The organism is Bradyrhizobium sp. JYMT SZCCT0428, from assembly GCF_018131075.1.
Lineage (GTDB): Bacteria > Pseudomonadota > Alphaproteobacteria > Rhizobiales > Xanthobacteraceae > Bradyrhizobium.
Genome location: NZ_JAFCLS010000005.1, coordinates 1 through 230686, shown reverse-complemented (window position 1 = coordinate 230686; position 230686 = coordinate 1). Strand labels below are relative to the sequence as shown.

Sequence of the window (230686 nt, the reverse complement as noted above, 5' to 3'; positions counted from 1 at the left end):
GTGGTTCCGCCGCAAATGCTGCGGACAATACGGCGAAGGCGAAAGCGTCAACCGCGTTAACGCAGCAATCTACCGATATCAGTTCTCAGCGTCGGCACTATCGCCACTACGGACATCGTGGCTATCGTCCATATTACGGCAACAGCTACGGCTATTACGCGCCCCGTCCCTACTATGGTGGCGGATACGGCGGCGGACCGTACTATGGCAGAGGCTATGGTTATGGTGGTCCGAGCGTTTCGTTCGGCTTCGGCGGTGGCCCGGGCTGGTACTAGCAACAAGAAAGCCCGCAGTGATGCGGGCTTTTTCTTTGCTGCGAAAGAAGAACGCCGCGGGCGCAGCCTCGGGCCGAAAAAATCAACGGCCTTGGCAGAGTTATAGGCGTGAACGTTCGACCGGCAGATCTCAACGCGGAAGTCTCGTTTTTGAGATCCGGCTTGTGACCAGCTGGAGGGGACGCATTGGACTTTCGTTCATCCTGCATGCATTCACGCCGTCCGCGCACTCATATCGTAACAAGGCACACGCACGGGACAGGTGACCACGAACTCCCGCGGGGTGGACGGATCAGCCCCGTCCCGCTCGCAGCATACGCTCCGTGCCCCAGGAACGTTTTCCCTAGTCGGAATGCTGGATGACAGGGCTTTTGGAGAAGAAATGCAAAAAGAGCGTAATCCAAGTCCAGATCTCGGGCTAGGTACGACAGTGCTGGCGGGAATGGGTGGAACCGTTTTACTAGCGGTGCTTTTTCTAGTGTTTTCTTTGAGCGGGTCCCACATCGCCGACAAATCCGATGCGAGGAAGATAGTGAGCTACTCGATGCGTCCCACTCCTCCTGTAGCGTCGCCTCATAGATGACTGCCAATTCTGTTTCATTCGCCTCAGAAAGATCTTGCCGTTTGCGATTACCCCTCGCTGCGACCCGGGATGTGATTTAGCTGAGGTTCACCAGACATTTTATCTACCATCCATTATCGGCACTGGTGTTCGAGAGCCGACATACCGGGCGAAGACTCCGTTTACGATTGATCGACAATCAGCAGGTACGCCACTGCCGGTTCCAAGACCGAGGACTGAGTCACCAAATCGTTAGGCAACTCGGGCGCTCGCCCTTCGTTACAACCGCACACAAAGGAGAGTTTGTCCTGGATAAGGACCGCATTGAAGGTGCCGCAAAGCAGGCAAAAGGCACGATCAAGGAAACCATCGGTAAGCTGACGGGCGATAGTAAGACCGAAGCCGAAGGAACTGCAGATAAGGCTGAGGGCAAGGTGCAGAATACCGTCGGCGGCATCAAAGATAAGGCTCGCGAAGTGCTCAACAAGTAAAGTATCGACCTTGGGTCGTTAAAAGCCGGACGTATGGGTTAATCCCGTACGCCGGCTTTTTTGCAACGTTAATCACCCCTGCCACTTTCAAAACCCCTTCTTCTTACTCTTGTCGAATTTGTCGAATTTCCAAGTCCAGTACGGGCGGTCGGGATAACGCTTCTTCCTGGGCAGCTTTACGATCGGTAGGCGCTGCTCGCTACCGTCGGCAAAAGTCTTGACGATGAAGCGCTCCTCACCCTCTTGGACGATCTCGATACTGAGGGGAGTTTTCGCCATGGCCATCAAGTGCAACGATCATACGATGGTTCCTAAAGAGTAGGACCGTCTGCCGGGTATCACGCCCAATGAAGTCGAGCGCAGTAGTCGGCCGACGCGGCAGGACATGGTGAATTTTTGACGATACGGCGCTGGGCGCGGCGATGGAAAACACGCTCTCTCGCTAGTGATCAGCTTTCGTCAATCTGACCAATCCCTCTAACAGACGAGCGATAAAGAGGACCTGACCCTTCAGAATCTTTAGGCGCGCCTCGTACTCGTTGAACCAAGCTGCCCGATCGAGCTCGGGAAATGGCTGGCGCCGCCCGGATCGCGGTGGCCATTCCATGTCGAACGTATTGCTTCGCATATCCGCAGGATCCCAGTCACCTTGAATAGCCCAAGCGTGAACCACCTTCCCGCCCGCTTGCTTCACCGCGCCGAGCGGGATGAAATCTCCCGTCGGATGGTGCCCGGTCTCCTCGGCAAACTCACGCCGCGCGGCCGCAAGTGGCTCCTCGCCGGGAGAGATCAGCCCTTTCGGTATGCTCCACGCACCAGCATCCTTACGGCTCCAGAACGGGCCCCCCGCTTGGCCGAGCAGGAACTGGATGTCACCATCACGGTTTTTGAACAGGAGAAGACCCGCACTCTCAGCCTTAGGAGATGAAGCTTTTTCCGGCAACGACACCTCCCCCACAACCGTCACTCGTAGTCTAATGCGAAAGAAACTTGCTGCGCAGGTTTATCGAAGTGAGGCGCAGAAGACAAAAACCATTACGCAAATTGCGCCTACCCTGCTTTGAAGCAAGCAAGCGAAACATCTAAACCGAAATATAGCGGAGGGAAATCCAAAACGGTCCCAGCCTATCTAAACGAAGTGTTCCTCAACTTTGCAGGCTCGGTGCTTGACGTGTAAGACTTGAGCATGCCAACCAAAGCTCGTGCCGCAAACGGCCCTGCGTAGCGCGCTAGCTGGCGATTTCCATACAATCCTCACAATTGGGTGTCTGCCGCCCTTTAACCGCCCAAATCCATACTGAGGCTACCGCTGATACCGATCTAGGGCAGCAGATGATCAGGACGGTCTGGCTTGCGATTGTATGTCTAGCGCTGCTCAGCGCCTTGACTGTCGGCAAGGCGGTTAGGACGCCTGCCGAGCTCGCAGCCGCAGAGATATCACCAGACGGGTCGACGGTCGGCATTGCTGACGCTGAACACGCACTCAGCAAGGCCGATCGACTTGAGATTAACTACGTGCGTCAGGAAACCCCGCCCCAAGTTGTCTTGCAGCCAATCGAGCCAACCGTACCTGTCGTAATTCCGCCCAGCCCGCCGGTGGAAACCAAGATTATAAGCCGACACTGGCGCGATCCTCATGCCTTTTCACCTGCGCTCAGAGATTCGCGACGAAGCGAAGTCAGGAAGACAAGAAAGAATGTCGACCGCAAACGAAATCAAGCTATGGACCAATCCAGACTTGAACCATTGAAGACGTGCAGCCGGCTTGGTCCTTTTGGCGATCTGTTAAGAGCTGTGAATCTGTCGCCCGCATGCGCGTCGTAGGGTTCACTCAAATAGGACAACCGATGACAGCTGGAACTGGTCCGACGCCAATTGCTCGCGATCAGTTAAGAGTATTATGGGATGGAGCCATTTGTGGTTTTGTTTGCCGCCGATATTGTCCCGCCCACTTGCCCCAGGGCTCGAACTTGGACCCGATGATTAAGAGTCAGCTGTCATAGGAAGACCCCTCTCATTTCGGCTCATTACGCGAATTGATGAGCCAAGCAGATCGTACCCTCTCAACACACTTGTCTTCTGCTGATGTCTTCTGCTGACGTTTGAGCGCTTAGCTCGATGTGCTCACAATGGTTGGGTCTTAGATTTTCTTTGATCTCTTGGTGCACACATCGTGCACACGCCAGCCTCTAACTGTTTGAAAAACATGATCTCGCTCCAATCGTCATAAGCAAGTTCGAGCTAGGTCCAGCAAATAACGCCCAACTTGGTCATAGTGACAATCAAGTGTTCGCCCCATTCCCCTCGCTGGAGGGGGAGGAACAGGGATCGAACCTTCTCCATGTGCCTTGAGTAGGTAAGAAGATACCGGAGATTTTGGCAGTTTTCGGAACCAATTTTTAGCCGGAGGTCGCCTGCAGCAGCCTCAACTGGCCGGCTTGGAAATCCTATTTCGACGCTGTGGCCTTATTTTCCATGTTCACGACCTGGACGCGGCGGTTGGCTTCTGCCATCGGCTGGTTCGGGTCCTTGAGCTTGCTCCGGCCGTATCCAACAGCCACCAGATCCGCACCATTAATGCCGTATCTGAGGACGAGATAGCGTTTGATCGAGTCGGCGCGCCGTTCGGAAAGGTCTTGATTGTAAGCTTCGCCGCCCGTGGCGTCGGTGTGACCGGCGACCACGAAGGTCGAGCCCTTCAAGTCAGAATTGGACAATGCACGACCGAGCGCCTGAACCGACGGCAATGACTTGGAGCTGATCTCGGCGGAGTTGTAATCGAACGTGATTTCCAAATCAATTTTGGGCTTATTCTTGACCAAGTCCGCAATCTCTTCGCGCTCGCTGACGGATAGCGAACGGGTGAGGCGGCCACGGACCTTCTGGACGATCTGCCCTTCGGCCGCCGCCGCGGCCGGATCAACTTGTGGCTGACCGACCGACAGGCCGCGGGTCAGTGGCTTCTTTTCCGGCGCCAACGCGCGCAGGATCTGATCTTCGGTGACGTTCTTGTCATTTGCCTTTTCCTCAGCGAAGGCCGTTCCCATGCTCAAGGAAAGTGCGGCGCCGATCGTCGCGATCGAAAGGATCGAGGTAAGGGTCTTGGTTCTGCCAGGGTGCTTTATCATCGCTAGTTCCTCATGCGCACTTCCTGCGCGGTTAAATACACAAAGCAAAAGACTTCCCAGGCGCCGTGAGTCGCGACGGCGCCTGCTTCGAGTAAGCTAACGGAGCATCCCTCCCATAACTCCTCCGATGAAGCCACCAGGGCCGCCACCGCCATTATGACGCCGGCCACCGCCACCGCCCCCTCGTTTACGTCGCGGACGGTCTTCGTAACTCGAACTGGCGGTCGGCGCAGCCGCCACGATCTCGGTCAACAGGGCCTTGTGCTGCAGCCTGTTGAGGTAACCGCTCTTGGGGTAGCCGCGGGCGGCCTGCCAGCGGCTAATCACCGAACGAGTGCTTTCGTTGAACGTGCCAGTAACCTTGGTGTCGAAACCCAGTCCGTTAAGCCGGCGCTGCACGTCGCGGCGCTGGCCCTTGTCGAGGCCGATCTGGTCCTCGGTGGTCTGGTTGGCTTCGTCCTTGAACGTCGCCGGATCGATGCCGGTGGTCAGGTTGCGCGTGGCATTGTCTGGTTTGCTCTCAAGGGAGGCGATCCGTGCCAGCGCCAGCGATTTGAACTGACCGTTGGGATAGCTCGACACGTAGGCGTTGAGCTCTTCCGGCTTGTTGGAGTCCTTGATCGAGCGCCAGAACTCGAGCTCGACGTCGCTGCCCGGTGCAGCGGCGACCACCGCGGGAGCGGTTCCGGGCGCGGCAGGCGCGGGCGCACCGTTCAGGTAAACCGCGCCGGTCAAATTGGTATTGCCCCAGGGCAATTGACCCTTGCTGGTTTCCTCCTGGATCTGCGCGCGGACCTTGGTCATCGCCTGCTGGAGCTCAATGCCGGGCTGGGTGAGGTTGGCGAGCAGCGCGCGCGTAAACGGGCTGTTGCTGCCTTCCTTGCCGTCAAGTGCGGTCTGCCCGGGGCCGGTCGCAAACGCGATCAGCGTGCCTTCGCCGGATTTCATTTCGGCAAGGCCGGTCTGTACCGCCACGCTGCGGGTAGCAGCGTTCGACTTGAGCTTGGCGGCGAACGGATTGTCGCGGCAGGCATCGAGGAACACCAGCTTGACCTTGGCATCGCCCATGGTCTGGTCGAGCGTGAGGTCGATGTTGATGGCGGCGCCGAGCTTGACGTCCATCTCGGATTTGATGTCGGCGTCGATCGGCAGCAGATAATTGGTGCCGCTAATGGCGATGCCGTGGCCAGCATAGAAGAACACGGCCACGTCGGCGCCCTGCGCCTTCTTGCCGAAATCGAGCAGCTTTTCCGTCATCTTGTCGCGGGTCAGGTTGGAGCCTTCCACCACTTCAAAACCGACATTGCGCAAGGCGGCTGCCATCGCCTTCGCGTCGATCGACGGATTGGGCAACGCGGCAACGTTCTTGTAAGTGCCGTTCCCCACCACGAAGGCGACACGCTTCTCGGCGCTGGCGGCGCCAGCGGTCACGATCATGCAGGTCAGGGAAAGCAGGAGGGCTGGGAAGCGCATCTGAAAATCCTCCAGGAAGAAGCAAAAAAAGAATTTTGGTTTTAAAATTGAGCCCAGACTACGTAAAATCCACGCCTGGTTATGTCTGCGCTCGGGGAAACGATGCATCGTAGGTTCAACGAATTGGCATAGCAATCGATTCCGCAGTAATGGTTTCTTACGCCGGGAAAAGTCAGTAGTTCTACGGTTTTTCTAAGCGAACAAGTATCAACTATTACTCCCGATCTTCCGTCGCATGCACAGCGAACACACAATGAAAGCTTAGGGCGACCGAATGAGATCGCCCAAGCGCATGCCCCCTTCTTGCAAACAACTGTCGCATCTCGTTCAAAAACCTAGAGCCCTCCACTTTATCGGGCACTAGACCTGTACTTGGCGTAAGGTCCCGACTGCTCCATCACTCTGACGAGCGAACAAAGGCCCCAGCGCCTTACGCAACGCTTCCGGAGGGCATTGGTGGTTTTCAACGGAAGCGGGAAAAAGTGGAAAATTCCTAGCCCGTTTGGAACGGCGCCCGGCGTCCTGAATTAACGCCGCGTCGTATGCGCCCCCTGACGCCCGTGAAACTTGCGATGGCTGGAAGTAGGAACAAGCCTTGGACGGAGGAAGATGATCGCAGGCTGCTTGAATTACGAAGCAGCGGCAGATCTTATCTTTCAATAGCGGTGGCCATGAGACGCTCGGTCTCTGCAGTTAGAGGTCGCCTGTCTATTGTCCGAGCCCGGGTGAGTTCCACTACAAACTCGCTGGAGACCGATGCGTAGCGCCTTACAGCTCCTGTCGCTCACCCAATTGGGTGACCGTCAAAAACCCCGCTTCTCCCGCGATGCTCGCAGGGATGCGTCGTGACGGCTCATTTTAAACCGCGGCATTACAGCAATTTTAGGTGACGCCATATCAAAACCGCCGTTGGACGGAAACCGAGATGGCCGCACTGCGTTGAATGATTCAGGCCAGAATGGACGTCCAGAGCACCGGCAAAGGAACTGCAGAGGTCATTTTGTGGGAGTCCAAGCCAAAGCCAAATAACTTTAGCTTGCCTCGCGCCGCATAAGAGTATGATCGTGCATGAAGGCCCCTTTCGGGAAAACGACATTATGATCGCGACCATTTCCGGCTTATTGGCGTGGATGATTACCCTTGGTCTACGCACGGCTTTTGGTGGCTAAATCCACCATCGTGCGCGCGATCGGCCAGGCCATGGTGCTGACGCCGCTGAGCTCGGTGACCACGGGCGATTTCGCGCCGCAGGATGCCGCCGCGGCGTCGGGAATCAGCAACATGCTACGCAATCTCGGCGGCGCCATCGGCACCGCTGTGCTCGCCACCGTGATCACCAAGCGCGAGCAATCTCACTCCAACATTATCGGCCAGTCGGTGACTCGGCCGCGCGGAGGTGCGGAGCCGAATCGCACAGATCACGGACTATTTCCTGGCCCACGGCGTCTCCGACCCCGCCACCGCGCACAAGCAGGCGATCGTTGCCCTCGGCAAGGCCGTGAAGCATCACGCTCTGGTGATGGGCTTCAGCGATACTTTTGCGGTGATCGGCCTCGTGCTGGTGCTGGCTGCGCTTGCAGTGGTGCTGACGCGCAAAGCCAAGGATGTGGCTGGCGGCGCCCATTGAATTGAACAGCGAAGCGGCAACCGTGTGATTTGCGTATGAGACTCGTGCCGCCCATCAAAGTCCGGCAAAGGTACTATCGTTCGCGAAATGCCCGGACAACCTGGTCGAACATCGGCTTGGTCAAGTAGGAGCCAACCGTCCGGTCTGCCGTCTTGATAAACGCTTCGACCGGCATGCCGGGCACAAGCTTGACCTCGCCGAGACGCGCCAGCTCATCAGGCGCGATGGCAATGCGCACGGTATAGTAGGTGATGCCGGTGCGCTGCTCCGTGGTCACGTCGGCCGACACCCGGCTGACGACCCCAGTGATCTCCGGCGTCGTCCGCTGGCTGAAGGCAGAAAACCGCAACGCGGCGGCCTGCCCGATCCGCACCTGATCGATGTCTTGCGGCGCCACCCTCGCCTCGACTGTCAAACGCTCGGAGTCCGGACGATCAGCATCAACTGCTCGCCGGCACTGACCACGCCGCCGATCGTATGGACATTCATTTCGTGGACGGTGCCTGAAATCGGAGCCCGGATGTCAATCCGCCGCAACTGGTCTTCGGCCGCCACTTTCCGCTCCGCGTATTCACCCGCCTTGCCGTCGATCTCACGCATTTCACGGCCGACCTCGCTGGCCAATTCGCGATCGATCTGGGTGATCTGAAGTTCGATCTCGGACACCTTGCCGCGTCCCTGCGCCGCCGCCGCGATCAGCTGTGCCCGTTCGCCATCGAGCCGCGCCGCTTCGCGCTCGAGCGCGGTCAGGCGGTTTATCTGGATCAGATGCTTGCTCCAGAGTTGGCGCACCCATCCAGTTCACGGTTGACCAGATCCAGTTCCTGCGATTTGGCCGCCTGCTGGGCACTGATGCCGACCGCTTCCTCGTTGAGCTGCGCGATACGCTCGCGCAGCTGTCGTTTTTGACCGAGCCGCGTGGTGTTGCGCAGTTCGAACAGACGCTGCTCATCGGTCATCAGCTCGACAACGCTTTCCTCCTGCCGCCGGTCCTTGAACGCCGAGGGCCATGACACTTCCGATGCGCCGTCGCGTTCGGCCCGCAACCGCGCGCGGCGCGTCGTCATTTCATCCAGCGTCTTCGACACGATCTGCAGATTTGCCCGCGTCATGGTTTCGTCGAGCCGGACCAGGAGATCGCCGGCCGTCACGGCCTTGCCATTGGTCACCGCAATTTGCCCAACGACGCCGCCGGTCGGATGCTGAACCTTCCGTGCGTTGGATTCGACCACGACACTCCCCGGCGCGATCAGGGCGCCTGAAATTTCGGTGGTTGCAGCCCATCCGCCGATGCCGCCGGCGACGAGCATGATGGCAGCCAGCCCCACCGCGATATGTCCGCGAATTGACGAACGAGGGTCAATCAGATCAGTGTCGGTCATCGCTCATCCCTGGACGGCCTGAACAACTTTGGGCGCGCTGACAGGCCCCTCGCGCCGCAGCACCTTGGCCAGCACCTCGTCCTTGGGACCTCCGAGCAAGTGCCCAGGAGCGGCCTTTATCAGACGGCACGATAAGGCTCGGCCGCCCTCCTAGGCCACCACGTAAGCCCTCTGGGGCCGTATGGTCGGCACGGGCCACACGGGCCCTCTGCGGGGAACATGGAGGCTCGGTAAAATTTCTGCAAATCGTAAAACTCTACTTGCCTCGTCGGGCAAATCACTGGTTTATGAAGCGGTGGTCTAGCAGTCGCATACGGAGCCAGCTCAATGTCTGAACATCTCGGTAGGTCTTCAGAACTAGTCGAAATATCCAAACTGAACGGCAGCTTCAAAAGGAACTACGGAACGTTCATCGGGGCCTATCTGGATTTGCGCTCCCTGAATGCCGCGCGTGGTCGGTCTTTTCTTTGGACCGGGTTGATTTCAGTGGCTTTTTCCGTTGCGCTGGCCTGGCTGGCGAAGCACGGCCTAGCCTGGTTAGACGCCGAATGAGTGATTTCACCAGCGCATCGAAGGTTTCGAAACTCTCCGGCCCATGAGGCAAGCGGGCCATTTCCGTAAATCTCGTCAACGATCCCGTCATGTCCGTGGTTCGAAACAAGAGATAGTCGAGCACAGCTTCATTCCGCTCACCCAATCTGACCGCAACGATCCACCCCTCGGGCGTACCAACCCGACGCTTGATAGACCAATGCGGAGCGAACGTCTCTTGCTCCCCCCCATGCCACCGCGCCAAAAAAAAGGACACACCCTCCTTGTTTACGAGCAAGCAATCCGGACCTCCACCGAACGCGAAGCGGACGGATGCGTTTCGGAACGCATCTGCTAACTGCGCTGCAAGCCCAGCAAACAGGTCGAGCCACCGTTGCCGAGTATCGATGTGGTTGCAGTCACGCTTGGACGTATAGCCCACGAGGCTGTAGGCTTGGCGCAGGCTGCCGAAATGATCAATGTAGGTTTTAGCGCAGGGAACACCCACCGTTGCGTTGATAATTGCCGGACTAAGGCGCCCTCGCTTCAGCAGCGTTCGACGCAGGCGCGTCAACATCTCTGCCTCCGAAATATCAACGCGACGATCTAATATCGTCTTCCTTACCTTGAAGAACACCTCTGGCTGAACAATCGGTTCGAGACAGCCCTCGCTTCTGATCCAGAGATCGGGCGGGTTGCTTACCTTCTTCTCTCGTAGCTTGAACGATTGACGGTTGTAGATGAGATTTCCGATGTAGTTTTCGTTCCTGAGAATTCTACCTATCTGAGCGCGATTCCACGGCTCTTTCGAGTTAGTGGGTATGAATTTCCGATTGAGTTCTCGCGCAATGGCCGTTTCGGACTTCAACTCCAGGAATTGCTGGAAGATCCACCTCACCACCCGGACCTCGTCGGCTGCGCCGGGCCGCAGTCTGACATGGTCGGTGATGAGATACTTGCGGTCGCCATCGTTCAATACCCCCTTTGACTGCAGCTTCTCATCGACCAATTCTCGCCGCAGAGCGTAGCCGGTCGGGGCGCCGAACCTGAATCCCATTCGCACGAAGCGGCAGACACCCGCGTGCACTTTTACAGATAGCTCGCGGCTATATTCCGCTGCCATCACCCTCTTAAGGTTCTTGACGATGCTTGAGAGCATGCTGCCATCATTGTCGAACTGCTCGGCGCAATACGCGACTTTAATGCCCGCTTTCTTACAGACGTACTCGTAGTAAGCGCTTTCATCAACGTCCTGGAAGCGTCCCCATCGACTTACATCGTATACAAGTACGTGCGCAAAGTCGGCGTGCCCGCTGCTAACGTCATCGAGCAGCTGCTTCAAGCCAGGCCTATTTTTTAGCTGAAGTCCGCTTTCACCTTCGTCGGGGTAGGTTCGAACAATCGTCAGATCATGAGCATGCGCATATGCCCCTATGACAGCGGCCTGATTCTGAATAGAATATCGCTGCTTGTCGGTGGACATGCGTACATACTGTGCGGCGCGATGGCCGCTTTGTGATCTCGGCAATTGGACGTTTCGAACCACGAGCGCATTGGCTGCCATTGTATGGCTCTGCTTTGCAAGATCGCCGTCGACACTGGTACCGTGGCGGAATGGCGTTTCCTGGCCGTTATGAAATCGCGCCAATATTGACCTCAGTTAGTGCTAGACTTTCCGAATATTGGAGGCACCAATGTCAGACCAGGCTGTCGAAATTCTCATCACCAACGCGATCCACACGGCCTTCATAAAGTATCCCGAAGGTGATGGTGGCCCGAACCTCGACTATGAGTGGATCGCGCCGGACCAGAGCACTCACATCGCCAGAGCAATCCTTCAGGATCTCGCGGCCAACGGATACCAGATTGTGAGAAAGGTTGCCGGTGCCCGTTAGAAATGAAAATGCCAAGATTACGGCCGGCGCCATCACCGCCGTTATTATCGTCGCCCTTCTTGCGGTGATTGCTCTCGGCTTTCTTTGGATACCGCCCCCACTATGAATGCGGATAGGCTGGCTGGCAGCGCGAACTCGGCGCGCAAGTCTTCGAAGGGCGACAGCTTCTTACGCTCCGGAGCGTCGACCTCGCCGAATTGTACCACGGTCTGAACGCGACATGTCGGCGATCACGATGGCATCTGACAGCAGCGGCGTTCTCGGTTCGATTCGAAACCGCCGATGTACTGAAGAGCGCGCCAGCCGGAGCGTTTTGAGAAAAGCGCGAACCGCATTTCGCGTATGAGATGTTATGGAAGAAGTCGGCCGGTGGCCGAGGCCGAGCGCGCCTCAACATATTTCATAGCCGTTCATTCCGCGAATTGAACCCTTAGCGACTGAGCGGTGCAAACCCGCAGCCTGCGGATCCGAAACATCGACACGCCGCTGACACCGCAGCGCGTTCGATCCAGTCTGCTTGCGTTGGTTGTCGCTAGATTTTCTTTGATCTCTCGGTGCACACATCGTGCACACGGCGCCTGCTAACTTATTGGAAAACTTGAATTCTCGCTCCAATCCATCATGGGTGCAACGGAAAAGCGATAGTCTTGATATTTCAACAGCTTATCTTACTCTCTCATTGGGATGAATACCGAACGTGTGCACCCCAAACTAGACGAAATTGCACACGCTTGTACCTGGTTTGATGTCTCGGTGCACACGCAGGACCCGCAATCCGCGGCGTCATTTTGGGTGGTGCAGAGGCATCGGCAGGCTTAGCTGCAAAATCGTAGTCGGCGGGCTTGGAATCGAGCTCGGTTACTCCCTTCGCAATTTCGCTTCGGAACGAGCTCTGGAAGCCGTCGTCATATTTTGGGGGGCGCGAGTAGACACGACATCGATAACGGTTGGCTGCACTGCTGAGAAATAATAGGCCGTGCACGGTGTGCCCACAGCCAACACATCATCCGATGGGAGGCCGCCCTGTATGCCAGTCCGTCGCTGACTGAAAGGCGTGTGCGGCGCGCGCAAGCACCTCCTCGGAAAGATGGCGACCGACCAGTTGCATGCTCAGCGGCATCTGATCTGAAGCTATCCCCGCAGGCAGCGTAATCGTCGGGCTGCCACTGAAATCGAATACGGCTGTGAACCGCAGAATACTCAACAACACACCGGGATCAGCGCCGTACTCACTCATCTTTGCAAGCGTCGGAATCGGCATGGGCATCGTGGGGACGAGCAACAGGTCGATGTCCTCGAACATTGCCGCCAGGCTGCCGGAGAACTTCAGCCGCTCGTGATGAATGGCTGCGATCTCGACACCGCTTACCGATCTGCCCTGTTCGATCAACTGCGCCAGGTCCGGGCCGTACTCGGACCTGCGCGACGGATACGTCTCCAGGTGAGCTTCCGCGGTCTCCACCGAGCACATCGGTATCCAATGACTGACGAGCTTCTCGTAAGAGGGGAATCGAACCTCACGGATTTCTGCGCCGAGATCCGCCAACGTGCGCTCGGCTTCCAGCAAGGCGGCTACAACCTGTGCATCCACGCCTTCTTGCGTGTATTTGCGATCGACGCCAATCCTGAGACCGCGCACGCCATCTGCAATCCGAACCAGATAGTTTGGAACCGGAGCCCGCAAGGCGGTTGGATCGTTTGCATCCGCGCCTGCGATGACGCCCAGCATCGCAGCGGCATCCGCCGCACTTCGGCACATCGGACCGACATGATCGAGCGAGTCCGCCAACGGGAAAACGCCGTATCGACTCACGCGGCCCCATGTCGGCTTGATTCCGGTCAACCCGCACGTCGCCGATGGAAACCTGATCGAACCGCCGGTGTCGCTGCCGATCGATCCGTAGCAAAGCCCGGCAGAGGTTGCGACGCCCGATCCGCTCGATGAAGAGCCGACCCAGTAGTTGGCGTTCCAGGGATTGAGCGGCGCCTGCTCGTCCGGATGATGGCTGGTATAGGCACCTTCCGTCATCTTGAGCTTTCCGAGCGTGACGGCGCCGGCGCGCTCAAGCCGGTCAACGATCGTCGCATTGAACGGCGGCACGAACTTCGCATGAATCCTCGTGCCGCCTGCGGTCGGCGCAAACGTCGTGTAGCACAGGTCTTTCAAGCCGATCGGTACGCCATGAAGGGGGCCGCGCCAGATGCCCTTGGCGATCTCGCTGTCGTGTTGCTTTGCCTGCGCCATGGCCCGCTCCGCCAGAACAACGGCATATCCGTGCAGGATTCCATCGAGCTTGCCGATACGGTTCAACGCCGCTTCGGTAACCTCCGACGGCAACAGCTCCCTGCGCCGAAACAGTTCGGAGAGTTCGGATATGGATTTGTAGTGCAGCTCATCCGCAGACATATCGACACCCGCCACGGCTAGAACTGGACGCCGCGCGTCAAGGCCCCGTCCACGACAAGGTTCGTTCCGGTGATAAAGCTTGCGGCGCGGCTCGCAAGAAACACGACGCCGTTCGCCATCTCCTGCGGCGTGCCCATCCGGCCGGTCGGATTGAGCGCCAGCGCGGTCTTGTACAGTTCGGGATTGTTGTCCTTGATCATGTTCCAGACCCCGCCTTCGAAATAGGTGTTGCCCGGAGACACGGAATTGGCCCGTATGCCCTTGCCGGCCAATTGGTTGGCCAGGCCCTGCGTATAATGGATGATCGCGGCCTTGAAAGTGCCGTACGGGCCGCTCGCGAAATCCACCTCCCGGCCCGAGACGCTGGAGATCGTCACGATCGCTCCCGCAGCGCTTTTCTCGAGATATGGCATCGCGGCATTCACCAGGCGTACCGTTCCCATCATATCCGTGGAGAATTCCTTCTCCCAGCTCTCCTCGTCCTGCCCGATGGAAAGCGCGCTGACATTGGCGACGACGACATCGACGCCGCCGAGTTTCGCTGCCATATCGTTCACCCAGGCCTTGAGAGCCGCACCATCGGACACATCGAGCGCGCCGCCAAAGGCCGCAGCGCCTTTTGCCTTGAGCGCTGCGACGGCGCTATCCACGCCCGCCTGATTGCGGGAACATATGCCGACACTGGCACCCTCGGCCACGAAGGTTTCGGCTATCGCCCTGCCGATCCCCCTGGTGCTGCCCGTGACGAGAACCTTGGCTCCCTTGAGTCCTAAATCCATGTTCGATTCCTTCCCTGTCTACCGGATTTTGGGCGGCTCTTGCTTTCGAGCAAGTTGCTCGCCAAACGCTACGCGCATCACAACAACAGCTGCGCACGGACATTGTCCGCTGTCACGTCCTCGCCGGTCAGCGATCGCGTGATCTTGCCCTTCTCCATGATGTAGCACCGCTCGGCGATCGCCATGATCGTATCGAGATTTTGCTCGACGAAAACGATCGTCGTCCCAAGTTCAGTGCGGAACGACTTCAACGCTTCGCAGATGTGCTGCACGATCGACGGCTGCACGCCCTCGGACGGCTCGTCGAGAATCATCAGCGTCGGGTTTCCGATCAGAGCGCGCCCGATGGCGAGTTGCTGTTGCTCGCCCCCCGACATGGTGCCCGCGATTTGCCGCCGGCGCTCCTTCAACCGCGGAAAGTATTCGTAGACAAGTTCCGGCAGCTTCTTTGCCTTCGGTCCGCCGATCAATTCGCCAACCTGCAGGTTCTCCTCGACGCTCATCTGCGGGAACACATCCCGTCCCTGCGGGATGTAGCCGAAGCCGGCGCGGGCCCGGGCGTCGGCCGGCAGCAGTGTTATGTCCTGGTCCATGAAAGTGATCGTGCCCCGCCACGTTTCAAGGAGCCCGATCAGGCATCGCATCAGCGTCGACTTGCCTACTCCGTTGCGGCCGATCACGCCAACAATCTCGCCGCGGGAGATCGTCATGTTCACGCCCTGGAGGATCGGCGTGGCGCCGTAACCCGCCCAGAGTTCCGACAGTTCAAGGATTCGATCAGTGGACATGTGTCTTGCCCAGGTAAATTTCGGCTACTTTCTCGTCCTGAATGATCGCCTCAAGACTTCCGCGCGCAAAGATCTTGCCGAGATGCAGCACCGTTACGCGTTGGGCGATCTGACGCACAAACGCCATATCGTGCTCGACGACCAGGACCGTCATGCCTTCGGCGTTGAGTGACTGGATGAGTTCACCCGTCCTGAAGGTCTCCTCCGGCGACATGCCGGCCGTCGGCTCATCCAGAAGCAGAAGCTGCGGCTGCAATGCCAGCGCCATCCCGATCTCGAGCCATTGCTGCTGGCCATGCGAGAGAGCCCCGGCGAGCTTGCCGCTGTCCGGCGCCAGATTGAGAAGCTCGAGCAGCCGATCTTCCTCAACGACCCGTTTGGCGCCGGAAAGGCGTTTCTGAAGCGCGATCTGGATATTTTGCCGGACCGGCAGCTCCTTGAAGACGCTGGGCGCCTGCATCTTGATGCTCATGCCCCGTTGCACCCGGGCAAAAGGTCGCTCTTCGGTGATGTCGATCGAGTCGAACAGGATCGTGCCCCTGGTCGGCGGATAAAGACCGACAATCAGCTTGAACAATGTGCTCTTCCCGGCCCCGTTGGGACCGATCAGACAGTGCACCTCGCCGACATTCACGGTCAGGTCGACATCGGAAACGGCGGTCAGTCCACCGAAACGTTTTGTCACACCCTTCACATCGACCAGCGCCATGGTTAGGTCTCGTCCGGTTGCAGGCGGCTGGTATCCGCCAAAGCGAGTTTCGAGCTGCGCTGCCGGCGCGCGCTCCATCGATCCGCGACAAGCTTTCCGACACCAAGCACAAAGCCCTGCGGCGCCAACATCACCGTCGCTAGCAGAAGGGCTCCCATCAGCACCAGCGCGGCCTGCTGGCTATAAACCGTGATGGTCTGAAAGCCGAACAGCAGCAGGAACGAGCCGACCAGCGTTGCCGTCAGGTCGCTGCGCCCGGAGAATGCGACCCACACAATTGGCATGGCGGCCGCCGGCAACCCGATGCTCGATGGGGTGATGAATTGACCCCAGGACGTGTAGAGGGCGCCACTTAAGCCCGCGAGCCCGCTTCCGATGGTGAATGTGAGCAATTGATATTTGCGGACATCGTAGCCGAGCATTTCGGCGCGCTGCGGGTTCTCACGCGTGGCGACGATCACGTTGCCGATACGCGAATTGACCAGCATACGCAGCGCGAGGTAAACGATCACGATCAGCGCCACCATCACGTAATAAAGCGCAACCCCCTCGATGTAGAAATCGCCGATGGCAAGCGGATCCATGCCCTTCATGCCGTTGAAGCCGTTCAGCCGTGCGGAGCCGATACGCCATTCCGGCCCGGCCGTCTGCCCAAGGAAGAACGCCAGCACCAGCGTCGCCGACAGGGTCACGATACCAAAGAAGATTCCGCTGATGCCGCCCCAGATCATGAAGTAGCCGAGGATACCGGCCGCGATCATCGCAATGATGATCGACAGGACGAGCGCGACGATCGTCGTCGATCCACCTCCCATATTGATGGCCAGCACGCCATAGGCGTAACCTGAAATGCCGAAGAAGAGCGTCTGGCCGAACGACAGCATGCCGCCATATCCCCACATCAGGCAGAGACCGAGCGCCATGAAGATCCAGATGAAGAAATAGGAGAAGTTGCCGACATCATAGGAGTCCGCAAAGACCGGATAGATCAGCGCAGCTGCCAGCACGACAAGGAAGCAGGACCAAAAGGTCGGTCCGCGTCCCAGGGTCTGCGAACCATCAAGCAACTTGAACATCAATTCTCCCGCTTAGCGGCCGCGACGGACCAACACACTGGAAATGCCTTCCGGCAGGACGCGAATGATCAGGATGACCGCAAACAGCATGCCGATCTGGCCGATGATCTGCCCATAGCTCGCATTCAGGGCCATTCGAATGATAGCCAGGAAGACCGCAGCCGGCGCCGTTCCGAGCAGAACATTCGCCCCGCCGACGACGACAGTGACGAAGCTCTCCACCACAAACGTGGCCCCCATGGTGGGGATCAACGTCATGGTCGGCGCGTAAAGCGCGCCACAAAGACCCGCAAGCCCCGCGCCGATGCCGAAACTGATTGCATAGATGCGTCCCGTGCGCGCGCCGAGCGCCCTGGCCATCGCGGCGTTCTGCATCGTCGCCCGGGCCAGCACGCCGAAACGCGTCTTCATGAAGGTCACATAGAGGCCGAGCAGCACGGCGACTGCGCAGGCAAACAGCACCAGGCGATACGTCGAGAACGTATAGCCGCCGATCGCGAAGCTGCCCTCCGGCGTGCCGATCCCCGTGATCGACGAGCCGACGATCAGCAGCATCGATTGCGTGACGATCAGGCTGAGGCCCCAGGTCGCGAGCAGGGAATCCAGCGGCCTCTTGTAGAAACGCCGCACCACGAGGTATTCGACGGCAACGCCGATCAATCCGGCCGTCAACGCGGCAAGCGCCTGGGCAATCGGAAGCGGCACGCCGAGCTTCACCAGTCCGACCGTCACATAGGCGCCGCACATGATGAATTCGCCGTGCGCCATGTTGATGACGCCCATCATACCGAACACGATGGCAAGGCCTGCCGCCGAGAGGATCAGAAACGCGAAGACGTCGGCGAACTGATAAAAGACCGAGAATAGTTCAGCCGACATCCTGTCCTCCTGCCCCTTCATGGCGCCGCACCGTTGCGGCAACCATGCAATTCAACGCCATGACGCGAATGGGCACGATTGCAGGAGCAAGTTTCGTGCCCATCAATGTGTCACGACTTCTTGGGAAGGTGACTGGGCGTGTACTGGTCCTTGTCGTTCTTCTTGGTGAGGTCGCAGCCGATCTCACCGAGCCAATACGGCTTGATCGTTCCGTAATCCTTCTCGACCTTGACCTCATGCTGGGGACCAACGGAAATCAAACGCATGCGGTGGGACGTGTGCTGGCTCTTCGGGTCGATGCAGACCTGGCCTTCGGGCGCTTCGATGCAGGCCTCGCCCGTCGCGATCACCTTGCGCATGTCCTCGAGCTTGATCGACTTCGCCTTCTCGACCAGCATTTTGTACATATAGAGGGTATTGTAGGCGTTGTAGCCCATGTCGTTGATGTAGAGCTCGTCGGCGAACTTCGCGCGCCAGCGCTTTTTGAAATCGTTGGCTTCAGGCGTATCGATCTCCTCGAACCAGTTCGCGGTCGCATGCATGTTGTTGAGCGCCGGCGGCTTGAACCGCTTGTGCTCGAAGCCGAGCATGACCTTGATCGACGATCCCATCGGCAAATTGAGTTTGGCTGCGGCGGCCTGTTCGAAGAACGAGTCCTGGGCGGCGCCGACATTGATCGTCAGGATCCAGTCCGGCTTTGCCTTCTGGATGTTCTGGATCGTCTGCGCGAACTGTGAAACGCCGAGCGGAATGAACTCTTCGCCGACGACCTCGCCGCCGAGATCCTTCATGATCTTCCGGTTCCACTCCGCCGAAATCTGACCGAAATTGTAGTCGGCGGCGATGACGTAGACCTTCTTGCCGAACTTATCCACCATCCAGGGGATCAGCGTAGAGAACTGCTGCTCGGGCACCGCCCCCATGCTGACCATGCTGGCATCGCACACGCCGCCTTCATACTGGTTGGTATAGAAGTACGGCGTGGTCGTCCGGTCGATGATCGGCCGGATGGCTTCGCGCGAAGCGGAGGTGATGCCTCCGATCAACACATCGACCTTGTCGCGGCTGAGCAGACGTCGCGCAAATTCCTGATAGCGGGCGTTGTCGCCCTGCGGATCGAGATGGATGAGTTCGATCTGCCGTCCGAGAATGCCGCCCTTCTTGTTGATTTCTTCGACGGCAAGCTGCGAGCCGCGGAGTTTCGGCATGCCCATGAACGCGAGATCGCCGGAGACGTCTTCGAGCAGGCCGACCTTCAAGGCGGGCTCCGCTGCCTGGACGGCACCGAATGCCGCCATCCCGAGTATGGCACCAAGAAGCGCCGTTCTGAGCCGTTGTCCTGACTTCATTTAAATATCCCCTTCGTTGGAAGCTGGTGGAGTTCACGCCTTGAGATAATTTTTCAGGATTGATGCACCCATCGTGTATTTCGGGTCGACCATGTTGCCGAGCCGCATTCGCCCGGCCTGGCTGAGCAGCATGTACGCGTCGATTTCATCGAAGCCGTAATCCGTGCTCATCCATCGCGTGAGTTCGCGATAGGCGATACGTGCCGCATCTTCGAGCGGCCGGGCGCTGCCGATCGTCATGATGAAGTCGCGGGTCTCCAGACGCGGCCAGGCGAAAGTCCAGTTCTTGATTAGATCGACCTGGAGCGTGACCGTCGCGCGCTGCTCGAGCGCCACACCGGAGAGTTCGCCGTCACCCTGCGTGGCATGGCAGTCACCGACGTAAAGAAATCCGCCTTCGGTATGCACGGGCAGGTAAAGAACGGCCCCGGGCCCGACATCGGGCAGGTCCATGTTGCCGCCGTGATAGTCCGGCTGCAGGGAGGAGATCGCCTCGATCTCGGGCGACACCCCGATCGTGCCGATGAACGGCTCGTAGGGCAGCGTGATCTTGTCGCTCCATCGCACGCCGTTCCTGTCGACATGCAGCTTCCGGACACGTTCGGGCAGCGGCGGGTTCAGCATCGCCGTGGAACTGGTCCCGACCAGCCCGCCGAACTCGGGGATGATGCAGGTCGTTCCGGCCGGCTGTTCGCCGCGCGTCTCGACGTCACGGATATAAACCGCGAGGCAATCGCCCTTTTTTGCGCCCTTGACCGCAATCGGACCGCATTGCGGATTGAGGTACGGAAAGTTCAGCTTTGCCGTGGGACTGTCGCTTTCGCTGGTGAGTGCGCCGCCGAAAGCGTCTTCGGTTTCGACCACAACGACCGCTCCGGGATCGATCGACAAGGTCGGCTTCGCGTAGGGCCCATAGACGTAGTGAAAGCTTCCCTGCTGCTCGATCGTCAGGCTATGCCGTGCGCCGGCCACGCCCTTGGCGACGGCTCGCTTGGCCATGATGGAACTCGTCAACCAATCTTCTGCTGTCATGCAAACGGTTCCTTTGATCAGAGGGCGGGATGGCGTGTGTGCCAATCGGTGACGCGCTGGAACGCGTCGCCGGCACGGACGAGACCCGCTTCATCGAAGTGGCGGCCGACAAACTGGAACGCGACCGGTCCGCCGCCGGGAGCGAAGCCACCCGGAAGCGTAATGGTCGGGCTTCCGGTCATGTCGAACGGACAGGTAAAGCGCAGCAATCCGGCAATCAGCGACGCGTCTTCGCCGAGCGCGGCCATCTTGGCGAGCGTGGGAGCGGCGAAAGCCTGGGCCGGTACCGCGATGAAATCGATCGTCTCGAACAGCATCCGTACCGCGCCGCGAAACGCTTCCCGTCGCAGCACGATCTTTTGATAATCGGCGCCAGATTGCGCAAGGCCGAGGTCGAGCAGTCCCGCAAGTCCGGGGCCATACTCTTCCTTGCGCGACGGATAGGTCGCCTCGTGCGCCACCGCGGCCTCGATGCCGCAAAGAGGAAACCAGTCATCGATGACGGCCTTGGGGTCCGGGAAGGTGACCTCGGTGATTTTCGCACCAAGGTCTGCCGCAACCCGCAGGCCCTCGCTCAAGACCTTACTGGCGGCCTCATCGGTGCCTTCGCTGGTCCAGCGCCGATCGACGCCGATCGTAACTCCCCGCAGATGACCCGGCAGGCCTGCGAGATAGTCCGGCACGGGCAATGGCACTGCCGTGGTATCCTTGGCATCCTGGCCTGCGATCACACCCAGCATTGCACCGCAATCGACCGCATTGCGTGCCATCGGTCCGATATGATCCAGCGTTGCCGCCAGTTCGAATGCTCCGTAGCGGCTGACCCGCCCCCAGGACGGCTTCAGCCCCGTGATACCGTTGGCCGCCGAAGGAAACCTGATCGATCCACCGGTGTCGGTTCCAAGGGATCCGAAGCAGAGACCGGCCGCCGTCGCCGAGCCTGAACCGCTCGAGGATGCGCCTGTCCACAATTCCGCGTTCCACGGATTCTTCGGCGGATCGATTTTTGGGTGGTGATCGGCGTAGGCGCCTTCGGTCTGCTGCAATTTGCCGAGGATGACCGCGCCCGCATCCTTCAGGCGCGCGACGACCGTGGCATCCTCGTCGGGACGAAAGCCACGATGGATGGTCATGCCATGCGCGGCCGGTGCACCCTTGACCCAACACAGATCCTTGATCGCGACCGGCACGCCGTGCAGCGGCCCCTTGATCTTGCCGGCCGCGATTTCCTTTTCGGCAACAGCCGCCTCCGCAAGCGCGGAATCAGCCATGACATAAGCGTAGCTTTTGAGCTTGCCATCGAGCCGCTCGATCCGGCCGAGCATCGCCCTCGTCACCTCAACCGGCGACAGCTTCTTCGCATGTATCTGCTGCCCGACCTCGACCAACCCGAGGTAACAAAGATCTGTCGCTGGCATGGCCTGTCGTCCCCACTCGTCCTGTCCGCACATCCACGGCCCGGTTACCGCGCATGCGTCACCGGCTTGGCGACGCGCATGCATCGCCAACTTCCTTTGCGACAAAAGAAAAAAGCCACCCGTCCCTCAGAATGAGGTGACGAATGGCTCTGATGCCGCGGCTATGATCTATCGCATGGACCCTGGGTCGAACGGAGCACCGAAAGCAGGGATCGGGACGTCATCGGCCCGATCGAAGCAAGCAAGGTTCGACAGGAAGCCCTGTGGGAGAAAGTCTAAGTTCCTGCCCTGTACATTGTCAACGAGAGAGGATGCACAAATTTCGCAGGCCTCATGCGCAGCAAATAAGCAAGACTTCCGGCACCGGCATCGGCGATGATAACTTCCTCAAGGCGTTGGAAGGCGCGCTACGGTGAAGCCAGCAGCCCCTCCGTCGACGGGCAATCCGCCTATGTCGCTGTCTATCTTTTGGCGCGCGCGCTCCGCCGGGCAGGCACCTCCAGTATTGGTGAGGTGCGGCGTGCGGCGGCTGGCTATCGCTACAACTCACCGCAAGGGCCGGTTTGGATCGACGGTGACAACAACCATTGCGTTCTTACGCCACGCCTGGCCGTCTCCAACGCGCACGGACAGTTTGATCTCTTCTGGGAAGCGGATGCGCCCGTTAAGCCGGATCCCTACCTGACGCAGCTCGACGTCGCCGCCGGACCTGCGCGCGAAACGTCAAGAAACGGATCATCAAGCGCGCCCCACTTACGGGTTGTGAAATGAGCAAACCGTCCTCATTTTCCCTCCGCGGACGCAGAGCCCTCGTCGCCATCAAGGATGAGCGCGATCTGTCGATCGTCAGGCGGCAGTTCGAACGCCTGGGAATCGATATCTTCATATGGGAGCCGGGTGACGCCCTCGAATGTCATCCAGACGTGGCGTTGATCGACGATGAATTCCTGCCACTCGCCTCGCCCGCGCACCGGGTTTTGCCTGGACGATGCCCCGTCATCGCCCTGCTCGGCACTGAAACACCAAGCCGGCTGAAGCTGGTATTGGAGCTTGATCCCGCGTCGTTTCTCGTCAAACCGCTGCGTTCGGCGGGCATTTACGCGGCGCTCGTCATGGCGTTCGAGCGAACCGAACGCACCAACGAGTTGAAGCAACAAGTCATCAAACTGGAGGAGCGCCTTCGCTCGCGAAGGGTCGTGCTGGCTGCCGTCCTCCAGGTGATGCATTCGCACGCCGTCGCCGAACCCGCCGCTTTTGCGCTGATCCGGCGAGCCGCCATGGAGCAGCGCAAGACAATCGAGCAGATGTCGGCCGAGATCGCGGCAAGCGGGAGCTTACCCCGCGCGACCGGATAGCGTCATCATCAGCTAGTCGTTGGACTTCGCGGAAAGTTCCGTACCGGTCACCAGCGTCACCTCGCCGTCGATCATGGGTTTGGCGATGCCGAAGAAGCGGGCGACGGCCTCGGAATTGTTGTGTCGATCCATCGCCGCACGGTCCAGATAGCGCTCGTATGTCGTGAACACGCACGAATCCGTCGCGTCCTGCGATATGTAGTAGCCAACGGTTTCCGGTTCGTTTGCACGAACGCTCTTGACGACTTCGAGTAGCGCTTCGCGCATGGCTGTCTCGTGCCCCCTCTTGACCCGGATAATCGCGGTGATGGTCAACACTCCGTTCTCCTGACTCACGAATGATCGGTGTAACGCGATCAACCTCCAGCCCGCGCGCGGCAAGGATGGATGCCCAATTTCCCGAAGTCCCTCAGATGGCCCATTCCGAGCTGTCCGCGGCGCGCAAGCATGCTCGCTCGAGTATATCTAGTTCAGCCTCCTCAATACCCGCAAGGCTGTTTCGATGAGCGATCATGCCGATGGGTCCGATCCACAGTTGTGACTGGTATCTTGCGCAAGAAGCGGCCGTTCAACAACAGATATAATTCTATTCTGTCAGCCACTGCCAAGCTTGGACGGGTCATCATAGGCAGGAGGGTCGTCGTGGTCGGTCCGCAGACCACCCGGAACGGAGTCGTCGCGATAAATGCGCACCCCATTCGGCGTGGTGGGACCCGGGATCACAGCCTGGCTGGGACGAACGGCGACATGTCGCGGTTTGACATGGTGCCCTCTTGCGGCGGCGTTCGCAGAACCACTGAGAGCAATAAAAAGGCATAATGCCAAGACAGGACGCATTACATTTTCTCCAATTTATCAGCGCCGCTCTCACGTAGCGCGCGGGCGACATCGCGGCCGGTCGGTTGCTCAAATCGGGGGCGATCGTGGCTGCCAAAGACGATCCCGGCTCTATGGCTTCAAACCGAGTGCACGGCGCGCCTGGCGTCACGCGGGGCTTATTGCCGGGGCGCTATCCAAGGTGACGATTTTCCACGATCGGCCACGCCTGGACCTCCGCGCTCCATTCTCGCATAAGCATTGCTTGCTGCATAAGCGTTGACGGCCCCGCCAGGTAGCTCCAGTCCCATTCTGCCAGCAGGAGTTAACGCACCTCCATTGAGCACATCCCGATTCGGGAACATCGCCTGAAACGCTCCGGGTTCTGAGATTGCGGCTTGCGCAAGTGCCGGGGTTATCGAAACGGTCGATAGCAGAGCTACCGCGACGAGCGCTTTGATTCTGGTCATGGTGTTCTCCATTTTCTATTCTGCGCGAGAATTCGCGCTGGCGCCCTCCCCCAGATTTTGATCCTTATTGGCATCGACAGATGTTCAGGCTCTTGTCGAGTTGCTCGTCGAGTTTGCGTTGCTCGGCATCGAACGCCGACATCTTCTGTTGCTCGATCTGCTCGGGGACAGAACCCGGCGAAAACTGACGCGCGCGCGGTTGCAGATGACCTATCGGTGCTTGGGGCATCGGAGCTAGCGCATTTGCCAGCGGCCGGGCATATCCAACTGGGCTGGAGATGACGACAGTGCAAACCACCGCCGTCATGGCTGGAAGACGTAACGACATTGATCACTCCCTGAGTTGCGCGCTGGGCCAATGATCGCAAGCAGCTCTGCTGCGCATTAAGTGGCTATGGAGAGGATAGGCCGGATAATCTCATACGCCCATTAAATACGAATTCATTCTTGGCTTCGCCGATTGCCGTGATCGACAGCAAGGTTCATCCGCAAGGCGTCAGGTACTGCGCAGACGACATTCAGTGTCGAAACGTTACCATTCGTTGTGGGTGACCGTCCGCTTGGCGCAGCAAATACACGCTCAAGAGCAATGTTGTCGGCGCCTGGGAACGCGGCTGCACCGTACGATCGCATCCGGGCGCCAGGGCGGCCCGAAGATCTGCCCTGGCGCTCGCCGCATTTCGACTCAGTACGGCCCGGGTTCGCAGGGGATATTGTCACCGGTCCAGGGTGCCGTAGCGAATGCGCCGACGCGCGGCGCCGGGATGCAGACTTGGCCATCAACATACCGAGCGGTCGCAAGGTCGCTCGCGTTGACGTTCTCTGTAGCATGCTGTCTGGCCATATGATGGTCGCGAGCCATGACAGGTGTTGCGAGCATGGCGGCAGCAATCATTCCAGCAGACAAGAGCTTGATCGTGGTCATTCAACTTCTCCATTGCGTGTGAAAGAAGCCAACGACATTTGGCTTCCACTATTCAGATGTGGATAGCTGTGATGGTTTTTAAACGGCACACTTGCTCACGATCATTCAACGCGTCGTGAGACATGAGCGCTATGACTTCTGACTCTGATTACACGACGATAGCAAAATCGTTCAAGACTTCGCGGCGATGGCAAACGGGAGAATGAATTTTTTTATAATCGATTTCGCCGCTGCCGCGCTCCACATTAGGATTGCCACAAGACAAAATGGACAAGACTCATGAAAACTATTCGGAGCATTGCGATCGCCTCGACAATCGCATTTTCGACACTGGTATTGGCGCCAGTCACTGGATCGGTGGCGGAGGCTGGGCCGGTCGTTCCGCCAGGTCACTAGTGCCTGTCATATGATGAGGGCGGGACTGATTGCAGCTTTACGAGCTATTCGCAATGCCTCGCATCCGCTTCCGGTCTTGACGCGGAATGCTACGGCAAGACCATTCGCGACGACGATGCCGACGGCTTGCCGGCTACTCAGCACCCCAACTCTCATGGCTACTGACTGAGGTACGCACCGGAATTCAGCATTGTCTCGCGGACCGTGACGATGCTGCGGCCCGGATCAATCCGGTTGATCGGGACAGGCAATCTCCACTTGGCAACCCGGCCCGGAATGGATCGTCATGCGAAAGCCATGTAGCCTTACGATCGCGGCGACCAGATTAAGACCAAGCCCGACACCCGGCGTATTTCGTATCTTGTCGGAGCGATAAAATCGCCTCAACACGGCCTCCCGCTCCTGTTCACCGATACCGCAGCCGGTATCGGTCACGCGAATAACGGGCTCGCTGCCGTCGCAAAGCAGCTTGATGCTCACTTTGCCGCCGTCCGGCGTGAACTTGATGGCGTTATCGACCAGGTTGGCGACCGCCTCAATCAACAAGTCACGATCGCCGCGCACGGTGAGAGGCCGCTCCACCTCGACCTGCAGCGCGATGTCCTTGTTTTCGGCGATCGGCTCATAGATGTCATGTACCTCGCGCAGCATGTCGTGCAGGTTGACGTTGCCAAAACCCGCGGACCGCCGGCTGTTCTCGATCTCCGCCAACCGCAACAGCGCGGTTATGATCGTCAGCGACTGATCGATGCCGGCGATGGCTTTGTCAACAACCGCCTGAAGCTGCTCCAGCGACGTTGCGTTGGTACGCCCACGTTCAAGCGCAAGACGGGCACGCGTGAGCGGCGTCCGCAAGTCATGGGCAATATCGTTACCGACGCCGGCCAATGCATGGATCATCGTCTCCATCTCATCGAGCATGCCATTGACGATGATCGCAAGCTTCGAAAGCGGATCGTCGGCGGTACGGTGCGGCAGCCGCTCCCGCAGGTCTCCGGCGATGATACGCCGAACCCGTTGGTTGACCTCCTCGACGCGCTTCTGCGCACGCACGCTAAGCCATGCGCCGGCCAGCAGGCAGAGACAGAATCCGGGCAGCAGGCCGAGCGCGAGCGCCTGCCCCACGACACGGGAAATTTCCCTGACCTCATCGACATTTCGTCCAATCACCAGCACGTCGCCGTCGCCCATCCGCCGCGCAATCGCACGGATCGTCTGATGTTCCCGGCCGCCTCGATCAATCCTGATGATGTCGACACCTTGTGGCGGCGCATCGATGTTGAGTCCGGCGGGCAGACTCTCCAGATTGCCCGTGATGCGGCGACCATCGGCGGCAAAGATCGCCGCGAGTTGCACGCCGCGAGGATCCTGCCGCAGGCGCTCGTCGATCGCCTCGAGGCGACGCTCAGCTGTCAGGCCGCCTAATCCGTCTATATGCGCTGATATCACGCGATCGGACCGCGTGATCAGATAGTCATCGATTGTCCAATAGATGAATCCGAACAAAGCCAGGATGAAGGCGGCAAGCACGCCCGCCACCATCAGCGTCCAGCGGAATGTATTCGAGCGTGCGAACTGCAGATCAAGCATCGGATTTCCGTCGCCCGGGATTCTCAGCCAGTACAGTATGAACAGCGGCGATCGACAGTGCATAGCCCCGGGGCGAACGGGCGATCGCCCTCAGGGCACAGCCTTAAGAATGAAGCCCGCGCCGCGGACATTGTGGATCATCGGTGGGTCGCCGGGCCCATCCACCTTGTGACGAAGGCGTCCCATATGCACGTCCACCAGATTGGTCGCGGGAACGAACTTGTAATTCCAGACCTCCTCCAGCAGCATGGCTCGCGTGAGCAATTGATCGGCGCGCCGCATCATGTACTCCAGCAGGCGAAATTCACGCGGCAGCAATTCGATCGCACGATCGCCGCGTTTTGCGGTACGTTCAATCAGGTCGATCTCCAGCGTCGCTACCTTGAGCGTGGTCTCGCGTGATTCCGCAGGCCGGCGCAGCAACGCTTCCATTCGGGCGACAAGTTCGACGATCGCGAACGGCTTCGTCAGGTAATCGTCGCCCCCCATTCGCAGTCCCCGGACGCGGTCGTCGACCGCGCCCAGCGCACTCAACACCAGCACGGGGGTGCGCACCTGTTCCTTTCTCAGAGTCTCGATCACGGTGAGACCATCCATTCCGGGCAACAGCCGGTCGACGATCATGGCGTCGGGCTGCGACGAACGTGCCTTGTCGAGGCCCTCGATGCCGTTGGCCGACCATTCCACATCAAAACCGCGATCCGCCAATTCGGCCTTGATTTCCTCAGCCGTTTCAGCGTCGTCTTCGATGAGGAGCACTTTTGCCATATGCCGCTTCTCGATTGCCGCAAAGCCATGCGCGTCCGGCAAGCCGGAAGCTTGACGTCTGCCAACTGCTATCAATGCCATAAGGTCAACCACTTGCAATGCCAAGGCCTAGCCCGGAATTGGATTCCCCGCCCGAAAGTTACCAAAGAGCCGGACGGCACAGCCAGCCTCACCGGGGGAGTGAGGCGTGGCGTGCGCCGTCCGCTCCGCGGCCAAGAGAGCCACCCCCTATGGGACAAGCGGGGTGAGCCGCGCGCAGGTGGATATAGTCGCGATAGATCGGCCGCACCATTAAATAGGATTTTATGATCGGCCGCCGGATGCGGCCGTTGCCTGCCTCATCCTGTCTGGGGTCAGGATACCTGTGTCACCTCGAGCTTGGTGCGCACCTTGCTGCCTTCAACCAAATCGACAGCAGGATTGAGGATGACCTGATCGCCCGGCTTGACACCGCTGTTGACCTCGACCTGCTGCCCGAGGTCGCGCACCACCGTCACCTTGCGCAGATGCACGACGCCATTCTCGACCACCGCAACTTGCAGCCCAGCTTTGTTGAAGATGACGGCGTCGGCGGAGACCGTGAAGCTTGGCGTCTTGCGCGGAATTTGCAGTTCGATGGTGCAGTAGATCCCGGGGGCCAGCGCCCCGTCGGAATTGGGAATATCGATTTCGGTCAGCAGGGTCCGGGAGCCGGGTTGCAACGCATCGGCGATCCGCGTCACCTTGCCGGGAAAGGTGCGATCCGGGATCTCGGGTACGTGCACGACGGCCTCAATTCCCGGTCGCAGCCCAAAGGCTTCGTCCTGAGGGACGAAGACCTGGGTCCGGATAACATTGCCTTGCATGATGGTGAACATGAAGGTGCCGCTGGTCGCATCGGCTTGCACGAGGCTGCCGACATCGATGTTGCGCTGGGTGATCACGCCATCAAACGGGGCGACCACGCGTTGATAGAGCTTCTGTTGATGCAACACCTGCAACTGGGCCTCCTCAGCCACCATATTGGCCTGTGCAACGGAGACGCCAGCTTCCTGCGCCTTCAAGGTTTGAATGTCGGTAGTGCCCTGCTGCGCGGTCAGCCAGCCCTGCTTCACCAACGGACCGTCACGATCCCAGGTCACCTTGGCGAGTTCGCGGTTTGCCTCGGCCTGCTGCAAGGCTGCCTTGAATTGGCCGAGCGTCGCCTCGGCCTGGGCGATCTGGTGATCCAGTTCGGGCGCCATGATTTCGGCCAGCAACTGGCCCGCCTTCACCCGGTCGCCGATATCGACTTCGCGCTTGTCGACATAACCGCTGGCCCGGGCAAAGACATTGGCAACCGAGAACGCCGATGTGGTCGCCGGCAAATTGACGACTTCCGTGCCGACGCTGGGTCGCACCGCCGCAACACGAACCTGCGGGACAAATTCCAGGCTTTGCTTCGCCGTCGTAACCACCTCGCGATGCTGCGCGTAATGGTTCCACGCCCCACAAGCCAGCGCCGTCATCAGAACAAGGGCAAGCCCGACATTCGAAAGCAAGCCAACCCGTCGTCTCTTGCCGGGCGGCAGTCTTGCCGGTCCGGTCTCCTGACCGCTTTCCGGCGGCTCAATATCCAAAGGACGATTGCAGTTCATTCCAGCACCTCGTCAAATACCCCGTGATGTACTTTGCCGTCGTTGCCTTTGCGCAGCATGGCGAAGAGATACGGAACAACCAGCAGCGTCGTCGGTGTCGCGAACAGCAACCCGCCGATCACCGCGCGCGCCAATGCCGCATTCTGCTCTTCGCCCGGCGCTCCGATTGCCATCGGAATCATACCGACGATCATGGCGGCAGCGGTCATCAGCACCGGCCGGATCCGCGTATGTCCGGCCTCGATGGCCGCCTCGAGCGCCGTCTTGCCTGCGAACTGCTGCTCGCGGGCAAACGTCACCAGCAGAATGGAGTTCGCCGACGCGACACCGACCGCCATGATCGCGCCCATCAGGGACGGCACGTTGAGCGTGGTCCCGGTGATGAACAGCATTGTGAGGATTCCGCACAATGTCGCCGGCAAGGCCAGGATAACCACGAACGGATCACCGAAATTCTGATAGTTCACGACCATCAACAGGTAGACAAACACCGCCGCGAACAACAGCCCGATGCCTAGATCAAGAAACGCTCCGTTCATGCTCTGTATCTGGCCAATCACCTGGATGGTGTTTCCAGGCTTGAGCTGCTTCTGCAGATCCGTCACGATGCTGCTGATCTGGCCGGCTACTCCGCCGAGATCACGACCCTGCACGCTAGCATAGACTTCATAGACCGGCTGGACGTTGGCCTGGTTGCTGTTGGTGGGAACGCTGCCACGCCTGAACGTCGTCACATTGCTGAGCAGGCCCGGCACGGGAACGTCGGTCAAGGATGACGAAATCCCGCTGGAAACCGGCGTATTGCGCAGATCGTTCAGCGAAGTGATCCTGCTCTCGGGTGTCTGGACCGCGAGATAATACGGAATACCCGATTTGGGATCGGTCCAGAAATTCGGTGTCACCTGCTCCGAGGAACTCAGGCTGACATTGACGTTGGTTGCGATGGTATTCGCATTAAGACCAAGCTGGGCAGCGCGCGTGCGATCGATATCGGCATAGAACGCCGGCGCATCGACTTCCTGCTGCAGGTGCGCATCGGCGATCCCCGGTATGGCCGCGATCCTTCGACGCAGCTCGTTCGCAACGCGCAGATTGTTGTCCTTGTCGTATCCCACGGTGCGGACGTCGATTTGCGCCGGCAGGCCGAAGTTGAGGATCTGGGTGACGATGTCTGCTGCCTGGAAATAGAACGTGTCTTCGGGGAACGCGGCAGGCAGCGCCTCCCTCAGCTTGCGCACATATTCGCTGGTCGGCTTGTGACCCTCCTTCAGCGACACCAGAATGACGCCGTCATTGACGCCGATGGTCGAGCCGTCCGTGAACGCCAGATTGTAGGCCCGCGCCGGCAGTCCGATATTGTCCACGATCAGGTCGCGCTGGTCTTCAGGTATGATTTCACGGGTCTTGTCCTCGACCTCCTGAAAGATCTTTTCCGTGGCCTCGATCCGCGTTCCGGCAGGCGCGCGCACATGAAGCTGGATCTGTCCACCGTCGATGGCCGGAAAGAAATCGCGGCCGACGAGCGGAAATGTGACGACTCCAAGCCCAAGCAGCAGCAACATGAACATCGGAATGACGTAACGATGCCTGATGAGTCCAGCGAGCGAACTCGAATAGCGGTGGCGCATGGCCTCGAAGTTGCGCTCGAACGCGGCATGGAAACGGGCAAACAAGCCCGCTTTTGTCGCGTCCGTCGGGCCGTGATTTTCGCCCTTGAGCAACAAGCCGATGACGATAGGCGTCAGCGTTCGAGACAGGCCGTAGGACGCCAGCATTGCGAAGACCACCGCCAGGCCCAGCGGCGTAAACAGATACTTTGCCGGCCCTTCGAGGAACACCACCGAGGTAAAGACGCAGCTGATGGCCAGCGTCGACACCAGCGTCGGAATGGCGATGCCGGCAGCGCCATGCAGCGTAGCCTGCGGCAGGGGCATTCCCTCTTCGGTAAGCAGCCGATGGGTGTTCTCGATCGTGACCGTGGAATCGTCCACCAGAATGCCGACCGCCAGCGCAAGCCCGCCGAGCGTCATCGTATTCAACGTCTCGCCGAGAAAATACAGCACGACCAGCGAAGTCAGGATCGAAAGCGGAATCGAGATCATGACAACCAGTGTCGAACGCCATGATCCCAGGAATAGCAGGATCATCAACGCCGTGAGGCCGGCCGCGATCGCGCCCTCGCGCAAGACGCCGGCAACCGATTGCTTCACGAATACCGACTGGTCGAACAACTCGTTGATTTGCATGCCCGGAGGTGCTGCGGCGCGCGCTGTCTGCAACGCATTATGCACGGCATTGACGACGCTGAGCGTCGATGCATTGCCGTTCTTGATGATGCTGAGCAGCACGGAGTGGCGGCCGTTCTGCCGAACCAGGTTTTGCTGCACCAACCAGCCATCATGAACCTGGCCGACGTCCTTTACGAAGATCGTGGCCCCGTTGACGACCTTGATCGGAATATTGTTGAGATCATCGATGGTCGCGGGCGTCGCGTTGGTCCGGACGGCATATTGCTTGTCCCCGAACTTTGCCGCGCCCGCCGGCAGCGTCAGGTTCTGCGTGTTGACGGCATTGACGACATCAAGCGGGGTAAGTCCCTTGGCGAGCAGCTTCGAGGGGTCCAGATCGACCATGATCTGGCGATATTTTCCGCCGGTGGGGGTCGGGAGAGTGATGCCGGGTATCGGCGCCAGCTGTTGGCGGATGCGATAGATTCCGTAATCGTAGAGTTGCTGTTCGTTAAGCGTGTCGGAACTCAAGCTGATCTGCAACACCGGTACGCTTGAAGCGTTGAATTGCACCACCAGCGGGGCCTGGATGCCCGGCGGCAGTAGCGCACGGATGGCATTGGTCGCCGAGACAATCTGCGCAATCGCGAGGTCGAGATTGACGTCCGGCTGAAAGTAGATTTTCTGCACCGAAAGTCCGGCAAGGGTCTGCGCCTCGATGTTCTTGATGCCGTTGACGTTTGAACTGATGGCGTACTGGCTGTAGGTGGTGACGCGCTGCTCCATCTCCGGCGTGCTGAGTCCGGTATAGCTCCAGATCACGGTCACGACGGGGATATTGATTTCCGGAAAGACGTCGGTCGGCGTCTCCCAGCATGCGACGGCACCAAGAAACAGGATCAGGGCGGCGACCACATAAAACGTGTGCGGAAATCTCAGGGCGAAGCGAACAATACCCATCCATCCATCCTCAGCTATGCCGTCTCACGACAAAACTGGTCACGCCCTGCGACGACGACCACGACACGAATGCAAATCGACGATGGCTTGCGAACGAAAGAGCGCGAGAACACAGTCATTTTATCTCCGCACAGATAGGCTCACGCGGCCGTGAGTTGCCGCAGGTCCGCTCGCGCGTTTCCCGAATGTATTTTCTTCTCGGAAGGTTCGCCCAAAGACATTCCTGACACGCAGATAGCTGTCAGGAATAGATTGAACATGGCGGCTTGGTGCCCCGTTCTCAATTAAAAACGAGTTTAGTGCCGCGTGATTACTTTCGTGTAACCGACAGTTATCGGGGAATGAGCCGCCCCACCCCAAATCGCATGCCTATTGAACCGCGCAGGAGCAATCCATGAGATTGACCTCGGTATTCTCGTATCCCCGAGTCATCTCGAAGATCGCACCATCAATCCGGACCTCGAGCGCTTCATGGCCAAGCGGATGGGCGCAGAGACCATCGAGGTGAAGGCCAGCCATCTCTTGCTGATCTCCCATCCCGACGAAATCACGCGGCTGATCCTCGGAGCCGCGGGGCAGCGAGCCTGACGAACGGCGCGGCCTCTGCGCTGCCGACAAGTCCCGCTTATCGGAGGCAATGCTGGAAGCAGAGGTGGCCGCCGGCTATCACCGAGCCGACCGCTCTCGAGATCGGCCAGGATGATCTCCTGGTCGATCCCCGCTTCCCCGACTACGCAACGGACAGAACCGATCGATTCACGGCCGCTGCTGCGAGTATCCCTCGTATTGATACTGTCAGTTCGCCTTCTCCTTCACGTATCGGCCAGGCGCGGCTTCACCGGGACGATAGAGGTTGCTGCCGAGTTGCGTGCGCGCAGGTAGTTGCTCTTCCGCCCGCGGCTTGAGCCAGGCAATCCAATCATTCCACCAGCTGCCGGGCTTTTCATCGGCGCCGGCCAGCCATGCCGCGGGATCTTCGCATCGATCGCTCGACAGCCAATAGCTTCGCTTGTTCTTCGACGCAGGATTGATCACACCGGCGATATGTCCACTCGCACCGAGCACAAAGCGAGTGTCGCCGCTGAACAGGCCCGTTGTTCGATAGGCGGATCGCCACGGCACGATATGATCCTCGACGGTCGCCAGAACATAGGCAGGCAGGTCGACCCGCCCCAAATCGACCGACGTGTTGCACATCGTCAGCCTGTTCGGTATCCGGAGATTGTTCTCCAGGTACATGTTCCTGATGTACCAGCAATACATCGGCCCCGGCAGATTGGTTACGTCGGCATTCCAGAACAGGAGGTCGAAACGCTCGGGCGCTTTCCCCTTCAGATAATTGTTGATCACGTTCGGCCATATCAGCTCTTTCGAGCGCAGGGTCTGGAAGACGAATCCGAGCTCGGCACCGCGGTAGATACCTCCATTGCCAATGGTCTGTTCACGCTGTCGCACGCTCTCTTCGTCCACGAATACGCCGAGATCACCCGGTTCGCGGAAATCGAGCATGGTCGTCAGCAGTGTCACGCTGGCGACCGATTCGTCGCCTCGGGTCCGCAGGATGGCGAGAGCAGATGACAGGATGGTTCCCCCGACGCACCAGCCGACGACGTTGACCTTGTCGGCGCCGGAGATTGATCGGGCGACCCCAATAGCGCGCATTGCGCCATGCTCGACGTAATCGTCCCATCCAAAATGCCCGCAGGAGGCATCCGGGTTACGCCAGGAAACGATGAACACCGTCATGCCGTGCTCGACCGCGAACCGGACAAAGGAATTGGCAGGCTGAAGGTCGAGAATGTAGAATTTGTTGATGCAGGGCGGCACGATCAGCAATGGTCGAACGGCCACCTGCTCCGTCGCCGGCTCATATTGGATCAGTTGAAACAGGTCGTTCTCGAATACGACGGCGCCCCTGGATGTCGCGACGTCCTTGCCGACCTCAAAGGCGCTCTCATCCGTGATCGTCAGGCTGCCCCGGCCCAGATCCGACATCAAATTGTCCATGCCTGCCTTGAGGCTCTGGCCTTCGGTATCCGTCGCAAGCTTGATGATTTCGGGATTGGTGGCGATAAAATTGGTCGGACTCATCGCCTCGACGAGTTGGCGCGTGAAGAAACGCAGCCGGTGCTTTTCCTTTTCGTCCAGATCCAGCGCTTCGACAAAGTCGGTGCAATAGCGCGAATTCAGCAGATAACATTGCTTGAGCAGATTATGGAGCGGATTGTCCCGCCAATCCGTGCCGTGAAACCTGCGGTCGCCGCGCGCAGGTTCGACGGCCGCTTGGCTCTGCACGCCCGCGGCCGATTTGATCACCTGTTCCGTGAGCTGGTACAGACGCATCAGATGGTCGGCCTGCAGTTCGGCGAGGCGTCCCGACGAGCTCAGCGCCGAGCTGGCGCCCGCACCGTTATGATCGGCGCTCGGTGTCCATCCCAGTGACCGCCACAGGCTCGCACCCGCCTTCATGAACCCTTCGACAAACTCGTCAGGCATATTGAATGGCCGATTCATCACGTCCCTCGCTCAGCAAGATTGAAAGCTTCGTTCGTTTCCGGTTTCGGGCCGCTTCTGTTCGGCGCCCTTGGTTGTCGTGCTATTGCCGCTCGCCATATCAGGCCAACGGCACGGGTTCGGCCAGTGCGCTCGCCCGGCGTCGCAATGGTTCGCCGGGGGCTCATGATCCGACGCGGACGGTTGAGCCCTCCCTGATCCCGTCAACGTTCACAGCAAGGCGCTTGATCTTGTCGTACAAGGTCTGTTTCGGGATTCCCAAGATCGTGGCGGTCGCCTGAACGTCGCCCTGCTTGCGCCGCAACGCGTCCTCGATGATTGATCGCTCGATGTTTTCCAATTGTCGCGGCAACGCCAGATCAGACGCACCGAACCCGGACTTGTTGATCGCCTTGCCATCGAGAACACCGAGCACGAAGCGGTCGGCGACGTTACGAAGCTCGCGTACGTTTCCCGGCCACGAATAGGCCAACAGGACGGACAGCGTCTGCTCGTCCAATATCGGCGCGTCGCGCTCGAACCGCCTGGCGGCATCGAGCGTGAAGTGCTCGAACAGCAGAGGAATATCTTCACGCCGCTCGCGAAGTGGCGGCAGTTCGATGAACGCGACACCGAGGCGATAGTAAAGATCGGCGCGAAACAACCGCTTCTCACTGAGTTCAAGCAAATTCACCTTGCTCGCCGCCACCACACGGCAATCCACCGAGATCGGCTTGTTCGTGCCGACACGCTCGATCGACCGATCCTGCAGTGCCCTCAGCAACTTCACCTGTACGCTGAGCGGCATGCTCTCGATCTCGTCGAGAAACAGCGTGCCTCCATTGGCATATTCGATCTTTCCGATGCGCTGGCGGGTTGCGCCGGTAAACGCCCCGACTTCGTGGCCGAACAGCTCGCTCTCAACGAGCGATTCAGGGAGACCGCCGCAGTTCACCGGGACATAGTTGCCGCCGCGCCGCGCGCTGTGATTGTGGAGGCAGCGCGCGACGACATCCTTTCCGGTTCCGGTCTCGCCATAGATCGTGACGTCGACATTGGTCGAGGCCAATGTGGAAACGAGCCGGCGCACTTCCTGTATTTGCGGCGAGCGGCCGAGCAGGCTCGCCTCGATGCCCTGGCGGTCCGCGAGGGCCGACCGGAGCGAGCGCACCTCCAGGGTCAACCGTCTCTTTTCGGTCGCCCTGCGCACCACCGAGACGAGCTGCTCCGACGAGCACGGCTTCTCGATGAAGTCGTAGGCGCCGTTTCGCATCGCCTGCACGGCCATGGAAATATCGCCGTGCCCGGTGATCAGGATCACCGGCAGATCCTGATCCAACCTGTGCAGATCGGACTGCCATTCAAGGCCGCTCTTGCCGCGCAGGCGGACGTCGCAGACCACGACAAAGGGCATGTCGGAGCCCACGGACGCGTTGGCCGTCTCGACGGACGCAAATCCCGAGACCGAAAACCCCGCAAGTTCGAGAGCCTGAACACCGCCGATCCGGACATCGTCGTCGTCCTCGACGTAGATCACGCCAATTGATTGGTCATCACCCATGCGAAGCCGCCTCTGTTATGTCAGCCAACGGAAGGATCACGACAAATTCGGCGCCACTGGGAAGATTCCGCGCGCGCAATTCGCCGCCAAAGGTTCGCGCGATGTGGTTGGACAGCATCAGACCCAGACCGAGCCCCTTGCCCGCAGGCTTGGTCGTCACAAAAGGCTCGAACATGCGCTGGAGAACATCGGAGGAGATCGCCGGACCGCTGTTGCTGATAGCGATGCGGCAGCGCTCGGCTTGCCCCTCGTCTCTGGTTGCCCGGATCAGGATCGCCTTTCGCTCGACGCTCTCCACCGCATCCAGCGCATTCGCCACAATGTTGCACAACAGCTGCTCAAGCCGCGTTTGATCGGCCACGACGCTGAGGTCAGCGTCAATATCCGACACCACGGCGACGCCGCCCTCCTTGACACGCGCGGCAAGTATCTTGAGCGATTCAGCCACGGCATGCTCGACGGAAACCGCCGCAAGCGGGCTGCTTGATTTGTATGCGAAAACCCGTAGCTGACCGGTCAAGCGTCCGAGCCGCCGTACCAGCTCGCCGATACGGGTGAGGTTTCCGCGCGCATCGCCGACCGACCCGCGATCGACAAGCAGTATGGCGTTGTCGGCCGCGGTCTGCAGTGCAGCCAGAGGTTGGTTCAGTTCATGTACAATTCCGGCCGACATCTGACCGAGCGCAGCCAGCTTGCCGGCATGGACCAGATCGTCTTGGGCTGCGCGCAGTTCAGCGGTTCGTTCCTGCACTCTGATCTCGAGCATGTCGTTCGCCGACTGCAACGCCGCCTGGTTGGCCAGCCGTTGCTTGATCCCTCGTCTGCGCTGCTCGACGAGGCCCAGCGCAAGCAGCGCAACGATGGAGGCAAGACCGGATATTACCCCGATGATGAGCGCAGTCTGCCGTGTGGGCGCCTCGTCGTCGAGAAGAACGAGCTTCCACAGACCGCGGTTGATTGGACGCTCGCTGACCGTATAGGCGGTCCCGTTTTCGGTGGTGATTCTTGCGGCGCCGCTCCCGGACTGAACCACGAAGGCCCATCCGAGCGGCGCCAGGTCGTGGTTTCCGTAAGGTTTGGATCGCGCAATGTCATCGCGCGTCTGAGCCGACAGCGGCGCCACCGGGCGATAGCGCCACTCGTCGCGGGAGGCAAGTATCGTCACCTTGCGCTCGTCGACCAGAAGAATATCGTTTTCAGTGTTGCGCCACGCACGCTCGAACGAATCCAGATTGACCTTGACGGTGGCGACTCCTTTCGTCGTCCCCCCATCCTTCAGGGCATAAGACAGGTAGTAACCGGCGCGCGCGGTCGTGATACCGACGCCGTAGAACGCCCCCCGGCCGCTCGCGAGTGCTTCGCTCACATAGGGGCGATACGACAGGTTCTCGCCGAAGGGTGTCCCGGGCTGGTCGAAATCCGCCGCGGCAAGCGTCGCGCCGGAGACGCCGAGGACATAGAGATTATCGGCTCCCGCAAGCAGATTGATCGACTTCAGATAAAGGCTGACGGTTTGCTGCAGTGCGGGATCGTTGGGAGCCCCGAGCAACCGGAACACATCAGGTGACGTCTCCAAAAGGGATGGCAGATATTCAAATCTTGAAAGATGGCCGTCTAGCCTGGCGGCCTCGACGGCCAGCCGCTGCTGAGCCGCAGCGTGCAAATGGTCGAGGCCCCGGCGGAACGTCACCGCATATCCGAGCCACGACACCGCGGCGACCAGCGCGAGGGCAAATGCGCCGCGAACAAACCAACGTGTAGAAGTGGGCGCCACAAAACTGACTTTGGGTGGCCCCTTGTTCACCAGGGATGGAAGCTCCGTCATCTTGTGAACCAGCACGAACCCGGGAGCGTCGGCCACTGCGGACGACCACTCAAGCATAGTCCAACTCTATGGTCTTGCCCCGGAATACGCGATAGGAAAATCCGGTATAGGCGATAATGACAGGCAACGTGACGCAAACACCGATCAGGATGATTTTGAGCGCCTCGGGGCTGCTGGCGGCTTGCCAGACGGTAAGCCTGTCGATCACCACGAACGGATAGATGCTGTAGCTGAGACCGAGGAAGCTCAGGAAGAAGACGAGCACCAGCAATGCGAAGGGCAGCCAGCACAGGCTGCCGCGTACGGCCGGCGACCCCAGCAACAGGCGCGCCGCCACTAGCGCAACCGGTCGTGATCGGGATTGACACCACTGCAATCATCGCCGGCAGGGTAAACCACCTGACGCGAACGGTCTCGCTGATCCACGGCGTTGCCATCGAGATCAGTATCAAGCCCACGACCATGGGCGGCCAGGCGATTTTGCTCCACTCGATCGCCTTGTCCTGGAGCTCGCCCTCCGTCTTCATCACAAGCCATGTCGCGCCAAGCAGCGCGTATGCCATCGGCAGCGCCACCGCAATGGCGCCCGCAAAGATCGGATAGTTCCAGCCCTCACCGAAGCCGCTGATGTAGCGACCGAGCATCCAGCCCTGACACAAGGACGCAAGCATCGATCCGGCGATGAACAGGCGGTCCCACTTCGCCTTCCGGTTGGCCTTGCCCTTGACCCTGAAATCAAAGGCTGCGCCGCGCAGGATCAGCCCAACCAGCATGAGCGCGGTCGGCAGGTACAGTTCCGACAGGACCAGCCCGTGTGCCTTGGGGAAAGCGATAAGGAGCAGGCCAACGCCAAGGACCAGCCACGTTTCATTGGCATCCCAGAACGGACCGATGGACGCGACCATGGTGTCCCGCTCCTCGGGCGTCGCCCGATGCATCAGCATGCCGACCCCGAGATCGTACCCGTCGCTCACGACGTAGACGAGCAGTGATACCCCCATCAACCCGATGAAGATCAGAGGAAGCAGTTCGTCGAACGACATGGAGATCATGCGAATTCCCCCTGGCGCTGGTGTTTCTGCGGGCCCGCTGTGGCGCCTTCCGTTATAAGCGGCGCTCCACCCTTATCCGCCGTCTCCGACATGTATTTCAGCACGCCGACATAGGCGACAAGCAGCGCCAGATAGACCGCAATGTAGATGCTGAGGGTCAGGGCAACGCTCGATGAAGGAACACGCGAGGCGACGTCGCTCGTGCGGATCAGGCCGAAAACGATGAAGGGTTGGCGTCCGATCTCCGTGACATACCACCCGGCAATGGTCGCGACCCAGCCGGCAAAAGTCATCGCCGCGAACAGCTTGAGCATCGGTCGCGGCATCCGAGCGAAATCCCAGCCATCACGCCAATGCCGCCACAGGCCGATCCAACTGACCAGCAGCATCAGGATGCCGATGCCCACCATGATCCGGAAGCACCAGAACACCGGAAAGACCGGCGGATGGGCCGATGGAAACTCGTTCAGTCCCTTGATTTCGCCGTCGGGATCGTGCCGGAGGATCAGGCTCGCGAGTTTTGGTATAGCCAGCTCGAAACGGTTAGATCTCGCCGCATCATCCGGGATCGCAAACAACACAAGCGGGGCTCCCCGCGTTGTTTCCCAGACACCTTCCATCGCCGCGATCTTCTGCGGCTGATGCTTCAGCGTATTGAGCCCGTGAAGGTCGCCAGCCAGTATCTGCGCGGGCGCGGCCAACGCAGCGAAAATCAGGCCGGTCCGCAGCACGCGCGAGGCACTGTCGGTCGCGACGCCCCTGAGGATCTGCCAAGCGCTGATCCCGATCAGCAGGAACGCGCATGTCAGCGCGGATGCGAGCATCATATGGACGAAGCGGTACGGGAACGACGGGTTGAATATGATTTCCAGCCAGTTCCGCGCGTGAAACTGGCCGTCGACGATCTCGTGGCCCGCCGGCGTCTGCATCCATGAATTCAAGGCAAGTATCCAGAATGGCACTCAGCATCGTGCCGAACGCGACCAGGAACGTCGATCCGAGATGGATCATCTCGCCGACCCGGCGGTGGCCGAACAGCATCACGCCGAGAAAGCCCGCTTCCAGAAAGAAGGCGGTCAGCACTTCATAGCCGAGCAGCGGGCCGGCGATGTTCCCGACGCGCTCCATGTAGCCCGGCCAGTTGGTGCCGAACTGGAAGCTCATGGTGACGCCGCTGACGACCCCGAGCGCGAATGTCAGGGCGAATATCTTGGTCCAAAGCCGGTAGGCGCGCAGCCAATCCAGCTTTTTCTGCGGGTCGGTCGCGCGCAAGTGCTTCAGCCGGAAAAACAGCAGAACCCAGCCCAGCGCGATCGAGATCGAGGGAAACAGAATGTGGAACGTGATGTTGGCGGCAAACTGGATGCGCGCAAGGACCACAACATCCATCAGGACTCCCTCCAGCTTGGGCGCAGCGCCTTCGCGTCAATCAGGCTTGCATCGACCGAATTCATCCCTCCCGTCCCACCGTCAATGCAGCTTTACGTGCGGCTCGGTGCGCCGGGTGATCAGACGGGCCAGCGTGTCGAGCGCCACCTTCACCGAACCGTGCAGCGCGTGTTCGTGCATCTTGTAGAGAGAGAGGTACATCATCCTTGCGAAGATACCTGCGAAGACGAGGTTGCCGCCGACCAGCGATCCCATCATCGAGCCGACGGTGCTGAATTCACCGAGCGACACCAGTGATCCGAAGTCCCTGTACCGATAGTCCTGCAACGGCTTGCCCTGCAGGTGCCGTGGAATCTGGGCGTAGAGATGGGAGGACTGCTGATGGGCCGCCTGCGCGCGAGGCGGCACATTGCCGTGTTCTCCCCATGAGCAGGCCGAACAGTCGCCGATGGCGAAGATATTGTCGTCACGCGTCGTCTGCAGCGTCGGTCGGACGACGAGCTGATTGATGCGGTTGGTTTCGAGGCCGGCGATATCCTTCAGGACATCCGGCGCCTTCACGCCTGCGGCCCAGACAATCAGTTCGGCGGGGATCGTCCGGCCGTCCGCGAGGCTCACATGGTCGGAACCGACCTCGGCGACCTTGGCGCCGACCAATACATTGACCCCGAGCTTGTCGAGCAGCTTCTGAGTCTCTTTCGAAACCCGCTCCGGCAGTGCGGGAAGTACCCGTTCGGCGGCTTCGATCAGCGTAATCCGGATGTCCTTCTGGGGATCGACCTGATCGAGGCCATACGCCACCACTTCACGCGTCGTCCTGTGGAGTTCGGCCGCAAGTTCGACGCCGGTCGCGCCGGCACCGATGATTGCGACTTTTAATTGGTGCGCTCCCAAAGGCGAGGATTGGGCGTGCGCACGGATGCACGCATTGACCATTCTTTCGTGGAACCGCCGTGCGTCCGACTGCGATTCGAGCTTGATCGCATGCTCCACAACTCCAGGCGTGCCAAAGTCGTTGTTCTGGCTTCCGACGGCGACGACGAGGATATCATAGTCAAAGGTCCGCTTCGGCGTGACCTCGCGGCCCTCGGCGTCGAAATACGGCGCCACCTGCACCTGACGGCGATCCCGATCGATCCCGATCATCTCGCCGATCCGGTAGCGAAAGCCGTGCCAGTAGGACTGCGCGAGGTAGTCGACCTCGTGAGCGGAGATGTCCATGCTCCCGGCGGCAATCTCGTGCAGTTTCGGTTTCCACACATGCGTGCGGTTTCGCTCGATCAGGGTGATGTCGAGCTTTCCCTTGCGTCCGTATTTGTCGCCCAGGCGCGTCGCAAGCTCCAATCCGCCGGCTCCGCCTCCGACGATCACAATCCTGGCTTTTCCCACCTGCGGCTCATTCATGACGGCCTCAACCGATCGAGTTCACAGCTCGCCCAACCGCGCGTCTTCCCGGTCAGGCTCGCTCGGAGACGGCGTCTGCGATCGCGACGGCAGCCATGTTCACAATGCGCCGCACCGTGGACGATGGCGTAAGGATATGGGCCGGCTTTGCCGCTCCGAGCAGAATGCCGCCCACGGTCAGCCCCTGGCCCGCGGCCATCCGCAACAAATTGTAGGAGATGTTGGCGGCGTCGAGATTCGGCATGACCAGTACATTCGCCGGACCGACGAAGCCGGAATCGGGAAACTCGTGATCGAGTACCGACTGCGACAGCGCGGCATCCCCGCGCATCTCGCCTTCCACGGCCAGATCGGGCGATCGTTCGCGAATGATCGTGCGCGCCTCCCGCATCTTGTGCGCTTCCGGAACGGCCGAGCTGCCGAAGCTCGAATGCGACAACAGCGCCACCCTCGGCGCGATGCCAAACCGCCTGACCTCGGCCGCCGCCAACAATGCGATGTCGGCGACCTGCTCGGCAGTCGGATTGAGATTGCAGTGGGTATCGCAAATGAACAGCTGATGCTGCGGGAGAATGAGCATCTGCATCACGGCAAGCGTCCGCACGTCCTCCCGCTTCCCAATCACGTTGCGTATGGCGGCCAGGTGATCGGAGGTCCTTCCAATCACCCCGCACAGCATCGCGTCGCCGACGCCCCTCTCGAGCAGGATCGACGCGAGCACCGTCGCGTTGCCCCGCGTCTCAGACAGCGGCAGCGCGGCCGACACGCCATCGCGCTTCCTGCGCACATGGTACACGTCGGCACATTTGGAATAGACCTGCGCATCGTGCGGATCGATGATCTCGCAGTCTTTGCCCGGCGTGAGCCGGAGACCGAACGCCTTGATCCGCTCCTCGATGGTCGAAGGCCGGCCGAGAAGCAGCGGTTTTGCAACCCTCTCGTCAACGATCACCTGTGCCGCGCGCAGCACGCGCTCGTCCTCGCCTTCCGCCAGCAGGAGAGACTTGCCGCTTCCCTTTGCCACGGAGAATACCGGCTGCATTGCGTTGCCGGATTGGTAGACGAAGCGGCTCAGCTGCTGGCGATAGGCTTCCATGTCGGTGATCGGGCGCTTCGCGACGCCGCTGTCGGCAGCGGCCTTGGCTACGGCCGGTGCAACGACCTCGATGAGGCGCGGGTCAAGCGGCTTTGGAATCAGATAGTCGCGGCCGAAGCGAAGATTCTCCCCTTTATACGCAGCAGCCACCACCTCGGGCACTTCCGCCATGGCCAGATCCGCCAACGCACGGACCGTCGCGAGCTTCATCTCCTCGTTGATCGTGGTCGCTCCACAGTCCAGCGCGCCCCTGAAGATGAATGGAAAGCACAGGACGTTGTTGATCTGGTTGGGGTAGTCCGATCGCCCCGTCCCGATGATCGCATCGGGGCGAACCGCCAGCGCGGCCTCCGGCATGATTTCGGGTATTGGGTTGGCCATGGCGAAGATCAGGGGATCTCGCGCCATCTTCTTGACCATGTCGGGCGTGAGCACATTGCCGGCCGACAGGCCGAGAAAAATGTCGGCATCGTGGATGATCTGGTCCAGCTTTCGTGCCTCCGTCTTCACGGCATAGCGCGCCTTGTTGTCGTCCATGCCTTCGGTGCGACCGGCGTAGACCACGCCCTTCGCGTCGGTCACGATGATGCAATCCTGCGGCAATCCGAGGCTGACGATGAGATCGAGACAGGCCAGCGCGGCGGCGCCGGCGCCGGAGCAAACCAGCTTGACGTCCGCGATGTCCTTCTTGACCAGCTTTAGCCCGTTGAGGATCGCCGCCGCCGCGATGATCGCGGTGCCGTGCTGGTCGTCGTGAAAGACCGGAATCTTCATACGCTCGCGCAGCTTCTGCTCGATGTAGAAGCATTCCGGCGCCTTGATGTCCTCCAGGTTGATGCCGCCGAAGGTCGGCTCCATCCTGGCGATCGTCTCGATCAGCGCATCAGGATCCTCCTCGGCGAGCTCGATATCGAACACGTCGATCCCGGCGAACTTCTTGAACAGGCACGCCTTGCCCTCCATCACCGGCTTGCCCGCCAAGGGGCCGATATTGCCGAGACCGAGCACGGCGGTGCCGTTGGTGATGACGGCCACAAGGTTGCTGCGCGCGGTCAGCTCATCCGCCTGCAACGGGTCCTTGGCAATGGCCATGCAAGGTTCGGCCACCCCGGGTGAATATGCGAGCGACAGATCGCGCTGCGTCGCCATCGACGTCGTCGGCACAACGGAGATCTTCCCCGGCCTCGGCAGGCGATGATATTCGAGTGCGGCTTCCCTCAGATCCTGATCCATCATATTCCCCGATTTTGCTCTTGGTTCGAGAGGCGGATGCGCCCCTCTCCTGCTTTTGTTCAGCCGGCGGCTCTCAGGCGCTTCCGCCACGGACGCGCATCGCGGCCATCCCTTCCTCGAAGCGCTGGCGCAGTATCTCGATCGTCTGCTTCTGGGACTCGGTCGCGGTCTCGGCGAGCTGGCGCATGTTGGCGAGAGCTTGCTCGAATCCCTGCCGGGCGATTTCAGTACGGCGGCCGGTTGCGGTTTCGTTGCTTGCCTCGGCGGCGATCGCCTTCATGGTTTCCTGGAAAACCTCGGTCTGCCGTGCCATCAGGTTTCGCCAGCTCTCATATGCCGAACGATTGACCTCGGTGAGCGCGTCGATGTTCTTCTCCATGTCGATCAACGACATCATGTCAACGCCGCTGATCTGGCAGGATTCGATGAGCTTGGCGAAGTCGAACCCGGGGAGGCCCCAGTCAGTATCGCTTGCCTTCGATTTGCCGTCGGACATTTCCCTCTCCTTCATTGGTGGTTACTGCGATGCTTCCGCTTGTCGATCGGACCCGATCGGCACCGGTCGCCCTTCGGCGTCGAGTGCAACGAATGTAAAGATGCCTTCCGTCACCTTGACGCGATCCCCCAGGCGGCGGCGCAACGCCCAGGCCTGCAGGCGGACCGCCACCGACGTACGCCCCACACGCTCCGGCGACGCGTACACGCACTGGACATCCCCGACATGGACCGGCTTGATGAAATGCATCGCCTCGATCGCGACCGTCGCGACACGCCCCTGCGCGCACTGGCCGGCATGGATGCCACCCGCGATATCCATCTGGGAAAGCACCCAGCCACCGAAGATATCGCCGCTCGGATTTGCATCCGCAGGCATGGCGAGCGTTCGCGTCGTCAGATCCCCTTGTGGCTGCATCGACATGGCGGTGCCTCAGACCATGCTCTGGCCGCCGTTGGCGGATATCGTCGAGCCCGTGATGAAGCCGGCATCGTCGGATGCCAGGAACAGCACCGTTCGCGCGATCTCGTGCGGTTCGCCCAGACGGCCGACCGGGATCTGGGGAAGGATGTTCTTGGCCACGATCTCCGGGCTGATCGCCTTGACCATCTCGGTGGCGATGTAGCCGGGACAGATGGTGTTGACGGTAATGCCGGAGCGAGCTCCCTCCTGGGCCAGCGCCTTCACAAACCCCATGTCACCCGCCTTGGCGGCGGAATAATTGACCTGGCCCATCTGGCCCTTCTGGCCGTTGATCGAGGAGATGCAGATCACGCGGCCGAATTTGCGTTCGCGCATTCCCTCCCACACCGGCCTCGTCATGTTGAACAGCGAGTTCAGGTTGGTGTTGATGACCGCGTACCATTGGTCCGGCGTCATCTTGTGGAACATGCCGTCCTTGGTGATTCCAGCGTTATTGACCAGAACGTCCACCGGGCCCAGATCGGCCTCGACCTGCTTGAGGCCTGCGACGCAGGCGTCGTAGCTCGACACGTCCCATTTGTAGGCGTTGATGCCGGTCTCGCTCTTGAACTTCGCGGCCGCCGCATCGTTGCCGGCATAGCTCGCAGCCACCTGGTAGCCCGCCGCCTTCAGCGCAATCGAGATCGCCTCTCCTATGCCTCGCGTTCCACCGGTCACCACCGCAACTCTGGACATCGTCTCCTCCTGTTCCTGATCGGTTCAACTTGTATGTGCCGGCCCTTGGGGAGCCGTTCTCGTTCGCGGACGGCCAGGTGCCGTCCGCGCGTCGCTCCGGCCGAAACGGCCGGCCCGTCCGCCGGTCTAGCGCTCGACTGTCAGCGCGACGCCCATGCCGCCGCCGATGCACAGCGTGGCAAGGCCTTTCTTGGCGCCGCGCTTCTGCATCTCGAACAACAGCGTTGTCAGAACGCGTGCACCGGACGCGCCGATCGGATGGCCGATGGCGATGGCGCCGCCGTTCACGTTCACGATCGACGGATCCCAGCCCATGTCCTTGTTGACGGCGATCGCCTGCGCCGCAAAGGCCTCGTTGGCCTCGACGAGATCGAGATCCCCGACCTTCCACCCGGCCTTTTCGAGCGCCTTACGCGAGGCCGGAATTGGGCCCGACCCCATCACCGCGGGATCGACGCCGGCGGTCGCCCAGGAGACGATCTTCGCAAGCGGCGTAAGACCGCGCTTGCTGGCCTCGTCAGCACTCATCAATACAAAAGCTGCCGCGCCGTCGTTGAGGCCGGAGGCGTTGCCGGCGGTTACCGTCCCCTCCTTGTTGAAGGCCGGCTTCAGCTTTGCCAGCGCGTCCTGCGTCGTACCCGCACGGATATATTCGTCCTGGTCGACGACGACGTCGCCCTTCCTGGTCTTGACGGTAACGGGAACGATCTCGTCCTTGAACCGGCCGGCCTTCTGCGCGTCCTCGGCCTTGTTCTGCGAGCCAGCAGCGAACGCATCCTGCTCTTCCCGGGTGATTTGCCATTTGGTGGCGATGTTCTCCGCGGTCACTCCCATGTGATAGCCGTGGAACGCATCGAGCAGGCCGTCCTTCAGCATGGAGTCGATAAACTTGGTGTCGCCCATCTTGGTGCCGTTCCGCATGTGCGACAGATGCGGCGCCATCGACATCGATTCCATGCCGCCGGCGACGATCACCTTCGCATCCCCGTTGGCGATCTGCTGCAATCCAAGCGCCACCGACCGCAGGCCCGAACCACAAAGCTGGTTCATGCCCCACGCCGTCTTCTCCTGCGGAATGCCGGCCGCCATAGCGGCCTGCCGCGCCGGATTCTGCCCCTCGCCGCCGGACAATACCTGGCCCAGGATTACCTCATCGACGTCACCAGGCGAGACCTTGGCGCGATCGAGCGCGCCCTTGATCGCCACAGCCCCCAGTTCGTGGGCAGTCAGCGAGCCGAACGCTCCATTGAAAGAACCAACCGGCGTCCGCGCGGCGGATACAATTACTACGTCAGTCATATTCAACTCCTCGTTTGATGTTCCCTGCGCTGCCCGAGCCGTTGCCAAGCGCGGCAACAGGCTCCAGGCCGGCAGCCTCTGCCGTCTCTAGGGTCAAGCGACCACTGGCCGGGGCGCGCCTGCCTCCATCTCGTCATCCGCTATCTTTACCGACTCCGGATCATCAGCTTCGACATCGCTCTCCTGGTTCAGACGTCGATGAAGCATTCTTTCGTCGAGCGCCCCTTCCCATTTGGCGACGACCACTGTCGCTACGCCATTTCCTACAAGGTTGGTGAGCGCGCGCGCCTCCGACATGAAGCGGTCGATGCCAAGGATCAAGGCGATGCTCGCGACCGGAATCGTCCCGACGGATGCAAGTGTTGCGGCTAGCACAATGAAGCCGGATCCCGTGACACCAGCGGCGCCCTTGGACGTCAGGAGCAGAACGCCGATGATGCCGAGTTCTTGCCAGATCGTCAGGGGCGTGTTCGTCGCTTGCGCCAGGAAGATCGCGGCCATTGTCAAGTAGATACAAGTGCCATCAAGGTTGAACGAATAACCGGTCGGAATAACCAATCCGACGACCGATTTTTCGCAGCCAAGATTTTCGGTCTTGGCGATCATGCGCGGCAGCACTGATTCCGATGACGAGGTGCCAAGCACGATCAGGAGTTCTTCCTTGATGTAACGGATGAACTTGAAGATCGAAAAGCCGCTAAGGGCAGCAACCGAGCCGAGCACGACAAAGACGAACAACAAGCATGTTACGTAAAACGCCAGCATGAAGTTGGCCAGCGAGATCAGCGTCGCCACGCCATACTTGCCGATCGTGAACGCCATTGCGCCGAACGCTCCGATCGGCGCAAGTCTCATGATGTAGCCCACGATCTTGAAGAACACGTGGCTCACGACATCGATCAGCCGCAGCACGCCCTCACCGTGTTGACCGAGAGCTTGCAGGCCAAATGCAAACAGGATTGCAAAGAACAACACCTGCAGGATTTCACCATTGGCAAAAGCGCCGACGACGGTCGACGGGATGATGTCCATCAGGAACTGGACCGTGCCCTGCTCCTTCGCTTTTGCGGTGAAGGCCGCAATCGATTTTGTGTCAACGGTCGACAGATCGAGGTTCATGCCGACGCCCGGTTTCCACAAATTGATAACGATAAGCCCGATGATCAGCGCAGCCGTCGTCAGCACTTCGAAATAGATCAATGCCTTCAAGCCGACACGTCCGACCTTCTTCATGTCGCGCATGCTGGCGATACCATGCACAACCGTGAAGAAGATGATCGGCGCGATGATCATCTTGATGCATTTGATGAACGCATCGCCGAGCGGCTTCATCTGCTCGCCAAGCTGAGGATAAAAATGGCCCAGTAATACGCCGGCTGTGATTGCAGCCAAAACCTGCACATAGAGGTGCTGATACCATTTTACGGCATGGGGACCGCCTGTTGTTGCTGCTGTTGCCATATCCTATTCCTTCCCTAAGGACTGTTTCTCAGTCTGAATGCACAACCCCGGGCGTAACCCTGCTGCGATACCAACTGACCGCGCCGCCATGAAGCGGAATGAAATTGTTGCGCATGATGTTGGAGGGGATCGTTTCCGCCGCCGCCGGATGAACTTCGACCAGCCGCTCGTTATTGGCGAACACGGTGTCGACGATGGCTGTGACCAGATCGTTCGGCAAATCCTTGTGCGCTACGGCAAAGTTGAACAGGCCGATCGTGTCGTACCGGCGCCGCAAAGTAGGATACGAACCCGCCGCAACAACGGATGCGGAGAGTTCCGGCATCGTCAGGCGCAGCGTTGCGATCTCCTGCCGCGTGAGAGGGAGGTAGCGCACCTTCGCCTTGCGCTCGATATCGATAAATACCGGAACCGGCACGCCGGCGCCAACCGCAAGCGCATCGATGCTTCTCGCCAACGACTTCTCCGCAAGCTCCGCCCAATCGCCGTGAACCAGGGTGGCCTCGATCTTCAGCGCCTTGAGGAACTCGGGAAAGTAGGCGGCGGTGGTGCCACCCTCGGGCCCGACACCGATACGCTTGCCGGCGAAATCGGCAAACGATTGAATCGGTGATTCACTGAGCACCTGAAACTGAAACGGTGTATCGTACATCGCGAACATGGCGCGCATGTTTCGGTATTGCCGCCCATCGGTCCAGGCAGCGCTGGCGTTCCAGGCTTGCAACGCCACGCCTTGGGTGACGAAGGCCAGCTGAATTTCGCCGGTCTCGAGCAGCTTGATATTCTCGACCGGACCGCCAGTCGGTCGCGCCACCACCGCGATGCCGAGTTCTCGCGAGAGCAGTCGAGCCAGCCCTTCACCATAGGCGTAGTAGGTGCCGCCTTCCGACGCGGTGCCGAGAGTGAGCGTCTGGGGCCAATGCGCCTCCGCCGCCGACGCCAGTTTGGGTGGAAGCAGAACAAATGCGAGAAGGATCAGAATTCGCCACGCTCTTGAAACCATGACTGCCTCCCTCATTTCAACCGCACCCTTGTTCTGGCAATTGGTTGGACTTCAGCGTCACTTTTTCTTTTGCGGCGGAAGGTCCGTGCAATGGCCCTCGAACACCTCGGCCGCCATGCCGATCGACTCGCCGAGGGTCGGGTGCGGATGAATGGTCTTGCCTATATCGGCCGGCTCGCAGCCCATCTCGATCGCAAGGCAGATCTCGCTGATGAGATCGCCGGCATGCGTGCCGACGATGCCGCCGCCGACCACGCGATGGGTCGCCGCATCGAACAGCAGCTTGGTAAAACCCTCGTCGCAGCCGTTGGCGATGGCGCGGCCCGACGCCGCCCATGGAAACACCGCCTTGCCGACCTTGAGACCCTCGGCCTTGCACTGCTCCTCGGTCTTCCCGGCCCAGGCTACCTCAGGATCGGTGTAGGCGACAGACGGAATCTGCCGCGCGTCGAAATACGACTTCTCGCCATGCGCGACTTCCGCGGCCACATGGCCCTCATGCACCGCCTTGTGCGCCAGCATCGGCTGGCCGATGATGTCGCCGATCGCGAAGATATGCGGCACGTTGGTGCGCATCTGCCTGTCGACGTCGATGAAACCACGATCGCCCACGGCAACGCCGGCCTTCTCGGCGCCGATCTTCTTCCCGTTCGGGCTGCGGCCGACCGAGACCAGAACGAGGTCATAGACCTGCGGCCCGGCAGGCGCCTGCTCGCCCTCGAAACTCACCTCGATCCCGGCTTCCGTCGCCTTCGCACCCACCGTTTTGGTCTTCAGCATGACCTTGTCGAAACGGCCCGCGTTCGTTTTTTCCCAGACCTTGACCAGGTCGCGGTCGGCTCCCTGCATCAGGCCGTCGAGCATTTCGACAACGTCAATGCGTGCGCCGAGCGTCGAATAGACCGTCGCCATTTCCAGGCCGATGATGCCGCCGCCGATCACCAGCATGCGCTTGGGGATCGATTTCAGCAGCAGCGCGCCGGTCGAATCGACGATGCGCGGATCGTCGGGCAGGAACGGCAGTTTCACCGCCTGGCTGCCGGCGGCGATGATGGCCTTGGCGAATTTGACCGTCTTCTTAGCCCCAGCCGAGATCACTTCGAGGTGGTGCGGGTCGAGGAAGGCGCCGACGCCGGTCACAACCTCGACCTTGCGGGCCTTCGCCATGCCGGCCAGGCCACCGGTCAGCTTCTTGATCACGCCATCCTTGAAACCGCGCAGCTTGCCGAGGTCGATCTGCGGCGCGCCAAAGGAAATGCCGTGGTCGGGCAGATGCCTGACCTCGTCGACGACGGAAGCCGTATGCAGCAGCGCCTTGCTCGGGATGCAGCCGACGTTGAGGCACACGCCACCGAGCGTGTCGTAACGCTCCACCAGCACGGTCTTCATGCCGAGATCGGCGGCGCGGAAGGCGGCCGAGTAGCCACCGGGACCGGCGCCCAGCACCACTACGTCGCATTCGATGTCCGCCTTGCCGGCATAGGACGCGGCGGAAGGAGCGGCCGGCGGCGGGCTGGCGGTCGCCGCCGGCTGCGATGCTGGCGCAGGCTTCGGCGCTGCAGCCGCGCCTCCTGCCTCCAGCACGAGGATGGTCGATCCTTCACTCACCTTGTCGTCGATCTTGACCCTGACCTCCTTCACGATGCCGGCGTGAGACGATGGAATCTCCATCGACGCCTTGTCGGACTCGACCATGATGAGGCTGGTGTCGACCGCGACGGTCTCGCCGGGCTTCACCATGACCTCGATGACGGCAACTTCCTTGAAGTCACCGATATCCGGAACCTTCACTTCGATCTGCTGAGCCATGCTGCTTCCCCCGATCTCAGAACAGCACGCGACGCAGGTCGGCGAGCACGCTGGCGAAATAGACGTTGAAGCGGGCTGCCGCCGCGCCGTCGATGACGCGATGGTCCCAGGACAGCGACAGCGGCAACGTCAACCGCCAGTTGGCCGTCTTGCCGTCGGACGAGTGCTGCTTCCAGTAACCCTTGCAGACGCCCATGATCGCGACTTCGGGCGCATTGATGATCGGCGTGAAATAGATGCCGCCGATGCCGCCGAGCGAGGAGATCGAGAAAGTCCCGCCCTGCATCTGGTCGGGCTTGATCTTGCCTTCGCGCGCGATCTTGGCGAGGGCGTTCATCTCCTTGGCGATTTCGGGCACCGATTTCTTGTCGGCGTCACGGATCACAGGCACCATCAGGCCATTCGGCGTATCAGCGGCAAAGCCGATGTGCCAGTAGTTCTTGTAGACGAGCGTGTCGCCGTCGAGGCTCGCATTGAATTCCGGGAATTTCTGCAGCGTCGCGACCGCAGCCTTCACCATGAACGGCAGCAGCGAGAGTTTTACGCCACTCTTCTCCAACTCCTTGTTCATCGTCACCCGGAATTGTTCGAGATCGGTGATGTCGGCCTCGTCGTGGGTCGTGACGTGCGGGATGACGACCCAGTTGCGGTGCAGGTTGGCCGCTGAGATCTTTTTGATGCGGCCGAGGTCCTTGCGCTCGACCGGCCCGAACTTCGCAAAGTCGACCTTGGGCCAGGGCAGAAGGTCAATGCCGCCGACACCGCCTCCGCTTGCGGCCGCTGCTTGCGGTTTCCCCGAGGGGGCCTCGCCTTTGCCGAAGGCTTCGACGTCTTCGCGCAGAATACGGCCGTGATTGCCCGAGCCTTTGACCTTGCCGAGATCGACACCCCGTTCGCGCGCCAGCTTGCGCACGGCCGGACCGGCATAGGCGAGCGCGAAGCTTCCTTCATCAAAGGCGCCGGCCACCGCCGTTCCAGCGGCGGTGGCCGACGAGGACGCAGGCGGCGACACGGGAGGGATGTCGGCCTGCAAAGGTGCTGCGCCAGTTGCGAGCGACAGGATGACAGCGCCCTCGCTGACCTTGTCGCCGGTCTTGACCTTGATCTCGCGCACGGTGCCGGAGAGCGGCGCCGGCACTTCCATCGTCGCCTTGTCCGACTCGAGCGCGATCAGCGGATCCTCGGCTTTCACGCTGTCGCCGATCTTGACGAAGATTTCGATGACCGGAACGTCCTTGAAGTCGCCGATATCAGGAACTCGCACCTCGGCGACGCCGCCCGGTGCGCTGACCGGTGACGGCGGCGCGCTGACGACCGGGCGGGCCTCGGCCTGTTCCGCGCCGGCGCCCTCGAACTGCACGATAACAGTGCCTTCGCTGACCTTGTCGCCAAGCTTCACGACCACCGATTTCACCACGCCATCACGCGGCGACGGCACCTCCATGGTCGCCTTGTCGGACTCCAGCGCAACCAGCGGATCCTCGGCCTTCACCTTGTCGCCCGGCTTGACGAAGACCTCGATGACAGGGACGTCCTTGAAGTCACCGATATCGGGAACCTTGATGTCGATCAGACCACTCATCGTTCTGTCCTCGGCTCCGCTGGCTCACACGGTCCAGGGCGCAGCACGCCCGGCGTCGATGTTGTATTTGGCGATGGCTTCGGCCACGATCGCCGGCTTGATCGCGCCGTCGTCAGCGAGCGCCTTGAGCGCGGCGACGGCGACGTAATGCCGGTCGACCTCGAAGAATTTTCGCAGCTTCACGCGATAGTCGCTGCGGCCAAAACCGTCCGTGCCGAGCACGACGTATCGACGGCCGGCCGCCTGCACATACTCCCGGATCTGGTCGGAGTAGCTGCGCATGTAGTCGGTCGACGCCACGACCGGCCCCGGATGGCCTTCAAGTTGCGCCTCGACCCAGCTCTTGCGGCGCGGCTCGGTCGGATGCAGCAAATTCCAGCGCTCCGCCGCCATGCCGTCGCGGCGCAGTTCGTTGAAGCTGGTCGCGCTCCAGACGTCGGCGGTGACGCCGAAATCCGCCTTGAGCAGATCCGCGGCCGCGATCACTTCGCGCAGGATCGTGCCGGAGCCCATGAGTTGGACGCGCAGACCCTTCTTCGCGGTCTCGCCGCCGTTCTTGAGGAGGTAGAGCCCCTTGAGAATTCCTTCTTCCGCCCCCTTGCCGGCCTCGGCCAACCCGGGGTGCTGATAGTTCTCGTTCATCAGGGTAATGTAGTAGTAGACGTCCTCCTGCGTCTCATACATGCGGCGCATACCCTCGCGGACGATAGTCACGACCTCATAGGCAAAGGTCGGATCGTACGAGATGCAGTTCGGGATGGTGGCGGCCAGCAAATGGCTGTGGCCGTCCTCATGCTGCAACCCCTCGCCGTTCAGCGTGGTGCGGCCGGCGGTGCCACCGAGCAGGAAGCCGCGGGCACGCATGTCGCCGGCGAGCCAGGCGAGATCGCCGACGCGTTGCAGGCCGAACATCGAATAATAGATGTAGAACGGGATCATCGGCACGTTGTTGGTCGAGTAGGACGTTGCTGCGACGATCCAGCTCGACATCGCGCCGCCTTCGTTGATGCCCTCCTGGAACACCTGTCCGCTCTTGTCCTCGCGGTAATACATCAGCTGGTCGGCATCCTGCGGCCGGTAGAGCTGACCGACCGACGAGTAGATGCCGAGTTGGCGGAACATGCCCTCCATGCCGAAGGTGCGGGATTCGTCCGGCACGATCGGCACGATGTGCTTGCCGATCGCTCTGTCGCGCACGAGGGTGCCGAGCATCTGCACGAAAGCCATCGTAGTCGAAATTTCGCGCTCGCCGGTGGCGTCGAGCAGCCGCTGGAACGTCGATAGCGGCGGAATTTGCAGGGAGGCGGATTTGCGCCGGCGCTGCGGCAGACTGCCGCCGAGCTTTGCGCGCTGGGCGTGGAAATACTTCATCTCCGGGCTGTCTTCCGGCAGACGGAGGAACGGAACCTTGGCCAGGTCCGCATCCGAGACCGGCACCTGGAAGCGATCGCGAAAGCCGCGCAGCGCATCCTGCGTCATCTTCTTCGCCTGATGCGCGATCATCTGGCCTTCGCCGGATTCTCCCATGCCAAAACCCTTGACGGTCTTCGGCAGGATGACGGTCGGCTGGCCCTTGTGATTCACGGCGGCGGTGTAGGCCGCGAACACCTTCTCCGGATCATGGCCGCCGCGCGCCAGCGCCCAGATATCGTCGTCGCTCATGTCGGCAACGAGTTCCTTCGTTTCCGCGTATTTGCCGAAGAAGTGTTCGCGAATGTAGGCGCCGCTCTTGCTCTTGTAGTCCTGGTATTCGCCGTCGACGCATTCGTCCATGAGCTGGAGCAGCCGCCCGCTCTTGTCCTTCTGCAGCAGCCGATCCCAGCCCGAGCCCCACAGCACCTTGATGACGTTCCAGCCAGCGCCGCGGAACACGCTTTCGAGCTCCTGGACGATCTTGCCGTTGCCGCGCACCGGTCCGTCGAGCCGCTGGAGGTTGCAATTGATGACGAAGATCAGATTGTCGAGGTTTTCGCGGCCGGCGAGCGAAATCGCGCCGAGCGATTCCGGCTCATCGGTTTCGCCGTCGCCCATGAAGGCCCAGACCTTGCGATTGGCGGTTTCGGCCAAATGGCGGTTCTCCAGATATTTCAGGAACCGCGCCTGATAGATCGCCATCAGGGGCCCGAGCCCCATCGACACCGTCGGGAACTGCCAGAAGTCCGGCATCAGCCAGGGGTGCGGATAGCTCGACAATCCGCCGCCCGCGGTCTCCTGCCGGAAGCCGAGCAATTGCTCCTCGCTCAAGCGGCCTTCGAGAAAGGCGCGCGCGTAGATGCCCGGCGAGCAATGCCCCTGGACGAAAATGAGGTCGCCGCCATGCTTCTCGGTCGGCGCGTGCCAGAAATGGCCGAAGCCGATGTCGTAGAGTGTCGCCGCCGACTGGAAGCTCGCGATGTGGCCGCCAAGCTCCGAGCTCTCTTTGTTGGCGCGCAGCACGATGGCCAGCGCATTCCACCGGATGATCGAGCGAAGCTTGTGCTCGATGGCGCGATCGCCCGGCAGCGCCGGCTGCCGATCCGGCGGGATCGTGTTGCAATAGGGAGTGGTCAACGTCTGTTGAATGCCGAGGCCGCCGCTGCGCGCGGCGTCGATCACCGCATTGACGACGAACTCGGCTCGTTCGTTGCCGCGATGCCCCCGGACTGCCGACAAGGCATCCAGCCATTCCCGGGTTTCCTGCGGATCCTGATCTTGCGCTTCCGCGACCTTCATTACCGTCTCCATTGCATGCCAAGCCGAAGTCAAGCGTCAACGCTCATTGCTTTCCGCGCACATGCGGAATCGCAACGCCACACAGGCGATATCGCCTGTCGCTCTAGGTAAAGAATTGAATGTTGGCTGGCATCTGAACGTCCCCTCGCATTGTTTGTTCTCAAGCTGTCGCTTTTTTTTGCGCATAGCCTCTTTTGCAGACACCTAAGCAGCATTCGTGCCAGACGACACAAAGCGCAGCCGATCGCGGCCATGCCATTCATTTTGCTTGAGATTGCGATCCTGGCCATTGGGCCGGCCGGCGCGATTGGTCCGGATCTGTCTGAAGCTCCGGAAAAACGTTCGGAGGGGCTGCCCGAAATGTCGGACCGGCGCGGTGACGAGTTCCAAATGCGGGGCTCGAAGCCGGAAAACCCGCCTGCATGCCCTAGACGAGAGCCCCCGGGGCAACGCGGTGGCCGGCCGTGACAGGGCGATGCCGGAGAGACAAACAATCGAATTGACGAAGCTCGCTTCGATAGCTGAATGTCCACGACCGGCGCACTCACGAGGCTGACCAATGACCGTCGTGCTCGATCTCCTCAACAACGATCCGCGGGCCAAGATGCGGTCCGACATGCCGCGTCACCCTGAAAAGGCCAACCGCCCCGATACGCCCATACAGAGCAAGCCTGCCTGGATCCGCGTCAAGGCTCCCGGCTCCGCCGCATGGGCCGAGACGAAGCGCATCGTGCGCGAGAACAAACTCGTGACCGTCTGCGAGGAAGCGCGCTGCCCCAACATTGGCGAGTGCTGGTCAAAGAAGCACGCGACCTTCATGATCATGGGCGATACCTGCACGCGCGCCTGTGCCTTCTGCAACGTGCGCACCGGCCTGCCCGGGCCGCTCGATGCCGATGAGCCGCACAAGGTCGCCGAAGCGGTGGCCAAGCTGGGATTGGAGCATGAGGTCATCACCTCGGTCGATCGCGACGACCTTGCCGACGGCGGCGCCGCGCATTTCGCTGCGACGATTGCAGCCATCCGCACGACAAGCCCGGGTACGACGATCGAAATCCTGACCCCGGATTTTCTGCGCAAGGGCGGCGCGCTCGAAACGGTCGTTGCGGCGAAACCCGACGTATTCAACCACAATCTGGAGACGGTGCCGTCGAAATACCTGACGGTGCGGCCCGGCGCGCGCTATTTCCATTCGGTCCGGCTGCTGCAGCGCGTAAAGGAACTCGCCGCGCAGATCTTCACCAAGTCCGGCATCATGGTCGGTCTCGGTGAGGACCGGAACGAGGTGCTGCAATTGATGGACGATTTGCGTTCCGCGGACGTCGATTTCCTGACCATCGGCCAGTATCTCCAGCCCACGCGCAAGCACCATGCTGTCGTACGCTTCGTGCCTCCTGATGAATTCGAAGTCTATGAGAAGATCGCGTACGCCAAAGGCTTTCTGCTGGTGTCGGCCACGCCGCTGACGCGCTCCTCGCACCACGCAGGCGATGACTTCCGCAAACTACGCGAACGCCGCCGCGGTTGACGACAGGTACAGCTTGACCCGCGCGTTGTAGCAATTCGGGAAAAGATATGCCGCGGCACCTGAACGGCAAACCGCGACATGATCTCTCGCCCCTTATGATTGGAGATGAAGCCGCCCCGACGGCCGCGTCATTGCTCTTCCACTTCCTTGAAGGCCTCCCGCGCGTTTCGGAAGGCATCGATTCCCGAAGGGATGCCGCAATAGACGGCGACCTGAAGCAGGATCTCCTTGATCTCGTCCTTGGTGAGCCCATTCACGAGGGCCCCTTTTACGTGCAGCTTCAGTTCGTGGGGACGGCCCAGCGCACCGAGCATGGCCAGGTTGACGATGCTGCGGGTGCGGCGGTCCAGACCCGGCCTCGTCCACAGAGCGCCCCAGCAAAATTCGGTCGACCATTCCGCCATCGTTCGGGTGAATTCGTCGGCGCCTGCGATGGATTTGTTGACGTAGTCCTCGCCTAGCACTTCCTTGCGAACCTTCAGGCCCTTGTCGAACAACTCAGTCATCGTTGGTTCCTTCCATTGTTTGAGAACTGTTTTTCAAGGCGGCGCGGCTCAGCCGTGCGCCCTCATCAGGCTTGAGACGTCGGCAAGCTCATCGAGACGCCAGACACCATCGATAATGCGATCTATATTCCAATCGGTCCCGCCCAGCCGCGCACCATCGCGCAGTTTCGCTTCGATATCCCGATCCGACAACGGGTCGGCAAGACTGCCCTTCGCTTCCATCACGATCGCGCTGAGCGTCTCTCCTGACGCCAGTCGGATAATGACACGCGCAGCACCATCCGGAAGTGAAGCGTCGAGCTCAGCCTCCACCTTCTGACGCAGCGACACGATTTCAGGTCGAAATACGGCCGCGTCCGCGAACTCGGTGACGCCGGCCGCCCCCAGCAGCAGCGCGCAGGCAGCGCAGTGATGAATGCTGACCCGGGCGTCGCGTTCGTTGCGGACCGGCCGGTCGCCACGCGCGAGCAGGAGCGCCGAGCCCTGCACCGTAATGGAGGCGATATCATCGATGCGTCCGCCTAGCTTCGCTCGCAAAGTGAAGCAGGCGTCGATCACGGCATGAAACACGATGCCCGCCGGATAGGGCTTGTAGGTGTTCTTCGCGATCTCCCAGGTCTTGCCGAGGCCGCCGGTCAATCGCCCAAGATCGGGATCGTCGCCCATGGCGCGGGCCCAACCCAGCGGTCCCTCAATGGCGCGCGGCGATGCGGAATAGCCGTCGGCCGCAAGCAATGCTGCGAACAGGCCGTTGCGCGCCGCGTTGCCGACGCTGACGTTCTTGGCGGCGCTCGGGAGGTTTTCGATGATCCCGGCCGACTGGCTGGCGGCAATTCCGATCGCATTTGAAATCTGGTCCGCCGGAAGCCCAAGCAGCTTTGCGCAGGCTGCGGCCGCGCCGAATACCCCGCAGGTCGAGGTGATGTGCCAGCCGCGCGCGTAATGTCCGGGCGACACCGCATTGCCGATGCGGCATTCGACCTCCACGCCGAGAATGAATGCCGTGAGAACGGCCTGCCCCGAATATCCCCGCGCCTGCGCCAATGCCAGCACCGGCGCTGCGACGGGCGCCGCCGGATGAATGATGGTGTCCAGATGGGTATCGTCAAAATCGAGCAGGTTGGCCGAAACCGCGTTGACGAACGACGCAGCCAGGGCGTCGAGCCGTTCCGGACGGCCGATGACCGCGGATGTCGCGGCGCCGCTGAACGGCAATAACGTGCGCAAAGCGGCGGTGACGGCGGGATCATTCGACGACCCCAGCGCGGTCGCGAAGAAGTTCAGGATCGAGCGTTTGGCTTCGTGATCTTGCGCGGCGACATCCGCCCACACCGTGCCGGCAACGAAATCGGCGAATGTCGTGCCGGCGCCTTGCGCTTCATCTTGCCGCACTGAGCAAATTCCTCGGACCTTGTTTTTTCGACCCTATTCCGGCGCGACATCGCCTGTCGACAAGAATCTTATGCTTGACAGATTGACTGACAATCTGGACATTCGGCGAAACGCGACCGGGGAACCCTGGCGCGGCAAGAACAAGAATGCGCCCGGGCTTGCGGCGCGACAGGGAGCGAACCATGGCAGCGGAAACAATCGGCTTTGTCGGAACGGGCCGCATGGGCGGACCGATGGCCGGGCGCCTGCTCGACGCCGGCTACTCACTGTGCATTTACGATTCGCAGAGCGAGGCGACCAAGGAACTGGTTGCGCGCGGCGCACGGCTCGCGAAATCGCCTGCCGAAGTCGCATCGAGCGCCGATATCGTGCTGTGCAGTCTGCCTACCCCCGACATCGTCAAGGCGGTTGCACTGGGGCCCGATGGAATCGTTGCCGGAAACCGCGCCACGGTGCTGATCGACCTGTCCACCACCGGACCCGGCGCCGCCAAATTGATCGCGAAGGGATTCGAGCCGCGGAACCTGACCCTGGTCGATGCGCCGGTCAGCGGCGGCATCAAGGGCGCGGTGAACGGCACGCTCGCGGTGATGGTGTCCTGCCCGAAGGCGACCTATGACCGGGTTGAGCCGATCCTGAAGCATTTCGGAAAGCTGTTTTACACCGGCGACAAGCCGGGGACGGCTCAAACGGCAAAGCTCGCCAACAATCTGATGGCCGCGGCAGCGCTGGTGATCACCTCCGAAGCGGTGGCGATGGGCGTCAAGGGCGGTGTCAATGCCAAGGTGCTGATCGACATCATCAACGCCAGCAGCGGGCGCAACAGCGCCTCCGAAGACAAATTCCCCCGCGCCGTGCTTCCCGGAACCTTCGATTTCGGATTTACAACCGGCCTCTCCTACAAGGACGTGCGGCTGTGCGTCGATGAAGCCGAAGCCATGGGCGTCCCGATGGTCTGCGGCTCGGTGGTCCGGCAGATGCTCGCGATCACCAATGCCAAATACGGCGCGTCATCCGACTTCACCTCGATCGCGAAAGTGCTTGAGGAATGGGCTGGCGTCGAAATGCGCGGCTAGACCGCTGGCGCGCGAGGGGCGATTGCCATGACGATCGGATCGACCGGACCAGGCGGGGTTTCGTTGGCGCGAGCGCTGACGCGCGCCGCGCTTGCCGTCGACCCCGGCCGTTTCGACGCTGAAGTCATCGCCAAGGCGAAAATATGCCTGCTCGATTTTCTCTCCTGCGCCTTCGAGGCACGCAATCACCCGTGGAGCCGCCAGGCGATCGGCATCGCGCGCGAGGTCAGAGACGGCGCAACGGTCATCGGCACCCGAACCCATGCCTCGCCGGGCGACGCGGCCTTCGCCAACGCCACCATGGGCCACGGCCTGGTGCGCGAAGACATGCACGCCGCCAGCATTTGTCATCATGGCGTGGTGATCTGGCCTACCCTGCTCGCCTTGTCGGAGCGTACGCCACTATCCGGCGCGAAGCTCCTTGCTGCTGCGATCGTCGGTTATGAGGCCGGTGCGCAAATCGGCCGCGCGCTCTTTACCGCCGATCTCGCCCGCCTCTACCGGCCGACAGGTCTTGTGACGCCACTCGGCGCAGCGTTAGCCGGAAGCTATGCCCTAGGCCTTGCCGAGGATGCCGCAACCAGCGCCATTGCCATTGCCGCCAACACGTCGTCCGGCCTGAACGAATGGCCGCGCGCCGGCGGCTCCGAAATGTATTTCCATCCCGGTTTTGCGGCACGCAATGCGATTGCCGCAATCGAATTGGCGGAAGCCGGCGCCCTCGCCTCGGAAACGATCCTTGAGGGCGAAGCCGGATTGTTCGCCGCCTTCCGCCGCCGGCCTGCCCCCGACGATATCCGTTTGTTCACCGGCGAGCCGGAAATCATGGCCGTCTACAACAAACCGGCTCCCGCCTGCAATTTCGCGCAAACCGCAGCCCAGGCGGCCCTGCGCGCCGCGCGCGAACTCGGATCATCGGACGACATCGCGACCGTTGCCATTCGGGTGCCGGAAGCCGCGGCCCGTTACCCCGGCTGCGATTCGAAGGGGCCCTTTCACAACGCGCTGCAGGCCAAGATGAGCATTCCCTTCAGCGTCGCCGCCGTGCTGGCGCGCGGCGCGCTCGAAGAAGACAATTACGCTGACATCGACGATCCCAGGATACTCCGCCTCGTCGAGCGGACCGAGCTGCAAAGCGCGTCTGATCTCACCGCCGCATTCCCGGCGAACCAGGGCGCCGAGGTCCTCGTTGGCCTGCACAATGGAACGACCATCCATCAGCGCCTCGAGAACGTGATTGCCGCCACGCCGGAGCAAATCCGCGCCCGCTTTCGGCAGGCTGCTTCCGACGTCATCGGCGAAAAGCGCGCGCTGCTTCTGGAAGAGCTGGTCGACAATTGTGCAACGCTTTCGGACGCCCGCGTGATTGCGGCCCAATGCCGGCTTGAGCCGGCCGAACAGCGGCTTCGACCAGCGTCATGAACGACAACGATAAACAGAAATTGGGGAACGCCATGCCTAAACCGGAAACGGATAACGCCGCCGCACCGCCAGTTCCCGCGCGAGGTCTCCGGTGACCCAGGCGTTGGAAGGCTTCCTGCAAGCGCTGTCCGCCGGGCTTTTGATCGGCGCGGTCTACGGCTTGATGTGCGTTGGGCTCGGGCTGATCTTCGGCGTCATGCGCGTCATCAATTTCGCCCAGGGCGATTTCATGATGCTCGGCATGTATGCCGCGTTCTATTTCTTTACCGCGTTCGGCGTGCAGGCCGCGTTCGGCAACAACTTCGGGCCGTTCGTCGCGATCCTGCTGGCCGGCCCGGTGCTGGCCGTCTTCGGTTACTTCGTCCATCTTACCCTGATCTCGCGCGTATCAGGCATGCGCACCTCCTCGCTCGAGGGCGAAGGTCACTATGCCCAGCTCATCCTGACGCTCGGAATCGCACTGATCCTGCAGAATGGCGGCCTGCTCGTGTTCGGCTCGGTGTTGGCCTCAATCCGGACGCCGCTGTCGAGTTCGGCGTGGGAGCTTGGACCGATGTTTTATGACGTCAGCGTCTTCATCAACAAGGCGCGCGGGATAGACGCGGTCGTTTCGCTCGTGACGATGCTGCTGCTGACGCTCATGATCACGCGGTCGCGGATAGGAAAATCGCTGCGCGCCGCCGCCGATAATCCCACCGCGGCAACCTACATGGGCATCGACGTCGACCGCGCGCACCGCATCGCTTTTGCGCTCGGCACCGGCATCACGGCGATTGCCGGCGGCCTGCTCGCCACCAATTATCCATTCCATCCCTTTGTCGGTGTCGAATACGTCATCGTCATGTATGCCGGCGTCGTGCTTGGCGGCATGGGCAGCCTCATCGGCGCCTTCTGGGGCGGCATGACGATCGGCCTGGTCCAGCAGATGTCGACGCTGATCCTGCCGACGCAACTGCAGAACGCCGCGATCTTCGTTGTGTTTCTCCTGATCATTTTCTTCCGTCCGCAAGGCTTCTTCGGGCGCATGGTCGAGAGGACATGACCATGCGCGGATGGCGATCGCTGCTGCCTATCCTTGTCTTCACCGCGCTCTATGCCGCGGTGTCGCTGAGCGTGACCAATTCCTATTACCAGCTGGTGATGACGCTGGTTCCGGTCTGGGCGATCTTCGGCCTGTCGTGGAACCTGCTGAGCGGATACACCGGACTGATCTCGTTCGGTCATGCCGCCTTCTTCGGAGTCGGCGCCTATACCGTCGTGCTCTGCCAGATCCATTTCGACCTGTCGCCGTGGGTAACGATCCCCATCGCGGCCGTCCTCGGCGGTATCGCCGGATTGCTGATCGGCTTTCCGACCTTCCGCCTGCAGGGGCACTACTTTGCACTGGCGATGCTGGCCTACCCGCTCGCCATTCTCTACGTGTTCGAATGGCTCGGCCTGCAGGAAGTCACGCTGCCCATCAAGCGCGACAATCCGATCGCCTATATGCAGTTCGCCGATCACCGTCTCTACACGCTGCTGGCGCTGGCGATGATGCTCGGCACCATCCTGCTGACACGGGCGATCGAACGGTCGCGCTTCGGCATGGCGCTGCTTGCGATCAAGCAGAATGAGGCGGCCGCGGAAGCCGCCGGGATCAACACGCTGGCCTGGAAACTCCGTGCCGTCACGCTCAGCGGCGCCATCGCCGGAGCGGTCGGCGGGTTCTACGCTGTCGTGTTGCTGGTGGTGACCCCGCAATCCGTGTTCGGCATGCTGGTGTCGGCACAGGCGCTGACGGTCGCCATGTTCGGCGGAGTTGGAACGGTCTGGGGTCCGGTGATCGGATCGGTGATCCTGATCCCATTGGCCGAGACGCTCAATGCCGAAGCGGGCTCGCGGTTTCCCGGCATTCAGGGGGTGATTTACGGCCTCGCTATCATATGCGTCATCCTGCTCGCGCCTGAGGGCCTGTTCTGGAAGGTGCGTGACTTCCTGCGCAAGCGGTCGTCGCCACCGGCTGCGGCAAAGCCGAGCGCGCCGGAGGCCTCGGTCGCGGCTGCCGCCCCCGCTGCACCGGCGCCAGCGCGGCCCAAACGCCCCACTGGGACAGGCGACGTCGTCCTTGAAGTCCGTAACCTGTCGCGTTCCTTCGGCGGGTTGAAGGCCGTGCAGGATGTCAGCTTCAAGCTGCGGCAAAACGAGATCCTCGGAATCATCGGTCCCAACGGGGCCGGCAAGACCACGCTCTTCAACCTGCTGAACGGATTCCTGCGGCCGGGTACCGGCGAGATTTTGCTCGACGGCCGCGAGATGTCCGGCCGCAAGCCGCACGAACTCTGCGAGGCCGGCATCGGCCGCACCTTCCAGATCATGCGCCCGTTCCTGCGGATGTCGATCTCGGACAATGTCGTGGTCGGGGCCTATGTGCGCGCCAGGACCGACGCGGAGGCAAGGAAACTGGCGGCCGACGCGATTGCCCGCGTCGGACTGTCCGAGATCGCCGACCGCATCGCGGGCGAACTCACGACCAAGGAATTGCGGCTGATGGAACTCGCCCGCGCGCTGGCCGGACAGCCACGCATCCTGCTGCTCGACGAGACGCTCGCAGGCCTCGGACATGACGAAGCCAACGAAGTCGTGGCCGTCATCCAGCGGCTTGCCCGTGACGGCATGACGATCGCGATCATCGAACACACGATGCAGGCGATGGTCCGGCTGGTTGACAGTTTCCTGGTGCTCGACCACGGCGCCGTGATCGTCGAGGGCGAACCCGAAGCGGTCACCCGCGACAGCCGCGTCATCGAGGCCTATCTCGGCAAAAAATGGGTGGCCCATGCTCCGCATTGAAGGGCTTACCGCCGGCTATTCCGCGATCCCCGTGTTGAACGGCGTCTCGATCAAGGTCGACGAAGGCCAGTTCGTCGCGATCGTCGGACCGAACGGTGCCGGCAAGACCACGCTGTTCAAGACGATCTCCGGTATCGTGCAGCCGACCGCGGGAACGATCACATTCAAGGATCACGACCTGCTGGCGATCCGACCGTCGCAACGCGCGCATCTCGGCATCGCCCATGTCCCGGAAGGCCGTCAGGTGTTTCCTTCGCTCACCGTGATGGAAAACCTCGAAATGGGCGCGATGACCGAAGCCGGGCAGCGCGACTGGAAACACAACATCGAGCGTATCTTCGAATGGCTGCCCATCCTGGCCGAGCGCCGCGGCCAGTTCGCCGGCACGCTCTCGGGCGGACAGCAGCAGATGCTGGCGATCGGCCGCGGGCTCGCAGGATCGCCCAAACTCCTGATGCTGGATGAGCCCTCGATGGGCCTTGCGCCCACCATCGCGGATTTCATCTTCGAACGGCTGATCGAAATCCGCCGGCAATCCAACCTGACCATCCTGCTGGTCGAACAGCGCGTGGCGGAGGCGCTCGAGTCCGCCGACCACGGCTACGTGCTCGAAGCCGGCCGCGTCGCGCTCGAAGGCAACAACGAAACCTTGCGGGCGGACGACCGCATCCGCAAGGCCTATCTCGGCATGTAACCAACAACAACACCATTGGAAGGACGAAAATGGGCCAGGACAAGGTTAAGGACAACGTAGCGGACAAGGTCTCGAAGACGTCGCTGACACGGCGAACCGTGCTGTCAGGCGCGGCGGCGATCGGCCTGTCGACGGTGGCGCGCGCGCAAGCGCCGGCCGAGGTCAAGGTCGGCCTGATCGTGCCGCTATCCGGCATCTATACCCGTCCGGGCCAGGTGATGCGCATGGGCGCCGAGATGGGCATCGAGCACATCAACGCGCAAGGCGGCATCAAATCGCTCGGCGGCGCCAAGATGAAGCTCGTCGTGATCGATTGCGGCGACACTACCGAAAAGGCCAAGAACGCGGCGCAGCGCATGGTGGCGCAGGAGCCCGATCTGGTTGCCGCAACCGGCTCCTATCTCAGCTCCTTCACGCTGGCGGTGACTGAAGTCACCGAACGCGCCGAACTGCCTGTCCTGACGCTGTCCTATTCGGACCTGCTGACCGATCGCGGCTTCAAGTTCATTTTCCAGACCGCCGCGCCCGCCAGTGTGCAATCGCAACTCGGTCTACCCGAACTGATGAAGCTCGCAGAAAAGGCCGCCGGCAAGCGGCCGAAGACGGTCGCGATGCTGATGGACAATACGGCAACCTCGGTCGCAACCGCCAAGGCGCTGAAGGAGAAACTGTTCGCGCAGGAAGGCCTTCAGCTCGTGGTCGAGGAGGTCTGGACACCTCCGCTTTCCGACGCCACACCGCTGATCCAGAAGGTCAGGTCGGCGAGGCCCGACCTGCTGCTGTTCATGCCGAACGCGATCTCCGACGCCAAGCTCGGCCTGGAGAAGATCAACGAGTTCGGCCTCGGACAGGGCAAGATTCCGACCGTGTCCTTCAGCATCACCATTGCCGAGCCGGACATGCTGCAGAGCGTCACCCCGGAAGTCGTCCAGGGCATTATGACGATCGTCGCCAACTGGGGCTGCAAGGGACATGAGGACATCATCGCCGAGCTCAAGGCCAAGTACAAGGAGCCCTGGGCGACGCAGAACGTCATCTCGACCTATGGCGACATGTGGCTGATGAAGGCTGCGCTTGAAAAGGCCGGCAAGGCCAACCGCCTCGCCGTCGCCGATGCGTTCCGCACCCTGGATGACGGACCAGCGAAATACTATCCCGGCGGCCAGTTGAAGTTCGACGAAAAGGGCCGCCGTGTCGGTGCCGGCGTCGTCATCGTGCAGTGGCAGAATGGCGTACCCGTCACCGTGTTCCCCTCCGACCTCGCTCAAGCGTCCCCGTTCTGGCCGAAGAAATCTTGACTGCAACGCATCTCAAAAATTTCAGGGAGGAATAGTCATGACAAAAATTGCACAGACCGCATTAACGCGGCGCAGCCTGCTTGCCGGCGCATCCGCCGGCCTGATCTCGACCCGCGTGTGGGCACAGCAAGCGTCCGAAGTGAAAGTCGGATTGCTGGTGCCGATTTCGGGCCTCTATGCACGCCCGGGAGCCGTGATGCGCCACGGCGCCGAGATGGGGGTGGAGCACATCAATGCGCAGGGCGGCATCAAGTCGCTCGGCGGCGCCAAGCTCAAGCTGGTCGTGCTCGATTCCGGCGATACCACTGAGAAGGCCAAGAACGCCGCGCAGCGGATGGTCGCACAGGAAACCGACATGGTGGCTGCGAGCGGAGCCTATTTAAGTTCATTCACGCTTGCGGTCACGGAGGTCACGGAGCGGGCCAATCTGCCGGTTCTCACCCTCTCCTACTCCGACCTGATCACCGATCGCGGCTTCAAATATGTGTTCCAGACTTCGGCAACGGCGGGATCGCAGGCGAGACAGGCTTTGCCGCAGATCGTGAAGCTGGCGGAAACTGCTTCCGGCAAGAAACCGAAAACGGTCGCGATCATCACCGACAATACCGCGGCGTCGGTATCCTCCGCAAAAGCGATGCGCGACGGCCTGCTCGCCGAGAACGGCCTGCAGCTGATCGTGGATGAAACCTTCACGCCGCCGCTCGCCGACGCCACCCCGCTGGTTCAGAAAATCCGGTCGGCCAAACCTGATCTTCTGTTCTTCCTGCCGACGGTGATTTCAGACGCAAAACTGCTGCTCGAGAAGATGAACGAGTTCGGCCTCGGACAAGGCAAGATTCCAACCATCTCGTTCGGCATCGCGATCGCCGAACCCGACATGCTGCAGACCGTAAGTCCGGAATTGCTGCAGGGCCTGCTCACCTGTGTCGCCAGCTGGGGCGCCAAGGGTCACGAGGCCCTGATCGCCGAGTTGAAGACGAAGTACAAGGAACCATGGATGACGCAGAACGCGATCTCCACCTATGGCGACATGTGGGTGATCAAGGACGCACTCGAGAAAGCCCGCAAGGCAGACCGCGTGGCGGTCGCCGACGCGCTGCGCACCATGGATGCCGGTCCTTCGAAATATTACCCGCTCGGCGAAATCAAGTTCGACGAAAAGGGCCGCCGCGTCGGTGCCGGGATGACCATCGTGCAGTGGCAATCCGGCGTACCGGTCACGGTATTCCCGCCGCAACTGGCGCTGTCTCAGCCGTTCTGGCCGAAAAACTAGCAGAGGATTGGATACCGACATGGACAAGGCAACCTACGATCGAGGCCTCCAGATCCGAAAGAACGTTCTGGGGAACGAGTTCGTCGACAAGGCGATCGCATCGGCCGATGACTTCAACCGACCGATGCAGGACCTCACGACGGAATACTGCTGGGGCTATGTCTGGGGCCGCGACGGCCTCACGCACAAGACCCGCAGCTTCCTCAACCTTGCGATGCTGTGCGCGCTCAATCGGCCGCAAGAACTCAAAACCCACGTGCGCGGCGCCCTGACCAACGGCGCCACGCGCGAGGAGATACGCGAGGTGTTCATGCAGGTCGCGATCTATTGCGGCGTGCCGGCCGGCGTGGACGCTTTCCGTAACGCCAAGGAAGTGTTTGCCGAACTGGACAAGAAGTAACCGGGGCTTGCGACGATGTTGAAGGGCAAATGGGCTCTCGTGACCGGGGCGACGGCGGGCTTGGGCCTCGCCGTGGCCGAAAGCCTGGCCGGCGCTGGAGCCAATATTGTCCTGCACGATCTGACCGAACCGGCGCAGACGCGGGATCGTCTGCGCGCGCAATTCGGCGTCGAGGTAATCAGCATCGCAGCCGACCTCGCACAGCGCACCGCCATAGAAATTGCCATGGCCAGCCTGCTCGGCCGCATCGGCGCGGTCGATATCCTGGTGAACAATGCGGTGGTACGGCATTTTTCACCGGTCGAAAACTTCCCGCCGGAACGATGGGACGAAGCGCTGGCGGTCAATCTGTCGGCCCCGTTTCACCTGATCCGTCTCGCATTGCCCGGGATGAAGCAACGGAAATGGGGCCGCATCATCAACATGGCGTCGATCTATTCGACCCGTGCCGTGGCGGACCGCATCGATTACGTGACCACCAAAACGGCTATCGTCGGCATGACCCGCGCCGTCGCAATCGAAACGACCAGGAGCGGAATAACCTGCAACGCGCTCTGCCCGGGCACGCTGCCGACGCCGGCCATCCAGGGAAAAATCGCAGGGATCGCCGCCAGCGAAGGCCGCAGCATCGACGAGACCACCAGCGACTATCTGGCGAGCCGGCAGCCGACCGGGCGGTTTGTCGCCATGGAAGGCGTAGGCGCGATGGCGGTCTTCCTGTGCAGTCAGGCCGCCCAGGATATCACGGGGGCCACCCTGCCGATCGATGGAGGCTGGTCCGTCGCATGAACATCATCGGCTGTCCCACCAAGGAGATCTGCAATGGCTGAAGCATCGAGCCGAAATGCCGTGGTGACCGGAGCGGCCGGTGGCATGGGTCGTGCCATTACGAAGGCGCTGGTCGAAAGCGGACGACGGGTCGTGCTCGCCGACCGCGATCCGGCCTCGCTTCGCGAGTTCGCCGCCGAGATGGGCGATAGCACATTCCCGATCGAGCTCGATATTACCGACACCAAGGCCGTGGACCGCCTGCCCGACCTCATCCCGGATGCCTTCAAGCCGATCGACATTCTCGTCAACAATGCCGGCCACGACATCGGCGGCCGGACCCGCTTCGACGTAGGCTCAGCGGACGATTGGTCCGGGATCATCCAGACCAATCTGATCGGCCTGATGCGGGTGACCCGCAGCCTGCTGCCCGAGATGGTCAGGCGCAATTCGGGGCATATCGTCAACATCAGCTCGATCAATGCCGTACGCATCGTCCCCGACATGGCGGCCTACAGCGCCAGCAAGGCGGGCGTACACATGTTCACCGAAACGCTCCGGGGCGAGCTCGCGGAAACGGCGATCCGGGTGACCGAAATGCAGCCCGGCTTGACCCGGACCAACATCATCCTCACCCGCTATCGCGGCGACCGGGAGAAGGAAAAGGACTACTTTGAGCAGTTCAAGATGGCGCTCGATCCGGCCGATATTGCCCGGTCGGTCGTGTTTGCGCTTGACCAGCCGCCGCATGTTCAGATTGCGGAGATGATGATTCTGCCCGTAAATCGCTATTGAACCAATGCCGGTGCGAAGGCGGTAGACAATGGACAAACGCGGTGAATTGCAATCCACGCTCCGGATCGAGGACGTTCCGACCGTCCGGTCGATGGTCGCCCAGAAGCTGCGCGAGGCGATCATGTCCGGAAAGCTGAAGCCGGGCCAGCGCCTGGTCGAACGGGAGCTTTGCGAGATGACGGGCGTAAGCCGGCCGTCCATTCGCGAAGCGCTCCGGTTGCTGGAAGCCGATGGTCTGGTCAATACGGTCCCGCACCGCGGCCCGGTCGTCAGCACCATCAGTCTTGAGGAGGCAAAGCAGCTCTACGCGGCCCGCGCCGTCCTCGAAGGATTTGCCGGACGAGAATGCGCGCGCCTGCACGACCCCGCCGTCGTCCGCCGGATCGGGGACGCTCTGGCCAAGTTGAAGGCAGCGTTCGCCGACTCTGACCTGATAACGGCGCTCGAAGCCAAGACCGAGTTTTATGCGGCGCTGATCGGCGGCTGTCAGAACGCGTTCATCGAACGCATGCTCAGGCCGCTGCACGACCGGATCACGCTGCTGCGAATTACCTCGATGTCGCAGCCCAAACGCATCAACAAGAGCCTGCGCGAGGTCACCGCGATCTGGCGCGCCATCCAGAGCGGCGATCCCGATCTCGCCGAGAAATGCTGCGTCGATCACATCAACGCGGCGGCCGTGGCCGCGCTCAGCATGATCGAGCAATCATCCGCGTCGAACGAGAAGGCGACCGCGGATGAATGACCCAACGCTGTTTCGACCGAGCCGTTTCAAAGGGCCACAAGGCCGATAGGAAGTTGCCATGAGGTTTGTAAGGCGCGTTCTTCTGATGCTGTTGCTGTCGCCGGTGCTGCCGGCATTCGCACAGGAATTTCCGAGCCGGCCGATCACGCTGGTCGTTCCCTTCTCGGCCGGCGGGCCGGGCGACGTCATCGCCCGCCTGCTCGGAACGTCGATGAGCGCGACGCTGAAGCAGTCGCTCGTCATCGAGAACGTCGTCGGCGCCGGCGGCACCCTCGGCACCAATCGCGTCGCCAAAGCCTCGCCTGACGGTTACACCCTCCTGCTGATGCATGTCGGTCAGGCGACCGCGCCGGCGCTTTACGCCAAGCTGCCGTTCGACCCCGTTGGCGACTTTGCGCCGATCGGTCTCGTCACCGACGTGCCGATGATCCTGGTGGCGCGTGCGAATTTTCCGGCCAAGGACCTGAAGGAACTCGTCGCCCATGTGCGCGCCGAGGGCGACAAGGTCACCTATGGCAATGTCGGCCTCGGCTCCGCGTCCCATCTGTGCGGGCTGATGTTCATGAATGCCATCGAAGCCAAGCTCACACCGATCTACTACAAGGGTGGTGGTCCCGCGCTGAACGATATCATCGCCGGTCACATCGACGTCTATTGCGATCCGGCAACCGGACCTACGCCCTACATTCAGGCCGGCACCATCCCCGGCTACGCCATTACCAGCAAGAAACGTGTGCCGACCCTGCCGAATGTGCCGACATCGGCGGAAGCCGGGGTGCCGAAGTTCGACGTCACCACCTGGTACGGGCTGTATGCACCACGCAATACGCCGAAGCCGATCGTTGATGCGCTCGTCGACGCCCTGCAAAAGGCGCTCAAGGACCCGCCCCTGGTCAACCGCTTCGCCGAACTCAGCATGGCGCCGGTCGAGCCGGAACGCGCGACGCCCGCAGCGCTCGAAGCTCTCCTCAAGAGCGAAATCGACAGATGGGGCCGTATCATCAAGGATGCCGGCATTACGCCGCAATAAACTGGACTCGGCTCGCGGCACAGCCTTTCCGGATCTGTCCGCGCGGTTCTTGCTTCACTTTATAAGCAGATCGTCCCGCAAAATGGCGTTGGCGCTGTTGCGACCCGCCTGCGACAAAACGACCCGACGGGCAAATCACTTCTGATTTACGGAATTTCTGTCAAGCCCCGAAATAAAAAATATTTCGCTTTCGCCGTCGGGCAAATCATCTCTACGAGTTTGCGTTATCCCGTCCCACTCAGAGGGGCGTCGGCCGTCGTCACGACGAGGGGCGGGTTGCGGTGGACGTAACAGTTGCGATGGACGGTCGCGGCTGAAGCGTACGGCAAAAGCGTGTGGTCCTGGCGCCCGTAACGGCGTCAAGTCTTGCGGAGCGATCTGCGAGGCGACGGTGGCAATAGAGGCCGTCTCACCGGGGAGAGCGCGTCATAAGCCGTAAAGCCATTGCGCAGGGAATGTCGGATGTTCTCCGCTGCCCTGTATGCTCGTGTGCAGCCTACTTAGCACTAACCGCACACGGGACCGCGGGTGCAGCGCGCATCCGGCATTCCCTGCGCCCTCTATTTGCAGAGGGCGGGAAGTTACTGGCAAAGCTCGGGCGCAATGCGCCGCGAGAACGCGGCCACATATTCAGTTGTCGTCACCCACGCATGCGGGTGACCCAAGTATTCCAGAGGCGCCGATGATAGAACCGAGAAGCCGCGGCTGGATCCCCTGCCTTACACCGTTCCAGCGACGGCGCGCGCAGCTGCAGAAACTCGCGGCGCCGCGTGGTCTTGCGCGACCGGATTCAAATTCGCGACTTGTCGAACCAGATCGCTCAGCCCATCCGCCGCTTGCCGATCAGCTTGAGCGCGCCGGCGGCGGCCTTCTCATCCGTCACCAGCACCTTGCCGATCCGCCCCTGCAGCGCCGCCGCGATGACCGGTACCTTGTTGGTCCCGCCCGCGATCAGCATCACGGTCGGCGCCCGTGCCAGCTTCTCGATCGGCAAGGCGATGGCGCGCGAATTGATGCCGTGGTTGATCTGCCGGCCAGACTGCTCGAGATATTGGCCGAGCACGTCACCGACCGCGCCGGCGGCGCGCAGATCCTCGATGCCGACATCGGGCGGCAGCCCGTGCCGCACCAGGAGCGAACGCGGCGAGAGGTCGCCCATGCTGAGCAGCGCAAGATCGATCCGCTCGACGCGGTCCAACACTTCCGCATAGACCTCCTGTGCCATGAAGGTGTCGCGCGAGCGCCGGCTGCTGGCATAGATCGGGGCCGCCAGATAGCTGCACTTGGCATGCAGCCGCCGCGCCAACTCGCCTGCGATCTCGAAAGTGTTGAGTTCGAGCCCGCGCGAGAGCCCGCCCATCATCGAGACGATCCAGAGATCCGGATATTCCGCGGGTGTCACGTGGCGGATGGTTTCGCGCAAGGTCGCACCCCAGCCGATGCCGATGGTGCGTGGTTTCTTCTCTTCCAGGAATTTCGTCAGATAGGCGCCCGCCGCCATTCCGATCAGGCTTGCCACCAGTTCGGGATTTTCCGGGCTCGGGATCACCACCGCGTCGTCGAGCCCGCATTGCTGCCGCAACTGATGTTCGAGCTCGGTGCAGCTTGCGAACGCCGAGTTCAGCCGGATACTCACGATGCCGCTGTGCCGTGCCTCCGAGAGCATGCGGTTGACGCGCGCCCGCGTCAGTCCCAGCCGCTCGCCGATTTCGGCCTGGGTCAGGTTCTCCATGTAATAGAGCCAGGCGACCCGCAGGATGGTCTGGTCACTCAAAGCGCAATCTCCTCGAGCAACCGCAAAAGCTCGTCATGAACGTGACCATTTGAAGCGATCTTTTGCAAATCGTCAAACTGCGAAGCCTCGCCCGCAATCGTGGTCACGCATCCGCCCGCTGCGCGCACCAGCGGCATCGCCGCCGCGTGCGAGACGAGATCGGCTTTGATCGACACGAAGGCGTCGAGCCGGCCGGCCGCGATCCATGTCATCTCGAGCGCGCCCGAGACCACGATGCGGACGCCGCGAACCGCCGAGCCGAGCCGCTCGATGATGGCAGCGGCAGCGCGCACCTCGTCGGGTTGGTAATGCGAGGTCAGGATCACCGATACCACCGCATCGGAAAGCGACCGCGTGCTCGACACCCGCACGGGTTCGCCGTTCACGGTGGCGAGCGCGCCCTGCACGTAGCGGGCGCTGACATCGGCCAGCGGCGATTGAACCAGGCCGACCAGCGCCTCATCGCCATCATGGTAGGCCGCACTGACCGAATACCACGGCAGCCCGGAAGCGTAGTTCACGGTGCCGTCGAGCGGGTCGACGATCCAGCGCGGTCCGCTTGTGTTGCCGCTGAAGCCTCGCTCCTCCGACAGGATTGCCGCCCCTGGTGTCAGCGACCTCAATCCATCGATCACGATCCTTTCCGCGGCAAGGTCGGCGTCGGTGACGATATCACGTAGCTCCTTGCGTGCGGTCGCAAGCGGCGCGCGCTGCATCGCGACCAGCGTCGCAGCCGCCTCCGCCACCACCGGCTCGGCGCCGCGCATCAACGCCATCAAATCCGTCCTGGCGGATATCGACATCAGGCTGCCTTCACGCCGGGCGCCCCATCCTCGACCACGAAGGTCGCGAGCCGGCGCACACCGCTGTTCACGTCCTTGACGTCGTCGAGCGCCTCGAAGCCGACCGTGCACGATCGCGCATCGAGTTCGACGGTCGCATAGCCACGCTTGTCCCCCCGCGCATAGGTCAGGGCCGGATTGTCGGCGAGCGCCCTGGCCAGGCTGCTCTCGCTCGGCCCCTCGGAAGATATCGAGGTGCCGACGAATTCGGTCGCAATGGTCGCTTCATGCGGCTGCGAGTAATCGCGCTTGAGGTCGGCGGCAAAGTAAGCGTGGCGGTCGCCGCCGATCACGACCGGGTTGCGCAATTTGTGCGATACGATCGAATCGAGCAGCCGGCGGCGGGCATTGGGATAGCCGTCCCAGCCATCCATCCAGAAGCGGTTGCCGTCGTCCGCCTTGCGTTTGCTCTCGGCCATCAGAGTCTGCTGCGCCACGACGGTCCAGCGCCCGCGGCTGTCGCGCAATCGTGCGTCGAGCCACTGTTCCTGCGGCCGCCCGAGCATGGAGCGCTCCTCCTCGGTTCGTTCCGGACAGTCCGGCACCGTGGTCGGGCGCCCTCCCTTCACGCAGGCGGGCGCGTCGCGATACTGCCGGTCGTCGAGCAGCATGAAGTCCAGCATGTCGCCGAAACGATAATGCTCGTAGATGGTCGCATTCGGTCCAAGCGGGCGGGCGGATCGCGGCAACGGCATATGCTCGTAATAGGCCTGATAGGCGGCAGCGCGGACTTTCATGAACTGCTCCGGATCGCGCGTCGTGTAGGAGCGGTCATTGGCGTAATCATCCGCCACCTCATGGTCGTCCCAGATCGATAGCCACGGGAAGGCTGCGTGGGCGGCCTGCAGGTCAGCGTCGGATTTGTACAGCGCGTAGCGATTGCGGAATTCGGAAAGCGTGGTTGGAATCCCGACCCCGTGCTGGCGGACGTGGCGTGCCCCCCAGGACTTCTCGTAGATGTAATCGCCGAGATGCACGACCAGATCGAGATCGCGCGCCGCCATGTCGCGATAAGCTGCGAAATAGCCCTGCTCGTACTGTTGGCAGGAGGCAAAGGCGAAGCGGAAGCGGCTGTTGCCCGCGGCCGGCGCGGTGCGGGTACGCCCGACCGGGCTCACCGCAGCACCGGCGCGAAACCGGTACCAGTAGACGCGACCCGGCCGCAGGCCTGTTGCCTCGGCATGCACCGAATGCGCCAGTTCCGCCCTCGCCTGCACGACGCCCTTGGTGGCGATGCGCGCAAATCCTTCATCCTCGGCGACTTGCCACTCGACCTCGACCGGCGCAGGCGGCATGCCGCCCTCCTCGAGCGGTCGGGGCGCGAGCCGCGTCCACAAAATGACGCGGTCCTCGCGCGGGCAGCCGGAGGCCAGGCCGAGCGTGTATGGGTCCGCGTTGAACGCCACCGGCGCACCGCGCACGATCCCGAATGGCGCGGCCATCGCGGCACTGGCCAGTGAGCCTGCGAGGAATCGCCGGCGCGGGATCGTGATGCCGCTCATGACGGCACAGACTTGGACGTCAGTTCGCGCCTGATATTCACGGCGAGATCGGGCCGATCGGTGGTGATCTGCCGCACCGGCTGGGCGAGCCAGTGGGCGATATCCTGCGGCTCGTTCGTCACCCAGGCACCGAGCCGTTCGCGACCGAAGACTTTCAGCGCCAGCGGCAGGGTCAGCGTCAGCAGCGACTTCTCGACCGCCACGATGCAATCGGGTATCGCGGCGAGACGGTCGAACGCCGGCGAGATGCCGCCCATCATTTCCGCCGACCTGCGGTCCAGCGAGGCCAGCACCCGCGCCTGCGGCGACAGTCTCCGCAACGTTGCGATAACGTCAGGGACAAAGCAGGTGAGTACCGCGCGCTGTTCCAGCCCACGCCGCTTGACCGCCTCGATGAGCCGCCCTTCGATTCCCGGATAGGGATTGCCGAAGGCGTCGGTCTTGATTTCGATGTGAAGCTCGAGCGGTGAGTCGCGGTACACGTCGAGCACGGCATCGAGCGTCGGGATGCATTCTTCGCCGGCCTCGCGCAGACGGATGGCGGTCAATTGTTTCAGCGTCCGAACGCCGACCGGCCCGGTGTCATGCGCGGTGCGATCGAGCAGCGGATCGTGGATGACGACCAGCGAACCATCGACGCTCTGATGAATATCGAACTCGACCGCGTCAACGCCAAGTCCAAGCAGATTGCGAAAGCCGAGCAGGCTGTTCTCCGGCCAAAGGTCGCGGGCGCCGCGGTGTCCGGCGATAAAAACCATGATGGGTCCCCTATTTACTGCTGTCAACGAGCCCTTTGAGGAACCAGCGCTGCAACAGCAGAATCACCAGCGTCGGCGGCAGCATCGCGAGCAGCGCGCCGCTCATGGCGATGTTCCAGGCCGGCTCGCTGTCGGCGCGCGGGATCAGATTCTTCAGCGCGATCACGGCGGTCGCCATGTCCTTGTCGGTGGTGAACAGCAGCGGCCACAGATACTGGTTCCAGCCGAACAGGAACAGGATGATCGCGAGCGCGACGATGTTCGAGACCGACAGCGGCAGCAGGATACTCCAGAAGAATCGCAGCGGCGACGCACCATCGAGCCTTGCCGCCTCGCACAACTCATCCGGCACGGTGAGGAAGAACTGCCGGAACAGGAAGGTCGCCGTGGCGGACGCGATCAGCGGCAGGATCAGCCCCGGATAGGTGTTGACCATGTTCCATTCCAGCGCGATCGTCACATCGTGGCCACTGACCCATTTCCAGAGATCGGCGACATGCAGCAGGTCGGCGAGCCACTGCAGCGGCAACGCGGCGTTGGCCACCGCCTCGAACGTCGGCACGATCCGCACCTCGATCGGCAGCATCAGCGACATGAAGATCAGCCAGAACGCCAGCATCCGGTAACGGAAGCGGAAATAGGTGATGGCGAAGGCGGAGAGCAAGGACACCACGATCTTTCCGGCAGTGATGCCGAGTGCCACCACAATGGAATTGAGAAAGCTGCGGCTGAAGTCGGCCTTGACCCAAGCCGTCTGCAGATTGGCAAGAAACTGGTCGCCCGGCAGCCACGGCAGCGGCACCTTCTGCACCTCGGCGATCGTCAGCGAGCCCGCGACGAACGCGAAGTAGAGCGGCACGCACACCAACATCGCGCCGGCGATCAGGATCGCGTGGCAGATCATATCGAGGATGGGTGCGCGCTCCACCATGCGGTCAGACCCCGTAATTGACCTTGTGGTCGAAATAGCGGAATTGCAGCAGCGTGCATATCAGCGCGAAGGTCATCAACAGCACCGACTGCGCCGCCGAGGAGCCGAGGTCGAGGTTGATGAAACCATCGACGAAGACCTTGTAGACCAGGATGTTGGTCGCGCCGGCCGGCCCGCCATGGGTGACGGCATCGATGATCGCGAAGGTTTCGAAGAAGCCGTAGATAAAATTCATCACGGCGAGAAAGAAGATGGTCGGTCCGAGCATCGGCAGCGCGATGAGAAAGAACCGCCGTATCGGCCCGGCGCCGTCGACGGCGGCGGCTTCCATCAGCGAGACCGGCACCGCCAGCAGGCCGACCACCAGGAAGATGTAGTCGTAGCAGATGTGCTTCCATGACGCCGCCATGATCACCAGCCACAGCGCGTCGTTCGGATTGCGATTGGGATCCCAGGAAATCCCGAGCGCGTGCAACATGTGTGCGAGCGGGCCAACGACCGGGTTGAACAGGAACGCCCACAGGATGCCGGCGATCGCGGGCGCGATCGCATAGGGCAGCAGGATGAGCGTCCGGTACACCGACCGCGCGCGCACCACCCGGTCGGTGGCGAATGCCAGAACGACGGCAATCGCCAGCGTAATCACGTTCTGCGCCACCGTGAACCAGGCCGTCGTCACGAGCGATTGGCGATACTCGCCGCTCGCAAACAGCGTCTTGAAGTTGTCGAACCACACGAAATGGACGGTGGTGCCGAACGGATCGCTCAACAGGACGGACTGCGTCAGCGCCCGCAGCGACGGGATGAAGAAGAAGAACAGCAGGATCAACACCTGCGGCAGCAGCAATAGCGTCGGCAGGCCGGCGCCGCGGCCGAAATTCGCTCGCTTCAGTCCGGGTTCCCGATCAGGCTGGCCACGCTTGGGCGCCCGCGCCTTACCGGCCCGTTCCGTCGCTACACTACGCCCGGCGGCAGGTTCGCCGGGCGACTTGTGCTGCGATCTGGTCAAGCCGGAAGGTCGGTCTGCCGGCGCTTCCGGCCAGATCGGCGAAGTTGCGATCGGGCTACTTGCCTTCATTTCGCTTCGGGGGCCCACTCGGTGCCTTTTCCGGCGTTGAGCTTCTCGAACTGGCGCAGGATCTCGTTGCCGCGCTTGACGGCATCGTCCATCGCCTGCTGCGGCTGCTTCTGGCCGGTGAACACCGCTTCCACCTCGCTGCGCTGCGCCAGCATCGTCTGCACGAAATTGCCAAAGCGGAAGCCGCGCGAATTGTCGTTGGGTGTACCGCGCGAGAGTTGCAGCACCGCGATCTCGCGTGTCGGATGATCCTTATAGTAGCCGCGCTCGCGCGCCAGCGCATAGGCCTTGTTGGTCGCCGGGACATATCCGGTCACGCCATGCCACCACACTTGCGTCTCCGCCTGGGCAACGAAATCGAGGAAGGCCGCGACCGCGTCGTAACGTTCCGGCGTGTGCCCCTTCATCACCCAGATGGCGCCACCGCCAATGGTGCTGTTGAGCGGAGGATTGATATCGCTCTCGTGCGGCAGGAAGGTGGCGCTCCAGTTGATCTTGGCGTTGCGTTCGATATTGCCGTGCGACGCGGTCGAATTGACGAAGGTCGAGCAGCGTCCGGAGGTGAACAATTGTTCCGGGCTAAAGCCCTGGCCGGCGATCTGCATGACGCCATCATCGAGCCATTTTTTCAAACGCGTTACTTGCGATACTACCTTGGTCTTGTTGTAGACGAATTCGGTCCCGAGTCCGTCGAAGCCGTTGGCAAGCGTTCCGTAGGGCTGGTTGTTGATGGCGCTGTAGTTTTCCAGCAGGCTCCAGAAGAAGTCGCCCGGCAGCACCGTGCCACACTCACTGACGCCCTTGGCCTTGATGGCGTAGAGCTGTGTCTCCAGCTCCTGCCAGGTTGCAGCCGGCTTGTCGAAGCCGGCTTTCTGGAAGTGGTCCTTGTTGTACCAGAAGATCGGCGTCGAGGAGTTGAAGGGCATCGCCGACATGCGGCCCTTGTAGCTCCAGAAACTCGCCACCGGCTTGATGAAGTCGGAGAAGTCGACCTTGTAGCCCTTCTGGTCCAGAAGTTCCTGCACTGGCACCACGGCGCCCGACAGCAACATGGTCATGTAGCCACGTTCGGCGATCTGCACCATTTCCGGCGGCCGCTTGGCACGATAGGCCGCGATCACGCCATTGGTCACTTCGTCGTAATTGCCTTTGGCGACCGCCACGACGGTATATTTATCCTGCGATGTGTTGAATTTCTCGACCAGTTCGCTGAGCCGTTCGCCCAGTACGCCGCTCATGGCGTGCCACCATTGCACCTCGACACGCGCCGCCTGAGCGGGCGCGGCCAACGCCAAAACCCCGAACAAAGCCGCAATGAATGCCATCTTCTTCACGGGTGATCCTCCCTCAGCGGTCCAGTGAGCCGGCTTCAAAACCCGGCTTCGATCATTTGTATTTCTATAATGACATATGTGTCGCTTTGATGAAAGGGGGCCGGGTGCAGGGATTTTATTGCGGGGAGACCCGCGCTCGAGCCCGGCTGGTCCGTGTATGGTGGTGTATGGCGCAATCGACCGGGAGCGAGGCGGCGCATCGGCCTTGAAGACCCCACAAAATCGCAGGATTGGCGAGCAACTTGCTCAATCAGCTAAGGGATGGGCTGATGATCGCAGGCGTCGGTCTTGCAGTCATGCGTCGATGACGAGATCGGAAAGTGGAACGGCCTGACATGTCAGGCAATGCCCCTCATCCAACTCCGAACAATCGACGAGATGGCGAACCTCGCCGGTCTTTAACGGCACGGCGCAGCTCTCGCATTGGCCGACACGGCAGCCGCTCGGAATCGCAATGCCCGCGCTTTCGGCCACCGCGAGAATGCTGGCCAGCGGCGCCTGCGGCGACCAGTTCAATGTGCGTCCCGAGCGGGCAAAATGGATCTGGCGCGACATCAGGCCATCGAGCGCGGGCGGCGGGGGCGAGCGGAAGCGCTCCTTGAAAATCTCGAAGGCCGGTACGCCGAGCGCCTGCAGGCCTGCGGCGACCTCTTCCATCATCGCATCCGACGCGCACATGTAGAAGCGCGCGCGCTGGCGCAGCAATTCCGGGTCGATATCCGCGACGCTGAACCGGCCCAGCCGATCAAAACGGTCGCCGCTCCGTGGGCGGCTCAGATGCGTGACCAGCGTGAGATTCGGCAGCCGCTGCCGCAGCGCTTCGAGCCGATGATGGAACGGGCGGCTTGCGCCATCCCGGCAGCCATAATGCAGCGTGACGCGCGGCTCCTCGGCGACACCCTCGAGCGTTTCGAGATAGGACAGGAATGGCGTGATGCCGATGCCCCCGGCAATCAAGACGACCGGAAACTCGTTGCGCAACGGCAGCACGAAGCCACCTTTCGGTGACTGCAATTCGACGATGTCATCAGGTGCGAGATCGTGCCTGATCGCCGTCGACACCTGCCCGCCATCGATGTGCCTGACACCGATGCGATAGGCATCGGGCGCCGCGATCGCTGCCCCGGTGAGCGAATAGGAGCGGATCGCCTCGCCAATCCGGACGCCGACATACTGGCCTGGCCGGAATGCCGGAAGTGTCCCACCGTCGACTGGCCGTAATGTCAGCCCCACCACATCGGCACATTCCTCGCGGCGTTCCGCGACAACGAAGGAGCGCCAGCCCTGCCAGGCGATGGTTTCGTCACGCTCGACGTCGCAGGCAAAGGAGCGCAGCGCCAGCGATCCGCTGAGCGGATCGCGCCCGTGTTCCGAGATGATCGCGTTGAAACTGGCGCCGACCGGCCGTGTCTCGTCCGGCAGATAGCCCGGCAGGCCGAGATCCGGCGCAGGTTGCCACCAGCCATAATCGCTCGCCACCACATCCTGCGCGAGCCCGTCGTTGAAAGCGGCGCGGATCCGGATCGTGCCGATGCGGCTGCGTACCAACATCCAGTCGCCCTCCAGGATATTCTTGCGGCGGGCGAGTTCGGGATGGATCTCGGCGGTCGGCTCGGCGCGCTTGCGGCGCAGCGCATTGATGCCGCGATGCTGGCTGTGGCAGAAATAACCGCTATTGGCGGAAAACAGCGTCAGCGGAAACGCTTCATCGCGGCGCTCGGCCGGCTCGACGAAACGCGGTACCGCCGGATAGCCATGGCGATGCAGCAGTTCCGAATAGAGCTCGGCCTTGCCGGTCTGCGTGGCGAAGCCGGTCGTCTGGTATTTGCGATTGATATGCTTCAGCGGCACGCGAATGCCTTCGGGTTTCGCCCGCAGCGTTTCGAGATCGAGACCGAGCGGGGCGAGCAGATGCTCAAACCCCTTCTCGACATCGCCGCCAAAGAACAGTTCGCTCATGCCGAGCCGCTTGGCGAGCTGGAAGACGATCCACATATCCGAACGGGCCTCGCCCTGCCGCGGAATCATCTGCGGACGGAGCTGCACCAATTCCTGCGCCTCGGGCGAGATTTCGAAGCCGAGGCGCAATGCCTCATGCTCCCACGGGCTCGATACCGGCAGCACGATATCAGCCATCTCGGCTGTCGGATTCAGGAACAGATCGCAATGGACCTGAAAATCGAGCGCCTTCAGTGCCTCGCGTCCGCGCTCCGGCGCCGGATGCGAGACCAGCAAATTGGAGCCGAACGCGAACAGCGCGCGCACGCGGTAAGGCTTCCCGGTCAGCGCCGCGTCGTAGAAATCGCTGGAGGTGATCCAGCCGTCGGCCGGCGGCCCAAGCGGCCGCTCTGATAGCCCGAGCGTCCGTGCGCGCGTCTCCGGCGGGATCATCGCCATGGAATGCAGCGACGGCACCGGAAGGCTCGGCATCCTGACATTGCCGCCCGGCGCATCGAAATGGCCGGTCAACGCATAGAGCGTTGCGACCGCGCGTTCGGTCTGCGAGGCATTGCTGTGCTGTCCGAGCCCGGTCCAGCCGTGATAGCTGACCGATGATACCTTCGAGATCGTGGCCGCGAGTTCCTCAACTTGCGCCGCCGGGATGCCAGTGATGCGCTCGACCGTCGCGGGATCGTAGGGTTCGGCTGCCGCGACATAGTGATCGAAACCAGTGCGGCAGGCGATCGGGCCTTCGACGCCGACGACATCGAAGCATCCTTGGAGCGCGGCTGTCGCAAGCCCGCCCTCGGCCGGCACTGCTTTGCCCGCGACCGCATCCCAGACCAGAAAGCCGTCGCCTTCAAGACCGATATCGCCGGCGCGCAAGAAGCAGCCGTTGTCGTCGCGGATCAAGAAGGTTGCATTGGTCCAGTGCCGCACGAACTCGGTGTCGTAGGCACGGTTGACGATGAGCCAGCGCGCAAGACCGAGCGCCAGCGCCGCATCCGTGCCCGGGCGGATACGCAGCCACAGATCGGCATCGCGCGCCGAGCCGGTCCGGCGCGGATCGATCACCGCAAGCCTGGCCCCCCTCGCCCGCGCGGCGCTGATTGCTTCCGCCTGGGCAAGCCAGACATTGGCGGGGTTGTGGCCCCAGAGCAGGATCAGTTCGGAATTGCGATAATCCGCCGTAGGCAAGCCGCACCCGAAGGTGAAGGCGTGGGCGTGGTCCTTGTGCCAGTTGCAGATCTCGGTGGAGAAGCAATTGTTCGGGCTGCCGAAGCCGCGGATGAAGCGCTGGATCCAGTCGAGGCTGTCTGATGTCGACGACGAAGAGCCGGAGGTTACTGCGAACGCGACCGATTCCGGCCCGCTCTCTTCCCGGTAGCGCCCCAGCCGCTCGGCGATCTCGCTCAGCGCCTCGTCCCAGGAAATCGGCACGAAGGCGGGATCGGCGGCGCCCTTCGGCGCGGTGCGTCGCAATGGTGTCTTCAGGCGGCGGGCCGAATGCGCGATCTCCGGCGCGGCCCTGCCCTTTGGGCATAGCGCCTTGCCAGTTGGGTGCGCCGGGTTCGGCCGCACCGCGACGAGCCGGTCATTCTCGACGACATTGATCGTGCCGCAGCGGGAGCGGCACAGCGTACAGAAGCCAGGCTTTTCCTGCGTCGACATAGTCAGGCCTCGTTGCCGCACGCCCTCACTCGGGAGGCTGCGCGCGTGAGTTCGGATTGGCCTCGTTCACCAGCAGGCTCGCGGCCGCAAGATCCTCGATCGCCGCGCCCACCGATTTGAACAGGGTGATGTCGTCCCGGTCAAGGCGGCCGGCTTTGGTGCCATTTGTCAGTTCATGGAGATCGCCGCAGACCTTGTCGGCGCTCCAGGTTCCGGCGGCGATGGGCAGCAGCAAATCTCCCGCTTCGGCGAGCGCGCCAGGATAGGTGTCGACGAAGACGCGGCTGCGCGAAATAGCCGCGTCATCGCTTTCTCGCATCTGCGGCGTGAAGGCGCCGACCAGGTCGAGATGGGTTCCTGGCCGCAGCAGCCCGCCTTTGACCAGAGGCTCGGTCGAGGTCGTGGCGCAGCTCACGATGTCGGCCTGCGGCAAGGCCGCGTCAAGGTCGGTCACCGAAACTGCATTCGCGCCCTGCCGGACAAGCGTGTCAGCCAGGGCCCGCGCACGCTCCGGATTGCGTCCCCATACCATCACTTTCTCGATCGGACGCACGGCGCGGTGAGCGGCGGCGAGATGACGCGCAACATGGCCGGTTCCGACGATCAGCAGCGTGCGGCTGTCCGCGCGCGACAGATAGCCGGAAGCGAGCGCTGACGCAGCGGCCGTGCGGCGGTTGGTCAGCGCCTCGCCGTCGATCGTCGCGCGCGGCTGGCCGGTCTGGCCGTCGAGCAGGAAATAAAGCGAGGACACCGCACCAAGCCCGCGCTCGGCATTCTGCGGAAACACCGTGACGAGCTTGACGCCGACGGCTTCGCCGCGGATCCAGGCCGGCATCGTCAGCAGACGGGCCGGCGCTCCATCGACGCCGACTTCATAGGCCTGCCGCAACGGCATCGGCTCGCCGTCGCGCTTGAAAGCCTCGCGCAATGCCTCGATCAGCTCGGGATAGCCGAGCGCGGCATGGACGTCGGCAGCGGAGTAGCTGCGCAGCATCGGTATTGTTCCTGTCCTACAAGATCATGAGAGTGCGGTAATGCCGGTGCATATCCAGATCACCTCGGCATCCTCCTTGCTGAGCGACACGATGGCGTGGCCCATCTTGCTGTCGAAATAGGTGCTGTCGCCGACCCCGAGCGTAACGGGAGCGTAGAATTCCGTGAAGACCTGGACAGAGCCGGACAAAACGCACAGGAACTCCTCGCCCTCGTGGCGCACCCAGCCGGGGAACTCGTCAAGGCTGCGCGCCCTGATCCGCGCCTTGAAAGGCAGGATATGCTTTTGCGAAAGGTCGGTCGCCAGCACCTCGTAATCATAGGTGTCGGTGCGGTGCGGCTTGCCCTCGCCGCTGCGCGTGACGCTGCGGCGGCCGAACGGCGCATTCTGGCGACGCTGATCGAACAGCTCGACGATGTCGAGATCGACGCCGCGCGTGATCTTCTGCAGCACGTCGTAGGTCGGCGACATCTGGCCGTTCTCGATCTTCGACAGGGTCGAGCGCGCGACGCCGGCGCGCTCGCTGACCTCTTTCAGCGTCCACCCCTTGTCGATCCGCACGCGCTTCAACCTGTGACCGAGGTCATCACTTCCCTCGGCCGGCGCGGCGTCGGCCGAGAAGCGGGCCGGCACAACCACCGTTGCCGCGGCCTCCCTCAGCGACGATCGCGTCGCAGTCTTCTTCATCGCGATTCTCTCCCTTTTTTATCGCGGAAGTAAGGTCCCGGCGGCGGCCGTCGCCGCCGGGACCTTGCCTCACTTCTTGACGAGCGGACATTCGCTTTGGGCAAGAGACTGGAAGGCCTGCTCGCCGGGAACGGTCGCCAAAACATTATAGTAGTCCCATGGCTGCTTCGATTCGGAAGGTTTCTTGACCTGGACCAGCAGCATGTTGTGGACCATGCGGCCGTCCTCGCGCACCTTGCCGTCCTTGGCGAAGAAGTCGTTGACCGGCAGTTCGCGCATCTTGGCGGCTACGGCCTTGGCCTCATCGGTACCCGCGGCCTGGATCGCCTTGAGATAGTGAGTGATCGAGGAATAGACGCCGGCCTGCACCGACGTCGGCATGGCCTTGCGGGTTTCGAAGAAGCGCTTGGCGAAGGCGCGCGTCTCGTCGTTCTGGTCCCAGTAGAAACCCTCGACAAACGAAATACCCTGCGCGGTCGGCAGGCCGAGAGCGTTGACATCGGTAATGAACACGACCGGCGCGGCGATCGCCTGCCCGCCCGCGATGATGCCGAACTCGTTGGCCTGCTTGATCGCCGTCGTCATATCCTTGCCGGCGGTGGCGAGCAGGATGACCTTCGCCTTCGATGCCTGCGCCGGCAGCAGGAACGACGAGAGATCGGCTGCGCCGAAGGGATGGCGAACGTTGCCCAAAACCTTGCCGCCATTGGCCTTGATCGCCTCAGTCGCGATCTTCTCTAGCGAATGCCCGAAGGCGAAATCGGCGGTAACGATGAAGAACGTGTCGTTGCCCTTGTCGATCAGCGCCTTCAGCGGTCCGACCGCGTTTGAATAATTGTCGTAGACCCAGTGAAAGCCGGTGGGCGAACACTGCTTGCCGGTCAAATCCGTCGTGCCGGGCGACGCGAACAGCGCCACGCGGCTGGTCTCGCGCGTCAACTGCTGTACCGCAAGCGCGATGGCGCTGTTGGTGACGTCTGAGATCGCGTCGACCTTCTCGTTCTCGATCCAGCGCCGGGCAATGCCGACGCCGACGTCCGCCTTCTGAAGATGGTCGGCGCCGATGATTTCGATCGGCTTGCCCAGAACCCTGCCGCCGAAGTCCGCTGCCGCCATCTGCGCCGCCAGCAGCGAGCCTGGCCCGTTAAGGTCGGAATATTGGCCGGACATGTCGGTCAGCACACCGATCTTGACGACGTCGTCACTGACCTGGGCCGCGGCCTGGCCAGCGATGACGCCGAGGCAGAGCGCGGCGGCTACACCACACAAGAGTCTGGAAGGCATCTTTCGCATGATCTATCCCCTGTTGTCGGATCCGCTCTTCCGAGCGGGGTTTGGTTCGGGCCTGTTCCACTTCCCCCGATGACGGAGTTTCTTTTCGAGACGTCTCATTCCTTTGTCGCGACCGCCACTTTGCGAAGCACGGTCTGTGTCGCCGCTGGTGCCCGGCGCCGGCGATGCCAGAACTCGATCAGTTCGCCGACGATGCCGCGCCGGAAGGCCAGCACGCAGACAACGAAGATCAGGCCGTGAATGACGGTGACCCATTGTCCGAATGCCGCCAGATAGTTCTGCATGGCGACGACGATGAAGGCGCCGACGAGCGGGCCGTAGAGCGTGCCGACGCCGCCGAGAAACGTCATCAGCAATACTTCACCCGACATCGACCAGTGCACGTCGGTCAGGCTGGCGATCTGGCTGACGATCGCCTTGGTCGAACCCGCAAGCCCGGCCAGCGCCGCCGAGAGCGTGAAGGCAACGAGCTTGTAGCGGCTGGTATCAAAGCCGAGCGACTGCGCGCGGGCGTCGTGATCGCTGATCGCCTTCAGCACGCGCCCGAACGGCGAGCCGACCAGGCGCATGATCAGAAAGAAACCGCCGAGGAATATCGCCAGCACGAACGTGTAGAGGTTCGCCGGCCGCGAAAGGTCGATCAGGCCGAACAGCATGCCGCGCGGAATCGCCTGCAGCCCGTCCTCGCCGCCGGTGAAAGGCGCCTGCAGCGCGACGAAATAGACCATCTGCGCGAAAGCCAGCGTTACCATGGCGAAGTAGATGCCGCTGCGGCGGATGGCGAGCCAGCCCGAGACAAAGCCAAGCATGGCCGCGGTTGCCGTTCCGGCCAGAATGGCGAGTTCAGGGGGCAGTCCCCAGGTCTTCGCAACATGGCCGCAGACATAGCCGGCGGAGCCCAGGAACATGGCGTGGCCGAACGAGACCAGCCGCCCATAGCCGGCGACCAGATTGAAGGCGCAGGCGAACAGGGCGAAGATCATCGCCTTCATCATGAAGCCGGGATAAACGACGATCGGCGCCGCCGCGAGGCAGGCGGCGACCGTCAGGAAGATCAGGTTCTGCGTACGCGCTGACGGCGCCGGCACCGACAGGCTGGATTGCGGCTGCCCCTGCGCGGCCTCGGGCTTCGATCCGAACAGCCCCGCCGGGCGGATCAGCAGCACCACCGCCATCACCACGAAGACGACCGTCGTCGAGGCTTCGGGATAGAAGGCCTTGGTCAGGCCCTCGATGATGCCGACGAGGAAGCCGGTCAGGATCGAGCCCATGATCGAGCCCATGCCACCGATCACCACCACGGCAAAGACGACGATCAACAGATCCGCGCCCATCAGCGGGCTGACTTGGTAGATCGGCGCGGCCAGAACGCCCGCCAGTGCGGCAAGCGCAACGCCGGCGCCGTAGGTCAGCGTGATCATGCGCGGGACGCGGATACCGAAAGCCTGAACCAGCATCGGGTTTTCGGTCGCGGCGCGCAGATAGGCGCCAAGCTTGGTCCGTTCGACAACGTACCAGGTGCCGAGGCAGATCACGACCGAAGCGGCGATCACCCAGGCCCGGTAGTTCGGCAGGAACATGAAACCGAGATGGTTGCCACCCATCAGCGCCTGCGGAATCGAATAGGGCTGGCCCGAAGAGCCGAACCAGTCGCTGAACATTCCCTGCACCATCAGTGCAAGACCGAAGGTGAGCAGCATGCCGTAGAGATGGTCGAGCTTGTAAAGGCGTCGCAGCAGCAGCATCTCGATCACGATGCCGATCGCGCCGACGGCGAGCGGCGCCAGGATCAGCGCCCACCAATAGCCGATGCCGAGATAATTGAGCAGAAACCATGCGCCCATCGCGCCCATCATGTACTGCGCCCCGTGGGCGAAGTTCACGATGTTCATCATGCCGAAGATCACCGCGAGGCCGAGGCTCAGCATGGCGTAGAAGGCGCCGTTGATCAGCCCGAGCAGGAGCTGGCCATAGAGGACCGCGGAGGGGACGCCAAGGATCGTGGTCATGATGCCCTTTTGGTCAGAGTCCGAGATAGCTTTTGAGCGAACCGAGCCTGCCTTCGAACGCTGCACCCGGGATTTCCTCGACGATGCGGCCGAGTTCGACGATGTAGTGTCGGTCGGCGAGACCGGCGGCGAAGCCGACATTCTGCTCGACCAGGAGGATGGTGAATCCGAGCGTCTTCAGTTCGGTGATGGTACGGCCGATCTGGCGGATGATAACGGGAGCCAGGCCCTCGGTCGGCTCGTCGAGCAGCAGGATGCGCGCGCCGGTATGCAGAATGCGGCCGAGGGCAAGCATCTGCTGCTCGCCGCCGGACAGCTTCGTGCCCTGGCTGTCGAGCCGCTCCTTCAGGTTCGGGAACAGCTCAAGGATCTGCGCGACCGTCATGCCGCCGGCAGCGACCTTCGGCGGCAGCAGCAGGTTTTCGCGCACGCTCAGGCTCGCAAAGATGCCGCGCTCCTCCGGACAGAAAGCGATGCCCTTGCGCGCGATGTCATAGGGCGCGGCGCCGATGATCTCACGGCCGTTGAGCGCGATCGAACCCGAACGCTTGTCAAGTAGGCCCATGATCGCCTTCAGCGTCGTGGTCTTGCCGGCGCCGTTGCGGCCGAGCAGCGTCACCACCTCGCCCGCCCTGACACTGAAATCCATTCCGTGCAGGACCTTGGACTCGCCGTACCAGGCCTCGAGGTTGCCGACCGTGAGGGTCTCAGGCATGCGCCTGCCCCGTATAGGCGGCCATCACGTCGGCGCGCGAGGACACCTCCGCATAGCTTCCTTCCGCCAGCACTTCGCCGCGCACCATCACGGTGATGGTGTCGGCGAGTTCGGCGACCACATTCATGTTGTGCTCGACCAGCAGCACCGTGCGGTCCCGGCCGGCCTCGCGGATCAATTGTGTCACGCGCCCGATATCTTCGTGGCCGAGCCCCGCCATCGGCTCGTCGAGCAGTAACACCTTGGGTTCGAGCGCAAGCGTCGTCGCCAGTTCGAGCACGCGCTTGCGGCCATAGGAAAGACTGCCCGCCATCGTCTCGGCATATTCCGACAGGCCGAAGCGCCCGAGCAACGCATCGGCGCGGTCCAGCACGCCGCGATGGCGCGAAATCCGGCCGAGCAGATTCCAGGCGAGACCATGCTCAGGCAGCAAAGCGAGTTCGATGTTCTCGCGCACGGTCAGCCCTGCGAACACTGCCGAGATCTGGAAGGAGCGCACCACGCTGCGCTTGGCCATCGCCGGCATGCTGAGGCGGGTGACGTCGTGGCCGTCGTGAAGGATCGTACCGGCCGAAGGCGGAAGGTATTTTGTCAGAAGGTTGAACAGAGTGGTCTTGCCGGCCCCGTTGGGACCGATGACGGCGTGCATGCTGTTGCGGGCAAGGCGGAAGTTGACGCTATTGACAGCGAAGAAGCCGCCGAACTCGCGGCTGAGGCCGCGGGTTTCCAGAGCGTATACGGCGCCATCCGTCATGCCTTTACCCTGCTCAGGCTTGGATCCCGGATTGGAGAGTCGGGATTAGAACCAGGCCGCGCGCCCAGCTTTGATCAAAAGTTTCCTATCGTCAACTAATTTCCTATCTGATCTTTCTGCCACAACTTCAGAATTGGATGACCCGGACTTACCGCCGCGCCTGGACCAGATGAAGGAGCTGTGCCCCGACCTCGTAAAATGCCGATTTGGCGTTCCGGAAATTGGGCTTGGTTGGCAACGACGCCGGTAACGGCAGATCTTTCTCGTCGAGTTGTCCAAGCGCGTGGAGCGCCAACAGGCGTCCGAAGCTCGTGCCGGGCGCAATACCGCGCCCGTTGTAGCCGCTGAAGCCGATCACGTTTTCAGCGAGCTTGTGGAATCGCGGCAGGTTATCGTCGGTCATTCCGATCAGGCCGTACCATTCAGATTCGAACCTAACGTCGCCGATTTGCGGGAAAAGCTTCTTGAGCGCCCGCTTTGCCCAGGATCGGTGAACCGCCGCACCGGTCCCACGCAGCGCTCCGCAGCTTCCGAACACGAGGCGGCCGGCACGGTCGAAACGAAACGAACTCAGCACTTCATTGGTGTCCCAGGCCCCCTGCCGTTCGGGAAGAATGGACGCACGGATGTTGTCGGACAGCGGCTGGGTGGCAAAGTTGAAATAAGGCAGGTGGACCTGCTCCATCGTAACTTCGGACCAAGGGCCCGTCGCGTAGGCATCGGTCGCCACGATGACACGATCGGCGACGACGCTGCCAGCAGCGGTTTGCAGCTTCCATTTGCCGCCAATTCGCTCGGCGGAGATAACCGCGCTGCGGGTGAATATCTTCGCGCCGGCATTCAAAGCGATACGAGCAAGACCCCGCGCATAGGCCAGGGGCTGGATCGTGCCCGCACGCCGATCCCACAGCGATCCGGCGTAAGTCGGGGAGCCAATTTTCGCTTCGGTGTCAGCGGCGTTCAGCAACTCCACCGGCGCGCCGCGGCGGCTCCACTGCGCTGCGCGCTGCTCCAGCTCCTTCAGCCCTTTGAGGCCGACGGCGCAATGCAACGTGCCGGCACGCTCGACTTCGCAATCGATGCGATGACGGTCGATGAGATCAAACACAAGCTTCGGGGCGTCGCCCAGCAATCCGAGAAGACGCTCGCCGTAATCGCCGCCGAGCATGTCGGGAAGCACGTCCGGCATCACCCACATGCCGGCATTGACCAGACCGACGTTCCGGCCGGCCCCGCCAAAGCCGATCTCCACCGCCTCCAGCAATGCGACGTCGGCGCCGCCCTCGGCGAGATGGAGAGCGGCCGAGAGACCGGTATATCCACCACCGACGATGGCGGTATCGACCTTGATCGATCCGCGTAACTCAGCCGTTTCAGGCGCCGCCGGTGCGGTCAATTCCCAGAGACCGTGGGATCTCGCGTTATCTAGCATCGTCTGCGACGTCCTCGTCTGTTGCCGCCCGCAAGGTCTGGCTTTTCGAGGCGCGTTGACCGGTTCATTCCAATTCGGCAAGTAGGATGCTGACCGTTGGAAGAGATGCCGAATGCGTGACTGCGAGGCCGGGCGTAATCTATCGTTGCCAGCAGCGCCGGGCCAAGTCATGTTTGATCAAGACCTCATTCGGTTGGAGAATGACGTGCAGGGCCCCCGCCGCTTTTTGCCATCGCTGCCTCTGCTGTCCGCCTTTGAAGCGGCGGCGCGGACCGGAAGCATCACGGCCGCGGCAAAAGAGCTGTCGCTGACGCAAGGCGCGGTAAGCCGCCAGGTCAAGGCGCTGGAAGAGCAACTCGAGGTCGAGCTGTTTCATCGCGAGCGGCAGACCATCCGCCTGACCGTGGGCGGCGACGCCTACGCCCGCGAGATACGCGACGCGCTACGCAAGATCAGCACGGCCTCGCTCAATCTGCGTGCCAATCCGTTCGGCGGCACGCTGACGCTGGCGATCCTGCCGACCTTCGGCACCCGATGGCTGGCGCCGCGGCTTCCCAAATTCCTGGCGGGCAACCCCGGCATCACCATCAATCTCGTCACCCGGCTCTCGAATTTCGACTTCAGGCTGGAGCCTGTCGACGCGGCGATCCATTTCGGGCGTCCGGAATGGCAAGGAGGTGAACTGGCGTTGCTGCGGTCGGAGACCGTGATCCCCGCCTGCAGCGCCGAGCTGCGAGAACGTTATGGTTTCAAGCAAGCCAGCGACCTGCGGAAGGCCCCTCTTCTGCACCTGACGACGCGCCCCGACGCCTGGGAACAATGGCTGACGCTGCACGGCGTGGATGCCCATGCCGTCCATGGCATGCTGCTGGACCAGTTCGCCACCGCTTCCCAGGCGGCGATATCCGGGCTCGGCGTCGCGCTGCTTCCCGAATTTCTCATCGAGGAGGAGCTGAGCACCGGCAAGCTGGTGCGCGCGCTCGATCTGCCGATGAAAAGCGCCGAGGCCTATTATCTGGTTTGGCCGACCGACCGAGCCTACCATCCGCCACTTGTTGCCTTCCGGGAATGGCTTCTTCTGGAAACGGCGCCAGACCGCTGAAGCGTCGCGCTCCGATGAGGTCGGGTCTGCGACTCATCCTCAACTGTCGGCCGTTTTGGGATTTGGCCCCTGGTCATTCGACGCCGGAATGACTTATTGAACTTCTATCGTTTGAAAATGCCGGACCGTTGACCTCTCTATGAGCTATGAGGCGGGACATCGCCTTCCGGCCCCTGACGGAGAATGATGGTGACGTCTCAAACCAATCGCTGACAGCCGCCTTCTCTGAAATCAACGAGCCCTCGGAAAGAGCCCCCTATGTCAGACAAACAATCCGCCACAACCAAAGACCTCTCGCTCAAGGCCGACGTCGACGCGCTTCTGATTGAACTCGGTGTCGAACCTGTCAGCTATACCGGTGGCACGCTGATCGCGAAGGCCCCGATCACCGGCGAAACCGTGGCACATGTCAGGGAGATCGACGCCGCCGGCGCGACCTCGGCGATCGAAAAAGCTCACGCGGCTTTCCTGCAATGGCGCCTTGTCCCGGCGCCCAAGCGCGGTGAACTGGTGCGGCTGCTCGGCGAAGAGCTGCGCGCCAGCAAGCGCGCGCTCGGCCGGCTGGTTTCCATCGAGGCGGGCAAGATCGAGTCCGAAGGTCTCGGCGAAGTGCAGGAGATGATCGACATTTGCGACTACGCCGTGGGGCTTTCCCGGCAGCTCTACGGCTTGACGATCGCGACCGAGCGCCACGAGCACCGGATGGCGGAGACCTGGCATCCGCTCGGTGTCACCGGCATCATCTCAGCGTTCAATTTCCCGGTCGCGGTCTGGTCATGGAATGCGGCGCTGGCATTGGTCTGCGGCAACAGCATCGTCTGGAAGCCGTCGGAAAAGACGCCCCTCACCGCCCTGGCGACCGACGCGCTGTTCGCCCGCGCCCTGAAGCGGTTCAAGGCCGATGGCGGCGCAGTGCCCGACGGGTTGTCTGCCGTGCTGGTCGGAGGGCGCGAGATCGGTGAGGCCCTCGTCAACAACACCAGGGTTCCCCTGGTCTCGGCGACCGGTTCGACCGCGATGGGACGCGCCGTCGCGCCGAAGCTCGCGCAGCGTTTCGCCCGCGCCATTCTGGAGCTCGGCGGCAACAATGCGGCGGTGGTCACGCCGACGGCGGACCTCGACCTCACGCTGCGCGGCGTCGCCTTTGCGGCCATGGGCACGGCCGGCCAGCGCTGCACCACACTGCGCCGCCTGTTCGTTCACGAGAGCGTCTATGACAGCTTCGTGCCGCGCCTGAAGAAGGTCTATCAGTCCGTTTCCGTCGGCAATCCCCTCACCGGCAATCTGGTCGGCCCACTGATCGACGGCCTCGCTTTTGAATCGATGCAGCGCGCCCTCGGCGAAGCCAAGGCCGCCGGTGCGGCCATTGTCGGCGGCGACCGCGTCACCGTTGCAGGCGCCGACGCGGCTTTCTATGTCCGGCCGGCGCTGGTCGAGATCGGTGGACAGACAGGAACGGTCGAGCGCGAGACTTTTGCGCCGATCCTCTATGTCATCAAATACAGCGACTTCAATGCCGTGATCGAATTGCACAATGCAGTTCCGCAAGGGTTATCGTCTTCGATCTTCACCAACGATCTGCGCGAGGCCGAAGCCTTCTTGTCGGCGCGCGGCTCCGATTGCGGGATCGCCAACGTTAACATCGGCCCCTCAGGCGCCGAGATCGGCGGCGCATTCGGCGGCGAGAAAGAAACCGGCGGCGGACGTGAGTCCGGGTCGGATGCCTGGAAGGCCTACATGCGCCGCGCCACCAACACGATCAACTATGGCCGCACGCTGCCGCTCGCCCAGGGCGTCAAGTTCGACGTGGATTGAATGGAAGTTGCCATGAACGCGCCGCTTCCGACATCATCGCATTTCCGCCCGGCCTCCCGGCTTTCGTCGATCGGGGTATCGGAGATCCTGAAGATTACCGGCCTCGCCACCGATCTGAAGCGCGAGGGCAAGGATGTCATCATCCTAGGCACCGGAGAGCCCGACTTCGACACGCCCGCTCACATCAAGGACGCGGCAGCGCGCGCCATGCACGACGGCGCGACCAAATACACCGCGCTCGACGGAACGCCAGAACTCAAATCCGCTATCCGAGCCAAGTTCCAGCGCGACAACGGCCTTGAATTCGCTCAGGACGAGATCACGGTTTCAAGCGGTGCGAAGCAGATCCTCTACAATGCGATGATGGCCAGCCTCGATCCGGGCGACGAGGTCATCATCCCGACGCCGTTCTGGGTGAGCTACGCCGACATCGTCCTCATCGCAGGCGGCAAGCCGGTTCTGGTGCCGTGTTCGGAAGCCAACGGCTTCCGGCTCACCGCCGGCGATCTCGAAGCCGCGATCACGCCGCGCACCCGCTGGGTGATGCTGAATTCGCCGTCGAATCCCACCGGAGCCGCCTATCGCGAGGCTGACTATCGGCCGCTGCTCGACGTGCTGTCGCGACACCGGCATGTCTGGCTGATCGTTGACGACATCTACGAGCACATCGTCTACGACGACTTCCGCTTTGTCACACCGGCCGCGATCGAACCGGGACTTCGCAACCGCATTCTGACCGTCAACGGTGTTTCCAAGGCCTATGCGATGACCGGCTGGCGCATCGGCTACGCCGGCGGGCCAAGCGCGCTGGTTCGCGCCATGGCTGTCGTGCAGAGCCAATCGACGTCCTGCGCATCGTCGATCAGCCAGGCCGCGGCCGTGGAAGCCCTCAACGGTCCGCAAGACATCGTGCGCGAGCATTGCCGGTCGTTTCAGGCGCGCCGCGATCTCGTCGTTTCCGCATTGAACGGGATCGAGGGCATCACCTGCCGCGTGCCCGAAGGCGCGTTCTACACGTTCGCCAGCTGCGCGGGCCTGATCGGCCAGAAGGCTCCTGACGGCGGCATCATTACGAGCGACACGGCCTTTGCGGAATATCTGCTGCGTACCGTCGGCGTCGCGGTCGTTCCCGGCTCGGCATTTGGCCTCGCGCCATATTTCCGCATCTCCTACGCAACGTCGGCCGCCGAACTCATGGAGGCCTGCCGGCGCATCGCGGCAGCGTCCGCGCAACTGTCCTAGGACAGCGAACCGGTCGTCGAACTGGCTCATCCGTTGTGGGCAGAGCCACAAGCCTTCGCGTGGACGCCTTTTGACCCCTTCGCTGCGCAGGCCCGCAAAATCAGCGTAGATCAGAGGGCCTGCGCTTAGCCTCTCACGTGCTCATCGCCCTCGCTTTTATCGGCACGACGGATCGCAGTCGCCCAACTCACCAGGGCTCTTGTCAGGTTCCGTCAGTGCGCAGCCACCGGCGCCGGCACACCCGCGGTTGCAGTCGGCCGGATCGTCAGGAGCAGGAGCAGCCCGGACAGAAGGTAGAGCGCAATCACGAAATACATGCTGTAAGTGTTATCACCTGTGCTCCTCACGATGAGCCCGTTGATCGTCGGACTTATCGCCGGACCGAGGTTGCCGAGGCTGCTGATGAGCGCGAGGCCACCGGCGGCAGCTCCGACCGAGAGGTATTCGCTGATCAGCGCAAAGAACAGAGGCGTAGCAGACGCTATCCCGATCACGGCGAACGACAGCGCCAGGAGCGATCCGACCAGGTTGCCCTGCAGCAGCGTCGTCGCGAACAGGCCGATCGCAGCAATCACCACACATGCTGCAAAATGCCAGCGCCGCTCGCGCCACTTGTCGGAATGCCGGCCGATCAGGATCATGCCGATGACACCGACTGCGTTAGGGATGGCCGCGTAGATCCCGACGAGCAACAGATCCTTGATTCCCCAACTCTGAATCAAGGTCGGCAGCCAGAACACCATCGTATAGGTAGCACCCAGCAGGAGCAGATAAACGAGCGACAGGGCATACACTTTCGGATCCCGCAGCAAGCCGCCGAACGTGCCGGCAGGCTCCCTTTCGACACCCTTCACCTTGTGCGCAAGGCTGTCTTCGAGCAGCTTCTTCTCGTCCTTCGAGAGCCAGCTGGCATTCGCGGGCTTGTCCTCCAGAAGGAAATACACCAGGAACCCAAGAATGACCGCCGGCAATCCCTGCACCAGGAACAGCCATTGCCAACCGTAAAGCCCCCCGACCCCGTCGAAATATTTCAAGGTAGCGCCGCAAAGCGGTCCGGCAAGCACGGAAATGATCGTGGTAGCGGACATAAAGATCGCAATGACCTGACCGCGCCGCACCGATGGATACCAGTAGGTGAAATACAGAATGACACCTGGGAAAAAGCCTGCCTCGAAGACACCGAGCAGGAATCGCAACACGTAAAACTGCAACGGCGTGGACACGAACATCATGGCCGATGCGGTCAGACCCCAGAGCACCATGATACGCAACAGCGTCTTGCGCGCACCGATCCTCTCCAGGAGAAGGTTGCTTGGCACTTCAAACAAAAAATATCCGATGAAAAATATTCCCGCGCCCAGGCCGTAGACGGCATCGTCGAACGGCAGAGTCTGCTTCATTTGCAGCTGCGCATAGCCGATATTGATGCGATCGAGATAGGCGATCATGTAAGCGATCAGCAGCAGCGGGATGAGGCGCCAGCTAACCTTCGAGAAAACCGCCTTGAGTTCCCCGCTCTCCAACGCCGGCGATTGCGGCGAAGACGTTTGCGCACCAGTCGGATGCATGATCGCTCTCCTCCCAAGGTTTGCTTATCTTTATGTCAGTCAGCCTATCATGCGGATCGCCGGGATGCATCCGCAACTGACGCACCTCCAGGAGCCTGCTCAACCGGAGGCAGCACCTCGATTTCGCGCAGCCCGCCCGCAGGTGCTCCACCAGTTCGTTAGACGCCTCGACAGCACGCGGCGACAGGCGGTGAGGCCAAACTCCAGCAGGCCGGTGTTTGCTTGCACCGCGATGTTCAGCGAGCTGCCATGATACGAGATCAGCACCGGTTGGCAGTGCACCATTCGCGCTCCCGCGATGTAGAGCGGCATCGGCGGCCCCGGGACATTAGAGCTCAGGACATTGTGGCCACTGGCGCGCGACTCGCGAGATCTGCATGCCGCTGGTTCGCGATCATCGCTTCACAACGATTGATGGTGCATGAAGCCGGTCCTTCGAACTCCTTGCGGTTGCCCCCCAATCTTCCCGCGGGCGACAATGAGTTGTGGATGGCGCATCGCTCCGGTCTTGGGAATGAGGACTGCCACGCGCCTGCGCCGCGCGACAGCACCGCGGGATTGGACTCGCCGATCAGGTAGTCGAGGAAGCATGCCTCAAGCGCTCTTGTCGGATTGATCAGCGACCAAGCTTGGTTGGCCACTTGATGATGGGCATCACCTTATTTCCGCTGCCAATCGCAAACACCGATCTTCGTGCAAGCTGAAAAGCGCACCAAACCTCTTCCTAAGAGATTGAGATAACTAGATTTTCAAAGTCGTTGAGAGAATGGATTTTAGACATAGCACAAATGTTTTTTACATTTCTCATATGTTGCATCAAGCGGAATACGAATGTAATAGAGCACAATAGGAATGTCCCACAAGGGAACCCGGTACAAGCCGGGCTGCAGGGTTGATGAGTCGAGCTCTCTTCATCGACGGCGCCAACAAAGCGCGGGTAGCGCAGTTCAATCTGCGCGAGGGGCGCGAGGACGAAGTCCTGATGGATGTCGCCTCGGTCGGCGTCTGCGGCAGCGATCTGCATTATTTCAAGGACGGCGGCATCGGCAGCGCGCTTATCAACGAACCCTTTGTCCCCGGGCATGAGTTTGGCGGCTATCTCTGTCAGGACGTCGAGGAACTCGGTCTCGCGCGCGGCCAGCTCGTTGCCGTCGATCCGAACAAGGCATGCGGTCGGTGCGACTGGTGCCATGAGGGCCATCCCAACCTCTGCCCAAACGTTGAGTTCATTGGAGCTCCTCCCTTCGACGGCGCGATGACGGAGCGCATCTGGGCACCAAGGTCGCAGCTCGTCGCGTTGCCGAATGGCTTCGACGCGCTGGACGCCGTCATGCTGGAGCCGCTCGGCGTCGCCATTCACGCCGTCGGGCTCGCCAAGCCGCGCATGCTCGAACGCGTGGCCGTGCTGGGCTGTGGTCCGATCGGCCTGCTCATCGTCCAGGTGTTGAAGGCTGCCGGCGCCGGGGAGGTCCTCGCCTGCGATCCGCTGCCGCATCGCCGCGCAATCGCCGAAAAGATCGGCGCCGACCGCGTCGGTGAAAGCGCCGCCAACATTGCCGATTGGTCCAAGGGCGGCTGCCCCCTTGTACTGGAAGCGACGAATTCGCCGTTCGGCTTCCGCGACGCCGTAACCGCGACGCGCATCGGCGGGCGGATCGTGCTGGTCGGTATTCCCGACGGCGACACTTACACTTTGCCGGCCGCGGACGCGCGCCGCCGCGGCCTGAACATCAAGTTCGCGCGGCGGATGGGCGACGTCTATCCGCGCGCCATTGAGTTCCTCGCAGCGGGGAAGATCGACGTACGCTCGATCGTCACCCACCGCGTCGCGCTGGAGGAAGCGCCCGGCGTCTTCACGGCACTTGCCGAGAATGCGCCCGGCTACGTCAAGGTCCTCGTCGATCTGAAAGGGAGTTGAACCGACGCCGGAATGACACCTGGCCGCCACTAGCAAATGGGAGCATCACGATGAAGCCGGTGTATGCGTGAGGTGAAGCCGTGAGCGACACATCCGACAGCGAAACGACGACAATGCGTATCAACGCCGAGGACCTGGCCGAAGCGCAAATCCAGGCTCGAGCCTGCTGGTATTACTATGTCGGCGCGATGACACAGCAGGAGATCGCCGATCGGCTCGGGCTGACGCGGCTCAGGTCAACAAACTGCTTGGGCAGGCACGGCAGGATGGGCTCGTCAGCGTCGAGATCAAGCTGCCGCTCGCCAACTGCGTTGCGCTGGAAGAGAAGCTGAAGGCGCGCTTCGCGCTCGACGATGTTTCCGTGGTTCCCAGCCTGCCCGATCCCGATGCGCTGCAACAGGTGATCGGCGAAGCCGCGAGCACGATGCTTCACCCCCTGCTGAAGGATGGCATCGGCCTCGGCGTCGGCTGGGGCCGCACGCTGAGAGCCGCCGCGCGCACGCTCAAGCAGCGACGATTCGCCCGCAGCTGGGTAACGTCCCTGATGGGCGGCATGACGCGTGGCGCCGGCACCAACACGTTCGAGGTCGCGACCGAGTTTGCGCACCTGATCGGCGCCGAATGCTATTACGTAGCGGCACCGATCTATTGCCCGTCGGTCGAGAGCCGTTCCACACTCCTGACGCATTACGGACTTGCCGACGTGATGCGCCGGGCTCGCGAAGGCCAGATCGCGCTGGTATCCTGCGGTGACCTGACACCACGCTCGCTACTCGCGGCGACCCATATCGTGAATGAATCGCTGGACGAACTGCGCAAGGCGGGCGCGGTCGGCGACCTGCTCGGAACGTACCTCGACGAATACGGCCGCCCGGTCGACCACCCTCTCAATTCCCGAGTCATGGCGCTGAGCCCGCAGGAGCTGAAGGCGTATCCGATCTCCATCCTGGCCTCGGGCGGGCTACCCAAGGCGCCGGTGATCCGCGGCATTCTGAACGCGCGCTATGTACGCTGCCTCGTCACCGACGAATCTGCGGCAGCGGCGCTGCTGCAATGAGCCTGCTGCTCGCCATCGATGTCGGTACGTTGTCGGCGCGCGCCGGGCTGTTCGACGCGTCGGGCCGGCTGGTAACCGTGCGCAGTCATCCGTTCGAACTGCTGCGGCCCGCGGAAAACCACGCTGTCTATCGGATGGACGAAATCTGGGCCGCGGTATGTGCCGCCATCCGCGCCGCAGTTGCCGATGCGCCGGGTGCGGCGGCTGCGATCGCGGGCGTCGCCGTCGACGCGACATCCTCCACCTATTTCGAGGCGAACGGCGAGCCGCCGCTGCAAGGCGATGCGGACGTGGTCTGCTGGATGGACCATCGCGGCGAACGCGAGGCAGCGGAGATTGGCGCATCCGGCGACCATTATCTGGATCATGTCGGCGGCACGGTCTCGCCGGAGATGTATCTGCCCAAGATTCTCTGGGTAAAGCGGCACACGCCGGAGGCGTGGGCGCGCGTCACCGCCGTGCGCGACCTCTCGGACGAAGTCGCTCGCCGCATGACCGGCATCGATCGGCACTCCGTCTGCGGACTTGCCTGCAAGTTTCCCTATTTGCCCGCCGACCCTGATCCGTGGCGCCGCGACCTGCTCGCTACGCTTGGTCTCTCCGATCTGCTGCGGCGCGGCAAGCTCGCCGAGCCGCCAGGCCTGGTCGGTCAGGTTCACGGAATGGTCTCCGCGGATGCGGCGAAGGCGCTCGGCATCGCACCGGGCGCGCCGGTCGCGGTCGGATTGATCGACGCGGAAGCAGGCGCTCTCGGCGTCGTGGGTCACGGATTTCGCGACAAGATGAACCGCACGCTGGCGCTGATCGGCGGCACCTCGAGCTGCTACATGTGCTGGGCCGAGGATAAGCGGCACATCTCCGGGGTCTGGGGTCCCTTCAAGGACGCGGTGTTTCCCGGCTACTGGATGCACGAGGCCGGTATGAGCATCACGGGCGCGGCGCTCGACGCCGTGCTGGACCAGCATCCCGCCAGCCCCGGCAAGGCATCGGCGGCGCGGCACGCGGAAACCGCGCGCGATATTCTCGCACTGCTCGATCTCGAAGGCCCCTCCTTCGGCGCGCGGCGGCATATCGTCCCCGACTGGCTCGGCAACCGCGCGCCCCATGGCGACGGTACGGTGCGCGCGCTCGTCAGCGGCATTGGCCTGGAGACGAGCCCACGCTCATTCCTCGAACATTACTACGCGACGGCTCGCGCGCTCGCGCTGCAAAGCCGTCATATCCTTGAGCATCTCAACACGCGTGGCTATGCGATCGACCGCGCCTGTCTCTCCGGCGGACACACCAGGAATCCACTGATGGTGCGCCTTTATCGTGATGCGCTTGGCGCAGACCTCGTCATCTCCCACTCGCCCGAACCGGTGCTGCTCGGCACCGCGATGGTCGCCTCCGTCGCGGCCGGGCTGTACCCGGATCTGTTTGCGGCGCTCGACGCGATGTCGCCGGAGCAGACGATCCACAAGGCCGACCCGATATGGGCGGCGGCGAACGATGCCGCCTATTCGACCTATCTCAAGCTGTTCGCCGTCCGCAACGAAATCGAGGCCGAAGGCCGTCGACCGGCCGGCCGCCCCTCCGCGTCCGCAGGCACATTCTGAACGCGATGTCCTTTCTCGTCAGCAATTGGCTTCAACATTCCGTCCCCGGCTTGAGAGATAGATGCGAGTTGCGTTACCGCCGAAGATAGCTGCCTTTTCATCCGGTGACAGACCGGCGAGCAGGGTTTCGGCGGCGGCAATCCATTTTTCATAACCGCCTGCCAGATTGACCACCGGCCAGTCGCTTCCCCATAGCAGGCGATGGGGTCCGAAACACGCAACGACATGATCCACCGCTTTCCGCAGATCCGTAATCTGCCAATCCGGTGCGGCCTCTGTCACCAATCCCGATAGCTTGCCGACGATGTTGGGGCGTTCGGCAAGCAGCGCGACGTCGCGGTACCAATCTGCCGTCTCGCCGGTCGCAAGCCGGGGCTTGGCGCAATGGTCAAGCACGAACTGCAGATTGGGATGATCATCGACCAGCCGCAGCAGTCGCGGCAAATGGCGCGGCAGCACCAGCGCGTCGAATGCCAGGTTGTTTCGGGCCATCGCTGCCAATAGCGGCGCCAAACCCGGGCGGAGCAGCCAATCGTCGTCGGGCATGTCCTGCACCATCGGCCGCAATCCAACCAAGAGCTTGTGCACGGCGAGTGCATCGATGCGCGCCCCGCCGTCGGCTACGTCGAAGTCCGTCCAGCCGACCACACCCCGCACCACCTGCGCCTTCGCCGCGATGTCGAGAAGAAACATGGTCTCCGCCTCGGTCGGTGCAGCCTGCACCAGGATCGTCCCCCTGATGTTCGCGGCAGCGAGGTGCGGCGCCAGATCCGAAAGGGAAAAGTCGCGGTGGATCGGTGCGAGCGCGGGAGTCAACCAACCATAATCGCCACGCGCGAGAGTCCAGAGATGATGATGCGCATCGATCCGCATCAGCCGGCTACCGAGAGCGGAACGGGCGCTTCCGCAGCCAGCAGGCGCTCGGCCTTCAAATCGGCCCAAAGCGCGGTTGGCACGTCACAGGACAGCGCGGCTACGTTGCGTTCGACCTCCTGCGGACTCTGGCCCCCCAGCACAACGCTCGCCACCGCCGGATGGCCCAGGGCAAAATGCAACGCCGCGGTTGGCAAGGCAACGCCATGCGCATCACAGATGCTTTCGATCCGAGCCACCCTTGCCAGGATCTCAGGTGGCGCATCCCTATAATTGTATTTGGCACCGCTCACCGCGCCGGTTGCCAGAATACCTGAATTGAATACGCCGCCGAGCAACACACCGATTCCCTGTTGTTGCGCAAGCGGCAGAAACTCAGTCAGCGCCGGCTGCTCCAGCAGAGAATAGCGCCCCGCGAGCAGCATGGTATCGAATGAACCGGCTTGCGCGAAACGCACGCACATCTCGGCCTCGTTCACGCCGATCCCGATGCCCGCAACAACGCCCTCTGCGCGAAGCCGGTCCAGCGCCACGTACGCGCCAGTCATGGCTTCGCGAAACCGCTGGTCGATCGCGTCGACGCCATGAGTCCAAACGTCGACGTCATGGATCAGCAACAGGTCCAGCCGATCGACCCCTAGCCGCAACAGCGACTGTTCCACCGAACGCATCGTGCCGTCATAGGAGTAATCAACCACTGCCTGGTGCGGCAACCCTCCTGCAAAACCGGAACGGTCGCCTCGGCCGCGCAACGGGTCCGTCCAGCGACCGACTTTGGTGCAAACGACGATGTCCTGGCGCGGCACGCGCCTGATTGCGGCGCCGCAACGATGTTCGGCAAGGCCGTTGCCATAGAGCGGAGAAGTGTCGAGGAGATTGATGCCGAGCTCGAACGCACGTTTCACCGTATCGATGGCCGTGCCGTCGTCCAGTTGCACGTAGAGATCACCCAGCGGCGCGGTTCCGAATCCCAGAACCGAAACCTGAAGCCGCGTCCCACCAAGAGCACGACGCGGCACCGCAGATCCTGGTTTCATCTTGACCGGCTCTCTTCGGCCCATCGCCCAGTCGCGGCGATGCGCCTTTACCTTGCTTGCCATTGGACATGTCCGCTGGCCGTGAAACCTGGCGAATTTGCCGGCTGCGGCCGCCGTTCAATGGGACCGCCCTGGCTGGATGCTGATGTTGCCACCGAAAAACCTGGAGCGGAAGTCAATCCGACCGTACCAAGCGGCAATCACATCCGATGTTCGGCCGTGCACGAAAGCGGTCCCGACTGACCGACAGGCCGGATTCGGCGTGGACCTGAACGGCGCGATCGCAATGTCTCGGTGTGCCGGACCGACAGCGAGGGACACTCGACGACACATCGGAATGCAAGGCTGCTGACGCTGGTTGTCGCTCGATTTTCTTTGATCTCCCGGTGCAGGCATCGTGCACACGTCGCCTTCTAACCACTCGAGGAGGTTAAACTCCCGCTCCAGTCCATCATGGCGGCAATCGCGGCCAAGGCCAGGGGACGGAAAGCCATTATGACATACCTTCAATCCTCGTGTCCGTCCAAGCCCTGCCGCTAAAGGCGCTACACGCTGCATCAAGGCGAGACGCTGGCTGTTGTCGGCGAGTCCGGTTCCGGCATGCATCAGTGGCGATCGAGCAACACCGAATACTTTCGAGTCGTTCTAAACAATCGCACAAACATTTTTTAAGCGTTCTAAATTTGCAAGCTGAGCGCGAAATTGAATCACGTGCGGGACGTCAGTTATCAAACTCAATTCCAAACTGCGCGCCATCTCATCCCAACAAATTACGTAATGCCCGGATGAAGACCCGCGAGCCTATTTCGATCAACTCGTCGGGAAAATCATAATCCGGCTGATGCAAGCCGGGATGCAGCGTGCCCGCTCCCAGGAAAAACATCGCGGCCTTTGACCGGTAGTTGAAACGTCCAAAATCCTCCGACCCCCGCATCGGCAGCCCCTGCCCGGAATATTGCACGCCTTCTGCATCCAGCGCATTCCGGAGATGGACGACGGCCTCCGCGTCATTCATGCAATGATTGAACACATCGCGATAGAGAATCTCCGCCTTCAGTTCTTCGCTTGCCGCCACGCTCTGGACCAGGCTTTCGGCCTGCGCGCGAAGGGCATCCATCTTCGAATCGGTCAGCGTCCTGAGTGTCGCCCAGACCTCGGCTTGACCGGGCGAGATGCCGAACGCCGGTTCTCCCAACCTCGCATGGGTGACCGTCACCATTGAGAACTCTTCGTCGAGCGCCCCGCCCCGACCGAGCGCGCCGATATCACCCAATAGTCTGGCGATTGCGGCTTGCGGTGAAACACCGAGTTCGGGGCTCGATGCATGCGAGGTTCGCCCGGACAGTTTGATCTGCATACCGCGAGAGGCGCAGTTGACCAGCCCCTCGGCGATCGAAACTTGCCCAAGGGGAAGTCCCGGCAAATTGTGCAACGAGAATACAAAATCGGGCTTGATCTGATCAAACTTCTCGTCGGCGAGGACGGCAGCAGCGCCAGACCCATCCTCCTCCGCCGGTTGGAACAGGAGTATGGCACGTCCGCGTTGCGGGCGTTGACGACCCAAACAGCGCGCCACCGCCGCCAAAATCGTCATGTGGCCGTCGTGACCGCAAAGATGCGCTTTTCCCGGGACCGACGACCGATACGGCAGGGCCGAGATCTCCTGAATCGGCAATCCATCCAGCTCGGCGCGAAGCATGATCGTCGGGCCAAGCGCATCTCCTTGGTAGATCCCGAGCAGGCCGTGCCCGCCAAGTCCCGTGACAACCTCGTCGGCACCAGTTGCATGGAGAAGCTCCTGCACTGCTTGCGCGGTTTTCTCTTCCTGCCCTGACAGTTCAGGCTTCCTGTGGAGCTCGTGCCGCCACGCAATCAGTTCCGTCAATTCCCGCTCAGCCAAAAACATGCTCATCACGTTCAGCTCAATAGGCCCCGGTTTCGGGCGTTGATCATGACATCACATAACACCAGGAACGAGTCGCAAGGACAGGAACCCGATCGTTGTCATTCACATCAAGAGGATCGCATCTGACGATGCCGATCTTGAATCGATCAAATTTGGCATCGAACCAAGCTTAGAACAGTTTGAAAGAACCATCGAAAACGATCCAGACGGCTCGCTCGCCGTTCTTAAAAAGCCAGTCATTGGAGCGACAAGCCGAACGTCCTGTCACCATTAGAAATGTTCCAAACCTCTCCTGCACCGCACACGCATGGATGCGCCGTGAGATTTGACGCAACCGCGCTTTTTTGCGAGCAGGCTTAGAAGTGATCCAATTCAGCCTGCCCGTCATGTCAAAGGTGAGTCTGTCTCATATGGCCAAGACAAAGAGCACGACCGTCAAACCTGAACCGGTTTTGCCGGATCGGATCATTCAGTTGACGGAAAATGCGCCGTACGCACCGTTGGTGGTACGGCACACGGTCGATCGCGCTGCTTTCCTGCCGGAAATTCTGTCGTTGCACACAAAGCAGGAGCTTTCGGAAATACCCGGGCTTGGGAAGGCGTCGATCGCAACGATCGAGGTGTGGCTGGCCGAGCATGGGCGCAGGTTGCGAATGCCCGGCGAAAGCCTCGATGCCGTCATTTGCCATTTTGGCGCCAGGCGCAGGCACAATAAGCTCGGGGCGCGCCTTCGATCCGACCTCGTCGATCACCGGCCGTGAACATAACAAAATCTCCGACAGACGGCGGGATCAGCGTAGACGACGGCGTCAAAGGTCGGTCGGGGTCGCGCATGACTCATGCACGTCCGACGGCTTGCATGACGCGCAAGTCACTGGACGGGACAGCCTGTGTTTTCGCTGCCAGCGCCGCCTGCAAAGCTTCGACATCCGCACGCAGGTTCGGCTTCCAGCCACAGGGACAACCGTCATCACAACGATGCTGATCGGCGACTTCCCTGTACACGGCTCCAAGCGCGGACGCCGCAAGGCTCATGACGGTCATGGGCGGCAGCTGGGTGGTACGAAGGACATCGCAGAAGGCCGTCATAATGGACCGATGCATCTCTGCGCCGGCGGATTCGCTATCCGTGTTTGATTGCATGACTGCTCGCATCCTCTTGCTTGTTCGCGCCCATGGCGGGCGGCCGCGACGGCTACCATGCGCTCAGAGAAGCGCACTCTGCGCGATCAACCCCGTCAATGCCGGGCAATCGATACGCCCTGATGTGATCGCCATCAAGCGATCGCCCGCGCTTCACAATTTGAATGGCTCGAAACTGTAAAGGCAGGTTGCCCAGCAGGAACACGCGCACCGTCAAGCGCAGCAACTTGCAGGCGTCCGCAAGGTCCGTGATCGACGCGCGCATGTAGCCTTGGGCGGAAAACAACTTCGCAGCATTGATCAGGATGCCGAGGTGGATGCCGTCGTAATTTTCAGAGTATGTTCGCGCCATGGGATACTGTCATCGCAAAAATGGTGGAGGACATGAATCCGCGATCTCGCGGCCCTGAGTGCCCGAGCTTTGCCAGAAGTTTCCTTGCCCTCCCATCAAGAGGGCGCAGGGAAGACCGGGTGCGCGCTGCACCCGCGGTCCCGTGTGCGGTTTGCACTAAGTAGGCTGCACACGAGCATACAGGGCAGCGGAGAACACCCGGCCTTCCCTGCGCAATGGCTTTACGGCTTATGCCGTGATCTCCCCGGAGACGAGTTCTGGGTTGACTCCGTCACCGCCGGTTCAGCTTGCGCTTTGCCGACGGCTTGACGCCAGCAACGGGCGCCAGGACCACACGGTTTTGCCGTACGCCCGTCCACGCCATCGTCTCAGCGTAAACCAGCGTCCATCGCAACCCGCCCAACGTCCGTGACGACGGCCGACGCCCTTCTGAGTAGGGCGGGATGGCCGAATACATGCACCTGATTTGCCATTCTGGTAAACAGAAATCTTTTTTATTTCGGGGCTTGACACGAATTCTGTAAATCGGAACTGATTTGCCCGTCGGGTTGATTTGCCGCACTCCGCCGTCATTGCGCATCGAAAAAGAGGACCTACGGGATGGAACGGCCGGACTTGTCGGCGGCATCAATATCAGGTGACGGACACAGCCAGTTCCGGCTCGATATGCGGCACGGCTTCAACCAGCTCGCGAGTGTAGGCGGTTTTAGGATTGTCGAACATCGCCCGGCTCTCGCCCTGTTCGACGATGCGGCCATTTTGCAGCACGATGGTCCGGTCGCACATCATGCGAACGACGTTGAGGTCGTGGCTGACGAAGAGGAAGGCCAGGTCATCCTCTCGTCGCAAGCGGTCGAGCAGTTGCAGCACCACCGCTTGCACCGAAACATCCAGCGCCGCCGTAGGCTCGTCCAGCACCAACAGGCGCGGCCGGCAGGCGATGGCGCGGGCGATGCCGACGCGGGCCTTCTGGCCACCCGAGAGCTGATGCGGAAAGCGCGTCAGCAATGCGATCTCCAGTCCCACGCGCTGCGCGCACTCCTCGACCCGCTGCCGCAGCGCGTCGCCCGGGCGCATGCCACCAAGCCGCAGCAGCGGATGGGCGATGCAGTCAAAGGCGGTGAAGCGCGGGTTAAGGCTGTCGTTCGGGTCCTGAAAGACGATCTGGATATCCTTGCGAAACGGCGACCGGTGAAAATCGCGGGCCGGGATATGGCCGATCGACTGTCCCTCGAACGCGATCTCGCCCTCGCTCGGATCGATCAGCCGGCAAATGATGCGCGACGTCGTGCTCTTGCCGGATCCGGACTCGCCGACCAAGCCGACGCTCTCGCCGGCGCTGATCATCATCGAAAAGTCCGCGACCGCCGGGGCCCCCTGATCAAACCGCTTTGCGAGTTTCTGTACCTCCAGCAGCGGCGGCGTACCCGGTGCAGTCGGCGATCTGCGTGCGATCTGGACCGCCACTTCTCGGCCCCTCTCCCCTTCCGGCACCAAATCCGCGATCCGGGACGTCGCCGTGGGCGAAGCAGCCACCAGGCGCTTGGTGTACGAATGCTGCGGCGCTCGGAACAGTGTCAGCGGTTCGGCCTCCTCGACCAGCCGGCCTTGCTCCATCACCACGACGCGACGACAGTAACGGGCGGCGAGACCGAGGTCATGGGTGATCAGAATGGTCGCCATGCCGCGCTCGGCCGCAATCCCGGCCAGGAGGTCCATCACGACCTTTTGGGTCGTGACGTCGAGGCCGGTGGTCGGCTCGTCGGCGATCAGAAGCGCCGGGTTACAGGAAATCGCCATCGCGATCATCACGCGCTGGCACATACCGCCGGAGAGTTCGTGTGGATAAGCGGACATCCGTTTCTCGGGATCACGGATTTGCACGGCGCGCAACAGTTCCAGCGCCTGCGCACGCGCCTGATCCCGCGGCATTCGCTTATGCGCCGTGATGGCATCGGCGATCTGGTCGCCGACGGCGCGGATCGGATTGAGCGCCGCGCGAGGATTCTGAAAGATCATCGCCATCGCCGCGCCGTGCAGATGACGGAAATCACTCCCTGATATCCGCGTGATGTCCTGCCCGCGAAACCGGATATTGCCTGCCGTGATACGGCCGGCCGCATCGAGCAGCCGCGTGATCGCAAAACCGGTGACGGACTTCCCCGAGCCGCTCTCGCCGACCAGGCCGAGCATCTCACCCGCGCCGAGCGACAGCGTGACACCGCGCACCGCCTCGACAAGGCCGCGCCGTGTCGAGAAAGTGACATGCAGGTCGTCCAGTGCCAGCAGCGATGATGTCATGTGCGCATGCGGGGGTCGAGAATATCGCGCACGCCGTCGCCGAGGAGGTTAAAGCACAGTACCGTCAGCATCAGCGCCAAGCCGGGGAACGCGACCAGCCACCATTTGCCGGTCGAAATGAAGCGCGCGCCCTCGGCAACCATGATGCCCCATTCCGGCGTCGGCGGTTTGACGCCGAGACCGATAAAAGACAGTCCGGCCGCATTGAGGATCGCCCAGCCGAGATTGAGCGATATCTGCACCGCCATGGCCGGCAGCACGTTCGGCAAGAGGAAGCGCAGCACGACCGAGAGGTGGCTGTCGCCGCAAGCGCGCGCCGCCTCGACCCAGCCGACATTGCGACGGACGTTCACCTCCGCCCGCGCAAAGCGGATGTAGAACGGCAGGTTGATGATGGCGGTCGCGATGATGATGTTCTCGACCCGGTTGCCCAGGGCTGCGACCATCGCCATCGCCAGCACGAAAAGCGGAAAGGCCATCACGACGTCGACGAAGCGGCCGACGCCGCGATCGAGCCGGCCGCCGGTATAGCCGCAGATCGCACCGATGACGGCGCCGATGGCAAAGGAGATTCCGACCGCCGAGACGGCGATGGCGAGATCGAGCCGTGCCGCGACGATAAGGCGGCTGAACACGTCGCGGCCGAGCTGATCGGTGCCTGCGATGTGCGCCGCGCTCGGCGGCATCAGGGCCTGCGACACGTTCGAGACGATCGGATCATACGGCACGATCCAGGGTCCGAAAATCGCGATCAGCGTCAGCAGGAAGACTCCGGTAGCGGCAACGGCGGTAAGCGGGTTGCCGCGCAGAATCCAGCCGGCATGGCGAAGTGTTGCTGATGTCATCCGATTGTCACCCGTGGATCGGCGATGCCGTAAAGGATATCCACCAAGAGATTGACGATCACGAACACCGTGGCCATCAGCAGCACAAAGCCCTGCACCGGCGCATAATCGGAGGAGAGCAGCGCATCGAGCGCGTAGGAGGCGACGCCTGGCCAGGAGAACACCTTCTCCACCAGGACATTGGCGCCGAGCATGGTCGAGAACACGATGCCTGCGATGGTGATGACCGGCAGGATGGCGTTGCGCAGCGCATAGGTGACGACGACCCGCCACCAGGGAAGACCGACGGAACGCGCGGTGCGCACGAAGTCGCTGCCGAGCGAGACCAGCATCGAGGCCCGCGTGATGCGCGCCAGCGGCGCCACCACGAACAGCGCCATGCTCAGCGCCGGCAAGATCAGTTGCCTGAAGGCGGCCCACCATCCATCGAAGTCGCCTGCGAGCAGGAAGTCGATCAACAGGAAGCCGGTTCGCCTTGGCGGCAGCGATGCGAAGATATCGACCCGGCCAGTCGGATCGGGCGCGAGCCCGAGCAGATAATAGAAAACATAGATCAGCAACAGGCCCGAAACAAACGTTGGCACACAAACGCCGAGCGCGCAGAAAAACCGCACGCCGTGGTCGATGATGGAGCCCGGTCTCAGGGCCGCCAGCACACCAAGCGGCACCGCCGATACCAGTGCGATCAGCAGCGCTGTGAGCGTCAGTTCGAGCGAGGCCGGCAGCCGCTCGCGCAGATCCTTCGTGACTAGCTGGCCGGTCATCATCGACCTGCCGAGATTGCCGCTGCCGACATCATAAAGATACAGCATCAGTTGTTCCGGCACCGGCTTGTTGAGGCCCATCTGCTTGCGGATGACCTCGATCTCCTCCTTGCCGGCATTCGGCCCCGAAGCGAAGAACACCGCCGGATCCCCCGGCAGCACCCGCATCAGCAGGAAGGTGAAGACGAGCACGCCAAATAGCGCCGGCAGCGAGGACAGGAAACGCCTGCCCGCCCGTATCACCGTTGCTCCAAAGGCCGCCATCGTACCCGCCGGTTACTTGCGATTGAGATCGCGATAATCGACCTGCCGATGGAACTGGTAGGTGTAGCCTTCGACCGAGGCCGCCATGACCGCGTCCTGGCTGGGCTGCCAGAGCGGAATCTGCGGCATCTCGGTGAAATGGATGGCGTTGAGCTTCCTGCCGTCTTCCTCGTACTTGGCCGCGTCCGGCTCGAAGCGGGCCTTCTGCGCGATCTCCATCAGTTCGGCGTTGTTGATCGATGAGTAGTTCCAGCGCTGATTGCCGGTGTAGAAGTTACGGTAGAAATAGTCTGGCGAAGGCAACCAGGCGACGATGCCTTCGGTAAAGAAGGGCAGCTTCTTCTCGTTGATCTGCGTCGACATCTGCGCATCCGGCAGCTTCTGGATATCGACCTTGATGCCGATCTTGGCCAGCGATTCCTTTACCAGCGCAGCCATCGGCTCGGCGGTGGAAGCCTGGCCGACGTTAAAGCTGAACGTGGTCGAGAAGCCGTCCGGCATGCCGGCGGCCTTCAAATATTCCCTGGCCTTATCGAGGTCGAGCTTCACCGGCTGCGGTATCGGATAGGCGCCGCTCGACGGCTTGGCATCAGCCCATGTTGCGCCAAACAGCGGCGACCCGCGGCCGAACAGCGCCGCCTTGAACATGTCGTCATAGGGCAGCGCAAAAGCGACGGCGCGGCGCACATTGACGTTGTCGAAGGGCGGGATTTGATTGTTCATCGAAACGAAGGTGACGGAATTGTATTGCGGCGTCGAGATCACCTTCAGCTTGGCCTTGGCTTCGAGCGACTGCACGTCGCTGGCCTGCAGGTCGACGACGATATCGGCGTCGCCACGCTCGACCAGATTGGCGCGGGTCGCCGGCTCCGGCACCGACTGCACGATGACGCGTTTGAAGGACGCCGACTTGTCGGTCGTGCCGCGGTTCCAGGCCTCGTTGCGCACCATGATCACCTGTTCACCCGGCTTGAACGTCTCGATCCTGTAGGCGCCGCTGCCGGCCGTGTTCTCCTTCAACCACGCCGTCGCCCAGGGGTCCTCTGCCGTCGCATGTGACTTGGCGACCTTCGAGTTGATGATGATCGGGTAGACGGTGGCGAGGTTCGGCAAGGCCAGCTTGTCCGGCTTCGGCAGCGTCACCTCGATGGTCAAGGGGTCGACGACCTTGAACTGATCGGCTGATGTCAACGATCCCGTGAGAAGCTGCGCCTTACCGAGAATCGGCGCCGTGACGACGCGGTCGAGCGACCACTTGACGTCATCAGCGGTGACCGGTGTGCCATCCTGGAATTTCGCGTCCTTGCGCAGGCGAAAAGTCATCTTCAGCCCGTCCGGGCTGACCTCGTAGGATTCCGCCAACTCTCCGGTGATCTTGCTGAGGTCAAACACCCATTTGCCATTGAGTTGCTTGCGGCCAAATGACACGAGTCGGTCGTAGGTGCTGAGACTCACCGCAAAGGCTTCGCGGGTCGAACCCGGCACATTCGGCTCGAGCGTATTGACCGATGCGCCGGTGACGTAGCGCAGCGTTTCCGCGCGCGTTTGCGCCTGCACCGATCCGGCGGCCAATGAAAACGCGACAAAGGCAACCGCCGAAAGCAGACGCCTGGATCCTGTAACGCCCATCGAACTTATTCCCTATTTTGTCAGGTTTATTTTCTGAATGAGAACATCAACTTAAAGCAAGGGATATGCCAACCGGAACCGCCAGAGGCAGGAGCATAGTAGGTATGAGCCGAGCTTTCCAAACGCCGTTGAAAACCGTTCACCGTTCCTCACCCGTCGTCGGTACTTGCCGCACGACGACGGCCTGGGGCACGTCATACGCCTTGAACGAAGCCCAGTGCCGCTCGATGTCCGCGCGAAACAGGCCACGTGTCAACCCATGCACCAGCTTCGGCACGGCCGTGGTCATCGCATTGATCGATGAGCCCGACGCACCGAAGCTCATGGTGGAGGCGATCGCGAAGACATGTATGTTCGCGATCCATGGTGTTTCACCGGCGACCCGCTCCATCAGCGCGTAGTCGTCAGCGAGATAGGGAAAACGCCCGAGCCGCGGGCTCCGCTCGTCCGGCGGCGGCTGGTAGCGGTCGGCCCAGGTCGCGATGTTGGCAGCGCTGTTTCGCAGTTCGGGCCGGCCAGCAAAATTCATGTCGATCCCTGTGCCGCAAATCACGAAGTCGGCTGCGAACACCCCCCGCGGCGTCCGCAAGTCGACGCCGCGAGCCGTTTCCGTGACGGCTTCGATCGGCGCCCCCTCCTGCAGGTGAAAATTGGGATGGCGCGCGCAGCGGTCGTAGGTCGCTTGCGGAAAACCTTCCCGCATCTCCAGCACGGCGCGCATGAAGCGCCAGCGCCAGGCATCATCCAGATCGCAGAAGTGACGCAGGAAGCCGCGGAACGTGAGCCAGCGGTAGGGCTGGATCACCTGGATCTCCGCCCTGCGGCAAAACAGGTCCACCTCGGCCGCGCCTGCCTCCAGTGCGGCCGCGGCATTGTCGAAGGCCGAGGCGCCCGCGCCGATCACCGCAACCTTCTTGCCGCGCAAGCGGGCGAAGTCGACCGGCTGGGCCGCATGCGCGCAAAGCGACGACGGCAGGTCGCGTAGCGGCTCCGGAACGGTCCAGTCGCCCATGCCTTCCTGGCCCGTCGCCAGCACGATCTTGCGCGCCAAGACAATATCGAGACCATCAGCCGTCTGTACCTTGGCCGCGAGCAATCCTCCGGGCGCAGGCGAGATCTCGACGACCTCGCAACCATTCCGCACCGGCAGGTCCAGGATGCGCCTGAACCAGAGCAGATACTCCGCCCAAAGCTCGCGCGAAATCAGGTCGAGATTGCGCCAGTCCTCCTCGCCGAAGCGCGCCTCGTGCCAGGACTGGTAGGTCAGGCTGGGAATATCAAGATCGGGCCCGGTGAAATGCTTCGGACTACGTAGCGTATGCATGCGCGCGTAAGTCAGCCACGGCCCCTCCTGCCCCTCCTCGGATTTGTCGAGCACGAGGATGTTGCTCACTTGCGAGCGCATCAGGCCAAAGGCCGTCGCAAGACCTGATTGCCCGGCGCCCACCACGAGCACATCCAGCGCCGGTCTGCCGTCGGGCCCGAGCTTCGGCGTCAGCCACGCGGCATCCGGATGCGCGGTCCTGGCAAGATCGGCGCGAATCTGGGCTTCGAGAGCGAGCAAGCTGTTCATGCCGCGAGCCAACCGCCATCGACCACCATGACGGTGCCGGTCGTAAAGGAAGACGCATCGCTGGCAAGATGGAGCGCGGCCTCGGCCACCTCCTCCGCCTGGCCAAATCGCTTCATGGCATGGCGGTTGCGCGACGCTTCGCGCACCGGCTCGGGGTCGGCGTGACGGGAAAAACTGCGCCGCAGCATCGGTGTGTCGATGGCGCCCGGCGCGATCGCGTTGACGCGGATGCCGTCCGTGGCGAAATCCACCGCCATCGTCCGGGTCAGGCTGATGATCGCGCCCTTGGCCGCGATATAGGCGCTATTGCCCTTGCCGCCGGCGATCGCCAGTTGCGAGGCGAGCGTAATGATCGAGCCGCTGCCTTGCCGCTGCATCTTTGGCACTGCCGCGCGTGCCCAGAGCCAGGTGCCGCCGACATTGGTTCGGAACACCGCATCCCAATCGGCGGGATCGGTGGTCAGCACCGTGCCGCCGCACGAAAAGCCGGCCGCGGCCATCAGCACATCGAGCCGGCCGCGACGCGCCATGACGTCGCTAACGACAGTCTGTGCGAAATCGGCCTCGCCGACATCGCCGACATGGAATGAAGCTTCACCCTTCACGCCGTCGATCGCAGCCAGGGTCTCCTGCAAACCCGCGCCATCACGATCGACCAACGCGATAAAGGCGCCCTCCTTCGCAAACAGCACCGCACTGGCGCGGCCGATGCCCGAGCCAGCGCCGGTTATGATCGCCGTCCGTCCTGTCAGTCTCATGTCAGGCTTCCCCTCGATGCTCTGTCCACCAACGGCTCAGGTCGGCAACCGACTCCGCGCAGCCGAACCGCGCGCGCCAGCCGAACTCTTCCGCCATGCGCGAGACCGAAAGCGGTGCCCGGTCGGCCGGACTGTGCAGATCAACTGACGGCGCCTCTCCCGCCTCAGCCAGCCGACAGATCAAGCCGGGATGCAGGGCAGCCAATTCCTGCCCCCACTGCAGCGCCGGCCATTCCACGCCGGTCGAAATATTGTAGAGCTGATGCTTCGGCCGCTCCGCCTCGATCAGCAACGTCACGGCTTCCGCGACATCCACCGCATAGATCCAGTCCCTGACGCCCGGACGCGACAGAACGGCCTCGCGTTTCGCCTGCATCGCGGCCAGAATCTGCGCCTGCGGGCTTGGCGTGTCGCGTACCTCGTTGCTCCGCTCCCACGGCCCGAACACCGCGCTCAGCCGTACGCTGATGATTTGGCATTGCCATAGGGTGGAAAGGCGCGCGGCCACTTTCTCCGACGCGAGTTTGGTGATGGCGTAGAGCGAAACCGGATCGCAAGGCGTCTCCTCATCGAGCACCGCATTCCCAAATGCGCTGGCGCCGTAGGCAGCCGCGGACGACAGATTGATGATGCGCTTGACGCCAGTGCGCTGCGCCGCGATCAGGACCGGCGTCTGAGCCAGCAGGTTGACCCGCAGAATGGTCTCGGGATCCTTTGCCTCGCGCTCCGGACCGGCCGTGATTGCGGCCCCGAGAATGATCGCCTCATAGCCAGGTGCGATCGCCTGCCCGACGGCATTCTGATCGGTGATATCGCCCTGGATGACGGTCAGCCGATCCGCGTGAGAGGCAAGATCCCTGGCTGCGTCAGACGGCAAGCCCGCGCGGTCGAACAACGTCACCGCATGATCGCGCGCCAGCAATGTCGCGGCGATATTGAGCCCAACAAAACCGGTGCCGCCGAAAACAAGGATTCTCATTTCTCAATCCGAACTCGTCGCGGCGGACAGATCACAGGAGCCTCGCCCCGAAATTCTGTTCCGGGTCCATATCCGATACCAGCCGGCCGGTCGGTTTCGCCGCCTCTCCTCCCGTACGTGCGAGGAAACGCCCTGAGCCTGCTTCGACCGAACGTTTGCCGTCCGACACGATGACGCGCCCGCGCGATAGCACGGTCACCGGCCAGCCGCGCAGCTTGCGGCCGGCGAAGGGCGTATAGCCGGTGAGGTCATGCATCATTTCATCGCTCAGCGTGACCTCTCGCACCGGGTCCCAGATCGCGATATCCGCATCGGCGCCAACCGCGATTGAGCCCTTGCGTGGATGCAGATTGTAGATCTTTGCAGGCGCCGTCGCGGTCAGTTCGACGAATTTTTCGATTCCGAGGCGTCCCCTGGAAACCATGGCGTCGAACAGCAGCGGCAGCCGTACCTCGAGGCCCGGCAAACCGTTCGCCACTTGCTTGAAATTGGGATTGGGGCCGGCCCGCAGTTTACCGGTTTCGTCGAATCGGTACGGCGCGTGGTCGGACGACACGGTCTGGAGATCGCCGAGCGAAAGTGCCTGCCACAGCGCTTCCTGGTCGGCGGCGCGCCGCGGCGGCGGGCTGCACATCCATTTGGCGCCTTCCACGCCGGGCTTGTCGAGATCATCGGCAGTGAGAAACAGATATTGCGGGCAGGTCTCCGCGAACACCTTCAGCCCCTGCCCGCGCGCATCGCGGATCACCTTGGCGCCTTCCGCCGTCGAGACGTGGAAGATCATGATCGGCTGGTCGATCAGCGCAGCCATGCCAATCAATCGCGTGAACGCCTCCGCTTCCGAAACGCGGGCGTGGCTGATAGCGTGATATTTCGGATGGGTATAGCCGCGCGCGAGCAGCCGCTTCACCATCCAGGAAATGATCCCGTGGTTCTCGGCATGGGCGCAGAGCATCGCGCCGCCGTCACGCGCCGCCAGCAAAATGTCGAGCAGCGGCTCGTCATCGATCTTCAGGCGGTCATAGGTCATGAAGATCTTGATCGAGCCATGGCCCTGCTTGATCAATGCCGGCAGATCCGTCTCCAGCGTTTCCTTTGTCGGATCGGCGATGATCATGTGAAAGGCGTAGTCGATCACCGCGCCCTTCCTGGCCAGCGCATGATAGTCCTCCAGCACCTGCGGCAGCTTCATGCCGACGTGCTGGGCCGCGAACGAGATCACGCTGGTGGTGCCGCCGAACGCCGCCGAGACCGTCGCGCTCTCGAACGTATCGGCGTTCATGATACCCGCCGCCGAAAGCTGCTCGATATGGCAGTGGCTATCAACCCCGCCGGGCAGCACCAGCTTGCCGCGCGCGTCGATCTCGCGTCGCCCGGCCGGGAGCCCGCGGCCGACGGCGACGATCGTCTCGCCGGAAATGGCGACGTCGGCCTCGAACACGTCGCTGACGGTCGCGACGCGACCGCCGCGAATGAGAAGGTCGTAGGCGGGTTCGGTCATGGCAAACTCTCCAAGTCAGGTCCTGAATCGCAAGTCGGGCGTCCGCTGCATAAAAGCACAGATCGTGTCGCGACACGCCCTTGCACTTTGGCAGCAGACAGTGGACCATGCATCGCTCGATGGCATGGTCATTGCTTCCATCGAAGTCTCGTTGCGCGTCGGCCCCACGGCATCGGCCGATGCGCCGTCCAGCAGGAAAACAAGATGTCCAGGCAACGCATTCTCGTCATCAATCCCAATTCAAATCGCCTCGTGACGCAAGGGCTGGAAGACGCACTCAAGCCGCTGGGCTTTGAGGGCGGACCGGAGATCGTCTGCGAAACTTTGGCTGAAGGGCCCTACGGAATCGAAAGCCAGGCCGACGTCGATGGCGTGGCGATGCCGCTGCGCCGTCTCGTCGAAGGCGACAACCATTCGGCTGCCTTTGTCATCGCCTGCTACAGCGATCCGGGTCTGCATGTCTGCCGCGAAGCGACCGATCGGCCGGTGTTCGGCATCGCCGAATGCGGTGTGCTGACGGCGCTCGCGCGCGCCGAAACCTTCGGCGTCATTGCAATCGCGCAGCGCTCGATTCGCCGCCATGTCCGTTACCTCAGGCAAATGGGATTGATGGATCGCCTGACGCGGGAGCGCCCGCTCAACATGAGCGTGGCGGAGACGGCGTCGGGCGAAGGAACGCTCGCAAAGATGATCGAGGTCGGGCGCGCGCTCAAGGACGAAGACGGATCCGGCGCCATCGTGATGGGCTGTGCCGGCATGGCGCGTCACCGAAGGCCGCTGGAACAGGCACTCGGGATTCCCGTGATCGACCCGACGCAGGCGGCCGTGACCATGGCATTGGGTACGGTGCAGTTCGCCCATCACTGACTTTCGCCGGACGGTTCACGCGCACCGTTGCGTGCAAGCCACTGGGCGTGGCTTTCGCGCGTCAGCGCGAAGGTATCGCGCTGGGCGGCGTAGAGATTGCCGAACAAGCGCCCGATCGGCCGGTAGGCGTCGAAATCGACGTACATCTTTTCCCGGTCAATCATCCCCTCGCGGGCATGCAGGCGCAGCACTTCTCCCACAAGGAGCTCGCGGCCGGGCCCGAAAGCAAGTGCGACATGTTGCCGGCATTCCAGCGCAAAGGGGGCCGCCGCCAGCCGCGGCACGGCGACATCGACCGATGGCAAAGTCTCCAGCCCCGTCGCCTCCACTTCGCTGCTTCCGGAGGGAAAGTCGACGGCACAGTCGTTCATGGTGGCCGCAAGCGCCTCGTCGACCATATGCACGACGAACTGCCCGCTGCGGTGGATGTTGCGCGTGGTGTCCTTGGGGGCTGTGATCGGCCTTGTGCTGCAGGCCGAGCACCAGAAGGGGCGGATCTTCGGAGAACACGTTGAAGAAGCTAAAAGGCGCCGCGTTGACGCGGCCATTCTCGTCGAGCGTCGTGACCAGGGCGATCGGCCGCGGCACGACGACGCCGCACAGCAACTTGTACCGGTCGTGCGGATCAAGTTCGCGGAAGGAGATGCCCGCCATCTAGTTTTCCGGAGGCGGCACCGCACCGGTGCGGCTGGTGATCAGGCCGTAATGCTCGATGCGGCGGTGGTTGGCGAAGTTGAAGATGGTTTTCTTGCCGAAATCGGTGGCGTCGAGGTCGCAAGGATACACCAGCAATTCGTCTTCTTCGGTTTTCGCCTCGACGACGATCTCGCCGTCCGGATTGACGATCAGGCTGCCGCCGATCAAGGGGTGGCCATCCTCGACCCCGGCCTTGGCGACGCAGACGACCCAGGTCGAGTTCTGGTAGGCGCCGGCCTGCGCTGACAGCCGGTTGTGGAACAGCCGCTTCTCGGGCCCCTCCTCGCTCTTCTCGGCATTGACCGAGGGCGTGTTGTAGCCGATCAGCACCATCTCGACGCCCTGCAAACCCATCACGCGGTAGGTCTCCGGCCAGCGCCGGTCATTGCAGACGGCCATGCCGAAGATTCCGCCGAGCGCACGCCAGACGTTGAAACCGAGATCACCAGGCTCGAAGTAGCGCTTCTCCAGATGCTGGAAGGCGCGTTTCGTGTCGAACTCCGAATGACCGGGCAGATGAACCTTACGGTACTTGCCGACTATTGTTCCAGCTTTGTCGGTGAGGATGCAGGTGTTGAAATGATGCCCATCCGGCGTCAGTTCGGCGTAGCCAAAATTCATTGCGATCTCGTGGTGGGCCGCCCGTTCAAACAACGGCCTTGTCGCCGCATTCGGCATCTCGCGTTCGAACCAGGTGTCGACCTCGGCCTGGTCCTCCATGTACCAGCGTGGAAAGAACGTGGTGAGGGCGAGCTCCGGATAGACGATCAGATCGGCACCCCTCGCCTTGGCGTCATCCATCAGCGCGATCATGCGCTTGACGACGGCTTCGCGGCTCTCGGCTTTCTGAATCGGACCCAACTGGGCGGCGGCAACATTGATGACGCGCATGGATACCTTTCTGGCGCTTTCATTTAAGGCGGCGCTTGCATGAAAATGAAGCAGCCTGTGAAGCTCGGAGTCCTATCCGGCTCAATCGAAGCCAGCAGTTAAAGTTTTGGTTCACACGAAGTCAATTCCGGAGACAGTCCTCGTGATGCACGTCAGTTCTGCGTTTCTGCTCGCCGCCCCCGCGGCGCGCGCCTGCGCATGTCAAAGCGTGCCGTCAGGCATCGGCAGATACCAGGATTCGCCCACCGGCCAAGCGGAGAAACACAGTTCACTGGCAGTATCCTCGATGACTCAGCCCAGCCCTCCTATCGGCCGTGGCCAGGGACAGCATGGCGTTCGTGCTCTTCATCGGCAACCTGCAGACCGTGGTCCAGCGCATCGAGCAATCGATGGGATTCATCCGCGGAGATCACCAAAGGCGGCGCAAGGAACAGCGAGGTCTGTTCGCCGCTGGTTCCGATCACCGCACCCGCCTCAAGGGCGCGCAATGCCACGCGGGAAGCGACGGGATCCTCAAAAGTGTCCGCGTGCCACGTCCGCCAGTCCGGCCCGTGCAGCTCGATGGTCCAATGCAGGCCCTGTCCCGCCACGCGTCTTACGCTGGGATGCCGCCGCGCGATCTCGAGCAGACGTTTTGCGAACAGTCCCTCGAGCTGGCGTACCCGGGACAGGATGTCTTCGCTGGTGACGACGCCGAGATAGGCGCTGACGGCGGCCATGCTGATCGGATGCCCGCGCAACGTTCCGTAGTTCTGCCAACTCTTGCCCTTGAGCTGCTCGACGATAGCTTTCGACACCACGACCGCCGCGACCGCTGCGGCGCCGCCCCCCAACGATTTACCGAGCGTCACGATGTCCGGGCGGCTCTCGCCACCTTGAAATGCGAACCATCGGCCCGCCCGTCCCGCGCCGGTCACCACTTCGTCGGCGATCCAGATCGATCCGGCCTCGCGGGCGTGCAGCGCCAGCTGGTCCTGATAGTCGGCGTCGTAGTAGATGCCGCCTTGCGTATAGTCGATGATGGTTGCGGCAGTGCCCGACAGGGTGCTTGCGGCATCGGCGAGATACTGTTTCGCCGACGGATTGTTCGGCGGTGCGCCGTAGATCGCGCCATCGGGCGCGGGCAGAATGCGGACCGGCGCCATCACCGCAGGCAGTTGCGAGCCTCCGGCATGCACCGCAAGGCCGCCATGCCATTGCGGCTGCACGGTCATGCTGCGGGACAGACCGACCAGGCCGTGATAGGCGCGTTCGCGGGTAGCGAGCGCCGTGCGCTGCGTCAGTGCCTGGCAAAGCGAGAGCGCCATATCATTGGCTTCGCTTCCGCTGATGCAAAAGCGAACGGCGCCGACCCAGTCCTCTTCACCCTCGAAGGCGACCCGGATCAGATCCTCGGCGGCTTTCTCGCGCCCGACCCAGGTCCAACCTTCATTCACGACGGGTGTATCCGCGGCGCGACGAATCGCTTCCACCATCGCCGGATGCCGATGGCCAAGGCCGCCACCGGTATTGCTTCCGTCGATCAAGCGGCGGCCATCTTCGAGGTGGAAATAGACCCCCTCACCGCCGACGACGGTAAGCGGTGCGCTGTCGCCCGCGTTCAGGCCGGTCCGCAAGAGCCTACTCATCGAGAAACCTCATTCGCCGCTCCATAACCACCACCGCCGCAGCTTTCGATGGTGACGAGATCGTCACGTTGCAGCACCAGATTCGACTTGCCGTCGATTTCGACATTGGCGCCGTTTCTGACCAGTGATATCCGGCAGGTCTCGCCGGGTTGGCCGCCCTGCATGCCGAATGGCGGGATCACCATTCGCTCGATACATGTGGTCAGATGCATGGACGGCGCGAGGATCCGATAGGAACGCACCACGCCGTCGCCGCCGCGATATTTGCCGGCGCCACCGGACTGGCGGCGAATGGATTGCTGCTCGACCCGGATCTTGTAGTTGGCCTCGATCACTTCGGCCGGCGTGTTGGACGTATTGGCCAGGTGCACGCGCGTCGCCGAAACGCCGTCGCGATCATGGCGCGCGCCCTCGCCGCCGCCATGGACCTCGTACAGCATCTTCCAGGAGCCGTCCGCGCGCGGCTCGGCGAAGAAGAGCACGCTGGCGGTCGTCGTGCCGCCTGCAGACAAGCGTTCCGGAATTGCATCCTGCATCGCACGAAAGATGGCATCGACGATGCGCATTGAGGTTTCGTGATTTCCCGCCGCGACCGCCGCCGTCCACCCCGGCTCCAGAATCGAGCCCTGGCGTGTGATGATCGTGAGCGGCCGCAAAGCTCCGGCATTTTGCTGCATCTCACGCCCGCTCATGATGCGTGCTGAATAGGCTACCGCGGAACGCGCAATGAACGGCGTCGTGTTGCAGAAATTCGAGGCCCGGTCGGCGCTGCCGGACAGATCAAACGTGGCTTCGTCACCGGCGATGGTGATCTTGACGTGAATGCGGGCGGGCTCACCCCCCGCGCCGCCATCGTCCAGGTAATCTTCCCCTTCATAGATGCCATCCGGCAATTCGCGGATCGCCTCCCGCATCTCGATCTCCGACAGATCATGCAGACGCGCCAATGCCGCGGTGAACACATCGATGCCGTGGTGCCGGCAAAGTTCGACGATGCGCCTCTCGCCCGCCTTGGTTGCCGCAATCTGTCCGAGCAGATCGCCCTCGCACGCTTCGGGATCGCGTACATTGGCCTTCAGAAGCTGCATGATGGGCGTATTCACTCCCCCCGCTGTCGCAATCAGAACCGGCGGAATGCGCATCGCTTCCTGAAAGGTATCGATGGCCTTGGCGAAGTAGCTGCCCGGCCATGTCCCGCCGATATCGGGCCAATGCGCCAGGCTGATCGCGAATGCGACGATATCGCCGTCGACGAAGACGGGCCGAACCACTTTGACGTCGTTCAGATGGTTGCCGCCCAGCGCGCCAAGATTATAGATCAGCACGTCGCCGTCGTTCAGACTGCTGACAGACACAACTTTCAGCAATTCCGGAACGGTGTAAGCCATGGCCCCGAGATGGATCGGGATGTCCCGGCCCTGACCGACCAGATCGCCCCCGGCATCGGTGATCGCAGATGACAGATCGCCGGCTTCGCGCAGCAGTGGCGAGCGCGCCGAACGCGTCATTACGAGGCTCATTTCCTCGGCTGCCGCCGACAATCCATGCCGGATCACCTCTACGGTAAACGGATCGAGCGTCATGGCGTCACCTTCGTCAAAAAGAGATGACCGATCGCGTCCGGTTTGGCCTGCCAGCCCGGGGGAACCACGACCGTGGACCACGCATCTTCAATGATCGCGGGCCCAACGACCGTTTCCTGCATCGAGGCACGGTCCACGATCGCGGTCGCCACGTTGTGGCCGCCATCGAACGTGCATCGACGCGACGCCATCTGCAACTTGCGGATGGCGGTCGTGGGGCGATCGACGATCGTGGTCGATGGCCGCCGCGCCTGCACGCGCACCGATTCGACGACGCAACTCTCCGCCGTCGCGTAGCCGAACAGTTCGTGGTGACGGGCGAGAAAATCGTCCCGCAGGCGCGTGGGATTGAGAGGCAGGGAGAACGGCACGGCAATGGCGTCGTTCTGCGCGGCATAGCGCATCAAGGCGACCAGCTCGACATCGACCTCTGCGCGCGCAACGCCGTTGGCGATCAACGGTTCCGACGCCTGCCCGATCAGGGTCTCGATCCGCTCCAACAGCCGAACCAGATCGATGCCATCCAATGCGACACGGAAGGTCTGTTGCTGCAGAAAGCTGAAATCGGCCGTGAGACAGCCAAGCGCGGAAAACGCGCTCGATGCGTTTGGCACCACGATCGAGCCGATGCCGTAGAGATCCGCCATTCCCGCCGCATGCATCGGACCACCGCCGCCGAAGGCAAGAAGCGTACACTCGCGGCCGTCGATACCGCGTTCCACCGTCACCCGGCGCAGCGCCCTTGCCATGGTGGCATTGGCGACCTTGACGATGCCGAGTGCGGTCTCCTCGAGGCCCAGTTTCAACGCCTCTGCTATGGGCGCAATGGCGCACCGGGCAGCCTCGATATCGAGGCTGATACGATCCCCGAGCCGCGTTTCGGGATTGAGATAGCCGAGCACCGCGTTGGCATCGGTGATCGTCGGCGCCGTGCCGCCGCGGCCATAGCAGGCCGGGCCGGGCTCCGATCCCGCGCTCTGGGGTCCCACGGTCAAGCCGCCCGGCCCATTGCGCACGATCGAACCTCCCCCCGCCCCGATCGAGTGAACCGCCAGCATCGGCTGGCGCAGCGGCCGATCCCCGAGCATCCGGCCGTCCGCCATTTCCGCCTGCCCGTCGATGATCAGACAGACGTCGGTGGTGGTGCCGCCCATATCGAAGGTGAGCATTCTCGGCGTGCCGAGCTGGCGCGCAATGCTGACCGACGCCGACACACCGGCTGCGGGCCCGGACATCGCCATCACCAGCGGACGCCGCTTGACCGCAACAATCGGCACCATGGCTCCGGCGGAGTGGAACACCTGCAGCCCAGGCCCGATCGGCAAGCGCTGCTCCAGCTCACTCAAATATTCGACGGCAATCGGCATCGCCGCCGCATTGAACACCGTCGACGACGTGCGCTCGTATTCGCGGGCTTCCGGATTGACCTCATGCGACAGCGAGACATGCGGCACGATCGCCTTGAGCCGCTCGGCCAGCATCCTCTCGTGCACCGGATTGGCGTAGGCATGCAGCAGGGCCACCGCGACGCTTTGCACATCGGTCTGCTTCAGCCAGGTCACGAGACGATCGATCTCCAGATCCTGCAACGGCTTCAGCACGTTGCCTTCGTGATCGAGCCGCTCGACCAGACCGAAGCAAAGCTCGCGCGGCACCAATGATGGCGATTTCGGCGGGATATCGAGGCGGTACAGATCACGGCGCCGGTAGCGGGCGATATCCAGCACATCCTCGAATCCCGCGGTGGCGATCAGCGCAACCTTTGGGAGGCGTTCCTCGACGATCGCATTGGTTACCCGTGTGGTGCCATGGACGAAGCGTTTGACCTGATCCTTCTGCAGTCCAACAGCCTCAAGGGCTTCGAGCATCGCATCGACCGGCGCATGCGGACGCGACGGAACCTTGGCGATCCGGGTTTCGGCGGGGTCACGCCGGATGGCAATGATGTCCGTGAAGGTGCCCCCGATATCGGTTCCGACCTCCCATTCCCTGTTCAAGCCGCTCATTTCATTCCTTGTTCAGCCATTGCTTTCCTTCTCAACGCACCGAACAAGGCCGGGGCGACGACAGAGGCCACGTTGCGACTCCAATCGCGAAAGTCGAGCTAAAGATAGGCCGCGCCGATCAGTAGCTTCAACGAGACTCCACGATCTGTCATCATCACCCTGCTTCCCCTGTGAAGGCCACCCGGGTGAATTTGTGACAGACCGGTCGAGCCATCGCATAGAGCCAGAGTTGCCGCAAACAGGTAGGCCAGCCACTCAAGCGCGGCGCCGCTCTTCCGAAGTCTTCTGCATCAATCCGGGCATCGATGCTCACGGAAGATGCACACTCGCCGCCCCCGGAGCCGCGACTCCGATGGCTCAAGCTGATCTGCTGCAGCTATGAAGCCGGGCCACTGAGGCACGCGGCCATTTTGGATATCAACCGGCGTGCATCCTCTGTGTGCAGCCGCCCATATCCTAACACCAATCCCTGTTGCGTGGGTTCGCCGAGATAGTTCTGCGACAGCGGCTGCACGTGAATGCCGGTTTGCAGCAGGAGCTTTACCGCCTCTGCATCGGTCATCCGGGCCCGCATTCGATCGGTGAAGAAGGCGACCAAATGGAGCCCGGTCGCCGCGGATGACACGGTCAGATCATCAGGCATCAATGTGGTAATCGCGTCGATCAAGGCAGCCCGCCGCGCGGCATAAACCTTCCGCATTCGTCGCAGATGTCTCAGCAGGTGGCCTTCCCGCATGAATTCCGCCAGTGCCACCTGCCCGATCCCCGATGTGTGGACATCGATCCGGGCGCGACCTTTCGAGAAGGCCCTGATGAGACGTTCGTCGGCGATCATGTAGCCGATGCGCAAGCTCGGCATCATCAGCTTCGAGAATGTCCCGAGATAGATCACGCGTCCGTCGCGATCGAGCGACCGCAGCGAGGCAATCATGCTGTCCTGGTGCCTGAACTCCGAATTGTAATCATCTTCGATGATCCAGGCGTCATTCCTGTTCGCCCAGTCCAAAAGCTCGAGCCGCCGCTCAAGCCCCATGCTGACGCCGATCGGGTATTGATGCGACGGCGTCACGACCACGAGCTTGGCATTCGGCGCCAGCCGAATGCCCTCGGGAACGCAGAGGCCCTTGTCGTCGACAGGCACAGGAATGAGTCTCGCGCCGGCCGCGGTCAGCGTCCAGCGGGCTTCGACGAACCCGGGCTCTTCGACCCATACCTCGTCGCCCTGGTCGAGGATCATCCGGCTGCAGAAATCCAGCGCACCTGACGTGCCGGAAGTCACGGCCACATTGCCCGGCGTGCAGACCAGACCGCGGACCGATCCGAGGAAATTGGCGATTTCGCTCCGCAATACCGGATGCCCCTCGGGCGGAAGGTCCAGACAGTCGGAATTTTTGGGATTCTGCCACGCCTGCCGCAGCAGCCTCGCCCATTCCTTGAACGGAAAGCTGGAAACATCCGGCGCACCGGGGCTGAATTCGGACTTCCAGTTGGTATCGTAATCGAATGCCAGCAGCGACCGCCAGCGATCAGAGACGGGGCCAATCTCGATAGCACTTGAATCCTCTCCCGACGAGGACACCGCCGCCGGCGCCGGGCTCGCTTGCGCCTGCTTGACCGATGCTACGGTGACGCCTCCACGCGGGGTCGATTCCAGGTAACCTTCGGCATAGAGCAAATCCCACGCCGCCAGAATCACCGTTCGTGAACAGCCCAGTTCGCGCGCGATCTCCCGCGAGCCGAGAAACTGCGTGCCGGCCGGAAGCACCCCCTGCAGAATGCCGTTCCGGAGATGCGCAGCGATCTGCAGGTGGATCGGGACCGCTGAAGCGCGATCGATATGCATGCCGGCGATCGACACGCGCCTCTTTTGGGGGCGGGATTTTTCCATAGGCGAAGGATTTAACTTTGAGCGCGGCCAACCAGCAAACCGCAGTCTTCATATACACATTCTTGCAACGATCGACGCGCCGCTGATACCCCAGCACGTTCAGGTCGGCCTGCGCACGCTGGATGTTGCTCGATTTTCTCTGCCCTCCCGGTGCACGCATCGTTCACACGCCGCCTTCTCGCTCCAATGCATCAAGGGGACGACCGAGAAAGCGATAGTCTCGATATTTCAGCGACTTATATTACTCCCTCAATGCGACGAACCGCGGTGATTTATCTGCGCGATCGCGAAGGACTTGCGCGGCCTGCCGCCGGCGGCGAACCGGACTCCGTCCGGGAGGTTGTCGCTGACCGCTACCTCCATCCTTCGGTTGTCTTGATCGAAATTGAGCACGCGCGGCCTAAAATATCGGCTTCCCCTTGTATTGGACTTGACGTCATCCTGCCGCCCTCGCCAAGCTGACGACGGCAGCAAAGGGAGTGCAGCATGCGTGCGGCCATCGGAAAATCGGATCGACGATGTCTTCGCAGTCGTCACGGCATCGGCACGGCCGATGGTCCTGGTCAGGAGAGAACCTAAGACCCCGTAGTCGACGGCAGTGACGGAGCGCAAGATGCAGACCACTTTCGCGACCAACGACATTCCTGCCCAGCACCGCCGCCAGTTCTGGGAGAAGGCCGTCTCCGACATCTACTACTCGCTGGACCTTCGTTTTCTCGGAGGCCATGACTTCCACGGCAAATTGGGTGCCTGGTCGCTCGGGCCGGTTTCGATCTCCCGCAACGTCTGCGACGGCCTGCTCTACAAGCGGCACGAGCGCCACCTCGTCAATGAACGCGAGGAATGCTTCCTGATCACCGTGCCCGAGCTCGCCGAGATCCGCTTCGAGCAGGACGGCAAGGACATCCGCTGCCGACCAGGCGCCTTCCTGATCGAGCGCAGCCATTTGCCCTATGAGTTCAGCCACCACGATCCCGCCGCGCTCTGGGTGCTGAAAATCCCAAGCGCCGTGCTGCGCGGGCGGATCTCCCGCCCCGAACGCCTCGCGACCCTGCAGTTCGACGCCAGCCGCAGCGTCGGCGCACTCTTCGTCGATACGCTGCGTCTCTCCGGCGAGCGCATCGGGGAAATGGACGAGACTGCCCGAACCATGATGGGCAAGCATCTCATCGATTTGCTGGCGATGGCGGTCGAGTCCGACGAGCGCGTGCTGGCGGGTCACTCGTCCACGATCCGCAATGGGCATCTGCATCGCTGCGAGCACTTTATCCGTACACGCCTCGACGACATGCGGCTGACACCGCAGACGGTGGCGGACGGTTGCGGTATTTCTCTCAGATATCTGCACCAGATATTCGAAGGCGAAGGCGTCACCGTGAGCACCTATATCCGCGCCCAGCGCCTGCTGATGTGCGATGCCATGCTGCGCGATCCGCACTGCCGCAAGAGCATCTCCGAAATTGCCTATCATTGGGGATTCGGCGACCAGGCGCAGTTCAGCCGCAACTACCGCGGCCGGTTCGGCTGCACGCCGAGCGAGGCGCGGGCGGCGTCGCGCGCAGCCAATTCATGAAACAATGAAGTGCCTGTCCGCCTCCCGATCCGCCCCCTGGTTGCTTCCTTGGCAGACTGGAGTCGGCGCGACGGTTGAGCCGTTCGTGCTCTCTGGCACAAATCTTCCTGCGCTCAGCGTCAAGAGCTCGCCGACTGCCTGCCTATAATCCTCGCGACATCTTCGAAATCCGCCGGTCGAACGGGCCGTCTGCGGCAGCCGGATCATCGATCCGGCTGCCTGAACCGTCGTCCCGACCTCGCCCGGCACGCGTTGGAAAGGAAGCCGTATCGTGCAAAATCTTCGCGTGGCCGTCGACGTCGGCGGCACCTTTACCGACATCTGCATCATGGACGAGGCCACCGGCCTCATCCGCATCGAGAAAACATCCACGACCCGGGATCCCATCGAGGGGATCATGGGCGGCGTCTCCAAGGCCGGCATCGATCTGTCGAAGGTGGCGCTGTTCTCGCACGGCACCACGGTTGCGACCAACGCACTGATCACGCGCCGCCTTCCGCGCACCGCCGTGGTGTCGACCGAAGGCTTCCGCGACGTCATCGAAATCCGGCGCGCCAACAAGGAAGACCTTTGGGACACTTACAAGGACGTCGTCAAACCCTACGTGCCGCGACGCGACCGGCTGACCGTACCCGAACGCGTCGATGCGGCCGGCAAGGTGATCCAGCCGCTCGACACTGACGCCGCGCGTAAGGTCGCGCGCATTCTGAAGCGCCGGGGCGTCGCCGCGATCGCGGTCTGTTTCATGAACGCCTATCTCAACGGCGAGAATGAGCGCGCGATGCGTGACATCCTGCTGGCGGAGATGCCGGACATTCCGGTGTCAATCTCCTCGCAGGTGCTTCCCGAAATCTTCGAGCACGAGCGATTCTCGACGACGGTCGTCAACGCCGTCGTCAGCCCGGTCGTCGTCAGCTACACGAGCCGCCTCGGCGATCGCCTTGCCGACGAAGGCTACACCCGCGATCTTCTGCTGCTGCACACCGGCGGCGGCGTCATGACGCCGGCGAGCGTCAAGGATTTCGCCGCGCGCCTCGCAGGTTCCGGCATTGCCGCCGGCGCCATTGCCAGCCGCTACATCGCGGGCCTCTGCGGCTTTCCCAATTCGATCGGCCTCGACATGGGCGGTACCTCGACCGACGTTTCGCTTGCCTATGGGGGGCAGTCACGCATCACCAAGGACTGGTACATCGAATACGGCTACCCGATCCGCTTTGCGTCCATCGAGGTGCTCACCATCGGCGCGGGCGGAGGATCGCTCGCCTGGACCGATCCGGCCGGCTCCTTGCGCAACGGACCGCAATCGGCCGGCGCCTATCCAGGCCCGGCCTGTTACGGCAATGGCAATGCGCAGCCGACCAATACCGACGCCAATGTCACGATGGGTCGGCTCGGCACCAGCCTGGCCGGCGGCAAGGTGATGCTCGATCCCGAGCTTGCGCGCAAGGCCGTCGAGGATGGCGTCGCAAAGCCGTTCGGTTTCGGCTTGCACGAGGCTGCGGATGCGATCCTCAAAGTTGCCAACGCCAACATGTCGGATGCGGTAAGGCTGATCTCGATCAGCCGCGGCTACGATCCGCGCGACTTCGCGCTCGTCGCCTTTGGGGGCGCCGGCGCTCTGCACGGCGTCGATGTCGCCCGCGAACTCGCGATCCCCGTCGTGATCGTGCCGCCCAATCCCGGCGTGACCTCGGCGCTCGGATGCCTCCTGGTCGACATGCAGCACGACTTCTCGCAAAGCTGCATGGTCGGCGCCGACGAGGCCGATTCCGCCGACATCGAGGCGCAGTTCGCCGCACTGGAGAAGGAAGCGCTGGCGCGGCTGACCCACGAAGGCGTCGCCCAGCAGGACATCGTGCTGCAGAGGTCGATCGATATGATGTATCGCGGCCAGTGGCGGTCGCTCGCCGTCAGCGCGCCGCGTCCGATCGGTGCGATAGCCGACCTCGTCAAGAGCTTCCACGCCGAGCACCAGCGCGAATACAATTTCCGCCGCGACGATTCTCCCGTCAGCTTCTTCCGTCTCAATCTGAAGGCTGTCGGCATCGTGCCCAAGGCCGAGTTCGCCGTGCACAAACCCACCGGAGCGATCCCGGAGCCGGTCGACCGGCGCCGGGTGTGGTTCGACGGCAACGGGCTCGACACGCCGGTGTTCCAGCGCGACGACCTGCCCTGCGGCTTCAGCTTCCAGGGCCCCGCGATCATCGAACAAGTCGACGCGACCACCGTGGTGCCGCCCGGCGCCAGCGCGGAAGTCGACAAATACCTCAACATCATCATCCGCGTGAAGGAGTGAGCCGATGGCCGGCAATCTTGCGCTCGACCCCGTAACCTTCGAAGTCCTGAAGAACTCCTTCATCACCAGCGTCGACCAGATGGGCGAGCAGGTGCTTCGGACCTGCTATTCCTTCGTGATCTACAACCGCGATTTCTCGAGTGCCCTGCACGATGCCAGGGGCGAATGTGCCGCCCAGGGCAATCAGGACATCGCCGTCCACGTCGGAACCCTGCACTTCACCTGCCAGGACGTCATGCGCCATTTCGAGGGCGATATGCATGAAGGCGACGTCTATGCGATCAATGACCCCTATGCCGGCGGCACGCATTTTTCCGACGTGCGGCTAATCCGGCCGATCTTTGCCGACGGCAAGATCATCGCCTTCAGCCAGTCGAACGGACACTGGTCCGACGTCGGCGGCAGCGTGCCCGGGTCGTTCGACGTCGCCGCCCGCGAGATGTTCCGCGAGGGGCTGCGCATCACCCCGGTGCGCCTGTTTGACAAGGCCGGCCTGCGCAGGGACGTCGCGCACCTGATCGCCTCGAACACGCGCGACCCGGCTTCGATCATTGGCGACATCCAGGCGCAGGCCCAGGCAACGCAGGTCTGCGAGCGCGAAATCCTTCGCCTCGTCAACAAATACGGCCGCGACACCGTCGAGACGGGACTTGCCGCGGTGCAGGACTATGTCGAGCGCTCGGCGCGCCAGCGCATCGCCGCGCTCCCGGACGGTGAATGGGAGACCGTCGACTTCATCGATCGCGACCCCGCCGGCGGCGAAGGGATGATCCCGATCCGGATCAAGATGACGATCAAGGGCGACCGTGCGATCTATGATTTCACCGGCAGCCATCCGACCATTGGTTCAATCTACAATTCGGCCTTCGGCGCCACCTTCTCGGCCGTTGCGGCGGGCATGAAGACCTTCTTTCCCGACCTGCCGCTCAACTCCGGCTTCTACCGTTGCTTCGACATCATCGCGCCCGAGGGCTCGATCGTCGATGCCAAATGGCCGATTGCAGTCACCGGCTTCCTGATGCCGTTCGAGAAGATCATGAACTCGATCTACGAGATGTGGTCGAAGCTGATGCCGGAGCGCGCGCTCGCCTGCGCCTTCAATCTCGAGTATCTGCTCACCGGCGGTCTCGACGCCCGCAGCTCCGACAAGCCGATCTTCATGTTCTACGACTGGCTGCCGGGCGGCTGGGGTGGACGCAACGGCAAGGACGGCAGCAACGTCACGACCGCCTGCTTCGGCACCGGCCTGATGTCGCAGCCTGTCGAGGGCCAGGAGCGCGCCAATCCGATCCTGACCACCAAGTGCGAAATCCTCACGGACTCACCCGGCCCCGGCAAATGGCGCGGCGGCGCAGGGGTGGTGAAAACCTCACGGATGCTGCAGGCGGAGAAGACGGTGATCTCCTATATCTGCGACCGCGAGCGCGCCGTGGTCTGGGGCATTGAAGGCGGCCTGCCTTCGATGCCGCATGGCCTGACCCTGCATCGCGCCGGCGCCGCCGCCGAAGAACGGCTGGGTTCGATCTTCTCCGACGTGCCGATCGGCGAAGGCGACGTATTCTCGCGCCCCACCGCCGGTGGCGGCGGGTTCGGCGATCCGCTTCTGCGCGATCCGCGTCTCGTGATCGAGGACATCAAGGACGACTACGTCTCGGTCGAGCGTGCCGCCAAGGACTACGGCGTGGTTGTGCAAACCATCGACGCCGAGCTGTGCGAATATGAGATCGACAGGGCCGCCACCGATGCACTCCGCGCCAAGATCAGGGCCGAGCGCGTCGCCAAGGCGCGGCTCGACCCGGAAGTGGTGGCGCAACGTTTTCGCAGCGGCGCGATCGATACGCTCGACGTGATCCGCCAGCACGCCGTGATCCTCGACTGGGGCACCGGCGCTCTCCTTCCTGAATCCACGCGTCAGTTTCGCGAGGTATTCGAGCGACGCTCGGTCGCCAATTGGGCCGCGGACTAATCCCCGCCGGCAACCGCGTCGCCCACGGGCGGCGCGGCGCGCGCATGCAAATGGGGAGCCGAACTCGTCGGCCCTCGCCCTTTCATTCGAACCATGAGGATAGAGCTATGACCAGTACGACGCGCCTTCCCGTCAACCGGCTTCGGCCGATCCGCTCCACGCTCTGCATCGCCGCGGGCCTCGCACTTGCGGCGATCTCGCCCGCCGCGGCCGAGACGCCCTGGTTTCCAATGAAGGTCTACGACGCCTCGTCCGGCACACCGAAGCCGGCGGAGTACACACCGCTGCCGAAGGCCGAAAAGCCCTACAAGCTCTGCGTGCTGTTCCCGCATATGAAGGACAGTTTTTGGGTGGCGGTCGCCTACGGCATCGTCAAGCAGGCCGAAACGATGAACGTCAACATGACCCTCTACGAGGCCGGTGGCTATGAGAACCTGCCGAAGCAGCTCTCGCAATTCGACGATTGCATGGCGAGCGGCGCTGACGCGATCATTGTCGGTGCGATATCCGGTGCGGGTCTCAGCAAGAAGTTCGAGGAAGCCAAGGCCAAGGGAGTGCCGGTCGTCGGTGTCGCCAATCCGCTTCCGCCCAACGCCCTGCCCGCCGCGATCTATGTCGACTTCGTCGCCATGGGCGGGGTGACCGGCGAAGGCCTGCTGGCGCAGGCCAAGCCCGACGCCAAACTCAACATCGTGACATTCCCGGGTCCGGCCGGCTCGGGCTGGGCGGAATCCTTCAATGAAGGTTTCAAGAAAGCGGTGGCGAAGAATCCGAACGCCAAGGTCCTTGCCGAGAAGTTCGGCGACTCCGGCGTTGCGGTCCAACTCCAGTTGATTCAGGACGCGCTGCAGGCCTATCCGGGCATGAACGTGATCTGGGGCACCGCACCCACCGCCGAAGCGGCGATCGGCGCGGTCGCGGAAGCCAGCCGCAGCGACATGAAGATCATGTCCTCCTACGAGAACCAGGCCATGCTCGATGCACTGAACCGCGGCGACGTGCTCGCCTTTGCGACCCAGTACCCGGTCGGCGAAGGCGCCGTCTCGGTCGATCAGGCGGTGCGCCTGATCGAGAAGAAGCCCGTGATGAGCCTCGCCCAGCCACTGGCCTCGGCGGTCGACAAGACCACCGTGCCGAAGCTGCAGATGGGCCTCGTGCTGGCGCCCGGAAGCTGGAAGCCGGTCTACTCCGTCAAGGCCAAGTAAAACCTCAAGTAAGACCTAAGTAAGCCCCGGCAACACACCGGCGGGAGACAAGCGCTCCCGCCCGCTTACCGGCCGCCTGCGGAGACGGGGATGGATGTCGACATCGACTTGAAGCAGACTGGGCCCCTGCTCGCATTGCGGGGGATCTCAAAACGATTCTCCGGCGTCCGTGCGCTCGACCGGGTCGATCTCGATGTCCGTGCCGGCGAGCTGCATGTGTTGTTCGGCGAGAATGGCGCCGGCAAATCGACCCTGATCAACGTGGTGTCGGGGACGTTTCCGCCCGACGAAGGCACATTCCATTTCGGCGGCGAGGAAATCCGCCACCTCACGCCGCAGCGGGCGCGCGCGATCGGCATCAGCCCGGTGTTCCAGGAGTTCTCGCTGGTTCCAAGCCTCACCGTGGAGGAGAACCTGTTCCTCGGCCGCGAAGTGTCGAGCCGCGGCGTGCTGCGGACGCGCGAGATGCGCAAGCGGGCCCGGGCGCTGATCGACGAACTCGGCTTCGACCTTGATCCATCGCAGCGGGTTGACGATCTCTCCCGCGCGCACCAGCAGATGACGGAGATCGCCAAGGCGCTGCTCGGCCGGGTGCGCCTGCTCATCCTCGACGAGCCGACCGCCTCGCTGACGGAGCGCGAGACCGGACGGCTGTTCGAGTTGATTGCGCGGCTGAAGAGCCAGAATGTCGGACTGATCTATGTCTCGCACCGCATGCGCGAGATCCGCGCGCTTGCCGACCGCGTGACCGTGTTGCGCGACGGCCGCCATATCCGCACCCTCGATGCCGCCACGTCGACCGACGGCGAACTGGTCGAACTGATGACCGGCCGCAAGATCGACCTGCTGTTTCCGACGATCGCGCACAAGCCGGACAAGGTCATGGTCGACGTCGAAAACCTCACCTTGACCGACGGCAGCGTTCGCGACGTGAACTTCTACGCCCAGGCGGGCGAGATCACCGGCATTGCAGGCCTCGTCGGCTGCGGCAAATCGGAGCTGATCCGCGCCATCTACGGGCTTGAACCGATGGCTTCGGGCGTGGTCCGGATCGATGGCTTGCGTTACGAATTCCCCACACCGCGGCGCAGCCTGAAGCACGGCATCGCCTATTTCCCCGCCAACCGGATCGCCGAAGGGCTCGCGCTGTCGCGTCCGATCCGCGAGAACGCCTCGATGACCGGGCTCGACCTACCTGCCTTCGCCCGCTTCGGCGTGCTGCGACAGGCTGCCGAGCGCATCACGATCGCCGGCATCATGGAGCAGTTGCAGCTCAGGCCGCCCAACATCGAGCGGACCGCAGGCGCGCTGTCCGGGGGCAACCGCCAGAAGGTCATGCTCGGGCGCGCGCTGACGCGCGAGCTGACCGTCTTCCTGTTCGACGAGCCGAGCGTCGGCATCGACGTCGGCGCCAAGCTCGAAGTCTACGAATTCATGAAGCGTCTCGTCGAGGCCGGCGCTGCGGTCATCGTGGTGTCTTCCGAATTGCCGGAAGTGCTGGCGCTCTCGAACCGGCTCTACGTCATGCACCATGGCCGGGTCGCCGCCGAGCTGAAGGGCGCCGAGAAGACCGAGCAGAACGTGCTTGCGAGCTTCTTCCGGGATCACCTTGCGGCGGAGGTGGCATGAGCACGATCCTCACCGCCACCCCACCTCGGACGACGATCGGCTCCGGCCGGTCGATCGTCGGACGGATTGGATTGCTGCCGGCGCTGCTGGTCGCGCTCGTCGCCGGCATGTCGGCGATCGATCCCCAGTTCTACGGCATCCTCAACATCCTCAATATCCTGCGCAACGCGTCGTTTCTCGCGATCGTCGCCTGCGGCCAGGCGCTGGTGATCATCGCGGGCGGTTTTGACCTCTCGGTCGGCGCCGTCGTCGCGCTCGCCAGTGTGGTGACCGCAAAGACCATGGCGGCCGCGGCAGCGGCGTTTCCCGGCAACAACGCCCTCATCATCGCAAGCGGCGTCGCGGCGGGGCTCGGCTGCGGACTGCTGGTCGGGCTCGTCAATGGCTTCTGCGTGGCGAAGCTCAAGGTCTCGGGCTTCGTGGTGACGCTCGGTACGATGTCGGCGACTGCCGGCGTCGGCCTCATGATCACGAGCGGCATCCCGGTCTACGGCATGCCCGAGGCTTTCGTAAAAGGTTTTGGGCGTGCCCAGGTGTTCGGCCTGCCGACCGCTGTCTACCTCGCACTCGCCGTCATCCTCGTGACGATGTTCGCGCAGCGGCGAACCTTGTTCGGCCGCTACGTCTATGCGATCGGCGGCAACGTCGATGCGGCCGTGGTGTCCGGTGTATCAATCCAGCGCCACATCGTCGGCACCTACGTCCTCTCCAGCGTGCTCGCCGCCCTCGCCGGCATATTACTTACCGCGCAGGTCGGCTCCGGCCAGGCCAGCTTTGGCGGCGACCGCATGATGCTGCAGTCGATCGCCGCCGCCGTGATCGGCGGCGTCAGCCTGCGCGGCGGCGTCGGGCGGGTCGAGATCGTCGCCATCAGCGCGCTGTTTCTGACCATCCTCGGCAACGCGCTCAACCTCCTGCACATCGACTCCCGCCTGCAGCCGGTTTTCCTTGGCGTCATCATGGTAGCGGCGGTGGCGCTGGACGAACTCAGCCGACGGAGGAAGTCCCGTGTCTGACCTTGAATTGTCGGTCGCCGCCAAGGACACCGGTCACACGAGATGGCTTCCGGCCGAATGGCTCTGGCGCGCGATGCTGCCGATCGCACTGGTCGTGCTGCTGCTCGGCTTTGCCGCCGTCGACGGCCGCGTGCTCTCTCCGGCCAACCTGCTCAACATCGCCCAGCAAACCAGCTATCTCGCACTCTTCGCCATGGCGCAGACTGTGGTCATCCTGACACGCGGCTTCGATCTTGCCCTTGGTCCGACAGTATCGATGGTCAGCGTCGGCACCGCGCTGGCGATGGCCGGCGCCACCGCATCGGGCCACGACACGACCACCGTCCTGCTCGCCGGACTTGGCGCCGGATTCGGCCTCGGCATCGCGTGCGGCCTGTTCAACGGTGTGGTGATCGCGCTGCTCGGCGTGAACCCCTTTGTCGCAACCCTCGGCAGCTACAATATCGCGATCGGCGTCGCGACGACGCTGTCGGCCGGACGGCCCGTGCAGGGCGTACCTGGCACGTTCTCGCAGATCTTCTACGGCGGCAACATATTCGGTGTCCCTGCCGCCATCGCGATCACCGTCGCGATCGGTGTCGTGCTGCAACTGATGCTGGCGCGTACCGTGTTCGGCCGCTCGCTCTACATCATCGGCACCAACCCGCGCGCCGCAGCGGTGGCGGGCTTGCCGGTGAAGCGCATCCTGGTTCTCACCTATGTGCTGTGCTCGGCCCTCGCCGCCCTCGGCGCCATCATGATGACGGCGCGCACCGGCTCGGGCGAACCTAATCTCGGCGGCTCGCTGTCGCTGCAGGCGATCGCGGGCGCCGTGGTCGGCGGAACGAGTCTCGCCGGCGGACGCGGCGGGGTCGGCACCGCCGTGCTCGGCGCCCTGTTCGTCACCATCCTCTCCAACGGCATGAATCTCACCCGCATCGACGGCTACGTCCAGATGGTCGTGCTGGGCGCGATCGTCATCATCGGCGTGCTGCTCGATCGTCTGCGACTGGAGCGGCGCCAATGACGACTAATCCCCTCCTGCAAAGCGGTCCGCCGGGATCGTTCTACATCGCGCCCTCGCTGCCGGCAGCACTCGATGCGCTGAGCGACTACGGCGCCGCCGGCGCTACCTTTGCCGGCGGCACCTGGATCATGCGGTCTCCGATCCGGCACGAGCAGCTCAAGCCGCACTATGTCGCGATCGGGAAAATCCCCGAACTGAGCGCGATCCGGATCGGCACTGAGGCGATCGAGATTGGCGCCGCGGTCACACACGCGGCGTTGGCGGCGGCTTTGGCCGGTCTCCCCGAGTTCGGCGTGCTCACAGCGGCGGCCGGCCGCGCCGCCAATCCGGCGATCCGCGCGATGGCGACGATCGGGGGCAACCTCTCGGCGTCGGCGTTCGCCGCGGCGGATTGTGTGCCGGCGCTGCTCTGCCTCGACGCCGAGGTCGAAATTGCCAGCCGAAGCGACCGCGAGCGGATCAGTCTGGAACAGTTCCTCAAGATGCGATCGAGCCTCGCACCCGGCCGGCTGCTCACGCGGATCGTCGTACCGCGGAGCGCGCGCAGGACCGCGCATGCACGCCTGCCGCTGCGCCAATCGGGCGACTACCCGGTCGCCATCGTCAGCCTCGCGGTGGATGTCGATCCGGCAAACCGTGTGCAGGCCGTTCGGATCGCCGTCGGTTCGATCGAACCGGTCGCGCGCCGCTGGGTCCGGCTCGAAGCGGCGTTACTCGGCCACGTGCTGGATCCGGCACAGGCTACCGAGGTCGCAGCCGAACTGGTCGATGAATTCACCGGCCGCGACAGCGTCGAGGTGCCGGCCTGGTACCGCGTAAGCGTGTTGCCAAGCCTTGTGCGTCGCGCGGCCATCGCCGCGCTTGGCAGTTGAGCGCCGATGATGATGGAGGTGAACATGGCCCTGACCCTGAACGTCAACGGCGATCGTCGCGGCTTCACCGCCGATCCCGTCACGCCGCTGGTCGACGTGCTGCGCGAGCAGTTTCACCTGACCGGCGTCAAGCCGGTCTGCCGCGAGGGCTTTTGCGGCGCCTGCATGGTGCTGGTCGACGACAGGCCCACTTTGTCTTGTCTGATGCCCGCGGCGCTCGCGCAGGATTGCGAGGTCCGCACCGTCGAGGGCCTCGCAGCAAACGGCACATTGAATCCGATCCAGCAGGCGCTCGAAGCCTGCGATGCCGTGCAATGCGGCATGTGTTTTCCCGGCATGGTGGTGACTTTGACGCATCTGATGAAGGCAACGCCCGGCGCAACGCGCGACGACGTCCGCTCCGCGCTGACCGGCAACATCTGCCGGTGCACCGGATATGAGAGCATCGTCGAAGCGGCCGTGCGGGCGCTCGCCGCGACATGATGGGAGGCCCAGCGATGGCCGACGTTTCCGCAACAATGGATTTCCGACGCTGCGATGCCGGTGACAAGCTGCGCGGCCACACGCGCTACACCGTCGATCGCTATCTACCGGGCATGTTGCACGCCGCGGTGCTACGCGCCACCGTCCCCTCGGGACGCATCGTCTGCCTCGACACCGCCAAAGCCGCGCGCATGCCCGGCGTGCGCGCGGTGGTGACAGCCGCCGACGCGCCCGGCAAGATCGGAATCGGCATCGCCGATCATCCGCTGTTTGCTCGCGACGTGATCCGCTACGACGGCGAACCGCTGGCCGCCATCGCCGCCGACACGTTTGCCCAGGCCCAGGCGGCCCTCGCGGCGATCGAGGTTGAGATCGCGCCCGTGACGGCCGTGCTCACCATGGCAGAGGCGCTTGCGCCTGACGCGACGCTCGTTCATCCCGGCTGGCGCGATCATGAGATCCTGCTTGAGGGCGGGGCACGCGAAGGTAACGTCGCCTGGGAAGCGACAGTGGTCCGCGGCGATGTTGATGGTGCCTTCGCAAGACCAGACGTCGAGATCATCGAGAGCGCCTTCCGCGTCGGCCGCCAAAACCATGTCGCCTTCGAGCCGCGCGCGGTGGTCGCAAGCTACGAAGACGGCCGTTTCCACATCGAGACCTCGACCCAGGTACCCTGGGGCATCCGCAACGCAACCGCACGGCTGCTGGGTGTCGCCGCATCGCAGGTGCGCGTCACGGTGCCACCGGTCGGCGGCGGCTTCGGCCTCAAATTCGATCTTGCGGTCGAACCCTTCGCCGCCCTGCTTGCCCGCGCCAGCGGCCGGCCGGTCCGGCTGGTCAACTCGCGGGAGGAGGAGATGCTGACCTGCCTGTTCCGCGAGAATGCCGAGATCCGCATTCGCTCGGCGGTTACACGCGAAGGCGAGATCGTCGGGCGCGAAGCCGTCGTCCTGATGGACTGCGGGGCGTATGGCGGAGAGCAGATCTTCCTGACCACCATGACCGCGCACACGCTCGGCGGCAACTACCGGCTCGGCGCGGTGAGGATGGTCTCGCGTGCGGTCTACACCAACACCGCTCCGAACGGAGCGTTCCGCTGCTGCAACGGCGTCTACAACACCTTCGCGCTGGAGCGGCACACCGACGAGATCGCCGCCCGGATCGGCATGGATCCCCTCGCCTTCCGCCGCCGCAACGTGCTTGGCGATGGCGATCTCGGCGCCACCGGCCAGGTGTTCGAGGGCGACGTGCTCGGCCCGATGCTCGCGCGGATGGACACGCTGCGAGACGCGGCCACCCCGCCCCGCAAGCTTGCGGACGGTCGGCTGTTTGGCCGCGCCACCACGGTCGGAACCTGGTTCGTCTTTGTCGGTCCTTCGGCGGCAACCGTGAACATGAATGCCGATGGCACGGCCACGCTCGTGACGTCAGGCGTCGAGATCGGCTCCGGCTCGATGATGCAGAGCCTTCCCCAGATCGTCGCCAGCACGCTCGGCATCGACCCCGAGAAAGTGATCGTGCGCGCCGCCGACACCGATGCGGCCGGCTACGATGTCGGCGTCGGCGGCGGCCGCACCACGGTCTCGCTCGGCGCAGCCAGTCTATCGGCCGCGCAGGAGGTACGCACAAAGCTGCTCAAGGTCGCCTCCGACATGATCGAGGCAGCACCGGAAGACCTCGCGATGCGCCAGGGACGTATCGAGATCGCGGGCGCGCCCGGCTCGGGCCGCACGGTCGCCGAGGTCGCGACCCGCGCCCAGGCCCAGATCGGACCGGTCTCCGGCACCGGCGCCTTCACGGGAGCCGGCGTGCCGGCGATGCCGGGATGCGTCGCCGGCCACTTCATCGACGCGATCGACATCCCCGTCTTCGCTGTCCATGATTGCGAGGTCGCCGTCGACGGCGAGACCGGACATGTCGAAGTGCTCAACTATCGCGTTGTCCAGGATGTCGGCCGCGCGCTGAACCCGCGGGCGATCCAGGGCCAGATCCAGGGCGGCGTCGTGCAGGGACTGGGCTATGCCTTGCACGAAGAGGTGACGATCGGCACCAACGGCCGCGTCAACCAGAGCGGTTTCGAAACCTATCGCGTGCCGCTGGCGCTCGATGTCGTGCCGGTCGAAATCAGCCTCTACGAAGGTGCGCCGTCAATCGGACCGCTCGGCACCAAGGGTGCCGGCGAAGTGCCCATCCTCAATGTCGGCGCGGCCATCGCATGCGCGGTCGCTAACGCAACGGGCAAACGCGTCCAGGAGCTGCCGCTCACGCCTCCGCGCGTGCTCGAACTGCTCCTCGACCAGAAGCCAGACCTCTCGCTGCCCCACATTGCCGAAGACTGGGCGGACAATCTGGTGCGTCCGCACGGTACTACCGGATAGAATTGAACGAAGACTGCGATCGCAGCTTGCTGCCAGGCGTCCCCTTGGCAGGTGAGCAAGCACCAATTTCAGGACGAGATAAGAAATGCAGCGTGCTCAACAGCCGCTGCTAGACGCAGCTCGAGACGCACGACGAAGACGTCCTCAAAACTTCAATTCGGGCGCTGGCTGCGTTCAGTCCGGTTGGGTCATGAAGCCGTCGAAGAATGTCGTCAGCAGCCCATAGCCATCGAGCGGCAGAACGTGCGCCACGTACTGGTCGGGCCGTACAAGCACCATGCATCCCCGTTCTCGATCGATGCCACGCATCGTGAAGATATCGTTGCCGCCTGTCAGGTCGGCGCAGAACATTTTCTCGTAGTCGCGAAGCCCATAACGTCCCTTCCCCGGCAGCAGGAAGGACGGCATCGCTTCGATGGTAAGCGCGTGATGATGTTGCTGGAAAACCGCGCGAACATCGATCACCGAGTCGATGTCCTCGTTATCAGGGGTGTATTTCCGCACAGGAGAGGCCTCCGCCTCGCCGAGGAAGTCGCACAGGGCCCGGATGCCGGAGTTGGACGCCGCGGGATCCTCCGCGCCGGCAAAGGCAAAAATGCGCCAGCGGCCGTCCGCCTTGACCGCGTGGCCGAGGTGAACCGGCTTGGCGTCGGCCAGCCGGACGACCGGCGCGGAATGAAAGCGCATACCGATCGTCAGCCCCTCAGCCAGATGCTGATGGGTTGGCTCGCCGGTCAGGATCGAGGGCCGGTAACGGGCCGCGGTTCCCGCGGTGTAGCGCCCGTGCCTCACGAAATAGCGCTGCGTCTCGGCCGGATCGAACCCCTTACTCGACGCGAGCAAGGCGGCCCATTCGCGGTCGAAGTCGATCAGTTCCTTGGCGATAGCCTGGCGTTCGGCCGAATAGCTGTGCAGGAGACTGGGTGCACAGCGCTGCCGCAACACCGAGGCCAGCTTCCATCCGAGATTGAAGCCGTCCTGCATCGATACGTTCATGCCCTGGCCCGCTTTCGGGCTGTGGGTGTGGCAGGCGTCGCCGGCAATGAACACACGCGGCAGACGTTTCGCAACCTCCGCTTCCGGCACGTCATCGAACTTGTCGCACAGGCGCTGGCCGATCTCATAGACCGACCACCACGGAACCTCTCTCACGTCGAGCGAATAGGGTTTGAAAATGCGCCGCGCCGCCGCAATCAGATCGTCTGCCGTGATGTTGCGACTGGAAACCCGCTCCCCGGCATCGAGCTTGTCCAGTTCGATATACAGCCTGAAAAGATAGCCGCCTTCCCGCGGGATGATGATGATGCTGCCGTGGTTGGCGGACTGTATCAATGACTTGAAGCGGACATCCGGAAAGTCGGTGACGGCCAGCACGTCCATGACGCCCCAGGCATGATTGGCGGAGTCGCCGCGCAGCGTTCGGCCGATGCTCGTGCGCACCGTGCTGCGCGCGCCGTCGCAGCCCACCACATAGCGCGCCTTGATGGTCTCGATCTGTCCTTCGTGCGCGGAATCGAGCCGTTCGAATCTCGCGGTCACCTGATGGGGACCGGCGTCGTCGCCGGAGGTCGCCGCAGGGTCGATTTGAAGATCGCGCAGGCGCCGCGCATAATACGGCTCGAGCCGCGAGGGTGATTTGCGCATGATTTCGAGGTAAAAATCATGCACCCGCGCCTGGTTCAGGACCACGTGCGGAAACTCCGACAGCCCGTCTTCGGTGTCCTGCACTCGTCCGCTGCGGACGATGTTGTCGGGCTGCGCGGGGTCGGGCTTCCAAAAGGTCGTCTCGTTGATCCAGCAGGCTTCCTTCAGCACACGCTCGCTGAAGCCATAGGCTTCGAACATCTCCATCGTGCGGCAGGCAACGCCATCAGCCTGGCCGCGGAGCAAAGGATCCGGCTTCTGTTCAACGATGCAGGTCTTGATATCGGGAAAGGCGGACAGTTGAGCCGCCAGTGTCAGCCCGGCCGGACCGCAGCCGACGATGAGGATGTCGACCTCCGCCGGAATGGCGCCGGCAGATCCTGACGCAACAACCCGTTGTGCAGGGTCTCTGATCTCGGGGTCGCCGGGTTCGAATCCGTTCAGATGAAATTGCACGAAACCCTCCCCGCGCCTGACGCGACTTCCGAGCCGTCAGCTTGCTGGGGCTCCAAAAAGCCGTTGCCGAATTTAATCAGTATGCTTATTATCAGTATACTTGTCAAGCGAGCAGCTGGAGGGTTTTGGTGACTGAGAACGACGACAAGCCGGGGCACCTGGCGCGCCGGTTCCAGCAGATTGCGGTGGCGGTCTTCCATGCCGCGGTTGAGGAAGCCGGCTATGATCTCACCCCCGTTCAATACGCGGCGCTCACCACCATCGGGACGCAGCCCGGAATCGATCAGGCGACGCTTGCCGGGTTAATCGCCTATGACCGGACGACCATCACCGGCGTTGTGGATCGGCTGGTGCAGAAAGGCTTGCTGGTTCGGCAGGCCAGCCGCACCGACAGGCGCGCCCACGCGTTGCAGATCACCGATGAAGGACATCGGACCCTCGACGGGATAGAGCCGGCCGTCGAGGCCGCGCAGCGGATCATATTGGCTGGCCTGTCGAATGCCGAGGCCGCAACACTCATGCGGCTGTTGCGCAAGGCCATCGCTGCGGGCAATGAACTAAGCCGCGCGCCGCAGCAAACGGCTTTGACAGATACCGCCAGAAAGAAATAGCTTTCGTTCGTCAGGCCGCGACGACAAGAAGCCCACGGTCCCCCTGCTCGCACCAACTGCTATCTTTTTTGGCTTACTGCTTAATCTGTAACCGCTGGCGCCGCACATCTTTCGAGAACGGGACGCTGCGCTCTACGCCAGTCGTAAACACACCTTTCTCTTTACCAGGCTTCCCAATCTCCCACCCAAGCACGAAAATTGCATAGAACGGCCCTGCCTGCACAGCGAGCAACGCCATGAACCTGATCAATCTGGACATCCGCATGCTGCGTTCGCTGATGTCGGTCGTCGAAACCGGCAGCATCACGGAGACCGCGCGGCGGCTTGGTCGGACGCAACCCGCGATCACGCTTCAGCTACAGCGGCTGGAGGAGCTCACCGGAAAGGCGATCTTCATCCATGAGGGCCGACGGCTGTTTCTGACGGCGGAAGGCGAGACAGTCCTGAGTTACGCGCGATCGATCGTCGGATTTCACGACGAAATGTTGTCGCAACTCGCTTCTCCGGACATCGAAGGTCACGTGGTGCTCGGTACCCCGGACCTCTATGCCGCCTTCATGCTCCCCTCGATCCTGAGGATTTTCCGCAAAGCCTTTCCGCGCGTTCAGCTGGAGCTGAACTGCTCACTTTCAACACCCCTTGTCGGATGCGTGAAGCGCGGCGAAGTCGATATCGCGGTGGTAACCCGCATGAACGATTTCACCGGCGGACAGGTGGTGCGGCAGGAGCAATTGATCTGGATGACCGGGGAGCAATCCACGGCACATAACGAAAAGCCGATTCCCCTGGCGCTGCTGCCGCCGGGCAATATCTTTCGCGACCATGCGATCGAGCGCCTGGAAGCATCAAGACTCCGATGGCGCATTGCCTGCGTCAGTCCCAGCGTCGGCGGTTTGCAGGCCGCCGCATTCGCCGGCATGGCGGTCACCGTCCTCGGCCGCTCCGCCCTGGTGCGCAACATGCGCGAGATCGGCGAAAAGGAAGGGCTGCCGCCTCTGCCTAAAGTCGATCTCCTGCTGTATAAATCCCCGACCGCGACATCAAAGGCCGCGAGCGCCCTGCACGACTATCTCGCGCACTATCTCAATCTCGAAGACGAACTCCTGCTGGGCAAGGAGCTTCCGCTATCCGAAAACGACAGCAGCGCGGGCCGATCAGCTCATCTGGGGCCGAAACTCGGTCCAGGGCCGCGCCCGCTCGAAGGCGGCGGCGATGCGGAAGATGAGCCCCTCATCGAGCCAAGGCGCGATAATCTGAAGTCCAATCGGAAGCCCGTCGCTGTCGAAACCGCAAGGAATCGTGGCGGCCGGCAGCCCGGTCAGATTTATCGGCCAAGAGAACGGCGACCAACCTAGGTGACGGTCGACGGCAACGCCGTCGACTTCATCGACCCCAAGCGCACCGGCCGGAAATGCCGTCACGGCCACCGTCGGCGTGACGATCGCATCGACCTTGCCAAACATTTCCAGGAACGAACCGCGCAGGCTGTTGCGGCGATAGCTGGCCTCGACATATTGGACGCCGCTATAGGCCGCGCCCTTTGCCACGACGTCACGGTAGTCGCCATCCGACCCTGCGAGCGCGCTGGCGTCACGGGCCGCGACGGCTGCGGCCTGCTCGGTGTAAGCGATCGGCTTCAGGATACGTTCGAGCATATCAGGTTCGAAATGAACGCAATCCGGAACGATGCTGGCGCCAAGTGAACCGAGCGTCTCAACCGCCGACTGGAATGCCTTGCGAATTTCGGGCGCCACCGCCGCATAGCCGAAGTCGACACTGCTTCCGATCCTGATCCCGTCGAGCTTGACCGGCGCCGCATCAAAGCTGCGCTCCGGCACCGGCAGGCTGGCGGCATCGCGCAGATCGTGGGCCGCGATCACTTCGAGAAGCAGGGCCGCGTCGGCGACCGTACGCGCAATCGGTCCGGTATGAGCGAGCGACGCCCATGACGGTGGCGAGAAGCCCGGCGACCTCGGAACCAGCCCGAAGGTCGGCTTGATGCCGACCACGCCGCAGAAGGAGGATGGCACGCGTATCGATCCAACTCCGTCGGTACCGATCGCGAGCGGCCCGCATCCGGCAGCGACCGAGGCCGCGGCCCCGCCGCTCGATCCACCGCTGGTCCGTTTCGTGTTCCAGGGGTTGCGCGTAATACCGGACACCGGGCTGTCGGCCGTCAGCTTGTAACCGGATTCGCATGTCGTGGTCTTGCAGGTCACGATTGCACCTGCCGCTTTCAACGCCGCAACGACCGCGCCATCGACGGTCGGCACCAGATCCCTGTTGGCGGGCGCGCCCCCGAGCGCGCGCACGCCGGCGACATAGACGAGGTCCTTGATACTGACCGGCACGCCGGTCAGTTTGCCTGCCGGCTGCCCGGCGGACCAGGCGGCCGTCGCCACGTCAGCCGCCTTGCGCGCCTGATCATAGGTCTCGGTCACGACCACGTTGCAGGATGCATTGGTCAGCTCCAGTGCGGCAATCACATCCTCGATGACGTCGCGCGGCGTGAACCGCCTGGTGCGATAGCCCTCCAGCAATTCAACGGCTGACAGCCTGGCCAACGCATTGGCTTCAATGGCGCCGTCGGCGCGGGCCTTACCTGCTTTCACGGCAACCTCACAACGTCTGGAGAGCGGCCGCTATGGCCTTCTTTGCCATCACAGTCACGAGATGGGCGCGGTATTCCGCATCCGCGTGGATATCGGAGCTGAGGTTTTCCGGACTCACCCTGATGGCCGCGATTGCAGCCGGCGTGAACGAGCCTTCGAGCGCGGCTTCCATCGCTCCGACGCGAAACACGCCAGGCCCCGCCCCGGTCACGGCGACCCGGACCTTTCCGGCCTTCTTCACCGCGCAGACGCCGACGACCGCATAGCGCGACGCCGGGGATTTGAACTTGGCATAGCCGCCGGCCGACGGCACCGGGAAGCGCAGCGCAATAATGATCTCGCCCGGTTCGAGCGCCGTTTCAAACAGCCCGCGAAAGAACGCGTCAGCGGCGATCTCGCGGCGATCGGTCACCACAATCGCATCCAGCGCGAGCACGGCGGCTGGATAGTCGGCCGAAGGATCGTTGTTGGCAACCGAACCGCCGATCGTGCCGCGGTTGCGAACCGCGGGATCGCCGATACCGGCGGCAAGGCTCGCCAGAAGCGGGATCTTGCTGCGCACCAGTTCTGATTCCGCGACATCGACATGCCTGGTCATCGCGCCGATGGTCAGGACATCGTCCTTGAACGAAATCCCCGACATCTGCGGGATCTTCGACAGGTCGATCAATGCTGCCGGCGCCGCCAGCCGCTGCTTGATGGTCGGCAGCAGCGTCATACCGCCGGCCAGCGGCATGCTGTCGGCGACACCGCCAAGTAGCGCCGACGTCTCGTAGAGCGTGCTCGGCCTGTGAAGTGCAAATGATCTCATCTCGACTTCTCCTACTCTGCGGCCTGCGGCATCGCGGCATTCTGAATGACGCGCCAGATCCGGTTCGGCGTCGCCGGCATATCGACGTGCATCACGCCAAGATGCGACAAGGCATCGACGACGGAGTTGATGACGGCCGCGGGCGACCCGATGGTGCCGACCTCTCCGCAGCCCTTCACGCCCATCGGGGTGTGCGTGCAAAGCGTTGAGTGAGTCTTGATCGCCATGTTCGGCAGATGATCGGCGCGCGGCATGGTGTAGTCCATGAACGATCCGGACAGCAGCTGCCCAGAGACGTCGTCATAGACAGCGTTTTCATACAACGCCTGGCCGACGCCCTGCACGATGCCGCCATGCAACTGGCCTTCGACGATCATCGGGTTGATCACGGTGCCGACGTCGTCGACCGCCGTATATTTCTCCAGCGTCACGATTCCCGTCTCGGGATCGATTTCGACCTCGGCGATGTGGCAACCGCCGGGATAGGTGAAATTGACGGGATCGTAATAGGCCTGCTCCTCCAGCCCGGGCTCCAGGATCTCCAGTGGGTAGTCGTGCGGTACGTAGGCGGCGCCCGCGATTTCCTGGAACGTCTTGCTGCGGTCGGTACCGGCAACCGAGAAGACGCCGGCCTCGAACTGGATATCCTGCTCACTGGCTTCGAGCAGGTGCGCGGCAATCTTCTTGCCTTTGACGACCACCTTGTCGCTGGCCTTCGAAAGCGCGGCACCGCCGACCACCAGGGAACGCGAACCATAGGTGCCCATGCCGAACTGCACGCGATCGGTGTCACCAAACACGATATCGACATTGTCGAAGGCGACGCCGAGCTTTTCCGATACGATCTGCGCGAAAGTCGTCTCGTGTCCCTGGCCGTGATTATGGGTGCCGATCAGCACGGTCACCTGCCCGGTCGGATGCACCCGCACGGTGGCGCTTTCGTAAAGACCGCCGCGGGCGCCGAGCCGGCCGGCAAAGCGTGACGGTGCAAGGCCACAGGCTTCGACATAGGTCGAATAGCCAAGCCCGCGGAATTTGCCGTCGCGTTCCGATGCCGTCTTGCGTTCCGCAAAGCCGGCGACATCCGCCGCCGCGAGCGCCCCTTCAAGGCAGCCCATCGGATCGCCGGAATCATATTCGACCAGCACAGGCGTCTGGTACGGATAGGCTTCCTTGGGAATGATGTTGCGGCGGCGCAGTTCAACGCGATCGATCCCCATTTCCTTGGCCGCGACATCCACCAGACGCTCGACCACGAAGGTGGCTTCCGGACGCCCGGCGCCGCGATAGGCGTCGACCGGCACCGTGTTGGTGAAAACCACCTTCACGTTGCAATAGATCGCGGGCGTGGTGTAAACGCCGCCGAGCAATGGACCATAAAGGTTGGTCGGGATGTTGGGGCCGAAGGTGGAGAGATAACCGCCCATATTGGCCAGCGTGACCACCTTCAGCGCCAGGAATTTGCCGTTCTCGTCGAGCGCGAGTTCAGCCTCGGTGACGTGATCCCGGCCGTGCCGGTCGGAGACAAAACCTTCCGAACGGTCCGCCACCCATTTGACGGGACGGCCGACGCGTCTGGCCGCCCAGGTGATCACGGCCTCCTCGCCATAGTGGAATTGCTTGACGCCAAACCCGCCGCCGACATCAGGCGCCACCACGCGCATTTTCTGCTCGGGGATCTTGAGCACCAGCGCGCTCATCAAGAACCGCACCACGTGCGGAAACTGGCTGGTCGTCCACAGAGTATAGTGGCCGGTGCCGCCATTATATTCGGCGATCGCCGCGCGCGGCTCCATCGGGTTGCCGATCAGGCGATTGTTGACGAGGCTGAGACGCGCGACATGCGCGGCCTTGCGGAAGGCAGTCGCGACAGCCGTCTTGTCGCCGAGCTCCCAGTCACAGCACAGATTGTTCGGTACGTCGTCGAACAGTTGCGGCGCGCCAGGGCGAACCGCTTCGAGCACGCCGACTACCGCCGGCAGCACGTCATAGTCGATCACCACCGCCTCCGCCGCCGCGCGCGCGAGTTCCAGCGTATCGGCGATGACGAAGGCGACCATGTCGCCGACGAAGCGCACCTTGCCCTGCGCCAGCATCGGAAACGCCGGCTCCTTCATCGGCAGGCCGTCCGAGCCGTGAATGCCCCAGCCGCAGGGCAGCGAACCGAGCCCGTCAGCCGCGACGTCGTCGCCGGTGAGCACAGCTTCGACGCCCGGCATCGCCAGTGCCGCCGTCTTGTCGATGCCACGGATCAGCGCATGGCCGTGCTGGGAGCGAATGAACACGCCAAACGTCATGTCGGCGCGCTTGACGTCGGCGACGTAATTGCCACGGCCCGTCAGAAACCGGAAATCTTCCTTGCGACGGGGCGCGGCGCCAATTCCGATAATGTTGGACATCGTTATTCTCCGATCGCAGGTGCGTTCATGGCGGCGGCACCGGCCAGCACCGATGCCACGATGTTCTGATAGCCGGTGCAGCGGCAGATATTGCCCTCGAGGCCATGACGGACCTCGGCTTCGGTCGGCGCAGGGTTCTTCGCGGTCGACGCCACCGCCGTCATCACCATGCCAGGCGTGCAGAAGCCGCATTGCAGGCCGTGATTTTCATGAAATGCCTGCTGCATCGGATGCAGGGCGTTCGAACCGCTTGGCCCCGACAATCCCTCGATCGTCGTCAGCGTCCCGCCGTCGAGCATCGGTGCAAGCAGGGTGCAGCTCTTCACCGCCTCGCCGTTGAACAACACGACGCAGGCGCCGCACTGACTGGTGTCGCAGCCGACATGGGTCCCCGTCAGGTTCAGGTTCTCGCGCAGCAATTCGGAGACCAGTGTCGCGGGCTCGACATCGACCGTCCTGGGCCGGCCGTTAAGCGCAAAACTGATTTTCATCTGGCATCTCCGGGGCTGGGGCTGACATCAGGCAAGAACGCGGGCGCGGCCCGCCGACCAGGTGGCAAGCAGCATGTCGCCGACATCGAAGGGATCGCGGAAAAACGTCCGCTCCGGGATAGGCGACAAAATCCTCGTCAGGCAGCGTATCGAGCATGACCTTGACGAATGATCCCTGGTACTCGATGGCGACAACGCGGCTCGGCAGCGCGGTGGCGCCATCATCGAGGCCACCGGCATCGACCCGCATCAGTTCGATATCGTCGCGCCGCACCGCCAGATCGATCCGGTCGCCGACGGAAAGCCGCGTATCGGTGCACAGCCCGACCTGGATTCCGCTGCGGTTCGGCTGCGACAGCGCGACGTGGCCGTCCCCGACCTTCTCGACCTTGCCGGACAGCACGTTCTGGCCGCCCAGGAACTCCGCGACGTAGCGGTCCCGCGGATAGGCGTAGACATCGCGCGCCGGCCCGGATTGCTTGATCTTGCCCTTCTCCATCACCACGACGATATCCGCGAGCGCAATCGCCTCGAGCTGGGTATGGGTGACGTGAATGAAGGTGATGCCAAGCTCGCGCTGCATCCGGCGCAGTTCCTGGCGCATCTGAACCCGAAGTTGCTCGTCCAGCGCCGACAACGGCTCGTCGAGCAGAAGCACCCGCGGTTCGGTGATCGCCGCGCGGGCGAGCGCGACGCGCTGCTGCTGACCGCCCGACAGATTGGCCGGTAGCCGGTCCGCGAGTTCAGTCAGCCGCACTTTTTCCATCATCAGGTCGGCGGCCTTGTAGCGCTCGGCCTTCGACTGGCCGCGCACCCGCAGCGCGAAGGCGATGTTGTCGCGCACGTTCAGATGCGGAAACAACGCGTAAGACTGGAACATCATCGCGGTGCGTCGTTCGACCGGCGCTAGTCCTGCAACATTCTCGCCGCCGATCACGATCTCACCCGCGGTCGGATCCTCGTGACCTGCAATCATGCGCAGGATCGTGGTCTTGCCACAACCGGACGGCCCGAGAAAGCAGCAATAGGCGCCGTCGGGAATCTTGAGGTTGACGCCATCGACCACGTTGGTCGCGCCGTCATAGCTCTTGCAGAGACCTGCCAATTCGATATCGCCGGCGCCCGCGCGCATTCCGAAGCCCTCAGTGCGTCGCCGCGCGCACGCCGCGGCGCTTGTTGATGAAAACGATGGCGGCGATACAGCCGCCGATGATCGCAAAGGACACGATCGTGGTGACGGTGCCGAGCGCATAGAGCGACGGCGAGGTCACGTTGAGCGTCATGCTCCAGATTTCGAGCGGCAGGGTGTTGAGTGAACCCGCGGTCTGCAGCGTGCGGGCGAACTCGTCATAGGACAGCGTGAAGCCGAACAACGCGACCGCGACCAGGCCGGCGCCAGCACCGGAATCACCACCAAGCGGATGGTCTGCCAGCGGGTGGCGCCGAGATCGCGGGCCGCCTCCTCCCACACGCTGTTGAAGCGGGACATCACGGCAAACATCACCAGCACGCCGAACGGCAGCGTCCACGACAGCTGCGCACCCAGCGCCGAGGTGTACCAGCTCGCGTTGATACCGAGCCACTGAAACAGCAGACCGATGCCGAGACCGAGCACCAGCCCGGGCGCCACCAGACTGCATCAAATAGAACACGAAGGTGTCGCCGAAGAAACGGCGGCGGAAGGCCAATCCGGCCATCAGCGACACGACCAGCGCAATCACCGTCACCAGCGCCGCCAGTTTGATCGAGCGGTCGAACGATCCCTTGACGTCGCCGGTGCGCACCTGTGTGAACAGGTCAACGAACCAGTGCAGCGAATGGCCTTTCATCGGAAACACCAGCCCGCCGCGGATATCCTGGAACGACAGGATGTAGATGCAGATCATCGGCCCGTAGAGTGCGGCCACATAAAGCGTGAAAACGGCCGCGAGCGCGTAAAACGTCCAGGGGCGGCGATCGCCGCGCGCGACGGCGGGGACACGCCGGGTTCTGACCATAGCCATATCAGCCTCGCCCAGAGCGACCGTCATTGCGTGATCTCCCGGCGAATATCGACGACGCGCAGGATCAGGGCGATGACGGCAATCAGAACCACGGTCAGCAGCACCGCGCTAGCCGCGGCGATCGGATATTGCAGCACGCCGACATTCTCGTAGAACGCGCTGACGACGGAAGCCGACCCGCCGCCGGACATCACCTTGACCACGAAGAAATCGCCCATCACGATCGAAATCACGAAAGTCGATCCCAGCGCGATGCCACTCTTCGACATCGGGATGATGATGTAGCGCATCACGTCGAGGCGGCTGGCGCCGGCGTCGAGCGCTGCCTCCACCACCCGCTTGTCGATGCGCGCCAGCGAATTGAAGATCGGCACCACCATGAAGATCGTCAGTTGGTGGACATAGGCAATCACAACCGCTAGCCCGGAATAGAGCAGCACTTCCAGTGGTTCTTGGATCAGGCCGACGCCGAGCAACGCCGAATTGACGAGTCCTTCCTTTCCGAGCAGCGGGATCCAGGAAATCATCCGGATGATGTTCGAGGTCCAGAATGGGATCGTGCAGATCAGAAACAGGGCGATCGCGAGCAGCTGATTCTTGACGTGAAAGACCAGGAAGTAAGCGACCAGAAAGCCGATGATCAGCGTAAACAGCCAGGTCAGCACCGCGAACTTCAGCGTCGCGACATAGAGATGGAAGGTCTGCGCCGATGTGAGTATGTCAGCGTAGTTTGCCAGCGTGAACGTCGGCAACAACCCACCAAAACCGTCGGTCTCGAAGAAGCTCGCCACCAGCACGACAAGGGTCGGCAGCAGGAAAAACGGGACCAGCACCAGCATCAGCGGTGTCACGTAGAGCCATGCGCTCAAATTTGGTTGCCGCATCACCTGGCCTGACTGGACTTCATTCTGGATCTCCGGGACGGCAATTTGAGCCTTGCCGGCGCTCGGGCTGCGCCGGCAGGATCATTCACATCAGGCAACCTTGAAATCGTTCCAGCGCTTGTTCATGTAGGCCGCCTCATCCATCAGCGTATTCCAGCAGGAGATGTTCTTGACCCGGTCGAGGAATGAACCGCCGTCCCGCTTGGTGCCGGCCTTCTCCATCGGCACGCCGTAGGGATCGTTGATGACCGAGGGCGCGGGCTTGCCGTCGTACCAGAAGTCCCATTCGGCCGCGGTGAGGAATTTTTTGGCCGTCGATGGCACCGGGCTGTAATAGCCGTAGCGTCCGACGAAGCCGCCCTGCCAGCCCGAAAGATACCAATTGAGATAGTCGTAAGCGGCGCCAAGCTTCTTGCCCGACAGGTGCTTCATCAGGCCCATGCCGTTGCACCAGCCGCGATAGCCTTCCTTGCCGTTCTTGACGTTGACCGGCGCATAGACGCAGGGAATTTCCTTGACGCGGACGGCGGCGACCGCCGGCGACCACATCGACTGGATCACCACCTCACCTGCCGCCATCAACTGCACCGACTGGTCGAAGGTGGTCCAGGTCGCGCGGAACTGGCCGGCCTTCTTCAGTTCGATCAGCTTGTTGCAGGTAAAGTCGATCTCCTCCTTGGTCATGTTGCCCTTGTTGCCGTACTTGATCAGCCCGGCACTCTCGAAACAAAGGGCTGCGTCCATGATGCCAATGGCGGGAACGTCGAGGATGGCGGCCTTGCCCTTGAACTTCGGGTCGATCAGGTCCTTCCACTCGGTGATTTCACGGCCGACGAGATCGGGACGATAGCCGATCGAGTCCGCATTATAGACCTGCGGCAGGAAGGTCGCCCATTCCGTCACGCCGTCGTTCAATTCGGTCGAGTTCGGCTTGGCGATATACATCGCCTCATAAGGGGAAATGCCCTGCCGCGGGATCTTGTGGCCGTCGATCTCGCCCTTGGTGAAGATCGGCAGGATGTTGTCGAATTCCTTGATCTTCTTGACTTCGATGCCCTGGATCACGCCGCGCTTGGCGGCAAGCTTGGCCTGCCATCCCTCGAGGTCCGCGATATCCACCGAGTCCGGCTGGCTGATGAAGCGGTTGATCGAAGCTGACGTATCCAGGTTCTGCATCGTGACCTTGAAACCGAGGTCCTTTGCCGCCTGATCGCCGATCGCCTTGACCACCGAGTAGGAGACGCCGACATGCCGGAGCTCGATGTCCTTGATCTCCTGCGCCCAGATCGTCGGAAAGCCGCGAAACGCGTCGGAGCCGACAGCCGCACCGGCTGCAGCCGCGCCAGCTCTAAGAAGCGCCCGCCTCGAAAGACCTTTCGTCTTTACCGGAAGCTTGGACGAACCGGCCTTCGCGTGATCCTTGTCGTCATCAAACATGGTTCTCTCCGTTCGCGTTTGGTGGACCAGCCTGCACCCCAACCGGCTCGTTCGATTGCGCGACCGTGTTGATGATGAACCGTAGCGAGGGAGAAATCCGTTTGTAAAATCGGAAGTTAAAATTCCACGTATAAGGACGACTAATGTAGATCGCGACCTGCTCAATGTGGCAGCAAGCCGATCCATAATTTGACCTTTACTTTGGGAGAACGGTGGACGGCCGATGAGCAGATGACGGAGTCTGCGTGCCGTCGTTTCGACATCTCAACCAGGCATGTTGAAATTCAAGATCGCTACCGTCGTCCGAAACTGAGTTGGGTCTTCATGGACGCTCACGGTGCAATTGCGGTCGCGGCCCAAGGAAGCGGCAGATCAATCGATGCCGGTCCTAAGGATCGCAAGCGCAAGCGCCTGGGCGCGCGGGACGATGCTGTCGAGCTCGAGATATTCCTGTGCGGTATGGGCTTTGCCGCCAACCGGACCGACGCCGCAAATCGTCGGGGTGCCGACGCTCGCGGTGAAGCCGGAATCGGCGCAACCGCCGGCGAATTCGCCGCCGAGGTTAGGCAGGCCTGCATCCTTCGCCGCCGCGCGGTAGCCATCAAACAGGATTTTCGACGTCTCACTCTGCACCACCGGCAGGAATTCGCCGTTGATGTGCAGCTTCGCCGTCGTGCCCGGCACCGTCGACGTGGCGATGATGGCCTCGATCGCCGCCAGCGTGGTGGCGCGATCGGCGGGATCGATGTAGCGCATGTCGATCTGGCCCTCGGCATACGGCGCAGTGGTGTTGACCGACTGGCCGCCGGCGACCAATCCGACATTGAGGGTGATGCCTTTTGCAAGATCGGTCAAAGCGTGGATCTGCACGATCTTGTGCGCGAGCTCGCCAATCGCGCTGATTCCTTCCGCAAAATTGCCGCCGGAATGCGCCGCCTTGCCTGCTATCTCGAAGCGCATGAACACGCCGCCCTTGCGGCTGGTGACGACGTTGCCGGTCGGCCGGCCGGGCTCGGAATTGTACACCGCACGCGCGGCACGGCCTTCACGCTCGATCACCGGGCGCGACGACGGCGAGGCGATTTCCTCGTCAGCGGTGAGCAGCAGCTTGATCGGGCACGGCGCGCCGCCGAATTTGTGGAATGCCGCGGCGACAAAGGCGTTGATCACCAGACCGGCCTTCATGTCGGCAACCCCCGGCCCATAGGCCCGGGTCCCATCGATGGTGAACGGCCGGCGCGCCACCTCGCCCTTGGGAAACACCGTGTCGCGATGCCCCATCAGCAAAATCGGCTTCTCGTTGCTGCCCGGCTTCGTCACCAGCGCATGGACGGCATCGCCGAACACGTCATGCGGCTCGCGCCACGCCTCGATGCCGTGCGCAGCAAAATGCTGCTCGAACCGCGCGCCCACCGCATCGACGCCCGCCTTGTCGTAAGAACCGGAATCGATGTTCACGGCGTCGCGCAGCAGATCGATCATCGATTGCTTTTGCGACGCGATCCATTCGGTGATCTGCGCTTCGGTACTGGCGGGCATGGCATTTCCTTCGTAGCAGTCAATCGAGCCGCGGCCGCCTCCCATTTGGAAGAGGAGCGGCTCCCGGTTCTTACAACGCCAATTCTTAAAGCACCAATTCTTAAAGCACCATGGCGGCGGCGCTGTTCGACACCCTCGTCTTCCGCATCATCATGCGGGCAATCGCCTCGCCAATCACCACCGTGGTGAAATGGGTGTTGGCGCGGCAATCGGACGGCATGATCGAGGCGTCCGCCACACGCAGCGCGGCGATGCCCTTGACGGTGCCATCCGGATTGACCACGCCATTGGCGTCGTTGAAGCCGGCCATGCGGCACGAACCGGCGGCATGCTGGATGTCGCCGGTGTCGCGGCGGAGCAGCGCTTCGAGTTCCCCGTTCGGCCGCGCCGCGGCTTGCGGCAGTGTCAGGTCGGTATCGATCAGGCGGATCCACTCGGCGATGTCAGCCAGCGCCGGCCTTGTGGTGAGCACGGCCAGCCGCTTCACCGCATCGACCATGCGCAGCAGGTCGCGGTCATCGGCCAGCATGTTTTCCTCGACGATCGGATCGATCGACGGGTCGGTCGAAGCCAGCTTCAGATTGCCGCGCGAATAGGCGTTGAACAGCCCCGCACCGATGGCGCCGGGGTTGCCGATGCCGCGATGGTTGAAAGCAATCAGGATCATGTCGCGCTTGCCACCATCCGCCAGCCCGGACGAATACGTCACGCAACAATTGGTATGACGCGTATCAGGGTCCGTCGGCCGGAATTCGTCGCGCAGCTTAATGGTCGCGCGAAACAGCGGATGATCGAAGAAGTGCCTGCCGACCGGCAGGTCGCGCTCGACCGCGATGCCCATCGCCTTCAGCTCATCGGCGGGACCGATGCCCGAACGCAGCAAGATCGCCGGACTGTGGATCGCGCCGGCGCACAGCACGATCTCACGTGCGCTGATTTCCGAACTGCCGTGCCCTTCGATGTGAACCAGCACACCGGTGGCCTGACCGTCCTTGATCAGGAGACGATCGACCAGCACGTGACCCCGGATTTCCAGATTGGCGCGGCCGCGCGCCGGCTCCAGATAGGCTTCATTGGTGGTGATGCGGCGGCTGTCGCGGCTGTTGATCGGATAGCAGGCGACGCCCTCGCCATCCGGTCCGTTGAGATCGGCGCACCACGGATATCCCGATGCCAGCGCGGCGTCGCGCAGCCCGCGGTCGATCGGCCCCCATTTCTCCGGCGGCGCGCGATAGACCGGCAACGGTCCCCCGCAGCCATGTCCTGCGCGGTCGCCAAACTCGAAATCATCCTCGATGACCGAAAACAGCGGCATGACATCTCTTGCCGACCAGCCGGTGCAACCGCCGGCCGCCCATTCGTCGAACGCGTCAGCCACACCGCGGATGGCGATCTGGCCGTTCATCATCGAACTGCCGCCGAGGCCCTTGCCGCGCCAATAGAAGCGCGCCTCCTGCCCCGCCACCCGGCGCGTCAGCAGGTTAGGCCACTGCCATTTCTCCTGATATTCGCGCTGGTGAATGATTGGAATCGGATTCGGCGTCCGGACCTCCCAGGGCGCCTCATCAGCGCGCCAGTCGAGGCCCACAGCAGCAGCACACGCCTGGCGGGATCCTCGGAGAGCCGGGCGGCAACCGCGGCGCCGGCAGAACCGCCGCCGACAACGATGACGTCATACATGGCGTTACTTCTCGATGTTCCAGAAGATCGGAATGGCGGACGTTATCAGACCGCGCAGATTGGAGCGATAGGCGGCCGGCTGAGCGAACTGTCCCCACGGAATGCCCGGCGCCTGATCGTACATCACGGTCTGGATTTCGGCAGCAATCTTCTTGCGATCCTCCTCGGCTGGTGCCTTGGCGAAGGCATCCAGCAACGGCGTGATGCGCGGGTCGCACTGCCAGCCCGTGAAGTCGGCGCAGTTGAACGCCACCATGACGTTGGTCAATGGTGACGCCAGATCGAAACCGCCGGCGTGAACGCCATAAACGCTCCAGCCCTCCTTCTTGGTACGACGGGCAAGCACCGAGGCCCAATCCATCACCTGCAGATCGACATTGAATCCGGCCTGCTTCAGCTTCTCTGCAAGAACCTGCGCCGAGATCCGCGGCGCCTCGAGGTCGCTGGCCTGCATCACGATGACAGGCTCGCCGGCATATTTCGTCGCCTTGAGCGCCGCGCGCGCCGCTTCGACGGACGGATTTGCGGCAGCTTCGGTTCCGGCCTTGCTGTCATAGGTGGTGCCGCAGGTGAAGAACGTTGCGCAAGGTGTGGCATAATCGGCATCGAGCCCCAACCCGTCCATCACCTCGCGCTGATCGACCAGCTTCCACAGTACGCGCCGGATCTCCGGATCGTCGAACGGCTTCTGCGTGGCGTTCAGGCGATAGGCGCCGGCGAACATGTTGCCGCCGGTGAAATTGACGACCTTGACGCGGGCGTTCTTTTCCAGAACCGGCAGCAGGTCGAACGGCGCGTACTGCATGTAATCGACTTCGCCGGTCTGCAGCGCCGACGCCGCGGTGGATCCATCCGGAATGACGCGAATTTCCAGCGTGTCGATATTGACGCGCTTACCGCCGGCCAGGAAGTCGGCGGGTTCGGAACGCGGCACATAGTCGGCGAACTTCTTTAAGGTCATGCGATCGCCGGTGCGGTGATCGGCCTTGCTGTAGACGAACGGCCCGGAACCGATGATTTCGGTGATGCGTTGATCGGCCGGCGTCCTGGCCACCCGCTCAGGCATCATGAAGGCAACAGGGCTGACGGGATTGCCGAGCGCATCGATCACGAGGCCCGAAGGTTCTTTCAGCGTCAGCACGAACGTCTTGGCGTCAGTAGGCTCGAGCGAAGCGGTGACGGAGAAGATTCGCCGGCCAAGCGCGTTGCGCTGTCCCCAGCGGCGCAGCGATGCGACGCAATCCGCTGCCGTGACCGGCTGGCCGTCATGCCATTTCAAGCCGTCACGCAGCGTGAAGGTGTAAACCAGTCCGTCAGGCGAAGCCTTCCAGTCCTGCACCATCTGTGGCTTGATCTCACCCTTGGTGTCCTTTGCGAACAAGGTGTCGAACACCATGAACCCGAAGGTCCGCGAGATATAGGCCGGCGTAAAATGCGGATCGAGCGTGGCGATTTCCGCTTCCAGCACCGCGACAAGATTGCCGCCGGCATAGGACGGCGTAACCGCCGGAGCCGCGACGAGCGCGAACGAAAACGTAGCAGCGACGAAAGCCTTCAATTTCAACATGGATGCCTATTTTTGGGTTCGTGAGGAGAAGTCCGCGAGGCTTCGGAAGCAGAGAAACGCCCCCCGCAAGCAGGTGCTTGATCAAGCAATGTCCATGCCGTGTGGGGCGCGCTGCTCATGTCGCAACGACTACCTGCTGTGCATTTGCCGAGGCCTCGGAGCAGCGGCTGTGGAGGCCGTCCCGGCACGTCGCCTTCGCGAAATAAACGATCGCAGACCTATCCGCACCGCAACTAGGGCTGCGCGCATGCCGGATCGCGTGCTGATTAAGGAACTGGATCGCTTCGCGCTTCAGCGTCGCTGGTTATAAACGTCAAGACATACCGCGCCCAGCAACACGAGGCCCTTGATCACCTGCTGGTAGTCGATCCCGATGCCGAGGATCGACATGCCATTGTTCATCACCCCCATGATCAGCGCGCCGATGACGGCGCCGGCGACGCGCCCGACACCGCCATAGGCCGAGGCCCCGCCGATGAAGCAGGCGGCGATGACGTCGAGCTCGAAGCCGACCCCGGCCTTTGGTGTCGCGGTGTTGAGCCTTGCGGCGAACACCAGGCCGGCAAGCGCCGCCAGCACACCCATGTTGACGAAGGTGAGGAAGGTCAGCCGTTCGGTCTTGATGCCTGAAAGTTTTGCCGCCTTCTCATTGCCCCCTACCGCATAGATCTGCCGCCCGATCGTGGTTCGCGCGGTGATGAAGCCGTAGAGCGCGATCAGGGCGATCATGATCACGAGCACGTTGGGCAGTCCGCGATGCGAGGCGATCAGATAGGTGAAATAGACGATCACGCCGAACAGAACTATGTTCTTGAACACGAAGAAGCCGGTCGGCTCGACCTCGACACCATGGCTTGCGCGCCGGGCGCGGGTGGTAACGCTGACATACACCAGGCCAAGCGCCAGCACGGCACCGATCAGGAGTGAGGTCGGGTTGAGCGAGCCGGCACCGGGAAACAGTTCAGGAATGAACCCGGATGAGAGTTTCTGGAAGGTCGGAGAAAACGGGCCCACCGATTGCCCTTGCAACACCGCCAGCGCCAGCCCCTTGAACACCAGCATGCCGGCCAATGTGACGATGAAGGACGGAATCTTGAAATAGGCGACCCAGTAACCCTGTGCTGCGCCGATCAGTCCACCGAGCGCGAGGCAAATGATCGCGGCTGGGATGAAATGCATGCCGTAACGTACCATCAGCACCGCAGCGATCGCGCCGATGAAGCCCGCGACCGATCCGACCGACAGATCGATGTGCCCGGTGACGATGACCAAGAGCATGCCGAGCGCCATGATCACGATATAGCTGTTCTGCAGCACCAGATTGGTGAGGTTGAGTGGGCGCAGCAGCGTGCCGTCGGTGACGACCTCGAAGAACAGCATGATCGCGAACAGCGACAGCAACATGCCGTATTCGCGCAGATTGGCCTTGAGAAAGCCCGCATGCTTGCGCGCCTCGGGAAGCATCACGGTGTTATCGCTCATGGATGCGCCTCTCCCAATAGCTTCTCTTCCAGTTTTCGTTCCAGGTCTCTGTCGACCAGTTGTTCGCCCTTGCGCACGATGACCCGCATGATTTTTTCCTGCGTCGCCTCGGCGCGATCGAACTCACCGACAAAGGCCCCACCGTTCATGACGCAGATGCGGTCACAGATCCCGAGCAATTCCGGCATTTCCGACGAGATCACCATGACCGCCTTGCCGGCATCGGCCAGCTCATTGATGATGCAGTAGATCTCGTATTTGGCGCCAATGTCGATACCGCGGGTCGGCTCGTCCAGGATCAGGATTTCCGGATCGGTAAACAGCCATTTCGACAGCACCACCTTTTGCTGGTTGCCGCCGGACAGGTTGCCGGACATCTGATAGACATCGGAGCAGCGGATGCGCATGCGGTTGCGATAATCGCTCGCCACCTGCAACTCCTTGATGTCGTCGATGACGCGGCCGGCCGCGACACTGTCGAGGTTAGCCAGCGTAATGTTCTTGCGCACGTCTTCGGCGAGCAGCAGTCCGAGCTGCTTGCGGTCCTCGGTGACATAGGCCAGACCGGCGTCGATGGCACGGCTCACGGTCGAGAGGTCGATCTCGCGACCATGTAGCAAGGCGCGGCCCGTGATGTTGCGACCCCAGGAACGGCCGAACAGGCTCATGGCGAACTCGGTGCGGCCGGCGCCCATCAAGCCCGCGATACCGACGATCTCGCCACGGCGAACCTGGAAGTTCACGTTCTTGATGACCTGCCGATCGGCATGCTGGGGATGATACACCGACCAGTTATCGACCCTGAACACCACTTCGCCAATTTTCGGCTCGCGCTTCGGAAAGCGATGCTCGAGGTCGCGGTCCACCATCTTGCGGATGATACGATCTTCCTCGACCGCGCCCGCCTCACAATCCAGCGTATCGACAGTACGACCATCGCGCAGCACCGTAATGCGGTCTGCGACGCGGGCCACCTCGTTGAGCTTGTGCGAGATCAGGACCGCGGACATGCCATGGGAGCGGAACTCGAGCAGAAGGTCCAGCAGCGCCGCACTGTCGCTTTCGTTGAGGCTGGCGGTCGGCTCGTCGAGAATCAGAAGGCGCACTTCCTTGGACAGCGCCTTGGCGATCTCAACCAGTTGCTGCTTGCCGACGCCGATATCGGTGACCGGCGTGTCCGGCGCCTCATTGAGCCCCACTTTCGCCAGCAGCTGCTGCGACCGCCGGTAGACCGCGTCGCGATCGATCACGCCGAACTGGGACGGAGGGCTGGCAATGAAGATATTCTCCGCGATCGAGAGCAGCGGGATCAACGCAAGCTCCTGATGAATGATGATGATGCCGAGCGCCTCGGAATCATTGATGTCGCGGAAGTGGCGCTCCTCGCCGTCATAGACGATGCTGCCGTCATAGCTGCCATGGGGATAGACGCCGCTCAGCACCTTCATCAAGGTCGATTTGCCGGCGCCGTTCTCGCCCACCAGCGCGTGGATCTCGCCCTGCTTCACCGTGAAATTGACGTCGTCGAGCGCTTTGACGCCGGCGAAGGCTTTGTCGATACCGCGCATTTCAAGCAATGTGGCCATTCAAGTTCCCTGGAAGATGCGGGAAGGCATGGATGGCCGGGGCATATGTCCCCCGGCCATCCGCTTCGTCACAACTCGTCTTAGTTGATTTGCGCCTTCTTGTAATAACCGCCGTCGATCAGGATTTTCTCCCAATTGGTCTTGTCGACGACTACAGGCTTGAGCAAATAGGACGGCACGACCTTGACGCCATTCTTGTAGGTGGTGGTGTCGTTGACAGTTACGGTCTTGCCGCTCAACGCCGCGTCCACCATGTCGGCGGTGACCTTGGCAAGGTCGCGGGTGTCCTTGAAGATCGTGGAGTATTGCTCGCCGCGCAGCATCGATTTGATGGAAGGCACTTCGGCGTCCTGACCGCTCACGATCGGCATCGGCATATTGCCGCTACCGTAGCCGACGCCCTTGAGCGACGACAGGATACCGATCGAAAGACCGTCATAGGGCGAAAGCACCGCGTCGACCCGCTTGGTGGTGTAGAATGCGCTGAGCAGATTATCCATCCGGGCCTGCGCCGTGGCGCCGTCCCAGCGCAGCGTCGAAACCTTGTCCATGCCCATCTGCTTGCTCACGACCACGAGCTTGCCGCTGTCGATATAGGGCTGCAGCACCGACATCGCACCGTTGTAGAAGAAATAGGCGTTGTTATCGTCGGGTGAGCCGCCGAACAGCTCGATGTTGAACGGGCCCTTGCCTTCCTTCAGCTTCAGCCCCTGCTCGATCGACTGCGCCTGCTGCACGCCGACCTGGAAATTGTCGAACGTCGCATAATAATCGACGTTGGGCGTGTCGCGGATCAGCCGGTCATAGGCGATCACGGTAATGCCCTTGTCCTTGGCTTGCTTGAGCACATCGGACAGGGTGGTGCCGTCGATCGAAGCGATCACCAGTACCTTGGCGCCCTTGGTCACCATGTTCTCGATCTGGGAGAGCTGGTTCGGAATATCGTCTTCGGCGTATTGCAGGTCGGTATTGTAACCACGCTCCTTCAGCACCTTGACGATATTGTTGCCGTCATCGATCCAGCGCGCCGAGGCCTTGGTGGGCATGGCGATGCCGACAGTGGGCTTGGTTTGCGCGAGCGCAGGTTCTGCAAGGGCGACCGCGCCGAGCAGGATGGCCGATAGAGCAGATTTGAGCAGTTTCATGTTTCACTCCCAGGTGTTGAGCGTTAATCGCCGCGTTATCAGCGGTTTGCTTTTGGCGCCGGTATCGGCGCATCGTTTGTGACCATCAGGCCGGCAGAGACGTGAACGGATGATCGGCCACACGTTTTGGTTCCGCAAGTACATGCAACCCTCATGGGCCGAATTGTGAAGCGACACATCATGTCTGACCAAGCCTGATGCGCGGTTCCGGTCGCCCGCGCGCGCCGACGTCGAGAATGAAGGTTTGGCCGTGGTGCGGATCAGCAGCCCTGGCATGCTCGTCCATGCCCTCCCAGGCCGTGGTGACCAGCAGCGAAGCGAAATTGCGTCCGACAAAGACCGGGCAACTCGGCTGCTTCGCCGGAATCCTGATGGTGCGGACCCGATCGCCCTCCGGGGTGTAGACATCGATGCAGGATCCGCCCCAGCGCGCATTCCAGATCAATCCCCCGGCGTCGACCACGGCGCCATCCAGGCCGCCTATCCCGCCGCGATGATCATAAAGTGTCTCGGGGTCTCCGATCGGCACCGCATTCGCCGGATCGACGGCGACGCGGTAAAGGACTCCCTCGCTGCTATCGGTGAAATAGGCCGTGGCGCCGTCGGGCGAAAAGCAGATTGCGTTCGGGATGGTAATGTCGCCGTAGAGCTGAAGCAGTTCGCCGCGGAAAAAGCGATAGATCGCGCCGGCTCCCTTTTCTGCGTTGCGGCCCATGGTCCCGATCCAGAGCGCGCCGCAGGGATGAACGCGTCCATCGTTGGAGCGGGTGGCCGCATTGTCCGCTTCGAGCGGCATATGAAGCGTGAGGCGGCCATCCGCGATGTCGCGGACATAGAGGCCGTTTTCGGTCACAAGCAATTGGCGCTGGTCATCGATGAACGCCAGCACGCTGGCCATCAGCGGAAGCGCGTGCGAAGTCACCGCGCCGGATGCAAGGTCGGCCTCGAACAATTGGCGCTCGATGATATCGAACCACCATGCGGTGTTGGTCGCCGCATCATAGGTGCAGCCCTCGCCGAGATGGCAATGCCAATCGCTCAGGATGCTGGTTCTGACTTCTTCCACGCGAGATCCCTTATTCCCCTGCAACCTTAATCACGGAAAATCGATACAGCGACGTGTGACGATAGGTCTGCCCGGGATCGAGCCGCGCCGATGGAAAATCCGCGCGGTTTGGCGTGTCGGGATAGACCTGCGGTTCCAGGCAGAGCGCGTCATACTGCCGGTGAACGCGGCCATACTTGCCGGTCACGGACCCATCGAGAAAATTGCCGGAATAGAACTGGACACCCGGCTGGTTGGTCCAGAGTTCGAGGACCCGGCCCGACTTTGGGTCTTCCACACGGGCAGCAAAGCGCGGCTCCGTGGTCGCGCCGCCGGGCAGGCAGTAATTGTGGTCGTAGCCTTGCCGGATCAGAACCTGTTCATTCGCATCTCGCAGGCGGGCGCCGACAGGGCAGGATTTCCGAAAATCGAATGGCGTCGCATCGACCCTGCCGGGCGCGCCCAACGGAATGCCGGCGGCGCTGATCGGCAGATAAGTATCGGCCGCTATCATAACCTCGTGGTTGAGAATATCACCGCCGCTCTCGACGCCCGCGAGATTGAAGAAGCTGTGGTTGGTCAGATTGACGATGGTCGGCTTGTCGGTCACCCCTGAGAATTCAATCGAAAGCTCGCTGCCTCCAGAAATGCGATAGGTGATCTCGGTCTTCAGCGTGCCGGGATAACCCTCCTCGCCATCCGGACTGACATAGGACAGCGTGACGAACGGCGCCGGGTCCTCACCCATTGCCGTGATGGTCCACGGTTTGCGATCGAAGCCTTGCAGCCCACCATGCAGCGCATTGGCTCCGTCATTGGTGGGCAGCTGAAAGCGTTCGGCATCCAGCTCGAACGTGCCGCCCGCGATCCGGTTGGCGTAGCGCCCGACGGTGGCGCCGAGGAAGCGGCGAACCGCGAGGTAGCCTGCAAGGTCATCGCGGCCAAGCACCACATCGGCAAGACGCCCCGCCCGGTCAGGGACAAAGATGGACTGCAGCGCCGCACCATAGGTGATGAGACGCACCTCGAAGCCGCCCTCCCCGCGCAGCCGCACCATTTCAATCGCGGTGCCGTCCGGAAGATGCCCGAACACCTCGCGAGCAATCCTCGCCGTCTGTGGTTGGCCTGATTGCGTCACGTCATACCTCGATGAATGGTTCGACGTCGCGGCGCCGGCCGAGCATGAAGGCATCGGCGACATGGACCAGCGGCGACAGATCGACATCGGACACATCGCTAGCGATCAGTTCGACGAAGCGCCGATAGATGCCGCGATATTCCGCCTGCTTTTCGTCAACCAGGATATGGCCATCATGCGAGAGATGGCTTCCGCCGGAAGCGAGCGTCAACCACCCGGCATCGGTCTCGACCCGGATGTCCCAGGTCTGGGGGCCGGTCTGGCGCCAGTCGAATTCCGCCCGGATCGGAATCCCCGTCTGGTCTGAAAAGACCAAGTCGGCAGCAATCGGCGCCGCGCGATTGCGCGGGAAGGACAATTCGGCTTCCGTCAGAAAAAACGGACTCGGCAGGATGCGGGTCAGGATCGAGAGCGCGTTGATGCCGGGATCGAACACGCCAAGTCCGCCCGGCTCCCAGATCCATCCCTGGCCGGGATGCCAGACCCTGACATCCTCCTTCCATTCGACGACCACGGATTTGATCTGACGGCTGGCGAGGAAGGCGCGCGCGGGTTCGACGGCCGGCGCAAACCGCGAATGCCAAGTCGCAAACAGCGTTCGTCCGGTTTGCCTGGCCGCCGCGACCAGCGGATCGAGTTCACTGACGGTGGCGCCCGGCGGCTTTTCGAGCAGCACGTGCTTGCCGGCCTTCAGCGCAGCCGCCGCCTGCGCGTGGCGTACCTGGGGCGGCGTGCAGAGCGCAACGGCATCGATATCGAGTTTGGCGCCCAGCAGTTCGTCAAGCGTCGCAAAATGCACGATCCCGTCGATCGAAGCATTGCGGCTGGCGATCGCCGCAAGTTCGATGCCCTCAGTGCCTGATATCGCGGGGATATGCTGATCCCTGGCGATCTTGCCGAGGCCGACGATGGCAATGCGAATGGTGGTCACGTCAACTCTTCCCGACGTTCGAGGAACGATGTCAGCGGCTCACTTGCCCCAGCGCAGCACGAGCGGATTCAGCGGGCGCGCGATTTCGATCAGGCCGGCCCGAACGGCCGGATGCAGCGGCTGGAGCGGAAGCCGGACGGTCTCGTGCCTGATGACGCCGCCTTCCTTCATCAGCGCCTTACATGCGATCAGGCCGCACTGGCGGTTTTCATAGTTGATCAGCGGGAGCCAGCGTTCGTAGGCCGCAACCGCTTCGGCGCGTCGGCCGGCGAAATACGGATCGGTGATCTGGCGGATGCCGTCGGGATAACCACCGCCGGTCATGGCTCCGGTCGCGCCGGCATCGAGGTCGGCCATCAGCGTGATCGCCTCCTCGCCGTCCCACGGACCTTCGATCGCCGCACCGCCGAGCGCGATCAACTCGCGCAGTTTGGCGGCGGCCTGGGGCGTCTCGATCTTGAAATAGGCGATGTTCTCAAGCTCGCGCGCCATGCGGGCGAGAAGGGCCGCCGACAGCGCTGTACCGGCGACCGGCGCATCCTGGATCATGATCGGAATCGAGATCGCGTCCGAAACGGTGCGGAAAAACTCGTAGATGGCGCTTTCCCCGACCCGGATGGTCGCGCCATGATAGGGCGGCATCACCATCACCATCGCGGCACCGGCCTGCTGGGCCCGCCGCGAACGTTCGGCACAGATGTGCGAAGCAAAATGCGTGGTCGTGACGATGACGGGGACGCGTCCCGCAACATGCTTCAATACGGCGTCGAGTAGCGTGTCACGCTCGGCATCGGTCAGCACGAACTGCTCGGAGAAGTTGGCGAGGATGCACAGTCCCTGCGAGCCGGCATCGATCATGCAATCGACGGCGCGTTTCTGGCCATCGAGATCGAGCCGGCCGTCGCCGTCGAACACCGTGGGGACGACCGGAAACACGCCTTTATAAGGTCGCTCGACGGTGGAACCTGCCATGACCATTCTCCGCTTTCCTTAACCAGCCGCGCCGTGGCGGCGCAGGCCGTTGAAGATGACTTCCCTCATCGCCGCGGAAGCCGCCTCGGCATTCCGCTCGGCGATTGCGTCGACAATTCGTTCGTGGGCCGCGATGGTGAGTTCGCGCTCCCGCTCCTCGGTCGGCGCGCTCAGTCGAAACGACGCGCGCAATGCCGCCTCGATCACCGCACCGATCGATCGCATGAACGGGTTGGCTGAACTGGTCGCGATATCGAGGTGCAGCCGAAGATCAGCATCGGCGAATTCAATTGAATCAGAAGCAAAGCTGCGCATTTTGGCGATGCTGTCGCGCAGGTGAGCAATCGCATCATCCGCCCGTCGCTCGGCGGCAAGGGCCGCGGCATGCGGCTCGACGGCGAGGCGGATGTCGGCGAGATCACGAAGAAACCGCTTGTCGATCCCGGCCTCGAGGTGCCAACCGAGCACGTCGGGATCGAACATGTTCCAGGCCGAACGTTCCCTCACCCGCGTGCCGACGCCCGCCTTGGCGTTGAGCAATCCCTTTGCGGACAACGTCTTGACGCTTTCACGCAATACGGTGCGCGAGACGTCGAACATGGCCGTCAGTTCCGCATCGCGCGGCAGACTGGCTCCTTCCGGATAGCGGCCGACAATGATGTCGATCCCGATCGTCCGGGTCACTTCCACCTGGCTGAAATGACCGCGGCCCGGCGCAATCACAACCCGGTCGGACCTCATGACAGGTCTTTGAGGGTCATGGCTGGTTTCGCTCCCTAATCGTTGCGGACCGCCCCGCCTCTTCGGGCGAGATCAAGCTGGCGCATCTCCCCATGCCACAACGCTCAAGCCTTGTATAGCATATTATCATATTAGTATGACTTTCTTCCATGGCCGCTCGGCCCCGGCCTCCGTCTCGCTTTTCCGCAAGGGTGCCAATTGGCGCGCCACGCCATGTCAACAGTTTCCACATCATGGGATTAAACTGACAACTGTAGACACTACGGCAGTGAACCGGTATGAACGGCGACCTGCGGGTAACCGCATCGTCGGTCGAAAAGAGCGCTTCGAGCGCCACGCCGGACATCTGGCGCAACCGACGTCTTCAGCCAAAACACTGCGTGCCGTTGCATTTTTTCACGGCCAAACCGGCTTTCATCACCGAGGGAATCGACAGTGGACATTTGGAGCAGATCCATGCGCCGTACCGTGCTTGCTTTCGCAACGCTTCTTGCAGTGTGTGGCATCGCAACGGCGGAAACATACCCCTCCCGTCGGATCACTGTGATCGTGCCATTCGGCGCGGGCAGCGGCACGGATGGCGTGGCGCGAGTTGTCACGCAACGGCTCGCCGAGGTGCTCAAGACGACCATCGTGGTCGAAAACCGGCCGGGCGCGAGCGGCGCTATCGGTGCAGTTGCGACCGCGCGTTCCGCGCCCGACGGCTATACGTTGATGTTCGGCGGCTCATCCACTCACGCGGCCAACCCCAGCCTGCTCAAGTCCATCCAGTATTCCCCCAAGGACGATTTTGCGCCAATCGCACGTGTTGGCCTGTTTCCGTATATCCTCGTCATCAATCCCGGGATCGAGGCCAAAAGCGTCGGCGAACTGATCGCGCTCGCGAAGCAGAAGCCCGGCACGATGTCGTTTGCCTATTCAAATGCGCTCGGCCAGCTTGCCGGTGAAATGTTCAAGCGGCGCGCCGGAATCGATATCCAGGCCGTTCCGTACAAGAGCAGTCCGGAAGCCATAACGGACGTCATCGCCGGTCGAGTTTCCCTGATGTTCAACGATGTGACTTCTACCCTGCCCCTGGCGCGGTCGGGCCAGCTTCGCGCGCTTGTGACCATCACGAAGGACCGGACCAAGCTGCTCTCCGACCTGCCGACCATACAGGAGCAGGGAGTTGATTTAGGCAATCTCTCCGCGTGGACCGGCGTGTTCGCCCCCAAGGGGACCCCGCCGGAGGTGGTTGAACAGCTGTCGGGTGCGCTCCGAGAAATTCTGGACGAACCCGCGGTCCGCCAGCGCCTCGCCGAAATCGGCTTCGAAGCGCAGTGGCTCTCGCCGAAACAATTCGCCGAACACGTGGCTGCCGACATCGAGCGTTGGGCAACGCTGACCAAAGAAGCCGGCATCGCACCTCAGTGAAACCGGCGATTCCGGCTACGACGGTAAGCCAGGCAGATCGAGACCGTTGGTCCGGGCACACTCGATCGCGCTCTCATAACCCGCATCGGCATGCCGCATGACCCCCGTTGCGGGGTCATTCCACAGCACCCGCTCAAGGCGGCGCGCAGCCTCCGGCGTTCCGTCGGCGACGATCACCATGCCGGCGTGCTGCGAATAGCCGATACCGACGCCGCCGCCGTGATGGAGCGAGACCCACGTGGCCCCGCTCGCACAATTGAGCAGCGCATTGAGCAGCGGCCAGTCAGACACCGCATCCGAGCCGTCGCGCATCGCTTCGGTTTCGCGGTTCGGGCTGGCCACCGAGCCGCTGTCGAGATGATCACGACCGATCACGATCGGCGCCTTCAGTTCGCCGCTTGCCACCATTTCATTGAACGCCAGGCCCAACCTGTGGCGATCGCCAAGTCCGACCCAGCAGATCCGCGCCGGCAGCCCCTGAAACTTGATGCGCGCTTTGGCCATATCGAGCCAGTTGTGCAGATGCTTGTCGTCAGGCATCAGCTCCTTGACCTTGGCATCGGTGCGGAAAATGTCTTCGGGATCTCCCGATAGCGCCGCCCACCGGAATGGCCCGACGCCTCGGCAGAACAGCGGGCGGATATAGGCCGGAACGAATCCGGGGAAATCGAACGCGTTCTTCAGCCCCATGTCCTTCGCCATCTGGCGGATGTTGTTGCCATAGTCGAGCGTGGGAATGCCCTGCGCATGGAAATCCAGCATGGCCTGGACATGGCCGACCATGGAAGTCTTCGCCGCCGCCTCAACCGCTTTCGGATCGGCCTCGCGCCTGGACGTCCACTCGGCAAGCGTCCATCCCTTCGGCAAATAGCCGTTGATCGGATCGTGCGCGCTGGTCTGGTCGGTGACGATGTCGGGCCTGACGCCTCGGCGCACAAGCTCGGGAAAAATATCTGCGGCATTGCCGAGCAGGCCGACCGAGACCGGTTTCCCGCTTTGCGCCGCCTCCGCCATGATCGCGAGCGCCTCATCGAGGGTGCTGGCCTGACGGTCGAGGTAACCCGTGCGCAACCGCATCTCGATGCGGCTCGGCTGGCATTCGACCGCGAGCATCGACGCTCCGGCCATCGTGGCGGCAAGCGGTTGCGCGCCGCCCATGCCACCGAGCCCTGCGGTCAGGATCCACTTGCCCGCGAGGCTACCGCCGTAATGTCGCCGGCCCACCTCGACGAAGGTCTCGTACGTGCCCTGCACGATGCCCTGGCTGCCGATGTAGATCCACGATCCCGCCGTCATCTGCCCGAACATCATCAAGCCCTGCTTGTCGAGTTCGTTGAAATGATCGAGCGTCGCCCAGTGCGGTACCAGGTTCGAATTCGCGATCAGCACGCGCGGCGCATCGGCATGGGTGCGGAAAATTCCAACCGGCTTGCCCGATTGAACGACCAGCGTCTGGTCGCCTTCAAGCTTGCGCAGTGACGCAACGATCCGGTCGAAGCTGTCCCAGTCGCGGGCTGCACGGCCAATGCCGCCATAGACGACGAGTTCGCTCGGCCGTTCGGCAACGTCAGGATCGAGATTGTTCATCAACATCCGCAGCGGCGCTTCGGTGAGCCAGCTTTTGGCGCTGATCTCGGACCCGTGCGGCGATCGGATGATGCGGTCGTTGTCCAGGCGGCGGTTCATGACGAATGACCTTTCTCGGCAAGTCTTGTTTAGGCAAGATTCGGAAACGGATTGTTCTCGAGCGCCGCAATCGCAGCTGATGGCAATATGCCGGCGGCGACCAGCGCCGTTGCTTTCGCAATGTCGTCGGCCATGTAGCGATCACCACCGAGCGCCGGCACCTGCTCGCGCAGCGTGTCAATCACCGCAGCAAGTGCGGGGCTGGTCGTATGCGGCGCGCGCAGCCCGATACCCTGCGCCGCCACCAGCAGCTCGATGCCGAGAATGGTTGCGAGATTATCCGCCATGTCCGACAACCGGCGCGCGGCGTGCGCGGCCATCGACACATGGTCTTCCTGGTTGGCGCTGGTCGGTGTCGAATCGATCGAGCAGGCCGCGGCACGTTGCTTGTTCTCGGCATAAAGTGCGGCCGCCGTCACTTCGGCAATCATGAAGCCGGAATTGATGCCGGGATCGGGGGTAAGGAATGGCGGCAGCCCGAAATTCAGCGCGGGATCGACCAGCGTGGCGATGCGCCGCTCGCTGATCGCGCCTATCTCCGACAAGGCCAACGCAATCTGGTCGGCGGCGAATGCGACCGGCTCGGCGTGAAAATTTCCACCCGAGACGATCTCTCCGGTCTCAACCAGCACCAGCGGATTGTCGGTGACCGCGTTGGCCTCGATCGTCAGTGTGCGGGCGGCTTGCATCAGGAGATCAAGCGCGGCGCCGGCCACTTGCGGCTGACAACGCAGGCAATAGGGATCCTGCACCCGCTCGTCGCCCTCGAGATGCGAGTTCCTGATATCGCTGCCCTCCAGCAAGGCTGTCAGCGCCGCCCCGGCGGCGATCTGCCCGGCATGTCCGCGCAATTGCTGGATCTCGGCGCGAAACGGCGCCGTCGAAGCCATCGCCGCATCGACCGACAAGGCACCTGTCACCAGCGTCGCACAAAGAAGTCCATGGGCACGCAACAGACCGGAAATCGCATAGGCCGTGGAAAACTGCGTGCCGTTGATCAAAGCGAGCCCTTCCTTAGGCCCGAGCGTCACCGGCGCGAGGCCGGCGGCAGCCAGCGCATCGAGCCCCGGTACAACCTTGCCATCCATGAGCGCCTGCCCCTCACCGATCATGACGGCGGTCATATGCGCAAGCGGCGCCAGATCGCCCGATGCGCCCACTGACCCCTGCTGTGGCACCAGCGGATAAACGCCGCGCGCCAGCATCGCCTGCAGTTGCTCGATAATTTCCCGGCGGACGCCCGAAGCGCCCCGCCCCAAGGAAACGATCTTCAGCGCCATCATCAGGCGCACCACCGGCTCTGATGTCGGCGACCCTACGCCACAACAATGGGACACGATCAGGTTTCGTTGCAGCAGCGTCGTCTGGTCCGGAGGAATTCGCTTCGACGCCAGTTTTCCGAACCCGGTATTGATGCCGTAAACCGGCGCTTCCGCACCCGCGGCCTTCGCAACGATGGCCGATGCCGCTTCGACGCGCGGCCAGAACGATGGATCGAGCACGACGGCCGCGCCCGCAAGCACCTGCGCCAGATCGTCGAGCCCAACCCTGCCGGGCGAAACAACAATGGATGCGACGCGGTCGCTCATCGTCCCCTCCAAACCCTTGTGTGCAACGGGTTGAAGCCCATCCGGTAGACGAGTTCAGCGGGCCGCTCGATATCCCAGATCGCCAGATCGCACCATTTGCCGGCCTCGAGCGTCCCGGTCTCGCCGAGAACGCCGAGCGCGCGCGCCCCTTCCCGCGTCACGCCGGCCAGGCATTCGGCAACATTCATCCGGAACAGCGTCGCACCCATATTCATGGCCAGCAGAAGCGACGTCAGCGGCGAACTGCCGGGATTACAGTCGGTCGCGAGCGCCATGTTGACGCCGTGGGCACGAAAAAGTTCGACCGGTGGCTTGGTCGTCTCGCGAATGAAATAGAACGCGCCCGGCAGCAGCACGGCTACGGTGCCCGCCCGCGCCATGTCAGCGGCGCCGGCTTCATCCGTGTGCTCCAGATGATCGGCGGACAGAGCGGAGAATTCCGCAGCAAGGGCCGCGCCGCCGAGGTTCGACAACTGATCCGCATGCAGTTTGACCGGCAGTCCCAGCGCCTTGGCCGCACGAAACACCCGCGCCGTTTGATCGCCCGAAAAGGCGATGCCTTCCATGAAGGCGTCAACGGCGTCGGCAAGTCCGGCCTGCGCCACCGCCGGCAGCATCTCGCGGCAAACAAGCTCGATGTATCGATCCTTGTCGCCATCGGCTTCCGGCGGCAATGCGTGCGCGCCGAGAAACGTGGTGCGGATGCTGACTGGCCGGCTACCGCCCACCGCACGCGCGGCTGACAGCTGTCGTATCTCGGTTTCGGTGTTGAGTCCGTAGCCGGATTTGATCTCGACCGTCGTCACACCCTCGCCGATCAGCGCATCTAACCTCGGCAGCGCACCGGCAACGAGTTCGGCCTCGCTCGACGCCCGCGTCGCAGCAACCGTCGAGACGATGCCGCCACCCGCGCGCGCGATCTCCTCGTAGCTTGCGCCCTGCAGCCGCAGCTCGAACTCGTGCGCGCGGTTTCCGCCGAACACCAGATGGGTATGACAATCGATCAGGCCCGGCGTGATCCACCGCCCCGCGCAATCGATCCGTTCCGTCGCATCAGCGTCAGACGGAAAATCGGAACGGCTGCCGGCAAAGACGATGCGGCCATCCCGCGCGGCGATCACGCCCTGCTCGATCACGCCGAGGTCGGGCAGATCCTCCCTGAAGGTGGCGAGCCGGGCATTATGCCAAATTCGATCAAAGCGCTCGGCCATGCAGCATTCCCTCAACGGCAGAAGCTTGACGGGACGATATGTCTATACATATTATCGTGCCGGTGTTCTGTCCAGCCGGTTTGGAAAACATGTCCACTCTGCATTTCGCGTCAGCGCTGCTCCCGTCCGGGTGGGCCGATGACGTGCAGGTGGTTGTGACCAATGGGAACATCACCAAGGTGACATCAGGCACGGTTCCGGAAGCCGACGATGAACGCCACCGGCTGGCCATCCCGGGAATAGCGAGCCTGCATAGTCACGCGTTCCAGCGTGGCATGGCGGGCCTTGCCGAAACACGCGGTAATACCGCCGATACCTTCTGGACATGGCGCGAGACGATGTATCGCTTCGCGCTTGATATGACCCCCGACGATGCCGAAGCCGTCGCAACGCTGCTCTATGTCGAGATGCTGGAGCAAGGTTTTACGCGCGTCGGAGAATTCCACTATCTGCATCACGACCATGATGGCGCGCCCTATGCCAATCCCGCCGAGATGGCGACGCGAATTGCGCAAGCCGCCGAGGCCACCGGCATCGGGCTCACGCTGCTGCCGAGCTTCTACGCGCACGGCTCCTTTGGTGGCGCCCCGCCCCATGCCGGCCAGCGCCGCTTCATCTGCTCGGTCGACCAGTTTGCCAAACTGATTGACGCAACAAAGCGGGCCCTCCGCGAATTGCCCGGAACCAATGTCGGCATCACCCCGCACAGCCTGCGCGCCGTGACGCCGGATGAACTGACGGCCATCGTGCCGTTGGCCGAAGGCGGGCCGATCCATATCCACGCCGCCGAACAGACCAAAGAAGTCGAGGAATGCATCGCATGGTCGGGCCAGCGGCCGGTCGAGTGGCTGCTCGAACATGCGCCCGTTGATCGGCGCTGGTGCCTGATCCATGCGACGCACACCACCCCCACCGAGATCGCCGCGCTGGCCAAAAGCGGCGCTGTCGCAGGGCTCTGCCCGATTACCGAAGCAAGCCTCGGCGACGGTACTTTTCCGGCGCGCGAATTCCTCGACGCAGGCGGCCGTTTCGGCGTCGGCACCGATTCCAATGTCCTCGTCGGCGTCGCCGACGAGTTGCGTCAGCTCGAATACGGCCAACGGCTCAAACATCGCGAGCGCAATGTACTGTCCGGCGGTCCCGGCATCTCGACTGGACGCGCGTTGTTCGACGCCGCGCTGGCCGGCGGTGCCCAGGCGCTCGCGCAGCCGAACACAGGAATCCAGGCAGGCGCACGCGCCGATATCGTCACCCTCGACACCACGCATCCCTCGCTCGCCGGGCGACATCGGGATGCCGCCCTCGATGGCTGGATTTTCGCGGCCAATGCGGGCGCCGTCGATTGTGTGTGGGCAGGCGGAAACAAGGTCGTCGAGGGCGGGCGTCACCGGCTCCGCCGGAAGGCGCGCGAGACCTTCAACGCCGCCGTTCGTAGGCTCGTCGCATGAGCCTCTCGATCGACCGCGACAAGGTCCAGACAGCCGACAAGCCAACGCTGTACAAGCAGATCCGCCTCGACATCGAAGGCCGCATCCTGACCGGCGAATGGCCGCCGGGCCACCGCATCCCGTTCGAACACGAGCTCATGGCGCGCTACGGCTGTTCGCGAATGACCGTGAGCAAGGCGCTGTCGGAATTGGCGCAAGCCGATCTCATCGAACGGCGGCGGCGGGCCGGCACCTTTGTGCGCCGTCCCAAATTTCTGTCAGCAGTCCTGACGATTCCTGATATCCGCGCGGAAATCACCGCACTCGGCCGCAGCTACTTCTATCAGCTGATCAAGTGTTCGCGCCGTGCCGCCAACGCCGCCGACCGCGCGCGTCTTGGGGTACGAAAGACCGGCAGGGTGATCGCGATTGCCTGTCGCCACAGCGCCGATGGTGTGCCGTTCGCGATCGAGGACAGGCTGATCGATCTCGACGCGGTGCCCGAAGCTGCCACGGCCGATTTTGCGATCGAACCGCCCGGCACGTGGCTGCTTCACCATGTCCCATGGACCGAAGCCGAGCATTCGATCAGCGCTATCGTAGCAGATGAAGAGGCCGCCGCCGCACTGGACATTGCGATCGGTGCGCCCTGCCTCGTGATCGACCGCCACACCTGGCGCAGTGCACGGACATTGACGGCTGTGCGGCTGGTTTATCCAGGCGAGTCCCACAAACTGGTTGCCCGCTTCAAGGGCGGCTGAGAGGGATAGCAATGCGTGTAAGGTCCGGCACAATTTATGCAACAGCAATAGACGAAGCAGCAACGCTGCAGACGTGAACAGGCGAGCAAGACGCAATCCATGAACCAGAAAAGGGATACAGCCATGCTTAGTTTTAGAGTATTTGCCGCAACCGCCGCACTCCTGGTGTCCGCACCAGCCGTCGCACAGGACGTGAAGGTCGGCATCGGCATCTCGGGATGGACCGGCTTTGCACCGCTCACGCTCGCAAACCAGGCCGGCATCTTCAAGAAGAACGGCCTCGACGTGACGATCAAGAAGATCCCGCAGAAGGACCGACATCTGGCCGTAGCGTCAGGTGACATTCAGTGCGCGGCAACCACGGTGGAAACCTGGATTTCATGGAATGCCAATGGCGTCGCGACCAAGCAAATCTTCCAGCTCGACAAGAGTTACGGCGCCGATGGCATGGCCACGCGAAACGACGTCGCCGCGATCAAGGACCTGAAGGGCAAGACGGTCGCCGCGTCCGCGCCCGGCACCGCCCCCTATTTCACCCTGGCCTGGATGCTCAAGAAGAATGGTCTCACGGTCAAGGACGTGACGGTGGTGAACCTGGAGCCCGCCGCGGCCGCGCAGGCGTTCGTGGCCGGCCAGAACGACGCGGCCATGACGTATGAGCCGTACCTCTCGACGGTGCGTGCCGCGCCGGACAAGGGCAAAATCATCGCCACCACGCTCGACTACCCGATGATCATGGACACGTTCGGCTGCACGCCTAAATTCCTGACCGACAATCCGAAAGCCGCGCAAGCGCTGGCCGACAGCTATTTCGAGGCCGTAGCCCTGATCGAAAAGGACCAGACCAAGTCTTACGAGATCATGGGTTCGGACGTGAAGCAGTCCGGCGAGCAGTTCGGCAATTCGGCAAAATATCTGCGCTGGCAGGACAAGGCCGCGAACCAGAAGTTCTTCGCGGGCGAATTCCAGGCTTTCACCAAGGAAGCCGGCGAGCTGCTGCTCGAGATCGGTATCATCAAATCGATCCCGAAGACCGAAGACCTCTTTGACCCGAGCTTCATCAAGTAGACCAGGCGACGCCGCGACGGTCCCGCTTCGCGGTTTGGAAGCGGGACATTTCGCGCACTGCGCTCCGCCTTGAGGATTAGCCTTTGATAAGACCCCTCGATCCCGTGACGTCGAAGCAGCGCGTGGCCTACGGCTTCGCGTTCTTCGTGCTGTTCGTTGCCCTGTGGGCATGGGCCACGTTTGGCGGCTATGTTTCGAAAACGTTTCTCGCCAACCCGCTGACCATGCTGCAGGAAGGCTGGGAACTGCTGATCAAACACGGCTTCCTGTACGATATCGGCATGACGATTTGGCGGGTGATCGGCGGCTTCGTGCTGGCGGCCATCATCGCGGTGCCGCTCGGCGTTCTGATGGGCGCTTACAAGCCGATCGAGGCGTTTCTCGAGCCGTTCGTTTCGTTCGCCCGTTATCTGCCCGCCTCGGCCTTCATCCCGCTGTTGATCCTGTGGGCGGGCATCGGCGAACTGCAGAAGCTGCTAGTGATTTTCATCGGCTCGGTGTTCCAGATCATCCTGATGATCGCCGTGAACGTCGGTAACACGAGGCGCGATCTCGTTGAAGCCGCCTACACGCTTGGCGCCGGCGACAGCGGCATCATCCGCCGCGTCCTGCTGCCCTCGTCCGCTCCCGAGATCGCGGAAATCCTTCGGCTCGTTCTGGGGTGGGCGTGGACCTACGTCATCGTCGCCGAACTGATCGGCTCATCCTCGGGCATCGGCCACATGATTACCGACAGCCAGGCGTTGCTCAACACCGGGCAGATCATCTTCGGCATCATCGTCATCGGGCTGATCGGCCTCGTCTCGGACTTCCTGTTCAAGGCCTTCAACGCCTGGCTGTTTCCGTGGAGACTAGCGTGACCACGCTGAAGATCGACCAGGTCTCACGGACCTTCCCTGCGCGCCAGGGCAATGCGCCGACACGGGCGCTGGAGCCGACCAACCTCGACGTTGGCAACAACGACTTCGTCACCATCCTCGGTCCGTCGGGCTGCGGAAAATCCACGTTGCTGCGCATCATCGCCGGTCTCGACCGGCCGACCAGCGGCCGCGTCGTTCTCGACGGGCAGGAGGTCACGGGCCCCGGTGCGGATCGCGGCATGGTGTTTCAATCCTACACGCTATTCCCGTGGCTGACGGTGCGCGAGAACATCGCGTTCGGGCTGCGCGAGCGCGGAATTTCCGAGGCCGAACGCGGCAAGATCGCCGATGGCTTCATTCAACGGGTTGGCTTGTCCGGCTTTGAAAATCACTGGCCGAAGCAACTCTCCGGCGGCATGCAGCAGCGCACGGCGATCGCGCGTGCGCTTGCCAACGATCCCAAGATCCTGCTGCTCGACGAGCCGTTCGGTGCGCTCGACAACCAGACCCGCGTGCTGATGCAGGAAATGCTGCTCGGCATCTGGGAGCGCGACCAGAAAACCGTGTTGTTCGTCACCCACGACATCGAGGAGGCCATCTTCCTCGGCAGCCGCGTCATCGTCATGAGCGCCCGCCCCGGCCGCATCAAGGCCGAGATCGCGGTCGATCTGCCGCACCCGCGATCCTACAAGATCAAGACCGCGCCCGAGTTCGTCCAGCTGAAGGAACGGCTGGTGGAAGAGATCCGTGCCGAGACATTGAAGGTGGCGGTTGACGCCTGACGGACGCTCGCTGCCTCGCCGATTTTGTGCCCGGGAGGCAAGCACGTTCTGCGAGCCCGGGCCCACTCTACTTTGCATGGGGTTGTTTTCGCGATTGTGTGTCCGGGCTCGGTATGGTCCCTTTCGTCCACCCCAATGCCGGCGCAACCGCTTCCGCGACCAGCTCGATCGATCGCAGAATGAACGGATGCGGCGGGTCGACCGAATGCGCTTGAAACACTAGATCGGTCACCCGCTCCAAAGTGCTGTCGGCGCGCAGCGAGGCGATGACATCGTCAGGCGTCCCGACATGGGTATCGAACGCGGTAATCATGTCGCTCGATGCCTCGCCCGGCGGGGCATGGCCGCCGGCGATGAAGCTCGCGCGTGCGCGGCGCAATCCGATGTCTGCCAACCGCAGAGCCTCCTCACGTTCGTCGGCGGCGAAGACACTGCGTGACGCCATGATCCGGGGCTCGCGCCCCGGCGGCAGTGCGGCGAGATAGGCGTCGATGATGGGGTGCTGAATCTCGGCAAGCGACGCATGTGGCGCTTCCCTTGATCGTGGCTGCGTTCGCGACAACAGCAAGCCGTCGCCCGCTTTGCCGGCCCTCGCCCCGCCGCTCACCGAAAACGTTGCCTGCCAGATCCGGTCGCCCAGTTGCGGCCTTGGTGGATAGAGCGTATCACCGCCGGCCAGCGGTGCGCCGGCCAGGGCGTTGCGGACGATATCGAGGTTGTCAGCAAAAATCTCCGCGCGTTGCGCACTGTCCAGCCCAAAGGCTGCAAAGGCGGACGGGTTTCCGCCGGTACCGACACCAAGTTCAAAACGGCCGTTCGACAACAGGTCGAGGACTGCGGCGTCCTCCGCCACCCGTACAGGATTTTCCAGCGGCAGGGTAACGATGCCGGTACCGAGGCGAATGCGAGACGTTTGTGCCGCAACGAAGCCGAGAAAAGCGAAGGGCGCCGGAAGCCCGCCCTCGCTCTCATGAAAATGGTGCTGCGCGATCCATGCGGAATCAAGACCTGCTGCTTCCGCGTGCACGATCTGCGCTGCCGCGAGGCGATATCGTTCCGCCGGAGCCGCATCATCGAGAAGGCGCGTGAAGAATCCCAACCGATTCAAATTTGGCAGACGATTCATGAAGACTTTCGGAGAACAGACCCCATGCGATCGAGGCCCGGTCGCCTCCGCCCCACGAGTCTGCGCGGGGATCGCGGGACAGTCAAATCAGGGCAGGCAAACGGGCTTCGATGGTTCGAGCCCTCGCGGACTCTCTGCCGCGGAATCAGGCCGGCAGCGCGTCGAGATGACACGCGGCCCACTGGTCGTCGCCAACCGTGCGAAGTTTCGGCTCCTCCGTCCGGCAGCGATCGAACACGTAGGGGCACCTCGTGTGGAATCGGCAACCGCTCGGCGGATTGATCGGGCTCGGCACGTCGCCCTTCAGGATGATCGGGTTGCGGATGGCCCCAGGCTCCGGCACCGGCACCGCCGACAGCAACGCCCTGGTATAGGGATGCCGGGGCGCGGTGAAGATCTGCTGCCTGGGCGCCATCTCGACGATCTTGCCGAGATACATCACGGCGACACGGTGCGTCATGTGCTCCACGATCGCCAGATCGTGGCTGATGAAGAGCAGCGCGAGGCCAAACTCGCGCTGCAGATCCTGCAGCAGGTTGACGATCTGGGCCTTGACCGAGACGTCGAGGGCCGAGACCGCCTCGTCGCAGACGATCAGTTCGGGCTCCGCCGCCAATGCCCGGGCGATACCGATGCGCTGGCGCTGGCCGCCCGAGAATTCGTGGGGCCGGCGGCCCAGCGCGTCACGCGGCAGGCGCACGGTGTCCATCAGCGCCGCGACCTTGGCGTCGAGTTCGGCGGAAGATTTGGCGAGACCAAAATTGCGGATCGGCTCGGCCAGGATGTCGCGCACGCGCATGCGCGGATTGAGGCTGGAGAACGGATCCTGGAACACCACCTGCACACGGCGGCGCATGCTGCGCAGGGCTGCGGGTGAAGCGTCGTCGATGCGCTGCCCGTCGAGCACCACCTGGCCCGACGTGATGTCGAACAGGCGCAAGATCGCGCGTCCGACCGTCGACTTGCCGCAACCGGACTCGCCGACCAGCGACAGCGTCTCGCCGCGCGCGACCTCAAAGGACACGCCGTCCACCGCATAGACCCATTTGGACCTGCGGCTGAACAACCCGCCGCGGACCGGAAAATGTTTCTTGAGATCGTTGACCTGCAGCAACGGGACTTGCAACGGGACCTGGAGCAGTGGCGCGTTCATGCTGCAGCCGCCTCCTTGGCGGCATAGTGGCAGGCAGCGATATGGCGGGGGCCCTTCTCTTCAAGACCTGGCGCGACCTGCCGGCAGAGATCGGTCGCCAGCGCGCACCGCCCCGCGAACACACAGCCCTCAATCCGTCCTTTGAGGCTGGGCACCTGGCCCGGAATTTCGGCGAGACGCCGCGCGGCCCCTGTCAATGAGGAGCCGAGCTTCGGCACCGCGCCGAGCAGGCCCTGCGTATAGGGATGACGCGGCGAGCGGAATAGTTGGGCCACCGGCGCCTCCTCGACCTTGCGGCCGGCATACATCACCATGACGCGCTCGGCGATTTCAGCGACCACGCCGAGATCATGGGTGACCAGAATGATCGCTGCGCCGACCCGGCGCTTGAGGTCCAGCATCAACTGCAGGATCTGCGCCTGGATCGTGACGTCGAGCGCCGTGGTCGGCTCGTCGGCGATCAGGAGTTTTGGGTTGCAGGCCAGCGCCATCGCGATCATCACGCGCTGGCGCATGCCGCCGGAAAGCTGATGTGGAAATTCGCGCACGCGCCGTACCGACTCCGGGATGCCAACCAGATTCAGCATCTCGACGGCACGGGCCTCCGCGGCCTGCTTGTCGAGCCCCTGATGCATGCGCAGCGTCTCTCCGATCTGACGGCCGACGGTCAGCACCGGATTGAGGCTCGTCATCGGCTCCTGGAAGATCATCGAAATGTCGTTGCCACGGATGGCACGCATGTCGCGCTCGGAAAGTTGCAGCAGATCCTTGCCCTGGAAACGGATCGAGCCCGCGATCTTGCCGGGTGGCTCGGGGATCAGCCGCATCAGCGACATCGAGGTGACCGACTTGCCGCAACCGGATTCGCCGACGATCGCCAGCGTCTCGCCCTCATTGACATGGAAGGAAACACCATCGACGGCGCGGTTGATGCCCTCGGGAGTGCGGAAATGGGTCTGCAGATTTTCGACTTCGAGCAATGCCATCAGATCAGAGACTCTTGGCCATGCGCGGATCGAGCGCGTCACGCAGGCCGTCACCGAGCAGGTTGACGGCAAGCACGGTGACGGACAGGAACGCGGCGGGAAAGAATACGATGTAGGGTTTGACCTGCCACAGCGCCCTGCCCTCGGCCATGATGTTGCCCCAGGACGGAATGGTAGGTGGTGTGCCGGCGCCGATGAAGGAAAGAATCGACTCCACGATCATGGCGCTGGCGCAGATATAGGTCGCCTGAACCAGCATCGGCGCCAGCGTGTTGGGCAGGATGTGGCGCAGGATGATCATCGGCGTTCGTGTGCCGGAAGCTGTCGCGGCGTCCACATAGGGTTGCTCGCGCAAAGAAAGCACAACGCTGCGCACCAGACGTGAGACCCGTGGGATTTCGGCTACCGTGATCGCCAGAATCACGTTGCCGACGCTGGCGCGCGTCAGCGCCATCAGCGCAACCGCAAGCAGGATCGGCGGGATCGACATCAGCCCATCCATGAACCGCATGATGATGCCGTCGGCCCATCGTACGAACCCGGAGACAAGGCCGATGGCGAGACCGGCCAGCGAAGCCAGCACCGCCACCGAAAGACCGACCGTGAGCGAGACCCGCGCCCCGTAGATCACGCGTGAATAGATATCGCGGCCGAGCAAGTCCGTTCCGAACCAGTAGTCCGCGGAAGGCAATCGCGTACGTTTGGCGGGCGCGATCGCGGTCGGATCGACGGTCCAGAGATAAGGCGCAAAGATTCCCACCAGGACGAGGCAGATGAGCAAAGCACCGCCGATCGCGACCGTCGGATGGTTGCGCAGGAAACCGAGGACGCCGCGACGAATTTTGACCGGCGACAGCAGATCCGGCAATTGCGGCGCGACCACAAGACCCGGAGGTATCCGCACCGTGTTGGTTTCCATGACGGTCAATAGCGGATCCTCGGGTCAACCAGGGTGTAGGTGACGTCGACCATCAGGTTGACCAGCACATAGAGGAAGCTGAACAGCAACACGATGCCCTGGATGACAGGATAGTCGCGGCGCAGGATCGCGTCGATCGTCAGCCGGCCAAGGCCCGGAATGGCGAACACGCTTTCTGTCACCACCGCGCCGCCGATCAAAAGCGCTATACCGATACCGATCACCGTCACGATCGGAACGGCCGCGTTCTTCAGCGCGTGAATGAACAGGATACTGCGCTGGTCAAGGCCTTTGGCGCGGGCGGTGCGGACATAATCCTGCTGCAGCACCTCGAGCATCGAGGCCCGGGTAATGCGCGCGATCAGCGCGATGTAGACGGAGCCGAGGGCAAGCGCCGGCAGGATCAGGTTCTGGAACCATGGCCAGACGCCATTGGACAGCGGCGTATAGCCCTGCACCGGAAGCCATTCGAACTGCAGCGCGAACACATAGGCAAGGACATAGCCGACAACAAAGACCGGAAGCGAGAAGGCGAACACCGCAAAGGCCATGATGGTGCGGTCGATCCAGCTTCCCGCCTTCCATGCCGCCAACACGCCGAGCGGAACCGCAACGAGGATGGTCAGCACCAGCGTAATCGCCATCAGCGAGAGTGTCGGCTCGATCCGCTGCGCGATCATCTTGGCGACCGGCAAATTGGTGAAGATCGAGGTGCCGAGATTCCCGTGCAAGATGTCCCATAGCCAGCTGCTGAACTGGACCAGAAACGGCCGGTCGAGGCCGAGGCTTTGGCGTATCCGCTCGACGTCGGCGGGGCTTGCCTGGTCACCTGCAATCACCGCCGCCGGATCGCCCGGCGCGATGTAAAGCAGGCTGAAGACGAACAGCGCGACGATCCCCATCACGGGCAAGGTCGAGAGAATGCGCCGCAGGATATACGAGAGCATGTCGATTCACTGTCCCATCATGCGGTCTTCGACACGCCCCAGAAGAACGGCAGCGGCCCCTTCGTGATGCCGGAGACATTCTTGCGCCACGCCGTATAGCTCAGGAAGAAGCCGGTCGGCGCATAGACGACGTCCTCGAGCGCCGCCTTGTTGAGGCGCCCCACCGCGGCCTTCTCCTCATCGAGATTCTTGGCGCCGAACCAGGCCGTGACTTCCTTTTCCACGGCCTCGCTCGTGGGCCAGCCAAACCACGCCTTGTCGCCAGTGCCGCGAACCGCATTGTAGACGGCCGGATTGACGCAATCCGCGCCGGCGTGCCAGGTGTGAAATACTTGCCAGCCTCCCTGGCCCGGAGGCGTCTTCTGGGCGCGGCGGGAACCGACCGTGCCCCAGTCGGTTGCGACGAAATCAACGTTCATCCCCATCTGCTTCAAAAGATCGGCGGTGACATCGCCGAACGCCTTGGTGATCGGTTGATCCTGCGCCACCAGGCAAGTGACCGGCTGTCCCGAATAACCGCTCTCGGCCAAGAGCTTCTTGGCCGCTGTGAGGTCGCGCTTGCCCTTCAGTATCTCGCCGCCCGCCTCGCTGTAGAGCGGCGTATCCGGCGTGAAGAAACCCGGCAGCGGCTTCCAGAGCGCGGGCTCATCTCCGACCAACGCGCGCATATAGTCTTCCTGGCTCAGCGCGGTGAGTACGGCGCGCCGCGCCTTCACATCGTTGAAGGGCGGATGCAGATGGTTCATCCGGAACGAACCGATATTGCCGAGCGGGTCGGCGATGTCGACGTTGATGTTGCGGTTCTTCTTCAGTGACGGCACCAGATCGGTGATCGGATTTTCCCACCAATCGACCTCGCCGTTCTGAAGTGCTGCGGCCGCCGTAGCGGGATCCGGGATCACCACCCATTCGATGCGGTCGATCAGCATCTGCTTGCCGCCGGCCAGCCATGACGCCTTCTCTTGCCGCGGCGCGTAATCGGCAAATTTCTCGAACACCGCCTTGGCGCCGGGCACCCATTCGCTCTTCGCGAATTTCATCGGGCCCGAGCCGATATAGTCGGGGATTTGCTTGAATGGATCGGTCTGCGCGAGGCGCTCCGGCATGATGAAGGCGATGGGCGTGCTGTTCTTGCCCAGCGCCAGCAGCATCTTCGGATAAGGCGCCTTAAGCGACCATTTGAAGGTCCTGTCGTCGACGGCGACCAACTCGTTCTGGAGCGCCTTGAGCATTAGCCCCATCGGATCGCGGGCCGACCAACGCGTCAGGCTTGCCACCACATCCTTGCTCAGCACCGGCTCGCCGTCATGGAACTTCAACCCCGGCCGGAGCCGGAAGGTCCAGACCAGACCGTCATCGGAGGTCTCCTCGGACTCGATCATCTGGCGCTGCGGCTGCAGCGTCGCGTCGACGCCGTAGAGAGTGTCCCACACCATCGCGGCGGCGTTGCGCACGACATACTGGGTCCCCCAAATGGGGTCGAAATTCGCAAGATTGGCCTGGGGCACGAAGCGCAAGGTGCGCGCCGCGGCGCCTTGGGAAAGGGCCGGCATCGACAAGCCACCCGTTGCGGCCAGACTGCCCACCCCGGCAAATCCCTTCAACAGCGTCCTGCGATCCATGGTGCTCTCCCCGGTTTTGGGTTGTGATGAACGATTCCGCCCGTTTCATGGGCCGAGGGTTCGGCGCCGGTGAGGTGAAACAGGCCAATCAGATGATAGCGATCAGCTTCCTTTGCGTGCAAATGGTATGCCAGCGGAGCAGGTCATTCCGCTGCCAAAAGTCAGGTTGATCATGAACGAAGAAGCACTTTTCGAGCGATCACGTCTTCGAGCGATGCATCATCCAGGGCAGATTAACCTGCTGCGAGCTGCTTGAACTTCTCCGACGGTTTCGGGTGCCACCAGCGACCGCCAATGACGACACCTTCGGACACGATCTTGCGGTCGCCGATCAGATGCTCGCCGATGACGTCGACATAGTCAAACTGCCCTCGCGCGATCGAGATCAGGGTGGCGTCTCCGGCGCTGCCCGGCTTGAGGCTGCCGAGTTCGGGACGCCGCAGCGCCATCGCGGCATTGACGGTTGAGGCGGCGACCACGTCCGGGAGCGGCATTCCCATGCACAGGAACTTGGACATGGTGGTCACCTGATCGAACGCTGGGCCGTCGATGCACAGCAGATGGACATCCGAGGAGATGGTGTCGGGATAGAAACCGTTGGCGAGCATCGCCCGGGCGGTCTTGAAGGCGAACGAGCCCTTGCCGTGGCCGATGTCGAACAACACGCCGCGTTCGCGCGCCTCCAGCACCGCCCGCTTCACCGTGCCCTGGGCCGTGGCCGGCGTATTGGGGAACGGTCGGAATGCGTGGGTGAGGATGTCGCCTGGACGCAGCCGCGCGAGCACCTCCTCGTAGCTCGGCGGCGGATGGTCGATATGCGCCATCAAGGGCATGCCGACCTGTTCGGCGACCTCAAGCGCGATGTCGAGCGGCACAATACCCGAAGTGCCCGAGGCGTGAAGACCTACCCGGACCTTGATGCCGACAATGAGATCACGATTTTGGTCCGCCACCGTGGCGGCGTCGACCGGATTCATCAGCCGGAGTTCCTCGCTCTCGCCGACCATAACCCGATGCGAGAAGCCGAAGATGCCGGCATGCGAGACGTGCAGATAAGCGAGAATGCGGACCTGGCTCGGCTCGATCACATGCTTGCGGAAGCCCGCGAAATTCCCCGGGCCGGCGCTGCCGGTATCGACCGCCGTGGTGACACCCGAAGTACGGCAGAATTCCTCCGCGTCGATGCCAAGCGAAGTGCCGCCCCAATAAACATGGGTGTGCAGATCGATCAGACCCGGCGTGACGATGTAACCCGAGACGTCGCGCACGTCGGTGCCGGGATCGGCCTTGAGCTCGCTTCCGACCATGGCCACCTTGCCACCGGCGAAGGCCACATCCGTCACGGCGTCGAGTTTTTGGGATGGGTCAATTACTCGACCGCCGCGCAAGATCAAATCGAAAGGCATTGCGAACTCCTGATATGACGATCAAGGAAGCGGCGGGAGCGTGTCTCGCCCTTCCGTGTGCGGACCGTCAGCCATTAAAGGCCGCCTGGGCTTCTGGCAAATCCCAGATTTTGCCGATCGCGGCGGTTCCCGCCGAGATCGTCGCGGCCTCGTCGCCGTGTATGTACTGGCCGCCATCGATGAGCACACGCCCGTCAACAATGACCTGGTCGATATTGGCGCGATTGCCAAGCGCCACCAGCCCCCGCCGCGGATCGAACAGCGGCTGCAGATGGGGATGGGTCAAATCGACCACGGTGAGGTCGGCCGTTGCGCCCGGCGTGATGATTCCGAGATCCGGTCGCTTGATGACCGCGGCCGCGGTTGCCGTAACCGACTCGATCAATTCGGGTGCATTGGCGACGTCGGCCCGAGCGGACGCGATCTTCGAGATCATCGACGCCGCGTTGAGTTCGCCGAGAAGGTCCATGTTGTAGCCGTCGGTTCCGACCACCGTGCGGACGCCGTGCTCGGCGAACCGGCTGAACGCCGCGGTAACGCCTGCGCGCGCAAACACGCGCGGGCAGTTCAGCACCGTGGCCCCCCTCGCCGCCATCAGCTTCAAATCCCCATCGCTGCTCGCGATGCAGTGCGCGGCCAGCAGGTCCGGTGCCAGCAGGCCGAGCCAGTCGAGGTATTCGGCCGGCGTGCGGCCACCGTGACGGCTCTTGATCGTCGCGATTTCGGCCTGGCTCTGCGCCAGGTGGGTGGTGATGGGAACACCGAGTTCGCGTGCGCGGGCGGCACATGCCCGCAGCAGGTCCGGACCACAGGTGTCGGTCGCGTGCGGGCTCATCGCAAGGCCGATCCGCCCATCGCCGCGCCCGTTCCAGCGATGGTACAGCGCGTTCCAGGTATCCATATCGGCCTGGCCGTCATCGCCGGCATAGCGCACGACGCCGTCCGGCCCGGCCTTGGCGTCCGACGTGGAGAACAGATACGGCGCGCCATAGAAGCGGATGCCCATCTCCTCGGCGGCGTCGAACATTTCAGGGATGGTGTTGCGGAACGGCTCCATGACCGTGGTGGCGCCGCCCTTCAGCAATTGCAGAATGCCGAGCCGCGCGATGGCGAGCCGCTCCGACGGCGACAGCATGTCGGCGCCGCGCTTGGTCAGCGGCAGCAGCACCGTATAGACGATGCTCTGGTTGTTCTTGCGACCGTTACCGTCCTCCGTATGGGTCCGGGCGACGGCTTCGCTGAAGCAATGGTTGTGCAGGTTCAAAAGCCCCGGCAGCACGAAGCGGCCCGGTCGGTCGAACACCTCGGTGGCGGACGGGCGGTCGCGCGTGACGGCGGCGATCCGCTTGCCCTCGAGCAACACCCAATGATCGCGCAGCACCTCCTGCGCGCCGTCCTTGCGCGACAACACATAGCTGCCGAAGATTGCGATCGTACTCATGCGGGTTTCACATTCCAGAACACGGCCGTGCCGTCGAGGATCCCGGTGATACCAGAACGGTAGGCGGTTGGTTGTTTATACTGGCCGATCGGAAAATAGGGAATTTCCTCGAACGACAACGCCTGGATATCGCGGCAGATCCGCTGCTGCTCGGCCAGATTGGCGGCGGCGAGCCATTGGCTTCGCAGTGCCCCCATCTTCTCACTCTTGTACCAGCCGGCCACCTTGCTGTCGCCGCGCAGGTTCGAATTGCCGGCTGGATTCAGCCAATCGATGCCCTGCCAGTTGCCGACGCCGGCGCTCCAGCCGCCCTGGGCGACAGGCTCCTTTTTCAACTGCCGCTGCAACACCAGGCCGAAATCCAGTCCGGCATATTCGACGTTCATGCCGGCCTGCTGCAGCATGTCGGCGGCGATGTCGCCGAGCGGCTTTTGTGCCAGCGAATTGGTGGGGACGAGCAGCACCACCTTCTCACCATTGTAACCGGCAGCTTTCAGATCAGCCTTGACCTTCGCCATGTCGCGCGGCCCACGGAACACGTTCAGGCCAACATCGCTCGCCATCGGCGTCCCCGGCGCAAAGAAGCCGATCGGCGCGGTTTGATAGACGGGATCTTCGCCCGCAACCGCCGTCATGAAGGCGGACTGGTCGATCGCGCCGAGCAGCGCGCGGCGGATAGCGGGATTGTCGAATGGCGGCTGCAGATGGTTCACCCGCAACATGCAGGTGTAGCCTCGCGGGTCGAGGATACGCGTGGTGACGCCGGTACGCTTCAGCACCGGCAGCAGATCGTGCGGCGTCGTTTCCTGCCAGTCCTGTTCGCGTGTTTGCAGCGCAGCGACCCCTGTCGCCGCATCCGGCATCGTCGTCCAGACCACGCGGTCGTAGTGAACGATCTTGGGACCGGCGGTCCAATCCGGCTTGCCATCCTGCCGGGGCTGATAACGATCGAAGCGGGCGTACACGTTGCGCGCGCCCTGCACCCGCTCGTCTGCCATGAAACGGAAAGGACCGCTGCCCACGACCTCGGTCAGCGGCTTGAACGGATCCTGGCTCGCCAGCCGCTCCGGCATCATGAATGGCGCCTGGATCGCGGCCTTGCCGAGCGCCGCGGGCAACAGCGGAAAAGGCCGGCTTAACCGAAAGCGGATGATGCGGTCGTCCGGGGCCGACAGTTCATCCGTCGCCGCCATCATCTCGGCGCCGAACCCGTCGCGAGCCGCCCATCGGCGAATGCTGGCGACGCAATCCCGCGCCAGCACGCGCTCGCCGTCATGCCATAGCAGGCCGTCGCGCAACGTGAGGTCCCACTGCTTGTCGTCATTGGACACGACATGCCCGGACACCATCTGCGGCGAGACCTCGAGCGCCGAATTCATGCCGTAGAGGGTGTCGTAGACCATGAATCCATGGTTACGGGAGACCTGCGCCGTGGAGTAGATCGGATCGATGAAGGTCAGATCGATCACCGGAATGAAGCGCAGTGTGGTCTGCGACTGCGCCCGCACGATTCCCGGCAGCGACAACGCCGGCGCTACGGCGGCAGCCTTCAACAGTGAGCGGCGGGAAACAATCATCGAGGACTCCTGGAATAATCAATCGGCGCCGCGGTTCTCAGCGGGCGGCGGCTTCGTGACGGCTGAAATTCGCCGCGATCGCCTCGCCGTTCGTGATCCACAGATCGGGGCAGGATTTGGCGTAGGTGAGGAATTCCCGCAGCAGGCGCAGCCGCATTGGGCGACCGCTGCATTGCGGGTGCAGCACGGTTGTCACCATCGCGCCCCAATCGCGGACCTCGTCGAGCTCATCCTTCCAGATCGAGAGCACGTGCTCCTTCGGAAAGATCGGCCGCGGGCTGAACCGGGCGGACAGTCCGTGCATCCAGTCGTCATAGCTTGCGGTCACTGGAAGCTCGATCGTGCCCGGCCTGCCATCGCCAAGGCGATGGCGGTAAGGTCGCACGTCATCCCTGAACGAGGAAGTATATACGATGCCGTGACGAACCAGCGCGACGCGCAGCTCTTCGGTGAACTCGCCGTAGGGCGCCCGATAGCCGGTCGGCTTGACGCCGAGCCGGCGCTTCAGCGCCTCAAAACCCCGCTCCAGTTCTTCCTCAATCCAGGGATCGCCCGGATCCGGCAGCAAATGGTGATAGCCGTGATGGCCGATCTCATGGGCGGCCTTGAGAATGGCCTCGGCCATCGCGGGATGCGCATCGACAGACCAGCCGGTGATGAAGAACGTCGCCTTCAGATCAAGCTGATCGAGCAGTTCCAGCAGTTTCGGCGTGCCGACACGCGCCTCGTACCCGCCGTAGCTCATCGTGATCAGGCGCTGGGCATGGGCTGCATCCTTGCTGGTCCAGGCGCTCTCCGCGTCGACGTCGAAGGAAAGGAACATCGCCGAGGTATAGGGTTTGGGCCAGGGATACTCCGGCGCCGGCGGCGCGGTGTTCGCCGGTACCAGCGGAATGCTCGCGAGCGCTTTACTGTCCTGCATTGATCATCGCCTTTTCTACGCCGTAGTCGGTCAATTTCCATTTCGTCAGCAACGCGCGGTAGGAGCCATCGGCGATCAAGCCGTCGAGGGCCTCCACGAACGCCTTCTGAAGCACCGTCTCCTTCACACCCAATGCAAGTCCGGTGAACTGGACTGCGAAGACCTCGCCGACCGGGACATAAGTTCCAGGCTCGAGGTCCATGATGTAGGGAAGCGTCTCGCCGCCCTGAACGGCCGCGTCGAGCCGTCCCTGCCTGAGCTGGGTCCGGGCATCGGCCGAGCCTTCGGTGCCGACGTATACGATGGGATTGCCGCCGCAATTCGCATCGCTCCAGGCGGCGATCAATTTCGGAAACGACGTGCGCCGGCTGGCGCCGACTCTTTTTCCGCAGAACGCCTTCGTGTCCTTGAACTCGGCCGCGCGCGATTGCTGCACAAAGAAGCGCGGACCGTTGCGGAGGTAGTCGACAAAGGTCGCCGTATCCTGCCGGCTTGCCATGTCGGTCATCCCTGACAGGATCGCATCCACCCTCCCCGTCGCAATCGCGGGCATCATCTGGTCGAAGCTGGTTTCCTGCCAGACGATCTTCAGCCCGAGCTTTCGGCCGAGCGCCTCGCCGAGTTCGACATCGAAACCAGCGAGCGTGTTGGTCGCCGGATCCTTGAATTCCAACGGCGGATAGTTCGGCACGATGGCGACCTTGATGCTGCCCTGCTTTGCGATTTCCGGAGGCAGCTCGACCGCCATGGCTGAACTATCGGCGGCACAGAGCAACGCCGCTGCAAGAATACGTTTGATCATGAAAATGTCCCCATCAGATCACCGCGGAAAGAAACGATTTTGTGCGCACCTCACGGGGCGCGCCGAGCACTTCGGCGGCAGGCCCGGACTCCACGATCGCGCCATGGTCCATATAGATGACGGTGTCGGCGACCTCGCGCGCGAAGCCGAGTTCGTGCGTCACCACCATCATCGTCATGCCGCTGCGGGCAAGCTCCTTCATGACGCTGAGCACCTCGCCGACCAGTTCGGGATCGAGCGCGCTGGTCGGCTCGTCGAACAGCATCAGCATCGGCTTCATGGCAAGCGCACGGGCGATCGCCACCCGCTGCTGCTGCCCGCCGGAGAGCTGTGAGGGATAGGCATCGGCTTTCGCCACCAGTCCGACGCGCCGCAGCAGTTCCATCGCCTCCGCCCGCGCGTCATCCCGATTGCGGCCCTGAACCTGCACCGGACCTTCGGTGATGTTTTCCAGTGCCGTCTTGTGCGGAAACAGGTTGAAGCGCTGAAACACCATGCCGGTCTTCAGGCGCTGGCGCGCGATCTGCCGCTCGGTGAGGCGATGCAATCGCCCGCCCTCTTCCCGCACGCCCAGCAGCTCGCCATCCAGCCAGATGCCGCCGCTGTCGACGGGCGTAAGCTGGTTGATGCAACGCAGCAGCGTCGTCTTGCCCGACCCCGACGCGCCGATCAGGCAAAGCACCTCGCCTGCCCGGACGTCCAGCGAGACCTTGTTCAGGGCCTGAAGCGGCCATTCACGCCGCCGAAGCCGGTGCGCGTGTGGGTGGCGTGAGAGCCCAGCACCTTTGGCACGATAAAGCGGCCCGCCACCGCCAGATAGCACCAGGAGCCGCGACCGCCGGCGCGAACTTTCAGCACGGCGCCTGCCTCCAGATTGAGTAGCACCGCAGGCGGCAGCGGCTTGCCGTCGAGGCTGAGCGAGAATTCGCCGCCGGCAACGGCGATACTGAGGGGCGCTCCTTCGGTGGTCAGTTCGATTCCACCGACGGACACTTCGATCGCGGTTGCGCTAGCGGGATTGCCGACCGCAAGGTTTGGCGTCGCATGCGCCAGTTGATCCATCGGGCCTGCGGCGGTGACACCAAAGCGCAGATAGCCGTGCCGGCCGCCGTCCTGCAGCGTCGCACCCGGCCCGGCCGACAAGATGCGAAGGATCGCCTCCGAAGCGTCAGTCCTCATGCGGCACGCTTGCGCGCAACGATTTCGCCGCTCGCCGCACGTTGCGCAAGATCGCGGAAAGTCGAAAGATCGATCGGTTCGAACCGCACGAGATCGCCGGCCTGGATCAGAAAGGCATCCTGGCGCTCCGCGGCAAAGAGGCGCTCCGGCGTTTGGCCGATGACATACCAACCGGTCGGCATCACGAACGGCACAACGGTGCCAAGACCACCTCCGATCGACACCGCACCGGCCGGATGCGGCGGTCTTGGTGTCGCGCGGCGCGAGATCTTCAGCTGCTCGGGTACGCCGCCCAGATAGATTTGGCCAGGCGTGAAACCACACATATAGACGCGATACGTCGCTTTCGTATGCAAAGCGACGGCGTCATCCCGCGTGAGGCCGAGAATCCTGGCGGCCTCGTCGAGATCCTCCGCTAGCGCGGGATCGTAACAACAAGGCAACGTCCAAATGGTGCCCTCGCCCCGCCATTCGGTAAGACCCGTCATCATACGGCGCACAATGGCAATCAGCGTTTCCCTGTCAATCTGCAGAGGATCGTAATGGATCATGAGCGAGCGATAGGTCGGCACGAACTCGCGCGTGCCAACGGGAGGATCGGCGCACAAGGCCGCGTCGAGGGCGAGCACCCTGTCGTTAATCACGGGATCAACGGTGTCACCGAATTCGACGACGAGCGCGGCTTCCCCCGCGTCGAGAAAGCGCGGATCGACCTGCAGTGTCATGCGGCGATCGGCTTGAACGGCTTCAGCGTCACACCGGCCTTTTCCAAACGCTCGCGCACGAGGCTGGCAGTCGCGACCGCATGGTCGGAGTCACCATGAACGCAGATCGAACGGATCGGCGTCGGCAAGTGCTTGCCGCTTGCCGTGATCACCGCCCCCGCCTGCACCATCGCGAGCACGCGCGCCGCAGCTTCTTCCGCGCCTTCAATCATCGCGCCGGGCTGGCCGCGCGGGATCAATTGCCCGGTTTCGGTGTAGCCGCGATCGGCATAGATCTCCTGATGAATTTCAAGTCCCGCGGCTTCACCGGCCGCGACCAGCTCCGTCACCGCGATGGCCAGTAACGCCAGATTGGGATCGACCGCCCGCACCGCCCGCGCTACCGCGTCCGCAACGTCGCGTTCCTCGCAGGCGATGTTGCCGAGCGCGCCGTGGGTCTTCACATAGGTGATGCGATGGCCGGCGTAAGCCGCAAGCGCCATCGCCGCGCCGACCTGATAGGCGACGAGCCGCTCGATCTCGCCGTTCGAGAACGGGAGACGGCGGCGACCAAAGCCCCACAGATCCGGAAACCCGGGATGGGCGCCCACCGCGACGCCGCGCCTGCGCGCAATGGCAAACGTCCGCGCCATGACTTCGGGATCGCCGGCATGAAGCCCGCAGGCCACGTTGGCCGAGGTGACGATGGAGAGCATGGCCTCATCATCGCCGCAGCGATATGTCCCAAACCCTTCGCCAAGATCGGAATTGAGATCGACTGACGGCATGGCGGCCTCCTTGGCAGTGCGGATGTTGACGAATGAACATCACCTTCGCCGCGAAACACGGGATCGTAAAGCCGGGAGGCATCGACCGATGCCGATATCTGCCCTGCAATACCGCGGGGGCATAAAAACAGGCATCGCGGCACCGCACCCAAAAGGTTAACAGGCCGGGAAGGCCTCCGTGGCGCGTTCTGATCGCCGTTGTAATCGGCAAAAATTTGATTATATTGCTCTCTCAGCTGCAACCGCTGCTGAATTTAACGTTGGTGTGACCAGGCCCGTCTGTCCAGGCGGGCCGTCGCCGTTTCAGGGTTCGTAGCGATGACTCGTTCCAATCGGGTTGACCATATTCGCATTACGTCGCACCCGGCTCCGGGTGCCAAGCTCAACTTCCCCATCGCCTGGGGTGCTGCCACCGCGCGCGAACGCGGACCAATCATCGGCACGGTGTCACGCCCGCAGGACCGCAACGTCATCGGCACCCATGGCGGCTCCTATTCGGTCTACCGCGCGCTCGCCGTTTCCTCCGGTGCGCTCGATCCGATCCGGCGCCCGGATCTCACCAACACCCATCCCGCCGAGACCATCGGGCCGTTTCCGCAATGGACCGATCCGCAGCGGATCGTTTCGCTGGATCCCTGGGGACATCTGGCCGCGGAAAATTTTGCAACCGAGATCGCCGAGGGCATCGACATCCGCCCGAGCATTGCCATCACCCGCGCGCGCCTCGACCTGCCCGAGTTGCAGGCGGCGATCGAAGCCGGTCGGCTCAAGCACGACGGCGAGTTCGTGCACAAAAATGGCAGCGTCTCCGTGGTCAAGATCGCGATCGACCCGGTCTGGTATCTGCCGGGCCTGGCGGAGCGCTTCGCGACCACCGAAAACAATTTGCGGCGGCAATTGTTCGAGCAGACCGCCGGCATGTTTCCGGAGCTGGTGACGCGGCCCGATCTGCAGGTTTTTCTGCCGCCGATCGGCGGCACGACGGCCTATCTGTTCGGCGACGTTACCAAGTTGCCGGACCACCGCACCAAGATCACCTGCCGCGTGCATGACGAGTGCAACGGCTCCGACGTGTTCGGTTCGGACATCTGCACCTGCCGTCCGTACCTCATTCACGGCATCGAGGAATGCGCGCGCGCCGGCCAGACCGGCGGCCTCGGCATCATCATCTACAACCGCAAGGAAGGCCGCGCACTCGGCGAGGTGACAAAATTTCTGGTCTACAACGCGCGCAAGCGTCAGGAAGGCGGCGATGCCGCGGCCCAGTATTTCGAGCGCACCGAATGCGTCGCCGGCGTGCAGGACGCCCGGTTCCAGCAATTGATGCCGGATGTGGTGCATTGGCTCGGCCTGAAGCGGATCGACCGCTTCGTGTCCATGAGCGACATGAAGCACGATGCGCTGACCGGCCAGGGCATTGAAATCGTCGAACGCGTGCCTATCCCCGACGACATGATCCCGGCCGACGCGCATGTGGAAATCGCGGCCAAGAAAGCCGCCGGCTACTACACGCCCGAGCCGCAAGAAAGTCCGGACAATCCGGTCGGCCGTCCGCTCGAAAAATTTTGAGAGGGCGCTGTGTCCCCCGCAGATCCGGAGATTTCGGCCGCGTTGTCATTGCTGAACGCCAGCGCGGTCCGTGAGCGGGCGCATCGCATGCTCGCAATCGGCCTTGACGACAGGCTGCCGAATTTCCGTGTTCACCTCGATCGCATGGACAGCGCCGTCGATCTGGTGCTGGAGACCACGCGCAAGGCCTATCCCTCCTTCGACGTTCCCTTTCATTCGCGCTGGCGGCACTTCGTCACCAATGGGGACAATCGCTGGGCCGATATCGCCGGCCGGACCAAATGGCTCGGTCGGGCGGCCCGCGCCCGGGCCGAATTCGATCTGGCGATCGTTAGCGTCTTCCTCGATGCCGGCGCCGGGCCGTCGTGGCGCTACCGCGATCCGAAAACCGGATCTGACATCGGCCGTTCGGAAGGATTGGGGCTCGCCAGCCTCGCGATGTTCGCGGGCGGCGCATTCTCCGCCGATCCGCAGGAACCGCTGCGCGCCGATGGCGAAATCCTTGCAAATCTGGCCGTCGCCGACCTCGAGCGTGGCATGCAGGTCTCGGATACCAATCCGCTGGTCGGAATGGACGGTCGCGCTGAGCTATTGCGCCGGCTGGGCCGGCTGGTGGCCTCGAAGCCGGATGTGTTCGGCAGCCAGGACACGCCGCGGCCCGGCGGCCTGTTCGATCGATTGGCGAAACTCGCCTACGGCGGAAAGCTTCCCGCGCCAACCATTCTTGCAGAGTTGCTGCAACAGCTCGGCCCAATCTGGCCATCGCGGTTGGCGCTGGGCGGAATCCCGCTCGGCGACTGCTGGAAGCATCCGGCATTGACGACAGCGGATGCGACAAATGGCCTTGTGCCGCTGCACAAGCTCTCGCAATGGCTGGCTTACTCCCTGATCGAGCCGCTGCAAACGGCCGGCATCACCGTGAACGATATCGATGGCCTCACCGGCCTCGCTGAATATCGCAATGGCGGACTGTTCATCGATATCGGCGTGCTCGCGTTTTGCGATCCGGAATCCGCGCAAAGGGAACACGAGGTCGCGTCACCGCTGGTCGTGGAATGGCGCGCGCTGACGGTGGCGCTGCTTGACCGCATCGCCGATGGTTTACGACACCGGCTCAAAGTCGATGCCACCTCGATGCCATTGGCAAAAATTCTCGAGGGCGGCACCTGGGCGGCGGGTCGGTTGCTGGCGCGCGAACGCCGCGCCGACGCTTCGCCCCCGGTGAAAATTATCAGCGACGGCACTGTTTTCTAGATTTGGGATTAGCAACATGGACGGCGTCACGATCGTTAATCATCCGCTGGTGCAGCACAAGCTAACGCTATTGCGGAGAAAAGACATTTCGACCAAGTCGTTTCGCGAACTCCTCAAGGAGATCGGGATGCTGATTTGCTATGAGGTCACGCGTGACCTGCCGCTGGCCGACGTCGAAATAGAAACGCCGCTTGCGCAGATGATGTCGCCGCAGATCGCGGGCAAGAAGCTGGTGTTCGCGCCGATACTGCGCGCCGGCATCACGTTCGCCGACGGCATGCTCGATCTGGTGCCGACCGCGCGTATCGCGCATATCGGTCTTTACCGCGAGCCGGAAACCTTCGTTGCCGTCGAATATTTCTTCAAGGCCCCGAGCGATCTGCACGAGCGACTGGTGATCGTGATTTCACCGATACTGGCAACGGCGAACTCCGCCGTCGCCGCGATAGACCGGCTGAAAGAACGCGGCGCCAACGACATCAGGCTGGTTTGCCTGATCGGCGCGCCGGAGGGCGTCGAGCGCGTGCGCGGCATTCACCCGGACGTTCCGATCTGGCTCGCCGCGATCGACCAGGGGCTGGACGACAATGCCTTCATCGTGCCTGGTCTCGGCGACGCTGGCGACCGCGCTTACGGCACCAGATAACCCACCAAGCGCAGGCTACGCGGCATCGGCCAGGAGAGTCCGGACGATCGGATGATTCCGGTCGGCCAGGCCGTCAATGACGTCGAAATGGTGGCGACCGGGTTCTTCGATCGTGCAGGTCTGCGCGCCGAGCCCGGTCCAGATATTGGCTAGCAAGGCGTTCTGGCGGACGAATTCCGGGCGCTCCGCGCTGCCTACCCAGCAGGTCACGCGGGCGCCAGGCAAAGGCCGCAACAGCGCGGGGCTTTCGGTTTGCGCTTCGGCGTCGTCGATCCGCAGCTCGGCATTCATCGCGGTCTTCAGCATTGGGCGAAGGTCATGGACGCCCGAGATGGAGACGGTATTGCGGATGCGCGCGCGGGCAGACTCCGACAGCGGCGATGTCGCCGAAATCATGCGCGTGACCAGATGTCCGCCTGCGGAGTGACCTGTCAGGACAATCGGGCCTTCCACCATTGCGGCCGCCTGCGTGATCGCGGCGGCAATTTCGCGCGTAATATCGGCGATGCGAACCGCCGGACAAAGCGTGTAGGAAGGCATCGCCACCGCATAGCCGCTCTCGACGGAACCACGTGCGAGATGCGACCAATAACTATTGTCGAGGGCGCGCCAGAACCCGCCATGGACGAAAACGACCAGTCCCCTAGGCTGGCCCTCGGGACGGAACAGATCGAAGCGGTTTCGCGGCCGCTCGCCATAGCCGATATCGAGCGTGGCGCGGCCACTACCCCCTAGTTCATCGCGATAGGCCTGGGCGGGTTGCACCCAGGCCGCCGGCCAGCGTTCGCCACCGGGGATGTTGGGGCCGTTTGCATAGGCGTCGTTCCAGTCGGAAATCTGATGAAAGATCATGCGGGTCGGTTTCCGTTTGGTCTTGAGTGGCCGGCGCAGGCGCCTACGATCAGGATTCAGTTCGACGATATCTGCTCACATCGGCCGCCTGCAGGACAAGTCCAAAAGTATTTTAGACATATAACTTCTGCGCTTGAAAGGTTTCGCCGCCATGCGAGTATCTGGCTCTGCGAATGAGGCCGATGATGACCGATTTCACGCGAACGCGATCCCTGTTCCATATGCCTGACGGCGTCATCTATCTCGACGGCAACTCGCTCGGTCCCCTGCCCGTTGCGGCGACCGATCGCGTCCGCAGCATGATGTCCGAGCAATGGGGAAAACAGCTTATCAGGGGCTGGAACAGCGCCGGCTGGATGGCTCAGCCACGTCGCATCGGCGACCGCGTCGGCCGACTGATCGGCGCGCCCGAGGGCACCGTGGTGATCGGCGACACCCTGTCGATCAAGGTCTATCAGGCGCTTGCCGCAGCACTCGAACTCAATTCCAGCCGGCGCGTGATCCTGTCCGACAACGGCAACTTTCCGACCGACCTCTACATGGCCGAGGGTCTGCTCAGATCGCTCGACCGGGGATATCAGCTCAAGATTGTCGCCCCTGAGGAAGTCGAAGATGCCATCGACGCAACGATTGCGGTGCTGATGCTGACCGAGGTCGACTATCGCACCGGCCGTCTTCACGACATGAAGGCATTGACGCAGAAAGCGCACGCCGCCGGCGCGTTGACGGTTTGGGACCTCGCCCACTCCGCGGGCGCCATCCCGGTCGACGTGTCAGGTGCCAAAGCCGATTTTGCGGTCGGCTGCACCTACAAATATCTCAATGGCGGTCCTGGCGCGCCGGCCTTCATCTATGTCGCACCTCGACATGCCGACGCGGCGCGGCCGGCGCTTTCCGGATGGCTGGGGCACCAGGCGCCATTCGCCTTCGATCTTGATTACCGGGCCGGCGCCGGCATCGAACGGATGCGGGTTGGAACGCCTCCCGTCATTGCGATGGCCGCGCTTGACGCAGCGCTCGATGTCTGGGAGGGCGTCAGCATGAACGAGGTCCGCAAGGCGTCGATCGCGCTGGCGGATCTTTTCATCCGCGAAGTCGAAGCCCGTTGTCCGGAGCTGACGCTGGCCTCGCCGCGGGACGGCGACAAGCGGGGCAGCCAGGTATCGTTTCGCCACGCCAACGGCTACGCGATCATGCAGGCGCTGATCGCGCGCGGCGTGATCGGCGATTTTCGCGCTCCCGACGCGATACGCTTCGGCTTCACGCCGCTTTACATCGGCGAGGCCGAGGTTCGCGCGGCGGTCGATGCGATCGAGGATGTCGTGAACAATCGCCGCTGGGATGCCGCGGAGTATCGCAAAATGGCCGTCGTGACATGACCGGAAAACCATACGACCCCTCCCGCGAGGGAGCCCAGATGTCGTTCGACGGGCGGATGTCCTACAGCGACTATCTGCACCTGGAACGCGTATTGGACGCGCAGGAACCGCTTTCGGATGCGCATGACGAACTTCTCTTCATTATCCAGCATCAGACCTCCGAACTCTGGATGAAGCTGGCGATCCATGAAATCCGCGCCACCATCAAGGCCATCCGCAACGACAAGCTCCAACCCGCCTTCAAGATGCTGTCGCGCATCGCCCGGATCTTCGAGCAGCTCACGGGCGCCTGGGATGTTTTGCGGACGATGACGCCGAGCGAATATACCGAATTTCGCGACCAGCTCGGCCAATCGTCAGGCTTCCAGTCGTACCAGTACCGGGCTATCGAATTCCTCGCCGGCAACCGCAATGTTGCAATGCTTGGCCCTCATGCCCACCGCGGCGACATCGTCGCGAAGCTGGAGGAGATTCTGAGCTCCAGCCCAGTCTCTATGACGAAGCGTTGCTTCTGCTGGCGCGCAACGGCTTCGACATCGGGGAAGATGCGCTTCGAACGGATTGGCGCACGACGCGGACCGCAGATGACAAGGTGCTGGATGCCTGGAAGACCGTCTACGCATCTCCCGAAAAACACTGGATGCTGTACGACCTGGCCGAAAAACTGGTCGATTTCGAAGACTATTTTCGCCGCTGGCGCTTCAACCATGTCACCACGGTCGAGCGCATTATCGGCCTGAAGCGCGGAACCGGCGGCACGTCGGGCGTATCCTATTTGCGCAAGATGCTCGAGGTCGAACTCTTTCCGGAGCTTTGGAAAGTGAGGACAGAGCTTTAGGGGCACCGATCTCGCGCCGGCGATCGCTCTATCTCCCGTCATCCTGAGGTGCGCGCTCTTGCGCGCCTCGAAGGATGAACGCGGCCCGTGGCCCATCCTTCGAGGCTCGCTGCGCTCGCACCTCAGGATGACGTCCGCGCCAATCCAACTAGCCGAGCTTCGGATGCGTCATGAATTCCTCGATGATCTCCGCCGGCGGCTTGACGAATTCCCCCGCACGGCTGACGCCGAGGCCGGTGAGACGGCGAAGTTTGACCGCCATCTCAGCCATCTTCACCACGATCGGTATGCCGTTGATGACGGGCGCACCGTCGATCGCGTGATTGCGAAGCGCGGCAAACAGCAGCATCGGAATGCCGCCGCCCGGGATCAGCACTTCGACACCCTTGGCCACCAGCGGCCGCGCCTGTTCGGCGAACAGCTCTTCGACCTCACGCGCCAGCGCTTCCGATTCATAGGCCTTCAATATCTGCCCTGGCTCGAAGGTCATGGCGTGGGTGCCCGCAACCCGGCGCTCCAGCCCGTATTTGGTGATCTGGTGATGGAACCAGGGAATGTAGCGGGGATTGATCGTGATGATGCCGCTGCGCTGGCCGAGCTGGCAGCCGTGCAGCATCGAGGATTCGCCGAGTGCCAGAACCGGAATATCGACCACCGAGCGGGCTTCGTAGAGACCGGCATCCTGGAAGTGGCCGATCACGAAGGCATCGTATCCCTCGCGTTCGGCGCGCACCGCATTGCAGATCACTTCGCGCGCACAACGGAATTCGACGATCGCGTGGGCATAGGAATCGTGCGGCGTAATCCCCTTGATGTCGATCGTGGTGCCGGGCTCGACAATGTCGTCGAGATGTTTGCGCAAACGATCCCAATAGGTCTTGCCGTTCTCGTAATCGACGTAGCTCTGATACCAGATGCGGATCGGCTTCATGGCAGGCGTCTCCTTCCGCGCTCGTCATGCGGACGGCGCGGCGTTTGATGAATGCGGCGCGATCGTCGGGACCGGTGGCTCAGGCCAGCAGCTTCCACGCCCCCTTCTCGAGCGTGACGATGACGCGTGCGCGTTCGTCGACACCGGAATTGTCGTTCTGCGTATAGTTGTAGACGCCATGCGAACCCACCACGTCCTTGGTGCGGTAGAGTTCATCGCGCAACGCCGCGCGGAAGGCAGGCGTGCCGGGCGGTGTCGTCGCGAGCGCGCGCTTGGCCGCGGCGGCGAAAACCAGCCAGCCGTCGAAGGAATAGGCCGAGAAGGCATCGGTCGAGGCGACGTTGTTGGCCTTCAGATGCGCGGCGCGGAATTCGAGGCCGACCTTCTTCACCGGATTGCTGTCGGGCAATTGTTCGGCGACGATCACCGGCCCGGTCGGCGCCAGTACGCCTTCGACGGCCGCGCCGCCGACCCGGATGAAGTCAGGGTTGATCAGGGCATGCGTGCCATAGATCGGGCCGCGAAAACCGCGCTCGCGCAGCGCCAAAAACGGCAGCGCCCCCGGCGTTCCCGAACCGCCGGTCATGACGGCATCGGGCTGGGCGGCGATGATCTTGAGCGTTTGTGCGGTCACCGTGGTATCGGGGCGCGCATAGCGCTCGTCTGTCAGGATCTTGATGCCAATGGGCGCGGCCGTCTTGGACAGCGCGTTGAAGACAAGATCGCCCCAGGCGTCGCTGAAGCCGATATAGCCGAGGCTCTTGATGCCGGCTTTTTGCATTTGCGCGACCACGGCCGCGACCATCAGCGGCGGCGGTTGCGGAATCGAAATCGCCCAGAAGCCGCCGTCACCCTTGCCCGCTGTCGGCGGAAGCGGCGAGATGGAAACGAACGGCACCTTCTGCTCGCCGGCGACCGCCGCCATGGCGACCGATCCCGGTAGGCCCGATGTCCCGATCAACAGGTCGACCTTTTCTTCCTCGACAAGCTTGCGGGCGTTGCGCGTGGAAGCCGATGGATCGCCGCCATCGTCCATCTGGACCAGCCTGATCTTATGGCCTTCGATCGTGTCGAGGTAAGCCATCGCAGCGGCAATGCCCCTTGAATAGGGAATGCCGATGGAGGCGCCCGGTCCGGTCTGACCGGTCACGAAACCAACGGAGATGGGAGCGGACTGCGCCCGAAGGATCGCCGGAGCCGCGACGAAACCGGAGAGTGCTACACCGCCGACGAGAACGTTTCGGCGCGAAATCATCTGTCTGCTCATCGTCGCTACCTCCTGTTGGGGCCGCCGGTCAGTCGACCGGGGCCGGGCTACTGAAGAAGTGGGAGACCGGAGCGATGGCAGGCCGACGGCGGCATGGCCGCCGCTTCATCCCCGCGTCGTGGCTTGATTTATTGTTCACAGCCGCGCCATCCGCCATTCCGGACAAAAATTGTTTTAGACATAAAATATAAAAGCGTGCAGTATGGCCTCAGTCAAGAGGCAATTCACATGATCAACTTACCGATTAAAGTTGCAATTCATGCCTTATGGCCGAAGGCCGAGGGTGTCGCCGATCTGGCTGGAGAGGATCGTGCTGGCCTGATCGTAGAGTCCGGTCATCACGTGAAGGATCGACGTCGCCTGCTGCAGCGCATCCTGGGTGCCGGACATGCTGCCGACCAGACGAACGAGGGTGTCGCGCCGGTGCTGCAGATAAGCGTCGACGATCGCACGGCCCGGCTCGGTAGGCACGTAAGTGGTGTTGCGGCGCGAGGCTCCATTGCTGGCTTTTTCGATAAAGCCCAGCGAAAGCAGCTTTTTCAGCCCGTATTGCAGATTGGCGAGGTCATCGCGGTGCAGAAGCCGCGCCACATCGCTCAAGCCCTTCGGCGTGCCATTCAGATGAAGCACGTGCAGGATCGAGGCCTCCGTACCCCCCAGCGCGTTCGTTGGCATGGCGCCCAGACAGTCGCGCCTCCAGCGCGCGAACGCCGAACCGAAATGCCAGGCGGCGTACTCGAATGCGTTCACGGTCTGCTCGATCGGCGAAATCTCGGCGGCCGGCTCCGTGACCACTGCCGCTATTTGCGCCGAAACTGCTTGTTTTTTGGACACAGAATGCCTCCTCAAATATCAATTTCAAACAGCAATTTAATGTATTAACCTGACTAATCAAGGTGCTGGATCGCATGACGACTGAAATCGCCATCATTCTGCTGCTCGATGGGATCGCCAATGGAGCGATCTATCTGCTGGCGGGCCTCGGCCTGGTGCTGATCTTTTCGGTCACCCGCGTCGTGTTCGTGCCGTTCGGCGATATCACGGCGTTCTGCGTGCTCTCGATCGCCGCGTTCGAACTTGGCCGGGTGCCGGGCACGATCTGGGTGGTCGCGATCCTGGCCGTCATCGCAACCATTGTCGATGCGGCCGGTCATTACCGATCAGGCGAATACGCACGGATCCCGCGTTCGTTTTTCATGTATGGCCTGCTGCCGCTTATTCCCTGCGTGCTGGCCTGGGTCGGCGCGTCGTACGTCCTGCCCCAGGCGGTGCAGATCATCCTTGCGCTGGTGCTCGTGCTCCCGATCGCCCCGCTGCTCGACCGTATCGCGTTCCGGCCCGCCGCCGATGCTTCCGTGCTGGTCCTGCTCATCATCGCGCTGGCCGTTCATTTCGCGATCAGCGGACTGGGCCTGATGGCCTTTGGCGCCGAAGGATTCCGCATTCGTCCATTGGTCAATGGCATCTACAGCTTCGGCGGCGTCATCGTATCGGCGCAGGTGCTGCTGATGCTGGTCACCGCCGCCCTGCTCAGCCTGCTGTTCTTCCTGTTCTTCGAGCGCTCGATGTCGGGCCGGGCGCTGCGCGCGACCGCGGTCAACCGCATCGGCGCGCGGCTCGTCGGTATCCGGCCGGCCCGCACCGGCACCATCGCCTATTTCATTGCCTCGCTGCTCGCCGGCGTCTCCGCCATCCTGATCGGCCCGACCACGACGATCTACTACGATTCCGGTTTCATGATCGGGCTGAAGGCATTTATCGGCGCCATCATCGGCGGCTTCACCAGCTATCCGATCGCAGCTCTCGGCGCCGTGTTCGTCGGCATCATGGAAAGCTTCGCCTCGTTCTGGAGCAGTTCCTACAAGGAAGTGATCGTGTTCGGCCTCTTGATCCCGGTGCTGCTCTGGCAATCCTGGAAGTCGGCCGGGCATGCCGATGAGGAAGGCGAGGAAATGGAAATGCCCGACGCGATCACGTTGAGCGCGCCGCTTCGTATCGGCCTGATCAGCGCCGCCGTCATCGCCCTGCTGGTCGCCCCTGCACTGCTCGGCAGCTTCGCCATTACGCTGCTCAACTATATCGGCATCTCCGCGCTGGTCGCGCTCGGGCTGGTGTTGCTGACCGGCATCGGCGGCATGACGTCGTTCGGGCAAGCCGCCTTTGTCGGTATCGCCGCCTATGCGACGGCCTGGGCGACCGTGACGCTTGATCTGTCGCCGTGGGTCGGATTGCTGCTGGCGCTGGCAATGACCGGGCTTGCGGCGCTCGCGATCGGCGCGCTGACGCTGCGGCTCGGCGGGCATTTTCTCTCGCTCAGCACGATCGCCTGGGGCATTTCGATCTATTTCCTGTTCGGCAACGTCCCGGGCCTCGGGCAGAACACCGGCATGGCCGGCATCCCGCCGATCACCATCGGATCGGTCTCACTGATTTCTTCGCAAATGATCTTCTACCTGATCTGGCTGATGGTCGGGCTCGCGATGCTGGCCAGCGCTAATCTGCTCAATTCCCGCGAGGGCCGTGCGATCAGAAGCCTGCGGGGCGGCGGAATTCTGTTGGCGAGCCTCGGCGTCAACATCTTCCGAATCCGCCTTGTCGCCTTCGTGATCGCGGCCCTGCTCGCCGGACTGGCCGGCTGGCTCTATGCGCACATGAACCGGTTCATCAGCCCGGCCCCGTTCGACGTCAAGCCCGGCATCGAATACCTGCTGATGGCGATGGCGGGCGGTGCCGGCCATATCGCGGGCGCGGTCGCCGGTTCCGCCTTGATCACGCTGCTCAAGAACTGGCTGCAGGATGTGCTGCCGCTGGTGACGAAGAACCCGGCGCAATTCGAGATCATCGCTTTCAGCGTTCTCCTTGTCCTGCTGCTGCAAAACGCCCGGGGCGGCCTCATCGCGTTCATCGCCAAGCGCCTGCCCAAGGGAACGCGCCCGGCGCCCGCGGCCGCCGAGGCGATGCCGCGCCGCGCGCTGCCGGAAAATGGCACGCTGATTTTGAACGTCGAAAATGCCGTGAGAACATTTGGCGGACTGACCGCCGTCAACAAGGTGAGTTTTGATCTCAAGGCCGGCGAGATCCTGGGCCTGATCGGTCCGAACGGCGCCGGCAAGAGCACGATGTTCAACTTGCTGACCGGGGCGCTGCAGGCCAATGCCGGCCGGATCAGTTTCCTGGGCCAGGACATCACGTACCGTCCACAGATGGAAATCGCGCGCATGGGCATCGCGCGCACGTTCCAGCACGTGAAGCTGCGGCCGAACATGAGCCTGATCGACAACGTCGCGCTTGGTGCCTATGCGCGCACCGCGACCGGTTTCCTGAAGAGCGCGCTTCGCCTCGATCGCGCCGAAGAGCGTCGGACGCTGCACGAGGCCCAGCGGCAATTGCAGCGCGTCGGCCTCGGCGACAAATCCTACGAACTCGCCGGCAACCTTCCGCTCGGCGGACAGCGCATCCTCGAAGTTGCCCGCGCGCTGGCGGCCGATCCCGTGCTGGTGGTGCTGGATGAGCCGGCCGCAGGCCTGCGACCGCCCGAGAAGGAAGCCCTTGCCAAAGTCTTGCGCCAGATTCGCGATGAAGGCGTTACGATCCTGATCGTCGAGCATGACATGGATTTCGTCATGGGCCTGGTCGACCGGCTGGTGGTCATGGAATTCGGCTGCAAACTGGTCGAGGGAAATCCGGCATCGGTCCGCGCCGATCCGAAGGTGCAGGAAGCCTATCTCGGAGGCGTACTATGAGCGCGATGCTCGAGATTTCAGACCTTCATGTCGCTTACGGTAAGGTCGAAGCCGTGCGCGGCGTGTCGCTGTCGCTGCAGAAGGGCCAGATCGTCACGGTGATCGGGCCGAACGGCGCGGGCAAGACCACTCTCCTTGCCGCCACCATCGGCCTGTTGCCATCGCGGGGCCGGCTCATCTTCGAAGGCCAGGACCTGTTGAAGCTCGACGTCGAGGCGCGCGTCGAGCACGGCTTCTGCCTGGTGCCCGAAACGCGGGAGTTGTTTGGAGAGTTGACGGTCTATGACAATCTCGTGCTCGGCGCCTATCCGCGCCGTTCGGACCGCGCCTTCGTCGCCCGCGCGCTCGAGGAGACCTATGGGCGTTTTCCACGCCTTGCCGAACGTCGTTCCCAGCGCGCCGATACGCTTTCCGGCGGCGAACGCCAGATGCTCGCGCTCGGCCGCGCGCTGATGTCGGCGCCGCGGCTCCTGATGCTCGACGAACCCAGCCTCGGCCTCGCGCCCCTGATCGTGCGTGACATCCTGCGCATCGTCGCGGGCCTTCGCGATGCCGGCGTCTCGATCCTGCTGGTCGAGCAGAATGCGAAGGCGGCACTCGAAATCGCGGATTACGGCTATGTGCTGGAAACCGGCGAGATCGTGCTTGACGGTGAAGCGGCCAGCCTGCTCGGCGACACCCGCGTGCAGGCAACTTATCTTGGCGGAGGGCATTGACCGCCATGACAAACCGCATCGCAGGTTACGACGGGGTCGCCGTCGCGGTTCCCGTCACCGTGCCCTATGAGCGCTTCTCCATCCGCGGCGCCCACTGGTTCATCGCCCGCGCGCTGAAGGCGCTGGTTGATGGTGCCGGGATTTCCAAGGATGAAATCGACGGCCTGTGCGTGGGGAGTTTTACATTGGCGCCCGACAGCGCCGTCGGCCTGACCCAGCACCTCGGCCTTTCACCGCGCTGGCTCGATCACGTGCCGATGGGCGGTGCGTCCGGCATTGTCAGCCTCCGCCGCGCGGCGCGCGCGGTTCAGGCCGGTGACGCCGAGATCGTTGCCTGCATCGCCGGCGACACCAATCACGTCGATAGTTTCCGGCTCAGCACGGCGACCTTCAGCATGTTTGCGCAGGACGCGGTCTATCCCTATGGCGCCGGCGGGCCGAATACCAGTTTCGCCTTCCTCACCGCCTATTACATGCGCACCTATGGCGCGAAGCCTGAGGATTTCGGCAAGCTCTGCGTCGCCCAGCGCTCGAACGCGTTGCAATTCCCCCATGCGCTGTTCAAGAAGCCGCTGACCCTGGACGAGTATCTTAACGCCCGGCCGGTGGCCGACCCGCTTCGGCTGTTCGATTGCGTGATGCCTTGCGCCGGCGCCGAAGCCTTTCTTGTCATGAGCGAAGACCGGGCCCGGCGCCTCGGATTGCCGCACGCGCGGCTGCGAGGTGCCATCGAGCGGCACAACGCCTTCCCTGATGATCCGGTGCAGCACCGCGGCGGCTGGGTAATGGACCGCGACCGCCTGTACGAAAGCGCAGGCATCGGGCCTGAAGACATCGACCTGCTCGAGGCCTATGACGATTATCCTGTGATCTGCATGTTGCAGATCGAGGATCTCGGATTCTGCGGCAAGGGCGAAGGTCCGGATTTCATTCGACGCCACACGTTCGAGGCGAATGGCAGCTTTCCCTTCAACACCTCCGGCGGCCAATTGTCTGTCGGCCAGGCCGGCGCAGCCGGCGGCACGCTCGGGATCGTCGAAGCGCTCCGGCAGGTCACGGGACAGTCGCTTGGCGCCCGGGTCGAGAACGCGCGCCATGCGTTGGTCTCCGGATTTGGCATGATCAACTTCGACCGCGGCCTATGCACCGGCGCCGCCATTCTCGCCGCAACATGATTGGGACTTGATGATGAGTGAAACAATCAAACGGCCCAAGCGCAAGAACCCGATCCTGAAGACGCGCGCGCCGACGCTGCCGCCGGACCGCCGCAGCCGGATTGCGCTCGGCCTCGTTCGCGGCGCAGCGCTGGGCAACCTCGAACTGCAATGCTGCGCGGCTTGCGGCGCCGTGCAATATCCGCCGCGCGAGGCCTGCGTTCGCTGTCTGTCGGCCGAACTCGAATGGACTGTGATGAGCGGACGCGGCGAACTCGTCAGCGAGACCACGTTGCATCATTCCCAGGAACTGTTCTTTCGCGAACGCATGCCCTGGCGGCTTGGACTGGTCCGTCTGGCCGAAGGCGTCAGCCTCGTCGTCCACCTCGACGCGCGCTGCGGGCCGGCACCGTCGCCGGTGATAGTGGAAGCCGTACTCGACCGCGCCGGCCAGGCCGCACTCGTCGCCAAGCCGGATGGTGGCAATACCGCACTCGCCGACGAGCCGAAGCTGCGCAACTTCACGTCGGATCCAAGATTCCGCAAAGTGCTGGTTACCGACGCCAAGTCACCCGTCGGCCAGGCCGTCGTAAGAGCGGTGCTCGAAGCCGGCGCCGATCTCGTCTGGGCCGGCCATTGCGAGCCTTGGAAGAATCCGCCGGGCTGGCCCGCGATCGCCGAACTGCCAAAGGTGACGCTGGTCCCGCTCGATGTCACCGACACCAAATCGGTCAATGAGCTTGCCGCCGAACTCGGCTTCAAGGTCGACATCGTGATCAACACCGCCGAGCACCATCGCACGTTTGGCATTTTCGGTCGCGCCGGCGTCGAAACCGCACGGGCGGAGATGGAGACCAACTGCTTCGGCCTGTTGCGGCTGGCCCAGGCGTTCGGTCCGGTCATGCAGGCGCGTGGCGCCGATGGCGAAACCAGCGCGGTGGCCTGGGTCAATCTGCTGTCGATCTATGCGCTGTCCAATTTTCCGCAGCACGCGACCTATTCGGCATCGATGGCCGCGGCCCTTTCGGTCGCGCAGGCGCTGCGTGCCGAAATGCGCGTCGCCGGCATCAGGGTCGTCAACATCTTTCCGGGACCAATCGACGACGAATGGAATCAGCTGCTGCTGCCGCCGAAGTTGGCGCCATCGGCTGTCGCCCGCGCCATCGTCGGCGCGCTCAAGGGATCGGTCGAGGACGTCTATCCCGGCGATATCGCGCAGGACTGGCTCGCCCGTTTCCGCGACAATCCCAAGGCACTGGAACGGGAGCTTGGCCGATGAAACCGCACGATCCAGCGCCCGGCATGGAAATTCTCAGAGGCTTCACCACGGCGCTCGCCACCGGCGCGATCCGCATCGTCGATCTGACGCAGACCCTCGGACCCGATTTTCCGAGCATCGTGATGCCGCCGGAAATAGGCCAGAGCCGCGCCTTCCGTATGGAAGAGATTTCGCGTTACGACGAACGCGGCGGCGCCTGGTACTGGAACAATTTGTCCTTTGGCGAACATACCGGCACGCATTTCGACGCCCCGATCCACTGGGTTTCGGGGCGCGACCTTCCCAACAGCTCCACCGATACGATCCCGGTCGCCGATTTCATCGCGCCCGCCGTGGTGATCGACTGCTCGAAGGAATCCGCTGCAGATGCCGACTTCCTGCTGACGCCGGATTTCATCAAGGCCTGGGAAGCCGTGCACGGCAAGATTCCGCCGCGATGCTGGGTGCTGATGCGCACCGACTGGTCGAAGAAGACCGATCCGGCGGCCTATCAGAATTTCGACGAGGTCGGGCAGCACACGCCCGGCCCCGATCCTGACGCCGTTCGTTTCCTGCTTGGCGAGCGCGACGTGCTCGGCTTCGGCACCGAAACCATCGGCACCGATGCGGGCCAGGCGGCGCATTTCCTGCCTCCCTATCCGTGCCACTACTACATGCACGGTGCCGGACGCTATGGTCTGCAATGCCTGACCAATCTCGATCTGCTGCCGCCGACCGGTGCCTCGCTGATCGCGCCGCCGCTGAAGATCCAGCAGGGCAGCGGCAGCCCGTTGCGCGTGCTGGCGCTGGTGCCTTCAAATCCTTCGGGAGCGCCCCGCCCATGAGCCTCCATGCGCCCGGGATGATTCCGCTGCCACCGGAACACCGGACGCTGCCGCGCATGCTCGAGATTCAGGCCGGCAGCCACGGCGACCGGCCGTTGCTCTCGTGCGCAAACGATACATGGACGTTCCGCGAGGCGCGCGACATCGCGGCCGGCCGTGCCGCGACGTTACGCGCGGCCGGCGTTGCGGCCGGCGACCGGGTCGCGATCCTCTGCTCCAATCGCCTGGAGATGCTGGAGATCGTTTTGGGCTGTGGCTGGATCGGCGCCATCGCGGTTCCGATCAACACCGCCGCGATGGGACCGCAGATCGGCTATTACCTTTCCAATAGCGGCGCGCGGCTGTTCGCGATCGAGGCGCAATTCGTCGAACGCCTGGCCCATGTCTCCGAAGGCATGGCCTCGCTTGGTTCGATCTGGGTGATCGGCGCCGACGCCCTACCCGACGGTGTCTCGCCCTCGATGGGGGCGATGCCGCCACGCGCCGCCGCGATTTCGGCGGCGCCCGTCAGTCCCGGCGATACACTGGCGATCATCTATACCAGCGGCACCACCGGCCCATCCAAGGGCGTGATGTGCCCGCATGCGCAATATTATTGGTGGGGCATCCACTCCGGTCGCATTTTTGGCCTGACGGCCGACGACGTGCTTTGCACGACCCTGCCGCTGTTCCATATCAATGCCCTCAATACTTTCGCGCAGGCTCTTCTCAGCGGCGCGCACATGGTCCTCGAACCGCGCTTCTCGGCCTCCGGCTTCTGGCCGGCCATGATCCGCAACGAAGCAACGGTGATTTATCTGCTCGGAGCCATGGTGCCGATCCTGCTGACGGGTGAACCGCGAGCGGACGAACGCGGGCACAGGGTGCGCACCGGACTCGGACCGGGCGTTCCCGCGGGTCTCGGCGCAGCATTTGCCGCGCGCACCGGGGTTACGCTGCTCGAGGGTTACGGCTCGACCGAAACCAATTTCGTCATCGGCGCATCGCCGGAAACGCAAAAGCCGGGAACCATGGGCCGTATCGTCAATGGTTTTCAGGCCCGCGTCGTCGATACTAGCGATGTTGAATTGCCGGATGGCGAGGCCGGTGAGCTGGTGCTGCGCGCCGACGAGCCGTTTGCGTTCGCGAGCGGCTATTTCGGCATGGCCGAGAAGACCGTGGAAGCCTGGCGGAATCTCTGGTTCCATACCGGCGATCGGGTCATCCGTGACGAGAACGGCTATTTCCGCTTCGTGGACCGGCTCAAGGACGCGATCCGCCGCCGCGGCGAGAATATCTCGTCCTACGAGGTCGAGCAGGTGCTGCTGGCTCACCCTGACATCGAGATGACGGCGGTCTTTCCCGTGCGCTCGGAACTTGCCGAGGATGAAGTGATGGCCGCGATCGTGGTGCGGCCGGGAGCGGCGATCCCGCCCGTCGAACTGATGCAGTTCTGCGCGCCGCGGCTGCCCCATTTCGCGGTGCCCCGCTTCATCGATTTTGTCGCGGACCTGCCGCGGACCGAGAACGGCAAGATCCGGAAATTCGAGCTGCGCGAGCGCGGCGTGACCGCATCGACTTGGGATCGGGAAGCGGCCGGCTACCGGCTGAAACGGGGTGCCGTGTAATGCATAATTATTTGACACTTAAAATATGTCGGTTTAGCATTTTGACCGATCTTCCGCCGTCGTTTGAGCCGAAGGAAATGCGTCATGGCTGAACGCTCTTTCGCCCGTGAAGTCCAGGACCTCAAACTGGGCAACGGAGATACCTTCCATGGCGAGGGGATTCTGGCCATCACCAAGGCGCTGCTGCAATCCGGCGTCGGCTATGTCGGCGGCTACCAGGGCGCGCCGATCTCGCATCTGATGGACGTTTTGGCCGACGCGCAGGACATTCTCGGCGATCTCGGCGTGCACTTCGAAACCTCGGCGAACGAGGCGGCGGCAGCCGCGATGCTCTCCGCCTCCGTGATGTATCCAATCCGCGGCGCGGTGACCTGGAAATCGACCGCCGGCACCAACGTCGCCTCCGACGCGCTGTCCAATCTCGCCTCCGGCGGCGTCACGGGCGGCGCGTTGATCGTGATCGGCGAAGATTACGGCGAAGGCTCCTCCATCATGCAGGAACGCAGCCACGCCTTTGCGATGAAATCCCAGATCTGGCTGCTCGATCCCCGCCCCAACCTCGAATCCATCGTCAAGGCGGTCGAGGATGGATTCGAGCTATCGGAAGCGACCAATACACCCGTGATGCTCGAAGTCCGCATCCGCTCCTGCCACGTCCATGGCCGCTTCGCCGCCAAGGACAACAAACCGCCGGCGTTCACGATGGCGCAGGCGCTGGAAAATCCGCGCCGCGACACCAACCGTATCGTGCTGCCGCCGGCCTCCTACATGCACGAGAAGGAAAAGATCGAGCAGCGCTGGCCGGCCGCGGTTTCCTTCATAAAAGAGCGCAAGCTCAACGAGGTGTTCGAGGGCGACATAGACGACGTCGGCATCATCCTGCAGGGCGGCATGTACAATGGCGTCATTCGCGCGCTGCAGGGTTTTGGCCTGGCTGATGTCTGGGGCAACACCCGCATCCCGCTCTACGTCATGAACGTGACCTACCCCTTGATCGACGACGAGCTGATCGACTTCTGCCAATCGAAGCGCGCGGTGCTGATGGTCGAGGAGGGCCAGCCTGACTACATCGAACAGGCCCTGCACAAGATTCTGCGCAAGGCCGATGTACCCACAAAAATCTACGGCAAGGGCGAGTTGCCGATCGGCGGCGAGTATACCGCAGCCGTGATGGCGGCCGGTGTTCGTAAATTCCTCACCTCCGCCGCTCCCGAAGTACTGCCGGACCATATCCGCGCACCGAACGACCCGTCGATCCTGGCGCACGACAAGATCAAGGCGCTGGCTGAAGTGGTGCCGGCGCGACCGCCCGGCTTCTGCATCGGCTGCCCGGAGCGGCCGATCTTTGCGGCGATGAAACTGGTCGAAAAGGATCTCGGCCCGCATCATGTCGCCGCCGATATCGGCTGTCATTTGTTCTCGATCCTGCCGCCGTTTAACATCGGAGCGACGACCATGGGCTACGGCCTCGGCCCGGCCTCGGCGTCCGCGTTCAATGTGAAGGCCGACAAGCGCTCGATTTCGATCATGGGTGACGGCGGCTTCTGGCACAACGGCCTGAACAGCGGCATCGGCAATGCCGTCTACAACCAGCATGACGGCGTCATCCTGGTGGTCGACAACCATTATACCTCGGCAACCGGCGGCCAGGACATCCTGTCGTCCCGCGCCGACAACAAATCGCGCTCGACCAATCACCCGATCACGGAGGCGGTCAAAGGCATCGGCGCCAAATGGGTGCGCCAGATCGACCGCACCTCCGACGTCACCAAAATGCGCGACACGTTGAAGGAAGCCCTCACCAGCACCGAGAAGGGACCGAAGATCATCGTCGCCTCCTCCGAATGCATGCTGAACAAGCAGCGCCGGATCAAACCGCTGTTCAATAAGGCCGTGAAGGGTGGCGAGCGCGTCGTGCGCGAGCGCTTTGGCGTCGACGAGGACGTCTGCACCGGTGACCATGCCTGTATCCGGCTGTCCGGTTGCCCCTCGCTTTCGGTGAAGCACACCAGCGATCCGCTGAAGGACGATCCGGTCGCCGCGATCGATAATAGCTGCGTCGGCTGCGGCAATTGCGGCGAGGTGGCCGAGGCCGCCGTGCTATGCCCGTCATTCTACCGTGCCGACATCATCCACAACCCGACCGGCATCGATCAGTTCATGGCGAAGCTTCGTGGCGGCATCATCGGCTTCCTGCAGCGACGCCGCGACCGTCGCCGTCTCGCGCTGGTTTGAGGGCACGACCGGATGAACATCATGCTGCAGCCCCCCGCCATCGACCTGACCCGACCGCTTTCGATCGCCGTGCTCGCGATGGGCGGCCAGGGCGGCGGCGTGCTGGTCGACTGGATCGTGGCGCTGGCGGAAAGCCAGAACTGGATCGCGCAGTCCACCTCGGTGCCCGGCGTCGCCCAGCGCACCGGCGCGACCATCTATTATGTCGAGATGATCCCTGCCCGCGCCGATGCCGCCTATCCGGTTCTGTCGCTGATGCCGGTGCCGGGCGAAGTCGACGTCGTGGTCGGCGCCGAACTGATGGAGGCCGGCCGCGCCATCCAGCGCGGCCTCGTCACACCAGACAAGACCACGCTGATCGCCTCGTCGCATCGTTCGTTCGCGATCCAGGAAAAGCTGGTGCCCGGCGACGGCATCAGCGATTCCAGCAAGGTCTATGAGGCCGCAGAGGCCGCAGCGAAACGTTTTGTCGCTTTCGACATGGCCACGCTCGCCGACAGCACCGGCAGCGCCATCTCGGCCGTGTTGTTCGGCGCACTCGCCGGCAGCGACTCGCTCCCGTTCGGCCGCGAGGCCTATGAAGCGACGATCCGCGCCGCCGGCATCGGCATCGAGCCGAGCCTGCGCGCGTTCGCGGCGGGTTTTGAGCGCACGCAGGCGGATGCCGCATCCGCGACACCGCCCACGCCGCCCAAGCCGGCTTCAGCCGGCAAGCTGTATCCGGCGCTCGCACCAATCGGCGACGCAGCCTTCGATGCACTCGTCGCCGACGCAAGCACGACTTTCCCCGCGCCCCTGCACGGCATCATCGCCGCAGGCTTGCGCAAGGTCGTCGATTTTCAGGACGTCGGCTATGGCCGGGAATACCTCGATCTCGTCGCAGGCTTTAGGCGCCTGGAACAAGGCAGCGATCCTGCGTTGACGCGGGCGGCGGCAAAACACGTCGCCGTGGCCATGGCCTATGATGACGTCATCCGCGTTGCCGACCTCAAGACCCGCGCAAGCCGGTTCGAACGCGTCCGCGGCGATGTTCTCGCGAAACCCGATCAGCTCGTCTACACCACCGAATTCATGCATCCGCGCATGGAAGAAGTTTTGGGTACGCTGCCCGCAGGCCTCGGCCTCTGGCTCGAAAGCAAGCCTGGCCTGTGCAAGACGCTCGATCGCGTGGTCAATCGCGGACGACGCGTGCAGACCGGTACCGTGCGCTGGTTCCTACCGCTGTACGTGCTGGGTGGCATGAAACGCTTTCGTCGCGGCGCGCTGCGTCACAAGCGCGAAGTCGCGCATCGCGACGCCTGGCTCGATCTCGCCCGCACGACCGCCGCAAAGGATTACGAACTCGCCGTCGCCATTCTTGAGGCGCGCCGGCTGGTGAAGGGCTATTCCGACACCCACGCGCGCGGCGCCTCGAAATTCGACAGGGTGATCGCGGTTGCACCGCGTCTCGCCGGTCGCGCTGATGGCGGCCAATGGCTGCGCCGCCTTTGCAAGGCGGCACTCGCCGATGAAGAGGGCAAGGCGCTCGACGGCGCGCTTGCCACGGTTGAAACCTTTCTGTGATTGATACGATGGACCAGTTCGACCTCACCGTGACCGATATCCAGGCGGAGACCGCCTTGATCCGCGCGATCATGCTCGCCCGTCCGCACGGCGAGCCGCTGCCCTCCTGGGAGGCCGGCGCGCATGTCAAAGTACGCCTGCCCGATGGCGGCGAACGCTCCTACTCGCTGATCAACACCTCGCTCGATCCGGCAGCGACCACGCGCCCGCACGCCTACCGTCTCGGCGTGCGGCTGGAACAGCCGAGCCAGGGCGGCTCCCAATTCATGCACGCGCTCAAGGTCGGCGACGTTCTCTCAGTCGCGGCACCCCGGAATAATTTTCCGCTGGAGCCGGCGTCGAAACCCATCGTGCTGCTTGCCGGTGGCATCGGGGTGACGCCCGTGCTCTCGATGGCAACGACGCTCGCCGCCAGCAAGCATCCCTACCGCTTCATCTATGCCAGCCGTTCGCGCGACCAGCTTGCCTTTCTTAGCGAAAGCGAGGCGCTGTGCGGCGAGCATTTGAGCGTTCACACCGACGACACGGCGGGCATCTTCGACGTCAAAGGCCTGATGACCTCGCTGACCTCTGATGAACCGCTGTATGTCTGCGGACCCAAGCCGATGATCGATACGGCAATCCAGAGCGCCAAGGACCTCGGCTGGGCCGACGGTCGCCTGCGGTTCGAGATTTTTGCCACCGCCGCCCCCCTCGCCGGTGACCAGCCGTTCGAAGTGGTGCTGAACAGTTCCGGCAAGACCTTCCTTATTCCACCCGACAAGACCATTCTCGCCGTGCTGATCGAAGCGGGTGAAGATCCCATGCATGATTGCCAGCGCGGCGATTGCGGCATCTGCCAGGTCAGCGTAATCGAGGGCACGCCTGACCATCGCGACTACATCCTGACCGATGCCGAGAAAGCGGCCGGCAAACTCATGCAAATCTGCGTCTCGCGGTCGAAAAGCCCGCGGCTCGTGCTCGATCTTTGATTCCTGAGGAGGTGTTGATGGCCAGATATCGCGGAAATCTCGAAGCAATCAAAGGCCTCGTGCGCGAGACCGAGGTTCATCGCGACGTCTATATCGACGAAGAGGTGTTCCAGCTCGAAATGGAGCATGTCTTCGCCAACACCTGGGCCTATGTCGGCCATGACAGCCAGGTCGCGAAACCGGGCGACTATTACGGCACCACTATCGGCACCCAGCCGATCCTGATGGTGCGCCACACCGACAACACCGTGAAGGTGCTGCACAATCGCTGCCCGCACAAGGGCACCCGCATCACCACCGAATCCTGCGGCAACACCGGAAAATTCTTCCGCTGCCCCTATCACGCCTGGAGTTTCAAGACCGACGGTTCGCTGCTCGCGATCCCCCTGAAGAAGGGTTACGAGAACACCGGCGTCGAACAGAGCCATGCTGGGCGTGGCATGAGCCCGGTCAAACACGTGCATAACTATCGCGGCTTCGTATTTGCAAAACTCAACGATGTCGGCCCCGGCTTCGAGGAATTTTTCGGCGACAGCCTGTCGAGTTTTGACAACATGGTCGACCGTTCCCCTGCCGGCCGGCTCGAAGTCGCCGGCGGCGTGCTGCGCTACATGCACAATTGCAACTGGAAAATGCTGGTCGAGAACCAGACCGACACCTGCCATCCCATGGTCGCGCATGAATCGTCGGCCGGCACCGCGATCGAGGTGTGGAAGAATGCTCCCCCCGGCGCCAAGAAGCCGATGGCAGTGGAGATCTACGCGCCCTTCATGGCGCCTTACGAGTTCTTCGAGAACATGGGCATCCGCGTCTGGCCCAATGGTCACGGCCATACCGGCGTGCATCACTCGATCCATTCCGACTATTCCGCGGTGCCCGGCTATTTCGAGAAGATGGCGGCTGCCCATGGCGAGGAACGCGCCAAGGCGATCCTCGATGAGAACCGCCACAACACGGTGTATTTTCCCAACATCATGATCAAGGGGCCGATCCAGCTGGTGCGCGTGTTCAAGCCGATCGCGGCCAACAAGACGCTGGTGGAAAGCTGGACCTTCCGCCTGGTCGATGCGCCGGACATGCTGCTGGAACGCACCTTGATGTATAACCGGCTGATCAACGCCCCCACTTCTGTGGTCGGCCATGACGATCTCGAAATGTACGAACGCGCCCAGGAAGGCCTGCATGTTGACGCCAATCAATGGGTCAATCTGCAGCGCCTCTATGATCCTTCCGAAGTTCCGGACACGACGGCCGTCACCAACGGCACCACTGAATGGCAGATGCGGAACCAGTTCCGCGCCTGGTCGAAATTCATGACGATGTCGATGTGAGTGCTGCCATGACCGCGCCCACCGACCAGCAATTGATCGATTTCGTCATTCGCGAAACCCGATTGATCGACCAGCATCGTTTTGAGGAATGGCTCGATCTGTTCGCCGAGGATGGTTTTTACTGGATGCCGCTCGAATGGGGCCAGACTGATCCGCGGCTGACGACGTCGCTGATGTACGAGGACAAGCTGCTGCTCAAGATCCGCGTCGAGCGGCTCAAGGGCAACCGCACCTTCTCGCAGAAGCCGAAGAGCCGCTGCCATCATGTGCTGCAGACGCCGCAGGTCGACAGCCGCAACGAGGCGACCAACGAATATGTTACGTGGACGCCGATGCATTATGTCGAGACGCGCCTCGACCAGCAGGATCTCTACGCGGCCTGGGCAACGCACACCCTGGCCGTGGTCGACGGCGCGCTCAAGATCAAGCTGAAGCGGGTCGACATCGTCAATTGCGATGCCGCCTTCGGCAACATCCAGTTGTTCATGTGAGACGGTGATGCAGCTCCCGATCGAGTCTCCCGCAACCGTCTTCGAGGCGTTTACACGCGCCGCGGCGAGCCACGGGGACAAGCCGTTTCTCGCGGTACTGCCCGAGACAGCGCAGGCCTATGGCATTGCGACCGGCGAGATCAGCTATGGTGACGGGTTGGCGCGGATCAGCGCGCTGACCGATGCCTATCGCGCCAAGGGCTACGGCCGCGGCCATCGGGTCGGTATTCTCATGGAGAATCGCCCGGGCTTCTTCCTGCATTGGTTTGCACTCAATGCGCTCGGCGTGTCGCTGGTGCCCATCAATCCGGACATGCGCGCAGCCGAACTGGAACTGATCGGCCATTCCGAGATCGTCGCGGCGGTCGTGATCCCACAGCGTCAGGACGATGTCGCGGCCGCCGCCAAGGCGATCGGCTGCAACATTCCCGTCGTTGGACCGGATGCCGAACCGGCGGCGATCCACGCCTCGGCGCCACAGCCGGGCACGCCCGATCGCGACAGCGAGTGCGCCCTGCTCTACACGTCCGGCACCACCGGCCGGCCCAAAGGCTGCGTGCTGCCGAACGAGTATTTTCTCTATGCCGGACATTGGTACGCCACGGTCGGCGGCTTGATCGCGCTGAACCATGGCTCCGAACGGATGCTCACGCCGCTGCCGGTATTCCACATGAATGCGATGGCCTATTCCGCGATGGCGATGGTGACCACCGGCGGCTGCCTGATCGTGCTCGACCGTTTCCACCCCAAGAGCTGGTGGGCCAGCGTCAAGGATAGCCGCGCCACCATCGTGCATTATCTCGGCGTGATGCCGCCGATGCTGATGGGCGCGCCCGAAAGCGCGGACGACAAGCGCCATGGCGTGCGCTTCGGTTTTGGCGCCGGTGTCGACAAGGCGCTGCACGATCCGTTTGAGGCGCGGTTCGGCTTTCCGCTGGTCGAGGCCTGGGCAATGACCGAGACCGGGGCTGGCGCCGTCGTCGTCGCCTCCCAGGAGCCGCGCCACACCGGCACAAGCTGCTTCGGCCGCCTCGGATCCGAACTCGAGGCCCGCATCGTTACTGATAGTGGCGCAGACGCCGGCGTCGACGAGCCCGGCGAACTTCTGGTGCGCCATGCCGGCGCGGCGCCGCGCTACGGCTTTTTCCGCGAGTATCTCAAGGACCCCGAGGCCACCGCGGAGGCCTGGGATGGCGGCTGGTTTCACACCGGCGACGTGGTGCGGCGTGGACCGGATGGGGCGTTTCATTTTGTCGACCGCAAGAAGAACGTGATCCGCCGCTCCGGCGAGAATATCTCGGCGGTCGAAGTCGAGAGCGTGCTGATGCAGCACCCCGCCGTGAGGCAGGTTGCGGTGGCGCCTGCCCCGGACCCGGTGCGGGGCGACGAGGTCTTCGCCTGCGTGGTGAGCGAGGGACCTGCACCGGACGCCGCATCACGCAACAAGATCGCGGCTGATCTCGTCGCATGGAGCTTGAGCCGCCTCGCCTATTACAAGGCGCCCGGCTATGTCGCGTTCGTGTCCGCGCTGCCGCTGACCTCGACGCAGAAGATCCAGCGCGGCGCGCTCAAGGAACTGATCGCCGCGACGATCGGTTCTGATCAGTGCGTCGATACACGAGCGCTGAAGAAGCGGCCGGTTCAGAAGGCCGGATGAGGGAATCATGAGCGAGAGCAACGTCGCCATCGTCACGGGCGCCAGCGGCGGCATCGGCCGGGCCATCGCCGAGGCGATGCTGGCTGCGGGTCACCAAGTCATCTCGCTCGACCGGCGCCAGCCGGATTGGTCGCATGAACGGCTGGAGCCGGTTCTGGTGGATCTGTTCGATCCGAAGGCGACGGCGGATGCTGCCCGGGATATCGCTGCACGGCACCCCGTCTCACACATCGTCCACAATGCCGGAATCATCCGGCCCAATCTGATCGAACAGGTGACGCCAGATGACATCGCAGCGCTCAGCCAGCTTCATCTCGGCGCCGCATTGACATTGGTTCAAGCCGCGTTGCCCGGCATGAAGCAACGGCATTTTGGACGCATCGTCCTGATCGCCTCGCGCGCCGCGCTTGGCGCTGCCACCCGCACCGCCTATTCGGCGACGAAATCCGGCATGCTCGGCATGGCGCGGACCTGGGCGCTGGAAACCGCAGCGCACGGCATCACGGTCAATGTAGTGGCACCTGGACCGGTCGAGACCGACATGTTCCACGAAGTCATTCCGCAGGGCAGCCCGAAGCTCGATCAACTCGCCCGCTCTATACCGGTCGGCCGCATCGGCCGGCCGAGTGACGTGGCGCGCGCCGTGATGTTCTTCTCGAGCCGCGATGCCGATTTCATTACCGGCCAGGCGCTCTATGTGTGCGGTGGCGCGAGTATCGGATCGATCGCGCTCTAGATTTTTTCACGCGCGGGGAATGGTCAAGGGCCGCGACTCCCGCGTCTGCGCCGCGAGGCGAACCGCGGCATTGGCGGCGCCAAATCCCTGATAATCTCGCCGCTGGACGATCTCGAAGAAGAACCGGTCATCGAAGGTGTGGGTGTAGACCTGGAAGAATTCGCCGTCGCCTTCGCGGTCGTACAGAATCTGGTTGTCGCGCAAGGCTGTCATCGTCGCGGCATCGAGATCGTATTTGGCTTCGATATCGTCGTAATAATTGTCCGGAATCTTCAGGAAATCCGCGCCGCGCGAGCGCATGTCCGCGACGGCTGTGAAAATATCGCTGCACGAAAATGCGATGTGCTGGACCCCGGAGCCGAAGAATTCGTTGATGAACCGGGCCGACAGCGTCCGCGTCGCCGACGAGCCGTTCAGGATCACGCGCAAGCCCTGATTGCCGTTGATCAGCGCCTGGCTCTGCACCAGCCCGACCGGATCGGCGATCTCCATCTGCGGCAGGCGCTGCAGATCGAGTATGCCGGTGTAGAACAACAGCCAGGACAGCATCTCGTCATAAGGCATCGACTGCGAGATATGGTCGACCGCGTCGAGACGGTCGCTCGCGGCATCGCTGCGCAACGGTTCGAAATCGGTGTCCCAGTTCTTGCCCGCCGCCTCCAGAAAATACAGCAGGCTGCCGCCGACGCCCCGGATCGCGGGGATCTCGAGCTCACCGGGCCCAACCGGCTGATAGAAGGTGTGCGCGTTCAGCGCTTCCGCGCGGGCCATGGTTTTCCCGGCGTCATCGATGTCGATCGCGATGGCGCAGACGCCCGGGCCGTGCGTGACGTAGTGCGAATGCGCAAAGCCGTCCGGTTCGCAATTGATGACCAGCTCGATATGGCCTTGCGACCAGCGTTCGACATCCTTGCTGCGGTGGGAACCGGTCTTGCGAAAGCCGAGTTGGCCGAGCAGCGCCGACAGGCTCCGCGCTTTGGCTTCATCGACGGCGAATTCGACGAAGCCGACGCCGCGGCTCTGCGCTTTGGGCTGCAGCCTCGGCGCCGATGCCTTGGGCGAACTCTTGGCGAGTTCATCCTCCAGCAAGATCAGCGAACGCAACCCATCGGTCGCGGTGCGGACCGGCGAGCCGGAGCGAAACTGATCGTTGAATATTTCCAGCGACAGCGGGCCGCTGTATCCGGTCGCGGCCACAGCGTCCATGAAGGCCCCCACCGGCAGGTCGCCCTGCCCCGGGAAGCAACGGAAATGCCGGCTCCAGGACAATACGTCGAGACCAAGCTTCGGCGCGTCGGCAAGCTGAACCAGGAAGATCCTGTCCGCCGGAATCGACTGGATCGCGCTAACCGGAAATCCCGGCGCCAGCGCGTGGAAACTGTCGAGAATGACCCCGATCGATTTGTGATCGGCGCGGCGCACGATTTCCCAGGCGTCGCGATAGTCATTGACGTGGCGCCCCCAGGCCAGCGCCTCGAAGCCGACGCGCAGGCCGTGCGAAGCCGCGAGTTCGCCAAGCGCACGGAAATCCGCGGCGGCGCGGTCGATTCCCCCTAGGGACGCCGGTGAAACATTGCTGCAGATCAGCAGCAAGTCGGTCCCCAATTCCCGCATCAGATCAAACTTGTGGGCGGCGCGCGCGAAGTTGCGGGCGCGCTGCGGCTCGGGCATGCCCTCGAAATCCCGAAACGGCTGGAACGCGCAAATTGAAAGGCCGAGGTCGCGGCAGAGCTGCCCGACGTCACGGGGGCTGCCGTTGAACGTCAGCAGGTCATTCTCGAAGATCTCGACCGCATCGAATCCGGCCCCGGCGATGGCACGCAGCTTTTCGTCGAGCGAGCCGCTCAGCGAAACCGTGGCGATCGAGCGTTTGGTCATGCAATTAGCTCCGGAAGGTCCCAGGCGCGTCCCGAGGGCCGCACGATAGAGCTAAAGCATCTTCTTTTTCAACCATTTGGACCAATTGTTATCTCTGGTCTCCGATAACTTTCACTGATTCTGAGCGGACCTATGGCGAAAGCGCCGCATACCGCTCCCGCAAGTCGATGCGCCGCCCGACGGTGGCCGCCTCGGCGATCGCAAGCGTTGCGAGCAGGGACCGCGCGCCGTCCTCGACCGGCTGCAACGAGGAAGCGGTGCCGCGGATGATATCGCGGAAATGATCGAGCTGGGCGACATAGGGATCGATCGTTGGCGCGTGGAGGCGCTGGGCCTGGATCGGCTTGTTCCAGTCCTGCGCGTCGCCCGCCTGCGTCCATTGGACGAGTTCGGGAAACTCGATCGCACCGCGACGGCCCATGAAGCGGTAGCTGCTTTCGCCGCTGAACGGGAATTCCGGCGCCTCACCCAGACCCTGCTCCGTCGTCCAGGGGGAGACGGCGCTGTCGCTGATGAAAAAGGTGCCGAGCGCGCCATTGTCGAATTCGATCAGCGCGGCGGCGCTATCCTCGACCGCAAAGCCGCGCTGGCGATTCGACGCGATGGCTTCGACGGCAACGATTTCGCCGACGGTGTAGCGCAGGAAATCGATCTCGTGGATCAGGTTGATCAGGATCGGGCCGCCGCCAGCCTCACTCCGCCACGGCGCGATCTTGAAGTAATCCGACGGCTTATGCGTCGCCCAGATCGCCGATACACCGACGATATCCCCGATCCGGCCATCCCGCAGCAGCGCTTGCAGCGTCTTGACCGGCAAATGATGGCGGCGGTGATGTCCAACCAGCGATTTGACACCGCCCTTTCGCACTTCCGTGATCAAGGTGGCCGCCGTCTCGAGCGTATCGGTGACCGGCTTCTCGATCAGGAAATGAATGCCCCGCCGGGCGCATTCGATGCCGTTCTCCGCATGAAGCTGGTTGGGGGAAGCGATGATCACGGCTTCCGGCCGTGCTTCGTCAAGCAACTGACGGTATTCGGCGAAAACGCGCGTCCTGGGGTGCTCGGCGGAGACCGCATCGGCATTCACGTCCGCGATGCCGACGAGCTCGTAGTCGTGCCGCTCGGCGATTTTGCGCAGATGTTTGCGCCCGATCAGCCCGGCGCCGATCACGCCGATCGTGATGTTCTTCATGTCCTAAAGTCCCAGGCGATCGCGGATCCGGCCCGTCATCACCACGCTCTTGACCGCCACCGGCCACAGGGCGTGGAAACGTATCGGCTTCAAGCCTGATATCGGCATGTCGATCTCGGCCTTCTCACCGCCGATCAGCCGTTTCGCGAGCTGTTGCCCCATGGCGGTTGCGAGCGCGACGCCGCGGCCATTGCAGCCGAGATAGGCCAGCGCGCCGGCGCCGGGTTCGTGCACATGCGGGTAGTGATCCGGGGTCATGGCGAGGCGACTGTTCCAGCCGTGCGTCCAGCGCGTGCCGCGGATTCCAGGCCAAAGCTGTTCCGCGTAACGCATGAGGTACGAGACCGGGGCCGGATCCTTGATCCACTGCATCGGGCCGCGGCCACCCATCAGCAGGCGGTTCGACGCATCGATGCGATAATAGACGGTGATATGTCCGCTTTCGTACAGCACCGACCGCGTCGGCATGATTTTTCGCGCGGCATCCTCGGGCAAAGGCTCGGTCGCGGCGATCGAGCTGAATACCGGCACGATGGTGCGGCGCAGGTCCGGCCAGAGGTCGTCGGTGAAGCCGTTGGTGGCGATCAGGACTTTTTCGGCGCGAACCACCGCGCGCGGAGTCTCGATGCGCCATCGTCCGCCTTCGCGCCGCAGCGAGGTCGCCGGGGTCTCGCCGTGAACGGCGGCACCGGCAGCCATCGCCGCCCGCGCCAGACCGCGCGCGTAGCTCAGCGGCTGCACGTCCCCGCCGCGCGCATCCCGCATCGCCAGCAGATAGCGGTCCGTCCCGGTCGCATCGCGGACGGCGTCGCGGCCGAGTACCGTGACCGGCATGCCGCGCCGGATGCATTGCTCGGCGGTGGTTTCAACCCCCGCGGTGCTGGACGGATGATAGGCGGCGCGCAGCGTGCCGTTCTGCCGCGCCTCGCATTCAATGCCAAGACGACGGATCAGGTCGAGGGTAAACACCGGCGTGTTGTAGCTGAAAGCGATCATGCGTCGGCCGAGATCCGCGCCGAACGTCGCCTCGATCGTATCGGGGTCGAGCTTCAGGCCGGGATTGAGCTGGCCGCCATTATTGCCCGATGCGCCCCAGCCGGGCTGTTGAGCTTCGAGCACGATCGCGTCGGTTCCCGCTTCAGCAAGGTGGAGCGCGGTCGACAATCCGGCAAAGCCGCCGCCGATGATCGCCACCGACACGGTCTTGTCGATATCGAGCGGCGGCGTCGGGACCGGCGCAACGGCGGTGTCCGCATAAAGGCTCGGCGGCAGGGCAAGGGATTGATGGGTCAAGTTCATCAGGTTCGGCAAATTCGTTTCACAGGGGATGCAGCACGCGGTGCAGGAAATCCTGGGTCCGCGCGTGCTGCGGCGCATTAAGCACGGACTTCGCCGCCCCCTGCTCGACGATGACACCGCCGTCGATGAACAGCACGCGATCCGCGACGTCCCGGGCAAAGCCCATCTCATGGGTGACCACGACCATGGTCATGCCGTCATCGGCGAGCTTGCGCATGACGCCGAGCACCTCGCCGACCAGTTCAGGATCGAGCGCGGAGGTCGGCTCGTCGAACAGGATCGCCTTCGGCTGCATCGCCAGCGCGCGGGCAATGGCGACGCGCTGCTGCTGACCGCCGGAAAGCTGACCCGGATGGGCGTCGGCCTTCTCGGCAAGGCCGACCTGCGCCAGCAGCGCGCGGCCGCGCTCGAGCGCCTCGGTCGGCGGTTCCTTTTTCACATAGATCGGTCCTTCGACAACGTTCTCCAGCGCGGTGCGATGCGGAAACAGGTTGAAGCGCTGGAACACCATCGACACCTGGGTCCGGATCGCCACGATCGACGGCGCCTTGTTATCGACCTTTGCCCCCTCCACCAGGATCTCGCCGGAATCGTAGCTTTCCAGGCCGTTGATGCAGCGCAGGATGGTCGACTTGCCTGAGCCTGACGGACCGATGATACAGACCACCTCGCTCTTCTCAACCGAAGCTGTAATGCCCTTCAGTACCTCGTTGGAACCAAAGCTCTTATGGACGTTGCTGAGCTCGATCATTTGCGCTTCGCCTTGTTCTCGAAATGGCGAACCAGCAGGATCAGCGGGATGCTCATGGTGAGGTACATCAGCGCGACCAGCGTGAACACGCTGGTGTTCTTGAAGGTCGAGGAAGCGATCAATTTGCCCTGCAACGCCAGTTCGGCGACCGTGATGGTGGAGGCCTGCGAGGAATCCTTCAGCATCATGATCATGACGTTGCCATAGGGCGGCAGCACGATCCTGACCGCCTGCGGCAGCACCACGCGGCGCATGGTCATCCACCAGCCCATCCCGATGGTCTGCGCCGCCTCGATCTGCCCCTTGTCGATCGCCTCGATGCCGGCGCGGAAATTCTCGGCCTGGTAGGCCGAATAGGCGATGCCGAGCCCGATGATCGAGGCCTGCAGCGCCGTCAGCGCGACGCCGAAATCGGGCATCACGAAATAGAGGTAGAACAGCAGCACGATGATCGGGATACCGCGGATCACGTTGATCAGGCCTTCGCTTAAGGCCGTCAGGACGCGGATGCCGGAGACCCGCATCAGGGCCCATAGCAGGCCCAGAACGGTCGACAGCAGCAGCGAGCCGATGGTGACGACGACCGTCAGCCAGACGCCCTGCAGCAGGATCGGCATGAACTCGACGGCATCGCGCAGGAAATTTTGCATCAGTTCATCACGCGTTGCCGGCTTTATTTTTTGACGCGTTTTCTTTACGCGAACCGGTATCCACTTCGCTCGAAAACGCTATGCCGCATCAAGGGGCTCGATCAGGAAGCTTTGGGCTTGAGACCCCATTTGTCGAGAATCTTGTCGAGGGCGCCATTGGCCTTGAGCTTGGCGAGCGAGGCGTTGATCTTGCCGAGCAGTTCCTGGTCGGTCTTGCGGACCCCGATCGAGACCGTGCCGACGGTGACCGGCTTGTAGGAATCCACCAGCCTGACTTCGCCAAACGCGCCCTGCTTCAGATTGTAGGCGAGGATCGGGAAGTCGGCGAAGCCGGCCTTGAGGCGGCCCGCATTCACATCACGCAGAATATCAGGAATGGTGTCGTAGACCTTGACCTCACTGAACAATCCCGTCTTCTTCAACGCATCGACGAAGGCCGTTCCGACCTGGGCGCCGACAACCTCGCCTTTCAGATCTTCCTGCGAGGCATAGTTCTTGGCGTCGGTCTTCGGCACCACGAGACCCTCGCCATAGGTGTAGACTGCCTCCGAGAAATCGATCACTTCCTTGCGCGCGGCGGTGGCGAACATTGCCGCCGAGATGATGTCGATCTTGTTCGACGTCAGCGACGGCACCAGCGCGGAGAATTGCATCGGTTCGATCTGGACCTGGAAGCCGGCGTCCTTGCCGATCTCCGTGATCAGATCGACCATCACGCCCTGAATGCTGTTGGACTTGGTTTCGAGGAAGGTGAAGGGCACGCCGGTCGGGGTCGAGCCGACCTTGAGCACCTGCTGCGCCGATGAAGGCGTGGCGGCGGCAAGGACGAGCGCCGCGGTCGCGGCCTGAACGAGACGTTTGAAAAGCATCGTACCCCTCAACTGTTTGGGCACCGGGCGGCGAATGTGCCTCATCTCAACAAGCCAGTTGCAGGTTTCGCCGTCCAAGCCTATTTTCACAACCATGAAATTATGGACACATTGCCCGGAATTGCGCAAGCAGGATTTTCATACACATGAAGGACGCGGTTTGACGTGAGCGGCGGCAAGCGCATGGGCAAGAAGGCCGTCAAGGCCGAGCCGGCGGTGGACGTCGCGGTCGGGCAGCGCCTCCGCGACCTGCGGCGAAGCCGCAAGCTGTCGCTCGAGGTGATCGCCGCCCGCACCGATCTGTCGATCGGCTTTCTCAGCCAGATCGAACGCGGCCTGTCCTCGCCTTCGCTGCGGGTGCTGGCGACCATCGCCGACGTGCTGGGCGTCGGCATCGCCGGCCTGTTCGGCGCCAAGGACGCCGCCGCAAGCGGCCCGGAAGCCATCGTCACCCGCGAACCGCAGCGCGCCGAGTTGAATTTGTGGCGCACCGGCATCTCCAAGCAGTTGCTCAGCCCCTCGGGCTCGGAAGGCCGTCTCAATCTGTTTCTGGTCCACATGGAGCCCGCCGGCAGCACCGGTGACGAATTGTATACGCATGACGGCGAGGAAGCCGGCCTGGTGCTCGAAGGCGAAATGAAACTCACGGTCGATGCCGAAAGCTGGACGCTCAAGACCGGCGACAGCTTCCGGTTCGCCAGCCGCCGCCCGCACCGCTTCAGCAATCCGTCCGACAAGGCCAAGGCTGTCGTGCTGTGGGTGAATTGCGTTTCGGCGCAATGACTGTCGTCCCGGCCTTGAGCCCGGACCCATAGCCACCGGCAGCAGTTGCTTTTGCACGAAGGTCGTTATCTTTCTTTTTCGACAACAGGGGCCGCGGCGTATGGGTCCCGGATCGCGTTCGCTGCGCTCGCTTGTCCGGGACGACAAAAATTATTCTCGCGACGCATTGCGCCCGAGGTTTGCTGGAAACTTCCCGCCCTCTTCAAACAGAGGGCGCAGGGAAGACCGGGTGCGCGCTGCACCCGCGGTCCCGTGTGCGGTTTGCACTAAAAAAGCTGCACACGAGCATACAGGGCAGCGGAGAACACCCGGCCTTCCCTGCGCAATGGCTTTACGGCTTATGCCGTGATCTCCCCGGAGACGAGTTCTTGGTTGACTCCGTCGCCGCCGTTTCCGCTTGCGCTTCTCCGACAGCTTGACACCTGCAACGGGTGCCAGGACCACACGGTTTTGCCGTACGCTAAACCCACGCCGTCGTCAGACGTGAACCAGCGTCCACCG

At 62.6% G+C, this 230686-nt stretch carries 181 protein-coding genes and 12 pseudogenes (1 of these 193 cut by a window edge); 66 read left to right on the top strand and 127 right to left on the bottom strand.

The genetic code is table 11. The annotated features are described in order from the left end of the window. Together JQ575_RS07355 and JQ575_RS46390 are read left to right on the top strand one after the other, a co-directional pair. Positions 1–275, top strand: the 3' portion of a protein-coding gene (locus JQ575_RS07355) for a hypothetical protein (RefSeq protein WP_212032549.1). The gene continues 49 nt to the left of window position 1, outside the view; the window shows 275 of its 324 coding nt (coding positions 50–324); the start codon falls outside the window, past its left edge; it ends in the stop codon at positions 273–275. A gap of 750 nt (positions 276–1025) precedes the next feature. Beyond that, positions 1026–1328 (top strand): CsbD family protein, encoded by a 303-nt coding sequence (locus JQ575_RS46390; protein ID WP_409364769.1) that lies wholly within the window; start codon positions 1026–1028, stop codon positions 1326–1328. Between the two features lie 87 nt (positions 1329–1415). On the opposite strand, the gene JQ575_RS07345 is transcribed toward JQ575_RS46390, so the two are convergent. The 4 genes from JQ575_RS07345 to JQ575_RS07330 all read right to left on the bottom strand — a co-directional run bounded on the left by JQ575_RS07345 (position 1416) and on the right by JQ575_RS07330 (position 5929). Beyond that, on the bottom strand, positions 1416–1613 hold the full coding sequence (locus JQ575_RS07345; RefSeq protein WP_212032548.1) for a hypothetical protein: 198 nt from the start codon (positions 1611–1613) through the stop codon (positions 1416–1418). A gap of 157 nt (positions 1614–1770) precedes the next feature. Further along, positions 1771–2271 (bottom strand): NUDIX domain-containing protein, encoded by a 501-nt coding sequence (locus JQ575_RS07340; protein ID WP_212032547.1) that lies wholly within the window; start codon positions 2269–2271, stop codon positions 1771–1773. A 1504-nt stretch (positions 2272–3775) separates the two neighbouring features. Next, entirely contained in the window at positions 3776–4456 is a 681-nt protein-coding gene (locus JQ575_RS07335) for an OmpA family protein (protein ID WP_212032621.1), read from the bottom strand. A 96-nt stretch (positions 4457–4552) separates the two neighbouring features. Beyond that, entirely contained in the window at positions 4553–5929 is a 1377-nt protein-coding gene (locus tag JQ575_RS07330; RefSeq protein WP_212032546.1) for a caspase family protein, read from the bottom strand. A 1176-nt stretch (positions 5930–7105) separates the two neighbouring features. Between JQ575_RS07330 and JQ575_RS07325 the strand changes: the two are divergent. Continuing rightward, positions 7106–7556, top strand: a pseudogene (locus JQ575_RS07325) (EmrB/QacA family drug resistance transporter); the annotation flags it as partial. Positions 7557–7629: 73 nt separating this feature from the next. Here JQ575_RS07325 and JQ575_RS07320 read toward each other — a convergent pair. Together JQ575_RS07320 and JQ575_RS07315 are read right to left on the bottom strand one after the other, a co-directional pair. Then, positions 7630–8938: pseudogene (locus JQ575_RS07320) on the bottom strand (HlyD family type I secretion periplasmic adaptor subunit). A 409-nt stretch (positions 8939–9347) separates the two neighbouring features. Beyond that, positions 9348–11117: a recombinase family protein gene (locus JQ575_RS07315; RefSeq protein WP_249166488.1), complete on the bottom strand. Its 1770-nt coding sequence runs from the start codon at positions 11115–11117 to the stop codon at positions 9348–9350. Positions 11118–11163: 46 nt separating this feature from the next. Between JQ575_RS07315 and JQ575_RS07310 the strand changes: the two genes are divergently transcribed. Then, on the top strand, positions 11164–11364 hold the full coding sequence (locus JQ575_RS07310) for a hypothetical protein (protein WP_212032545.1): 201 nt from the start codon (positions 11164–11166) through the stop codon (positions 11362–11364). Positions 11365–12367: 1003 nt separating this feature from the next. Here the strand turns inward: JQ575_RS07310 and JQ575_RS07305 are convergent. The 9 genes from JQ575_RS07305 to JQ575_RS07265 form a co-directional block, all read right to left on the bottom strand. Further along, on the bottom strand, positions 12368–13771 hold the full coding sequence (locus JQ575_RS07305) for an amidase (RefSeq protein ID WP_212032544.1): 1404 nt from the start codon (positions 13769–13771) through the stop codon (positions 12368–12370). Between the two features lie 17 nt (positions 13772–13788). Continuing rightward, complete coding sequence (locus JQ575_RS07300) at positions 13789–14550, bottom strand: SDR family NAD(P)-dependent oxidoreductase (RefSeq protein ID WP_212032543.1); 762 nt, start codon at positions 14548–14550, stop codon at positions 13789–13791. A gap of 77 nt (positions 14551–14627) precedes the next feature. Further along, positions 14628–15338: an ABC transporter ATP-binding protein gene (locus JQ575_RS07295; RefSeq protein WP_212032542.1), complete on the bottom strand. Its 711-nt coding sequence runs from the start codon at positions 15336–15338 to the stop codon at positions 14628–14630. Then, a complete protein-coding gene (locus JQ575_RS07290; protein WP_212032541.1) occupies positions 15328–16047 on the bottom strand; it encodes an ABC transporter ATP-binding protein in 720 nt (239 codons plus the stop codon). Before JQ575_RS07290 ends, JQ575_RS07295 begins: the two co-directional genes overlap by 11 nt. Positions 16048–16049: 2 nt before the next feature. Beyond that, positions 16050–17123: a branched-chain amino acid ABC transporter permease gene (locus JQ575_RS07285; protein ID WP_212032540.1), complete on the bottom strand. Its 1074-nt coding sequence runs from the start codon at positions 17121–17123 to the stop codon at positions 16050–16052. Positions 17124–17135: 12 nt separating this feature from the next. Next, positions 17136–18002, bottom strand: coding sequence for an ABC transporter permease subunit (locus JQ575_RS07280; RefSeq protein ID WP_212032539.1), 867 nt, complete (start codon positions 18000–18002; stop codon positions 17136–17138). Positions 18003–18112: 110 nt separating this feature from the next. Beyond that, positions 18113–19351, bottom strand: coding sequence for an urea ABC transporter substrate-binding protein (locus JQ575_RS07275; protein WP_409364768.1), 1239 nt, complete (start codon positions 19349–19351; stop codon positions 18113–18115). A gap of 33 nt (positions 19352–19384) precedes the next feature. Beyond that, positions 19385–20383, bottom strand: a complete 999-nt coding sequence (locus JQ575_RS07270) for an acetamidase/formamidase family protein (RefSeq protein WP_212032538.1) — start codon at positions 20381–20383, stop codon at positions 19385–19387. Between the two features lie 17 nt (positions 20384–20400). After that, positions 20401–21801: an amidase gene (locus JQ575_RS07265; protein WP_212032537.1), complete on the bottom strand. Its 1401-nt coding sequence runs from the start codon at positions 21799–21801 to the stop codon at positions 20401–20403. Between the two features lie 375 nt (positions 21802–22176). Between JQ575_RS07265 and JQ575_RS07260 the strand changes: the two genes are divergently transcribed. Continuing rightward, entirely contained in the window at positions 22177–22572 is a 396-nt protein-coding gene (locus JQ575_RS07260; protein ID WP_249166487.1) for a transporter substrate-binding protein, read from the top strand. Continuing rightward, positions 22569–23156, top strand: a complete 588-nt coding sequence (locus JQ575_RS07255) for an ANTAR domain-containing response regulator (RefSeq protein WP_212032536.1) — start codon at positions 22569–22571, stop codon at positions 23154–23156. The genes JQ575_RS07260 and JQ575_RS07255 overlap by 4 nt, the downstream gene beginning before the upstream one ends. Before the next feature lie 12 nt (positions 23157–23168). Here the strand turns inward: JQ575_RS07255 and JQ575_RS07250 are convergent, their stop codons facing one another. From JQ575_RS07250 to JQ575_RS07240, 3 genes are all read right to left on the bottom strand, one after another. Next, positions 23169–23474 (bottom strand): putative quinol monooxygenase, encoded by a 306-nt coding sequence (locus JQ575_RS07250; RefSeq protein ID WP_212032535.1) that lies wholly within the window; start codon positions 23472–23474, stop codon positions 23169–23171. Between the two features lie 1032 nt (positions 23475–24506). Next, positions 24507–24770: a hypothetical protein gene (locus JQ575_RS07245; protein WP_212032534.1), complete on the bottom strand. Its 264-nt coding sequence runs from the start codon at positions 24768–24770 to the stop codon at positions 24507–24509. 357 nt (positions 24771–25127) lie between these two features. After that, positions 25128–25367, bottom strand: a complete 240-nt coding sequence (locus JQ575_RS07240) for a hypothetical protein (protein ID WP_212032533.1) — start codon at positions 25365–25367, stop codon at positions 25128–25130. Positions 25368–25766: 399 nt separating this feature from the next. Between JQ575_RS07240 and JQ575_RS46385 the strand changes: the two genes are divergently transcribed. Beyond that, complete coding sequence (locus tag JQ575_RS46385; RefSeq protein ID WP_212032618.1) at positions 25767–25928, top strand: DUF3551 domain-containing protein; 162 nt, start codon at positions 25767–25769, stop codon at positions 25926–25928. A gap of 60 nt (positions 25929–25988) precedes the next feature. Here the strand turns inward: JQ575_RS46385 and JQ575_RS07230 are convergent, their stop codons facing one another. The 4 genes from JQ575_RS07230 to JQ575_RS07215 form a co-directional block, all read right to left on the bottom strand. Further along, a complete protein-coding gene (locus JQ575_RS07230; RefSeq protein ID WP_312015897.1) occupies positions 25989–27119 on the bottom strand; it encodes an ATP-binding protein in 1131 nt (376 codons plus the stop codon). Between the two features lie 324 nt (positions 27120–27443). Then, entirely contained in the window at positions 27444–28121 is a 678-nt protein-coding gene (locus JQ575_RS07225; RefSeq protein WP_212032531.1) for a response regulator transcription factor, read from the bottom strand. 353 nt (positions 28122–28474) lie between these two features. After that, complete coding sequence (locus JQ575_RS07220) at positions 28475–29737, bottom strand: efflux RND transporter periplasmic adaptor subunit (protein ID WP_212032530.1); 1263 nt, start codon at positions 29735–29737, stop codon at positions 28475–28477. Then, positions 29734–32925: an efflux RND transporter permease subunit gene (locus JQ575_RS07215; protein WP_212032529.1), complete on the bottom strand. Its 3192-nt coding sequence runs from the start codon at positions 32923–32925 to the stop codon at positions 29734–29736. The genes JQ575_RS07220 and JQ575_RS07215 overlap by 4 nt, the downstream gene beginning before the upstream one ends. Positions 32926–33360: 435 nt before the next feature. Between JQ575_RS07215 and JQ575_RS07210 the strand changes: the two are divergent. After that, positions 33361–33513 (top strand): annotated as a pseudogene (locus JQ575_RS07210) (alpha/beta hydrolase); the annotation flags it as partial. A 207-nt stretch (positions 33514–33720) separates the two neighbouring features. Here the strand turns inward: JQ575_RS07210 and phaC are convergent. The 17 genes and pseudogenes from phaC to aceE all read right to left on the bottom strand — a co-directional run bounded on the left by phaC (position 33721) and on the right by aceE (position 56498). Continuing rightward, positions 33721–35439 carry a class I poly(R)-hydroxyalkanoic acid synthase gene (gene phaC, locus JQ575_RS07205; protein ID WP_212032528.1) on the bottom strand — a complete coding sequence of 573 codons (1719 nt, stop codon included), beginning with the start codon at positions 35437–35439 and terminating at the stop codon, positions 33721–33723. A gap of 163 nt (positions 35440–35602) precedes the next feature. Further along, positions 35603–36979 (bottom strand): sigma-54 dependent transcriptional regulator, encoded by a 1377-nt coding sequence (locus JQ575_RS07200; RefSeq protein WP_212032527.1) that lies wholly within the window; start codon positions 36977–36979, stop codon positions 35603–35605. Continuing rightward, positions 36972–38861 carry an ATP-binding protein gene (locus JQ575_RS07195; protein WP_249166485.1) on the bottom strand — a complete coding sequence of 630 codons (1890 nt, stop codon included), beginning with the start codon at positions 38859–38861 and terminating at the stop codon, positions 36972–36974. Before JQ575_RS07195 ends, JQ575_RS07200 begins: the two co-directional genes overlap by 8 nt. Next, positions 38854–39141 (bottom strand): cytochrome d ubiquinol oxidase subunit II, encoded by a 288-nt coding sequence (locus JQ575_RS45640; RefSeq protein WP_312015901.1) that lies wholly within the window; start codon positions 39139–39141, stop codon positions 38854–38856. The genes JQ575_RS07195 and JQ575_RS45640 overlap by 8 nt, the downstream gene beginning before the upstream one ends. Before the next feature lie 100 nt (positions 39142–39241). After that, positions 39242–39805: pseudogene (locus JQ575_RS45635) on the bottom strand (cytochrome d ubiquinol oxidase subunit II); the annotation flags it as partial. Between the two features lie 47 nt (positions 39806–39852). Then, positions 39853–41245: pseudogene (locus JQ575_RS07185) on the bottom strand (cytochrome ubiquinol oxidase subunit I). Between the two features lie 81 nt (positions 41246–41326). Continuing rightward, a complete protein-coding gene (locus JQ575_RS07180) occupies positions 41327–42649 on the bottom strand; it encodes an NAD(P)/FAD-dependent oxidoreductase (RefSeq protein ID WP_212032526.1) in 1323 nt (440 codons plus the stop codon). 52 nt (positions 42650–42701) lie between these two features. Next, positions 42702–44978, bottom strand: coding sequence for an NADP-dependent malic enzyme (locus JQ575_RS07175; protein ID WP_212032525.1), 2277 nt, complete (start codon positions 44976–44978; stop codon positions 42702–42704). A 73-nt stretch (positions 44979–45051) separates the two neighbouring features. Next, positions 45052–45474 carry a TIGR01841 family phasin gene (gene phaP / locus JQ575_RS07170; protein ID WP_212032524.1) on the bottom strand — a complete coding sequence of 141 codons (423 nt, stop codon included), beginning with the start codon at positions 45472–45474 and terminating at the stop codon, positions 45052–45054. Positions 45475–45495: 21 nt separating this feature from the next. Then, positions 45496–45897, bottom strand: a complete 402-nt coding sequence (locus tag JQ575_RS07165) for an acyl-CoA thioesterase (RefSeq protein WP_212032523.1) — start codon at positions 45895–45897, stop codon at positions 45496–45498. Between the two features lie 9 nt (positions 45898–45906). Continuing rightward, positions 45907–46632, bottom strand: coding sequence for an acetoacetyl-CoA reductase (gene phbB, locus JQ575_RS07160; RefSeq protein WP_212032522.1), 726 nt, complete (start codon positions 46630–46632; stop codon positions 45907–45909). Between the two features lie 126 nt (positions 46633–46758). Further along, the gene (locus tag JQ575_RS07155; RefSeq protein WP_212032521.1) at positions 46759–47931 is read right to left on the bottom strand and encodes an acetyl-CoA C-acetyltransferase; all 1173 of its coding nucleotides are present in this window, start codon (positions 47929–47931) and stop codon (positions 46759–46761) included. A gap of 93 nt (positions 47932–48024) precedes the next feature. Then, on the bottom strand, positions 48025–49392 hold the full coding sequence (locus JQ575_RS07150) for a dicarboxylate/amino acid:cation symporter (RefSeq protein ID WP_212032520.1): 1368 nt from the start codon (positions 49390–49392) through the stop codon (positions 48025–48027). A 28-nt stretch (positions 49393–49420) separates the two neighbouring features. Further along, a complete protein-coding gene (locus JQ575_RS07145) occupies positions 49421–50395 on the bottom strand; it encodes a TAXI family TRAP transporter solute-binding subunit (RefSeq protein WP_212032519.1) in 975 nt (324 codons plus the stop codon). Between the two features lie 57 nt (positions 50396–50452). Then, positions 50453–52204: a dihydrolipoyl dehydrogenase gene (lpdA, locus tag JQ575_RS07140; RefSeq protein WP_212032518.1), complete on the bottom strand. Its 1752-nt coding sequence runs from the start codon at positions 52202–52204 to the stop codon at positions 50453–50455. A 16-nt stretch (positions 52205–52220) separates the two neighbouring features. After that, positions 52221–53786: a dihydrolipoyllysine-residue acetyltransferase gene (locus JQ575_RS07135; protein WP_212032517.1), complete on the bottom strand. Its 1566-nt coding sequence runs from the start codon at positions 53784–53786 to the stop codon at positions 52221–52223. Positions 53787–53810: 24 nt separating this feature from the next. Beyond that, entirely contained in the window at positions 53811–56498 is a 2688-nt protein-coding gene (gene aceE, locus JQ575_RS07130; protein ID WP_409364767.1) for a pyruvate dehydrogenase (acetyl-transferring), homodimeric type, read from the bottom strand. Positions 56499–57057: 559 nt separating this feature from the next. Between aceE and lipA the strand changes: the two genes are divergently transcribed. Then, positions 57058–58026 carry a lipoyl synthase gene (gene lipA / locus JQ575_RS07125; RefSeq protein ID WP_212032515.1) on the top strand — a complete coding sequence of 323 codons (969 nt, stop codon included), beginning with the start codon at positions 57058–57060 and terminating at the stop codon, positions 58024–58026. 128 nt (positions 58027–58154) lie between these two features. Here lipA and JQ575_RS07120 read toward each other — a convergent pair whose 3' ends face one another. After that, on the bottom strand, positions 58155–58532 hold the full coding sequence (locus JQ575_RS07120; protein WP_192734580.1) for a carboxymuconolactone decarboxylase family protein: 378 nt from the start codon (positions 58530–58532) through the stop codon (positions 58155–58157). Between the two features lie 48 nt (positions 58533–58580). Next, on the bottom strand, positions 58581–59924 hold the full coding sequence (locus JQ575_RS46035) for an MmgE/PrpD family protein (protein WP_212032514.1): 1344 nt from the start codon (positions 59922–59924) through the stop codon (positions 58581–58583). Positions 59925–60070: 146 nt separating this feature from the next. On the opposite strand from JQ575_RS46035, the gene JQ575_RS07110 reads away from it, so the two are divergent. From JQ575_RS07110 to JQ575_RS07055, 12 genes are all read left to right on the top strand, one after another. Next, positions 60071–61000 (top strand): NAD(P)-dependent oxidoreductase, encoded by a 930-nt coding sequence (locus JQ575_RS07110; RefSeq protein WP_283842589.1) that lies wholly within the window; start codon positions 60071–60073, stop codon positions 60998–61000. Positions 61001–61027: 27 nt separating this feature from the next. Further along, the gene (locus JQ575_RS07105) at positions 61028–62422 is read left to right on the top strand and encodes an MmgE/PrpD family protein (RefSeq protein WP_212032512.1); all 1395 of its coding nucleotides are present in this window, start codon (positions 61028–61030) and stop codon (positions 62420–62422) included. 91 nt (positions 62423–62513) lie between these two features. After that, on the top strand, positions 62514–63464 hold the full coding sequence (locus JQ575_RS07100; RefSeq protein ID WP_312015896.1) for a branched-chain amino acid ABC transporter permease: 951 nt from the start codon (positions 62514–62516) through the stop codon (positions 63462–63464). After that, positions 63461–65251 (top strand): ABC transporter permease subunit, encoded by a 1791-nt coding sequence (locus JQ575_RS07095; protein WP_212032511.1) that lies wholly within the window; start codon positions 63461–63463, stop codon positions 65249–65251. Before JQ575_RS07100 ends, JQ575_RS07095 begins: the two co-directional genes overlap by 4 nt. Further along, a complete protein-coding gene (locus JQ575_RS07090; RefSeq protein WP_212032510.1) occupies positions 65238–65945 on the top strand; it encodes an ABC transporter ATP-binding protein in 708 nt (235 codons plus the stop codon). The genes JQ575_RS07095 and JQ575_RS07090 overlap by 14 nt, the downstream gene beginning before the upstream one ends. A gap of 29 nt (positions 65946–65974) precedes the next feature. Next, the gene (locus tag JQ575_RS07085) at positions 65975–67243 is read left to right on the top strand and encodes an ABC transporter substrate-binding protein (RefSeq protein ID WP_212032509.1); all 1269 of its coding nucleotides are present in this window, start codon (positions 65975–65977) and stop codon (positions 67241–67243) included. A 37-nt stretch (positions 67244–67280) separates the two neighbouring features. Beyond that, positions 67281–68516, top strand: coding sequence for an ABC transporter substrate-binding protein (locus JQ575_RS07080; RefSeq protein WP_212032508.1), 1236 nt, complete (start codon positions 67281–67283; stop codon positions 68514–68516). 19 nt (positions 68517–68535) lie between these two features. Then, positions 68536–68916 (top strand): carboxymuconolactone decarboxylase family protein, encoded by a 381-nt coding sequence (locus tag JQ575_RS07075; protein ID WP_212032507.1) that lies wholly within the window; start codon positions 68536–68538, stop codon positions 68914–68916. Positions 68917–68931: 15 nt separating this feature from the next. After that, complete coding sequence (locus tag JQ575_RS07070) at positions 68932–69705, top strand: 3-hydroxybutyrate dehydrogenase (RefSeq protein ID WP_249166484.1); 774 nt, start codon at positions 68932–68934, stop codon at positions 69703–69705. A 33-nt stretch (positions 69706–69738) separates the two neighbouring features. Next, positions 69739–70479 (top strand): SDR family oxidoreductase, encoded by a 741-nt coding sequence (locus JQ575_RS07065; RefSeq protein WP_212032506.1) that lies wholly within the window; start codon positions 69739–69741, stop codon positions 70477–70479. A 28-nt stretch (positions 70480–70507) separates the two neighbouring features. Beyond that, a complete protein-coding gene (locus JQ575_RS07060; protein ID WP_212032505.1) occupies positions 70508–71224 on the top strand; it encodes a GntR family transcriptional regulator in 717 nt (238 codons plus the stop codon). 58 nt (positions 71225–71282) lie between these two features. Further along, on the top strand, positions 71283–72254 hold the full coding sequence (locus JQ575_RS07055; RefSeq protein WP_212032504.1) for a tripartite tricarboxylate transporter substrate-binding protein: 972 nt from the start codon (positions 71283–71285) through the stop codon (positions 72252–72254). A gap of 820 nt (positions 72255–73074) precedes the next feature. Here the strand turns inward: JQ575_RS07055 and JQ575_RS07050 are convergent. From JQ575_RS07050 to JQ575_RS06980, 16 genes and pseudogenes are all read right to left on the bottom strand, one after another. Then, complete coding sequence (locus JQ575_RS07050) at positions 73075–74028, bottom strand: sugar-binding transcriptional regulator (protein ID WP_212032503.1); 954 nt, start codon at positions 74026–74028, stop codon at positions 73075–73077. Next, positions 74025–74831 carry an inositol monophosphatase gene (locus tag JQ575_RS07045; protein WP_212032502.1) on the bottom strand — a complete coding sequence of 269 codons (807 nt, stop codon included), beginning with the start codon at positions 74829–74831 and terminating at the stop codon, positions 74025–74027. The genes JQ575_RS07050 and JQ575_RS07045 overlap by 4 nt, the downstream gene beginning before the upstream one ends. Continuing rightward, positions 74831–76372, bottom strand: a complete 1542-nt coding sequence (locus JQ575_RS07040; protein WP_212032501.1) for an alkaline phosphatase — start codon at positions 76370–76372, stop codon at positions 74831–74833. The genes JQ575_RS07045 and JQ575_RS07040 overlap by 1 nt, the downstream gene beginning before the upstream one ends. Beyond that, complete coding sequence (locus tag JQ575_RS07035; RefSeq protein ID WP_212032500.1) at positions 76369–77130, bottom strand: glycerophosphodiester phosphodiesterase family protein; 762 nt, start codon at positions 77128–77130, stop codon at positions 76369–76371. Before JQ575_RS07035 ends, JQ575_RS07040 begins: the two co-directional genes overlap by 4 nt. A gap of 10 nt (positions 77131–77140) precedes the next feature. After that, complete coding sequence (locus JQ575_RS07030) at positions 77141–78061, bottom strand: ABC transporter permease subunit (RefSeq protein WP_212032499.1); 921 nt, start codon at positions 78059–78061, stop codon at positions 77141–77143. Between the two features lie 4 nt (positions 78062–78065). Beyond that, entirely contained in the window at positions 78066–79139 is a 1074-nt protein-coding gene (locus tag JQ575_RS07025) for an ABC transporter permease subunit (protein WP_212032498.1), read from the bottom strand. After that, positions 79136–80464, bottom strand: a complete 1329-nt coding sequence (locus tag JQ575_RS07020) for an extracellular solute-binding protein (RefSeq protein ID WP_212032614.1) — start codon at positions 80462–80464, stop codon at positions 79136–79138. Before JQ575_RS07020 ends, JQ575_RS07025 begins: the two co-directional genes overlap by 4 nt. 303 nt (positions 80465–80767) lie before the next feature. After that, positions 80768–84085: a molybdopterin-dependent oxidoreductase gene (locus tag JQ575_RS07015; RefSeq protein WP_212032497.1), complete on the bottom strand. Its 3318-nt coding sequence runs from the start codon at positions 84083–84085 to the stop codon at positions 80768–80770. A 25-nt stretch (positions 84086–84110) separates the two neighbouring features. Next, a complete protein-coding gene (locus JQ575_RS07010; RefSeq protein WP_312015895.1) occupies positions 84111–85079 on the bottom strand; it encodes an ornithine cyclodeaminase family protein in 969 nt (322 codons plus the stop codon). Positions 85080–85103: 24 nt separating this feature from the next. Continuing rightward, positions 85104–85766 carry a helix-turn-helix domain-containing protein gene (locus JQ575_RS07005; protein WP_212032496.1) on the bottom strand — a complete coding sequence of 221 codons (663 nt, stop codon included), beginning with the start codon at positions 85764–85766 and terminating at the stop codon, positions 85104–85106. A 69-nt stretch (positions 85767–85835) separates the two neighbouring features. Further along, complete coding sequence (locus JQ575_RS07000; protein ID WP_212032495.1) at positions 85836–87059, bottom strand: ABC transporter substrate-binding protein; 1224 nt, start codon at positions 87057–87059, stop codon at positions 85836–85838. A gap of 95 nt (positions 87060–87154) precedes the next feature. After that, the gene (locus tag JQ575_RS46030; RefSeq protein ID WP_312015900.1) at positions 87155–88051 is read right to left on the bottom strand and encodes a branched-chain amino acid ABC transporter permease; all 897 of its coding nucleotides are present in this window, start codon (positions 88049–88051) and stop codon (positions 87155–87157) included. Positions 88052–88192: 141 nt separating this feature from the next. Further along, positions 88193–89068, bottom strand: a pseudogene (locus JQ575_RS46025) (branched-chain amino acid ABC transporter permease); the annotation flags it as partial. A 13-nt stretch (positions 89069–89081) separates the two neighbouring features. After that, entirely contained in the window at positions 89082–89783 is a 702-nt protein-coding gene (locus JQ575_RS06990) for an ABC transporter ATP-binding protein (protein WP_212032493.1), read from the bottom strand. After that, a complete protein-coding gene (locus JQ575_RS06985) occupies positions 89776–90537 on the bottom strand; it encodes an ABC transporter ATP-binding protein (RefSeq protein ID WP_212032492.1) in 762 nt (253 codons plus the stop codon). Before JQ575_RS06985 ends, JQ575_RS06990 begins: the two co-directional genes overlap by 8 nt. A 148-nt stretch (positions 90538–90685) precedes the next feature. Beyond that, a complete protein-coding gene (locus JQ575_RS06980) occupies positions 90686–91969 on the bottom strand; it encodes an FAD-binding oxidoreductase (protein ID WP_212032491.1) in 1284 nt (427 codons plus the stop codon). A gap of 169 nt (positions 91970–92138) precedes the next feature. Between JQ575_RS06980 and JQ575_RS06975 the strand changes: the two genes are divergently transcribed. The 3 genes from JQ575_RS06975 to JQ575_RS06965 all read left to right on the top strand — a co-directional run bounded on the left by JQ575_RS06975 (position 92139) and on the right by JQ575_RS06965 (position 96128). Beyond that, positions 92139–93071 carry a LysR family transcriptional regulator gene (locus tag JQ575_RS06975; protein ID WP_212032490.1) on the top strand — a complete coding sequence of 311 codons (933 nt, stop codon included), beginning with the start codon at positions 92139–92141 and terminating at the stop codon, positions 93069–93071. 258 nt (positions 93072–93329) lie between these two features. Then, positions 93330–94886: an aldehyde dehydrogenase family protein gene (locus JQ575_RS06970; protein WP_212032489.1), complete on the top strand. Its 1557-nt coding sequence runs from the start codon at positions 93330–93332 to the stop codon at positions 94884–94886. Positions 94887–94898: 12 nt separating this feature from the next. Further along, positions 94899–96128, top strand: a complete 1230-nt coding sequence (locus JQ575_RS06965) for a pyridoxal phosphate-dependent aminotransferase (RefSeq protein ID WP_249166483.1) — start codon at positions 94899–94901, stop codon at positions 96126–96128. Between the two features lie 212 nt (positions 96129–96340). Here JQ575_RS06965 and JQ575_RS06960 read toward each other — a convergent pair whose 3' ends face one another. Together JQ575_RS06960 and JQ575_RS06955 are read right to left on the bottom strand one after the other, a co-directional pair. Continuing rightward, entirely contained in the window at positions 96341–97696 is a 1356-nt protein-coding gene (locus tag JQ575_RS06960; protein ID WP_212032487.1) for an MFS transporter, read from the bottom strand. 99 nt (positions 97697–97795) lie between these two features. Next, entirely contained in the window at positions 97796–98008 is a 213-nt protein-coding gene (locus JQ575_RS06955) for a WS/DGAT domain-containing protein (RefSeq protein WP_249166481.1), read from the bottom strand. Positions 98009–98591: 583 nt separating this feature from the next. On the opposite strand from JQ575_RS06955, the gene JQ575_RS06950 reads away from it, so the two are divergent. The 3 genes from JQ575_RS06950 to JQ575_RS06940 all read left to right on the top strand — a co-directional run bounded on the left by JQ575_RS06950 (position 98592) and on the right by JQ575_RS06940 (position 102269). Then, positions 98592–99614, top strand: a complete 1023-nt coding sequence (locus JQ575_RS06950) for a zinc-binding dehydrogenase (RefSeq protein ID WP_212032486.1) — start codon at positions 98592–98594, stop codon at positions 99612–99614. Between the two features lie 91 nt (positions 99615–99705). After that, entirely contained in the window at positions 99706–100671 is a 966-nt protein-coding gene (locus JQ575_RS06945; protein WP_312015899.1) for a sugar-binding domain-containing protein, read from the top strand. Next, on the top strand, positions 100668–102269 hold the full coding sequence (locus tag JQ575_RS06940) for an FGGY-family carbohydrate kinase (protein WP_212032485.1): 1602 nt from the start codon (positions 100668–100670) through the stop codon (positions 102267–102269). The genes JQ575_RS06945 and JQ575_RS06940 overlap by 4 nt, the downstream gene beginning before the upstream one ends. Before the next feature lie 18 nt (positions 102270–102287). Here the strand turns inward: JQ575_RS06940 and JQ575_RS06935 are convergent, their stop codons facing one another. The 3 genes from JQ575_RS06935 to JQ575_RS06925 form a co-directional block, all read right to left on the bottom strand. Continuing rightward, on the bottom strand, positions 102288–103142 hold the full coding sequence (locus tag JQ575_RS06935) for an amidohydrolase (protein ID WP_249166480.1): 855 nt from the start codon (positions 103140–103142) through the stop codon (positions 102288–102290). After that, positions 103142–104179, bottom strand: coding sequence for an aldo/keto reductase (locus JQ575_RS06930; RefSeq protein WP_212032611.1), 1038 nt, complete (start codon positions 104177–104179; stop codon positions 103142–103144). Before JQ575_RS06930 ends, JQ575_RS06935 begins: the two co-directional genes overlap by 1 nt. Positions 104180–104936: 757 nt before the next feature. Further along, positions 104937–106085: an amidohydrolase gene (locus tag JQ575_RS06925; protein WP_212032610.1), complete on the bottom strand. Its 1149-nt coding sequence runs from the start codon at positions 106083–106085 to the stop codon at positions 104937–104939. Between the two features lie 362 nt (positions 106086–106447). Between JQ575_RS06925 and JQ575_RS06920 the strand changes: the two genes are divergently transcribed. Continuing rightward, complete coding sequence (locus tag JQ575_RS06920; protein ID WP_212032484.1) at positions 106448–106846, top strand: hypothetical protein; 399 nt, start codon at positions 106448–106450, stop codon at positions 106844–106846. A gap of 76 nt (positions 106847–106922) precedes the next feature. Here the strand turns inward: JQ575_RS06920 and JQ575_RS06915 are convergent, their stop codons facing one another. The 10 genes from JQ575_RS06915 to hydA form a co-directional block, all read right to left on the bottom strand. Then, positions 106923–107228 (bottom strand): hypothetical protein, encoded by a 306-nt coding sequence (locus JQ575_RS06915; RefSeq protein WP_212032483.1) that lies wholly within the window; start codon positions 107226–107228, stop codon positions 106923–106925. Positions 107229–107280: 52 nt separating this feature from the next. After that, a complete protein-coding gene (locus JQ575_RS44430; protein WP_249166479.1) occupies positions 107281–107580 on the bottom strand; it encodes a hypothetical protein in 300 nt (99 codons plus the stop codon). Between the two features lie 633 nt (positions 107581–108213). Then, positions 108214–109881, bottom strand: coding sequence for an ABC transporter ATP-binding protein (gene nikE / locus JQ575_RS06905; protein WP_212032482.1), 1668 nt, complete (start codon positions 109879–109881; stop codon positions 108214–108216). After that, entirely contained in the window at positions 109878–110726 is an 849-nt protein-coding gene (locus JQ575_RS06900) for an ABC transporter permease (RefSeq protein WP_212032481.1), read from the bottom strand. The genes nikE and JQ575_RS06900 overlap by 4 nt, the downstream gene beginning before the upstream one ends. Then, complete coding sequence (locus JQ575_RS06895) at positions 110723–111754, bottom strand: ABC transporter permease (protein WP_212032480.1); 1032 nt, start codon at positions 111752–111754, stop codon at positions 110723–110725. The genes JQ575_RS06900 and JQ575_RS06895 overlap by 4 nt, the downstream gene beginning before the upstream one ends. Before the next feature lie 12 nt (positions 111755–111766). After that, positions 111767–113383: an ABC transporter substrate-binding protein gene (locus JQ575_RS06890; protein ID WP_212032479.1), complete on the bottom strand. Its 1617-nt coding sequence runs from the start codon at positions 113381–113383 to the stop codon at positions 111767–111769. 139 nt (positions 113384–113522) lie between these two features. Further along, positions 113523–114956 carry an NAD(P)/FAD-dependent oxidoreductase gene (locus JQ575_RS06885; protein WP_212032478.1) on the bottom strand — a complete coding sequence of 478 codons (1434 nt, stop codon included), beginning with the start codon at positions 114954–114956 and terminating at the stop codon, positions 113523–113525. Continuing rightward, entirely contained in the window at positions 114953–115714 is a 762-nt protein-coding gene (locus JQ575_RS06880; protein WP_212032477.1) for an SDR family oxidoreductase, read from the bottom strand. Before JQ575_RS06880 ends, JQ575_RS06885 begins: the two co-directional genes overlap by 4 nt. A 1-nt stretch (position 115715) precedes the next feature. Beyond that, entirely contained in the window at positions 115716–116693 is a 978-nt protein-coding gene (locus JQ575_RS06875; protein ID WP_212032476.1) for an NAD(P)-dependent oxidoreductase, read from the bottom strand. A gap of 31 nt (positions 116694–116724) precedes the next feature. Then, entirely contained in the window at positions 116725–118194 is a 1470-nt protein-coding gene (gene hydA, locus JQ575_RS06870) for a dihydropyrimidinase (RefSeq protein WP_212032475.1), read from the bottom strand. 204 nt (positions 118195–118398) lie between these two features. On the opposite strand from hydA, the gene JQ575_RS06865 reads away from it, so the two are divergent. Further along, entirely contained in the window at positions 118399–119061 is a 663-nt protein-coding gene (locus JQ575_RS06865; protein ID WP_192734487.1) for an aspartate/glutamate racemase family protein, read from the top strand. Here the strand turns inward: JQ575_RS06865 and JQ575_RS06860 are convergent. The 7 genes and pseudogenes from JQ575_RS06860 to JQ575_RS06835 form a co-directional block, all read right to left on the bottom strand. After that, positions 119055–119609: a flavin reductase family protein gene (locus JQ575_RS06860; RefSeq protein ID WP_249166478.1), complete on the bottom strand. Its 555-nt coding sequence runs from the start codon at positions 119607–119609 to the stop codon at positions 119055–119057. The two genes, JQ575_RS06865 and JQ575_RS06860, sit on opposite strands and share 7 nt — an antisense overlap. A 4-nt stretch (positions 119610–119613) precedes the next feature. After that, positions 119614–119715: pseudogene (locus JQ575_RS46380) on the bottom strand (flavin reductase family protein); the annotation flags it as partial. After that, positions 119716–120648, bottom strand: a complete 933-nt coding sequence (locus tag JQ575_RS06855; RefSeq protein ID WP_212032474.1) for an N-carbamoyl-D-amino-acid hydrolase — start codon at positions 120646–120648, stop codon at positions 119716–119718. 305 nt (positions 120649–120953) lie between these two features. Then, positions 120954–122276 carry an aminotransferase class III-fold pyridoxal phosphate-dependent enzyme gene (locus JQ575_RS06850; RefSeq protein WP_212032473.1) on the bottom strand — a complete coding sequence of 441 codons (1323 nt, stop codon included), beginning with the start codon at positions 122274–122276 and terminating at the stop codon, positions 120954–120956. Continuing rightward, complete coding sequence (locus tag JQ575_RS06845) at positions 122273–123859, bottom strand: hydantoinase B/oxoprolinase family protein (protein WP_212032472.1); 1587 nt, start codon at positions 123857–123859, stop codon at positions 122273–122275. The genes JQ575_RS06850 and JQ575_RS06845 overlap by 4 nt, the downstream gene beginning before the upstream one ends. Further along, complete coding sequence (locus JQ575_RS06840) at positions 123856–125865, bottom strand: hydantoinase/oxoprolinase family protein (protein WP_212032471.1); 2010 nt, start codon at positions 125863–125865, stop codon at positions 123856–123858. Before JQ575_RS06840 ends, JQ575_RS06845 begins: the two co-directional genes overlap by 4 nt. Positions 125866–126241: 376 nt before the next feature. Continuing rightward, entirely contained in the window at positions 126242–127753 is a 1512-nt protein-coding gene (locus JQ575_RS06835) for a PLP-dependent aminotransferase family protein (protein WP_212032470.1), read from the bottom strand. Between the two features lie 613 nt (positions 127754–128366). Between JQ575_RS06835 and JQ575_RS06830 the strand changes: the two genes are divergently transcribed. The 10 genes from JQ575_RS06830 to JQ575_RS06785 all read left to right on the top strand — a co-directional run bounded on the left by JQ575_RS06830 (position 128367) and on the right by JQ575_RS06785 (position 142177). Next, complete coding sequence (locus JQ575_RS06830; protein WP_212032469.1) at positions 128367–129326, top strand: helix-turn-helix domain-containing protein; 960 nt, start codon at positions 128367–128369, stop codon at positions 129324–129326. Positions 129327–129597: 271 nt separating this feature from the next. Continuing rightward, a complete protein-coding gene (locus JQ575_RS06825) occupies positions 129598–131622 on the top strand; it encodes a hydantoinase/oxoprolinase family protein (protein WP_212032468.1) in 2025 nt (674 codons plus the stop codon). Positions 131623–131626: 4 nt separating this feature from the next. Next, the gene (locus JQ575_RS06820; protein ID WP_212032467.1) at positions 131627–133588 is read left to right on the top strand and encodes a hydantoinase B/oxoprolinase family protein; all 1962 of its coding nucleotides are present in this window, start codon (positions 131627–131629) and stop codon (positions 133586–133588) included. 107 nt (positions 133589–133695) lie between these two features. Then, complete coding sequence (torT, locus tag JQ575_RS06815; RefSeq protein ID WP_212032466.1) at positions 133696–134793, top strand: TMAO reductase system periplasmic protein TorT; 1098 nt, start codon at positions 133696–133698, stop codon at positions 134791–134793. A 90-nt stretch (positions 134794–134883) separates the two neighbouring features. Beyond that, positions 134884–136422 (top strand): sugar ABC transporter ATP-binding protein, encoded by a 1539-nt coding sequence (locus tag JQ575_RS06810; protein WP_212032465.1) that lies wholly within the window; start codon positions 134884–134886, stop codon positions 136420–136422. Further along, positions 136419–137438 carry an ABC transporter permease gene (locus tag JQ575_RS06805; RefSeq protein ID WP_212032464.1) on the top strand — a complete coding sequence of 340 codons (1020 nt, stop codon included), beginning with the start codon at positions 136419–136421 and terminating at the stop codon, positions 137436–137438. The genes JQ575_RS06810 and JQ575_RS06805 overlap by 4 nt, the downstream gene beginning before the upstream one ends. Further along, positions 137431–138444, top strand: a complete 1014-nt coding sequence (locus JQ575_RS06800; RefSeq protein WP_212032463.1) for an ABC transporter permease — start codon at positions 137431–137433, stop codon at positions 138442–138444. Before JQ575_RS06805 ends, JQ575_RS06800 begins: the two co-directional genes overlap by 8 nt. After that, on the top strand, positions 138441–139316 hold the full coding sequence (locus JQ575_RS06795) for a xanthine dehydrogenase family protein subunit M (protein WP_212032462.1): 876 nt from the start codon (positions 138441–138443) through the stop codon (positions 139314–139316). The genes JQ575_RS06800 and JQ575_RS06795 overlap by 4 nt, the downstream gene beginning before the upstream one ends. A gap of 24 nt (positions 139317–139340) precedes the next feature. Further along, a complete protein-coding gene (locus JQ575_RS06790) occupies positions 139341–139799 on the top strand; it encodes a (2Fe-2S)-binding protein (protein WP_212032461.1) in 459 nt (152 codons plus the stop codon). A 14-nt stretch (positions 139800–139813) separates the two neighbouring features. Then, complete coding sequence (locus JQ575_RS06785; protein ID WP_212032460.1) at positions 139814–142177, top strand: xanthine dehydrogenase family protein molybdopterin-binding subunit; 2364 nt, start codon at positions 139814–139816, stop codon at positions 142175–142177. A 174-nt stretch (positions 142178–142351) separates the two neighbouring features. On the opposite strand, the gene JQ575_RS06780 is transcribed toward JQ575_RS06785, so the two are convergent. After that, positions 142352–144277: an FAD-binding monooxygenase gene (locus JQ575_RS06780; RefSeq protein ID WP_212032459.1), complete on the bottom strand. Its 1926-nt coding sequence runs from the start codon at positions 144275–144277 to the stop codon at positions 142352–142354. A 128-nt stretch (positions 144278–144405) separates the two neighbouring features. Between JQ575_RS06780 and JQ575_RS06775 the strand changes: the two genes are divergently transcribed. Both JQ575_RS06775 and JQ575_RS06770 read left to right on the top strand, forming a co-directional pair. Further along, on the top strand, positions 144406–144888 hold the full coding sequence (locus tag JQ575_RS06775; RefSeq protein WP_212032458.1) for a MarR family winged helix-turn-helix transcriptional regulator: 483 nt from the start codon (positions 144406–144408) through the stop codon (positions 144886–144888). Between the two features lie 236 nt (positions 144889–145124). Further along, positions 145125–145955: pseudogene (locus JQ575_RS06770) on the top strand (LysR substrate-binding domain-containing protein); the annotation flags it as partial. 87 nt (positions 145956–146042) lie between these two features. Here JQ575_RS06770 and JQ575_RS06765 read toward each other — a convergent pair. From JQ575_RS06765 to JQ575_RS06675, 19 genes and pseudogenes are all read right to left on the bottom strand, one after another. Beyond that, entirely contained in the window at positions 146043–147500 is a 1458-nt protein-coding gene (locus JQ575_RS06765; protein ID WP_312015892.1) for an amidase family protein, read from the bottom strand. Positions 147501–147507: 7 nt separating this feature from the next. Then, positions 147508–148311: a xanthine dehydrogenase family protein subunit M gene (locus tag JQ575_RS06760; RefSeq protein ID WP_212032457.1), complete on the bottom strand. Its 804-nt coding sequence runs from the start codon at positions 148309–148311 to the stop codon at positions 147508–147510. Positions 148312–148322: 11 nt separating this feature from the next. Next, positions 148323–150710 (bottom strand): xanthine dehydrogenase family protein molybdopterin-binding subunit, encoded by a 2388-nt coding sequence (locus JQ575_RS06755; protein ID WP_212032456.1) that lies wholly within the window; start codon positions 150708–150710, stop codon positions 148323–148325. A gap of 2 nt (positions 150711–150712) precedes the next feature. Beyond that, positions 150713–151201, bottom strand: coding sequence for a (2Fe-2S)-binding protein (locus JQ575_RS06750; RefSeq protein WP_212032455.1), 489 nt, complete (start codon positions 151199–151201; stop codon positions 150713–150715). Between the two features lie 27 nt (positions 151202–151228). Beyond that, positions 151229–152333: pseudogene (locus JQ575_RS06745) on the bottom strand (ABC transporter ATP-binding protein). Between the two features lie 10 nt (positions 152334–152343). Continuing rightward, positions 152344–153198 (bottom strand): annotated as a pseudogene (locus JQ575_RS06740) (ABC transporter permease). A gap of 29 nt (positions 153199–153227) precedes the next feature. Continuing rightward, positions 153228–154088, bottom strand: coding sequence for an ABC transporter permease (locus tag JQ575_RS06735; RefSeq protein WP_212032454.1), 861 nt, complete (start codon positions 154086–154088; stop codon positions 153228–153230). Positions 154089–154178: 90 nt separating this feature from the next. Continuing rightward, complete coding sequence (locus tag JQ575_RS06730) at positions 154179–155525, bottom strand: PotD/PotF family extracellular solute-binding protein (RefSeq protein ID WP_212032453.1); 1347 nt, start codon at positions 155523–155525, stop codon at positions 154179–154181. A gap of 372 nt (positions 155526–155897) precedes the next feature. Next, positions 155898–157064, bottom strand: coding sequence for a M20 family metallopeptidase (locus tag JQ575_RS06725; RefSeq protein WP_249166477.1), 1167 nt, complete (start codon positions 157062–157064; stop codon positions 155898–155900). 100 nt (positions 157065–157164) lie between these two features. Next, positions 157165–158744 (bottom strand): annotated as a pseudogene (locus JQ575_RS06720) (GMC family oxidoreductase). Between the two features lie 4 nt (positions 158745–158748). After that, positions 158749–160311, bottom strand: a complete 1563-nt coding sequence (locus tag JQ575_RS06715; RefSeq protein ID WP_212032452.1) for an ABC transporter substrate-binding protein — start codon at positions 160309–160311, stop codon at positions 158749–158751. A 291-nt stretch (positions 160312–160602) separates the two neighbouring features. Further along, positions 160603–161793 (bottom strand): multiple monosaccharide ABC transporter permease, encoded by a 1191-nt coding sequence (gene mmsB / locus JQ575_RS06710; RefSeq protein WP_212032451.1) that lies wholly within the window; start codon positions 161791–161793, stop codon positions 160603–160605. Beyond that, a complete protein-coding gene (gene mmsA / locus JQ575_RS06705) occupies positions 161790–163379 on the bottom strand; it encodes a multiple monosaccharide ABC transporter ATP-binding protein (RefSeq protein WP_212032450.1) in 1590 nt (529 codons plus the stop codon). The genes mmsB and mmsA overlap by 4 nt, the downstream gene beginning before the upstream one ends. 80 nt (positions 163380–163459) lie before the next feature. Further along, positions 163460–164524 (bottom strand): multiple monosaccharide ABC transporter substrate-binding protein, encoded by a 1065-nt coding sequence (chvE, locus tag JQ575_RS06700; RefSeq protein ID WP_212032449.1) that lies wholly within the window; start codon positions 164522–164524, stop codon positions 163460–163462. A 178-nt stretch (positions 164525–164702) separates the two neighbouring features. After that, the gene (locus tag JQ575_RS06695; RefSeq protein WP_212032448.1) at positions 164703–165590 is read right to left on the bottom strand and encodes an SMP-30/gluconolactonase/LRE family protein; all 888 of its coding nucleotides are present in this window, start codon (positions 165588–165590) and stop codon (positions 164703–164705) included. 10 nt (positions 165591–165600) lie between these two features. Further along, positions 165601–166707: an aldose epimerase family protein gene (locus JQ575_RS06690; RefSeq protein ID WP_312015890.1), complete on the bottom strand. Its 1107-nt coding sequence runs from the start codon at positions 166705–166707 to the stop codon at positions 165601–165603. Position 166708: 1 nt separating this feature from the next. After that, complete coding sequence (locus JQ575_RS06685) at positions 166709–167638, bottom strand: Gfo/Idh/MocA family protein (protein ID WP_212032447.1); 930 nt, start codon at positions 167636–167638, stop codon at positions 166709–166711. Positions 167639–167677: 39 nt separating this feature from the next. Then, positions 167678–168610 (bottom strand): dihydrodipicolinate synthase family protein, encoded by a 933-nt coding sequence (locus JQ575_RS06680; RefSeq protein WP_212032446.1) that lies wholly within the window; start codon positions 168608–168610, stop codon positions 167678–167680. Between the two features lie 18 nt (positions 168611–168628). Further along, positions 168629–169351 carry a FadR/GntR family transcriptional regulator gene (locus JQ575_RS06675; RefSeq protein ID WP_192734473.1) on the bottom strand — a complete coding sequence of 241 codons (723 nt, stop codon included), beginning with the start codon at positions 169349–169351 and terminating at the stop codon, positions 168629–168631. Positions 169352–169807: 456 nt separating this feature from the next. Between JQ575_RS06675 and JQ575_RS06670 the strand changes: the two genes are divergently transcribed. Beyond that, positions 169808–170764 (top strand): tripartite tricarboxylate transporter substrate binding protein, encoded by a 957-nt coding sequence (locus JQ575_RS06670; RefSeq protein WP_212032445.1) that lies wholly within the window; start codon positions 169808–169810, stop codon positions 170762–170764. A 15-nt stretch (positions 170765–170779) separates the two neighbouring features. On the opposite strand, the gene hutU is transcribed toward JQ575_RS06670, so the two are convergent. From hutU to hutI, 3 genes are read right to left on the bottom strand one after another with little or no spacing between them, the layout of a single operon-like run. Then, positions 170780–172450 carry a urocanate hydratase gene (hutU, locus tag JQ575_RS06665; protein ID WP_212032444.1) on the bottom strand — a complete coding sequence of 557 codons (1671 nt, stop codon included), beginning with the start codon at positions 172448–172450 and terminating at the stop codon, positions 170780–170782. A gap of 29 nt (positions 172451–172479) precedes the next feature. Further along, positions 172480–174039 (bottom strand): histidine ammonia-lyase, encoded by a 1560-nt coding sequence (gene hutH, locus JQ575_RS06660; RefSeq protein WP_212032443.1) that lies wholly within the window; start codon positions 174037–174039, stop codon positions 172480–172482. Further along, positions 174036–175250 carry an imidazolonepropionase gene (gene hutI / locus JQ575_RS06655; protein ID WP_212032442.1) on the bottom strand — a complete coding sequence of 405 codons (1215 nt, stop codon included), beginning with the start codon at positions 175248–175250 and terminating at the stop codon, positions 174036–174038. Before hutI ends, hutH begins: the two co-directional genes overlap by 4 nt. An 89-nt stretch (positions 175251–175339) precedes the next feature. Here hutI and JQ575_RS06650 point away from each other — a divergent pair, with 89 nt between their 5' ends. The 5 genes from JQ575_RS06650 to JQ575_RS06630 all read left to right on the top strand — a co-directional run bounded on the left by JQ575_RS06650 (position 175340) and on the right by JQ575_RS06630 (position 180148). Further along, on the top strand, positions 175340–176698 hold the full coding sequence (locus tag JQ575_RS06650) for a formimidoylglutamate deiminase (RefSeq protein WP_212032441.1): 1359 nt from the start codon (positions 175340–175342) through the stop codon (positions 176696–176698). Continuing rightward, positions 176695–177438, top strand: coding sequence for a histidine utilization repressor (gene hutC, locus JQ575_RS06645; protein WP_212032440.1), 744 nt, complete (start codon positions 176695–176697; stop codon positions 177436–177438). The genes JQ575_RS06650 and hutC overlap by 4 nt, the downstream gene beginning before the upstream one ends. 123 nt (positions 177439–177561) lie before the next feature. Further along, positions 177562–178506: an ABC transporter substrate-binding protein gene (locus tag JQ575_RS06640; RefSeq protein WP_212032439.1), complete on the top strand. Its 945-nt coding sequence runs from the start codon at positions 177562–177564 to the stop codon at positions 178504–178506. Positions 178507–178592: 86 nt separating this feature from the next. Next, positions 178593–179366, top strand: coding sequence for an ABC transporter permease (locus JQ575_RS06635; protein WP_192734745.1), 774 nt, complete (start codon positions 178593–178595; stop codon positions 179364–179366). Then, entirely contained in the window at positions 179363–180148 is a 786-nt protein-coding gene (locus tag JQ575_RS06630; protein ID WP_212032438.1) for an ABC transporter ATP-binding protein, read from the top strand. Before JQ575_RS06635 ends, JQ575_RS06630 begins: the two co-directional genes overlap by 4 nt. Positions 180149–180215: 67 nt before the next feature. Here the strand turns inward: JQ575_RS06630 and JQ575_RS06625 are convergent, their stop codons facing one another. The 15 genes from JQ575_RS06625 to JQ575_RS06555 all read right to left on the bottom strand — a co-directional run bounded on the left by JQ575_RS06625 (position 180216) and on the right by JQ575_RS06555 (position 195720). Next, a complete protein-coding gene (locus JQ575_RS06625; RefSeq protein ID WP_212032437.1) occupies positions 180216–181274 on the bottom strand; it encodes a putative FMN-dependent luciferase-like monooxygenase in 1059 nt (352 codons plus the stop codon). A gap of 145 nt (positions 181275–181419) precedes the next feature. Continuing rightward, positions 181420–182400 (bottom strand): ABC transporter ATP-binding protein, encoded by a 981-nt coding sequence (locus JQ575_RS06620; protein ID WP_212032606.1) that lies wholly within the window; start codon positions 182398–182400, stop codon positions 181420–181422. 23 nt (positions 182401–182423) lie between these two features. Continuing rightward, the gene (locus tag JQ575_RS06615) at positions 182424–183413 is read right to left on the bottom strand and encodes an ABC transporter ATP-binding protein (RefSeq protein WP_212032436.1); all 990 of its coding nucleotides are present in this window, start codon (positions 183411–183413) and stop codon (positions 182424–182426) included. A gap of 4 nt (positions 183414–183417) precedes the next feature. Beyond that, a complete protein-coding gene (locus tag JQ575_RS06610; protein ID WP_212032605.1) occupies positions 183418–184332 on the bottom strand; it encodes an ABC transporter permease in 915 nt (304 codons plus the stop codon). Between the two features lie 5 nt (positions 184333–184337). Next, entirely contained in the window at positions 184338–185279 is a 942-nt protein-coding gene (locus JQ575_RS06605; RefSeq protein WP_212032435.1) for an ABC transporter permease, read from the bottom strand. A gap of 17 nt (positions 185280–185296) precedes the next feature. After that, positions 185297–186901: an ABC transporter substrate-binding protein gene (locus tag JQ575_RS06600; protein ID WP_212032434.1), complete on the bottom strand. Its 1605-nt coding sequence runs from the start codon at positions 186899–186901 to the stop codon at positions 185297–185299. Positions 186902–187134: 233 nt separating this feature from the next. Next, on the bottom strand, positions 187135–188307 hold the full coding sequence (locus JQ575_RS06595) for an amidohydrolase/deacetylase family metallohydrolase (protein WP_212032433.1): 1173 nt from the start codon (positions 188305–188307) through the stop codon (positions 187135–187137). A 67-nt stretch (positions 188308–188374) separates the two neighbouring features. Further along, positions 188375–189748, bottom strand: a complete 1374-nt coding sequence (locus JQ575_RS06590; protein ID WP_212032432.1) for an amidohydrolase family protein — start codon at positions 189746–189748, stop codon at positions 188375–188377. Beyond that, complete coding sequence (locus JQ575_RS06585; RefSeq protein WP_212032431.1) at positions 189745–191325, bottom strand: ABC transporter substrate-binding protein; 1581 nt, start codon at positions 191323–191325, stop codon at positions 189745–189747. Before JQ575_RS06585 ends, JQ575_RS06590 begins: the two co-directional genes overlap by 4 nt. 37 nt (positions 191326–191362) lie before the next feature. Then, positions 191363–192247: a polysaccharide deacetylase gene (locus JQ575_RS06580; protein WP_212032430.1), complete on the bottom strand. Its 885-nt coding sequence runs from the start codon at positions 192245–192247 to the stop codon at positions 191363–191365. Further along, entirely contained in the window at positions 192234–193046 is an 813-nt protein-coding gene (locus JQ575_RS06575) for an ABC transporter substrate-binding protein (protein WP_212032604.1), read from the bottom strand. Before JQ575_RS06575 ends, JQ575_RS06580 begins: the two co-directional genes overlap by 14 nt. Before the next feature lie 16 nt (positions 193047–193062). Further along, positions 193063–193767 (bottom strand): amino acid ABC transporter ATP-binding protein, encoded by a 705-nt coding sequence (locus JQ575_RS06570; protein ID WP_212032603.1) that lies wholly within the window; start codon positions 193765–193767, stop codon positions 193063–193065. Further along, positions 193764–194228, bottom strand: a complete 465-nt coding sequence (locus JQ575_RS06565; protein WP_212032429.1) for a hypothetical protein — start codon at positions 194226–194228, stop codon at positions 193764–193766. Before JQ575_RS06565 ends, JQ575_RS06570 begins: the two co-directional genes overlap by 4 nt. Next, a complete protein-coding gene (locus tag JQ575_RS06560; RefSeq protein ID WP_212032428.1) occupies positions 194225–194953 on the bottom strand; it encodes an allophanate hydrolase subunit 1 in 729 nt (242 codons plus the stop codon). The genes JQ575_RS06565 and JQ575_RS06560 overlap by 4 nt, the downstream gene beginning before the upstream one ends. Continuing rightward, positions 194950–195720, bottom strand: coding sequence for a LamB/YcsF family protein (locus JQ575_RS06555; RefSeq protein WP_212032427.1), 771 nt, complete (start codon positions 195718–195720; stop codon positions 194950–194952). Before JQ575_RS06555 ends, JQ575_RS06560 begins: the two co-directional genes overlap by 4 nt. 318 nt (positions 195721–196038) lie before the next feature. Between JQ575_RS06555 and JQ575_RS06550 the strand changes: the two genes are divergently transcribed. The 3 genes from JQ575_RS06550 to upp are packed head-to-tail and all read left to right on the top strand — an operon-like array spanning position 196039 to position 199189. Then, positions 196039–197289 carry a GTP cyclohydrolase II gene (locus JQ575_RS06550; RefSeq protein WP_212032426.1) on the top strand — a complete coding sequence of 417 codons (1251 nt, stop codon included), beginning with the start codon at positions 196039–196041 and terminating at the stop codon, positions 197287–197289. A 30-nt stretch (positions 197290–197319) separates the two neighbouring features. Beyond that, complete coding sequence (locus tag JQ575_RS06545) at positions 197320–198543, top strand: URC4/urg3 family protein (protein ID WP_212032602.1); 1224 nt, start codon at positions 197320–197322, stop codon at positions 198541–198543. Positions 198544–198559: 16 nt separating this feature from the next. After that, positions 198560–199189 carry a uracil phosphoribosyltransferase gene (gene upp, locus JQ575_RS06540; RefSeq protein WP_212032425.1) on the top strand — a complete coding sequence of 210 codons (630 nt, stop codon included), beginning with the start codon at positions 198560–198562 and terminating at the stop codon, positions 199187–199189. Positions 199190–199204: 15 nt separating this feature from the next. Here upp and JQ575_RS06535 read toward each other — a convergent pair whose 3' ends face one another. Then, positions 199205–200041 (bottom strand): alpha/beta hydrolase, encoded by an 837-nt coding sequence (locus tag JQ575_RS06535; protein ID WP_212032424.1) that lies wholly within the window; start codon positions 200039–200041, stop codon positions 199205–199207. 185 nt (positions 200042–200226) lie between these two features. Here JQ575_RS06535 and kynU point away from each other — a divergent pair, with 185 nt between their 5' ends. Next, positions 200227–201420, top strand: a complete 1194-nt coding sequence (kynU, locus tag JQ575_RS06530) for a kynureninase (RefSeq protein ID WP_212032423.1) — start codon at positions 200227–200229, stop codon at positions 201418–201420. After that, positions 201417–202258, top strand: a pseudogene (kynA, locus tag JQ575_RS06525) (tryptophan 2,3-dioxygenase). The gene kynU and the pseudogene kynA overlap by 4 nt, the downstream one beginning before the upstream one ends. A 148-nt stretch (positions 202259–202406) precedes the next feature. Here the strand turns inward: kynA and JQ575_RS06520 are convergent. The 3 genes from JQ575_RS06520 to JQ575_RS06510 form a co-directional block, all read right to left on the bottom strand. Next, positions 202407–203189 carry an aspartate/glutamate racemase family protein gene (locus JQ575_RS06520; RefSeq protein WP_249119012.1) on the bottom strand — a complete coding sequence of 261 codons (783 nt, stop codon included), beginning with the start codon at positions 203187–203189 and terminating at the stop codon, positions 202407–202409. Between the two features lie 79 nt (positions 203190–203268). Next, positions 203269–204456, bottom strand: a complete 1188-nt coding sequence (locus tag JQ575_RS06515; protein ID WP_249166475.1) for an ABC transporter substrate-binding protein — start codon at positions 204454–204456, stop codon at positions 203269–203271. Between the two features lie 264 nt (positions 204457–204720). After that, positions 204721–205290 (bottom strand): winged helix DNA-binding protein, encoded by a 570-nt coding sequence (locus JQ575_RS06510; RefSeq protein WP_212032422.1) that lies wholly within the window; start codon positions 205288–205290, stop codon positions 204721–204723. A gap of 74 nt (positions 205291–205364) precedes the next feature. Between JQ575_RS06510 and JQ575_RS46020 the strand changes: the two genes are divergently transcribed. From JQ575_RS46020 to JQ575_RS06440, 13 genes are all read left to right on the top strand, one after another. Beyond that, on the top strand, positions 205365–208199 hold the full coding sequence (locus tag JQ575_RS46020) for an ABC transporter permease subunit (protein WP_312015889.1): 2835 nt from the start codon (positions 205365–205367) through the stop codon (positions 208197–208199). After that, positions 208196–208915, top strand: coding sequence for an ABC transporter ATP-binding protein (locus JQ575_RS06495; RefSeq protein WP_212032421.1), 720 nt, complete (start codon positions 208196–208198; stop codon positions 208913–208915). Before JQ575_RS46020 ends, JQ575_RS06495 begins: the two co-directional genes overlap by 4 nt. A 5-nt stretch (positions 208916–208920) precedes the next feature. Further along, positions 208921–210090, top strand: coding sequence for a thiolase family protein (locus tag JQ575_RS06490; RefSeq protein ID WP_212032420.1), 1170 nt, complete (start codon positions 208921–208923; stop codon positions 210088–210090). 13 nt (positions 210091–210103) lie between these two features. Continuing rightward, positions 210104–211348, top strand: a complete 1245-nt coding sequence (locus JQ575_RS06485) for an SDR family NAD(P)-dependent oxidoreductase (RefSeq protein WP_212032419.1) — start codon at positions 210104–210106, stop codon at positions 211346–211348. Next, positions 211345–212172 carry a cyclase family protein gene (locus tag JQ575_RS06480; protein WP_249166474.1) on the top strand — a complete coding sequence of 276 codons (828 nt, stop codon included), beginning with the start codon at positions 211345–211347 and terminating at the stop codon, positions 212170–212172. Before JQ575_RS06485 ends, JQ575_RS06480 begins: the two co-directional genes overlap by 4 nt. Beyond that, a complete protein-coding gene (locus tag JQ575_RS06475; RefSeq protein WP_212032418.1) occupies positions 212169–213779 on the top strand; it encodes an ATP-dependent acyl-CoA ligase in 1611 nt (536 codons plus the stop codon). The genes JQ575_RS06480 and JQ575_RS06475 overlap by 4 nt, the downstream gene beginning before the upstream one ends. 84 nt (positions 213780–213863) lie before the next feature. Then, on the top strand, positions 213864–216014 hold the full coding sequence (locus tag JQ575_RS06470; RefSeq protein WP_212032417.1) for an indolepyruvate ferredoxin oxidoreductase subunit alpha: 2151 nt from the start codon (positions 213864–213866) through the stop codon (positions 216012–216014). A 12-nt stretch (positions 216015–216026) separates the two neighbouring features. Next, on the top strand, positions 216027–217577 hold the full coding sequence (locus tag JQ575_RS06465; RefSeq protein ID WP_212032416.1) for an indolepyruvate oxidoreductase subunit beta family protein: 1551 nt from the start codon (positions 216027–216029) through the stop codon (positions 217575–217577). An 8-nt stretch (positions 217578–217585) separates the two neighbouring features. After that, complete coding sequence (locus JQ575_RS06460; RefSeq protein ID WP_212032415.1) at positions 217586–218548, top strand: PDR/VanB family oxidoreductase; 963 nt, start codon at positions 217586–217588, stop codon at positions 218546–218548. Positions 218549–218565: 17 nt separating this feature from the next. Then, on the top strand, positions 218566–219879 hold the full coding sequence (locus JQ575_RS06455; RefSeq protein WP_212032414.1) for an aromatic ring-hydroxylating dioxygenase subunit alpha: 1314 nt from the start codon (positions 218566–218568) through the stop codon (positions 219877–219879). A gap of 8 nt (positions 219880–219887) precedes the next feature. Further along, positions 219888–220370, top strand: coding sequence for an aromatic-ring-hydroxylating dioxygenase subunit beta (locus JQ575_RS06450; protein ID WP_212032413.1), 483 nt, complete (start codon positions 219888–219890; stop codon positions 220368–220370). 7 nt (positions 220371–220377) lie between these two features. After that, complete coding sequence (locus JQ575_RS06445) at positions 220378–222027, top strand: AMP-binding protein (RefSeq protein WP_212032412.1); 1650 nt, start codon at positions 220378–220380, stop codon at positions 222025–222027. A 7-nt stretch (positions 222028–222034) separates the two neighbouring features. After that, entirely contained in the window at positions 222035–222763 is a 729-nt protein-coding gene (locus tag JQ575_RS06440) for an SDR family oxidoreductase (RefSeq protein ID WP_212032411.1), read from the top strand. A gap of 6 nt (positions 222764–222769) precedes the next feature. Here JQ575_RS06440 and JQ575_RS06435 read toward each other — a convergent pair whose 3' ends face one another. The 6 genes from JQ575_RS06435 to JQ575_RS06410 form a co-directional block, all read right to left on the bottom strand. Then, positions 222770–224641 carry a bifunctional sugar phosphate isomerase/epimerase/4-hydroxyphenylpyruvate dioxygenase family protein gene (locus JQ575_RS06435; protein WP_212032410.1) on the bottom strand — a complete coding sequence of 624 codons (1872 nt, stop codon included), beginning with the start codon at positions 224639–224641 and terminating at the stop codon, positions 222770–222772. Positions 224642–224771: 130 nt separating this feature from the next. Continuing rightward, the gene (locus JQ575_RS06430) at positions 224772–225833 is read right to left on the bottom strand and encodes a Gfo/Idh/MocA family protein (protein ID WP_212032409.1); all 1062 of its coding nucleotides are present in this window, start codon (positions 225831–225833) and stop codon (positions 224772–224774) included. Positions 225834–225836: 3 nt separating this feature from the next. Beyond that, entirely contained in the window at positions 225837–227132 is a 1296-nt protein-coding gene (locus JQ575_RS06425; protein WP_212032408.1) for an FAD-binding oxidoreductase, read from the bottom strand. Positions 227133–227151: 19 nt separating this feature from the next. Next, positions 227152–227883 carry an amino acid ABC transporter ATP-binding protein gene (locus JQ575_RS06420; RefSeq protein ID WP_212032407.1) on the bottom strand — a complete coding sequence of 244 codons (732 nt, stop codon included), beginning with the start codon at positions 227881–227883 and terminating at the stop codon, positions 227152–227154. Continuing rightward, a complete protein-coding gene (locus tag JQ575_RS06415; protein WP_212032406.1) occupies positions 227880–228533 on the bottom strand; it encodes an amino acid ABC transporter permease in 654 nt (217 codons plus the stop codon). The genes JQ575_RS06420 and JQ575_RS06415 overlap by 4 nt, the downstream gene beginning before the upstream one ends. Before the next feature lie 101 nt (positions 228534–228634). Continuing rightward, positions 228635–229402, bottom strand: coding sequence for an ABC transporter substrate-binding protein (locus tag JQ575_RS06410; protein ID WP_212032405.1), 768 nt, complete (start codon positions 229400–229402; stop codon positions 228635–228637). A 165-nt stretch (positions 229403–229567) separates the two neighbouring features. Here JQ575_RS06410 and JQ575_RS06405 point away from each other — a divergent pair, with 165 nt between their 5' ends. Beyond that, the gene (locus JQ575_RS06405; RefSeq protein ID WP_409364766.1) at positions 229568–230185 is read left to right on the top strand and encodes a cupin domain-containing protein; all 618 of its coding nucleotides are present in this window, start codon (positions 229568–229570) and stop codon (positions 230183–230185) included. Positions 230186–230686 lie beyond the last annotated feature (501 nt).

Excerpts from the sequence above, each read along its gene's own strand:
- JQ575_RS07345 (WP_212032548.1), bottom strand. The coding sequence starts at position 1,613 with ATGGCCATGGCGAAAACTCCCCTCAGTATCGAGATCGTCCAAGAGGGT.
- JQ575_RS07335 (WP_212032621.1), bottom strand. The coding sequence starts at position 4,456 with ATGATAAAGCACCCTGGCAGAACCAAGACCCTTACCTCGATCCTTTCG.
- JQ575_RS07330 (WP_212032546.1), bottom strand. The coding sequence starts at position 5,929 with ATGCGCTTCCCAGCCCTCCTGCTTTCCCTGACCTGCATGATCGTGACC.
- JQ575_RS07310 (WP_212032545.1), top strand. The coding sequence starts at position 11,164 with ATGTCAGACCAGGCTGTCGAAATTCTCATCACCAACGCGATCCACACG.
- JQ575_RS07305 (WP_212032544.1), bottom strand. The coding sequence starts at position 13,771 with ATGTCTGCGGATGAGCTGCACTACAAATCCATATCCGAACTCTCCGAA.
- JQ575_RS07300 (WP_212032543.1), bottom strand. The coding sequence starts at position 14,550 with ATGGATTTAGGACTCAAGGGAGCCAAGGTTCTCGTCACGGGCAGCACC.
- JQ575_RS07295 (WP_212032542.1), bottom strand. The coding sequence starts at position 15,338 with ATGTCCACTGATCGAATCCTTGAACTGTCGGAACTCTGGGCGGGTTAC.
- JQ575_RS07290 (WP_212032541.1), bottom strand. The coding sequence starts at position 16,047 with ATGGCGCTGGTCGATGTGAAGGGTGTGACAAAACGTTTCGGTGGACTG.
- JQ575_RS07285 (WP_212032540.1), bottom strand. The coding sequence starts at position 17,123 with ATGTTCAAGTTGCTTGATGGTTCGCAGACCCTGGGACGCGGACCGACC.
- JQ575_RS07280 (WP_212032539.1), bottom strand. The coding sequence starts at position 18,002 with ATGTCGGCTGAACTATTCTCGGTCTTTTATCAGTTCGCCGACGTCTTC.
- JQ575_RS07275 (WP_409364768.1), bottom strand. The coding sequence starts at position 19,351 with ATGAAGTCAGGACAACGGCTCAGAACGGCGCTTCTTGGTGCCATACTC.
- JQ575_RS07270 (WP_212032538.1), bottom strand. The coding sequence starts at position 20,383 with ATGACAGCAGAAGATTGGTTGACGAGTTCCATCATGGCCAAGCGAGCC.
- JQ575_RS07265 (WP_212032537.1), bottom strand. The coding sequence starts at position 21,801 with ATGCCAGCGACAGATCTTTGTTACCTCGGGTTGGTCGAGGTCGGGCAG.
- JQ575_RS07260 (WP_249166487.1), top strand. The coding sequence starts at position 22,177 with ATGATAACTTCCTCAAGGCGTTGGAAGGCGCGCTACGGTGAAGCCAGC.
- JQ575_RS07255 (WP_212032536.1), top strand. The coding sequence starts at position 22,569 with ATGAGCAAACCGTCCTCATTTTCCCTCCGCGGACGCAGAGCCCTCGTC.
- JQ575_RS07245 (WP_212032534.1), bottom strand. The coding sequence starts at position 24,770 with ATGTCGTTACGTCTTCCAGCCATGACGGCGGTGGTTTGCACTGTCGTC.
- JQ575_RS07240 (WP_212032533.1), bottom strand. The coding sequence starts at position 25,367 with ATGACCACGATCAAGCTCTTGTCTGCTGGAATGATTGCTGCCGCCATG.
- JQ575_RS07225 (WP_212032531.1), bottom strand. The coding sequence starts at position 28,121 with ATGGCAAAAGTGCTCCTCATCGAAGACGACGCTGAAACGGCTGAGGAA.
- JQ575_RS07220 (WP_212032530.1), bottom strand. The coding sequence starts at position 29,737 with ATGAACTGCAATCGTCCTTTGGATATTGAGCCGCCGGAAAGCGGTCAG.
- JQ575_RS07215 (WP_212032529.1), bottom strand. The coding sequence starts at position 32,925 with ATGGGTATTGTTCGCTTCGCCCTGAGATTTCCGCACACGTTTTATGTG.
- phaC (WP_212032528.1), bottom strand. The coding sequence starts at position 35,439 with ATGAATCGGCCATTCAATATGCCTGACGAGTTTGTCGAAGGGTTCATG.
- JQ575_RS07200 (WP_212032527.1), bottom strand. The coding sequence starts at position 36,979 with ATGGGTGATGACCAATCAATTGGCGTGATCTACGTCGAGGACGACGAC.
- JQ575_RS07195 (WP_249166485.1), bottom strand. The coding sequence starts at position 38,861 with ATGCTTGAGTGGTCGTCCGCAGTGGCCGACGCTCCCGGGTTCGTGCTG.
- JQ575_RS07180 (WP_212032526.1), bottom strand. The coding sequence starts at position 42,649 with ATGAATGAGCCGCAGGTGGGAAAAGCCAGGATTGTGATCGTCGGAGGC.
- JQ575_RS07175 (WP_212032525.1), bottom strand. The coding sequence starts at position 44,978 with ATGGATCAGGATCTGAGGGAAGCCGCACTCGAATATCATCGCCTGCCG.
- phaP (WP_212032524.1), bottom strand. The coding sequence starts at position 45,474 with ATGTCCGACGGCAAATCGAAGGCAAGCGATACTGACTGGGGCCTCCCC.
- JQ575_RS07165 (WP_212032523.1), bottom strand. The coding sequence starts at position 45,897 with ATGTCGATGCAGCCACAAGGGGATCTGACGACGCGAACGCTCGCCATG.
- phbB (WP_212032522.1), bottom strand. The coding sequence starts at position 46,632 with ATGTCCAGAGTTGCGGTGGTGACCGGTGGAACGCGAGGCATAGGAGAG.
- JQ575_RS07155 (WP_212032521.1), bottom strand. The coding sequence starts at position 47,931 with ATGACTGACGTAGTAATTGTATCCGCCGCGCGGACGCCGGTTGGTTCT.
- JQ575_RS07150 (WP_212032520.1), bottom strand. The coding sequence starts at position 49,392 with ATGGCAACAGCAGCAACAACAGGCGGTCCCCATGCCGTAAAATGGTAT.
- JQ575_RS07145 (WP_212032519.1), bottom strand. The coding sequence starts at position 50,395 with ATGGTTTCAAGAGCGTGGCGAATTCTGATCCTTCTCGCATTTGTTCTG.
- lpdA (WP_212032518.1), bottom strand. The coding sequence starts at position 52,204 with ATGGCTCAGCAGATCGAAGTGAAGGTTCCGGATATCGGTGACTTCAAG.
- JQ575_RS07135 (WP_212032517.1), bottom strand. The coding sequence starts at position 53,786 with ATGAGTGGTCTGATCGACATCAAGGTTCCCGATATCGGTGACTTCAAG.
- aceE (WP_409364767.1), bottom strand. The coding sequence starts at position 56,498 with ATGAAGGTCGCGGAAGCGCAAGATCAGGATCCGCAGGAAACCCGGGAA.
- lipA (WP_212032515.1), top strand. The coding sequence starts at position 57,058 with ATGACCGTCGTGCTCGATCTCCTCAACAACGATCCGCGGGCCAAGATG.
- JQ575_RS07120 (WP_192734580.1), bottom strand. The coding sequence starts at position 58,532 with ATGACTGAGTTGTTCGACAAGGGCCTGAAGGTTCGCAAGGAAGTGCTA.
- JQ575_RS07110 (WP_283842589.1), top strand. The coding sequence starts at position 60,071 with ATGCGCCCGGGCTTGCGGCGCGACAGGGAGCGAACCATGGCAGCGGAA.
- JQ575_RS07105 (WP_212032512.1), top strand. The coding sequence starts at position 61,028 with ATGACGATCGGATCGACCGGACCAGGCGGGGTTTCGTTGGCGCGAGCG.
- JQ575_RS07095 (WP_212032511.1), top strand. The coding sequence starts at position 63,461 with ATGACCATGCGCGGATGGCGATCGCTGCTGCCTATCCTTGTCTTCACC.
- JQ575_RS07090 (WP_212032510.1), top strand. The coding sequence starts at position 65,238 with ATGCTCCGCATTGAAGGGCTTACCGCCGGCTATTCCGCGATCCCCGTG.
- JQ575_RS07085 (WP_212032509.1), top strand. The coding sequence starts at position 65,975 with ATGGGCCAGGACAAGGTTAAGGACAACGTAGCGGACAAGGTCTCGAAG.
- JQ575_RS07080 (WP_212032508.1), top strand. The coding sequence starts at position 67,281 with ATGACAAAAATTGCACAGACCGCATTAACGCGGCGCAGCCTGCTTGCC.
- JQ575_RS07075 (WP_212032507.1), top strand. The coding sequence starts at position 68,536 with ATGGACAAGGCAACCTACGATCGAGGCCTCCAGATCCGAAAGAACGTT.
- JQ575_RS07070 (WP_249166484.1), top strand. The coding sequence starts at position 68,932 with ATGTTGAAGGGCAAATGGGCTCTCGTGACCGGGGCGACGGCGGGCTTG.
- JQ575_RS07065 (WP_212032506.1), top strand. The coding sequence starts at position 69,739 with ATGGCTGAAGCATCGAGCCGAAATGCCGTGGTGACCGGAGCGGCCGGT.
- JQ575_RS07060 (WP_212032505.1), top strand. The coding sequence starts at position 70,508 with ATGGACAAACGCGGTGAATTGCAATCCACGCTCCGGATCGAGGACGTT.
- JQ575_RS07055 (WP_212032504.1), top strand. The coding sequence starts at position 71,283 with ATGAGGTTTGTAAGGCGCGTTCTTCTGATGCTGTTGCTGTCGCCGGTG.
- JQ575_RS07045 (WP_212032502.1), bottom strand. The coding sequence starts at position 74,831 with ATGTCGATATCCGCCAGGACGGATTTGATGGCGTTGATGCGCGGCGCC.
- JQ575_RS07040 (WP_212032501.1), bottom strand. The coding sequence starts at position 76,372 with ATGAGCGGCATCACGATCCCGCGCCGGCGATTCCTCGCAGGCTCACTG.
- JQ575_RS07035 (WP_212032500.1), bottom strand. The coding sequence starts at position 77,130 with ATGGTTTTTATCGCCGGACACCGCGGCGCCCGCGACCTTTGGCCGGAG.
- JQ575_RS07030 (WP_212032499.1), bottom strand. The coding sequence starts at position 78,061 with ATGGTGGAGCGCGCACCCATCCTCGATATGATCTGCCACGCGATCCTG.
- JQ575_RS07025 (WP_212032498.1), bottom strand. The coding sequence starts at position 79,139 with ATGAAGGCAAGTAGCCCGATCGCAACTTCGCCGATCTGGCCGGAAGCG.
- JQ575_RS07020 (WP_212032614.1), bottom strand. The coding sequence starts at position 80,464 with ATGGCATTCATTGCGGCTTTGTTCGGGGTTTTGGCGTTGGCCGCGCCC.
- JQ575_RS07015 (WP_212032497.1), bottom strand. The coding sequence starts at position 84,085 with ATGTCGACGCAGGAAAAGCCTGGCTTCTGTACGCTGTGCCGCTCCCGC.
- JQ575_RS07010 (WP_312015895.1), bottom strand. The coding sequence starts at position 85,079 with ATGCTGCGCAGCTACTCCGCTGCCGACGTCCATGCCGCGCTCGGCTAT.
- JQ575_RS07005 (WP_212032496.1), bottom strand. The coding sequence starts at position 85,766 with ATGAAGAAGACTGCGACGCGATCGTCGCTGAGGGAGGCCGCGGCAACG.
- JQ575_RS07000 (WP_212032495.1), bottom strand. The coding sequence starts at position 87,059 with ATGCGAAAGATGCCTTCCAGACTCTTGTGTGGTGTAGCCGCCGCGCTC.
- JQ575_RS46030 (WP_312015900.1), bottom strand. The coding sequence starts at position 88,051 with ATGAAGGCGATGATCTTCGCCCTGTTCGCCTGCGCCTTCAATCTGGTC.
- JQ575_RS06990 (WP_212032493.1), bottom strand. The coding sequence starts at position 89,783 with ATGCCTGAGACCCTCACGGTCGGCAACCTCGAGGCCTGGTACGGCGAG.
- JQ575_RS06985 (WP_212032492.1), bottom strand. The coding sequence starts at position 90,537 with ATGACGGATGGCGCCGTATACGCTCTGGAAACCCGCGGCCTCAGCCGC.
- JQ575_RS06980 (WP_212032491.1), bottom strand. The coding sequence starts at position 91,969 with ATGCTAGATAACGCGAGATCCCACGGTCTCTGGGAATTGACCGCACCG.
- JQ575_RS06975 (WP_212032490.1), top strand. The coding sequence starts at position 92,139 with ATGTTTGATCAAGACCTCATTCGGTTGGAGAATGACGTGCAGGGCCCC.
- JQ575_RS06970 (WP_212032489.1), top strand. The coding sequence starts at position 93,330 with ATGTCAGACAAACAATCCGCCACAACCAAAGACCTCTCGCTCAAGGCC.
- JQ575_RS06965 (WP_249166483.1), top strand. The coding sequence starts at position 94,899 with ATGAACGCGCCGCTTCCGACATCATCGCATTTCCGCCCGGCCTCCCGG.
- JQ575_RS06960 (WP_212032487.1), bottom strand. The coding sequence starts at position 97,696 with ATGCATCCGACTGGTGCGCAAACGTCTTCGCCGCAATCGCCGGCGTTG.
- JQ575_RS06955 (WP_249166481.1), bottom strand. The coding sequence starts at position 98,008 with ATGCCGCTCTACATCGCGGGAGCGCGAATGGTGCACTGCCAACCGGTG.
- JQ575_RS06950 (WP_212032486.1), top strand. The coding sequence starts at position 98,592 with ATGAGTCGAGCTCTCTTCATCGACGGCGCCAACAAAGCGCGGGTAGCG.
- JQ575_RS06940 (WP_212032485.1), top strand. The coding sequence starts at position 100,668 with ATGAGCCTGCTGCTCGCCATCGATGTCGGTACGTTGTCGGCGCGCGCC.
- JQ575_RS06935 (WP_249166480.1), bottom strand. The coding sequence starts at position 103,142 with ATGCGGATCGATGCGCATCATCATCTCTGGACTCTCGCGCGTGGCGAT.
- JQ575_RS06930 (WP_212032611.1), bottom strand. The coding sequence starts at position 104,179 with ATGAAACCAGGATCTGCGGTGCCGCGTCGTGCTCTTGGTGGGACGCGG.
- JQ575_RS06925 (WP_212032610.1), bottom strand. The coding sequence starts at position 106,085 with ATGTTTTTGGCTGAGCGGGAATTGACGGAACTGATTGCGTGGCGGCAC.
- JQ575_RS06915 (WP_212032483.1), bottom strand. The coding sequence starts at position 107,228 with ATGCAATCAAACACGGATAGCGAATCCGCCGGCGCAGAGATGCATCGG.
- JQ575_RS44430 (WP_249166479.1), bottom strand. The coding sequence starts at position 107,580 with ATGGCGCGAACATACTCTGAAAATTACGACGGCATCCACCTCGGCATC.
- nikE (WP_212032482.1), bottom strand. The coding sequence starts at position 109,881 with ATGACATCATCGCTGCTGGCACTGGACGACCTGCATGTCACTTTCTCG.
- JQ575_RS06900 (WP_212032481.1), bottom strand. The coding sequence starts at position 110,726 with ATGACATCAGCAACACTTCGCCATGCCGGCTGGATTCTGCGCGGCAAC.
- JQ575_RS06895 (WP_212032480.1), bottom strand. The coding sequence starts at position 111,754 with ATGGCGGCCTTTGGAGCAACGGTGATACGGGCGGGCAGGCGTTTCCTG.
- JQ575_RS06890 (WP_212032479.1), bottom strand. The coding sequence starts at position 113,383 with ATGGGCGTTACAGGATCCAGGCGTCTGCTTTCGGCGGTTGCCTTTGTC.
- JQ575_RS06885 (WP_212032478.1), bottom strand. The coding sequence starts at position 114,956 with ATGAACAGCTTGCTCGCTCTCGAAGCCCAGATTCGCGCCGATCTTGCC.
- JQ575_RS06880 (WP_212032477.1), bottom strand. The coding sequence starts at position 115,714 with ATGAGACTGACAGGACGGACGGCGATCATAACCGGCGCTGGCTCGGGC.
- JQ575_RS06875 (WP_212032476.1), bottom strand. The coding sequence starts at position 116,693 with ATGAGAATCCTTGTTTTCGGCGGCACCGGTTTTGTTGGGCTCAATATC.
- hydA (WP_212032475.1), bottom strand. The coding sequence starts at position 118,194 with ATGACCGAACCCGCCTACGACCTTCTCATTCGCGGCGGTCGCGTCGCG.
- JQ575_RS06865 (WP_192734487.1), top strand. The coding sequence starts at position 118,399 with ATGTCCAGGCAACGCATTCTCGTCATCAATCCCAATTCAAATCGCCTC.
- JQ575_RS06860 (WP_249166478.1), bottom strand. The coding sequence starts at position 119,609 with ATGGCCGCGTCAACGCGGCGCCTTTTAGCTTCTTCAACGTGTTCTCCG.
- JQ575_RS06855 (WP_212032474.1), bottom strand. The coding sequence starts at position 120,648 with ATGCGCGTCATCAATGTTGCCGCCGCCCAGTTGGGTCCGATTCAGAAA.
- JQ575_RS06850 (WP_212032473.1), bottom strand. The coding sequence starts at position 122,276 with ATGAGTAGGCTCTTGCGGACCGGCCTGAACGCGGGCGACAGCGCACCG.
- JQ575_RS06845 (WP_212032472.1), bottom strand. The coding sequence starts at position 123,859 with ATGACGCTCGATCCGTTTACCGTAGAGGTGATCCGGCATGGATTGTCG.
- JQ575_RS06840 (WP_212032471.1), bottom strand. The coding sequence starts at position 125,865 with ATGAGCGGCTTGAACAGGGAATGGGAGGTCGGAACCGATATCGGGGGC.
- JQ575_RS06835 (WP_212032470.1), bottom strand. The coding sequence starts at position 127,753 with ATGGAAAAATCCCGCCCCCAAAAGAGGCGCGTGTCGATCGCCGGCATG.
- JQ575_RS06830 (WP_212032469.1), top strand. The coding sequence starts at position 128,367 with ATGCAGACCACTTTCGCGACCAACGACATTCCTGCCCAGCACCGCCGC.
- JQ575_RS06820 (WP_212032467.1), top strand. The coding sequence starts at position 131,627 with ATGGCCGGCAATCTTGCGCTCGACCCCGTAACCTTCGAAGTCCTGAAG.
- torT (WP_212032466.1), top strand. The coding sequence starts at position 133,696 with ATGACCAGTACGACGCGCCTTCCCGTCAACCGGCTTCGGCCGATCCGC.
- JQ575_RS06810 (WP_212032465.1), top strand. The coding sequence starts at position 134,884 with ATGGATGTCGACATCGACTTGAAGCAGACTGGGCCCCTGCTCGCATTG.
- JQ575_RS06805 (WP_212032464.1), top strand. The coding sequence starts at position 136,419 with ATGAGCACGATCCTCACCGCCACCCCACCTCGGACGACGATCGGCTCC.
- JQ575_RS06795 (WP_212032462.1), top strand. The coding sequence starts at position 138,441 with ATGACGACTAATCCCCTCCTGCAAAGCGGTCCGCCGGGATCGTTCTAC.
- JQ575_RS06790 (WP_212032461.1), top strand. The coding sequence starts at position 139,341 with ATGGCCCTGACCCTGAACGTCAACGGCGATCGTCGCGGCTTCACCGCC.
- JQ575_RS06785 (WP_212032460.1), top strand. The coding sequence starts at position 139,814 with ATGGCCGACGTTTCCGCAACAATGGATTTCCGACGCTGCGATGCCGGT.
- JQ575_RS06760 (WP_212032457.1), bottom strand. The coding sequence starts at position 148,311 with ATGAGATCATTTGCACTTCACAGGCCGAGCACGCTCTACGAGACGTCG.
- JQ575_RS06755 (WP_212032456.1), bottom strand. The coding sequence starts at position 150,710 with ATGTCCAACATTATCGGAATTGGCGCCGCGCCCCGTCGCAAGGAAGAT.
- JQ575_RS06750 (WP_212032455.1), bottom strand. The coding sequence starts at position 151,201 with ATGAAAATCAGTTTTGCGCTTAACGGCCGGCCCAGGACGGTCGATGTC.
- JQ575_RS06735 (WP_212032454.1), bottom strand. The coding sequence starts at position 154,088 with ATGCGGCAACCAAATTTGAGCGCATGGCTCTACGTGACACCGCTGATG.
- JQ575_RS06730 (WP_212032453.1), bottom strand. The coding sequence starts at position 155,525 with ATGTTTGATGACGACAAGGATCACGCGAAGGCCGGTTCGTCCAAGCTT.
- JQ575_RS06725 (WP_249166477.1), bottom strand. The coding sequence starts at position 157,064 with ATGCCCGCCAGTACCGAAGCGCAGATCACCGAATGGATCGCGTCGCAA.
- JQ575_RS06715 (WP_212032452.1), bottom strand. The coding sequence starts at position 160,311 with ATGTTGAAATTGAAGGCTTTCGTCGCTGCTACGTTTTCGTTCGCGCTC.
- mmsB (WP_212032451.1), bottom strand. The coding sequence starts at position 161,793 with ATGAGCGATAACACCGTGATGCTTCCCGAGGCGCGCAAGCATGCGGGC.
- mmsA (WP_212032450.1), bottom strand. The coding sequence starts at position 163,379 with ATGGCCACATTGCTTGAAATGCGCGGTATCGACAAAGCCTTCGCCGGC.
- chvE (WP_212032449.1), bottom strand. The coding sequence starts at position 164,524 with ATGAAACTGCTCAAATCTGCTCTATCGGCCATCCTGCTCGGCGCGGTC.
- JQ575_RS06680 (WP_212032446.1), bottom strand. The coding sequence starts at position 168,610 with ATGGCAGGTTCCACCGTCGAGCGACCTTATAAAGGCGTGTTTCCGGTC.
- JQ575_RS06675 (WP_192734473.1), bottom strand. The coding sequence starts at position 169,351 with ATGAGGTCCGACCGGGTTGTGATTGCGCCGGGCCGCGGTCATTTCAGC.
- JQ575_RS06670 (WP_212032445.1), top strand. The coding sequence starts at position 169,808 with ATGCGCCGTACCGTGCTTGCTTTCGCAACGCTTCTTGCAGTGTGTGGC.
- hutU (WP_212032444.1), bottom strand. The coding sequence starts at position 172,450 with ATGAACCGCCGCCTGGACAACGACCGCATCATCCGATCGCCGCACGGG.
- hutH (WP_212032443.1), bottom strand. The coding sequence starts at position 174,039 with ATGAGCGACCGCGTCGCATCCATTGTTGTTTCGCCCGGCAGGGTTGGG.
- hutI (WP_212032442.1), bottom strand. The coding sequence starts at position 175,250 with ATGGCCGAGCGCTTTGATCGAATTTGGCATAATGCCCGGCTCGCCACC.
- JQ575_RS06650 (WP_212032441.1), top strand. The coding sequence starts at position 175,340 with ATGTCCACTCTGCATTTCGCGTCAGCGCTGCTCCCGTCCGGGTGGGCC.
- hutC (WP_212032440.1), top strand. The coding sequence starts at position 176,695 with ATGAGCCTCTCGATCGACCGCGACAAGGTCCAGACAGCCGACAAGCCA.
- JQ575_RS06640 (WP_212032439.1), top strand. The coding sequence starts at position 177,562 with ATGCTTAGTTTTAGAGTATTTGCCGCAACCGCCGCACTCCTGGTGTCC.
- JQ575_RS06625 (WP_212032437.1), bottom strand. The coding sequence starts at position 181,274 with ATGAATCGTCTGCCAAATTTGAATCGGTTGGGATTCTTCACGCGCCTT.
- JQ575_RS06615 (WP_212032436.1), bottom strand. The coding sequence starts at position 183,413 with ATGGCATTGCTCGAAGTCGAAAATCTGCAGACCCATTTCCGCACTCCC.
- JQ575_RS06610 (WP_212032605.1), bottom strand. The coding sequence starts at position 184,332 with ATGGAAACCAACACGGTGCGGATACCTCCGGGTCTTGTGGTCGCGCCG.
- JQ575_RS06605 (WP_212032435.1), bottom strand. The coding sequence starts at position 185,279 with ATGCTCTCGTATATCCTGCGGCGCATTCTCTCGACCTTGCCCGTGATG.
- JQ575_RS06600 (WP_212032434.1), bottom strand. The coding sequence starts at position 186,901 with ATGGATCGCAGGACGCTGTTGAAGGGATTTGCCGGGGTGGGCAGTCTG.
- JQ575_RS06595 (WP_212032433.1), bottom strand. The coding sequence starts at position 188,307 with ATGCCTTTCGATTTGATCTTGCGCGGCGGTCGAGTAATTGACCCATCC.
- JQ575_RS06590 (WP_212032432.1), bottom strand. The coding sequence starts at position 189,748 with ATGAGTACGATCGCAATCTTCGGCAGCTATGTGTTGTCGCGCAAGGAC.
- JQ575_RS06585 (WP_212032431.1), bottom strand. The coding sequence starts at position 191,325 with ATGATTGTTTCCCGCCGCTCACTGTTGAAGGCTGCCGCCGTAGCGCCG.
- JQ575_RS06580 (WP_212032430.1), bottom strand. The coding sequence starts at position 192,247 with ATGCAGGACAGTAAAGCGCTCGCGAGCATTCCGCTGGTACCGGCGAAC.
- JQ575_RS06565 (WP_212032429.1), bottom strand. The coding sequence starts at position 194,228 with ATGAGGACTGACGCTTCGGAGGCGATCCTTCGCATCTTGTCGGCCGGG.
- JQ575_RS06560 (WP_212032428.1), bottom strand. The coding sequence starts at position 194,953 with ATGACACTGCAGGTCGATCCGCGCTTTCTCGACGCGGGGGAAGCCGCG.
- JQ575_RS06555 (WP_212032427.1), bottom strand. The coding sequence starts at position 195,720 with ATGCCGTCAGTCGATCTCAATTCCGATCTTGGCGAAGGGTTTGGGACA.
- JQ575_RS06550 (WP_212032426.1), top strand. The coding sequence starts at position 196,039 with ATGACTCGTTCCAATCGGGTTGACCATATTCGCATTACGTCGCACCCG.
- upp (WP_212032425.1), top strand. The coding sequence starts at position 198,560 with ATGGACGGCGTCACGATCGTTAATCATCCGCTGGTGCAGCACAAGCTA.
- JQ575_RS06535 (WP_212032424.1), bottom strand. The coding sequence starts at position 200,041 with ATGATCTTTCATCAGATTTCCGACTGGAACGACGCCTATGCAAACGGC.
- kynU (WP_212032423.1), top strand. The coding sequence starts at position 200,227 with ATGACCGATTTCACGCGAACGCGATCCCTGTTCCATATGCCTGACGGC.
- JQ575_RS06520 (WP_249119012.1), bottom strand. The coding sequence starts at position 203,189 with ATGAAGCCGATCCGCATCTGGTATCAGAGCTACGTCGATTACGAGAAC.
- JQ575_RS06515 (WP_249166475.1), bottom strand. The coding sequence starts at position 204,456 with ATGAGCAGACAGATGATTTCGCGCCGAAACGTTCTCGTCGGCGGTGTA.
- JQ575_RS46020 (WP_312015889.1), top strand. The coding sequence starts at position 205,365 with ATGACGACTGAAATCGCCATCATTCTGCTGCTCGATGGGATCGCCAAT.
- JQ575_RS06495 (WP_212032421.1), top strand. The coding sequence starts at position 208,196 with ATGAGCGCGATGCTCGAGATTTCAGACCTTCATGTCGCTTACGGTAAG.
- JQ575_RS06490 (WP_212032420.1), top strand. The coding sequence starts at position 208,921 with ATGACAAACCGCATCGCAGGTTACGACGGGGTCGCCGTCGCGGTTCCC.
- JQ575_RS06485 (WP_212032419.1), top strand. The coding sequence starts at position 210,104 with ATGAGTGAAACAATCAAACGGCCCAAGCGCAAGAACCCGATCCTGAAG.
- JQ575_RS06480 (WP_249166474.1), top strand. The coding sequence starts at position 211,345 with ATGAAACCGCACGATCCAGCGCCCGGCATGGAAATTCTCAGAGGCTTC.
- JQ575_RS06475 (WP_212032418.1), top strand. The coding sequence starts at position 212,169 with ATGAGCCTCCATGCGCCCGGGATGATTCCGCTGCCACCGGAACACCGG.
- JQ575_RS06470 (WP_212032417.1), top strand. The coding sequence starts at position 213,864 with ATGGCTGAACGCTCTTTCGCCCGTGAAGTCCAGGACCTCAAACTGGGC.
- JQ575_RS06465 (WP_212032416.1), top strand. The coding sequence starts at position 216,027 with ATGAACATCATGCTGCAGCCCCCCGCCATCGACCTGACCCGACCGCTT.
- JQ575_RS06460 (WP_212032415.1), top strand. The coding sequence starts at position 217,586 with ATGGACCAGTTCGACCTCACCGTGACCGATATCCAGGCGGAGACCGCC.
- JQ575_RS06455 (WP_212032414.1), top strand. The coding sequence starts at position 218,566 with ATGGCCAGATATCGCGGAAATCTCGAAGCAATCAAAGGCCTCGTGCGC.
- JQ575_RS06450 (WP_212032413.1), top strand. The coding sequence starts at position 219,888 with ATGACCGCGCCCACCGACCAGCAATTGATCGATTTCGTCATTCGCGAA.
- JQ575_RS06445 (WP_212032412.1), top strand. The coding sequence starts at position 220,378 with ATGCAGCTCCCGATCGAGTCTCCCGCAACCGTCTTCGAGGCGTTTACA.
- JQ575_RS06440 (WP_212032411.1), top strand. The coding sequence starts at position 222,035 with ATGAGCGAGAGCAACGTCGCCATCGTCACGGGCGCCAGCGGCGGCATC.
- JQ575_RS06435 (WP_212032410.1), bottom strand. The coding sequence starts at position 224,641 with ATGACCAAACGCTCGATCGCCACGGTTTCGCTGAGCGGCTCGCTCGAC.
- JQ575_RS06430 (WP_212032409.1), bottom strand. The coding sequence starts at position 225,833 with ATGAAGAACATCACGATCGGCGTGATCGGCGCCGGGCTGATCGGGCGC.
- JQ575_RS06425 (WP_212032408.1), bottom strand. The coding sequence starts at position 227,132 with ATGAACTTGACCCATCAATCCCTTGCCCTGCCGCCGAGCCTTTATGCG.
- JQ575_RS06420 (WP_212032407.1), bottom strand. The coding sequence starts at position 227,883 with ATGATCGAGCTCAGCAACGTCCATAAGAGCTTTGGTTCCAACGAGGTA.
- JQ575_RS06415 (WP_212032406.1), bottom strand. The coding sequence starts at position 228,533 with ATGCAAAATTTCCTGCGCGATGCCGTCGAGTTCATGCCGATCCTGCTG.
- JQ575_RS06410 (WP_212032405.1), bottom strand. The coding sequence starts at position 229,402 with ATGCTTTTCAAACGTCTCGTTCAGGCCGCGACCGCGGCGCTCGTCCTT.